General features: G+C 51.0%; 195 protein-coding genes, 11 tRNA genes, 2 rRNA genes, 1 other RNA gene and 3 pseudogenes (2 of these 212 only partly in view). 76 read left to right on the forward strand and 136 right to left on the reverse strand.

Features of this window, described 5'->3' with window-relative positions; genetic code table 11:
- Positions 1-524, reverse strand: partial view of a glutathione peroxidase gene (locus R0134_RS12650; protein ID WP_319782316.1) — the 5' portion only. 205 nt of this gene lie to the left of the window's left edge; the window shows 524 of its 729 coding nt (coding positions 1-524); the start codon lies at positions 522-524; its stop codon lies off the left edge, out of view.
- A gap of 191 nt (positions 525-715) precedes the next feature.
- Complete coding sequence (gene dusA / locus R0134_RS12655; protein ID WP_319782317.1) at positions 716-1,702, reverse strand: tRNA dihydrouridine(20/20a) synthase DusA; 987 nt, start codon at positions 1,700-1,702, stop codon at positions 716-718.
- A 132-nt stretch (positions 1,703-1,834) separates the two neighbouring features.
- On the opposite strand from dusA, the gene zur reads away from it, so the two are divergent.
- Positions 1,835-2,284 (forward strand): zinc uptake transcriptional repressor Zur, encoded by a 450-nt coding sequence (gene zur / locus R0134_RS12660; protein WP_319782318.1) that lies wholly within the window; start codon positions 1,835-1,837, stop codon positions 2,282-2,284.
- Positions 2,285-2,376: 92 nt separating this feature from the next.
- Here zur and alr read toward each other — a convergent pair whose 3' ends face one another.
- A complete protein-coding gene (alr, locus tag R0134_RS12665; protein WP_319782319.1) occupies positions 2,377-3,465 on the reverse strand; it encodes an alanine racemase in 1,089 nt (362 codons plus the stop codon).
- Positions 3,466-3,474: 9 nt separating this feature from the next.
- Positions 3,475-4,869, reverse strand: a complete 1,395-nt coding sequence (gene dnaB, locus R0134_RS12670; RefSeq protein WP_319782320.1) for a replicative DNA helicase — start codon at positions 4,867-4,869, stop codon at positions 3,475-3,477.
- A gap of 218 nt (positions 4,870-5,087) precedes the next feature.
- Between dnaB and R0134_RS12675 the strand changes: the two genes are divergently transcribed.
- On the forward strand, positions 5,088-5,951 hold the full coding sequence (locus tag R0134_RS12675) for a Tim44 domain-containing protein (RefSeq protein ID WP_319782321.1): 864 nt from the start codon (positions 5,088-5,090) through the stop codon (positions 5,949-5,951).
- A 942-nt stretch (positions 5,952-6,893) separates the two neighbouring features.
- On the opposite strand, the gene R0134_RS12680 is transcribed toward R0134_RS12675, so the two are convergent.
- From R0134_RS12680 to R0134_RS12740, 13 genes are all read right to left on the reverse strand, one after another.
- Positions 6,894-6,970, reverse strand: a tRNA-Arg gene (locus R0134_RS12680).
- A gap of 48 nt (positions 6,971-7,018) precedes the next feature.
- Positions 7,019-7,095 (reverse strand) — tRNA-Arg (locus R0134_RS12685).
- Positions 7,096-7,149: 54 nt separating this feature from the next.
- Positions 7,150-7,226, reverse strand: a tRNA-Arg gene (locus tag R0134_RS12690).
- 6 nt (positions 7,227-7,232) lie between these two features.
- Positions 7,233-7,322 (reverse strand) — tRNA-Ser (locus R0134_RS12695).
- 194 nt (positions 7,323-7,516) lie between these two features.
- Entirely contained in the window at positions 7,517-7,705 is a 189-nt protein-coding gene (csrA, locus tag R0134_RS12700; protein WP_319782322.1) for a carbon storage regulator CsrA, read from the reverse strand.
- A gap of 243 nt (positions 7,706-7,948) precedes the next feature.
- Positions 7,949-10,570 (reverse strand): alanine--tRNA ligase, encoded by a 2,622-nt coding sequence (gene alaS / locus R0134_RS12705; protein WP_319782323.1) that lies wholly within the window; start codon positions 10,568-10,570, stop codon positions 7,949-7,951.
- A gap of 125 nt (positions 10,571-10,695) precedes the next feature.
- Positions 10,696-11,163 (reverse strand): regulatory protein RecX, encoded by a 468-nt coding sequence (locus R0134_RS12710; protein ID WP_319782324.1) that lies wholly within the window; start codon positions 11,161-11,163, stop codon positions 10,696-10,698.
- Positions 11,164-11,510: 347 nt separating this feature from the next.
- Positions 11,511-12,581: a recombinase RecA gene (gene recA / locus R0134_RS12715; protein WP_319782325.1), complete on the reverse strand. Its 1,071-nt coding sequence runs from the start codon at positions 12,579-12,581 to the stop codon at positions 11,511-11,513.
- 223 nt (positions 12,582-12,804) lie between these two features.
- Entirely contained in the window at positions 12,805-13,329 is a 525-nt protein-coding gene (locus tag R0134_RS12720; RefSeq protein WP_319782326.1) for a nicotinamide-nucleotide amidohydrolase family protein, read from the reverse strand.
- 206 nt (positions 13,330-13,535) lie between these two features.
- Positions 13,536-14,270, reverse strand: coding sequence for a sulfite exporter TauE/SafE family protein (locus R0134_RS12725; protein WP_319782327.1), 735 nt, complete (start codon positions 14,268-14,270; stop codon positions 13,536-13,538).
- Between the two features lie 234 nt (positions 14,271-14,504).
- Positions 14,505-15,254: a DUF3726 domain-containing protein gene (locus R0134_RS12730; protein ID WP_319782328.1), complete on the reverse strand. Its 750-nt coding sequence runs from the start codon at positions 15,252-15,254 to the stop codon at positions 14,505-14,507.
- On the reverse strand, positions 15,254-16,975 hold the full coding sequence (locus tag R0134_RS12735; RefSeq protein WP_319782329.1) for a hypothetical protein: 1,722 nt from the start codon (positions 16,973-16,975) through the stop codon (positions 15,254-15,256). The genes R0134_RS12730 and R0134_RS12735 overlap by 1 nt, the downstream gene beginning before the upstream one ends.
- A 583-nt stretch (positions 16,976-17,558) precedes the next feature.
- Entirely contained in the window at positions 17,559-18,458 is a 900-nt protein-coding gene (locus tag R0134_RS12740; protein WP_319782330.1) for a LysR family transcriptional regulator, read from the reverse strand.
- A gap of 94 nt (positions 18,459-18,552) precedes the next feature.
- Here R0134_RS12740 and R0134_RS12745 point away from each other — a divergent pair, with 94 nt between their 5' ends.
- From R0134_RS12745 to R0134_RS12765, 5 genes are all read left to right on the forward strand, one after another.
- Positions 18,553-19,995 carry an aldehyde dehydrogenase family protein gene (locus R0134_RS12745; RefSeq protein WP_087035068.1) on the forward strand — a complete coding sequence of 481 codons (1,443 nt, stop codon included), beginning with the start codon at positions 18,553-18,555 and terminating at the stop codon, positions 19,993-19,995.
- A gap of 13 nt (positions 19,996-20,008) precedes the next feature.
- Entirely contained in the window at positions 20,009-21,019 is a 1,011-nt protein-coding gene (locus R0134_RS12750; RefSeq protein ID WP_319782331.1) for a dipeptidase, read from the forward strand.
- 51 nt (positions 21,020-21,070) lie between these two features.
- The gene (locus R0134_RS12755; protein WP_319782332.1) at positions 21,071-22,645 is read left to right on the forward strand and encodes a BCCT family transporter; all 1,575 of its coding nucleotides are present in this window, start codon (positions 21,071-21,073) and stop codon (positions 22,643-22,645) included.
- Positions 22,646-22,728: 83 nt separating this feature from the next.
- Positions 22,729-23,103, forward strand: coding sequence for a RidA family protein (locus R0134_RS12760; protein WP_319782333.1), 375 nt, complete (start codon positions 22,729-22,731; stop codon positions 23,101-23,103).
- Positions 23,104-23,251: 148 nt separating this feature from the next.
- Entirely contained in the window at positions 23,252-23,722 is a 471-nt protein-coding gene (locus R0134_RS12765; protein WP_319782334.1) for a hypothetical protein, read from the forward strand.
- Positions 23,723-24,140: 418 nt separating this feature from the next.
- On the opposite strand, the gene R0134_RS12770 is transcribed toward R0134_RS12765, so the two are convergent.
- Positions 24,141-24,383, reverse strand: a complete 243-nt coding sequence (locus tag R0134_RS12770; RefSeq protein WP_319782336.1) for a hypothetical protein — start codon at positions 24,381-24,383, stop codon at positions 24,141-24,143.
- Between R0134_RS12770 and mutS the strand changes: the two genes are divergently transcribed.
- Positions 24,375-27,029, forward strand: a complete 2,655-nt coding sequence (gene mutS, locus R0134_RS12775) for a DNA mismatch repair protein MutS (protein WP_319782337.1) — start codon at positions 24,375-24,377, stop codon at positions 27,027-27,029. The two genes, R0134_RS12770 and mutS, sit on opposite strands and share 9 nt — an antisense overlap.
- Before the next feature lie 301 nt (positions 27,030-27,330).
- Here the strand turns inward: mutS and rpoS are convergent, their stop codons facing one another.
- From rpoS to R0134_RS12830, 11 genes are all read right to left on the reverse strand, one after another.
- Positions 27,331-28,302: an RNA polymerase sigma factor RpoS gene (gene rpoS, locus R0134_RS12780; RefSeq protein WP_319782339.1), complete on the reverse strand. Its 972-nt coding sequence runs from the start codon at positions 28,300-28,302 to the stop codon at positions 27,331-27,333.
- 42 nt (positions 28,303-28,344) lie between these two features.
- The gene (locus R0134_RS12785; RefSeq protein WP_413641403.1) at positions 28,345-29,340 is read right to left on the reverse strand and encodes a peptidoglycan DD-metalloendopeptidase family protein; all 996 of its coding nucleotides are present in this window, start codon (positions 29,338-29,340) and stop codon (positions 28,345-28,347) included.
- Positions 29,340-29,921: a YqaA family protein gene (locus R0134_RS12790; RefSeq protein WP_319782342.1), complete on the reverse strand. Its 582-nt coding sequence runs from the start codon at positions 29,919-29,921 to the stop codon at positions 29,340-29,342. The genes R0134_RS12785 and R0134_RS12790 overlap by 1 nt, the downstream gene beginning before the upstream one ends.
- A complete protein-coding gene (locus R0134_RS12795) occupies positions 29,918-30,550 on the reverse strand; it encodes a protein-L-isoaspartate(D-aspartate) O-methyltransferase (RefSeq protein WP_319782343.1) in 633 nt (210 codons plus the stop codon). The genes R0134_RS12790 and R0134_RS12795 overlap by 4 nt, the downstream gene beginning before the upstream one ends.
- A gap of 4 nt (positions 30,551-30,554) precedes the next feature.
- Entirely contained in the window at positions 30,555-31,301 is a 747-nt protein-coding gene (surE, locus tag R0134_RS12800; protein ID WP_087035079.1) for a 5'/3'-nucleotidase SurE, read from the reverse strand.
- The gene (gene truD / locus R0134_RS12805) at positions 31,282-32,346 is read right to left on the reverse strand and encodes a tRNA pseudouridine(13) synthase TruD (RefSeq protein ID WP_319782345.1); all 1,065 of its coding nucleotides are present in this window, start codon (positions 32,344-32,346) and stop codon (positions 31,282-31,284) included. The genes surE and truD overlap by 20 nt, the downstream gene beginning before the upstream one ends.
- The gene (gene ispF, locus R0134_RS12810) at positions 32,343-32,819 is read right to left on the reverse strand and encodes a 2-C-methyl-D-erythritol 2,4-cyclodiphosphate synthase (RefSeq protein ID WP_319782347.1); all 477 of its coding nucleotides are present in this window, start codon (positions 32,817-32,819) and stop codon (positions 32,343-32,345) included. Before ispF ends, truD begins: the two co-directional genes overlap by 4 nt.
- A 327-nt stretch (positions 32,820-33,146) precedes the next feature.
- Entirely contained in the window at positions 33,147-33,770 is a 624-nt protein-coding gene (gene ispD, locus R0134_RS12815; protein ID WP_413641464.1) for a 2-C-methyl-D-erythritol 4-phosphate cytidylyltransferase, read from the reverse strand.
- 101 nt (positions 33,771-33,871) lie between these two features.
- A complete protein-coding gene (gene ftsB / locus R0134_RS12820; RefSeq protein ID WP_087035083.1) occupies positions 33,872-34,159 on the reverse strand; it encodes a cell division protein FtsB in 288 nt (95 codons plus the stop codon).
- Between the two features lie 146 nt (positions 34,160-34,305).
- The gene (gene eno / locus R0134_RS12825; protein ID WP_319782350.1) at positions 34,306-35,607 is read right to left on the reverse strand and encodes a phosphopyruvate hydratase; all 1,302 of its coding nucleotides are present in this window, start codon (positions 35,605-35,607) and stop codon (positions 34,306-34,308) included.
- A 98-nt stretch (positions 35,608-35,705) separates the two neighbouring features.
- Positions 35,706-37,343 (reverse strand): CTP synthase, encoded by a 1,638-nt coding sequence (locus R0134_RS12830; protein WP_319782351.1) that lies wholly within the window; start codon positions 37,341-37,343, stop codon positions 35,706-35,708.
- A gap of 411 nt (positions 37,344-37,754) precedes the next feature.
- Here R0134_RS12830 and tenA point away from each other — a divergent pair, with 411 nt between their 5' ends.
- Complete coding sequence (gene tenA / locus R0134_RS12835) at positions 37,755-38,423, forward strand: thiaminase II (RefSeq protein ID WP_319782352.1); 669 nt, start codon at positions 37,755-37,757, stop codon at positions 38,421-38,423.
- A gap of 307 nt (positions 38,424-38,730) precedes the next feature.
- On the opposite strand, the gene R0134_RS12840 is transcribed toward tenA, so the two are convergent.
- Together R0134_RS12840 and R0134_RS12845 are read right to left on the reverse strand one after the other, a co-directional pair.
- Entirely contained in the window at positions 38,731-39,657 is a 927-nt protein-coding gene (locus R0134_RS12840) for an electron transfer flavoprotein subunit alpha/FixB family protein (protein WP_319782353.1), read from the reverse strand.
- Positions 39,654-40,448, reverse strand: a complete 795-nt coding sequence (locus R0134_RS12845) for an electron transfer flavoprotein subunit beta/FixA family protein (RefSeq protein WP_319782354.1) — start codon at positions 40,446-40,448, stop codon at positions 39,654-39,656. Before R0134_RS12845 ends, R0134_RS12840 begins: the two co-directional genes overlap by 4 nt.
- Positions 40,449-40,607: 159 nt before the next feature.
- On the opposite strand from R0134_RS12845, the gene R0134_RS12850 reads away from it, so the two are divergent.
- On the forward strand, positions 40,608-42,323 hold the full coding sequence (locus R0134_RS12850; RefSeq protein WP_319782355.1) for an electron transfer flavoprotein-ubiquinone oxidoreductase: 1,716 nt from the start codon (positions 40,608-40,610) through the stop codon (positions 42,321-42,323).
- A 278-nt stretch (positions 42,324-42,601) separates the two neighbouring features.
- On the opposite strand, the gene R0134_RS12855 is transcribed toward R0134_RS12850, so the two are convergent.
- The 6 genes from R0134_RS12855 to R0134_RS12880 form a co-directional block, all read right to left on the reverse strand.
- The gene (locus tag R0134_RS12855) at positions 42,602-43,363 is read right to left on the reverse strand and encodes an SDR family NAD(P)-dependent oxidoreductase (protein ID WP_319782356.1); all 762 of its coding nucleotides are present in this window, start codon (positions 43,361-43,363) and stop codon (positions 42,602-42,604) included.
- A gap of 101 nt (positions 43,364-43,464) precedes the next feature.
- On the reverse strand, positions 43,465-44,358 hold the full coding sequence (gene mmsB, locus R0134_RS12860; protein WP_319782357.1) for a 3-hydroxyisobutyrate dehydrogenase: 894 nt from the start codon (positions 44,356-44,358) through the stop codon (positions 43,465-43,467).
- 11 nt (positions 44,359-44,369) lie between these two features.
- Positions 44,370-45,497, reverse strand: coding sequence for an enoyl-CoA hydratase/isomerase family protein (locus tag R0134_RS12865; RefSeq protein WP_319782358.1), 1,128 nt, complete (start codon positions 45,495-45,497; stop codon positions 44,370-44,372).
- Positions 45,498-45,845: 348 nt separating this feature from the next.
- Entirely contained in the window at positions 45,846-47,000 is a 1,155-nt protein-coding gene (locus R0134_RS12870) for an acyl-CoA dehydrogenase family protein (RefSeq protein WP_319782359.1), read from the reverse strand.
- Between the two features lie 188 nt (positions 47,001-47,188).
- Entirely contained in the window at positions 47,189-48,682 is a 1,494-nt protein-coding gene (locus R0134_RS12875; RefSeq protein ID WP_319782360.1) for a CoA-acylating methylmalonate-semialdehyde dehydrogenase, read from the reverse strand.
- A gap of 31 nt (positions 48,683-48,713) precedes the next feature.
- Positions 48,714-49,919 carry an acetyl-CoA C-acyltransferase gene (locus R0134_RS12880; RefSeq protein WP_319782361.1) on the reverse strand — a complete coding sequence of 402 codons (1,206 nt, stop codon included), beginning with the start codon at positions 49,917-49,919 and terminating at the stop codon, positions 48,714-48,716.
- A gap of 278 nt (positions 49,920-50,197) precedes the next feature.
- On the opposite strand from R0134_RS12880, the gene R0134_RS12885 reads away from it, so the two are divergent.
- From R0134_RS12885 to R0134_RS12910, 6 genes are all read left to right on the forward strand, one after another.
- Positions 50,198-51,331 (forward strand): isovaleryl-CoA dehydrogenase, encoded by a 1,134-nt coding sequence (locus R0134_RS12885; RefSeq protein WP_319784369.1) that lies wholly within the window; start codon positions 50,198-50,200, stop codon positions 51,329-51,331.
- Between the two features lie 174 nt (positions 51,332-51,505).
- A complete protein-coding gene (locus R0134_RS12890; RefSeq protein ID WP_319782362.1) occupies positions 51,506-53,125 on the forward strand; it encodes a carboxyl transferase domain-containing protein in 1,620 nt (539 codons plus the stop codon).
- Positions 53,126-53,133: 8 nt separating this feature from the next.
- Positions 53,134-53,931: an enoyl-CoA hydratase-related protein gene (locus R0134_RS12895; RefSeq protein WP_319782363.1), complete on the forward strand. Its 798-nt coding sequence runs from the start codon at positions 53,134-53,136 to the stop codon at positions 53,929-53,931.
- On the forward strand, positions 53,924-55,972 hold the full coding sequence (locus R0134_RS12900) for an acetyl/propionyl/methylcrotonyl-CoA carboxylase subunit alpha (protein ID WP_319782364.1): 2,049 nt from the start codon (positions 53,924-53,926) through the stop codon (positions 55,970-55,972). The genes R0134_RS12895 and R0134_RS12900 overlap by 8 nt, the downstream gene beginning before the upstream one ends.
- Before the next feature lie 231 nt (positions 55,973-56,203).
- Entirely contained in the window at positions 56,204-57,094 is an 891-nt protein-coding gene (locus tag R0134_RS12905) for a hydroxymethylglutaryl-CoA lyase (protein ID WP_319782365.1), read from the forward strand.
- Between the two features lie 278 nt (positions 57,095-57,372).
- Positions 57,373-58,836, forward strand: coding sequence for a carbon starvation protein A (locus R0134_RS12910; RefSeq protein WP_319782366.1), 1,464 nt, complete (start codon positions 57,373-57,375; stop codon positions 58,834-58,836).
- A gap of 343 nt (positions 58,837-59,179) precedes the next feature.
- Here R0134_RS12910 and mdh read toward each other — a convergent pair whose 3' ends face one another.
- The 5 genes from mdh to R0134_RS12935 form a co-directional block, all read right to left on the reverse strand.
- Positions 59,180-60,115, reverse strand: coding sequence for a malate dehydrogenase (gene mdh, locus R0134_RS12915; protein ID WP_319782367.1), 936 nt, complete (start codon positions 60,113-60,115; stop codon positions 59,180-59,182).
- 198 nt (positions 60,116-60,313) lie between these two features.
- Positions 60,314-61,024, reverse strand: coding sequence for an arginine ABC transporter permease ArtM (artM, locus tag R0134_RS12920; RefSeq protein WP_413641404.1), 711 nt, complete (start codon positions 61,022-61,024; stop codon positions 60,314-60,316).
- Entirely contained in the window at positions 61,017-61,664 is a 648-nt protein-coding gene (gene artQ, locus R0134_RS12925; RefSeq protein ID WP_319782368.1) for an arginine ABC transporter permease ArtQ, read from the reverse strand. Before artQ ends, artM begins: the two co-directional genes overlap by 8 nt.
- A gap of 1 nt (position 61,665) precedes the next feature.
- On the reverse strand, positions 61,666-62,400 hold the full coding sequence (locus tag R0134_RS12930) for a transporter substrate-binding domain-containing protein (protein WP_319782369.1): 735 nt from the start codon (positions 62,398-62,400) through the stop codon (positions 61,666-61,668).
- 174 nt (positions 62,401-62,574) lie between these two features.
- The gene (locus R0134_RS12935; RefSeq protein WP_319782370.1) at positions 62,575-63,312 is read right to left on the reverse strand and encodes an ATP-binding cassette domain-containing protein; all 738 of its coding nucleotides are present in this window, start codon (positions 63,310-63,312) and stop codon (positions 62,575-62,577) included.
- A 168-nt stretch (positions 63,313-63,480) separates the two neighbouring features.
- Here R0134_RS12935 and argR point away from each other — a divergent pair, with 168 nt between their 5' ends.
- A complete protein-coding gene (argR, locus tag R0134_RS12940) occupies positions 63,481-63,945 on the forward strand; it encodes a transcriptional regulator ArgR (RefSeq protein WP_087035100.1) in 465 nt (154 codons plus the stop codon).
- Between the two features lie 75 nt (positions 63,946-64,020).
- On the opposite strand, the gene R0134_RS12945 is transcribed toward argR, so the two are convergent.
- From R0134_RS12945 to R0134_RS12965, 5 genes are all read right to left on the reverse strand, one after another.
- Positions 64,021-65,082 carry an ABC transporter ATP-binding protein gene (locus R0134_RS12945; RefSeq protein ID WP_319782371.1) on the reverse strand — a complete coding sequence of 354 codons (1,062 nt, stop codon included), beginning with the start codon at positions 65,080-65,082 and terminating at the stop codon, positions 64,021-64,023.
- Positions 65,082-66,704: an iron ABC transporter permease gene (locus R0134_RS12950; RefSeq protein ID WP_319782373.1), complete on the reverse strand. Its 1,623-nt coding sequence runs from the start codon at positions 66,702-66,704 to the stop codon at positions 65,082-65,084. Before R0134_RS12950 ends, R0134_RS12945 begins: the two co-directional genes overlap by 1 nt.
- Before the next feature lie 36 nt (positions 66,705-66,740).
- Positions 66,741-67,754 (reverse strand): Fe(3+) ABC transporter substrate-binding protein, encoded by a 1,014-nt coding sequence (locus tag R0134_RS12955; protein ID WP_319782374.1) that lies wholly within the window; start codon positions 67,752-67,754, stop codon positions 66,741-66,743.
- Between the two features lie 249 nt (positions 67,755-68,003).
- Complete coding sequence (locus R0134_RS12960) at positions 68,004-69,230, reverse strand: ammonium transporter (protein ID WP_319782375.1); 1,227 nt, start codon at positions 69,228-69,230, stop codon at positions 68,004-68,006.
- 14 nt (positions 69,231-69,244) lie between these two features.
- The gene (locus R0134_RS12965) at positions 69,245-69,583 is read right to left on the reverse strand and encodes a P-II family nitrogen regulator (RefSeq protein ID WP_319782376.1); all 339 of its coding nucleotides are present in this window, start codon (positions 69,581-69,583) and stop codon (positions 69,245-69,247) included.
- Between the two features lie 185 nt (positions 69,584-69,768).
- On the opposite strand from R0134_RS12965, the gene arfB reads away from it, so the two are divergent.
- The gene (gene arfB, locus R0134_RS12970) at positions 69,769-70,185 is read left to right on the forward strand and encodes an alternative ribosome rescue aminoacyl-tRNA hydrolase ArfB (protein WP_319782377.1); all 417 of its coding nucleotides are present in this window, start codon (positions 69,769-69,771) and stop codon (positions 70,183-70,185) included.
- A gap of 367 nt (positions 70,186-70,552) precedes the next feature.
- On the opposite strand, the gene R0134_RS12975 is transcribed toward arfB, so the two are convergent.
- A complete protein-coding gene (locus R0134_RS12975; protein ID WP_087035108.1) occupies positions 70,553-70,909 on the reverse strand; it encodes a YacL family protein in 357 nt (118 codons plus the stop codon).
- Positions 70,910-71,347: 438 nt separating this feature from the next.
- Here R0134_RS12975 and R0134_RS12980 point away from each other — a divergent pair, with 438 nt between their 5' ends.
- Complete coding sequence (locus R0134_RS12980) at positions 71,348-72,811, forward strand: nucleobase:cation symporter-2 family protein (RefSeq protein ID WP_319782379.1); 1,464 nt, start codon at positions 71,348-71,350, stop codon at positions 72,809-72,811.
- A 221-nt stretch (positions 72,812-73,032) separates the two neighbouring features.
- On the opposite strand, the gene R0134_RS12985 is transcribed toward R0134_RS12980, so the two are convergent.
- A complete protein-coding gene (locus tag R0134_RS12985) occupies positions 73,033-73,713 on the reverse strand; it encodes a Fe2+-dependent dioxygenase (RefSeq protein WP_319782380.1) in 681 nt (226 codons plus the stop codon).
- 126 nt (positions 73,714-73,839) lie between these two features.
- Positions 73,840-76,068 (reverse strand): TonB-dependent siderophore receptor, encoded by a 2,229-nt coding sequence (locus tag R0134_RS12990; RefSeq protein ID WP_319782381.1) that lies wholly within the window; start codon positions 76,066-76,068, stop codon positions 73,840-73,842.
- An 882-nt stretch (positions 76,069-76,950) separates the two neighbouring features.
- Between R0134_RS12990 and R0134_RS12995 the strand changes: the two genes are divergently transcribed.
- Positions 76,951-77,943: an IS110 family transposase gene (locus tag R0134_RS12995; RefSeq protein ID WP_319781583.1), complete on the forward strand. Its 993-nt coding sequence runs from the start codon at positions 76,951-76,953 to the stop codon at positions 77,941-77,943.
- Between the two features lie 154 nt (positions 77,944-78,097).
- On the opposite strand, the gene acnB is transcribed toward R0134_RS12995, so the two are convergent.
- Positions 78,098-80,695: a bifunctional aconitate hydratase 2/2-methylisocitrate dehydratase gene (acnB, locus tag R0134_RS13000; protein WP_319782382.1), complete on the reverse strand. Its 2,598-nt coding sequence runs from the start codon at positions 80,693-80,695 to the stop codon at positions 78,098-78,100.
- 426 nt (positions 80,696-81,121) lie between these two features.
- Here acnB and R0134_RS13005 point away from each other — a divergent pair, with 426 nt between their 5' ends.
- Positions 81,122-82,093 (forward strand): GGDEF domain-containing protein, encoded by a 972-nt coding sequence (locus R0134_RS13005; protein ID WP_319782383.1) that lies wholly within the window; start codon positions 81,122-81,124, stop codon positions 82,091-82,093.
- A gap of 129 nt (positions 82,094-82,222) precedes the next feature.
- On the opposite strand, the gene R0134_RS13010 is transcribed toward R0134_RS13005, so the two are convergent.
- The 8 genes from R0134_RS13010 to R0134_RS13045 form a co-directional block, all read right to left on the reverse strand.
- Positions 82,223-84,415, reverse strand: coding sequence for a patatin-like phospholipase family protein (locus R0134_RS13010; protein ID WP_413641465.1), 2,193 nt, complete (start codon positions 84,413-84,415; stop codon positions 82,223-82,225).
- Between the two features lie 331 nt (positions 84,416-84,746).
- Positions 84,747-86,618 carry a methyl-accepting chemotaxis protein gene (locus R0134_RS13015; protein WP_319782386.1) on the reverse strand — a complete coding sequence of 624 codons (1,872 nt, stop codon included), beginning with the start codon at positions 86,616-86,618 and terminating at the stop codon, positions 84,747-84,749.
- A gap of 222 nt (positions 86,619-86,840) precedes the next feature.
- Positions 86,841-88,265, reverse strand: coding sequence for a dihydrolipoyl dehydrogenase (gene lpdA, locus R0134_RS13020; RefSeq protein WP_319782387.1), 1,425 nt, complete (start codon positions 88,263-88,265; stop codon positions 86,841-86,843).
- Between the two features lie 147 nt (positions 88,266-88,412).
- The gene (gene aceF / locus R0134_RS13025; RefSeq protein ID WP_319782389.1) at positions 88,413-90,305 is read right to left on the reverse strand and encodes a pyruvate dehydrogenase complex dihydrolipoyllysine-residue acetyltransferase; all 1,893 of its coding nucleotides are present in this window, start codon (positions 90,303-90,305) and stop codon (positions 88,413-88,415) included.
- A gap of 11 nt (positions 90,306-90,316) precedes the next feature.
- A complete protein-coding gene (aceE, locus tag R0134_RS13030) occupies positions 90,317-92,977 on the reverse strand; it encodes a pyruvate dehydrogenase (acetyl-transferring), homodimeric type (protein WP_319782390.1) in 2,661 nt (886 codons plus the stop codon).
- Between the two features lie 58 nt (positions 92,978-93,035).
- Entirely contained in the window at positions 93,036-93,797 is a 762-nt protein-coding gene (gene pdhR / locus R0134_RS13035; protein WP_319782391.1) for a pyruvate dehydrogenase complex transcriptional repressor PdhR, read from the reverse strand.
- Between the two features lie 330 nt (positions 93,798-94,127).
- On the reverse strand, positions 94,128-94,970 hold the full coding sequence (gene nadC / locus R0134_RS13040) for a carboxylating nicotinate-nucleotide diphosphorylase (RefSeq protein WP_319784371.1): 843 nt from the start codon (positions 94,968-94,970) through the stop codon (positions 94,128-94,130).
- Positions 94,971-95,193: 223 nt separating this feature from the next.
- Entirely contained in the window at positions 95,194-95,697 is a 504-nt protein-coding gene (locus R0134_RS13045; RefSeq protein WP_227875147.1) for a TIGR02281 family clan AA aspartic protease, read from the reverse strand.
- 132 nt (positions 95,698-95,829) lie between these two features.
- On the opposite strand from R0134_RS13045, the gene ampD reads away from it, so the two are divergent.
- The 6 genes from ampD (at position 95,830) to coaE (ending at position 101,802) form a co-directional block, all read left to right on the forward strand.
- Entirely contained in the window at positions 95,830-96,390 is a 561-nt protein-coding gene (gene ampD / locus R0134_RS13050) for a 1,6-anhydro-N-acetylmuramyl-L-alanine amidase AmpD (protein ID WP_319782392.1), read from the forward strand.
- 250 nt (positions 96,391-96,640) lie between these two features.
- Complete coding sequence (locus R0134_RS13055) at positions 96,641-97,114, forward strand: pilin (protein WP_319782393.1); 474 nt, start codon at positions 96,641-96,643, stop codon at positions 97,112-97,114.
- Positions 97,108-98,856 carry a type IV-A pilus assembly ATPase PilB gene (pilB, locus tag R0134_RS13060; protein ID WP_319782395.1) on the forward strand — a complete coding sequence of 583 codons (1,749 nt, stop codon included), beginning with the start codon at positions 97,108-97,110 and terminating at the stop codon, positions 98,854-98,856. Before R0134_RS13055 ends, pilB begins: the two co-directional genes overlap by 7 nt.
- Positions 98,857-99,044: 188 nt before the next feature.
- Positions 99,045-100,256, forward strand: coding sequence for a type II secretion system F family protein (locus R0134_RS13065; protein WP_319782396.1), 1,212 nt, complete (start codon positions 99,045-99,047; stop codon positions 100,254-100,256).
- An 80-nt stretch (positions 100,257-100,336) separates the two neighbouring features.
- On the forward strand, positions 100,337-101,203 hold the full coding sequence (locus R0134_RS13070) for an A24 family peptidase (RefSeq protein WP_319782397.1): 867 nt from the start codon (positions 100,337-100,339) through the stop codon (positions 101,201-101,203).
- On the forward strand, positions 101,200-101,802 hold the full coding sequence (gene coaE / locus R0134_RS13075; RefSeq protein ID WP_319782398.1) for a dephospho-CoA kinase: 603 nt from the start codon (positions 101,200-101,202) through the stop codon (positions 101,800-101,802). Before R0134_RS13070 ends, coaE begins: the two co-directional genes overlap by 4 nt.
- A 260-nt stretch (positions 101,803-102,062) precedes the next feature.
- Here coaE and R0134_RS13080 read toward each other — a convergent pair whose 3' ends face one another.
- From R0134_RS13080 to R0134_RS13090, 3 genes are all read right to left on the reverse strand, one after another.
- Positions 102,063-103,391, reverse strand: a complete 1,329-nt coding sequence (locus tag R0134_RS13080; RefSeq protein ID WP_319782399.1) for a M18 family aminopeptidase — start codon at positions 103,389-103,391, stop codon at positions 102,063-102,065.
- Between the two features lie 299 nt (positions 103,392-103,690).
- Positions 103,691-104,452 carry a tRNA (guanosine(46)-N7)-methyltransferase TrmB gene (gene trmB, locus R0134_RS13085; RefSeq protein ID WP_319782400.1) on the reverse strand — a complete coding sequence of 254 codons (762 nt, stop codon included), beginning with the start codon at positions 104,450-104,452 and terminating at the stop codon, positions 103,691-103,693.
- A 271-nt stretch (positions 104,453-104,723) separates the two neighbouring features.
- Positions 104,724-105,902 carry a PLP-dependent aminotransferase family protein gene (locus R0134_RS13090; protein ID WP_319782401.1) on the reverse strand — a complete coding sequence of 393 codons (1,179 nt, stop codon included), beginning with the start codon at positions 105,900-105,902 and terminating at the stop codon, positions 104,724-104,726.
- 224 nt (positions 105,903-106,126) lie between these two features.
- Here R0134_RS13090 and mutY point away from each other — a divergent pair.
- The 9 genes and pseudogenes from mutY to R0134_RS13135 all read left to right on the forward strand — a co-directional run.
- A pseudogene (mutY, locus tag R0134_RS13095) lies at positions 106,127-107,167 on the forward strand (A/G-specific adenine glycosylase); the annotation flags it as partial.
- Positions 107,168-107,200: 33 nt separating this feature from the next.
- Entirely contained in the window at positions 107,201-107,476 is a 276-nt protein-coding gene (locus R0134_RS13100; RefSeq protein ID WP_087036883.1) for an oxidative damage protection protein, read from the forward strand.
- Between the two features lie 95 nt (positions 107,477-107,571).
- Positions 107,572-107,647, forward strand: a tRNA-Phe gene (locus R0134_RS13105).
- Positions 107,648-107,699: 52 nt separating this feature from the next.
- Positions 107,700-107,775, forward strand: a tRNA-Phe gene (locus tag R0134_RS13110).
- 51 nt (positions 107,776-107,826) lie between these two features.
- Positions 107,827-107,902, forward strand: a tRNA-Phe gene (locus R0134_RS13115).
- A gap of 30 nt (positions 107,903-107,932) precedes the next feature.
- Positions 107,933-108,008: transfer RNA gene (locus R0134_RS13120), tRNA-Thr, on the forward strand.
- A 352-nt stretch (positions 108,009-108,360) separates the two neighbouring features.
- Entirely contained in the window at positions 108,361-108,714 is a 354-nt protein-coding gene (locus tag R0134_RS13125) for a hypothetical protein (protein WP_319782402.1), read from the forward strand.
- Positions 108,714-109,934 (forward strand): PqqD family peptide modification chaperone, encoded by a 1,221-nt coding sequence (locus R0134_RS13130; RefSeq protein WP_319782403.1) that lies wholly within the window; start codon positions 108,714-108,716, stop codon positions 109,932-109,934. Before R0134_RS13125 ends, R0134_RS13130 begins: the two co-directional genes overlap by 1 nt.
- 253 nt (positions 109,935-110,187) lie before the next feature.
- On the forward strand, positions 110,188-111,171 hold the full coding sequence (locus R0134_RS13135; protein ID WP_319782405.1) for a hypothetical protein: 984 nt from the start codon (positions 110,188-110,190) through the stop codon (positions 111,169-111,171).
- 44 nt (positions 111,172-111,215) lie between these two features.
- Here R0134_RS13135 and R0134_RS13140 read toward each other — a convergent pair whose 3' ends face one another.
- Positions 111,216-111,509: a putative quinol monooxygenase gene (locus R0134_RS13140; protein ID WP_319782406.1), complete on the reverse strand. Its 294-nt coding sequence runs from the start codon at positions 111,507-111,509 to the stop codon at positions 111,216-111,218.
- 316 nt (positions 111,510-111,825) lie between these two features.
- Here R0134_RS13140 and R0134_RS13145 point away from each other — a divergent pair, with 316 nt between their 5' ends.
- Positions 111,826-112,035, forward strand: a complete 210-nt coding sequence (locus R0134_RS13145; RefSeq protein ID WP_086964892.1) for a cold-shock protein — start codon at positions 111,826-111,828, stop codon at positions 112,033-112,035.
- A 175-nt stretch (positions 112,036-112,210) separates the two neighbouring features.
- Here the strand turns inward: R0134_RS13145 and R0134_RS13150 are convergent, their stop codons facing one another.
- Positions 112,211-113,383, reverse strand: a complete 1,173-nt coding sequence (locus tag R0134_RS13150) for a multidrug effflux MFS transporter (protein WP_319782407.1) — start codon at positions 113,381-113,383, stop codon at positions 112,211-112,213.
- Between the two features lie 116 nt (positions 113,384-113,499).
- Between R0134_RS13150 and hfq the strand changes: the two genes are divergently transcribed.
- Positions 113,500-113,880 carry an RNA chaperone Hfq gene (hfq, locus tag R0134_RS13155; RefSeq protein ID WP_087036873.1) on the forward strand — a complete coding sequence of 127 codons (381 nt, stop codon included), beginning with the start codon at positions 113,500-113,502 and terminating at the stop codon, positions 113,878-113,880.
- 176 nt (positions 113,881-114,056) lie between these two features.
- On the opposite strand, the gene dapA is transcribed toward hfq, so the two are convergent.
- On the reverse strand, positions 114,057-114,929 hold the full coding sequence (gene dapA, locus R0134_RS13160; protein ID WP_319782408.1) for a 4-hydroxy-tetrahydrodipicolinate synthase: 873 nt from the start codon (positions 114,927-114,929) through the stop codon (positions 114,057-114,059).
- A gap of 293 nt (positions 114,930-115,222) precedes the next feature.
- On the opposite strand from dapA, the gene rsmC reads away from it, so the two are divergent.
- The 3 genes from rsmC to R0134_RS13175 all read left to right on the forward strand — a co-directional run bounded on the left by rsmC (position 115,223) and on the right by R0134_RS13175 (position 116,706).
- Positions 115,223-116,257, forward strand: a complete 1,035-nt coding sequence (gene rsmC, locus R0134_RS13165; protein WP_319782409.1) for a 16S rRNA (guanine(1207)-N(2))-methyltransferase RsmC — start codon at positions 115,223-115,225, stop codon at positions 116,255-116,257.
- 172 nt (positions 116,258-116,429) lie between these two features.
- Positions 116,430-116,514, forward strand: a tRNA-Leu gene (locus R0134_RS13170).
- A gap of 107 nt (positions 116,515-116,621) precedes the next feature.
- Positions 116,622-116,706 (forward strand) — tRNA-Leu (locus tag R0134_RS13175).
- A gap of 512 nt (positions 116,707-117,218) precedes the next feature.
- On the opposite strand, the gene R0134_RS13180 is transcribed toward R0134_RS13175, so the two are convergent.
- The 3 genes from R0134_RS13180 to mscL form a co-directional block, all read right to left on the reverse strand.
- The gene (locus tag R0134_RS13180) at positions 117,219-117,428 is read right to left on the reverse strand and encodes a hypothetical protein (RefSeq protein ID WP_319782410.1); all 210 of its coding nucleotides are present in this window, start codon (positions 117,426-117,428) and stop codon (positions 117,219-117,221) included.
- Between the two features lie 105 nt (positions 117,429-117,533).
- Positions 117,534-118,886 carry a 23S rRNA (uracil(1939)-C(5))-methyltransferase RlmD gene (gene rlmD / locus R0134_RS13185; RefSeq protein WP_319782411.1) on the reverse strand — a complete coding sequence of 451 codons (1,353 nt, stop codon included), beginning with the start codon at positions 118,884-118,886 and terminating at the stop codon, positions 117,534-117,536.
- A gap of 308 nt (positions 118,887-119,194) precedes the next feature.
- A complete protein-coding gene (gene mscL / locus R0134_RS13190; RefSeq protein ID WP_413641405.1) occupies positions 119,195-119,662 on the reverse strand; it encodes a large conductance mechanosensitive channel protein MscL in 468 nt (155 codons plus the stop codon).
- A gap of 150 nt (positions 119,663-119,812) precedes the next feature.
- Here mscL and R0134_RS13195 point away from each other — a divergent pair, with 150 nt between their 5' ends.
- Positions 119,813-120,283, forward strand: coding sequence for a hypothetical protein (locus R0134_RS13195; protein WP_319782412.1), 471 nt, complete (start codon positions 119,813-119,815; stop codon positions 120,281-120,283).
- 292 nt (positions 120,284-120,575) lie between these two features.
- Here the strand turns inward: R0134_RS13195 and R0134_RS13200 are convergent.
- Positions 120,576-120,660, reverse strand: a tRNA-Leu gene (locus tag R0134_RS13200).
- Between the two features lie 222 nt (positions 120,661-120,882).
- Between R0134_RS13200 and R0134_RS13205 the strand changes: the two genes are divergently transcribed.
- On the forward strand, positions 120,883-121,416 hold the full coding sequence (locus R0134_RS13205; RefSeq protein WP_319782413.1) for an RDD family protein: 534 nt from the start codon (positions 120,883-120,885) through the stop codon (positions 121,414-121,416).
- A 71-nt stretch (positions 121,417-121,487) separates the two neighbouring features.
- Here the strand turns inward: R0134_RS13205 and lptG are convergent, their stop codons facing one another.
- Together lptG and lptF are read right to left on the reverse strand one after the other, a co-directional pair.
- Positions 121,488-122,558 carry an LPS export ABC transporter permease LptG gene (gene lptG / locus R0134_RS13210; protein WP_319782414.1) on the reverse strand — a complete coding sequence of 357 codons (1,071 nt, stop codon included), beginning with the start codon at positions 122,556-122,558 and terminating at the stop codon, positions 121,488-121,490.
- Positions 122,558-123,667, reverse strand: a complete 1,110-nt coding sequence (gene lptF, locus R0134_RS13215) for an LPS export ABC transporter permease LptF (RefSeq protein ID WP_319782415.1) — start codon at positions 123,665-123,667, stop codon at positions 122,558-122,560. The genes lptG and lptF overlap by 1 nt, the downstream gene beginning before the upstream one ends.
- Positions 123,668-123,828: 161 nt before the next feature.
- On the opposite strand from lptF, the gene pepA reads away from it, so the two are divergent.
- The 3 genes from pepA to R0134_RS13230 are packed head-to-tail and all read left to right on the forward strand — an operon-like array spanning position 123,829 to position 128,658.
- The gene (pepA, locus tag R0134_RS13220; RefSeq protein ID WP_319782416.1) at positions 123,829-125,340 is read left to right on the forward strand and encodes a leucyl aminopeptidase; all 1,512 of its coding nucleotides are present in this window, start codon (positions 123,829-123,831) and stop codon (positions 125,338-125,340) included.
- A gap of 2 nt (positions 125,341-125,342) precedes the next feature.
- Positions 125,343-125,789: a DNA polymerase III subunit chi gene (locus tag R0134_RS13225; RefSeq protein WP_319782417.1), complete on the forward strand. Its 447-nt coding sequence runs from the start codon at positions 125,343-125,345 to the stop codon at positions 125,787-125,789.
- Between the two features lie 4 nt (positions 125,790-125,793).
- A complete protein-coding gene (locus R0134_RS13230; protein ID WP_319782418.1) occupies positions 125,794-128,658 on the forward strand; it encodes a valine--tRNA ligase in 2,865 nt (954 codons plus the stop codon).
- A gap of 168 nt (positions 128,659-128,826) precedes the next feature.
- Here the strand turns inward: R0134_RS13230 and osmB are convergent, their stop codons facing one another.
- Positions 128,827-129,045 (reverse strand): osmotically-inducible lipoprotein OsmB, encoded by a 219-nt coding sequence (gene osmB, locus R0134_RS13235; RefSeq protein ID WP_319782419.1) that lies wholly within the window; start codon positions 129,043-129,045, stop codon positions 128,827-128,829.
- 121 nt (positions 129,046-129,166) lie between these two features.
- Positions 129,167-129,580 (reverse strand): hypothetical protein, encoded by a 414-nt coding sequence (locus tag R0134_RS13240; protein ID WP_319782420.1) that lies wholly within the window; start codon positions 129,578-129,580, stop codon positions 129,167-129,169.
- 456 nt (positions 129,581-130,036) lie between these two features.
- Here R0134_RS13240 and R0134_RS13245 point away from each other — a divergent pair, with 456 nt between their 5' ends.
- Positions 130,037-130,627, forward strand: a complete 591-nt coding sequence (locus tag R0134_RS13245) for a GNAT family N-acetyltransferase (protein WP_319782421.1) — start codon at positions 130,037-130,039, stop codon at positions 130,625-130,627.
- A 66-nt stretch (positions 130,628-130,693) separates the two neighbouring features.
- Here R0134_RS13245 and rraB read toward each other — a convergent pair whose 3' ends face one another.
- The 24 genes from rraB to rsmI form a co-directional block, all read right to left on the reverse strand.
- Entirely contained in the window at positions 130,694-131,038 is a 345-nt protein-coding gene (gene rraB, locus R0134_RS13250) for a ribonuclease E inhibitor RraB (RefSeq protein ID WP_174664631.1), read from the reverse strand.
- Between the two features lie 66 nt (positions 131,039-131,104).
- Positions 131,105-131,824: a 1-acylglycerol-3-phosphate O-acyltransferase gene (locus tag R0134_RS13255; RefSeq protein WP_319782422.1), complete on the reverse strand. Its 720-nt coding sequence runs from the start codon at positions 131,822-131,824 to the stop codon at positions 131,105-131,107.
- Between the two features lie 140 nt (positions 131,825-131,964).
- The gene (locus tag R0134_RS13260) at positions 131,965-132,207 is read right to left on the reverse strand and encodes a hypothetical protein (RefSeq protein WP_319782423.1); all 243 of its coding nucleotides are present in this window, start codon (positions 132,205-132,207) and stop codon (positions 131,965-131,967) included.
- Between the two features lie 329 nt (positions 132,208-132,536).
- Positions 132,537-135,263 (reverse strand): preprotein translocase subunit SecA, encoded by a 2,727-nt coding sequence (gene secA, locus R0134_RS13265; RefSeq protein WP_319782424.1) that lies wholly within the window; start codon positions 135,261-135,263, stop codon positions 132,537-132,539.
- 50 nt (positions 135,264-135,313) lie between these two features.
- The gene (locus R0134_RS13270; RefSeq protein ID WP_319782425.1) at positions 135,314-136,201 is read right to left on the reverse strand and encodes a peptidoglycan DD-metalloendopeptidase family protein; all 888 of its coding nucleotides are present in this window, start codon (positions 136,199-136,201) and stop codon (positions 135,314-135,316) included.
- A gap of 92 nt (positions 136,202-136,293) precedes the next feature.
- Complete coding sequence (lpxC, locus tag R0134_RS13275; RefSeq protein WP_319782426.1) at positions 136,294-137,217, reverse strand: UDP-3-O-acyl-N-acetylglucosamine deacetylase; 924 nt, start codon at positions 137,215-137,217, stop codon at positions 136,294-136,296.
- A 163-nt stretch (positions 137,218-137,380) separates the two neighbouring features.
- Positions 137,381-138,523, reverse strand: a complete 1,143-nt coding sequence (gene ftsZ, locus R0134_RS13280) for a cell division protein FtsZ (protein WP_319782427.1) — start codon at positions 138,521-138,523, stop codon at positions 137,381-137,383.
- 56 nt (positions 138,524-138,579) lie between these two features.
- Complete coding sequence (gene ftsA, locus R0134_RS13285; protein ID WP_319782428.1) at positions 138,580-139,836, reverse strand: cell division protein FtsA; 1,257 nt, start codon at positions 139,834-139,836, stop codon at positions 138,580-138,582.
- Positions 139,796-140,563 (reverse strand): cell division protein FtsQ/DivIB, encoded by a 768-nt coding sequence (locus R0134_RS13290; protein ID WP_319782430.1) that lies wholly within the window; start codon positions 140,561-140,563, stop codon positions 139,796-139,798. The genes ftsA and R0134_RS13290 overlap by 41 nt, the downstream gene beginning before the upstream one ends.
- Position 140,564: 1 nt before the next feature.
- Positions 140,565-141,482: a D-alanine--D-alanine ligase gene (locus R0134_RS13295; RefSeq protein ID WP_319782432.1), complete on the reverse strand. Its 918-nt coding sequence runs from the start codon at positions 141,480-141,482 to the stop codon at positions 140,565-140,567.
- Complete coding sequence (murC, locus tag R0134_RS13300) at positions 141,479-142,939, reverse strand: UDP-N-acetylmuramate--L-alanine ligase (RefSeq protein WP_319782433.1); 1,461 nt, start codon at positions 142,937-142,939, stop codon at positions 141,479-141,481. The genes R0134_RS13295 and murC overlap by 4 nt, the downstream gene beginning before the upstream one ends.
- Positions 142,940-142,952: 13 nt before the next feature.
- Complete coding sequence (gene murG / locus R0134_RS13305) at positions 142,953-144,065, reverse strand: undecaprenyldiphospho-muramoylpentapeptide beta-N-acetylglucosaminyltransferase (protein WP_319782435.1); 1,113 nt, start codon at positions 144,063-144,065, stop codon at positions 142,953-142,955.
- The gene (gene ftsW / locus R0134_RS13310; RefSeq protein ID WP_319782436.1) at positions 144,065-145,237 is read right to left on the reverse strand and encodes a cell division protein FtsW; all 1,173 of its coding nucleotides are present in this window, start codon (positions 145,235-145,237) and stop codon (positions 144,065-144,067) included. The genes murG and ftsW overlap by 1 nt, the downstream gene beginning before the upstream one ends.
- The gene (murD, locus tag R0134_RS13315; protein WP_319782437.1) at positions 145,234-146,610 is read right to left on the reverse strand and encodes a UDP-N-acetylmuramoyl-L-alanine--D-glutamate ligase; all 1,377 of its coding nucleotides are present in this window, start codon (positions 146,608-146,610) and stop codon (positions 145,234-145,236) included. Before murD ends, ftsW begins: the two co-directional genes overlap by 4 nt.
- Positions 146,611-146,613: 3 nt before the next feature.
- Positions 146,614-147,696 (reverse strand): phospho-N-acetylmuramoyl-pentapeptide-transferase, encoded by a 1,083-nt coding sequence (gene mraY, locus R0134_RS13320; RefSeq protein ID WP_319782438.1) that lies wholly within the window; start codon positions 147,694-147,696, stop codon positions 146,614-146,616.
- Positions 147,690-149,036, reverse strand: a complete 1,347-nt coding sequence (locus R0134_RS13325; protein ID WP_319782439.1) for a UDP-N-acetylmuramoyl-tripeptide--D-alanyl-D-alanine ligase — start codon at positions 149,034-149,036, stop codon at positions 147,690-147,692. The genes mraY and R0134_RS13325 overlap by 7 nt, the downstream gene beginning before the upstream one ends.
- Positions 149,033-150,505 (reverse strand): UDP-N-acetylmuramoyl-L-alanyl-D-glutamate--2,6-diaminopimelate ligase, encoded by a 1,473-nt coding sequence (gene murE / locus R0134_RS13330; RefSeq protein WP_319782440.1) that lies wholly within the window; start codon positions 150,503-150,505, stop codon positions 149,033-149,035. The genes R0134_RS13325 and murE overlap by 4 nt, the downstream gene beginning before the upstream one ends.
- Positions 150,489-152,234 carry a penicillin-binding transpeptidase domain-containing protein gene (locus R0134_RS13335; protein WP_319782441.1) on the reverse strand — a complete coding sequence of 582 codons (1,746 nt, stop codon included), beginning with the start codon at positions 152,232-152,234 and terminating at the stop codon, positions 150,489-150,491. Before R0134_RS13335 ends, murE begins: the two co-directional genes overlap by 17 nt.
- Positions 152,231-152,545 carry a cell division protein FtsL gene (gene ftsL / locus R0134_RS13340; protein ID WP_319782442.1) on the reverse strand — a complete coding sequence of 105 codons (315 nt, stop codon included), beginning with the start codon at positions 152,543-152,545 and terminating at the stop codon, positions 152,231-152,233. Before ftsL ends, R0134_RS13335 begins: the two co-directional genes overlap by 4 nt.
- On the reverse strand, positions 152,542-153,510 hold the full coding sequence (gene rsmH, locus R0134_RS13345; RefSeq protein WP_319782443.1) for a 16S rRNA (cytosine(1402)-N(4))-methyltransferase RsmH: 969 nt from the start codon (positions 153,508-153,510) through the stop codon (positions 152,542-152,544). The genes ftsL and rsmH overlap by 4 nt, the downstream gene beginning before the upstream one ends.
- A gap of 1 nt (position 153,511) precedes the next feature.
- Positions 153,512-153,970, reverse strand: coding sequence for a division/cell wall cluster transcriptional repressor MraZ (gene mraZ / locus R0134_RS13350; RefSeq protein ID WP_319782444.1), 459 nt, complete (start codon positions 153,968-153,970; stop codon positions 153,512-153,514).
- A gap of 247 nt (positions 153,971-154,217) precedes the next feature.
- Positions 154,218-154,602, reverse strand: an RNA gene (gene rnpB, locus R0134_RS13355) — RNase P RNA component class A.
- Between the two features lie 588 nt (positions 154,603-155,190).
- Positions 155,191-156,324, reverse strand: coding sequence for an ISAs1 family transposase (locus R0134_RS13360; RefSeq protein ID WP_319781770.1), 1,134 nt, complete (start codon positions 156,322-156,324; stop codon positions 155,191-155,193).
- A 207-nt stretch (positions 156,325-156,531) separates the two neighbouring features.
- Positions 156,532-157,374, reverse strand: coding sequence for a 16S rRNA (cytidine(1402)-2'-O)-methyltransferase (gene rsmI / locus R0134_RS13365; protein WP_319782445.1), 843 nt, complete (start codon positions 157,372-157,374; stop codon positions 156,532-156,534).
- 83 nt (positions 157,375-157,457) lie between these two features.
- Here rsmI and R0134_RS13370 point away from each other — a divergent pair, with 83 nt between their 5' ends.
- From R0134_RS13370 to R0134_RS13395, 6 genes and pseudogenes are all read left to right on the forward strand, one after another.
- Entirely contained in the window at positions 157,458-159,362 is a 1,905-nt protein-coding gene (locus R0134_RS13370) for a penicillin-binding protein activator (RefSeq protein ID WP_319782446.1), read from the forward strand.
- Positions 159,334-159,732 carry a YraN family protein gene (locus tag R0134_RS13375; protein WP_319782447.1) on the forward strand — a complete coding sequence of 133 codons (399 nt, stop codon included), beginning with the start codon at positions 159,334-159,336 and terminating at the stop codon, positions 159,730-159,732. Before R0134_RS13370 ends, R0134_RS13375 begins: the two co-directional genes overlap by 29 nt.
- Before the next feature lie 9 nt (positions 159,733-159,741).
- Complete coding sequence (locus tag R0134_RS13380; protein WP_319782448.1) at positions 159,742-160,335, forward strand: SIS domain-containing protein; 594 nt, start codon at positions 159,742-159,744, stop codon at positions 160,333-160,335.
- On the forward strand, positions 160,335-160,913 hold the full coding sequence (gene dolP / locus R0134_RS13385; RefSeq protein WP_319782449.1) for a division/outer membrane stress-associated lipid-binding lipoprotein: 579 nt from the start codon (positions 160,335-160,337) through the stop codon (positions 160,911-160,913). Before R0134_RS13380 ends, dolP begins: the two co-directional genes overlap by 1 nt.
- 23 nt (positions 160,914-160,936) lie before the next feature.
- Positions 160,937-161,033 (forward strand): annotated as a pseudogene (locus R0134_RS16540) (methyl-accepting chemotaxis protein); the annotation flags it as partial.
- Positions 161,034-161,101: 68 nt separating this feature from the next.
- On the forward strand, positions 161,102-161,410 hold the full coding sequence (locus R0134_RS13395; protein WP_319782451.1) for a hypothetical protein: 309 nt from the start codon (positions 161,102-161,104) through the stop codon (positions 161,408-161,410).
- 205 nt (positions 161,411-161,615) lie between these two features.
- Here R0134_RS13395 and R0134_RS13400 read toward each other — a convergent pair whose 3' ends face one another.
- From R0134_RS13400 to zapE, 8 genes are all read right to left on the reverse strand, one after another.
- Positions 161,616-162,071, reverse strand: coding sequence for a ClpXP protease specificity-enhancing factor (locus R0134_RS13400; protein ID WP_319782452.1), 456 nt, complete (start codon positions 162,069-162,071; stop codon positions 161,616-161,618).
- A 2-nt stretch (positions 162,072-162,073) separates the two neighbouring features.
- A complete protein-coding gene (gene sspA / locus R0134_RS13405; RefSeq protein ID WP_319782453.1) occupies positions 162,074-162,703 on the reverse strand; it encodes a stringent starvation protein SspA in 630 nt (209 codons plus the stop codon).
- An 87-nt stretch (positions 162,704-162,790) separates the two neighbouring features.
- The gene (locus R0134_RS13410) at positions 162,791-163,522 is read right to left on the reverse strand and encodes a cytochrome c1 (protein WP_319782454.1); all 732 of its coding nucleotides are present in this window, start codon (positions 163,520-163,522) and stop codon (positions 162,791-162,793) included.
- The gene (locus R0134_RS13415) at positions 163,522-164,736 is read right to left on the reverse strand and encodes a cytochrome bc complex cytochrome b subunit (RefSeq protein ID WP_319782455.1); all 1,215 of its coding nucleotides are present in this window, start codon (positions 164,734-164,736) and stop codon (positions 163,522-163,524) included. The genes R0134_RS13410 and R0134_RS13415 overlap by 1 nt, the downstream gene beginning before the upstream one ends.
- Before the next feature lie 2 nt (positions 164,737-164,738).
- Positions 164,739-165,329, reverse strand: coding sequence for a ubiquinol-cytochrome c reductase iron-sulfur subunit (gene petA / locus R0134_RS13420; RefSeq protein WP_319782456.1), 591 nt, complete (start codon positions 165,327-165,329; stop codon positions 164,739-164,741).
- Between the two features lie 285 nt (positions 165,330-165,614).
- Entirely contained in the window at positions 165,615-166,007 is a 393-nt protein-coding gene (rpsI, locus tag R0134_RS13425) for a 30S ribosomal protein S9 (RefSeq protein WP_087036788.1), read from the reverse strand.
- Positions 166,008-166,022: 15 nt separating this feature from the next.
- Positions 166,023-166,451, reverse strand: coding sequence for a 50S ribosomal protein L13 (rplM, locus tag R0134_RS13430; RefSeq protein ID WP_087036787.1), 429 nt, complete (start codon positions 166,449-166,451; stop codon positions 166,023-166,025).
- 512 nt (positions 166,452-166,963) lie between these two features.
- Positions 166,964-168,064 carry a cell division protein ZapE gene (gene zapE / locus R0134_RS13435; protein WP_319784373.1) on the reverse strand — a complete coding sequence of 367 codons (1,101 nt, stop codon included), beginning with the start codon at positions 168,062-168,064 and terminating at the stop codon, positions 166,964-166,966.
- 302 nt (positions 168,065-168,366) lie between these two features.
- Here zapE and R0134_RS13440 point away from each other — a divergent pair, with 302 nt between their 5' ends.
- Positions 168,367-169,725, forward strand: coding sequence for a Do family serine endopeptidase (locus R0134_RS13440; RefSeq protein ID WP_319782457.1), 1,359 nt, complete (start codon positions 168,367-168,369; stop codon positions 169,723-169,725).
- A gap of 336 nt (positions 169,726-170,061) precedes the next feature.
- A complete protein-coding gene (degS, locus tag R0134_RS13445) occupies positions 170,062-171,159 on the forward strand; it encodes an outer membrane-stress sensor serine endopeptidase DegS (protein WP_319782458.1) in 1,098 nt (365 codons plus the stop codon).
- 381 nt (positions 171,160-171,540) lie between these two features.
- Here the strand turns inward: degS and murA are convergent, their stop codons facing one another.
- The 7 genes from murA to R0134_RS13480 are packed head-to-tail and all read right to left on the reverse strand — an operon-like array spanning position 171,541 to position 176,107.
- Positions 171,541-172,797, reverse strand: a complete 1,257-nt coding sequence (gene murA, locus R0134_RS13450; RefSeq protein ID WP_319782459.1) for a UDP-N-acetylglucosamine 1-carboxyvinyltransferase — start codon at positions 172,795-172,797, stop codon at positions 171,541-171,543.
- Between the two features lie 12 nt (positions 172,798-172,809).
- Positions 172,810-173,100: a BolA family protein gene (locus R0134_RS13455; protein ID WP_087036780.1), complete on the reverse strand. Its 291-nt coding sequence runs from the start codon at positions 173,098-173,100 to the stop codon at positions 172,810-172,812.
- Positions 173,087-173,395, reverse strand: coding sequence for a lipid asymmetry maintenance protein MlaB (locus R0134_RS13460; protein WP_319782461.1), 309 nt, complete (start codon positions 173,393-173,395; stop codon positions 173,087-173,089). The genes R0134_RS13455 and R0134_RS13460 overlap by 14 nt, the downstream gene beginning before the upstream one ends.
- Positions 173,392-174,030 carry a phospholipid-binding protein MlaC gene (gene mlaC / locus R0134_RS13465; RefSeq protein ID WP_319782463.1) on the reverse strand — a complete coding sequence of 213 codons (639 nt, stop codon included), beginning with the start codon at positions 174,028-174,030 and terminating at the stop codon, positions 173,392-173,394. Before mlaC ends, R0134_RS13460 begins: the two co-directional genes overlap by 4 nt.
- 27 nt (positions 174,031-174,057) lie before the next feature.
- The gene (gene mlaD, locus R0134_RS13470; RefSeq protein WP_087036774.1) at positions 174,058-174,531 is read right to left on the reverse strand and encodes an outer membrane lipid asymmetry maintenance protein MlaD; all 474 of its coding nucleotides are present in this window, start codon (positions 174,529-174,531) and stop codon (positions 174,058-174,060) included.
- A 6-nt stretch (positions 174,532-174,537) separates the two neighbouring features.
- Positions 174,538-175,317, reverse strand: coding sequence for a lipid asymmetry maintenance ABC transporter permease subunit MlaE (gene mlaE, locus R0134_RS13475; protein ID WP_087036772.1), 780 nt, complete (start codon positions 175,315-175,317; stop codon positions 174,538-174,540).
- Complete coding sequence (locus R0134_RS13480; protein WP_319782464.1) at positions 175,307-176,107, reverse strand: ATP-binding cassette domain-containing protein; 801 nt, start codon at positions 176,105-176,107, stop codon at positions 175,307-175,309. Before R0134_RS13480 ends, mlaE begins: the two co-directional genes overlap by 11 nt.
- Positions 176,108-176,311: 204 nt before the next feature.
- On the opposite strand from R0134_RS13480, the gene R0134_RS13485 reads away from it, so the two are divergent.
- The 10 genes from R0134_RS13485 to R0134_RS13530 all read left to right on the forward strand — a co-directional run bounded on the left by R0134_RS13485 (position 176,312) and on the right by R0134_RS13530 (position 183,163).
- Positions 176,312-177,286 carry a KpsF/GutQ family sugar-phosphate isomerase gene (locus R0134_RS13485; protein ID WP_319782466.1) on the forward strand — a complete coding sequence of 325 codons (975 nt, stop codon included), beginning with the start codon at positions 176,312-176,314 and terminating at the stop codon, positions 177,284-177,286.
- On the forward strand, positions 177,286-177,837 hold the full coding sequence (gene kdsC, locus R0134_RS13490; protein WP_319782468.1) for a 3-deoxy-manno-octulosonate-8-phosphatase KdsC: 552 nt from the start codon (positions 177,286-177,288) through the stop codon (positions 177,835-177,837). Before R0134_RS13485 ends, kdsC begins: the two co-directional genes overlap by 1 nt.
- Entirely contained in the window at positions 177,834-178,382 is a 549-nt protein-coding gene (gene lptC / locus R0134_RS13495) for an LPS export ABC transporter periplasmic protein LptC (protein WP_319782469.1), read from the forward strand. Before kdsC ends, lptC begins: the two co-directional genes overlap by 4 nt.
- A complete protein-coding gene (gene lptA, locus R0134_RS13500) occupies positions 178,351-178,881 on the forward strand; it encodes a lipopolysaccharide transport periplasmic protein LptA (protein ID WP_319782470.1) in 531 nt (176 codons plus the stop codon). Before lptC ends, lptA begins: the two co-directional genes overlap by 32 nt.
- Before the next feature lie 2 nt (positions 178,882-178,883).
- Complete coding sequence (gene lptB / locus R0134_RS13505; RefSeq protein ID WP_319782471.1) at positions 178,884-179,609, forward strand: LPS export ABC transporter ATP-binding protein; 726 nt, start codon at positions 178,884-178,886, stop codon at positions 179,607-179,609.
- A 215-nt stretch (positions 179,610-179,824) separates the two neighbouring features.
- Entirely contained in the window at positions 179,825-181,258 is a 1,434-nt protein-coding gene (locus R0134_RS13510; RefSeq protein ID WP_319784374.1) for an RNA polymerase factor sigma-54, read from the forward strand.
- A 23-nt stretch (positions 181,259-181,281) separates the two neighbouring features.
- Positions 181,282-181,569, forward strand: a complete 288-nt coding sequence (gene hpf / locus R0134_RS13515) for a ribosome hibernation promoting factor (protein WP_319782472.1) — start codon at positions 181,282-181,284, stop codon at positions 181,567-181,569.
- Positions 181,570-181,571: 2 nt separating this feature from the next.
- Positions 181,572-182,018: a PTS IIA-like nitrogen regulatory protein PtsN gene (ptsN, locus tag R0134_RS13520; protein ID WP_087036756.1), complete on the forward strand. Its 447-nt coding sequence runs from the start codon at positions 181,572-181,574 to the stop codon at positions 182,016-182,018.
- A gap of 10 nt (positions 182,019-182,028) precedes the next feature.
- On the forward strand, positions 182,029-182,895 hold the full coding sequence (rapZ, locus tag R0134_RS13525; RefSeq protein WP_319782473.1) for an RNase adapter RapZ: 867 nt from the start codon (positions 182,029-182,031) through the stop codon (positions 182,893-182,895).
- Positions 182,882-183,163 (forward strand): HPr family phosphocarrier protein, encoded by a 282-nt coding sequence (locus R0134_RS13530; protein ID WP_319782474.1) that lies wholly within the window; start codon positions 182,882-182,884, stop codon positions 183,161-183,163. The genes rapZ and R0134_RS13530 overlap by 14 nt, the downstream gene beginning before the upstream one ends.
- Before the next feature lie 173 nt (positions 183,164-183,336).
- On the opposite strand, the gene pmbA is transcribed toward R0134_RS13530, so the two are convergent.
- Positions 183,337-184,677 carry a metalloprotease PmbA gene (pmbA, locus tag R0134_RS13535; protein ID WP_319782475.1) on the reverse strand — a complete coding sequence of 447 codons (1,341 nt, stop codon included), beginning with the start codon at positions 184,675-184,677 and terminating at the stop codon, positions 183,337-183,339.
- A gap of 73 nt (positions 184,678-184,750) precedes the next feature.
- Here pmbA and yjgA point away from each other — a divergent pair, with 73 nt between their 5' ends.
- Positions 184,751-185,308, forward strand: coding sequence for a ribosome biogenesis factor YjgA (gene yjgA, locus R0134_RS13540; protein WP_319782476.1), 558 nt, complete (start codon positions 184,751-184,753; stop codon positions 185,306-185,308).
- A gap of 242 nt (positions 185,309-185,550) precedes the next feature.
- Here the strand turns inward: yjgA and tldD are convergent, their stop codons facing one another.
- From tldD to R0134_RS13580, 8 genes are all read right to left on the reverse strand, one after another.
- Positions 185,551-186,996, reverse strand: a complete 1,446-nt coding sequence (gene tldD, locus R0134_RS13545) for a metalloprotease TldD (RefSeq protein WP_319782478.1) — start codon at positions 186,994-186,996, stop codon at positions 185,551-185,553.
- The gene (locus tag R0134_RS13550) at positions 186,996-187,814 is read right to left on the reverse strand and encodes a carbon-nitrogen hydrolase family protein (RefSeq protein ID WP_319782480.1); all 819 of its coding nucleotides are present in this window, start codon (positions 187,812-187,814) and stop codon (positions 186,996-186,998) included. Before R0134_RS13550 ends, tldD begins: the two co-directional genes overlap by 1 nt.
- 165 nt (positions 187,815-187,979) lie before the next feature.
- Positions 187,980-191,807: a YhdP family protein gene (locus R0134_RS13555; protein WP_319782482.1), complete on the reverse strand. Its 3,828-nt coding sequence runs from the start codon at positions 191,805-191,807 to the stop codon at positions 187,980-187,982.
- Positions 191,807-193,276 carry a ribonuclease G gene (rng, locus tag R0134_RS13560; RefSeq protein ID WP_319782483.1) on the reverse strand — a complete coding sequence of 490 codons (1,470 nt, stop codon included), beginning with the start codon at positions 193,274-193,276 and terminating at the stop codon, positions 191,807-191,809. Before rng ends, R0134_RS13555 begins: the two co-directional genes overlap by 1 nt.
- A 64-nt stretch (positions 193,277-193,340) precedes the next feature.
- The gene (locus tag R0134_RS13565) at positions 193,341-193,919 is read right to left on the reverse strand and encodes a nucleoside triphosphate pyrophosphatase (protein ID WP_319782484.1); all 579 of its coding nucleotides are present in this window, start codon (positions 193,917-193,919) and stop codon (positions 193,341-193,343) included.
- 127 nt (positions 193,920-194,046) lie between these two features.
- On the reverse strand, positions 194,047-194,535 hold the full coding sequence (gene mreD, locus R0134_RS13570) for a rod shape-determining protein MreD (RefSeq protein WP_319782485.1): 489 nt from the start codon (positions 194,533-194,535) through the stop codon (positions 194,047-194,049).
- Positions 194,532-195,479, reverse strand: coding sequence for a rod shape-determining protein MreC (gene mreC / locus R0134_RS13575; protein ID WP_319782486.1), 948 nt, complete (start codon positions 195,477-195,479; stop codon positions 194,532-194,534). Before mreC ends, mreD begins: the two co-directional genes overlap by 4 nt.
- A gap of 50 nt (positions 195,480-195,529) precedes the next feature.
- Entirely contained in the window at positions 195,530-196,573 is a 1,044-nt protein-coding gene (locus R0134_RS13580; protein WP_319782487.1) for a rod shape-determining protein, read from the reverse strand.
- 173 nt (positions 196,574-196,746) lie between these two features.
- Between R0134_RS13580 and R0134_RS13585 the strand changes: the two genes are divergently transcribed.
- The gene (locus R0134_RS13585) at positions 196,747-197,709 is read left to right on the forward strand and encodes a 1-aminocyclopropane-1-carboxylate deaminase/D-cysteine desulfhydrase (RefSeq protein WP_319782488.1); all 963 of its coding nucleotides are present in this window, start codon (positions 196,747-196,749) and stop codon (positions 197,707-197,709) included.
- A 21-nt stretch (positions 197,710-197,730) separates the two neighbouring features.
- Here R0134_RS13585 and R0134_RS13590 read toward each other — a convergent pair whose 3' ends face one another.
- A complete protein-coding gene (locus R0134_RS13590) occupies positions 197,731-199,719 on the reverse strand; it encodes an EAL domain-containing protein (RefSeq protein WP_319782489.1) in 1,989 nt (662 codons plus the stop codon).
- A 355-nt stretch (positions 199,720-200,074) separates the two neighbouring features.
- Between R0134_RS13590 and R0134_RS13595 the strand changes: the two genes are divergently transcribed.
- Positions 200,075-200,368 carry a cation:dicarboxylate symporter family transporter gene (locus R0134_RS13595; protein ID WP_319782490.1) on the forward strand — a complete coding sequence of 98 codons (294 nt, stop codon included), beginning with the start codon at positions 200,075-200,077 and terminating at the stop codon, positions 200,366-200,368.
- Positions 200,369-200,676: 308 nt separating this feature from the next.
- On the opposite strand, the gene ssb is transcribed toward R0134_RS13595, so the two are convergent.
- Both ssb and R0134_RS13605 read right to left on the reverse strand, forming a co-directional pair.
- Positions 200,677-201,342: a single-stranded DNA-binding protein gene (gene ssb, locus R0134_RS13600; protein ID WP_413641406.1), complete on the reverse strand. Its 666-nt coding sequence runs from the start codon at positions 201,340-201,342 to the stop codon at positions 200,677-200,679.
- A gap of 14 nt (positions 201,343-201,356) precedes the next feature.
- Positions 201,357-202,730: an MFS transporter gene (locus R0134_RS13605; protein WP_319782491.1), complete on the reverse strand. Its 1,374-nt coding sequence runs from the start codon at positions 202,728-202,730 to the stop codon at positions 201,357-201,359.
- A 149-nt stretch (positions 202,731-202,879) separates the two neighbouring features.
- Between R0134_RS13605 and uvrA the strand changes: the two genes are divergently transcribed.
- On the forward strand, positions 202,880-205,717 hold the full coding sequence (uvrA, locus tag R0134_RS13610; RefSeq protein ID WP_319782492.1) for an excinuclease ABC subunit UvrA: 2,838 nt from the start codon (positions 202,880-202,882) through the stop codon (positions 205,715-205,717).
- A gap of 211 nt (positions 205,718-205,928) precedes the next feature.
- Here the strand turns inward: uvrA and R0134_RS13615 are convergent, their stop codons facing one another.
- Positions 205,929-206,792 carry a glutaminyl-peptide cyclotransferase gene (locus tag R0134_RS13615; protein ID WP_319782493.1) on the reverse strand — a complete coding sequence of 288 codons (864 nt, stop codon included), beginning with the start codon at positions 206,790-206,792 and terminating at the stop codon, positions 205,929-205,931.
- Between the two features lie 296 nt (positions 206,793-207,088).
- Here R0134_RS13615 and R0134_RS13620 point away from each other — a divergent pair, with 296 nt between their 5' ends.
- Both R0134_RS13620 and R0134_RS13625 read left to right on the forward strand, forming a co-directional pair.
- Positions 207,089-207,481, forward strand: coding sequence for a PA2779 family protein (locus R0134_RS13620; RefSeq protein ID WP_319782495.1), 393 nt, complete (start codon positions 207,089-207,091; stop codon positions 207,479-207,481).
- Positions 207,481-208,437 carry a PA2778 family cysteine peptidase gene (locus tag R0134_RS13625; protein WP_319782496.1) on the forward strand — a complete coding sequence of 319 codons (957 nt, stop codon included), beginning with the start codon at positions 207,481-207,483 and terminating at the stop codon, positions 208,435-208,437. The genes R0134_RS13620 and R0134_RS13625 overlap by 1 nt, the downstream gene beginning before the upstream one ends.
- A gap of 227 nt (positions 208,438-208,664) precedes the next feature.
- On the opposite strand, the gene R0134_RS13630 is transcribed toward R0134_RS13625, so the two are convergent.
- From R0134_RS13630 to R0134_RS13650, 5 genes are read right to left on the reverse strand one after another with little or no spacing between them, the layout of a single operon-like run.
- Positions 208,665-210,407 (reverse strand): chloride channel protein, encoded by a 1,743-nt coding sequence (locus tag R0134_RS13630; protein ID WP_319782497.1) that lies wholly within the window; start codon positions 210,405-210,407, stop codon positions 208,665-208,667.
- Positions 210,408-210,410: 3 nt separating this feature from the next.
- Complete coding sequence (locus tag R0134_RS13635; protein ID WP_319782498.1) at positions 210,411-211,124, reverse strand: ABC-type transport auxiliary lipoprotein family protein; 714 nt, start codon at positions 211,122-211,124, stop codon at positions 210,411-210,413.
- Positions 211,121-212,059, reverse strand: a complete 939-nt coding sequence (locus R0134_RS13640) for an MlaD family protein (protein WP_319782499.1) — start codon at positions 212,057-212,059, stop codon at positions 211,121-211,123. The genes R0134_RS13635 and R0134_RS13640 overlap by 4 nt, the downstream gene beginning before the upstream one ends.
- Positions 212,059-212,913 carry an ABC transporter ATP-binding protein gene (locus R0134_RS13645; RefSeq protein WP_319782500.1) on the reverse strand — a complete coding sequence of 285 codons (855 nt, stop codon included), beginning with the start codon at positions 212,911-212,913 and terminating at the stop codon, positions 212,059-212,061. The genes R0134_RS13640 and R0134_RS13645 overlap by 1 nt, the downstream gene beginning before the upstream one ends.
- The gene (locus tag R0134_RS13650) at positions 212,907-214,031 is read right to left on the reverse strand and encodes an ABC transporter permease (RefSeq protein ID WP_319782502.1); all 1,125 of its coding nucleotides are present in this window, start codon (positions 214,029-214,031) and stop codon (positions 212,907-212,909) included. The genes R0134_RS13645 and R0134_RS13650 overlap by 7 nt, the downstream gene beginning before the upstream one ends.
- Positions 214,032-214,159: 128 nt before the next feature.
- Between R0134_RS13650 and R0134_RS13655 the strand changes: the two genes are divergently transcribed.
- The 3 genes from R0134_RS13655 to R0134_RS13665 all read left to right on the forward strand — a co-directional run bounded on the left by R0134_RS13655 (position 214,160) and on the right by R0134_RS13665 (position 215,885).
- Positions 214,160-214,732, forward strand: a complete 573-nt coding sequence (locus R0134_RS13655; RefSeq protein ID WP_319782504.1) for a PhnA domain-containing protein — start codon at positions 214,160-214,162, stop codon at positions 214,730-214,732.
- Between the two features lie 199 nt (positions 214,733-214,931).
- Positions 214,932-215,258 (forward strand): YqfO family protein, encoded by a 327-nt coding sequence (locus tag R0134_RS13660; protein ID WP_319782505.1) that lies wholly within the window; start codon positions 214,932-214,934, stop codon positions 215,256-215,258.
- Between the two features lie 84 nt (positions 215,259-215,342).
- Positions 215,343-215,885: a methylated-DNA--[protein]-cysteine S-methyltransferase gene (locus R0134_RS13665; protein ID WP_319782507.1), complete on the forward strand. Its 543-nt coding sequence runs from the start codon at positions 215,343-215,345 to the stop codon at positions 215,883-215,885.
- Between the two features lie 650 nt (positions 215,886-216,535).
- On the opposite strand, the gene R0134_RS13670 is transcribed toward R0134_RS13665, so the two are convergent.
- Together R0134_RS13670 and metH are read right to left on the reverse strand one after the other, a co-directional pair.
- On the reverse strand, positions 216,536-217,852 hold the full coding sequence (locus tag R0134_RS13670) for a D-alanyl-D-alanine carboxypeptidase (protein WP_319782508.1): 1,317 nt from the start codon (positions 217,850-217,852) through the stop codon (positions 216,536-216,538).
- 370 nt (positions 217,853-218,222) lie between these two features.
- Positions 218,223-221,512: pseudogene (gene metH / locus R0134_RS13675) on the reverse strand (methionine synthase); the annotation flags it as partial.
- A 518-nt stretch (positions 221,513-222,030) separates the two neighbouring features.
- On the opposite strand from metH, the gene R0134_RS13680 reads away from it, so the two are divergent.
- Positions 222,031-223,320 (forward strand): sodium:proton antiporter, encoded by a 1,290-nt coding sequence (locus tag R0134_RS13680; RefSeq protein WP_319782509.1) that lies wholly within the window; start codon positions 222,031-222,033, stop codon positions 223,318-223,320.
- A gap of 260 nt (positions 223,321-223,580) precedes the next feature.
- On the opposite strand, the gene metA is transcribed toward R0134_RS13680, so the two are convergent.
- Positions 223,581-224,525: a homoserine O-acetyltransferase MetA gene (metA, locus tag R0134_RS13685; protein ID WP_319782510.1), complete on the reverse strand. Its 945-nt coding sequence runs from the start codon at positions 224,523-224,525 to the stop codon at positions 223,581-223,583.
- A gap of 144 nt (positions 224,526-224,669) precedes the next feature.
- Between metA and R0134_RS13690 the strand changes: the two genes are divergently transcribed.
- Positions 224,670-225,848: a CinA family nicotinamide mononucleotide deamidase-related protein gene (locus R0134_RS13690; protein ID WP_319782512.1), complete on the forward strand. Its 1,179-nt coding sequence runs from the start codon at positions 224,670-224,672 to the stop codon at positions 225,846-225,848.
- A gap of 79 nt (positions 225,849-225,927) precedes the next feature.
- On the opposite strand, the gene R0134_RS13695 is transcribed toward R0134_RS13690, so the two are convergent.
- From R0134_RS13695 to R0134_RS13705, 3 genes are all read right to left on the reverse strand, one after another.
- On the reverse strand, positions 225,928-226,647 hold the full coding sequence (locus tag R0134_RS13695; protein ID WP_319782513.1) for a phosphatase PAP2 family protein: 720 nt from the start codon (positions 226,645-226,647) through the stop codon (positions 225,928-225,930).
- A 127-nt stretch (positions 226,648-226,774) separates the two neighbouring features.
- Positions 226,775-226,889 (reverse strand): 5S ribosomal RNA (rrf, locus tag R0134_RS13700).
- Between the two features lie 115 nt (positions 226,890-227,004).
- A 23S ribosomal RNA gene (locus R0134_RS13705) occupies positions 227,005-229,503 on the reverse strand (it continues 394 nt past the right edge of the window).

Below are 229,503 nucleotides of genomic sequence, written 5' to 3' on the forward strand. Positions count from 1 at the left end.
ACGGTAATGGCCGAGGGCTTAAGCGCTGTAGGGTTAAGGTAAGCCAGCATGGTATCGGCGTCGGACACCTCAAACGGGTCACCTGGCTTATTAGGCTCGATAAACATTTTGTCGATAATGCCGTCTTTCACCAGCATAGAATAGCGCCATGAACGCTTACCAAAACCTAAGTCTTGTTTGTCCACCAACATGCCCATGCCGTCGGTAAATTCACCGTTGCCGTCTGGCAGCACACGAATATGCTCGGCTTCTTGATCCGCTAACCAAGCGTTCATCACGAAAGTGTCATTCACACTTAAACACACGATATCGTCGACGCCGTTTTCGGCTAATACCGCGGCTAACTCGTTATAACGTGGTAAATGAGTGGAAGAACAAGTGGGCGTAAAGGCGCCGGGTAGTGAAAACACAGCTACTGTTTTACCTTTAAAAATATCGTCAGTGCTAACATCCACCCACTGCTCGCCTTGGCGAGTTCTAAATGTAACCTGAGGAACAGCCTGACCGGTTTTATCTTCTAACATAACTTACCCCTTAATGAGTGTGCTTTGTTTTAAGTGTGTTTTGCTTCAATGGAGTCAGTATGCCCAAACTGATGGCGTAAGTTAAACCGTTAGTTTCTATTGGATTGATAGGCGCCACCTATCAACCCAATTATCAGCAGTGAGCTTTAAGCGATCAGCTAAAAACAAACCAAATGCTGGGCGCTAGGCCTTTAATCGATATAACAAAACTCGGGCACCTTGGACATGGCCGCTTCTACGACTTCGGGGCCGGCACCGGGTTTGTGGGCATTTTCACTTAAATGGCGACGCCAAGCGCGGGCACCCGGTAAGCCTTGAAATATCCCCAAGGTATGGCGCGTTACGTTGCCGAGGTAGGTATTTTGGCTCAGTTGCTGCTCTATATAAGGCAACAATTGGCGGATCACTTCATGGCGGCTCGGCACTTCATAGCGATCACCAAACAGCTCGCCATCCACTTGTGCCAAAATATAGGGGTTTTGATAGACCTCACGGCCCAGCATAACGCCATCGAGTTGTGCCAAATGCAGCTTGGCTTCATCTAACGTTTTAATGCCGCCGTTTACCGCTATGGTGAGATTGGGGTAATCACGCTTGAGCTGATAAACACGCTCATAATCCAGCGGCGGCACATCGCGGTTTTGCTTAGGGCTTAAGCCCTTCAGCCATGCTTTGCGCGCATGTACGATTAGCGCATCCACGCCCACTTCGGCTAAGCCATCGACGAGCGTGCAGAGAAATTCATAGCTATCGAGCTCATCGATACCGATGCGAGTTTTCACCGTCACAGGAATGGCTACTGCCGCCTTCATGGCCGCTATGCTGTCAGCCACACGCTGAGGCTCAGCCATTAAACACGCGCCAAACATGCCGTTTTGCACTCGATCCGACGGGCAACCGACGTTGAGGTTAATTTCACCGTAGCCGCGCTGCTCGGCTAACACGGCACAGGCCGCCAAGGCGCTTGGGTCGCTGCCACCCAACTGCAATACCAAAGGATGCTCTGGCTCACTAAAGCTGAGGTAATCACCTTTGCCATACAAAATCGCGCCGGTAGTGACCATTTCCGTATACAGCTGCGCATGGCGGCTCATCAGCCGATGAAAGTAACGGCAATGGCGGTCAGTCCAATCGAGCATTGGGGCGACGGAGAAGCGAGCACTGGGATAATGAGTCATATAGTTGAGGTCTTTTTGTACAGAAAGGCCGCCATTATACCCAAGGCGGCGCACTACCCAAAGCTTGTTTAGATGAAGCTAAAGATGAGTGTGGTAAGATGCGCGCTGTGATCAGTGAGGGTGCTATCAAATATGTCTATTCCACATCAGCTTGAGCGTGCGGATTTGCTGTGCAAACAGCGCGGTGTGCGCTTTACTCCGACTCGCCGTAATGTATTTATGCTTATCGCTGAATATCCGGGAGCGGTGAGTGCCTATGACTTATTAGATAGGCTAAAAGAGCGAGAGCCCAACGCTAAGCCGCCCACTGTGTATCGAGCCTTGGATTTTTTGTTAGCGCAGGGGTTTGTGCACAAGGTAGAGTCGTTAAATGCCTTTTTGTTTTGTGAGCATTTTGACGAGCATCACCCCATGCAATTGCTGATCTGTAACCAATGTGGCTTGGTGATAGAGCTGCACGATGAAGCCATCAATCAGGCTTTTGAGCATCAAGCGCAAAACAATGGCTTTGTGATCACCAATCAGTCAATTGAAGCCCACGGCCAATGCCGACAGTGCCAAACAACACAAAGTGAGGCGTGAGGTGAAAGGAGTGAGGAGCAAAACTACACTCGCAAGCTGATGTTGTAAGGCAGCAATTAACACCTCTCACCTCACTATTTACACCTCACAGACTAATCCACGTATTCCCAGCGTGGGCGGGCGGTTAAGCGGGTCACCAGCTCATAGGCAATGGTGCCTACGTGGCGCGCCACTTCTTCTGCGGCTAAGCCCTCTCCCCACAGCAAGACTTCATCCCCTACTTGCTCATCGCCCTCAGGGCCTAAGTCGACGGTGGCCATGTCCATAGCTACGCGACCCACTAAGGGCACGCGACGGCCATTAATAAGCACAGGCGTGCCAGTCGGTGCCATGCGTGGATAACCATCGCCGTACCCCACGGCTATTACGCCGATGCGGGTATCTCTGGGGCTAATCCAGCTACCTGCATAGCCCACCGGCTCGCCGGCTTTGTGCTCGCGCACCGCAATTAAGCTGCTAGTAAAGTTCATGGCGGGACGCAGGCCGACGTCTGTGCCCTGCTGGTCGCTAAAAGGCGTAATGCCATAGAGCATGATGCCGGGGCGAATAAAATCTGCGTGTGCTTCAGGAAAGGCCATGACACCGGCCGAGTTACAGAGCGCGCTGTGTTTCACCTTGCCAGCGGTGGCTTGCTTAAACCGTTTGATCGCCGCCTCGGTAATGGCGCGCTGCTCGGGCTCATCGGCGCGGGCAAAGTGGGTCATGGCATTCACCGGCTGTACCACTTGCTTGATAGCGCTTAACCGAACCAATATTTCTTCGGCCTGCTCGGGGCTAAAACCGATGCGATGCATGCCGGAATCAATTTTTAGCCACACCGTAATGGGCGCGGCTAAGGGCGTGCGCTCCAGTAACGCCAGTTGCTCGGTTTGATGAATACAGACTTGGAAGTTATGAAGGGCAGAATATTGCAGTTGGTCGGCGTTTAAAAAGCCCGACAGCAACAAAATAGGTTGGGTGATACCGCCGGCGCGCAGCTTTTGCGCTTCTTCAAAGCGCGCTACGGCAAATAAATCGGCTTCATCTTTTAACGCAGCAGCCACGCTCAAGTCACCGTGACCATAGGCATTCGCTTTAACTACTGCCATCACTTTAGCCGTGGGGGCCAGTTGCTTAGCGCGGCGAAAATTATGCTGCACTGCTGCTAGACTGATGCGAGCAATAGCTCCGTGTGCATCCATCCTTGCTCCTTAATATTCATCATCAAATGCCGGCCCCGCATAGTTATCAAAGCGCGAATATTGCCCCTGAAACGTGAGCCGAACTCTGCCTATAGGTCCATTTCGTTGCTTGCCGATAATGATCTCGGCGATACCTTTCTCAACGCTATCGTCGTGATAAACCTCATCGCGATAGATAAACATAATCAAATCCGCATCTTGCTCAATGGAGCCTGATTCACGCAGATCCGAGTTGATCGGCCGTTTATCTGCGCGCTGCTCTAGGCTTCGGTTTAGCTGCGACAATGCCACTACCGGCACTTCCAGCTCTTTGGCCAAGGATTTCAGCGAGCGTGATATTTCGGCAATTTCTAGCGTCCGGTTTTCTGATAAGCCCGGCACCGTCATTAACTGCAAATAATCGATCATGATCATGCTAATGCCGCCGTGCTCGCGGGCAATACGCCGTGCGCGCGCTCGTACTTCGGTGGGCGTTAAGCCAGAAGAGTCATCAATATAAAGTCGACCCTTCTCCAGCAGCATGCCCATGGTTGAAGACAATCTGGCCCAATCTTCATCATCTAACTGCCCAGTTCGGATCTTAGTTTGATCGATGCGCCCTAAGGACGCGAGCATCCGCATAATAATCTGCTCAGAGGGCATTTCCAAGGAGAATATTAGCACAGGTTTGTCACTTGTCAGTGCAGCGTGCTCACAAAGGTTCATTGCGAAAGTCGTTTTACCCATAGAAGGTCGCGCGGCCACGATAATCAAATCGGAGGACTGAAAGCCAGCGGTCATTTTATCCAGATCTTTATAACCGGAAGACACACCGGTAATGCCCTGATGCGGGTTTTTATAGAGCTCTTCTATTTTACCGACGGTTTTTTCTAGCAAGCTGCGCAGCGGCTGTGGCCCTTCATTGGCATTGGTGCGGCTTTCGGCAATTTTAAAAACTTTGGTTTCTGCCAGATCAATCAGCTCACCCGCATTACGACCTTGAGGATCAAAGCCCGCCTCGGCGATGTCATTGGCCACGGCAATCATTTCTCGCACTAAGGCCCGCTCACGCACGATTTCTGCATAAGCGCCTATGTTGGCGGCGCTAGGGGTGTTTTTGGCGATTTCGACTAAATATGAAAAGCCACCGACCGTATCCAAAGATTCGTGGCGCTCCAGATCTTCTTGCACCGTGATCAAGTCGATGGGGTTGTTCAGCATGCTCAGACGCTGCATAGCTTGAAAAATTAAGCGGTGCGGCCGACTATAAAAATCCGGCTCAGAGACTTTTTCCGACACTCGATCCCAGGCATTGTTATCCAGTAATAAGCCACCCAGCACAGATTGTTCTGCTTCAAAGGAATGGGGCGGCATTTTTAGCTGGGCCACAGCCTGATCGATTTTAGTGACGGTTTTCTCGCTCATGAAGTTCTCTCTGCTATTACCTATGACCAGGGCGTGAGTAGGTCAGTCATAAGCGGTTATTGTACTGTGATAGCCGACCATTAACATCTGTTCGATTATCTGCACCCAACGACTATTCAGTGTTATTCTTACGGGTTAATGCGTGATCACGTGGTCACCCGTTGACATAACATGTCCCTGCTTTAGGATGTGCTGGTCTGTCATTCAAGGAAGTTAACATGCGCAAATTGCTTACGTTATTTACACTTATTTTTGCGATTGGCATTACTGCCACCGCATTTGATGCCGAAGCCCGTAAAATGGGCGGCGGTCGCTCTTTTGGTAAGTCTTATAAAACAGCCCCCGCTCAACCCGCTAAACAAAACACCGCTAACCAAGCCGGTCAAACTCAAACGCCGAAGAAATCAGGTGGCATGATGGGTGGTCTGTTAGGTGGCTTATTGGCCGGTGGTTTACTGGCTGCATTGTTCAGCTCAGGTGCTTTTGAAGGCTTTAAGATGATGGACTTCTTGCTGATGGCAGGTCTGGCATTTGTGGCCTTTAAGATCTTTAGCACCTTACGCAAAGGCAAAGCGCAAACAGCGCGCCCCGCGTTCGGTGGCCCCCAGCAGTTTGAAGCACCCAAGCCGTTTGCAGCCACCCCTGCTGCAGACTCCAATACTGCCAGCAACGGTTTCGCGCCTAGCGATGTGCCGTTTAACCTGCCCCCAGGTTTTGATATGCAGGCATTTTTGCAAGGCTCACGCGAGCATTACCGCACCTTGCAACAGGCATGGAATACCAACGACTTAGAAAAAATCCGCGAATACGTGTCTCCAGAGTTGTTTGCTGATTTAAGCCAAGAGCGTGCCACCTTAACCGGCGACCAGCATACAGAGGTGATGTTTGTGGACGCCGAGCTGGTACGTGCCGACCATACCTCTTATCACGCACAAGTGAGCTTGAAGTTTAGCGGTCGCTATCGCGACAGCCACGAAGCCATAGAGCAAGACATTAAAGAAGTGTGGCACTTAGAGCGCGACCTAACCCAAGAGAATGCCCCTTGGTTAATCGTAGGTCTGGAAGACGAAGCATCAGCTTAAGTTAACCCAATGATTGTATAAGGCGCCTCAGGGCGCCTTTTTTGTGCCTGAGCTTTATGGGCAATGTTGAAGGGTGAAGGGTGAAGGTGGAATTAAACATTGCGCGCAGCCGCGCCACTACCAACATATTGCACGAATGTAGTCGCGTGCTTTGATCGACGAAATCCTGCAGAGCAGGTTCTGACGCACAGGCCCACCAATGGCGATGGATTGGTTGGTAGATTTAAGAAAATACGAGCGTACGGGGAGAACAGAGCAAAAATATGGCTACGCCCCAGTGCACAGCTAAAGCAGTGCCTACATAGGGGTATACCTTAGGCAAGGAGTTGAACTGCGGGTTTATGTTTAGGTTTTGACCTTGTAGAGCCCGTATCCTCGGTAAAGAAACGGCGGGCTACAAGTTCGACGTCTTTTGTAGGCGTAAATTTATTCGCGCATTACGCTGCAGGCGTAAATCTTTAAACTCATCCAGCGTAGCTGGCCCGCCGCATACTCTCTGTATAAAAGTAGGGCGGCTACAGAAAACACCGAGTTTTCTCGTCATACCGAGCTTGCCTCGGTATCTCGCTTTTGTTTCTAAAATCCAGAACGAGATCCTGACTTTCGTCAGGATGACGGCTTCAAGCGTACTACTCGCAGCCTATAGCCCGGCGCTTTAGCTGCCGATTTTTTGTAGAGCCCGACTCTTACGGCGAGCTACAAGTTCGACGTCTTTTGTAGGCGTAAATTTATTCGCGCATTACGCCGCAGGTGTAAATCTTTAAACTCAGCCAGCGTAGCAGGCTGTTTTAAGGCCAATGGTCAACAACCAAACCGAGCCGAAGTCCTCTTCGCTGAAGAGACGGGCTCCTACAAGGTAACAAAAAGTGTCGGTTACAAGGGAATAAACAATTCACAAACCCCAGACGCAAAAAAACCTGCACGAGGCAGGCTTCTTTAATGTGGTGCACCTTGGAGGATTCGAACCTCCGACCGCTCGGTTCGTAGCCGAGTACTCTATCCAGCTGAGCTAAAGGTGCAGGTAAAACTGTAAAATTTCTATCTTTACTTCAATCTGTACATTTAGATGGTGCACCTTGGAGGATTCGAACCTCCGACCGCTCGGTTCGTAGCCGAGTACTCTATCCAGCTGAGCTAAAGGTGCAGCTTTAAAATGTCTTACTCTTTTATAACCAACACACATGTGTTGTTTACGATATGGTGCACCCTGGAGGATTCGAACCTCCGACCGCTCGGTTCGTAGCCGAGTACTCTATCCAGCTGAGCTAAGGGTGCTAAATATGGCGGTGAGGGAGGGATTCGAACCCTCGATGCGGATTAACGCATACTCCCTTAGCAGGGGAGCGCCTTCAGCCACTCGGCCACCTCACCGGTTTGTGTGGCGTATATTACCGTCACACGAAAATATGTCAAACCCTTTTCTCACCTGTTTTGTTCGTTTGCACAGTCTTTGTACGCTTTGCGTCAAAAGCCATCACTTTGAACAAAAACCACTCCAGAATTACTTAAAGAATTACTTAAAGAATTACTTAAAGAATTACTTAAAGAATTACTTAAAGAATTACTTAATAAGTCTCGTCTGCGTTGCCTTTCTCGGCTTGAATACGCATATAAATCTCTTCACGGTGCACGGATACTTCTTTAGGTGCATTAACACCAATACGAACCTGATTACCCTTTACACCCAATACGGTGACGGTAACCTCATCACCTATCATTAGGGTTTCCCCTACTCGTCTGGTCAATATCAGCATCTTGTGCTCCTGTGGCTGCTATGTATTAGAAATAATTGTTATTTATTATCCGCTAAAGGGGTGGAAAAACCTAGTCTACTTTTTTAACAAATTCGGCTAATCGCTACAAAATCAAGAGGCCTGTCAATGACAGGCCTCTGGTATTCACATATCAAGTGCTATTCACAGTTCAAGCGCTTGATTGTCGCGTCACGCTATGGCTGATAGTTATAGCTCACGTTAGCGCTTAACGATAGGTTTTGCTTATAAACGCTCCGTTAACCAAGGCGTCACCGAGGCCAATGCTGCCGGCAGCAGAGCGGGCTCAGTGCCCCCTGCTTGGGCCATGTCGGGTCGACCACCGCCCTTACCGCCTACTTGCTGGGCGACCAAGTTCACCAGCTCGCCCGCCTTTACCTTGCCCGTTAAGTCTTTAGTCACACCGGCAATCAAGCTCACCTTGCCGTCGTTCACCGTGGCCAGCACCACTATGCCTGACTGTAGCTTCACCTTAAGGTCGTCCAAGGAGCCGCGCAGTGATTGGCTCTCAGCACCCTTAAGATCCGCTATCAGTACCTTAGTGCCATTGATCTCGATCACTTGCTCTAATAATGCCGTGCCCGCTTGTGCGGTGAGCTTGGCTTTAAGCTGCTCGATTTCTTTTTCTAACTGACGGCTGCGGTCCAGCGTTTGCTTCACTTTGTCTGCCACCGAGAACAAATCACCTTTTACTAAGCCGGCGGTTTGCGCTAACTCAGTATTAAGCCGATGCAGGTAGGCGAGTGCCGCATCACCGGTCACGGCTTCGATACGACGAATGCCGGCCGCAATGCCGCTTTCAGACAAGATCTTGAACAAGCCGATATCACCGGTGCGTTGTACGTGAGTACCGCCGCACAGCTCGGTGGAGGCATCGCCCATAGAAACGACGCGCACTTCATCGTCATACTTCTCACCAAACAGCGCCATGGCACCGGCTTCTTTAGCGCCGTCTAAATCCATTAACTGTGTAGCGACCGCGTGGTTAGCGCGAATATCTTTGTTCACCATGTCTTCGATTTCACGCAATTCCGCCGCCGTCATGCCCTCAAGGTGCGAGAAGTCAAAACGTAAGCGTTCAGGATCAACCAAGGAGCCTTTTTGCGTGACATGCTCACCCAATAACTTGCGCAGGCTAGCGTGCAGCAAATGCGTGACCGAGTGGTTCAGTGCAATGGCTTGGCGACGATAGCTGTCGACGGCGGCCGTAACCGACTCGCCCACTTCTACTGTGCCCAGTTCCAGCACACCTAAGTGCAAAACGCCGTTACCGGCTTTCTTGGTGTCTTTTACCACAAACAGGCCGTCGTCTAGCTTGATCACGCCACTGTCGCCTACCTGACCACCGGACTCGCCGTAGAATGGCGTTTTATCCAAGACGATGGCGGCCTCTTCACCGGCGATCAGTGCGGTTACCGACTCGCCGTCTTTAAAGATGGCCGTGATATTGGCAGGCTCGGCTAAATGCTCGTAACCGGTAAAGGCAGTGGTGCCTTCCACTTTCAGGGCCTTGGTGTAATCCACACCAAAGTTAGACGCTTCTTTAGCGCGCACCCGCTGTTGCTGCATCAACACTTCAAAGCCCGCTTCATCGATACTCAGCTCGCGGTCACGCAACACGTCGGCGGTTAAGTCAGCCGGGAAGCCATAGGTATCGTAGAGCTTAAACACCACCTCACCGGGCAGCACTTTGGCATCGCCCAGCTCAGTAATGGCATCTTCTAACAGCTGTAAACCGCGACCCAGCGTGCGTGCAAATTGCTCTTCTTCTAAACGCAGCACTTTTTCGATAATGGCGCGTTGGGTGTTGAGCTCCGGATAGGCTTCAGACATTTGCTCGCACAACGCACCCACTAGCGTATAGAAGAACGACTGCTCGGCTCCTAACTTACGACCATGGCGCACGGCGCGGCGAATAATACGGCGCAACACATAACCACGGCCTTCATTGGACGGCATAACGCCATCGGCAATTAAGAAGGAGCAAGAGCGAATATGATCGGCAATCACGCGCAGCGATTGGCTGTTTAAATCCTCGGTGCCCACCGCCTTGGCCGCGGCTTTGATCAACGCCTGAAACAGATCAATGTCGTAGTTAGAATGCACGCCTTGCAAGATGGTCGCGATGCGCTCTAACCCCATGCCGGTATCAACAGAGGGCTTAGGTAGCGGCTCCATGGTGCCGTCTGCATGACGGTTAAACTGCATAAACACCAGATTCCAGATTTCGATATAACGGTCACCGTCTTCGTCTGGGCTGCCCGGCGGGCCACCCCAAATCTGCTCACCGTGATCGTAAAATATTTCACTACAAGGTCCACAAGGGCCGGTATCGCCCATGGTCCAGAAGTTATCGGACTGGAACTCGCCGCCCTTATCGCCAATACGTACGATGCGCTCTTCTGGCACGCCCATTTTTTTGGACCAAAGATCGAAGGCTTCATCATCGGTGGTATAAACGGTGACCCACAGCTTCTCTTTAGGCAGCTGTGCTACTTCGGTTAAAAACTCCCAGGCAAAACGAATTGCATCTTGCTTGAAGTAGTCACCGAAGCTGAAGTTACCCAGCATTTCAAAGAAGGTGTGGTGGCGGGCGGTGTAGCCCACGTTTTCCAGATCGTTATGCTTGCCACCGGCACGCACACAGCGCTGCGAGCTGGTCGCCTTGTTATAGGCTCTTTGCTCTAACCCTAAAAACAGATCCTTAAATTGGTTCATACCGGCGTTGGTAAACAGCAAGGTAGGATCGTTATGAGGAACCAGTGAGCTGGAGCTCACTACCTGGTGGCCTTGTTGGCGAAAATACTCGAGAAACGCGGTGCGTAACTCAGATGTGGTCATCTGCATGGATAATCCTGTTCTATCACTCGGTTCATAGGCGTTAACCCAGCTAATTTAAAAGGTATCTGCGCTAATGTAAAACGCAGCCTGCCTTTTGCCGGCGTTTAAGGAAGTTAACGGCAGAATAACAGCTAGTCTGGCTCGGTTTCTAGCGCGTAGCGCACTTGTTCGGAATTAAAGCCTCGACTTTGTAAGTAACGTACTCGCTTGGCCTTCTCTTTAATGTCATTAATCTCGCGGCCGCGAAAGCGCGACTGATAACAGGCTAATGCCAGTTCAAACCAATCGGTCTCATCTTCTTCAAGCGCCAGCTCGATAATGTTTTCGTCCACCCCTTTACGCTTAAGCTCCATGCGAATGCGCATAGGGCCGTGTCTTTTAAACACATGTTGGCGCACTTGAATGCGGGCAAAGCGCTCATCGCACAACCATTGCTGCTCCACTAGTTTATCGAGGGCGGTTTCAATGAGCTCGGGATCAAATTGACGTAGCCGCAGCTTTTGTGCGAGTTCGAGACGGCTGTGATCACGGCGCGACAACAGTCCTAAGGCGCTATGCCACAATGCTTGCGGGGTCAGTTTTTCTGGGTCTTTAATCATAGTGAAATTGTAAGGGGTGAGGGGTAAAGAGTGAAGTGTGAAGTGTGAAGAGCAGCGCCGAGGTCCTCTTTATCAAAAAGACGGGCGGTGACAAAATCCTGAAGAGTTAATTATCTGGTAGAGGTCGCTTCAGCTGGCCGGTTTTGTGAAACAAAACTAAATAGCCTAATAAGTGCCGCTGCGCGTCACCGGCCGGCTAAAGCGGCCTCTACAGGGTTGTGTTCTTCTTATTGCTTGGCGCTCGACGTTGGTTTAACCCTTTACGCATCACTCTTCACGCTGTTTTAGGCACATAAAAAAGGCCGGGAGTGCCCGGCCTTGATTTTTAGACGTCGTGATAAATAGCGTTAGAAGTCTTCTTTTTCGTCTTCGGGTAGTTTGTTGCCCAAGGCGCCTGGCGCATCTTCTACTTTAACCTTTTCTTCACCGGCTTTAAGCAGCAGCAAGTCGCGCAGCTTTTTCTCTATCTCATCAGAGATGTGCTTATGCTCTAACAAGTACTTGATAGAGTTGGCTTTACCTTGGCCAATCTTCTCGCCTTGGTAGCTGTACCAAGCACCGGCTTTATCCACAAACTTGTGTTTAACGCCGAGCTCAATCAGCTCGCCTTGCTTGGAAATACCTTCGCCGTAAATAATCTGGAACTCGGCTTGTCTAAAGGGCGGCGCTACTTTGTTTTTCACGACTTTTACGCGGGTTTCGTTACCCACTATTTCATCGCCCTCTTTCACCGCACCAATACGACGAATGTCGAGGCGCACCGAGGCATAAAACTTCAAAGCGTTACCACCAGAGGTGGTTTCTGGGCTACCAAACATCACACCAATTTTCATGCGGATTTGATTGATGAAAATTACTAAGCAGTTAGCCGCTTTAATGTTACCGGTTAATTTACGCAGCGCTTGGGACATCAAACGGGCTTGGAGGCCCACGTGTGAGTCACCCATTTCGCCTTCAATTTCAGCACGCGGTGTGAGTGCTGCCACCGAGTCGATAACAATCACGTCTACCGCACCTGAGCGTACTAACATGTCACAAATTTCTAATGCTTGTTCGCCGGTATCAGGCTGAGAAATAAGTAACTCATCCACGTTAACACCCAGCTTAGCTGCATAGAGAGGGTCTAGCGCATGCTCAGCATCCACGAAAGCACACACTTTGCCTTCACGCTGTGCTTCGGCAATCACTTGCAAAGTTAGCGTGGTTTTACCGGAGGATTCTGGTCCGTAAATTTCAACCACTCGCCCCATGGGCAAGCCGCCAATACCCAGCGCGATATCAAGTGATAAAGAACCTGTAGACACTGAGTCTATGTTCAACGCTTTGTTGTCACCCAAGCGCATAATGGAGCCTTTACCAAATTGCTTTTCAATTTGACCAAGGGCTGCGGCTAAGGCTTTTTCTTTATTTGGATCCATGATTGCTCCGCTGGGTAAGCTAATGCGTCTAAAAATTTATACGCTGATTATACTGGTTATTCGTACAGTATCAAGTGTGCATCTAGGTGGCAGTCCGCGACTCGAAGATAGCAGTGTAAGACGTAGTTTACGAAACATGACTCGATTAGGCTAACTGCTGACGAATCGGACTCATAAGGCCTTTAGATTAGACTAAGTGACGCACTTTATTAAGCCGCTCTCGCTAAACAAGGCATGCTAGACTGTCGTCACTAGAGAGCAGTGCTAAGCCATCTTGCAATGACGCTACAATGGTTTGTTGGCGCACGGCGTGCCTGTCACCCGCTAACTGCAATAAGCGCGTATGCAGCTTATTTTTATCGGCCAAGTAACAAGCCAGCCATACAGTGCCCACCGGCTTTTCTGAACTACCGCCGCCCGGGCCCGCCACGCCACTCACCGCCACGCCCAAATTGTCACCATTTTGCGCACACGCACCTTTGGCCATGGCGATCACGACCGCCTCACTGACCGCACCCTCGCGTTCAATCACCTTGACGTCCACGCCCAGCATCTCAGTTTTAGCGGCGTTAGAGTAGGTAACAAAACCCCGTTCAAACCACGCCGAGCTGCCGGCTATGTCGGTGATCGCACAAGCAATGCCACCACCGGTACAAGACTCAGCAGTAGTAATGGTTAAACCCCGCGCCAATAAGGCATCGCCTAATGCTTGCGCCAGCTGCAGTGTATCTAGCTGTACTTTATCCATAAATGCCTCCTTGTTTACAAGGCCTAGAGATTTCTTGCCACGAAAAAATAATATTGATAGTAATAGGTGAAACAGGCGACGCCGATATTTACATATTGCACGAATGTAGAGGCCGCTTAAGCTGGCCGGTTTTGCACAGCAAAACAAAAACCATCTCGATTTTAAACACGGCGCTGTTTAATGATCTCTCGTGCCGCTGCGCTGCCTTAAGCCGCCAAGCCACCCAAGATGCCTTGTATCAAGACCACGATGGCAGAAATAGCAGATACTAATAAAATGGCGGGTCTGGCACTTTCCACGCTCACCACTCGCTCTAAATGGCGGGATAACCAAAAACCGATGATAACCCCCGGCAGCATTTTTACAATCAAGGAGAAGCCCAGCACGCTCGCCCCTCCTTGCCACCACAGCATCAGCAGTGAAAGAGGCGTGCCGACTAAAAAGAAAGCGGCAATTTCGTTACGCGCCGTAAGCCGCGCTTCATGTTGATACAAGAGCGCAATCGGCGGGCCGCCCACAGACGTAGCCGTGCCTAACACGCCGGATAAAAAGCCCGCCACCGTTAAATTCACGCCATTGAGCGGCAGCGAATAACGACGCAGGCTCAACCAAACCGCCAGTAATAAAGCCGAACCAAAAAATAGGCTGAGCTGCCACGACGCTATGCTCACCAATAACAGCGCTCCACACCAAGAGCCCGGCAGGCGCGCCACGATCGCCGGCAATACGCGGCGAAAGTTAAGACTATGGCGCTGTTTAAAGACCACCACCACAGATAATAACCACCCCAACATCAACACAGGTCCTGGCACATAAGCGGGATCAATTAAGTACAGCAAGGGAGCGGCCAGCAGGCCAAAGCCAATGCCCACCCAAGCCTGCACTATGATGCTAACCGTGACGATTAACAGCGCCAGCAACTCTAATGATGAATACAGCATGCATTTATCCTGCCGTAAAAAATGCCATTCTAGCATGAAAGAAACAGCGCCGAGCGAACCCGTAGCACGGGAACATTGAACGTTTAATTTTTAATGTTGAATAAAAAAACCGAGCCACTGACACAGGTCAATGCTCGGTCTTAAATAAGGTAAATAGCAGAAACATCAAACTAACAAAAAAGCGGTGTCTGTCTTTAAGCTAAGCGCTTGGCGCTGTATACATACAGAGCGCTGTTACTTACTGCCCGCCCCTTGGCGAGAGCGCTCACTGTTTTCGACTAAGATACCGGCACCTATGCGGTTAATGTCATTCCATAACGCATCATCAATGTTAATACCGTGGTCGATAATGTATTCCTTGTGATCGGCCAATTGCTCGGGGCTCATGTAACGCGCGTTTCGGTTACCCTTAGAGCTCTGTAACGAAGCAGATAAGTCCACTCGCGAGCTGCACACTATGGTGAGCGCCTGAGTCTCATCTGGGTTAGTCACTAAGCTGGTCGTCGCCTCACTGAAACTGGGATAGCGCTCTCCGGCTTTAATCCCCGCCGCATATTCTTTAACCGTCTTGCTGCCGTTTTGCCAATAGGCGGTCACACTAATGCCCCGTCGCCCGCAGTCGGTAAGCGCCTTAAGCGCAAACATACGGTTATGGCAGTTATGCACGGTAATAGTGGCAATACCGCTTTCTAAGGCTTTGGCGTGCGCCAAATCAATCGAGGAGGCAATGCAGTTAAGCGCGCTGCGACCATTGCTGTCGATAATGGCCGAGGTACTGTCTTCATACACCACGGTACTAAGCGGCTTATCAAAATCCAGACCAATGTAAGGCAAGGCTCGCTTTAGCTCTGCCAGCCCATTAAGGCCGTGTTTTTCTAGCCATAACACCATGTTAGCCGCATCTTCATAGTTACCCACAAAGTAGCCGGAAGCCTCAAAACATCGGCGCAAGGCCGCTTTTAATTCGTTCATTGACACTTGCATCAGTCAATTCCTCCCACTACGGGGGCCAGCGGCATAAACCAATCATCGTTATAAACGTGACCAATATCTTCTAGCAGCGGTGCACCTTGAAACATGGTGTTGCGTACCCACAACTTAGAGCGAGGATCGAACTTACTCACGCCAAAAAAGGATAGTTTGCAGCGCAGCAGGTGCATGGGCAATACATCTTTAGCTAACAGATTGGCTTGAATATCGCCGTACACACAGCGGTCCATACTTTGAATACGCCGCACTATGCCGCGCAATTTGGGCCGCGCCACCATAAAGCGGGCCGTGGTGTGCTCTGGATGTTCTTTAATGTATTGGCACAACAACTGGTAGCATTTATATACCGCGTAGCCCACGCCCAGTGGCATTTGCTTTTCTCGCCCTTGATCCAGCGCGCACTCACCGAGGCGGGGCTCCATTTTATCTTGTGATCGATACCAGAAAATGTCTCGTGAGCCGACGGCATTAAAGTCTATTTTCAATGCCCAATCGTAACGGCGCTCTATCACTTCTTTGAGCTTTTGCAGTGGCATTAAGGAGTCCAGATCAAGAAACTCTTCCACGCAGTAATAGTCATCTAAGCCATCAACTAATTGTGGATAAAGCTCCAGCAGTATCGACACCAGCAGTTCTTGCCCTTGCAGTGAACAGTACTGCTCGCTCCAGGCCAATAAGTCATTCCAGTCATGCAACGAGGCACCCGCTTGCTCGCGCAACGCCGAGAGATCTTCAATCACCCGCACATTATTATTGGTCTGCCAAGGATCTTCGGTGAAAGTCTCCGCCATGTGCTGAGCACAGCGCGCCAACAAGGCATCCAATTGCTGACGTATGCGGTCGTCGATAAATCCTAAGCTTCGCACCAAGGCCAGCGCTAGCTCGCGCATTTCTATCCATTGGTTAATAAGCATGGGGTGATTAATCAGATAAGGGGCCATGCCAAGTCCGGTGGAGTTGCCGATACCGAAATAGCGTTTGATATGCGGCTGCATGGGATTATATTGCTGCGGATTACGCTGTTGGGCAATGTGCTCTACTTGTAACAAGCTGAAGTTTCTCAGCATTAAGCAGGCAAACATTTCGGCGGCAAAGGGCCGTGCAAAGTCGGGATACCGAGTGCTGACTTTATCCCAGTCGGCCATGCCCAGCTTGCCACTGCCGTACACGGCTGTGGTGCGATACAAGTAACCCACCTTGGCGATTTTGGCTACATCGGGCTGTTCACCCTGAGCTAATTGCTCAACCACATAATCAAAGTTGCGCGCACTGCGATTAGCACGAGACAACACAAACACGCGCGCATCCACGCGGCCCGCTTCCTGCAACGGCACATTTTGGCGTAAAAAGGCTAAGTAATCGTCTTCTACGCGCCCTGCTACCAGTGCCATGGTGAGATCCCATTTACTGGCAACCACGCGGTCGTTGCGCTCTGCTGAGCTTAAGTAATCAGAGAAAATAACGAAGCTGAACAGCCCCTGCGCGGTGTTGATTTCATAAATAACGGTGCCGTAACCCTCGGCACACAGATCCAAGCGAGCAGTATTGATTTGCCAGCGCTCAAGCATGATGCGGCGCACTAAAATGCGCATAAAACTCAATCGGCTCTGGTGCATAGCGCCCAGTCGTTCCAAGTCCATTACTTGGTCAACGGGCCGTAGTGGCAGAGCGTTGGGCCCCCGCAGGGAGGCTTTGATCGCTGCTAACCTCATCATGTTTCTACCCTCGATAATGACTAAATATCCTTATTGCGCTATTTACCGAGCAGCAGCCCAACATAACGCAGGGTCAGAAAGAGCAAACATTATTCTATGATTCATTGAATTAGGGATGCGACTTTCTACCTCATGGCTCGCATCATGGTGCCTTTCAATAAAATCCAACAAGTTAAATGCTTATATCGTTTGATAAGAAAAGTTTATCAGAATGCTAGCAAAGCGTATTAATACTGATGGCAATCTCAATAACTGACTTTATGGTTAGAAAAATAATGAGCAAAATGAGAGGTAGCGCAGGTTTATTAAATGTTGAGATATAAAACGAACCAAAGACTATGTCTGTCTTTATGCCGTCTTCCTGACGCAGGTCAGGATCTCGCTTTTAGCCGCTAAAGTAGATAACGGAGCCGACCAACGTATTCAGTTTTTCTATCGCTCTGCTTCTTTTGCTATGGCCCTTACCATTACAGAGCCCATTCAGATCTGATCACTATTTTTCCGTGTTTTTCCGTATATTCCGTGGCAGAGAGGCGTGGCAAAGAGTCTTTAAGGCCTAAGGCTTTATTTATGCACGCTCTCCTCACTCTTCCCCCTCAGTTTGGCTGGCCAGAATAAAATCGACCAGCGCCTGCGCGGGCGGGGTTAACGACTTATTATTCAGCCGAATAATACCGATGCGCCGCGTGATCACAGGGGTGTGCAGCGGAATAAAAGTGAGCTTGGTATTATCTTTGGGAAAGGCATACCAAGGCAGCGTGGTGACGCCAAAGCCCGCCTCTAGCATGGCCACCAGCGACATCATATTAGAGATGTAATACTGAGAATGCGCCAACAGCGACTCGGCCTCACTGCCCTCAAGCAATCGAGAAGTACCATTACTGATCAACCGATATTCCCGCAGTGCGCGCCAATGCAACTCACTATGGCTGGCCAATGGGTGCTCGTTGGGGCACACCACCCCTAATCTGTCTTCCCACACCGGCGTAAAATGCTTTTCGCTTTCTCTTTGCTCATCAAACAGGCTGGCAATACCAAAATCCACCTGCTGGTTTTCGACCATTTTCAACACTGCATCCGAGTTATCGTCAAACACACTCACGTGCAAATCGTTGCTACCGATGAAATTAAGCAACAATTCAGGCAAAAATCGACAGGCAATGGAGGGCACAGACGCCAAGCGCAAATGTCCGGTTTTATGCTCGACCAGCAAGGTCATGTCTTCGGCAATGCGATCGTGATGGGCGAGCAACTCTTTTGCCTTTGGCAAAAAATGTTGTCCAAACGGCGTCAGCTCAGTTTTAGCGGCACGACTATTATGCTTTTCAAACAAGGCTTCGCTTAACTTATTTTCTAAGTCACGAATCGATAATGAAATAGCAGGCTGGGTGCGATGCGCCTTTTCTGCCGCTAAATGAAAGCCTTTTAGCTCGGCTACCCAAACAAAGTGACGCAGTTGAGCAATCTTGAATTCTGGCAGCACGATAAGAATTCCTTATCAGTTAATATTATTAATTAATTTTTATTATTAAAACACAGCTTCTATGATGATACCAATCAAGCAAAGGAGATCACTCATGTCTAATTCAGTATTTCGTAACTACATCGCCGGTGAATGGGTTGAAGGCCCAAGTGCTATTGCTAACATCAGCCCGTCTGATCTGAGCGATGTTATCGGTCATTACGCCCAAGCCGATGCCGCTCAGGCCAAAGCCGCCATCGCTGCCGCCGTTAACGGCCAGTTAGAATGGCAGAAAAGTGGCCTAGAGCAGCGCTACGCCGTACTGATGGCCATTGGTGACGAACTTATCGCCCGTAAAGATGAGCTGGGTAGACTGCTGGCTCGTGAAGAAGGCAAAACCTTGGCCGAAGGCGCCGGTGAAGTGTATCGCTCTGGTCAGTTCTTTCACTATTACGCCGCCGAAGTGCTGCGCCAAATGGGTGAAACCGCAGACTCAGTGCGTCCTGGCGTAGACATTGAAACCCGCCGCGAGCCTGTGGGTGTAGTGGGTATTATCACGCCGTGGAATTTCCCGACCGCCACCGGTGCGTGGAAAATTGCCCCGGCACTGGCCTTCGGTAATGCCGTAGTCTGGAAGCCCGCCAACCAAGTGCCAGCTTCTGCCTGGGCATTGACCGAAATTATCTCGCGCCAGCAGCTACCCGCCGGCACGTTTAACTTGGTGATGGGACCAGGCGCCGAAGTGGGAGATGTGTTGATCCACTCTCGTGACATTAATGCCCTGACCTTTACCGGTTCGCTGGAAACTGGCCGCAAGGTGGCCGTGGCCACAGCCGGCAACTTAGTAAAATGCCAGCTGGAAATGGGCAGTAAAAACGCATTAGTGGTATTGGACGATGCGGACCTAGACAACGCGGTTGAGTGTGCCGTAGGTGGCGCTTACGGCGGCACCGGTCAGAAATGTACTGCTTCTTCTCGCCTGATTGTTACCGAAGGCATTCACGACCGTTTTGTAGCCGCCGTGATTGAGCGCATGAAAAAGCTGGTAGTCGGTAATCCGCTAAAAGAAGGCGTACACATTGGTGCCGTAGCCGATGCCCGCCAAATGGAATCTAACCTCAAATACTTAGAGCTGGCCAAAGCCGAAGGCGGTAATTTGGTATACGGCGGCGAGGTGATCACCGCAGAAACCGAAGGCTACTACATGCAGCCAGCGCTGTTTATCGACACCACCAACGACATGACCATTAATCGCGAAGAAGCCTTTGCGCCCATTGCCTGTGTGATCAAGGTGAAAGACTACGCTGAAGCACTGGCCACCTTAAATGACACCAATTTTGGCTTAACCGGCGGCATTTGCACCGAATCATTGAAGTATGCCACCGACTTTAAACGCAACGCCAAAACCGGCTGCGTGATGGTGAACTTGCCCACTGCGGGCACCGATTACCATGTGCCGTTTGGCGGCCGTAAAGACTCCAGCTTTGGCCCTCGTGAACAGGGTACTTATGCCAAAGAGTTTTACACCGTCGTCAAAACCACCTACATCCGCGCTTAACGGAGACAGGGCTATGAGCCGAGCATTACACAACGACATGATAGTGATTGACGGGTTGCAGTATTCCAACTGGAGCCGAGAAATCTTCGAGCAACTGCACCAAGGCGGCGTGACCATGGTGCACGCCACCATCGTCTATCACGAACAGATCCGCGAAACCCTGATGCGCGTTGCCGAGTGGAACCGTCAGTTTGAACTACACGGCGATCTGATTATGCCGGTGCGCAGCAGCGATGATATTCGCCGTGCCAAGGCCGAAGGCAAAGTCGGCATTATGTTTGGGGCGCAAAACTGCTCCCCCATAGAAGACGATATTGGCATGGTCGAGGTGATGCGTAATTTAAACCTGATGATCATGCAGCTTACCTACAATAACCAAAGCTTGCTGGCTTGCGGTTGCTACGAAGCGGTCGATAGCGGTGTGACCCGCTTTGGCCGCCAAGTGATCAAAGAAATGAATCGGGTGGGCATGGTTATCGACATGAGCCACAGCGCCGAGCGCAGCACGCTAGAGGCCATCGAGATTTCTGAGCGCCCTATCGTTATCTCGCACGCTAACCCGCTGAGCTTTCACGATGCTAAGCGCAACAAGTCGGATACGGTGCTGAAGGCTCTGGCCGAATCCGGTGGTTTATTAGGCTTTAGCGCCTATCCTTTCCACCTTAAAAACGGCCCCGACTGCACGCTGGACGAATACTGCGACATGATTGCCCGCACTGCAGATTTAATGGGCGCAGACCGCTTGGGCATCGGCACCGATTTGTGCCAAAACCAGCCGCTGTCGGTGCTGGAATGGATGCGCAACGGTCGCTGGTCCAAGGCCATGGATTACGGTGAGGGCTCTAAGGCTAATGCCGATTGGCCACGACCATTATCTTGGTTTCGTGATAGCCGCGACTTCCCCAACCTCACCAACGGCTTATTAGCCCGAGGCTTTAGCCAACAAGACACGGCAAAAATAATGGGCCAAAACTGGCTGACCTTTCTAGATACCGCCCTGCAGCCACAAACTGCTGCTCAGTAAGGATATCGGGGAGCCCTGCTCCCCGTGTAATGTTCCATAATGGAGGCGAACATGAGCAATAAAACAGAGGCGGAACTGGCCATGGATACCCATTCAACAAATAATACCCCACCCAACACTACTTTTTTTACCGGACTGGACTTACCGGTCTTTCTGCTAAGCGGCGGCGCCCTCATGCTGTTCGTCGTCATGGCGCTCTACGATATTCAATTGGTATCGAGCTGGGTAGACAGTGCCTTTGCCGTATCGACCAAACTGTTTGGTGCTTACTGGCAAGTATTACTGTTACTGACCTTTTTGATCGCGATAGCCATGGCGATTGGCAAAGGCGGTAATGTTCGCCTAGGCGGGTTAGCCGTGCCGGAAATGTCTACTTTTCAGTGGATGTCGATCATCATGTGTACCTTGCTGGCCGGCGGCGGTGTGTTTTGGGCCGCGGCTGAGCCACTGGCGCACTTTCTTTCTCCTCCCCCCCTATATGCCGATGAAACCGATGGCATGAATAAGGCCATTAACGCGCTGGCACAAAGCTTTATGCACTGGGGATTTTTAGCCTGGGCTATTCTGGGAAGCTTAACCGGCATCGTCTTTACCCACTTACATTACGACAAAGGCTTGCCGCTCAAACCTCGCACCTTGTTATATCCGGTGTTTGGTGACTGGGTCATGAAAAGCTGGCTGGGCACCTTGGTCGATGCCTGCTGCGTATTAGCGGTAGTGGCAGGCACCGTAGGCCCCATCGGCTTCTTAGGCTTACAAATCAGCTTTGGCCTAGAAAAACTGTTTGGCATTCCTGATACCTACATGACTCAGGTGATGATCCTCGTCGGTTTGATTGCCATCTATACCTTATCTGCGGTGAGTGGCGTGAACCGCGGCATTAAGATACTCAGTAATTTAAACGTGGTGCTGGCCGCATTCTTAATGCTGTTTATCCTCTTGTTTGGCCCTACTGCCTTTATCATTGATGCCTATATCGGTGCCTTTGGTGTGTATATAAGTGATTTCTTCCCGATGGCGACCTTTAGGGCTGATCCTGCCTGGTTAGATTGGTGGACGGTATTCTTCTGGGGTTGGTTTTTAGGCTATGGCCCGTTAATGGCGATGTTCGTGGCGCGTATTTCACGCGGTCGCACCGTACGTCAGGTGATTCTCTTAATCGCCATCGTCGCGCCTATCATCACCTGCTTCTGGTTCACCATCATGGGCGGCAGTGGTATTGCGTTCGAGTTAGCCAATCCGGGCAGCGTCTCTGAAGCCTTCTCTGGTTTTAACTTACCCGCCGCATTACTGGCCATCACCGAACAGCTGCCACTGGGCACCATCATCTCGGTATTGTTTTTAATCCTCACTACCATCTTTGTTGCCACCACCGGTGACTCCATGACCTATGCGGTATCCATGGTCATGACCGGGACGGATCACCCTCACTCAGGGGTACGGGTGTTCTGGGGCGTGATGATGGGGGTAGTGGCGGCTATTTTAATTTCCATTGGCTCCGGGGGAATATCGGCGCTGCAATCCTTTATTGTGGTCACCGCGGTACCTGTCTCATTTGTATTGCTGCCCACGCTATGGACGGCACCGAAGATCATTAAGCAAATGGCGATTGAGCAAAACTTGTAAAACGTACTCGTTAAGCGATTTTTAATCTAACTTGAGCGGCACTAGCCGCTCTTTTTTTCCGTATTAACCAAAAGGAATACCTCATGAAAACAGCCGTAAAAACCGATCTGTTCGCCTCTAAGGCGCCGCTAGAATGGGCAGTGATGGCCAATGGTCAGTTTTATACCGCACAAATTCCCATTGATGCCGAAGGCAAGGTGGTTGCCGGCGGCATTGAAGCCCAAGCCCGCCAAACCATGGACAACTTTAAACACACCATAGCAGCCGCCGGCTTAACCATGGCGCACGTCACTCAGGTGCTGATCTACGTCACCGCCCGCGAGCAACTGCCGGTATTCAACAAGGTGTATGCGGAATACTTTGACGCCCCCTACCCCAACCGTGCCGCCATGATAGTAGTGGGATTAGCGCGAGAAGAAATGCTCTGCGAGATCGTGGCTTACGCCGCACAAGGCTAGCTCAGGCCTAATTAAACCCAACTTAAGGGCCTAATTTAGGCCTAACTCAAGCTTAGTTCTGCCTAATATTTGCTCTTACGACCAAGGGCGACACCAACTGTCGTATCTGCTTGTATGCTACAAGTTACCTTGGTTTTAGGAGCTTTTTATGTCTGCACTCACCCCGATTCCTGAATTTTTGCGTAAGAAAAGCCGGCCCAAGCACACCTCCGAGCCCTGCTATGCGCCGCTGCCCATGCTATGGGCGCTGCGTTTGTTGCTGCTCGGCGGGGGCGTAAAAATAGGCTTAAGCAAACGCCGCCATGACTTAGATGACTTCTTACAAACGCTGGCCCCCGAACAGGAGGCAAGTGAGCTCACTCCCACTGAGGTAATGTCGTTGTTAAGCGCCGCCTTGGGCAAGCTAGAGAGCACCCGCATTGATATTCCGGCGCCGCTCGACACTAACTTGCAGCAACTGGGCGTCAGCCTTGGCCTCAACGAGTTGCAGCAAGAAATAGTGGCGTTTTTAGTACTGATAGAACAAGACAATGTGCTCAGCCAAGCCATGGGCTTATTTTATTCCAATACGGTGGGTACCCAGCAATTGGCGCGAGGCCATAGTCTAGCAAGCGAATAAGATGATTGAGCAGTATGGGGCAACGCCGAGCAACGCTCACTAGGCGCCGTGCTTACCGCTTTGTGTTCTCCCTTCACTTTTTAAACCGTTCCGCCTACGGCGAAATGCGAGAGCAAGCGTTCGCCTACAAGTGATAAACCTCACTACAGATTCAACTCTGTTTCGCCTATCACTTTTGCTTGGGCCTAATCACAGCTCTTACCATCAAGATATCTTTCAGATTTAATTACTATTTTTCCGTGCGTTCCGTGACTCTCGTAGCAAAGAGGCGTGGCAAAAATGAGTTTAAGTTTTAAATCGTTCCGCCTTCGGCGAAATGCGAGAACAAGTGTTCGCCTACAAAAGCCTAGCCCTTACCATCAAGATCCTTTTCAGATCTGATCCCTATTTTTCTGTGAGTTCCGTGGCAAAAATGGATTTAGGTTTGTGGTTTAAGGGCGAGATCCTGACTTTCGTCAGGATGACGGCTTAAACATAAACACCGCCCTTTGTTTAGCTTGGTGCTCGGTGCAGCACTCAAGCAATATGCCTTCAAACTCCGTTGCTGGTACAATGCGGCCTCAAGTTTTGGCACGGTTGATTCCTTAAGTAACGCTGCCTTACACTTGGCTTCATCATCAGTTTCATAAAGATATAAGGCATTGATTTTAATATGAATCAAGACAACTCCTCCCATACGCCCATGATGGTGCAATACCTTGGCCTTAAGGCGCAGCATCCCGATGTGTTAATGTTTTATCGCATGGGCGATTTTTATGAACTGTTTTATGACGACGCCAAGAAAGCCTCGCGTTTACTGGATATTTCTCTGACCCAGCGCGGTAAGTCTGGCGGCAATGCCATCCCTATGGCAGGCGTGCCCCATCATGCGGCGGAAGGTTATTTAGCCCGCTTGGTGCAAATGGGCGAGTCGGTGGCTATTTGTGAGCAAATTGGCGATCCGGGCATGAACAAAGGGCCGATGGAGCGCCAAGTGGTGCGCATTATTACGCCGGGCACTCTCTCTGATGAGGCACTGTTGGTAGAGCGCCAAGATAACTGCTTGGCGGCCATTTTTCATGATGGTCAGCAGTTTGGCTACGCCATGTTAGATGTGAGCACGGGGCGCTTTGTATTAAATCAATTTGCCACTGAAGAAGCGCTCACCGCCGAGCTGCAACGCACGCAACCTGCCGAACTGCTATACCCCGAAGCCTTTGCTTATTTTGCAGCCATTGAAGCCCGTAAAAGCTTACGCCGCCGACCAGAGTGGGAGTTTGATTTAGAAACGGCACGCCATTTATTGTGTCAGCAATTTGGCACCCGTGACTTAATTGGCTTTGGTGTGGAGCAGGCCACCACGGCACTGAGTGCTGCCGGTTGCGTACTGCAATATGTGAAAGATACCCAGCGCACCGCCCTGCCGCACATTAATAGTATTAGCCTAGAGCGCAGCCAAGATATGGTGGTGATGGATGCGGCTACCCGTCGCAACTTGGAGCTAACGCTGAATTTATCGGGCACGGTGGAAAACACCCTCGCCGAAGTATTGGATAATACCGCCACCCCCATGGGCAGCCGCTTACTGAAGCGCTGGATCCACCAGCCGAGTCGTAATCTGGCAGCATTAACTCGTCGCCAAGACAGCATCGCACTGCTGATGGATCAAGGCCGATATGAGGATTTACGCGCGCCACTACGCCAAGTGGGCGACATGGAGCGCGGGCTGGCGCGCTTAGCGCTGCGGTCAGCGCGACCGCGAGATTTAAGCCGCTTGCGCAGTGCGCTGCAGGCATTGCCAGAAATCCAACAACAGTTGCATGACGCCGCTGGCGCTAGCTTAACTGAGCTGGCCGCCACTATTAGTCAGTATCCGGAATTGGCTGAATTATTAGAGCAAGCAGTGGTTGATACACCGCCGGTGCTTATTCGTGATGGCGGCGTGATCCGTGATGGCTTTAATGCCGAACTGGATGAGTTGCGGGAATTGGCCGCCGGTGCTCATCGTTACTTAGAAGCACTGGAAGCGCGGGAAAAAGCCGCTACCGGTATTTCTACACTTAAAGTGGCGTATAACCGAGTGCACGGTTTTTATATTGAGGTGAGTCGGGCCAGTGCCGACCAAGTGCCGTTGCATTATGTGCGCCGCCAAACGTTAAAAAATAACGAACGCTATATTATCCCTGAGCTGAAAGAGTACGAAGACAAAGTATTAAACGCTCAAGGCAAAGGCTTAGCGTTAGAAAAAAAACTTTACGAGGCACTGCTGGATCGTTTGTTAGAGCACCTGCAGCCACTACAGCGCAGTGCTAGGGCTTTGGCCGAGCTGGATGTGTTCGCCAATTTGGCCGAGCGAGCCGACAACCTCGATTACTGCCGCCCTACTTTGACCGAAGATGAGCTGATTGATATCGAAGCTGGCCGTCATCCGGTGGTAGAGCAGGTGATGAGCGAGCCTTTTATTGCCAACCCGCTACAAATGTCTGAGCAGCGTAAGATGTTGCTGATCACCGGTCCTAACATGGGCGGTAAATCGACTTATATGCGCCAAACCGCACTGATCGTGCTAATGGCTTACATGGGCTCATTTGTACCGGCAGCCAGCGCGCGCATCGGCAAAATTGACCGTATCTTTACCCGCATCGGCGCCTCTGATGATTTAGCCTCCGGCCGTTCCACCTTTATGGTGGAAATGACCGAAACTGCCAATATTTTAAATAATGCCACCCGCCACAGCTTGGTGTTGATGGATGAAATTGGCCGCGGCACCAGCACTTATGATGGTTTGGCATTGGCTTGGGCCTGTGCCGATGCGCTGGCCAATCAGCTACATGCCTATACCTTGTTTGCTACCCACTACTTTGAGCTTACCGAGCTGGCCGGCCTGTGGTCGGCGGTGGCCAACGTGCATTTAGATGCACTTGAGCATGACGACACCATCGCCTTTATGCACTCGGTGCAAGACGGTGCCGCCAGTCGCTCTTATGGCTTACAGGTGGCAGCCTTGGCCGGCGTGCCCAAACCGGTATTGGCCTTGGCGCGCACTAAACTGGGCGAGCTGGAAACCGGCCAGTTATTAGCAGCCTCTGAGCAGGCCAAGCTATTAGCACCGCCTACGCCAAATAAGCAGAATAAAAAACCGAATAAGTCGAAAGCGTCTAATCGCCAAGAAGTTCAAGGCTCACTGCCCCTATTTGACGAACAAGCAGGTGAACCGCTTAATGCGGCTTTGCGGCTTTTAGATGAAATTGAACCGGACGAACTCACACCGCGCCAAGCGCTGGAACTGATGTATCAATTGAAGAAAAAGCGTGAAGCCGTGAATTAAGCCAAGCCACAAAACAAAAAGCCAGCACCTGACTGTGTGTCCGATGCTGGCTTTTTTGTTAGTGTTGACCGGTGAACGCTCTACGGTCGGGGTGGTTTGCTATTAGCACTGCGCCCACCTGTAAGAGGACACAGTGCCGCTACGCGCCACCGGCCAGCTCAAGCGGTCTCTACCCAAAACACCCGACCTTGTAGAGGCGGCCTTTAGCTGGCCGGTTTTGTGTAACAAAACTAAAAACAATCAAAAACTATCCGCCTTTGGTTAGAAAAAGAACCCACATCAGTGCTGCTGCGCTCTTGCATTAATTGTCGTAAAAAAGGGTATCTACACACAGGCCTTGCTGGGTGACAATTTCTTTTAAACGGCGTAGCGCTTCTACTTGGATTTGGCGTACTCGCTCGCGCGTTAAACCAATTTCTTGACCCACATGCTCCAGCGTAGAGGCTTCATAACCCAGCAAACCAAAACGACGGGCTAACACTTCACGTTGTTTAGGATTAAGCTCCTCCAGCCAACGCACTAAGCTACTGTTCATATCACTATCTTGCAGCTCGGTTTCGGGATTAGTGTCGTTTTCGTCGGCGATCACATCTAATAATGCTTTGTCACCATCACCACCGATGGGCGTGTCCACTGAGCTGACTTTCTCATTCAGCTTAAGCATGCGCGAAACATCACTGACGGGTTTATCGAGGGCTTGGGCTATTTCTTCGGCGGTGGGTTCATGATCCAGACGTTGGGCGAGCTCGCGGGCGGTGCGCAAATAAACATTAAGCTCTTTTACCACATGAATCGGCAGCCGTATGGTACGGGTCTGGTTCATGATGGCGCGTTCTATGGTTTGGCGGATCCACCAAGTGGCATAGGTGGAGAAGCGAAAGCCGCGCTCAGGATCAAACTTTTCTACCGCGCGAATTAAGCCGAGGTTGCCCTCTTCAATCAAGTCCAGCAAAGCCAGCCCGCGATTGTTATAACGGCGGGAGATTTTAACTACTAAGCGTAAGTTTGATTCAATCATGCGCTTGCGCGCAATTAAGTCTCCGCGTAAAGAGCGTCGAGCATACAAGACTTCTTCTTCTGCGGTTAATAACGGAGAAAATCCAATTTCACCTAGATACAGCTGAGTCACGTCTAGCGTACGACTGTTGGCTACACTCGCTTTTTCTTCCGCGTCTATTGTTTCAACGCTGTCTTGCTCGGGGCTGATCGTTGCATCCATTGCCTGATCCGCATCCATGTTCTTTTTTGGGGTTGTTGCTTTGCTCGCATTCATGGCAGTTCTCCCTTTATCCGGGTACTACCTGTCTCCCGGATGTTATCTTTTTGGCAGATAGGTCATCGGATTAACCGACGAACCCTGATGTCGGATCTCAAAATGTAACCGTACATCAGTCGTGTCACTACTTCCCATATCCGCTATGTGCTGCCCAGAGCTCACGGTTTGCTGCTCTTTGACTTTAAGCACCTCGTTGTGAGCGTAGGCAGACAAATAATCATCATTGTGTTTGATGATGATCAGGTTGCCGTATCCACGTAGCGCGTTCCCTGCGTATACAACCTTGCCAGCTGCGGCAGCGTTAATAGCCTGCCCCCTGCTACCTCTAATATCTATGCCCTTATTGCCGGTCTCTGCCAACGAAAAGCCCGAGATAATGGGTCCTGTGGTTGGCCAGTGCCATTTAATAGGTGAGTTATTAGCGGCGCTTTTTTGTGCAGCAGTTCCAGCGTAAACTTTTCCGGGAGCGGCTGCAACTGGCTTTGTAGATTTTACCACCGGTTGATTTTTAGGCACAGCTGCAGTCTGGGTTTGTGTCACTCTTATCTTGCCAGCAGGTACTGCTGTTGTACGCGCTACTTGTTGCTTCTGTGAAGTGGATCCGCGAAGCAGCGTCAGGCTTTGACCAACATAGATGCGATAAGGCGGCTTTAAGCCGTTCAGCGTCGCGAGATCCGCCACTCTGTGATTCGCGTTGCGCGCTATGCTGTTGAGCGTGTCACCTCGGCGCACAATATATTGCGCCCGCGCAGCACCCGGCACATCTAGGCGCAGCGTTTGCCCTGGGTAAATAGAATAAGGGGGAGCGATGCGATTATGGCGCGCTAGGCTTGGCACATCCGAGCCCGCCTGCCACGCAATGGAATACAGAGTGTCGCCTTTAGCCACCACATAATGGCTGCCGTTGGCTTTGATTTGCCCCCGGGCATTAACACCATACACAGGAGCGGGGCGAGAGGCAGAGCAAGCGCTCAGCAAGGTTATCAACACAAGATTGATACACCATAGCGTGAAACAGCGGCTCTGCCTGCGCATCAGTTTCTTAACAACAAGTAGGCGATAACGGCGGCGGCCACACACAACCAACCCAAAATATCGATATAACGGATAAGCTTTGCTTCCATGGGCGGCCCACCCCACTTCATGAGTCCGGCCACCATAAAGAAACGCAAGCCTCGGCCTACCAGTGACACTAACACGAAGGGCAAGAACGCCATGCTCAGCATGCCGGCGGTGACGGTAAACACCTTATAAGGAATGGGCGTGAAGCTGGCGATAAAAATCACCCAAATACCCCATTCACTAAACCACGCTTGCGCTATCTCAATTTTGCCCTCATAGCCCATGGAGGCAATAAAAGGCGCCACGACCGGATCCCAAAGCGCATACCCCAGCAGATAGCCAAAGGCGGCACCCAGCACCGAGAAACAGGTCGCCAGCCCCGCGTAATACCAAGCGCGCTGTGGCTTAGCCAGCGTCATAGGTGCCAGCATCACATCCACAGGTATCGGCCAAAAAATGGACTCAACAAAACTATTTAGGGATAAATAAACCGGTGCGTGGCGATGCAAAGACCAAATCATCACCTGTTGATACAACCGAGAAAAAATTTTCACTCAAGATCGCCTTTCACTAACGGGACAAAGCGCACCGGCTCTAATTCGGTACGCGAAAATTGATTGCCATGGCGCTGATACAGCCATAACGATTGTTGGGTTTGGCCAACGGGGATCACCATGCGCCCGCCATCGGCTAATTGTGATAATAACGCTTGGGGCGTTTCTTGCGCCGCGGCCGTGACCATAATGGCATCAAACGGTGCCTTACTTGCCCAGCCTTGCCAGCCGTCACCGTGCTTGGTGGACACATTATACAAATCGAGGCGCTGTAAGCGGCGACGCGCTTGATACTGCAACGACTTAATGCGCTCTAAAGTACAGACCTGCTCCACCAATTGCGCCAATACCGCCGTTTGAAAGCCAGAGCCGGTGCCCACTTCCAACACGCGTTTGGGGTTGGGCGCTTGCTCTAACAGCACTTCGGTCATGCGCGCCACTATATAAGGCTGGGAGATGGTCTGGCCAAAGCCTATCGGCAAGGCACTGTTATCCCACGCCTTGTGCGACATAGCTTCGTCTACAAACTGCTCTCTGGGCAAGCAGGCAATGGCTTGCAGCACGCGTTCGTTGGTAATTCCCTGTTGTTGCAGCAAATGATAAAGCCGCTGTCCTGCTAACGTAAGCACCCTACTACTCCACTTCTTTGATCCAGCTGGCTAATGCCGCCATCTTGCTGTGCGCCGTCATATCGATAGTGAGCGGCGTAATGGAGACATAGCCTCTTTCTACCGCATCAAAGTCGGTACCTTCGCCCGCATCATGAATGGCACCCGGTGGTCCTATCCAATAAATGGGTCGGCCGCGCGGATCATATTCTTTTAAGACCGGATCACAGCGGTGACGATTACCCAAACGAGTCACTTTGATACCTTGAATTTCACTCAAGGGCAAGTCGGGCACGTTCACGTTCAGTATTTGATTGGTGGCCAATGGTGCTCTTAACAAGCCTTGCACTAACAGACAAGCGTAATGAGCGGCCGTGTCAAAGTGGCGGTCACCGCATAAAGAGATGGCCAAAGAGGGCAAGCCGAGGTGGCGCCCTTCGGTGGCGGCAGCAACCGTGCCAGAGTAGAGCACATCGTCGCCTAAATTGGCACCGTGGTTAATGCCTGCCACCACTAGGTCTGGATCCGGATCCAGCAAGCAGTTTACCGCCCAATGCACGCAGTCTGTGGGTGTGCCCTTCACGGAATAGAAGCCACTGTCGTCGAGTTTATCGACCCGCAGCGGTACTTCCAGCGTCAAAGAATGACTGGCACCGCTGCGATTACGATCCGGGGCCACCGTGACCACCTCGGCAAATTCAGATAAGGCGCGACTCAAGGTGCGAATGCCAAGCGCATTCACCCCATCGTCATTACTCACTAATATCTTCATGCAGCTCGGCTTCCTTTACCAGTTCACGCACCACACTGGTGGCATAGCTGCCAGCGGGTAACCAAAATGACAGACTTAAGCGATCGCCGTTAAACTGCCAGCTCATCTCTTGGGGTTTAAGTAACAGCGGGCGACGCTCTTGTTTTAGGCCTTGATTCTCTAGCCCTTCGCACAAGTCTGTTTGCTCACTCAGCGCTGCCAGCTCTAACTCGGCGGCGGCCTCTAAGCTTGGCAAACGACCACGACCCCACATGGGTGCGCTCAAGCGTACATCGCCCGAGTCAAAGCGCGCTTGCAAGGCATCATCCAGTGGATTGTCGTCATTAATGGTGAAAAAAGACTGAGTGCCCGAGAGCATTAAACAGTCGCCTGCCATTAATTGCTCACCTAAACCGGCACTTAAGCGCTGGCTGGCGGCCAAATTAAATAAATAGCTGCGCGCTGCGGATAAATACATAGAACGTTTATTGCGGTCTTTAATCTTTCGGCCGTTAAACATGGCCCGCGCTTGATCTAAATTGCCAAAATTATGGCCAAAGCGTTGGTCGCCATAATAGTTAGGCACGCCGCGCGCTTGAATTGCGATTAAGCGGGCTTCTAATTCTGCAGGATCGTTTACGGCTAGCTCGTTCACGACCAGCTCAAACCAGTTGCCTTTGAGGGCGCCAATTTTTAGCTTCTTATTGTGGCGCGCCCGAGCCAAGATTTGTACGTCGCCATTTTCTAGGCTAGAAAAATCTGGCTCCGCCTTGCCCGGCAGATGCACGCCAAACCATTGCTCGGTTACCGCATGGCGGTCTTTCAAGCCCGCCCACGTGACTTCGCGTTGGGTTACCCCGGCCACGCGGGCTAATTCGCGCGCTATCCACTGGGTATTTTGACCGCGTTTGCGAATATAGAGCAAGATATGCTCGCCTTCACCGCAGGGCGCAAAACCTAAGTCTTCGCGCACTTTAAAATCTTCGGGCACGGTTTTTAAGCGCCCCGTGGCCGTAGGTTCACTGTGCAGATAATGCCATTCGCCTACACCAGAAGTCGCTGTCATAGTTGCACCAACAGCACCACGGCTTCTGCCGCTATGCCTTCTTTACGGCCCACAAAACCCAGCTGCTCGGTCGTAGTGGCCTTTACGTTGATAATGCTCACGGGCACTTGCAGATCGGCCGCGATATTGGCCACCATAGCATCGATAAACGGCGACAACTTAGGTGCTTGAGCCAGTACGGTAATGTCTGCATTGGCTAAGGCGTAGCCGGCAGCAGACACTTTATTGACCACATCGCGCAGCAATACGCGGCTGTCGACGCCTTTATAGGCAGCGTCTGTATCAGGAAAATGGCGGCCAATATCACCGGCACCAATGGCACCTAATAGCGCATCCGTGAGCGCGTGCAAAATGACGTCGCCGTCAGAGTGGGCCAATAAGCCTTGCTCATAAGGCACGGCCACGCCGGCCAGAATACAGGGGCCTTCGCCACCAAATTTATGCACGTCAAAACCGTGTCCAATTCGCATCATGATTGTGATCTCTGTTATGTATCAAGCCGTACGCTTTACGTCGTACGCCTTACGTTTAAAGACAAATTCAAAAACTGTTTTTGCCACGCTTCTTTGTTACGAGAGTCACGGACAACTGAAGGAAAAATTAAGCTGAGATAAAATCGACTAGTGACTACCCGTTTTGCTACGCAAAACCGGCCGGCTAAAGCGGCCTCTACATCCGTAAGATATGCCGGTATCGGCACAGCTGACGGTTCACCCTCTTCACTCTTTACGCTTCACCCTTACCGGCTTCATTCAGATTTGATCACTATTGTTCCGTGTTCTTCCGTTGCAAAAATGTCTTTATATTTTGTTTAAGAAAAAGCTCGCTAGTGCTAAGTCTTCGGGGCGGGTGATCTTAATATTGTCGGCGCGCCCAGCTACTAATTTGGGATTAAAGCCCGCCCATTCCATGGCTGAGGCCTCATCGGTAATGGTGATGCCCGCGGCCAGCGCGCCCGATAAGGCTTGGCGCAGTGTGTCAGTCGCAAAGCATTGTGGCGTCAGTGCGTGCCACAGTTCATCCCGCGATACGCTGTGAGCAATGGCGCCTTGGCCATCGCCGCGCTTCATGGTGTCGCGCACTCGGCTGGCTAAAATCGCACCTTGAACTTGGCGACCGGCATCCATAACCGCATCTAGGTCGGCAGAATGCAAACAAGGTCGCGCCGCATCGTGCACCAATACCCAATCGGTGTTCACATGCGCCAGTGCATTAAGTACCGTATTGGCCCGCTCAGCTCCGCCTAACACTTGCTGAATACGCGGATGTTGCGCCAAGGGTAAGTGCTCAAACCAGGTATCGTGTTCAGCGGTGGCCACGATAATAGCGCCAATGGCGGGATGTTTAAGCAAGCGCGTCAGAGTTTGTTCGAGAACAGTGCTGCCCGCCAGTGCTAAATATTGCTTAGGCCTGTCGGCGGCCATGCGACTACCAATGCCGGCTGCGGGCACGATGGCGGTATAAATACCGAGCTCAGCTACGGCATTAGTTAAGGCATCAGTAGCCACATGGGGATCAGACGCGCTCATGGGCTGGGTTTATCAGCAAGCAGCAGTCGATAAAAGGTTTCGCCGGGTTTGATCATCCCCAGATCGTTACGCGCCAGCTCTTCCACTGCCGCCAGTCCTTTATTGAGATCTTCAATTTCCCGATACAATAAAGCGTTACGGGTCACCAATTGTTCGTTGTCGTCCATTTGGCGCGTCACGTAGCTTTGAGCTTCATTGTATTCCGCCAAGCCATTTTTCCCCCGCCACAGATCATATTGCAGGGTACATAACACGGCGAGCAGTATTAGGGTTAGAATGCGCATGCTTCCTCCACGAATAGGCGGCTAGTTTCCCATATTCGGGCGCCGAACAAAAGAAACCCCGCACTGGGCGGGGTTTCATGTTTTGCTTTAATCAAGTCAGCCAGTTCGCGGCGCAAATTTTGCCGCTCAGCGGGCCGTCTGCTTAATTAAGCCTGACCTTTAATCTCAGACAAACCGTTGAACGGGGCTTTGGCACCCAGCTCTTCTTCGATGCGGATCAATTGGTTGTATTTAGCAACACGATCCGAGCGGCTCATAGAGCCGGTCTTGATTTGGCCTGCACAAGTACCCACTGCCAAATCGGCAATAGTGGTATCTTCAGTTTCACCTGAGCGATGGGAAATCACCACTGTGTAACCGGCTTTTTGTGCCATTTGAATCGAGTTCAGAGTTTCGGTCAAGGTGCCGATCTGGTTGAACTTGATGAGTATTGAGTTGGCGATGCCTTTGTCGATACCTTCTTTCAAGATCTTGGTGTTAGTTACGAACAAGTCGTCACCTACCAGTTGGATCTTGTCGCCCAGAATCTTAGTTTGGTAAGCAAAACCGTCCCAGTCAGACTCATCTAAGCCATCTTCAATCGATACGATTGGGTAGCGTTGAGTGAGGTCTTCCAGATAATGAGTGAACTCATTGGCGGTGAATACTTTGCCTTCGCCGCTCAGGTTGTAGTTGCCTTTCGCTTTGTCGTAAAACTCAGAAGCAGCACAGTCCATCGCCAGCACTATGTCTTTACCCAGTACGTAACCCGCTTGCTCAACGGCTGCTTTAATTGCCACTAATGCTGCTTCGTTCGACTCTAAATCTGGGGCAAAACCACCTTCGTCACCCACTGAGGTGCTCAGGCCTTTGGCTTTTAATACTTTCGCCAAGCTGTGGAACACTTCAGCACCCATGCGCAGCGCTTCTTTAATGTTCTTGGCGCCTACGGGTTGAATCATAAACTCTTGAATGTCGACGTTATTGTCGGCGTGCTCGCCGCCATTGATGATGTTCATCATGGGCAGTGGCATAGAGTATTTACCTGGGGTGCCATTTAGCTCAGCAATCCAGGCATACAAAGGCACGCCTTTAGACAGCGCAGCGGCTTTTGCGACCGCCAGAGACACGGCCAGAATGGCGTTTGCGCCAAGCTTTGCTTTATTTTCGGTGCCATCTAAGTCGAGCATTATCTGGTCGATGTCAGCTTGTTGAGTGGCATCTTTGCCAATCAGCGCCTTGGCGATAGGGTCATTGATGTTGGTAACGGCAACTTGTACGCCCTTACCCAAAAAGCGTGACTTATCACCGTCACGCAGCTCTAACGCTTCGCGTGAACCAGTAGAAGCACCGGATGGCGCGATAGCGCGCCCCATGAAGCCGCCTTCCAAAAACACATCAGCTTCTACGGTTGGGTTGCCACGCGAATCAATAACTTCACGACCGATAATTTTAACAATCTTAGCCATTCTCTAACTTCCTCTATTAGTTGAAAGGTAAAAACGGGATCAAGCACTAAAAAATACGGCTGAGTCGAAGGTCTCTTCAACTCAGCCGTGATGTTAGGTTATTCCAGCTCTCCCTGCTGATATTGGCCTGCCGCTTTGATAAAGCCGGTAAACAAGCCGTGTCCATCCCGTGGTGTAGAGGTGAATTCCGGGTGGAATTGCGCCGCTACAAACCAAGGGTGATCGGGATTCTCAATGATTTCGACTAATTTCTTATCGGCCGAACGTCCCGTTACTTGCATACCCGCCGCCTCAATTTTTGGCAGCAGATGATTGTTCACTTCATAGCGATGACGATGACGCTCATAGATAGTATCTGAACCATAGAGCGCGTGCACCTTAGAACCAGGCTCTAAATGGCACAACTGAGCGCCCAAGCGCATGGTGCCGCCGAGATCTGACATTTCATCGCGTACTTCAACTACGCCTTCTTCATCCAGCCATTCGGTGATCAAACCGACCACTGGAAACGGGCTATCTGGATCAAATTCTGACGAATGTGCGCCTTCTAGGCCAACCACGTTACGCGCATATTCAATCAACGCGATTTGCATACCGAGGCAAATACCTAAATAAGGCACGCGATTTTCCCGGGCATAACGGGCCGCCATGATCTTGCCTTCAATGCCGCGTGGCCCAAAGCCGCCGGGCACCAAGATGGCATCTAGGCCTTCAAGCAGGCTTTCGCCTTTGGTCTCAAGGTCTTGAGAGTCAATGTATTTGATATTGACCGTGAGACGATTCTTTAAGCCACCGTGCTTCAGCGCTTCGTTCACTGACTTATAAGCATCCGGCAGCTCGGTGTATTTACCGACCATGCCGATGGTCACTTCGCCGGTAGGATTCGCTTCTTCGTAGATCACCTGCTCCCACTCAGACAAGTCTGACGGTGGGCAGTCGAGGTGAAAGCGCTTCACGACCAATTCATCTAAGCCCTGAGAACGCAGCAGTGCTGGGATTTTGTAGATGGAGTCCACGTCTTTCAGAGAAATAACCGCTTTTTCGATCACGTTACAGAACAGCGCAATTTTGGCGCGCTCGTTGGCCGGGATCACGCGGTCGCTACGGCAAATCAAGATGTCTGGCTGAATACCAATCGACAGTAATTCTTTTACCGAATGCTGGGTCGGTTTAGTTTTCACTTCACCGGCCGCCGCCAAATAGGGTACCAAGGTCAGGTGCATAAACAGGGTGTTTTCACGCCCTACTTGCACGGCAAGCTGACGCAAGGCTTCCAAAAACGGCAATGATTCAATATCACCGACGGTGCCACCCACTTCTACGATGGCCACATCGTGCCCTTCGGCACCGGCAATCACGCGGTCTTTAATGGCGTTAGTAATGTGAGGGATCACCTGAATGGTGGCGCCCAGATAATCGCCGCGTCGTTCCTTGCGCAGCACGTCCGCGTATACGCGGCCGGAGGTGAAGTTATTACGACGCGTCATCTTAGTGCGAATAAAGCGCTCGTAATGGCCTAAGTCCAAGTCGGTTTCGGCACCATCATCGGTGACAAACACTTCACCGTGCTGAGTCGGGCTCATGGTGCCGGGATCTACGTTAATGTAGGGATCCAGCTTCATGATGGTCACATTAAGACCGCGAGCCTCGAGGATGGCGGCCAGGGAAGCGGCTGCAATGCCTTTACCCAGGGACGACACAACCCCACCAGTAACAAAAATATATTTAGTTGTCATGTAGAACCTGAAGAAGCTAGGGAACGGATGGATTATTGAATGCAAGACGGGGTGAAAGTATACGCAATAAGGCCTATCACGACAATGAAAACCTAAAAGCCGCAGCGCGGGGCGAGTAGAGGCCGTCTTTAGCCGGCCGGTTTTGTGTAACAAAACTAAAAGAAAACACCGGCCTCGCTCTGTTAGCTGACAGAGCGACCAGATCTGCGTGCCCACGCAGGAACTTGGGCACGAGAAATCATTCTTATGTCGCTACGCGCCATCGGCCAGCTGAAGCGGCCTCTACATTGGTGCTCGGCGCCGCCCTTCCCTTGATTTCGTAGAGATATTGTCCAATATGAGTTCTACTCTTGCTCTACGCGCGTTCGCCGCTGGGGCCGAGCGAATGGCACATTCACAAAAGGACATGAAATGGGCTTTACCTTCGAAGATTTAAAAAAAGATAACCTTGCGCCTTGGACTGATTATATCCAGCACGACTTTGTCCGCCAGCTTGGCGATGGCACCTTGGCGCCTGAGGCTTTTCGCCATTATTTAAAACAAGATTATCTGTTCTTAATTCAGTTTGGTCGCGCCTTTGCCCTGGCCGCGTATAAAAGCCCAACGCTTGCCGACTTGCGCCACGCCAAAGCCGGCTTCGATGCCATTATCGACTTAGAGCTTGGCCTGCATATCGATTATTGCCAGCAATGGGGCATCAGTGAGCAAGACTTGGCGGACTTACCCGAAGCTCGCGCCACACTGGCCTACACCCGCTATGTACTAGATACCGGTAATCGCGGCGACTTATTAGACATGCACGTGGCACTGGCCCCTTGCTTAGTGGGTTATGCGGAAGTGGCGCGCTGGTTAATTGACCAACCCGGTACCATTCGTGGCGATAACAATCCGTATGAAGCCTGGCTCGCCATGTACGAAAGTGCGGAGTTTCAAGCGGCAGCGCAAGCGGAGCGCGTCTGGCTGAACGAACGTTTAGCGGATGTCACACCCACTCGCTTTAAACAACTGAGCCGCATCTTTAACGATGCTACCCGCCTAGAAATCGACTTCTGGGGCATGGGGCTTAATCAGCAGATGTAAGTTTGTGTGAGGGGTGAGACGTAAAATTTGTAGGGTCGAATTTATTCGACCAAAATCTGTCGATTGAAATCGACCCTACAAAAGGCCAGAGCCCAACCCTCACCTTGGTCGTTGCGAGGAGTGCAACGACGCGGCAATCCATGGTTATATACCGTGCCGTGCTAGCATGGATTGCCGCGCTACGCTCGCAAAGACGGAATAAGGACGCATAACAACAGAGCGCAGAACGGCGTAAAGCTAACGCGAAATCTTGACCTCCAACAGAGTATCTACAAAAGACGCTTGCCTATATTATTCACCTCACTCCTCACAATAATTTTTCCAACTCGGGTAACACCTCGAACAAATCCGCCACTAAACCGTAATCCGCCACTTCAAAAATGGCCGCGTCTGCATCTTTGTTGATGGCCACTATGACCTTGGACTCTTTCATGCCGGCCAGATGCTGGATTGCGCCCGACAGTCCTACTGCTATATACAGCTCTGGCGCCACTATTTTACCGGTTTGCCCGACTTGCATATCGTTAGCGGCAAAGCCCGCATCCACAGCTGCGCGCGTGGCTCCGATAGCGGCATTTAATTTATCGGCAAGCTGCGCTAACAATGCAAAATTCTCTTTGCTGCCTAAGCCGCGCCCTCCCGAGATCACCACGCGCGCCGCCGTTAGCTCGGGCCGTGCACTTTGGCTGAGTTGTTCGCTAACAAAATGGCTGCGAGTACTGTATTCGATTGCCGCCAATTGTTGAATATCAGCGCTATGCTCACCGGCATCGGCTGAGGAAAACGCCGAGGTACGCACCGTGAGCAGCTTAATATCATCAAGCGCTTGCACGGTAGCAATGGCGTTGCCCGCATAAATGGGCCGACGAAAAGTATCGGGGTATTCTATGGCCAACACCTCGGACACCATGCCCACGTCCAATAACGCCGCCACCCTAGGCAAGAGATTTTTACCGGTGGTGGTCGCCGCAGCCACTATATGCAGGTAATTTTTTGCCAGTGACGCTATGAGCGCGGCGCAGGGCTCGGCTAACTGATGTTGATAATTAGATGAGTCAGCCACTAGCACAGTGCGCACCGCAAATTTGGCCGCCGCCTTAGCCACCGCTTGGCATTGATCTCCCATGATCAGTAGATCAATCTCACCCCCTAGCTCAATGGCGGCAGTGAGCGCATGCAAGGTGGCGGGGTTAAGCTGAGTATTATCGTGCTCGGCTATCAGCAAACAGGTCATGGGATCACCTTAGCGTCGTGTTTGAGTTTATCGACCAGCTCGGCGGCATCTTTTACCTTAATGCCCGCTTTTCGCTTGGCCGGCGCCATCACTTTTAGTTGCTGGCTGTGTTGTTTTAAAACCACAGCTAGCTCACTGATAGGCAGTATTTCTAGCGGCTTTTGCTTGGCTTTCATAATGTTGGGTAAAGAGGCATAACGAGGCTGATTAAGCCGCAAGTCTGTGGTTACCACTGCTGGCAAGGTACAGGCGAGTGTTTGCAAGCCGCCGTCTATCTCGCGGGTTACCGTTAGCAGTTCCCCCTCTAGAGTCAGCTGTGAGGCAAAGGTGGCTTGGGGCCAGTTGAGCAAGCCGGCCAACATTTGCCCGACTTGGTTATTGTCCGTATCTATCGACTGCTTGCCGAGTAACACCAATTGCGGCTGCTCGCGCTCCACTAATTTAGCTAATATTTTGGCCACGTTGAGCGGCTCAATAGTTTGGTCGGTGCTACTCGCCGTTTGCTCAGTGCTAATTGCTGTTTGCTCAGTGCTAATTAAGAGCGCCCTATCTGCCCCCAGCGCCAGCGCGGTACGCAATTGTTCTTGCGCCACTACTGGTCCTATGGATACGGCAATAATTTCCGACACCCAGCCTGCCTCTTTCATGCGCACCGCTTCTTCAAGGGCAATCTCGCAAAATGGGTTGGCCGCCATTTTGACGTTATTCAGCTCCACGGCGCTTTCATCCGCTTTCACGCGAATTTTGACGTGATAATCGATGACCCTCTTTATCGTAACCAGTACTTTCATAGCGCCTCCGCCAGCTCACAAGCTCGCCTTAATACTAGTCAAAAGTGCCGCCACTGCCGTTTTCCGCTTTGTTAAATATCACAATCAATACAATACTTTAGTCAGGCTCTACATCTGTTACTAAGCAAATGCGTAATCCCTTACCCAGCGAGGCCAAGCATGCCAAGAGAAGCGATGGAGTTTGATGTGATCATAGTGGGCGCGGGCCCAGCGGGTTTATCCGCGGCTTGCCGCTTGATGCAAGCAGACAAACAAGCAGGTCAAACGCTTAACGTATGCGTGCTAGAAAAAGGTGCCGAGGTAGGCGCCCATATTTTATCCGGCGCCCTGCTCGACACTCGCGCCTTAGACGAATTATTCCCCGACTGGCAAGCGCGCGGTGCACCGGTAGCAATGGCAGTGGCAGACGAGCGCTTTTATATGCTGAGCAGCGAACAAGGCGGCATTGAATTGCCTCACGGCTCACTGCCTAACCCCTTACTTAATCCGCATTCTTATATCATCAGCTTAGGTAACTTATGCCGCTGGTTGGCCCGCCAAGCCGAGCAATTAGGCGTGACTATTTTCACCGGCTTTGCGGCCCAAGCGCCTATTTATAATGAAGAAGGTGCAGTGTGTGGCGTCGTCACTGGAGACTTAGGCGTAGCAGCAGATGGCAGCCAAAAGGCGAACTATGTGCCCGGCATTGAACTGCGCGCGCCGGTTACGTTATTTGCCGAGGGCAGCCGTGGCCATATTGGCAAAGAGTTAATTGCGCGCTTTACGTTAGATGAAGGCAAAGACACCCAACGTTATGCGTTAGGCATCAAAGAGTTGTGGCAAGTAGCCCCTGAGCGTCATCAACCGGGCTTAGTGATACACGGCAGTGGCTGGCCTTTGACTCAAGCCAGCGGGGGCTTTTTTATGTATCACGGCGAGCAACAGCAAGTGGCGGTAGGTTTGGTGGTCGACTTAAATTATCGCAACCCTTGGCTCGACCCTTTTGCCGAACTGCAACGACTGAAACATCATCCGCTACTGTCTCGCTATTTGTATGATGGCCAACGTCTCAGCTATGGCGCTCGTACCTTAACCAAGGGCGGATTGAATGCCTTGCCGCGTATGGCCATGCCGGGCGCTTTCTTATTAGGTTGTGATGCAGGCACTCTCAATGGAGCCAAAATTAAGGGTATTCACACCGCCATGAAATCCGGCATGCTGGCCGCCGATGCCGTGCTGAACGCATGGCCTAGCTCTGGCTTTAGTGCTGATGCTATCTCAGGTATGAGCTCTGATGTAGGTTCTGGCCCAAGCTCTGGTTCAGCGTCGTTTCAAACCAAATCAAGGCAATATTTTAATCAGACGTTTACCCAAAGCTGGTTGCATCAAGAGCTCGCAGAGAGTAAAAATTTCGTGCTCGCGTTACATAGATTTGGCCCTTGGTTAGGCGGCTTGGCTAATTATTTAAATCACAACTGGTTTAATGCCAAGTTACCCTTTGCAGTGCAAGATAATACTCCCGATCATGCTTGTTTGGCCTTGGCCGACACTCAACCAAAAATTGCTTATCCCAAGCCGGACGGTCAGCTGTCCTTCGATCGCCTGTCATCTGTGTATTTAGCCAATACCCAACATGATGAGGATCAGCCCTGCCATTTGATATTAGCGGATCCATTGTTACCACTGCGGGATAACTTGCCGCTGTATCAGGAGCCAGCCCAGCGCTATTGCCCTGCCGGTGTCTACGAAGTCGTGAGCCAAGAACAGGAGCTAAAATTTCAGATAAACGCCGCCAACTGTGTGCACTGCAAGGCCTGCGATATTAAGGATCCAGCACAAAACATCCGCTGGACGCCACCCGAGGGCGGCTCAGGGCCTAATTATCCGAATATGTAATGCCACAGCCATTAGCGGAAAAAATACAAAAAATCCCCGAAGAGGCAGGTTCTAATAAAAAAGAATCTGCATCTTCGGGGACATGTGCATTGTTATTATTCAGCGCTATTTTTATTGGCTGTCTTGTTATAGGAGCAGACAGTTATTTTCGGCACTGCCGCTTATCACGCACCGCAAAATTTTATGTCCCACCCCAACATTAAACAAGCTAGACTTTAGTCCTACTCCAGCTCTACTCACAGCCGTTACCCCTGAATTAGTGAGAGCATTAGATAGAGTTACAGCCTCAAACCCCCGTCCATTTCCAATATCCGGCCATGAAAATAATCGTTGTCGATAATGTATTGCAGGCTGTGCACCAACTCATCAATCTCGGCCAGACGCCCTGCGGGGATCTGCTGCGTGAGTCGCGTCATGGCCTCGGGTTGCATTTGTGCCGTCATCTCGGTGGCAATGGCGCCGGGCGCTATGCCCGCTACCCGAATGCCATAGCGACTTAACTCACCCGCCCAACACACCACCAGTGCCGCCACGCCGGCTTTGCTGGCTGAGTAATTGCTTTGCCCCCGATTACCTGCCCGCGCCACGGAAGAAATATTAACGATTAAGCCGCCTTGGTTATGCTCGGCCATGTGCGCCGCCGCTTCTCGGCCACACAGAAAGGTACCGGTCAGGTTCACATCTAACACCGACTGCCACTGGCTCAGGCTCATCTTGTTCATCAATTTACCGTCTTGCAGCTTCACTAAGAGCGCGTCTTGCATCAGGCCGGCATTATTCACCAGTAGCTGCAGCCCGCCGAGCTCTCCCACCAGATGGCTAAAGGTTTGTACTACCTGCTCTTCATCACTAATGTCACACAGGTATACGCCCACCCGTGCCCCTTTGGCGGCAATCATTTCGCCGGTTTTGGCCAATGCCTGCTCGTTGTTGTCGATCAGCGCCAAGGTGGCGCCCTTTGACGCCAGATGCAGCGCCATCGCCTGCCCCAAGCCTCTTCCCGCGCCAGTAATGGCGACCACCTTGCCTTTGATGTCCATTGCTGACTCTCCTGTTACTGTTGCTAGTGTTTGCCTATCGCCAATCGTGCGCTGACTCTTTCTGCTAAAAACGACGGCTGCTGAAACTACTTCTTCTGAAACTATTTTTTCTGAAACAAGGTCAACAGGCTGGAAAAGTCGAGGTCCTCGTGCCCTGCAACCTGGTGGAGGTTAAACAGCGCCTTGGCCGCCGCTCCCATGGGCACGGGCGAACCACTAATCTTTCCGAGATCCATGGCAAGATCAAGATCCTTGCACATCAACTTAACTTTAAAGCCACCGCTGTAGCCTTGTGCCGCCGGTACTTTGTCCATCACGCCGGGTACCGGATTATAACGCTCCAATACCCAATTATTACCCGAGCTTTGCCCCATGATCTCGGACAACACCCGAGGATCCAGGCCGTTATTGATGCCCATATTCAGCGCCTCGCAGGTGCCGGCCATTTGCACCGCCAGCAACATGTTATTGCAGGCTTTGGCAATCTGCCCCGCCCCATGTTCTCCCGCATGCAGTATTTTCTGTCCCATCTGGCTTAACACCGGTTGGGCGCGAGAAAATTGCGCCGCCGACCCACCCACAATAAAAGTCAGCGTACCCGCCTCGGCACCCACCACTCCGCCGGAAACGGGCGCGTCGACAAAATCCAGACCATGAGTCATGGCCTGGGCGGCCGTGGCTCTGGCAGTGGCTGCGTCTATGGTCGAGCAATCGATCACCAATGTGCCAGCCGCCAGATGTCTGAACAGAGGATCCGCCCCACCAACATAGAGTGAATCGACCTGGTGGCCAGTTTGCAGCATGGTGATCACCACGCCTGCCTGTTGCACCGCCTCGACGGCTGATTTGGCCGCCATGGCTCCCAGCTTGGCAGCGCGGTCAATAGCCTCGGGTTGTAAATCGTATACCCGTACCGGGTGCCCGGCCTTGATCAGGTTGGCCACCATGGGCTGCCCCATGTTGCCCAGACCGATAAATGCGATGTTTGCCGTCATAGGAACCTCCGTTACAAATCCGCCAGTGGACTCATCGCCCAAGGCGACTCGAACAGCGCGTCCAGCAGTGCCGTGTCTACCTCATCCAGGCTGCTGAAAGTCCAATCAGGCTGGTTGTCCTTGTCGATCAAGCGCGCCCGCACTCCTTCGGAAAATTCTCGAAACCGGCACACTTGCACCGACAGCGCCAGCTCCGTTTGAAACACCTCGGCCAGCGAACTATGCCGGCTGCGACCTAACTGCCTGGCAATGATCGCCATGGCCAGCGGACTGCCTGCCGCCAGATTTTGTTGGGCCTTGTGATACCAAGGATCGCCACTCGCAACGCCAAGTAGTGCCGCCACCTTGTCTTGCAGGTGGTCTTTATCCAGCAACTGGCGAATTCGGGGATGGTGTGACTGCAAGGGAGCCGGCAAATCGGAAAACGCCGCCACCGAAGCCGTCTCCAACTGGCGCAACACGCCATTCACCGCGACGTCGGGATCTTGCCAGTCCGTCACCAACCGCAGGGCCGGCAGCAATTGGTCCCGCTTTTCGGCGGCAATGGCTCTATTGCCCAGCCCCAGCCAATGGGCATCGGGAGCGTTGATAGCGCAACCGGTGAGGGCAATAAATTCCCCCAGCCCTGGAGGCAAGTGATTGAGAAACCAGCTGCCACCCACATCCGGATACAGCGCTATGGTCACCTCTGGCATCGCCAGCCGACTGCTCTCGGTGACTATGCGGTGCGAGCTGGCCGTAAACAGCCCCATTCCCCCCCCCATCACTATGCCGCCGCCCCAGCACAGCACCGGCTTGCCAAACGTATGCAATAGATAATCGAGCCGATATTCCTGCTCAAAAAAGCGCGCCGCCAGCTCAGGGATAGGCGCCAGCATGGCGTCGCTGGTCGGTTCAACCTCTCGTATCGCGTGATACAGGCTCACCACATCGCCACCGGCACAAAACGCCTTGTCACCGGCGCCGTCCAGTAACACGGCAACCAGATTAGCGTCCTGCTGCCAGCGCCTGAGCACCGGCAGCATCAGCTCAATCATCTCCAGCGTCAGCGCATTAAGACTCCGCTGGGCATTCAGCCGAATATGGCCCAGTCGCCGCCCATCCAGGATGATATGCTCTGTTATTAACACACCGCTCATATCCGTTCCTTTACGTGTCTGTTTAGTAAAAAAAACTACTTGTCTGCACATGAGTGCTTAGAGGCAACTGGGTAACCTCTTCCGACACGCTTCAAGCACGTTCCCTGTGTCGCTCAACATATAACATCCCTGTCATATGATGGTCGGCTGAGGCTATCCCAGACGCCTCCTCTTAATTGCTCAGTTGCCGATTGATAACCCCAACTGACAACTCAGATGCAAACGGGAAGGCAGAAGGTGTCTGCTCAGCCGACCATCTGCGCCAGGGATGGCGCGGCTGAGCCTCCATGGATGGATTTACGGCGAGTCGGCGGAGTAGTGCCCTCTGCCTGACGAAACCAAAAGTCATCACAACTCCCCGCTTCCTTCCGTTAGTATCCGCCTAGCGATCAATAGCTTCATGATCTCGTTAGTGCCTTCCAGAATACGGTGCACTCGGGTATCGCGCAGGTAGCGCTCTAGCGGATAGTCCTTGATATAACCGTAGCCGCCGTAAAGCTGCAGCGCCTGATCGCACACCTTAAAGCCTACATCGGTGGCAAAACGCTTGGCCATGGCGCAATAGGTAGTAGCATCCGGGTGCGCCCCATCCAGCTTGCTAGCGGCAAAGCGCACCAATTGGCGGGCGGCCACCAGTTCTGTCGCCATGTCGGCCAGAGTAAACTGCAACGCCTGAAATTCGGCCAGCTTGCGGCCAAACTGGCTGCGCTCTTGCATATATTGCCCTGCCTTGTTGAGCGCCTGTTGCGCCGTGCCCAGCGAGCAGCTGGCGATATTAATACGCCCACCATCCAACCCTTTCATGGCAATGCGAAAGCCCTCGCCCTCTTGCCCCAGCAAGTGTTCAGCAGGCACCTTAACGCCATTAAAGGTGACGGTGCGTGTTGGCTGGCTGTTCCAACCCATTTTGTCTTCGGCGCGGCCGTACTCTATGCCCGGGCTGTTGGCATCCAGCACAAAGGCAGAAATTCCCTTGGGCCCCGTCGCTCCCGTGCGCGCCATCACCACCAGCACCTGAGTGCTGCCGGCGCCGGAAATAAACATCTTGCTGCCCGTTAGCTGATAATAATCACCGACTTTTTGTGCCCGCGTAGTCAGTGCCGCCGCATCGGATCCGGCATTGGCTTCGGTTAAACAATAAGAGGCCAATAGCTGGCCGCAGGTCAGCCCCTCACCAAAGCGCGACCAAGCCATTGGCGTGCCAAAGCTCGCCACCATCCAGGTGGCCATATTATGAATGGTAAGAAAGGCAGTAGTGGAGGTGCAGCCCATGGACAGGCGCTCGAAAATCAGACTGGCATCCAGACGACTCAAGCCCAAGCCGCCGGCGGTTTCTGGGGTATATAAAGAACAAAAGCCAAGCCCGCCCGCTTGCTGCAAGACATCAACGGGAAAGTAATGCTCCCTGTCCCAGGCGGCGGCATTAGGCTCAAGCTCGTTACGGGCAAAGTCATCGGCCAGCTCAACGAAGGCTTGCTGCTCATCACTCAGTTCAAAGTCCATACCCCCTCCTGAAAAAATCGCTAAGCCATTCGCTTTAAGCTGTCAGAAATACAGAGGTCCGATCAACGCCATAACCCCTAATAAAACACCGAGATCCTGATGTTCATCAGGAAGACGGCATAAAGACACTTTTCCAATAACAGTCGGTGCTTTTCCTGTGCTTGGTGCTTACATACGGCTGACAGCTGTCATTTAAGCTGTATCGTCATATTAGGATCGCTACTGGCTTCATCATCAAACCAGCGGACGGTCACGGTTTTGGTCTCGGTATAAAAGCGCACGGCCTGCTTACCGTAGGCGTGTAAGTCACCGTAAAAAGAATGGCGCCAGCCGGTGAACGAAAAAAACGGCAAGGGCACGGGAATGGGCACATTAATGCCCACCTGCCCCACCTGAATTTGCTGCTGATATTGGCGAGCCGCCGCACCCGAAGCGGTAAAAATAGCGGTGCCATTGCCATAAGGATTGGCATTTACCAAGGCAATGGCCTCGGCCAAGCTGTCTACCGCCATCACCAACAGCACAGGGCCAAATATTTCTTCTTTATAAATGGTCATGTCGGCAGAGACATCACTGAACAGGGTGGGCCCCAGCCAGTTGCCATGGGGATAATCAGTCACTTCAACCTGGCTGCCGTCCAGCAGGCAGGTCGCCCCTTCCTGCTTGCCCTTGGCAATCAAACCCAATACTCTTTTTTTGGCCGCAGGACTGATCAGCGGGCCAAATCCGGCGGCGGCATCATCCCAGATGCCAGGCTTCACCTTGGCCATGGCCTCGATTAACTCCGGTAGCCAATGGCCGGACTCACCCACCAACACCGCCACCGAAATCGCCATGCAACGCTGCCCTGCAGCGCCCACCGACGCTCCCACCAAATTATTGATGACCTGCTGCTTGTTAGCATCGGGTAACACCACTAGGTGATTTTTAGCCCCGGCAAACACCTGTGCCCGCTTTAGCTGTTGGGTGGCGGCACGATATACCTGCTGCCCCGCCGCCACCGAGCCCACAAAAGACACGGCGCGTACCGCTGGGTGCGCCAGCAGTTGTTCGGCCACTTCTTTGCCGCCGTGTATGACTTGTAATAATCCCTTGGGCGCACCCGCCTCATAAAACAGCTCGGCCAGTCTCATCGGCACCAGCGGCACTTGCTCGGACGGTTTCAAGACAAAAGTATTACCGCAGGCAATGGCCAGCGGAAACATCCACAGCGGTATCATGGCGGGAAAATTAAAAGGCGTAATGCCCACACACACGCCCAGCGGCTGGCTAAAACTGTAACAGTCAACGCCACTGGCGACGTTCATTTGGGTTTCGCCCATGCTCAGCGCCGCAATATTGGCGGCCTGCTCCACCACCTCAATGCCGCGCCACACATCTCCCTTGGCATCGTCAAAGGTTTTGCCGGTATCCTGGCTCAGCAAAGTGGCAATATCTTCGTGTTGATCTTTAAGTAACGCCTGATAACGCAGCATCAGACGTGCCCGCTCGGGCACCGGCGTATCTTGCCAACCAATAAAGGCCTGGCGGGCGGCCTGCACCGCCGCCTCCACTTCGGCTGACGTAACACACGGTAGGCGGGCAATGATTTTCTGGGTGGCCGGATTATGAACATCTAACCACTGCTCGGTTTGACTGGCCACCAAAGCGCCATTGATAGATAAGGGAATCTGATATGCCATGTCTTAACTCTCCTGATTAGGCTCCGCTTAGCTAGATTAGCTCCACAGCTATGGCCGTGGCCTCACCGCCGCCAATGCACAGCGCCGCCACGCCTTTTTTCAAGCCTCGTTGGCGCAGTGCATGAATTAAGGTCACCATAATACGCGCCCCACTGGCACCAATAGGATGGCCCAAGGCGCAAGCTCCGCCGTTAACGTTGACCTTATTCATATCTAACCCCAGCTCCGCTACCGCCAATAACGTCACCACGGCAAAGGCTTCATTAATCTCATATAAGTCCACCTCATCCGCTTGCCAGCCGACTTTTTTAAGCAGCTTTTTAATCGCGCCAATGGGTGCCAGAGTAAATTCTGCTGGCAATTGAGCATGCGTGGCATGGGCCAGCACGCGTGCCAGCGGCGTAACACCGAGCGCTTGGGCATGACTGATAGTGGTCAGCACCAAGGCGGCGGCGCCGTCAGAAATGGAGCTGGAGTTGGCGGCGGTAATGGTGCCGTCTTTGCTAAAAGCAGGTTTGAGGTTGGGTATCTTCTCGGGCCGAGCAAGGCCCGGTTGTTCGTCAGTATTAACTATGTTGTTAGCCATGTTATTAACCACAGCAGAGCCATGACGGGTCTCGACCTTAACGGGGGAAATTTCAGCGGCAAAGTCGCCCTCCGCTATCGCTCTTTGAGCACGACTTAATGACAACAGCGCAAAGTCGTCCATGGCGGTGCGACTTATAGCAAATTGATCCGCGGTGCACTGAGCAAAACTGCCCATTAAGCCGCCCTCATAGGCATCTTCTAAGCCATCAAAAAACAGATGATCCAACAAGCTGGCGTGCCCTAAACGCAAGCCGGCCCGTGCCTTAGGCAATAAATAAGGGGCTTGGCTCATGCTTTCCATGCCGCCCGCCACCATCAGCTCGGCACTGCCTGCTGTAAGTTGATCCCACGCCAACATCACCGCCTTCATCCCAGAGCCACACATTTTATTGATGGTGGTGCACGGTACGCTACTAGGAAGCCCTGCTGCTAAGGCGGCTTGGCGGGCAGGCGCTTGGCCAAGACCTGCGGATAACACGCAGCCCATAATGACTTCATCTACCTGTCGGGATTTTAGTCCGGAGCGCGCCAGTGCCGCCGAAATAGCAGCCGCGCCCAACTGAGGAGCCGATACTGTGCCAAGCTCGCCCAGCAAGGCGCCCATTGGCGTGCGCGCGGCACCCACTATAACGATATCCTCTTTTTTCATGGTCAGATTTTCCTCAGCTAAGCTATGCATTAATGGCGCTGATTTACCGTTTAGGATCGTTATGCCCGTGTTCAAACACAGTTCTGGGAGGCAGTAACAGTCGACGGCTCATAACAAGCATCTCAAGTTTAGTCGAAGCCATTTTCCTTATGACAACTATAGTTAATGCGAACAAAACAGTAGCAAACGAAACCAGACGCGGGTTTGTTAAGCCAATTACTCTGGATCAGGAGGATGCCATGAGCGCTTTTTCGCCATTAAGCTTTTCGCCGCTAAATATGGGCTTGGATGACACCTTGGTTATGCTGCGCGAACAGGTGGCGGCCTTTGCTGATCGCGAGATAGCACCACTGGCTGAGGCCATCGACCAAGACAATCGCTTTCCTACCGAGCTGTGGCCAAAACTCGGTGGAATGGGGTTGTTTGGCATTACGGTGGCCGAGGAGTATGGCGGGGTAAACATGGGGTATCTGGCGCATGTACTGGCTATGGAAGAGCTGAGTCGCGCTTCTGCCTCGGTGGGCCTGTCTTATGGGGCTCATTCCAATTTGTGTGTGAACCAAATTCATCGCCACGCCACTGAACAGCAAAAGCAACAGTATTTACCGGCCCTACTCAGCGGTGAACATATTGGCGCGTTGGCCATGTCGGAGCCCGGTGCCGGCTCCGATGTGCTGTCTATGTCATTACAGGCCCGCACCGATGGTGACCACTTTATATTGAACGGCAATAAAATGTGGATCACTAACGGCCCCGAAGCTCATGTGTTAGTGGTGTACGCCAAAACAGATAGCAGCGCCCGTGGCATTAGCGCCTTTATAGTCGAGCGAGACACGCCCGGATTTAGCCATGCACAAAAGCTCGACAAGCTGGGCATGCGTGGCTCCAGCACCTGCGAGCTGGTGTTTCAAGACTGCCGCATTGCCAAAGCCAACCTGCTGGGCCCGCTCAATGGCGGCGTAGAAGTGCTAATGAGCGGTTTGGATTATGAGCGACTGGTGCTGGCCGGCGGCCCGCTGGGCATTATGCAGGCGGCCATGGATTTAGTGCTGCCTTATGTGCGTGAGCGCAAGCAGTTTGGCCAAGCCATCGGTGAGTTCCAGCTGGTGCAAGGCAAGCTGGCGGATATGTATACCCAAATGAATGCCGCCCGTTGCTATACCTACATGACCGCCATGGCCGCCGACCGCGGTCAGTTATCGCGCAAAGACGCCGCTGGAGTCATTTTATTGGCGGCAGAAACGGCTACTCGGCTGACGTTAGATACCATTCAGCTGCTGGGCGGTAACGGTTATATCAATGAATTTCCCGCCGGTCGTTTGCTGCGTGACGCCAAGTTATACGAAATTGGTGCCGGCACTTCAGAAATTCGCCGCATGCTAATTGGCCGAGAATTAGTACACAACAAATGATTGTTTATCGCAGGAGCAGGCGATGCCAGAAATCTAAAGGTAATGGGGAATGCCACCAAAAAAATCGCAATTCGCTCTTGGTCTTAATTTTTCCGTGGGTTCCGTGGCGAAAAAATCTTTCGGTTTTACCAGCCGTGAACAAGTAGACATAACGAGTACCTGCAGGAGCTCTGGATGACCATACTGCCTGATAATATTAATCCCCAAGCGCCCGAGTTTAAGGCCAAGCATAAGGCGATGGCAGCTGAGGTAGCATTACTAAACCAGTTGCTGGCCGACATAGCCAAAGGCGGTGGCCGCGATAAGCAAGCGCGCCATCAGCAAAGAGGGAAATTATTGGCTCGCGAGCGCATTCGCGAATTACTTGACTCAGGCGCGCCTTTTTTAGAGCTGTCTCCGCTTGCCGCCCATCAGGTGTACGACGAGCCTGTGGCGGCAGCGGGTTTGATCACCGGCATAGGCCGAGTGAGTGGCGTGGAGTGCATGATAGTGGCCAATGATGCCACGGTAAAAGGCGGCACTTATTATCCACTGACGGTGAAAAAACACCTGCGCGCCCAAGAAATTGCCGAACGTTGTCGTCTACCTTGTATTTATTTGGTCGACTCCGGCGGCGCGCATTTACCCAGTCAGGCAGAGGTGTTTCCGGACCGGGATCATTTTGGTCGCATCTTTTTTAATCAAGCCCGTATGTCCGCCGCCAATATTCCCCAGCTCGCCGTCGTGATGGGCCTGTGCACTGCGGGTGGCGCCTATGTGCCCGCTATGGCGGACGAATCAATTATTGTGCGCCACCAAGGCACCATTTTCTTAGGTGGCCCGCCTTTAGTGCGCGCCGCCACCGGCGAGGTGGTGAGTGCCGAAGAATTAGGCGGCGCCGAGGTGCATACCCAACAGTCTGGGGTGGCGGATTATCTGGCAGAAAACGATGCCCATGCGCTCTGGTTGGCACGCCGTTTAGTGGCGAACTTAAATCGACCGGCATTAGCTAACCCGTCTAAAAACCCCATACCGCCCCGTTATCCCATTGAGCAGTTGTACGGCATTGTCGGCACCGATTTACGCAAAGCCATGGATGTGCACGCCGTGATAGCACGCTTGGTGGATGACTCGGCCTTCGATGAGTTTAAGCGCGATTATGGCAGTAGTCTGGTCACCGGCTTTGCGCATTTACACGGCTTTGCGGTGGGCATTATTGCCAACAATGGCATCTTATTTAGTGAGTCGGCACTGAAAGGCGCGCACTTTATCGAGCTTTGTTGTCAGCGTGGTATCCCTTTGGTGTTTTTGCAAAACATTACCGGCTTTATGGTGGGTAAAAAATATGAGGCCGAAGGTATCGCCAAGCACGGTGCCAAGTTGGTGATGGCGGTCGCCTGCGCTCAGGTGCCGAAAATCACGCTTATTATCGGCGGCAGTTTTGGCGCCGGTAATTACGGCATGTGCGGCCGCGCCTTTGCGCCCGATTTTTTATGGATGTGGCCTAACGCGCGGATTTCGGTGATGGGCGGCGAGCAAGCCGCCGGGGTATTGGCCACAGTGCGCCGCGCCGCCGATGATAAGAGTCAACAGCAACACCAAACACCCCAGTGGAGTGAGGCCGATGAAGCTGACTTTAAAGCGCGCATCATTCAAAACTACGAACAAGAAGGACACCCTTGGTATGCCAGTGCGCGGCTGTGGGACGACGGTATCATAGACCCTCTCGACAGTCGGCGCGTGCTCGCCATGAGCTTAGCCGTGGCCCTTAATCGGCCAATTCCAGATACGCAATTTGGCGTATTTCGCATGTAGGAGGTGCCATGAGCGAGCCGGTGTTACTGGTCAATCAAAATCGCGGCCTAGTTGAGCTAATATTCAATCGGCCCGAACAAGGTAATGCGCTAAACGAGACCATGATTGACGCCATGGCCGACGCTTTACGCCAAGCGGCGAGCATGCCTGAATTACGCTTATTAGTGATCCGTGCCCAAGGTAAACACTTTAGCACCGGCGCCGATCTTAACTGGATGAAACAGGCTTGCCAGTTAACCCCCGAACAAAATTTAGCGGCTGCACGAAAATTAGCCCTGCTACTGCAACAAATCGACACCTTTGCCCATCCGGTGCTAGCACTGGTGCAAGGCGCGGCCTATGGGGGCGCTTTGGGAATAATCAGCTGCTGTGACTTAGTGATAGCCAGTAACAACAGTCGTTTTTGCTTTAGTGAAGTGCGCTTAGGACTGATTGCCGCCACCATTAGCCCTTATGTATTGCGCGCCATCGGCCTGCGCCAAGCGAGGCGCTATTTATTAACCGCCGAAGTGATAACGGCAGCCACCGCTAAGCAGTTGGGCTTAATTCATTACACAGCCGCGCCAGAGCAGAGCTTAGATGAGGCGGCGGATGCGCTGATTGCAGGCTTGCTGCGCAATGGACCATGCGCGCTAACGGCAACTAAGCAATGGCTGCAAGACATTGCCGACCTGCCGATAGATGCGGATTTAATCGAACGCAGCGCACAACGCTTAGCCGAGGTACGCGTAAGCGACGAGGCACAAGCCGGAGTTCATGCCTTCTTGCAACAACAGCCCCCACCTTGGGAGGATGACAATGTCTGATGCCACACCTGCCCGCCTGTTTAACAAAGTATTGATTGCCAATCGTGGTGAAATTGCCTGTCGTATTATTCGTACCTGTCGGCGATTGGGCATTAGTACCGTGGCCGTTTATTCCGCCGCCGACACTGAGGCCTTGCATGTCACCTTGGCCGATGAAGCCTGGTATTTAGGCCCAGCCCCCGCCACCGACAGTTATTTGCGCCCTGATTTGTTATTGAACATCGCTAAGGCCAGCGGTGCCGAGGCCATACATCCGGGTTACGGTTTTTTATCGGAAAATGCCAATTTTGCTCAGGCCTGTGCCGAGCAAGGCGTCGTTTTTATTGGCCCACCTGCAGCAGCAATCAGCGCCATGGGCTCAAAGTCTGCCGCCAAACACTTAATGACTGCCGCAGGGGTGCCAGTGGTGCCGGGCTTTCATGAAGATGAACAAGACCCGATACACTTGCGCCAAGCGGCCGAACGCTGTGGCTTTCCGCTGTTACTTAAGGCAGTGGCGGGCGGCGGCGGTAAAGGCATGCGCTTGGTGCAGCAACTGAGTGAATTTGATGAGGCGCTAGCGGCCGCTAAGCGCGAAGCCAAGGCCGCCTTTGGTGACGATGCTATGCTCTTGGAGCGCTACCTTCCAGAAGCTCGCCATATAGAAGTACAAGTGTTTTGCGATCAATTTGGCCAAGGAATGTATTTAGCCGATCGCGACTGTTCACTGCAAAGGCGCCAGCAAAAGGTACTTGAAGAAGCGCCTGCGCCTAACTTGGCCCCGCACATAGCGGCGGCCATGGGTGAGGCGGCGGTGCGCGCCGCACTGGCCATAGACTATTGCGGAGCTGGCACGGTGGAGTTTTTATATCTCGACGATGGCCAGTTTTTCTTTATGGAAATGAACACTCGCTTGCAAGTGGAGCATCCAGTGACCGAGCTGGTCACCGGCTTAGACTTAGTTGATTGGCAGTTGCAGATTGCCGCTGGCCTGCCCTTACCGCTTAGCCAAGAACAAGTGCAGATCCACGGTCATGCCATAGAGGCACGCATTTATGCAGAAGATCCCGCTCAGCAGTTTTTGCCGGCGAGCGGCAGCTTGCACTATTTGCATGAGCCACCTCTACATGAGCCGCTCATTTTTAATCCCGTTGAGGGTAACCAAGACCCGGTGATCCGCCTCGACACTGGCGTGCGCCAAGGCGACAGCATTGGCATTTATTACGATCCATTGATCGCCAAGTTGATCGTGTGGGCGCCCACTCGCGAGGGTGCTCTGCACCATTTAGCCCGCGCGCTGGCGCAATATCGCATTGGTGGCGTGCGCACCAACATAGGTTTTTTAAGTCGTTTGGTCGCCACCCCCGCGCTGCACAAGCCTGAGTTACACACCCGTTTTATTGCCGAGCATGAGTCAGAGCTGTTTGCGCCCGCTCCTCTAAGCCGTTCGCAACAGCTGGCCTTAGTCGGCGTGTTTTTATTGTTAAGCGAGTCAGCAGCGCAAGCGGATACCTCGCCCTTTGCTGGCAATCAAGGCTGGTGGCTAAATATGCCCACTCTACGCCAATTTGAATTAGTGCTAGATGCGCAAAGATACCCACTGATGATCAACCCACACCCCGACCCTCAACAGAGCAATACTTGGCAAGTACAGCTTGAAGATACCCAGCACCAGCTGAGCGCTCGGTTAAGCGAAGATCGACTGGATGCGATAGTGGATCAGGTGCCGCTGCGCTGTTACGTGGCGCGTCATAAACATGAGTTGTGGCTGTTTTATCAAGGACAGCGCTTTGATATCCAGCTATATCAGCCTCATTTTGACTCGAATATTCAAGCGACAGCCGACAGCTTAACAGCCCCTATGCCTGGGGTTATCAGCCAACTTAAGGTGGCGCTAGGTGACACAGTCGTGGCCGGACAAACCTTATTAATTATGGAGGCAATGAAGATGGAGCATGCTATTCGCGCTCCTACTGCCGGCAAAGTCGCTGAGCTCTATTATGCACAAGGCTGTCAGGTAGCCGCCGGCTGTGAGCTACTGCGCCTAGAAGCGAAGCCATAACAGGAGCTATTTTTTCCACGGAATGCACAGACTAAGTACACCACTTAGCAGAGAAAATAGTTTCGCAATTTATCGTTGGTGATATTTTACCCAGTAGCTGTTCGTTCTTGCTCTTAACTTTCCGTGGCTTCCGTGACTTGTGTGTATTCCGTGGCGAAAGTGTCTTTAGTCTTTAAAGCTGGCTTGCTCGGTGTTGAAAGCGAGTGCCATAAAGCAGTGACAGGAGTGGTGATGACGGAGTCGGTAACCCTGGTGGAAATGGCGCCGCGAGATGGCTTGCAGAACGAAGCCAGTCACGTGCCTACCGCCGTTAAAATCGAGCTGATTGAACGCCTCGCCCACAGTGGCCTGACGCACATTGAAGCGGCCAGCTTTGTCTCACCCAAATGGGTACCACAAATGGCCGACGGCCAAGCCGTGCTGGGGGGCATCAAGCGCCAGCCCCAGGTTATTTACAGTGCACTAACGCCTAACCTGCAAGGGTTTAAAGCTGCTCTGGCCGCTGGTGCTGACCAGGTGGCCGTGTTCACCGCCGCTTCCGAGTCCTTTTGCCAGCACAATATCAATGCCTCAATCGCCAGCAGTCTGGCGCGCTTTGCGCCGCTGTTGGCCTTGGCTAAAGAGCAAAAAATACCAGTGCGCGGTTATGTATCTACCGTGCTGGACTGCCCTTATGAAGGCGCCATTACCCCAGCGGCGGCGGCACACGTTGCCAGCGCCTTGTATCAAATGGGCTGTAGTGAAATTTCGCTGGGCGATACGCTGGGCACCGGCACTCCCAAGCGGGTGAACGCCCTGCTGAGCGCCGTGTGTCAGGAGGTCCCCCTGCAGCAACTAGCGGTACATTTTCACGATACCTACGGCCAGGCGCTGGCCAATATTTATGCCGCTCTGGAGCAAGGAATACGCATTATTGACAGCTCGGTGGCCGGCCTCGGCGGTTGCCCCTACGCCCCGGGGGCATCGGGCAATGTCGCCACCGAAGAAGTGGTGTATTTATTACAAGGCTTAGGTATGCTTACGCGCGTAAATCTGGACGATCTGGTGCAGACTGGCCGCTGGATTAGCCAGCAGCTGGGCCGGCGCAACGGTTCAAAGGTAGGGTTAGCCTGGAAAAAGTGACAGCGTTCGTACGCCGCTCATCCTTACATATAGGCAAACGTTCGGCCCTTGGGCTGGCAAGACTATTAATACTTGGGTTCGCTCTCTAAGAATCAATCAAGGTTTGACCAAAGAACGCGACAGATGCCCCGTCATCTGTCGGATAATTCAAGTCGTCGTGCGATGAGCTTAACCATCGATGTCTGCGGCTATAATCAAGTATTCAGTGGGTAGGTAGCGCGTGTTACCTTGCTGAGAACATTAACCAATAAGCACCTCATTAATAAGGGATTTTATAAATGCTTATATTCTTTATCTGTATTACCATACTTATTCTCGGCTATAAGTTCTATGGCCCCTTTGTTGAAAAACAAGCGGGGATAGACCCTACGGCTCGCACGCCTCAGCAGCGCCTGGATGACGGCGTTGACTACGTTGCCATCAGCCCGGCCAGAGCATTTTTAATTCAATTTTTGAACATTGCCGGTGTCGGCCCCATTTTCGGCCCTATTCTCGGCGCCTTGTATGGTCCCATTGCCTTAGTGTGGATCGTGATTGGTAACGTGCTGGGTGGCGCGATACATGACTATTTCTCGGGTGTGATGAGCCTGAAAGAAGATGGCAAAAGTTTACCGGAAATTGCCGGCCATTATTATAACGTGGTCTTCAAGGGTATTATGCTGGTATTTACCTGCATGCTGCTGTTTTTTGTGGGTGTGGTTTTTATTATGAGCCCAGCCGGGCTATTGAGTAACTTATCCTATTTTGAAGGTACTTTTTTAGCCGGCAACAGCTTTTGGGTATTGGTCATCCTGGGCTATTACTTTTTAGCGACCTTGCTACCTATCGATAAAATCATCACCAAGCTTTATCCGCTGTTTGGTTTGTTAATGATTGTCATGACCACCTTGATTGCCGGTGCCTTGTTACTGGAAGCACCGCACCTGCCACAGGTAGCCGATGTATTTTCTTACTTTGATGGCCATAGCCATGATGACTTGTTAACGCCCAACCCAGATGGTTTACCCGTGTGGCCGTTATTGTTCCTGACCATCACCTGTGGCGCTATCAGTGGTTTTCACTCCACCCAATCACCCATGATTGCGCGTTGTCTGACCAATGAAAAGTACGCTCGCCCGGTGTTTTATGGTGCCATGATGTGTGAAGGCATCGTCGCCTGTGTATGGGCGCTGGCGGGTATTGCGGCTTTCCCTGGTGGTTATGTCGAGCTGAAAGGCATGCTTGATGCAGGCGGCCCGGGCTTGGTGGTTAACCATATTGCGACCGGTTATCTGGGTGTGGTCGGTGGTGTGATGGCGATTCTGGCAGTGGCAGTGTTCCCGATTACCTCTGGCGACACGGCGTTTCGCTCATTGCGTTTAACCATTATGGATGCGTTCAAGATCTCGCAAACCACCTTGCACAGACTGGCATTGGCCGTGCCTTTGCTGGGTATCGCCTATTTCATGACTTTCCTGGATTTTGCGTTAATCTGGCGCTATTTCGCCTTCTCGAACATGCTGCTGTCCACCAGTGTGCTGTGGTTAGCCACCAAGTACTTGTTCGACCGAGGCACGTTCCACTGGGTGGCCAGTCTGCCTGCGGTTGTCGGCACGGCTATCACCGTGTCTTACATAGCAACCAATCCCATTGGTTTCAATTTGCCACATCACTACAGCAACCCGATAGGTATAGCAACGGCTATAATCTGCTTGCTTGGCTTGGTGTTACAGCACAAGAAACGCCCTGTTATTGCTCAGTAAATGCCTGAGATAAATAGTAAGTGAATGAAAAAGGTAGCGCTTGGCGCTACCTTTTTTATTGCCCGACTACCTGCGTATGATCATGAATGCGAGGAGGTGTGTGACGGCTATAAAAATATGTTGGGTTTTCGTAGGTGCTAATTTATTCAGCACGGTTTTATGTTTGGTTTTAAACCATTCTGCTGCGCAGAACCGGCGAATAAATTACCGGCTACGAAAGGCTCCGCGTTGCCATAGCAAAAATTTATGGCAAAGAAGTCGGAGTGTATTAGGCAAAGAGCAGATTCACAGAAAGCAAAAAGGGAGCCGAGGCTCCCTTTTTTAATGGACTGTATTCGTTATCTTACTTAACGAATTCCACGCCTAATTTGATATCGCCTTTCAGCGTATCCAGCATCTTGTCCATGGCATTCTGTTCAAAAGCGCTCAGCTTGCCGTAAGGCAGCACTTTTTCTACGCCGTTTTTACCCAGTAATACCGGTTGAGCGAAGAACTGTGCGTGTTCGCTGCCGCCGTCTACATAGGTGTATTCGATAACGTCGGCTTTACCGGACAGAGCGTCCACCAAAGACAGCGCAAAGCGACAGGCTGCTTGGCCCATAGACAGGGTAGCTGAGCCACCGCCGGCTTTGGCTTCTACCACTTCGGTACCGGCATTTTGGATGCGGTGCGTCATTTTCTCGACTTCTTCGTCGGTGAAAGAAGCGCCAGCAACCTGAGACAATAACGGCAATATGGTCACGCCGCTGTGGCCGCCAATCACGGGTACTTTAATGTCCGCTAAGTCGATACCTTTGGCTTCGGAGATAAAGGTCTCACCGCGGATCACGTCTAGCGTGGTGATGCCGAACAGTTTTTTCTTATCGTACACACCGGCTTTTTTCAGCACTTCGGCAGCAATCGGCACCGTAGTGTTTACCGGGTTGGTGATGATAGCGATACAAGCTGTAGGGCAAGTAGCCGCTACTTTTTCAATCAGGTTTTTAACGATACCGGCGTTCACGTTAAACAAATCGGCACGGTCCATGCCCGGCTTGCGCGCGACACCCGCAGAGATCAGCACTATGTCAGCACCTTCCAGTGCCGGTGTTGGATCTTCACCACCAAAACCCACTACGCTCACGCCGGTAGGAATATGGCTAAGATCGGCAGCAACACCAGGGGTAACTGGCGCGATATCATACAAGCTCAATGCAGAACCGGCTGGCAGGGTAGTTTTTAACAGCAGGGCCAGAGCTTGGCCAATACCACCGGCGGCTCCAAGTACGGCAACTTTCATAGCTAAACTCCGTTATTATTTGAATTGTGATACGTTTCCTAATGCTTTAGCAACATAACGAAAGCACTGTAAAAACACAATAGTTAAGATAATGTGAAGCCTTTGTTTGTGAGAGCCATGGCGTTATCTCACGCCTTTCTCGCTCTTAATCTAGTTCCTTGTCTAGCGCTTGATCTAAAGGGCAGACAAGGCGACCACTTATTGTTGGGTTTGAAATTGTAGTGCACGTTTCTCTAAGCGACGAAAAGCCAAGGTTAATAGACCATTCAAGAGTAGATAAATAGCGCCCGCTAAGCCGAATATCGCCAAGGTATCGTAGGTCTGGCCATTAAGCCGCTGGGCTAAGCCCATGATCTCCATAATGGAGATAGTGCTGGCCAAAGAGCTGCCCTTCAGCACCAACACCACTTCATTGGAATAAGCGGGAATAACACGGCGCATGGCATGGCGCAATTTCACGCTCAAGGTTTGCCAGTTATTCATGCCTAACGCTTGGCAGGCCAGGGTTTCGCCTTTGGGCACAGCTTCCAGCGCACCTTTAAATAGGCGGCAGGTATAAGCGCCGGCGTTCATGCCCAAGGCCAAGATGGCACAAAACATCGGCTCGCGCAGGTAGGTCCACGCCCAGCTGTTTTTAATCCAGTCAAACTGCGCTGGTCCGTAATAAATTAAAAAAATCTGCACCAACAAAGGCGTGCCGGTGAGCAATAGTAAATAGCCCTCAGTTAGCTGTGCCAATACCGGAATACGCCGTTCTAATACCCAGGTTAAGCTCAACGCTATCACCAAGCCCAGCAATAAGCCGGCACCGGTAATTTGCAGCGTAATGTTAACCCCTTGTAATAAGGTTGGCAGGTAGCCAAACCAGTCGGGCATACCCGCAGAGTTCGAGAACAGCCAATCAGTCATAACGGGTTACTCGCGTGCGCAATCGTTGTAGCCCTTGCTGGCTGACCACTGTGATCACTAAATAGATAAGTGCTGCTATGCCATACCAAGTAAAAGGTTCATAGGTACGAGAAGCCACGGCTTTGGCTTGATACATTAAATCGTGCACGCCAATCAAAGACACCAAGGCGGTGTCTTTGAGCAGCACCAACCACTGGTTACCAAGGCCTGGCAGTGCATGGCGCCACATTTGGGGCAAGGTAATGTGCATAAAGGTATAAAGCGCCGGCAAGCCCAGCGCTTGAGCCGCTTGGCGCTGACCTTTATCCACCGCATTCAGCGCACCACGCAGCGTTTGCGCCGAATAAGCAGCAAATAACAGAGAAAGCGCCGTTACCCCACACCAAAAGGGGCTGAACTCAATGTACTGATCGGTTATTAAAAACAGTATTTGAGTGGAGCCAAAATAGATAAAAAATACCACTAGGATTTCTGGCAAGCCACGCAACACGGTAGACAGCGCATTAGCTGGCCAGCGCAACAGCGCAAAGCGGCTCATCTCGGCGCCACACAACAAAATGGCCAGCACTAACCCAATCGCCAATGACGTCAATGCCAGCCCCAAGGTCATCAGGCTGGCATTCATTAGGTGAGTGAGCATATTACTTAGGGAAGTACTGTTGATGGAGCTTGTCGTAAGTACCGTTTTCTTTTAACTGGCTCAAGCCTTGGTTAATTTGCTCTAGCAATACCTGATTACCCTTGGTCACGGCGATACCAAAGCCGGTGCCAAAGTAGTCATCATCGGTAATGCGTTCGCCCAATACCGCATAACCTTCGTTTTTCGCCAGCCAATCACCCACGACTGCGGTATCGGCAAACACCGCATTAATACGGCCATTGCTCATATCGAGCAGCGCATCTTGCACACTTTGATAGGGGCGTGCCGTCATGCCGTTGGCTTCTAGCTTATCTTGAATGTATTTTTGGTGAGAAGTACCGTTTTGTACGCCCACGGTATCTTTTTGTAGCTGGTCTAATTTTTCAAACTTATTAGTTGGCGTCACAAATACTGCGGAGTTTTCGTAATAAATATCACTGAAGTCCACCTGCTTGGCGCGCTCGGGTGTAATGTCCATGGCAGCAATGGCGGCGTTGTAACGACGAAACTTAAGGCTTGGGATCAAGCTGTCGAAGGCTTGATTATGAAAGCTGCACTCCATTTTCTGCACTTCACAAATGGCTTTCGCTAAGTCGATATCAAAGCCTTGCATCTCGTTGTTTTCATCAACGAATTCAAAGGGCGCATAAGCCGCATTGGTCACAAACTTCACTTCCTCAGCTTGTGCTAATCCGGTACTGGTTAACAATGCCACCGCTAATAATGTCTTGTTCATCGGTTAAATATCCTTATTGTTATTTTGCCATTTGGGCAGCTTTAAGTCATAAGCTGCCCATTGAAATTGATCTTTTTAAAGATTTTCGCCTGGGTTGAAATGCGAGAACAAGTGTTCGCCTACAAAATACCGAACTGTGTTGTCCGCTTCACTCTCTACTCTTCACATGAATAATTAATGTCTTAAAAACTCGGCAAAGCGTTCTGTCTGGGGCTGTACCAGTAAGTTGGCATCGCCGTATTCAATAAGGCGCCCTTGTTCAAGATAGGCGACTTTACTGGCTACACGCCGCGCAAAGCTCACTTCGTGCGTGACCACTACTTGGGTAATACCGGTTTTGCCCAGCTGCAAAATGATCTCGGCCACCTCTTTGGTGATCTCGGGATCCAGTGCCGCCGTGGGTTCGTCAAACAACAATACCCGAGGGTTCATCATTAAAGCGCGAGCGATGGCCACTCGTTGTTGCTGACCGCCCGACAGCGCATTAGGCCAAGCGTTACTTTTATCGCTGAGCTTAAGCTGTGCGAGTAACTGCTGGGCCTTATCTTGCGCTGCACTTTTATTCATGCCCAGCACTTTAAGCGGTGCTTCCAGTAAATTTTGCTCTACCGTGAGGTGGGGCCATAAATGATACTGCTGAAACACCATGCCTACCTTGCCGCGCAGCAATTGGGCGCGTTTATGTAAGCGCCCAGCGTGCGCGTCAGGAAAAGAAAATTCCTCACCGGCGATGGTAAGTTGGCCGGAGTCTGGCGTATCCAGTAAATTCATCAAGCGCAACAAAGAGCTTTTGCCCGCGCCACTGGGGCCCAGCAAGACTAAAATCTCGCCGGCCGGACAGTTAAGCGATACCTGACTTAAAATTTCCTGACCAGCCCAGGACTTGCAAATATTGTTAAATTCTATGCCCATGCGCTATGTCCACATCAAATGTCAGAGTGTTTGACTGATTTTATTTTGCAGAGCTACTAATGCAAGCTAATTCTGCATCTTTATGCAATATAAATGACTAATCCTTGATAAAAAACCATCATGGATAGACAATATGCCCCTTCACTCCCGCTCATTCGGCTGCAAACAATGAACGAAAAACAAGAACACCTGATTAAAGTCTTTAAGGCCTTACTCAATGAGGAACGTTTTGGTTCTCAGGCAGAGATAGTCGCCGCGCTGCAGGATGCTGGGTTTGATAATATCAACCAGTCTAAAGTATCGCGCATGCTGAGCAAGTTTGGCGCGGTGCGCACCCGTAACGCCAAGATGGAAATGGTCTATTGCCTGCCCGTCGAACTGGGCGTGCCCACCAGTAGCAGCCAGCTAAAAAACTTAGTATTGGATGTGGGCCATAACAATGCCTTGATCGTCATTCATACCAGCCCAGGTGCGGCGCAGTTAATCGCCCGCATGCTGGACTCGCTCGGCAAAGCCGAAGGCATTCTCGGTACCATAGCCGGCGACGATACTATCTTTATTACGCCCACCCACGACACGCCCATCACCACCTTACACCAAAGCGTACTCGAGCTATTTGAGCAGTATGTTTAAAGCGAAAAGCGATAAGAGTGAGGCGTAAAACGGTTTTCCCTCTCGCCTCACACTTCACCGCTCACATAAGGGCACTCAAGCTACCGCACGTTGGCCTTCGCTGTCGGGAAAAAAGGTTAAGGCATGGGGTAAGACTTTAACGTGCACTTGGCTCACCGCAGGCAGCAAGTCATTGGTGCTCACCTCTAAGCGCAAGCCTTGGCACTCCACCACACACCGGCTGTGGGTGCCTAAAAACTGCTGCTCTAACACATGGCCATTGCCTTGTTCAGTTAAAGACAACTGAATTTGCCGAGGTCGTAGCATTAGCTGACCGGTGGCACCTATGTCGGCATTAAGTACCGATTGACTCGCAATCGGCCCCATGGCGGTAAGCACGGTATTGGTGTCAATTACCGTGGCGGGCACATAGTTGGCCAAGCCTAAAAAGTCGGCCACAAAACGGGTTTGCGGATGCTGATACAAGGTTTGTGGGCGGCCCACTTGCTCGATATGACCGGCACGAAATAACGCTAATCGGTCAGAAAAGGCGAAGGCTTCTTCTTTACTGTGAGTTACGAAGATAGCGCTTATGCCTTGGCTTTTTAGCAGCTCGCGAATCTCACCAATCAGGCGCATCCGCACTTGGGTGTCTATGTTAGAAAATGGCTCATCGAGTAGCATCAATTGCGGCTTGCCAATCATGGCGCGCGCAATGGCCACGCGCTGTTGCTGACCGCCCGACAATTGATGGGGCTGGCGATCGCCTAATTCTGCCAGATTGACCAGCGCCAGCATTTCCGCCACTTTATCGGCGACCAGTGCCTTGTTGCGCTCTTTGTTTTGTATGCCAAAGGCCACGTTTTGCGCCACGCTCAAATGCGGAAATAGCGCATAATCTTGAAAAATCATGCCCACATTGCGCCGCTCCGGCACCACCGCCAGCCCTTGACCATTCATATTATTGCCGTGAATGGCGATCTCGCCTTGGCTCACCGGCAATAAGCCGGCAATAGCTTTTAACAACGTGGTTTTACCACAGCCGCTGGCGCCCAGCAGGCACATGATCTCGTTGTCTTCGACCTGCAACGATAAGTTATTTAACACCAGGTTGCCGTTATAACTGCAACTCAGGTTATTTACATCTAATGCCGCCATCAGTGTGCTTGCTCCAATGATCGGTTTAAGAAAATCAGCGGGATCAGGCCCACTAACACTATGACGATGGCGGGTAGCGCACCCAATTCTAACTGCTCGTCTGAGACAAATTGATATACGTAAGTGGCCAGTGTTTGAAAGTTAAAGGGGCGTAATAACAGCGCCGCCGGTAGCTCTTTCATGCACTCAATAAACACCAATAGCGCACCGGCTAATATGCCCTTGCGGATCAGCGGCACATGCACTTTCATCATCATGGCGCTGGGGCTATAACCCATGGTTTGCGTCACCATATCGAGAGAGGGCGATACTTTGCCTAAGCTGCTTTCTACTGAGCCAATGGCCATGGCGCCAAAGCGCACTAAGTAGCCAAAGGCGATGGCGGTCATGGTGCCGGTAAATAATAAGCCCGGCTCAGTGACGCCTAACCACAGTGCGGCATCATTAATGGCGAAGTCTAAACTGGTTAAGGGCACTAATACGCCGATGGCCAGCACGGTACCCGGCAAGGCATAGCCCATGGAGGCCAAGCGCTTAGGAATTTGGGTATAGGTTTTGCCGGTTAAGCGATGGCTCATGCCGAGCACTAAGGCCACCACTATTGCGATGCCCGCTACTAGGCTGGATAGCAACAAACTGTTGAGGCTGTATTCGAAGAAGCGACTGTTCCACGCTTGGTCAAAATAGCGCAGCGCGTGATAACACAAAATAATAAACGGCAGTAAAAAGCCCAGCGCCACCAAGCCCCAGCAAAAAATCAGCGCACTCCATTTAGTAACACCGGTCAGTACATAGCCGGTGTGTGGCTCTTGCCCCATGTGTTTTTGAAACACTTGTTGGCGCTTGCGACTCATGCGCTCCATGCTCAGCAGCAACATCACCACTAACAGCATAATGGCGGAAATTTTTGCCGCCGCATTTAAACTGCCATAGCCCAGCCAGGTGTCATATACGGCCGTAGTCAGGGTGTTTACAGCAAAAAAGTTCACTGTGCCAAACTCGGCCAGCGTTTCCATGGCCACTAATGATAAACCCACCACTATGGCCGGGCGCGCCAGCGGCAAGCTGACTTTTTTAAAGCTTTGCCAAGGAGTACAGCCCAACAGCCGGCTGGATTGCACCAAGCTCATGGATTGCTCCATAAAGGCGGTACGCGCTAATAAATACACATACGGAAACAGCACTAAGCCCAGCACCAGAGCGGCGCCGCCTAGGCTACGAATGGCGGGAAAGTAATAATCACTGACGGATTGCCAGCCAAACCAATGGCGCAGCGTGCCTTGCACGGGGCCAGAGAAGTCTAATAAATCGGTGTAAACGAAGGCAACAATATAAGAGGGCATGGCTAGCGGCAGGATCAAGGCCCATTGCAGCCAGCGTTTGCTGGGCAATTCGCACATGGCCATCAGCCAAGCGGCGGGTACACCCGCTAAAAAGCTAAACACCATGACCCACAACACCAACCAAAAGGTATTGCTGATATAGGTAGGAAGCACAGATCCCCAGAGATGACGAAACACATCTTCGGTGGGTAATAAGGCTTCATAAATAAGTGCCATAATAGGCAAAGTCAGCAGCAAGGCTAGTACCCAGCTACTGACTGTCCACGCTGTTCGTTTCATTGATAGCTCAAACGGGGGCCTAGACCCCCGTCTTTTTTATAGATCGAATTTAACTTCGTCTACCAATTGCACTGCGGTTTTAGCATGTTTTGCTACATCAACCAGTGGGCGTTTATCGGCAGCGAAATCACCCCAGCCTTTTACCAGTGCAGAAGGTTCAACACCCTCTTTAACCGGATACTCATGGTTAGCAGACGCATACAAATGTTGCGCTTCATCACTTGCTAAAAACTCCATTAACTTAATGGCGGCATCTTTGTTTTTAGCGTGCTTGGCCAGTGCTACGGCCGAAATATTGACATGTGTGCCACGGTCAGCCTGATTGGGGAAGTTGATGTACACAGCTTCTGCCGTTTCACGCTGTTCTTCATCGCTTAACATCACGCCATAGTAATAGCTGTTGCCTAACGCGTAATCACAGACACCATCTTTAATGGCTTTGATCTGGTCGCGGTCACCGCCTTGTGGCTTTTGTGCCAAGTTAGCTTTTAAGCCTTGCAACCAAGTTTTAGTGTAATCAACACCATGTTCATCAATCATGGAGGCAGTAAGGGCAACATTATAGGGATGTTTGCCGCTGCGAGTACAAACTTTTCCTTTGTACTTGGGATCCGCCAACTCTTCATAGGTAATATCTTCGCGCTTACCGATGCGATTTTTGGAGGTATAAATGGCGCGGGCACGAGTGGTCAGCGCAAACCATTTACCGTCAACATCGCGATACTGCGCCGGAATACTTTCTTCAAGAATTTCGCTCTCAACCGCTTGAGTCAAGTCTTTGTCTACCACATCCATCAGGCGACTCACGTCGACCGTTAACAATAAATCTGCTGGTGATAAACGGCCTTCACGCTCTAAGCGCTCACCCAAACCATCTTTTAAAAACACCACATTCACATCAATACCGGTTTCTTTGGTAAAGGTATCGATGATGGGCTTGATCAAAAAATCTTGACGATTTGAGTAAACATTCACTTCTTCGGCAAAGGCTTGGCCGGTAAAACTGGCGACGAGCAGTGCAGCGGCGGATAGACCTAATTTAGTAGGCATGCTTAACATCCATTTAGTTGAGTGAGAACAATTAACATTCAGCAGTATACTCAGGCGACGACTGGAAGCAACCAGTAACTCACATCTAAATGATAAAGCGTGTCATGCGCAGCCGCATCCCACCATATTGCCTGCACCCGCGCCCTTTGTCTTTGCGCTAGCGCAAGAATCCAATAAAAAAAGGAAGCCGAGGCTTCCTTTTCATTATTAGCGCTAGTTGTAGAGAGTAGAGTCAGTAGATGATTTTATTCAGCTGCGCTTTAAGGTCACGAACTCAGGGTAGGCATCAATGCCGCAATCTACTTTATCCATGCCCGACACTTCGTCTTCTTCGGTGACTCGAATACCCAGGGTGCGCTTCAGCAGATACCAAACCAATAGGCTGGCGCCAAATACCCATCCACCAATTACCAAACAGCCGACCAGCTGAACCCACAGCGTAGCCTCGGGATTGGTCACGGGTACCAGCAATAGTCCCAACATACCGCAGACACCGTGTACCGAAATGGCTCCTACGGGATCATCGATACGCAGCTTGTCCAGCACCACAATGGCATACACCACGACTATGCCCGCCAGCAAACCGATACTTGCAGCCCATAGCGGGCTAGGCGATACGGGATCCGCGGTTATCGCCACCAAGCCAGCTAAAGCGCCATTGAGGATCATGGTGAGATCGGCCTTGCCCCAGGTCAGCTTGGTCACCAACAAGGCGCCAATCACACCGGCCGCTGCCGCCGCATTGGTATTAACAAAAATCCCCGCCACGGCGGTGGCGTTTGCCACATCTGACAGCAATAGCTGCGAGCCACCATTAAAACCGAACCACCCCATCCACAAAATAAAGGTCCCCAAGGTTGCCAGTGGCATATTGGATCCTGGAATAGGATGGATCTCACCGTTTTTACCGTACTTGCCTTTACGGGCGCCGAGCAGTAACACACCGGCTAACGCCGCACTGGCTCCGGCCAGATGGACAATGCCTGAGCCGGCAAAATCAACGAAACCTAATTCAGACAAAAACCCACCGCCCCACACCCAGTAACCTTCAATCGGATAGATAAAGCCGGTCATTACTACGCTAAAGGCGAGAAAACCCCATAGTTTCATGCGCTCGGCCACGGCACCGGACACAATAGACATGGCGGTGGCCACAAAGACTACCTGAAAGAAAAAGTCGGCCTCCAGCGCATGATCCGCGCCCTCTGCCACCTGCCCTATTAAACCGCCTAGGCTTGGCAACCAGCCGCCTTCAGGATTATTCAGATACATAAGGTGATAACCAACTAATAGATACATGGTGCAGGCGATGGCAAACAGCAGCACATTTTTGGTTAATATTTCGGTGGTGTTCTTGGCACGCACTAAGCCCGCCTCTAACATGGCAAATCCTGCGGCCATCCACATCACCAGTACACCGGATATCAGGAAGTAAAAGGTATCCAGAGCAAACTTCATTTCAGTTAAGGTGTCCATTGGCTATCCCTCGCTTAAATGGCTTCCAGATCGCGCTCCCCAGTACGAAGACGCACAGCTTGTTGCAGTGCATAAACAAAAATTTTTCCGTCGCCGATTTTCCCGGTGTACGCCGCCGCTATAATGGCTTCGATAATTTCTTCCACCTGCTCGCTGGCTGCGGCAATTTCGAGTTTGATCTTAGGTACAAAGTCGACACTGTATTCGGCACCTCGATATAGCTCTGTGTGTCCTTTCTGGCGGCCAAAGCCTTTAACTTCTGTCACCGTCATCCCGTGGACGCCGGCCGTGGCTAGAGCCGTGCGTACATCGTCGAGTTTGAAGGGTTTGATAATGGCGCAAATCATTTTCATGGTGAGCCTCCTTGTTTGCCTATACCGTCTTGGTAGCAATTAGAACAAGCAAGCTTTACGCCAATGTTTTTATAACTTAATTATCAACAAGTTATACTTTAAAAACGGCAGGGTGATGAGGTCGTGATATGATATTGGTGCAGTCGAGACACTAAAAAGCACCAACAGAGTGCAATGGAGCCCGTATGTTATTGTTATCTGCCCGCGTGCAGATCCCTGAGCAAGAAATAGAGTTTATCACCATGCGCTCCAGTGGCCCTGGCGGCCAGCATGTGAATAAAACCGACTCGGCGGTGCAGCTACGCTTTGATTACGTCAACAGCCCAAGCCTCCCCGATAGTTATAAAGAGGCGTTGGCGAAGATGAAGGATAATCGGGTCTTGGAGTCCGGTTGGATAATGATCCGAGTCGAGAGTCATCGCAGTCAGCTGATGAATAAAGAAACCGCTAGAGAAGCTCTGGTCAGCTTATTACAGCTCGCCGGCAAGCCCGTAAAGGTGCGCCGCCCCACTCAGCCCAGCAAAAACGCCAAGCGCAAGCGCACCGACAGCAAAACCCAACGCGGTAAAATTAAGAGTGGTAGAGGGAAAATTAAAATTTAAGCGCCCAGCGCCAAGCTAAAGAAAGAGCTAAAGATCATTTGCCACGGAATCCACAGAACTCACGGAAAGATTAAGCCAAGATAAAATCGACGAGTAACAAGAACCTATTTATTTTAAGAGCTTGACTGCTGATGGCTTGGTGGTTAGCTCTTACCATTGAAAATCTTGGCTCTGGCACTGTCAGATCTGATCACTATTATTCCGTGTTCTTCCGTGACTCTCGTAACAAAGAAACGTGGCAAATAGGTTTTAGTCACTAAGATCTAGATCTAGAGCGAGATCCTGACTTTCGTCAGGATGACGGCATAAAGACCAACACCGCCCTCTGTTTAGCTGGGCGCCGGGCGCTTGGTGCTCGGCGCTGTGTTTATTGATTAGTACAAAAATCTTGCCACTGTTCTAGCACTCGGGCTAGGTCATCTAGGCCGCAGCCGGCGTAGAGTTCATCATCGTAATAAGCCATGCCGTCTTCTAATTCGCTATCAAAGGCCAGCGCATGAGCACTGATTTCGGCTTCTTCTCGCGTCAGCAATAAGCTGCATTCGCCATAAGCTCTTTTAAACTCTTGGGTCTCACCGGCTTCTAACTGCGCAATTACATCCAGTAACTCGGCGGCCTCGGTCATGGTCACCTCATCGGTCAGCCAAGCACCCATCACTTCATGCCCCATAGAAAAACGGGCGCGATGCTGGCCATTTAGATCACGAAAAAATTCAAATTCCACACAAACTCCGACTGCTCATTCCCAACAAAGCCGCACTATCTCGTTAATAACTCGGCCGTGAGAGCGCGCTAGTTTACTCCTGATCTCGCCAGTAACGAAATCAGATGCTGTATCTGTAAGAACACCCGATGAATAAAGGCTTAGTGAGCGCTTTCATAAATCAAAGAACACGAGAATCATGGTAGGTATTAATAAAACACATGCATCAATGTTGAATATGCATGCTTTGAGTTGGCCTAATACTGACGCCTAACGTAGCCTATGCGCGCTCAACAACGGAGCACGGCTTAGTAACAACGACAATAACAAGCAACAAAATACACTTAATTAACATTGTTGCAACAAAAGCTTTTATATGAAAACATAGCCCTTGATGTGGAAACATCATGGGGCGCTAAGCCATTACTTCTTGCTACTTACTTTTGGAATGCAGATACCATGAGCCAACCAGCACAAACCCAAGCCCAGATCAGCCAAAGTGAACTGGTCTACAAGTTACACGACAAGCCGCCCTTTTTTCAGGCGCTGTTCGCTGCTATCCAGCACCTGTTGGCCTTGTTCGTGGCCGTTATCACCCCACCGTTAATTATTTGTCAAACGCTGGGTATTCCCGCTCAAGACACGGCCCACATCATTAGCATGTCGCTGTTTATTACCGGTGTGGCGTCTTTTATTCAGATGAAGCGTTTTGGGCCAATAGGCACGGGTTTACTGTCTATTCAAGGCACCAGCTTTAACTTCTTAGGTCCTATTATTGCCAGTGGTTTGGCGATGAAAGACGGCGGCGTGACTACAGAAGCTATGTTGGCGGCCATTTTTGGTACCGCACTGCTGGCGGCACCCACCGAAATTATTTTGTCCCGCTTCCTACATTTGGCACGACGCATTATTTCGCCACTGGTCAGCGGCATTATCGTCACGCTGATTGGTCTGACCTTAATTCAAATTGGCTTAACCTCTATCGGCGGCGGTTTTGGCGCCATGGCAGATGGCACCTTTGGTTCCTTAGAGAACTTGGCCTTAGCCGGCACTGTGCTCGCCATTATCGTGATCATGAACTGCATTCCTAACCCCTATGTACGCCTCTCTTCTATCTTAGTGGCCATGGTGGCAGGCACAGTACTGGCCATGTTTATGGGCAAAGTTCCCCCTGCAGCCGTCACTGATATTCCCGCCATCGCATTCCCAATTCCGATGAAGTATGGTCTGGGCTTTGATGCCTCGCTGTTTATCCCCTTGGTATTGGTGTTTTTAATTACCGCACTAGAAGGTATCGGCGATACCACAGCTACCTCAGAAGTGTCTGGTGAGCCCGTTTCTGGTCCTATTTACATGAAGCGTATTAAAGGTTGTGTGATGGGTGATGGCGTTAACTCCTCACTGGCCTCGGTGTTTAATACCTTTCCGGTATCGACCTTTAGCCAGAACAACGGCGTTATCCAAATGACCGGCGTTGCTAGTCGTTATGTGGGCTTCTTTGTGGCCGGCATCTTGGTACTGATGGGTTTATTCCCAGTGATCAGTACGCTGGTGCAGCGCATTCCTGAGCCGGTATTAGGTGGCGCGACTTTAGTGATGTTTGGCTCTATTGCCGCCGCCGGTGTGCGCATTTTATCGCGCGAGCGTTTAGACAGACGCGCGCTCTTTATTATGGCCATCTCATTTGGTGTGGGTTTAGGTGTCTCTCAGGTGCCAGACATTCTGCAGTTTATGCCAAGTTTAGTGAAAAACGTCTTCTCTTCCGGCATGGCAGCAGGCGGCATTGTCGCCATTTTCCTGAACTTAATTATGCCACTTAGCCCAGAAGCTAAGGCTATCGAAGATCAAGAGAAAGCCGATGACTTAGCTCATCGTCTGCAAGAAAAAGCAGATAAGTCACAAAAGAAAGTTAACGCTAACTAAATAGCTCATCCGCCATTAAGTCATTGCGATAGCAAGCCTAGCCGACCGCGCACCCAGTGCCCGGTCGGCTTTTTTGTTGAATTCATATAAGGTGTGAAGCGCAGACTACAAGCCAAACAACAAAAACGAGATCCTGATGTGCATCAGGAAGACGGCAAAGGGCTGATTCGGCACTGTGTTGATCTTCACCTCACTATTCACCCCTCCCACCTCACACGAACTTACAGCGCCCAACGGCGCAGCAAGTTGTGATACACACCCGTGAGCTGAATGCTGGTCTCACTGCCGGTGCCTAGTTGCTGATTCACCTGCTGAATACTGGAATCTAAATCAAAGAGCAAGGTGCGCTGGCCATCGTCACGCACCATGCTTTGAATCCAGAAAAACGAGCTAATGCGCGCACCTTGAGTGACGGGCATCACTTGGTGCAAGCTGGTTGACGGATACAAGATCAAATCCCCCGCCGGCAGTTTAACGCTGTGCGCACCATAGTTATCTTCAACCACAAGCTCACCGCCTTCATATTCATCCGGCTCACAGAAAAATAGCGTCGCCGATAAATCGGTGCGGATCGGCTCATTGGTAGCGCTATTAAACCGAATCGAGTTATCCACGTGCACGCCAAAGGACTGGCCACCTTGATAGCAGTTAAACAACGGCGGAAACACTTTCGCCGGCAAGGCTGCCGCCACAAACAGCGGATGCTGGGCCAGTGCTTGGGTGATCATATCGCCAATATAGCGCGCAGTTTCGCTCTCTTCAGACAGTTGTAAGTTATCTTTGGCCATGGCTGATTGAAAGCCAGCGGTACTTTTACCGTCTTGCCAATCGGCGGATAATAACAGTGCACGACACTCGGCCACTTGTTCAGCACTCAGTACTTGTGGAATGTGTAACATCATAGAAAATCACTCCTGAAAACAGCTATACGTTAAACGCCGTACGCAGTACGAAAAAAGATGATGTTTATCTTCTTAAACGTACGGCGTACGGCGCTAAACATAGGGCGTTACTTAAAACCGCTTAACTTAGAAACGATAGTTAGCTGACACTACTGCTGAGCGGCCTTCGCCTAGCTCAATAGCCGAGCTACGATCGTCCAAACCCGGGCGGCCACGCACGCCTGCTGCGTATTCTTCGTCGAACAGGTTATTCGCGTTTAGCTGCATGCTAAGAGCATCATTAACTTGATAAGAGGCCATGGCATTGTGCACCCAGTAGCTGTCGAGCTTAGCTGCCACATCAGATGCTACTTGGCGCGAGCCTACATAAGTAGCACCGTAGCCGACTTCAATGCCGGGCAGCACTTCATAGGTCGTCCACAGATTAGCACTGTTACGCGGCGTGTTACCTAAGGGCTGACCCACAGGATCACGACCGCCTTCTTGTGGTTTAGCCACCGAAGCTAAGGTCTCGCTATCTAGGAAGGTGTAATTAGCAAACAATTTCCACTGTTCAGTAATTTCACCGGTTAAGCCCAGCTCCACGCCTTGTACCCGCTGTTCACCGGCAAGTTCCAGTTCACCGGTCAGCTCATTGGTTTCACGCGCATTGGTTTTATCGACCCGAAATAACGCACCATCCATGCCTAAGCGACCATCCAACAGTTCCCACTTAGTGCCTAATTCCCAAGTATCACTTTGCTCTGGCTTTAAACTCTCACCGGAGATCGAACCCGAGGTCGCTAATGCCTCTGCCGCTGGGTTAAAGGAAGTACCGTAAGCTAAGTAAACGCGGCCATTATCCGCAGGCTTATAGACAACACCGGCCCGACCACTGAACATTTTGTCACTGGTTTTAGTGACGCCAGCTTTAGTTTTATCTGCTGCTTCACCGGATATCCAGTCGTGGCGCAGCCCTAAGCTTAAGTCCCACTTAGGCGCCAAACCTATGGTATCAAACACATATAAGGCTTTAGTGTTTAGCGTGGCGTCGGTACCGCCGCGAGGAGTCACTGTAGTTGGGCCGTTCCAGTATCCGGGCGGATTATAAAGGTCGAAGCCGTTGCTTGGGTAAGCACTAGAGCCTTTACCCAAGTTATAGTTGGAAGCAGTTAAGTCGTAGGTTTCGCGAGAAATCTCGCCGCCCAGCAGCATGTCATGCTCAAAGCCTGCGGTATCAAACTCAGTACTTAAACCCAATTGGTTTATTAACAGCTCGGTTTGGGCATCGCGACGATAAGCTTGCGGCCCCGCTGGCTTGTAGCGGCCCGAGTCCAAACCATCGGTATTGACCTGAGACGCAGAAATAGTGGTGTCTCTGTATACACGGCTATAACGGGTCTGGTTTTCAAGGCGGGTGATGTCGCTGAGTTCATGCTCAAGCTTTAACGTAACAGCATCGGATTGAATTTTTTCTTCATCCAGATTGCGCCAGCCAAAGTAAGACTCCCGATCCACACCCGGTAAGACTTTGCCATCCCTAGCCGGCACGCCGTAATCAGGCAGATTGTCGTCAGTTTGGTGGAAGTAGCTTAAGGTGGCGCGCGTTGCTTCACTCAAACCAATCGTCAGCGAGGGCGCAATACCAAAACGCTCGCGGTCAATGTCGTTACGGCCCGGCACGTTATTTTCGTGTGCCATGAGGTTAATACGAAACGCACTGTCCACGCCTACATCGTCGAGGGTTTTGTTGGCATCCAGCGTTAAACGGCGATATTGATCAGTGCCTAGGCTGGCACCCACTTCGGCAAAGTCACGCAGCTTAGGTGCCTTGCTCACTTGGTTGATAGCGCCACCGGTAGTACCGGCACCACCAAATACTGAGTTAGGGCCTTTTAGCACTTCCACCTGTTCGATGTTAAAGGTGTCGGTGCGGTTATTTTGGCTGCTGTCACGCAGACCATCAATTTGCATATTGGAGTTGGCGCTAAAACCGCGAATATTAATTTTATCGCCGGATCCGCCGCCGCCCTCGCCCGCGTCAAAGGTAATGCCTGACACGTTAGATAATACTTGGCGCAAGCTTAACGCCTGCTGCTCTTTCATTATTTCTTGGGGTACTACGGTCACGGTTTGCGGCGTATCCAGCAGCGGTTTTACATACTTGCTAGAAACCGACTGGTTCGCTTTATAACCTTGCTCCCGTGCTTCTTGCACGGTAATGGTATCTAACTGAGTTACACCCTGCGCTTGGGTCTGGGCTTGAGCTTGAACGTGTAATGGTGCCGTCACGGCTAACGAAGCAACGGCCAAACCGACCGCTGAGGTCAGCATTTTTTTAGGTGGGCGAGCAGACGACTTGATAAAGGTTGGCACTAACAGCTCCTTGAGAAAAGAATGAAAATGGTTTCGAACCAAAGAAAATAAAGAAAAAGCCCCGTAAATCGAAAGGCGAGTCATTCTCATTTAAAGTTTTGTTCAGATCAAGATCAATTTTACTTTTCTTAAGAAGTTCAGTTTTTTAGAAAATAAAATCAGCGCCTGTAGGCGCTGCGACCGCTGTGCAAGGTGGCGTAGCGGCATCTTTGCTCCGATATGTCATATGCTGCCAGGTTTTGTTATGTAGCCGCCAATTTATTCGGCGGTTCTGCGCAGCAGAATTTTTTAAGGTTTAAGCCCAATGACTAAACCGTGCCGAAGTCCTCTTTGCCGAAGAGGCGGGCACCTTGTATGTTTAAGTCAGATGAATTGATAGAGTATTTAACAGTTACTGGGGAAGCCGTTGGCACCTGGAGGCAGTATTTACTGACCTCGTTTGTAGATTGGCTCCCCGCCTCATTGCAAAGCTCGAAGAGTATCAGGAAGCCGATAAGAATCGGACTTCGCATCACAAGGTTGAGGTTGCATAAAGTACGAGGTCGAGGAACCAGTGACCATTATCTAACAAACCATTGCTTAAAGGAAAGGCCATGAACGTCTTTGTGGGGATTGATATTGCAGCTAAAACATTTGACCTTGTATGTTTAAGTCAGATGAATTGATAGAGTATTTAACAGTTACTGGGGAAGCCGTTGGCACCTGGAGGCAGTATTTACTGACCTCGTTTGTAGATTGGCTCCCCGCCTCATTGCAAAGCTCGAAGAGTATCAGGAAGCCGATAAGAATCGGACTTCGCATCACAAGGTTGAGGTTGCATAAAGTACGAGGTCGAGGAACCAGTGACCATTATCTAACAAACCATTGCTTAAAGGAAAGGCCATGAACGTCTTTGTGGGGATTGATATTGCAGCTAAAACATTTGACCTCGTGATGAGAAGTAATGGTCGGTCATCTAAAGTTGAGCAGTTCAAACAAACACCCCAAGGGCACGCCAAAGCAGTCAAACGACTCCTGGCTAAAACGGCTTCTCTTATCGTGATGGAAGCGACGGGAATTTACTATTTTGACTTGGCCGTCGCCTTGGTAAAAGCAGGATTACCCGTCGCCGTTATTAACCCCAAAAGCTTCCATCACTTTGCTACGCTTAAGCTGACGGGAAGCAAGACCGATGGTATCGACTCGGCCCTGTTGGCTGAGTACGGTGAGCGTATGGAGCCTCGACTCTGGACACCACCAAGCGAGAGCCACCTTGGCCTGCGGGACATCGGTAGGCAGATTAACCGCCTCACTGGTACACGCACCCAAGCGAAGAACCGGTTGCATGCGTTGCAAGCCAAACAGGCAACGATGCCGATGATAATCGAGGATGAGGAGGACGGGATTGATATGCTAAGCCGGCGTATTGACCGTCTGACGCAGGCCGCCCTCGCGTTAATTGCAGAGTCAGAAATACTTTCTCTGCATTTAAAGAATATGTCTGCTGCGAAGGGCGTAGGAAGGGCAACAGCACTCATTGTGTTGGCTGAATTATGCGTCCTACCTAAGGATTTAAAAGCGCCACAAGTTAGTCGATTTGCAGGGCTTGATGTGCGTCTCACGCAGTCAGGAACAAGTGTTAACCGACCTGCACGGCTCAGTAAAGCAGGTAATGCGTACCTTCGCTCGGCATTATATATGCCAGCGATGTGTGCAGCTCAGCACGACGTCAGGGCCAAAGCATTTTCAGAGGCGTTGGTCTCACGTGGCAAGAAAAAGATACAGGCTCAGTGCGCGATAATGAGAAAATATCTCACTGGCTTGTGGGCCTGTATGAAGACAGAAACGCCGTTTGATTCGACGTTATTGTTCAGTGAACAGCATATAAAATCTTGACGTCCAACAGAGTATCTACAAGGTCAAGGCACACATCTACGCAGGAGCATGGATGCGAGACATACCGGACGAGCGGCCAGCAGGCAAAAGCCGCCCATAAAAAAAGCCAGCCTCGAAGGGCTGGCTTTAACGCGTTTTGGAACTAACGAAAAACTTAGATAACTTGCTGGAAGATCACCGTATCGGCTTTTTCCACATAGCTGTCTAACTGATCAAAGTTCAAGTAACGATAGGTATCGGCGGCGGTGGCGTTTAACTGCTCTGCATACGCCAAATACTCAGCAACGGTCGGTAGCTTGCCATGAATGGCGGCGACTGCGGCCAGCTCGGCCGAGGCCAAGTACACGTTGGCGCCTTTACCTAAGCGGTTCGGGAAGTTACGCGTCGAGGTAGACACTACCGTGCTGTTATCAGCTACCCGTGCCTGGTTACCCATACACAGTGAACAACCCGGAGTTTCAATCCGCGCGCCCACACGGCCAAAGATGCCGTAGTAGCCTTCGCTGGTCAGCTGATCTTTGTCCATCTTGGTCGGTGGTGCCACCCACAAGCGAGTTGGCAGCTGGCCGGTGTATTTATCCAACAACTTACCGGCGGCGCGGAAGTGGCCGATATTGGTCATGCAAGAGCCAATAAAGACTTCATCGATGACTTCACCGGTTACTTCAGACAATAAACGTGCATCATCGGGATCGTTAGGTGCACACAGAATCGGCTCTTTAATGTCGCTCATGTCGATTTCTAGCACATGCACGTATTCTGCATCTGCGTCCGCTTCCAGCAACTCAGGATTAGCCAACCATGCTTCCATGCCCTGAATACGACGCTCTATGGTACGACGATCGCCGTAACCTTCGGCAATCATCCACTTGAGCATTACGATATTCGAGCTTAAGTACTCGGCAATCGGCTCTTGGCCAAGCTTAATGGTACAACCAGCAGCAGAGCGCTCGGCCGTCGCATCGGCCAGTTCAAAGGCTTGCTCAACTTTCAGCTCTGGCAGACCTTCAATTTCGACGATCCGACCGGAGAACTCGTTGACTTTACCGGCTTTAGCCACGGTCAGCAGACCATTTTTAATGCCAAAGTAAGGGATGGAGTGCACCAAGTCACGCAGCGTGATACCCGGCTGCATTTCACCCTTAAAGCGCACCAAAATCGACTCTGGCATATCCAACGGCATCACGCCGGTCGCTGCCGCAAAGGCCACTAAGCCTGAGCCCGCAGGGAAGGAAATACCAATCGGGAAACGGGTGTGCGAGTCACCACCGGTACCTACGGTATCCGGCAGCAACATGCGGTTTAACCAAGAGTGAATTACACCATCACCCGGGCGCAGTGACACACCGCCACGGTTCATAATGAAGTCTGGCAAGGTGTGGTGAGTGTTCACGTCAATCGGCTTTGGATAGGCCGAGGTATGACAGAACGACTGCATGGTTAAATCAGCAGAAAAGCCAAGGCAAGCCAAGTCTTTTAGCTCGTCACGGGTCATAGGGCCGGTGGTATCTTGTGAGCCGACCGTGGTCATTTTTGGCTCGCAATACTGGTTAGGGCGCACGCCTTTCACGCCACAGGCCTTGCCGACCATTTTCTGAGCCAAGGTAAAGCCTTTGCTCGACTCTACTACCGCCGCTGGGCGCTTAAACACAGTTGAGGTGTCTAAGCCTAACGCGGTGCGCGCTTTGTCAGTTAAACCACGACCGATAATCAAAGGAATACGGCCACCGGCGCGGACTTCATCAAGCAGCACTTCGGTTTTCAAGGTAAAGGTGCTTAACACTTGATCGCTGTTATGAGCGCAGATTTTGCCCTCATACGGATAAATGTCGATCACATCACCGGTATTCAGTTTATCCACATCACATTCGATGGGCAGCGCGCCGGCATCTTCCATGGTGTTGAAGAAAATTGGCGCAATTTTATTACCGATACAAATACCGCCGGCGCGCTTATTAGGCACAAACGGAATATCGTCACCCATGTGCCAGAGCACTGAGTTAGTTGCAGATTTACGGCTAGAACCGGTGCCTACCACGTCACCCACGTAAGCTAATGGGAAACCTTGAGCCTTTAAGGCTTCTAGCTCTTTGATCGGGCCGATTACGCCGTCTTCATCTGGCACTATGTCTTCACGGGAGTTTTTCAACATCGCAAGCGCGTGCAGCGGAATATCCGGGCGTGACCACGCATCTTGTGCTGGCGACAAGTCATCGGTGTTGGTTTCGCCGGGTACTTTAAAGACCCGCATGGTGATTTTTTCAGCCAAAGGCGCGCGCTCTAAAAACCACTCGGCATCGGCCCAAGACTGCATCACTTGCTTGGCGAAGGCATTACCGGCCTTGGCTTTTTCGTCCACGTCGTGAAAAGCATCAAACATCAATAAGGTGTGGCTCAGTGCTGTGGCAGCAATGGGCGCTAGGGCCTCAACTTCTAACAGCTCAACCAAAGGCGCGATATTGTAACCGCCCTGCATGGTGCCGAGTAATTCGGTGGCTTGGGCCGCAGAAACAACCGGTGAGCTCACTTCACCTTTAGCGACCGCTGCTAAGAAACCAGCTTTAACATAAGCGGCTTCATCCACACCGGGTGGGATGCGGGTAGAAAGTAATTCATAAAGAAAAGATTCTTCGCCCGCGGGAGGATTTTTAAGTAATTCAACCAAAGCGGCAACTTGCTCAGCGTTAAGGGGTTGGGCAACCACACCCTCAACGGCACGTTCTGCGACGTGTTTACGATAGGCTTCAAGCACGACTGTATCCTCTTATTATCATTCGCCATCTTGGCGGTAATATCCTTGTTAAGGGGCTTGGCCTGTAGGGTAAGGCCTAGCGTTAACCCCTCAGCGGACGTGGCGCTAGTATATAAGTTTTAACGCTAAATTAAAATCTAGCCCCAGCTCGCTTACACAGTATCGCGATTGAACCCATGTTTTATAACCTAAAGCAGCACAGTTCTGTCGATTACTTCACAGATCCGCTCAAGCCTTGCCCCCTAGTCTGTACGCAGCATTCTGCACGCCGTAAGTTAAAGCCAGCTAGCACTGAACGCTAAAAGATTATTTATTTGTTATGTTAGATCGTAAACCCAGTATTTTTTACATTATTAGGTGTGTAAAAATATTAGTGAGGTTATATGCCATTCTGATTGTCAGAATAATTTTTACTCCGAGGGCATTATGAATAATCAGCTAGAGGAAAAATTTCGGCTTTCGGTACTGTCGTTACTCGGAGTGCTATCTGTGTTGGGTATTACTCCCTTTGCAATTTTCCGTTACCTGCAAGGCAATATCATAGCTGCGATTATTGATTTAGTTTTGGTACTGGGCATCACAACGTTAGTGGGTTATGCCGTTCGCACTAAGAAAACGCGGGTGGTGAGTTGGCTAGTGGCCGCATTTATCAATGGTGGTGTATATGCCATTGTAATGACGAATGGCGTTGATAGTTTTTTATGGGTTTATCCTGTGATTGCCAGTACTTTTTTTATGGTAAGGCCCATAGAAGCGCTGGGTTTAAATGCCGCTTTAACGCTGGCGTGCGTATTTGTGCCTAATGTTTTTGACGTTGTTCCGCTGATGTCCTTTGTGGTGACCGTTTCAATGGTGTCAGTGACGACCTTTGCCTATGCCAGCCGCACTGAGACACAATTTCGCTTGCTAGAGAGGCTAAATACCATTGATGCACTAACAGGAGCCTTTAATCGGCGCGCGTTAAGCACGGATATAGCACAAGCGTTGTCTGTCGCCGAGCGTAACGCTACGCCCTATATGTTAGCCATCTTAGACTTGGATCATTTCAAAATGGTAAATGATAAGTTTGGCCACGTTGCTGGCGATCAGATACTCAAAGATCTGGTGACCATTACTAATGCGAATATTCGTAAATACGATCGTTTTTATCGATTTGGCGGAGAAGAGTTTGTACTTTTAATCCCCGAGATTAAAGACCAGCAGGCATTTATCTCTACACTTAGAGCCGCTATTAAAAAAGAGTTGAAAACACCCGATGGCAAAGAAGTAACCGTTTCATTTGGTGTTACCGCTTGGGTGCCGGGGACGACGGAAGATAGCTGGTTAAAGAATGCAGATGACGCGCTTTATCGTGCTAAAGCCAGCGGACGTGATTGTGCAGTATTCAGCGATGCATAGTCGTTGTTGATACAGCAAATATTGTTCCGCTCGCTGCCATTTTAACAATGGAGCTCAAAACTTTATCTTTGGCTGTAGCTCCTTTTCCTCACGCTTTGCTCTTTAGCCTTCACTCCTCTCCCACACAGCTTAAAAACTAAATAAATTACCGAAATAAAGATAAAGGCTGCTCTTATCTCCTTCACCTTGGCCATAAGCCAAATACAAGGGGCCCCAGTTGGTATCCACGCCGATAAAGACACTGCCAGCGGTAAGCGCCGACTCCCAGCTTACGTCAGTGCCCTTGTTCCACACCCCGCCTCGCTCCAACGAGCTGCCTAAATAAACCGGCGAGCGAAAGGCGCCAAAATCATTATCAAACCAGCGATAGTGATAGAGCAAACCGGCAAAGCCGCTGTAGCGACCACTCAGCTGGTCGCGCTGGTAACCGGAGAGATTAAATAAGCCGCCTAAGCTGCGAGCAAATATCGGCAAGCTTTGTTCGACGTTGGAGCCGCCCAAGGCAAACTTACTGACCAAGGTGTGGCGATCAAACTGATACGGACTCAGCCATTCCAGCTCATAATCAAGCCCAGTAGTACTGTCGTGCTGGCCGTTGGCGGTTTGACTATTGCGAAAATAACCTAACTTAACTTCCAGCGCCGTGCCTTGAGTGGGGAAAAACACATTATCTAAGGTGTCATGGCTGAGGCGCAAATAAGGGCCAACAGAGCCGACGTCCAGATTTTGCTCTACATTGCGCGCTTCAATATCTCCCACCAAGCCTTGCACACCCAGCGCCAACTCTCGCCAAGGTTGCAAGTTATAACCCAGCTCAGTATTGAGGCTCCAAGTGGTATAGTCCGTATCTAGACTGGTGAGTGGGCGAAACAGCTCATATTGCGGATCATCCACATCAAAATAAAACTGCCGCGACTTTTTTTCGTACTGGCCGCGCAGCTTCCAAAAGGCATCATAATCGGACACGATTGGCGTATAAATTTCACTGGCCAGCAGCTTATTACTGCCAAAGGTGGTTTCCACTAACCATTCGCCGCCCAGCGTATTAATATTAGTGCGCCTAAATTGCGCGCCAATTTCATAGTTAGCCCGGTCAGAAAAATCATCTTCCAGCGCAAATTTTAAATCAACGAAGCCCGGCCCCCAGCCTTTTTCATTGGTTTTCACTGTTAACACTTGCTCGCCGGCTTGCTCTTCAATGCGATAGCTCACCCGTTCAAAAGCATCCAGCGCATACAGCCGGCGCACCCCCTCTTCTAATTCTTGAGATTGGTGAAACTGCCCCGGCACTAGGCCCAGCACATCACGAATGGTTTTCTCGCTGAGCTTAGAGTCATTACTGACCTCTACTCGGTCTAAATACACCGCATCTGAGCGCTGTAACTGGGCACGCCTGTCTAATTTATTAGACTGATAAGCAAAGTAGTCGGCCTCGTTTAAAGCCAAGGGTTGCAATTTTGACTGCATGGCACGCGTAGCTTGTGCACCGCGGGTAATGGCTTCAGGCATCAGCTGAAAATCACCTAACCCTATGCCATCAATGTTTGGAGTAAGCAGCACATCTTGGGGGGTGAGCTGGTCAATTTGGCGCTGCGTACTAGAGCGGGTTAGGTAATTAGTAAGCTGGCTGACCATGGCCAGTGCGCCGTCTAACTGCTCACGGGATAACATGGCATCGCCAATATCGACCGCGATGATGATGTCGGCGCCCAGCTCCAGAGCCACATCGACCGGCATATTATTGACCACGCCGCCATCAGCTAACAATTGGCCATTGATCTCCACGGGCTGTAGCACGCCGGGTACTGACATGGACGCCTGCATCACTGTGGCCAAATGGCCTTCTTTTAAAATAACCGGCGTCACGGTTTCCATATTAGTGGCCACGGCCCGATACGGGATGGGCAAGTCATCGAAGCTCTGTAAGCCCGGCAAGTTTAAGGTGCTTTGGCGCAGCAGAGCCCCCATGCCCTGACCTTGAAAAAAGCCGCCGGGTAAGCTCAGTTTCCAATCGGTATTAATACCAATATCGGTGCGCAGTAAAAATTCATCATTTTGCCGCTTACGGCGTAACGAAAGCTCATCACGCCCCACTTTGTCTTGATAACCTTGATTCCAGTCCAGCGCTAATACTTGTGCTTCCAGCTCATCTGCATCTAAACCGAGCGCATACATGCCAGCGATATAGGCGCCCATGCTGGTGCCGGTGACGATATCAATAGGAATACGCAGCTCTTCTAATACCTTGATCACGCCGATGTGTGCTGCACCCTTAGCCCCACCGCCGCTGAGCACCAAGGCGATTTTCGGGCGTTGAGTCATTAGAGGCTCAGGCGCGCCGTTATCGACCACAGGTACAGACACAGCTTGTACTTGGCCATAAGCGACGCTGGCATTGAGCCCTAATAATAAACACAACAGATAAAGGCGCATGGTAACCAACACTCAACAACAGCAGGGACTGTCATTGTAGGGGGGAGTTAGCTCAAGTGGTAGCTACACGCTTCGCGCAATGTTGAATGTTAAATTTTTAATGTGAATGAAAAACTAACCTAGAGTGCCACCGAAGATACGGCACACTACAAAAAACACCCGCCGGTTGAGGTGCGGGTGTTTGGGTTTAGCTCGGCGCTGGGTGCTTTACGCCGTTAAGTTACGGTAATTGAAAGCGACCAATCAGGCGTTGTAATTCACTGCCTTGGCGGGCCAATTCATTACTGCTGGCGGCAGTTTGCTCGGTAGCGGCGGCGGAGTGGTCCGAGACTTCGCGAATGCTAAATACCGAACGGTTAATTTCTTCGGCGACCGTGCTCTGTTCCTCGGCGGCAGTAGCGATTTGATTATTCATTTGCTGAATATCAGAAACAGAACGGGTAACTTTATGAATCGACTCCCCCGCCTCGTTGGCAATAGTGACTGCTTCACTCGCCATCGCCGAGCTTTCTTCCATCATCAGCACTGATTCTTGGGCTTTCTTTTGCAGACCTTTGATCAAGATTTCAATTTCGGCCGTGGCCTTTTGCGTACGTTGGGCTAATGCTCGTACTTCATCGGCCACCACCGCAAAGCCACGACCTTGCTCGCCGGCGCGTGCTGCTTCAATCGCCGCGTTTAAGGCCAGCAAGTTAGTTTGTTCAGCCACGCCTTTGATCACATCCAAGATGCTACCGATATTCACGCTTTCGGCTTCAAGCTGATTAATCGTCTGCAATGACTCACCAATATCTGCGGACAACTTACCTATTTGCTCTATGGCCAGGTTAACCTTGCGATTCCCATCACCGGCTTCACTGTCAGCCGTGCGAGCTGAATCAAAGGCGGTTTCTGCATTGCGTGCCACTTCTTGCACGGTAGCGGCCATTTCGTTCATGGCCGTAGACACTTGCTCAAGCTCCATGCGCTGCTGATTGACACCACTGCGGCTTTGCTCAGACACCGCAGACAGCTCTTCAGCAGAAGCCGCAATGTGCGTTGAGCTATTGCTTAGGTCACCCACTAATTGGCGCAAGTTAACAGTCATCACTTGCATCTGATCCATTAGCTTGCCCAGCTCATCACCGCGGTTATGCTGCATATCTTGGCTCAAGTCGCCTTGGGCAATACGGTTCGCTTGGCTGACTAATAAGGCCAGTGGATTGACGATACCACGGGTGATCATGGTGGCAAACAATACCCCCATGGCCAGCGCAATCACAGTGATCAGAAAAATAATAAACTTAGCTTGGACACTATCGTCCTGCATGTGCTGTTGTTGTATGTCTAATAATTGCTCGGCTTTTTGGGCAATATCGATAGCGTGATCGGTAATGCGTTTATCTGTGCTCGCCAAATTAGCCATTAACTCGGTCACTGTGGCGTGATATTGCTGAAACTGCTTAAGACTCGCTTGAATAGCTTTAATATCAGCATCTTCTTTTACCATTAACCGCAGCTCGAGGCCTCTTAATAAATTAGTAACATCGGTCGCCACTCGAATACCTAGATCTGCTTGTCGATCGAGCGCAAAGTCTTTTTGATTTAAGCGAATAATCCCCAATTGCTTTAGCCAATTGCTGGCACTCATTTCGCGGCCAAGTAAGCGATGGGCATTTTCCTGTGCCGAATTACCCACAGCATTGATATCGACGATGGCGGCTTGCATACTTTCATTAAACTGCACCATGTTATCTAGCTCAACTTCATAAAATTTAGTGCCCATCAATATTTGGTCGATAAGGCCTGTATCTTTGGGCTCAGTTAACATGGGTAGTAAATGTTCCGCCTCCAGTCTGGCTTCATCCACATGGGTTCTCGCCTGCTCCAGCTGGCCTTTATCGTTCATCAACATGTAGTTTTTTTGAAAGAAGCGCGCTTTACTGACCAATAAATCAATTTTACCGGCGCGCTCTAGTTTATCAGAGCGTTCTAATACAGAAGTAAGCGAATAAAAACTCACCACGGCGGTAATTAACGTCGCAAGCAGCACCAAGGCAAAGCCCAGCGTGAGCTTAGTCCTCACGCTTATTTGAGTCAGTTTAGAGAGCATAATTTTTTATCCTGTGATGAGTTATTATTTTTATCGACACAACAATATCGGCTGTACGAATTAAAACATGAAGCCAGATTCGTTAAAAAATCCCTTCGCTCAGCTATCTTAGTTCACCCCCCAGAAGTTGACTCTCATATGAATCCAAATTATGGACATAAAACAAAACGCCCAGCATAAGCTGGGCGTTTTTATTTACTGCGTATTCAGGTTAAAAGAAGCTTACTTCTTTTTCGCCTTCGGGTTTGGCATGTCGGTGATTGAGCCTTCAAACACCTCGGCCGCCATACCCACAGACTCATGCAGAGTCGGGTGAGCATGTATGGTCAAGGCGATGTCTTCGGCATCGGCACCCATTTCGATAGCTAAACCAATTTCGCCCAACAGCTCGCCGGCGTTAGTACCAATAGTGGCACCACCCAGTACGCGATGGGTTTCTTTGTCGAAAATCAGCTTAGTCATACCATAGGCAGAGTCAGAAGCGATGGCACGGCCTGAGGCCGCCCAAGGGAAAGTCGCAACTTCAACGTTCAAGCCTTGCTCTTTCGCTTCTTTCTCGGTAACACCAACCCAAGCTACTTCTGGTTCGGTATAAGCGATCGATGGGATCACCTTAGGATCGAAGTAGTGGTTAAGACCTGAGATAACCTCAGCGGCCACGTGACCTTCATGCACACCTTTGTGGGCCAGCATAGGTTGACCTACGATGTCGCCAATGGCGTGAATGTGTGACACGTTGGTGCGCAGCTGTTTGTCGACGCGAATGAAACCACGCTCATCGACGGTAACACCGGCTTTCTCGGCGTCCAGCAACTTACCGTTTGGCACACGACCGATAGCCACCAATACGGCGTCATAAACGATAGTGCTGCTCACGCCTTTCTTGTCTTCCATGGTCACGTGAATGCCGTCGTCTTTGGCATCAACGGCAGTAACCTTGGTTTCAAGCATCAGATTGAACTTGTCTTTCACCTGTTTGGTGTAGATCTTGATAAGATCTTTATCAGCAGCTGGAATAACTTGGTCGAACATCTCAACCACGTCAATCTTAGAGCCCAGCGAGTAATACACGGTACCCATTTCTAGGCCGATAATACCGCCGCCCATTACCAGCAGCTTCTCAGGAATTTCGCGCAGCTCTAACGCACCAGTTGAATCCCAAACCCGTGGGTCTTCGTGGGGAATGAAAGGCAACTGAATAGGACGAGAACCTGCAGCGATAATGGCGTTCTCGAAGTTGATGGTGGTGTTACCGCCCTCGCCTTCTACCACTATGGTGTTAGGGCCGGTGAACTTGCCGTAGCCGTTCACAACCTTAACTTTACGCATCTTAGCCATGCCACCCAAACCTTGGGTTAACTGGCCAATCACTTTTTCTTTGTGGGTGCGGATCTGGTCAAGATCGATTTGCGGCGCGGCAAATGTAACGCCGTGGCTGCCCATCATCTTGGCTTCTTCCATTACTTTAGCGATATGCAATAACGCTTTAGAAGGAATACAACCCACGTTCAGACACACGCCGCCCAGTGTTGAGTAACGCTCAACCAATACGACTTCTAGCCCCAGGTCGGCGGCACGGAATGCTGCAGAGTAACCTGCAGGGCCCGAACCCAATACCACAACCTGAGCTTTAACTTCTTGACTCATGGTGACCTCTATTATGATTTTTAGCCCCGTTTAAGCATGGCTGAAAAGCCTAGACTCAATACGGCCACACAGCTGTAACGGGCCAAAGTTTACTGTTCTGTAATAGAAAAGAAAGTAAAAAGGCGGGCATTTGCCCACCTTGTCACATTAAAGGGCTAAACGACGAAGGTCGCTTAACACACCACTCATCATAGTGATGAAACGAGCACCATCGGCGCCGTCAATCACACGGTGGTCATAAGACAGAGCCAGCGGCTGCATCAGGCGAGGTTCGAACTCTTTGCCGTTCCAAACTGGCTTGATGCTGGACTTAGATACGCCCAAGATGGCCACTTCAGGTGCGTTCACGATAGGTGTGAACTGAGTGCCACCAATGCCGCCCAAGGACGAAATGGTGAAGCAACCACCTTGCATGTCGGCACCAGTTAGCTTGCCGTCACGGGCTTTCTTGGAGATTTCGCCAAGCTCAATCGCTAACTCGCGAATGCCTTTCTTGTTCACGTCGCGTACTACCGGTACAACCAAACCGTTTGGCGTATCAACCGCCACACCGATGTTGATGTACTTCTTCATTACCAAAGACTGCTCGTCTTGTGACAATGAAGAACAGAACTTCGGATACGCTTCCAACGCTTTAGCAGCGGCCTTCATGATAAAGATCAGCGGGGAAATCTTATAACCCAGCTTCTGCTTATCAGCGATGGCGTTTTCCGTTTTGCGGAACTCTTCCAGCTCAGTGATATCGGTTTCGTCAAACTGCGTCACGTGTGGGATTTTTACCCAGTTGCGGTGCAGGTTAGGACCCGAGATCTTCTGAATGCGCGTCATTGGCACTTCTTCAACTTCACCAAACTTGGCAAAATCTACTTTTGGCCATGCCAGCACGGCCATGCCGCCGCCCGCTACTGCAACACCGGCAGGTTGACTAGCAACTTGCTTGATGATGCCTTTAACGTAGCTTTGCACGTCTTCTTTCAGGATACGGCTCTTAGGACCAGTAGCGGCAACCTTAGACAGGTCAACACCAAATTCACGGGCTAAACGACGTACCACAGGCGTGGCGTGCACATACGCATTGTTCTCAACGAACTCAGCTTTAGCAGCCGGTGCCGCAGCGGCAGGAGCCGCTTTTGGCGCAGCCGGGGCTGCAGCAGGTGCACTGGCGGCAGGAGCCGAGGCGCTTGTTGCCGGTGAAGCAGCAACTTCAAATACCATGACCAGAGATCCAGTATTAACCTTGTCGCCAACGTTAATCTTGATTTCTTTAACCACACCGGCAAACGGTGACGGTACTTCCATAGACGCCTTGTCACCTTCCACAGTCAAAATAGACTGTTCGGCTTCAACGGTGTCGCCCACGGCAACCATGACTTCAGTCACTTCAACTTCGTCACCGCCAATGTCAGGCACGTTCACGTCTTTGGCTTGCGGTGCGCTCGCCGCTGCAGGAGCAGCAGTAGGCGCGGCCGCCGCAGGGGCAGAAGCGGCAGGAGCCGAGGCGCCCGCTACTTCGAAGACCATGATCTGTGAACCAGTTTTAACCTTGTCGCCAACGGCTACTAAGATTTCAACAATTTTACCAGCGGAAGGAGACGGGATTTCCATAGAAGCCTTATCGCCTTCTACGCCAATCAGCGTCTGCTCTTCAGTAACGGTGTCGCCAACAGCCACGTTGATTTCGGTAACTTCAACTTCGTCATCACCAATATCAGGCACTGCTACGTCTTGGCGCGCAGCAGTGGCAGGTGCAGCAGGAGCTGCAGCCGCCGGTGCTTCTGCCGCGGCAGTAGGGGCAGCCGCGCCGCCCTCTTCTGCTTCGAATACCATGATCAAAGAACCGGTATTGATGGTGTCGCCAAGAGCAACTTTAATTTCTTTAACCACACCCGCGCTTGGGGCAGGTATTTCCATGGAGGCTTTGTCGCCTTCCACGGTTAGCAGTGACTGCTCAAGTTCAACACGGTCGCCAACGGCCACCATGATTTCGGTCACTTCTACCTCGTCTGCGCCGATATCTGGCACCAGAATATCTTTAGACATGTATTACCCCTTTACGCGTACAGCGGGTTGATCTTATCAGCGTCGATACCGTATTTCGTAATGGCATCGGCAACAACTTTCTTGTCCAGCGTTCCTTGCTTAACCAGCTCGGTCAGTGCAGCAATCACTATGTAGTTCTTGTTGACTTCGAAGTGGCGACGCAGGTTGTCACGGCTGTCTGAACGGCCGAAACCATCTGTACCCAATACTTTGTAGCTCGCTGAAGGCATGAAGGCGCGCACTTGTTCGGCGTAGTTCTTCATGTAGTCAGTGGCAGCAATAGCAGGCTCGCTACCCATCACTTGTGCGATGTAAGGTACGCGGGCTTCTTCAGTTGGGTGCAACATGTTCCAGCGCTCAACGTCTTGACCGTCACGGGTCAGTTCGTTGAATGAAGGCACACTGAAGATGTCAGAACCAATGCCGTACTCTTCAGATAACATGGCGGCGGCTTGGCGCACGTCGTTCAAGATAGTACCTGAACCCATCAACTGTACTTTACCTTTGCTACCCGCAACTGTGTCCAGCTTGTAGATACCCTTACGGATACCTTCTTCAGCGCCTTCTGGCATAGCTGGCTGATGGTAGTTTTCGTTCAAGGTAGTGATGTAGTAGTAGATGTTTTCTGGATTATCACCGTACATACGACGCAAACCGTCTTGTACGATAACCGCTACTTCATACACATAAGTTGGATCATAGGTGATACAGTTAGGAATAACGCTGGCTTGAACATGGCTGTGGCCATCTTCGTGCTGCAGACCTTCACCGTTCAGCGTCGTACGACCTGAAGTACCACCAATCATGAAGCCGCGCGCCTGTTGGTCGCCGGCCAACCAGCACAAATCACCCACACGTTGGAAACCGAACATCGAGTAGTAGATGTAGAACGGAATCATCGGGAAGTCGTTGGTGCTGTAAGAAGTCGCAGCGGCTAACCATGAAGACGTTGCACCCAGCTCGTTGATACCTTCTTGCAGTACCTGGCCTTTGATGTCTTCTTTGTAGTAAGCAACTTGCTCACGGTCTTGCGGAGTATATTGCTGACCGTTAGGGCTGTAGATACCGATTTGACGGAACAGACCTTCCATACCAAAGGTACGGGCTTCATCGGCCAAGATAGGCACGATGCGCTCACCAATGGACTTGTTCTTCAGCATGATGTTTAAGGCACGCACGAACGCCATTGTGGTAGAAACTTCACGCTTTTGCTCACCCAGCAATGATTCAAACTCAGACAGCTCAGGAATTTGCAGCTTATCTGTGCTTTCAGGCAAACGAGTCGGTAAGTAGCCTTTCAGCGCTTTACGACGAGCATGCAGGTACTCGTGTTCACGAGTGCCTTCTTTAATTTCGATGTACGGCAGATCGGTGATGTCTTCGTCGCTTACTTCCAGATTGAAACGGTCACGGAAGTGCTTAACGGACGACATGTCCATGTTCTTAACCTGGTGGGCAATGTTCTTGCCTTCAGCCGCTTCACCCATGCCGTAACCTTTAACGGTTTTGGCCAAGATAACAGTCGGCTTGCCTTTGGTCTCGGCAGCATTTTTGTACGCAGCGTACATTTTAGCTGGATCGTGACCACCACGGTTCAGGGCGAAGACCTCTTCGTCAGACATATCTTTGACCAGTTCTAAGGTCTCAGGATATTTGCCAAAGAAGTGCTCACGCACGTAGGCACCGTCTTTCGACTTAAAGGTCTGATAGTCACCGTCTACCGTTTCGTTCATCAGTTGAACTAGCTTACCGGTCTTATCTTTTTCGATCAGCTCGTCCCAACGACGACCCCAGATCACCTTAACCACGTTCCAGCCAGCACCGTTAAAGATACCGTCCAGCTCGTTGATGATCTTACCGTTACCAATTACAGGGCCGTCAAGGCGCTGCAGGTTACAGTTGATGATGAAGCACAGGTTGTCCAGCTTTTCGCGAGCCGCGATGGTGATCACACCTTTGGATTCTGGCTCATCCATTTCACCGTCGCCCAAGTAGGCGTAAACGCGCTGCTCAGAACAGTCTTTCAGACCACGGTTAGTCAGATACTTCAAGAAACGCGCTTGATAGATGGCGTTCAATGGACCTAGACCCATAGATACGGTCGGGAACTGCCAGAAGTCAGGCATCAGCTTAGGGTGCGGATAAGAAGGAATGCCTTTACCGTCTACTTCTTGACGGAACATGTCCAACTGAGCGGCAGTTAAGCGGCCTTCAGCAAACGCACGAGCATAGATGCCAGGCGAGATATGGCCTTGGAAGAACACCAAGTCGCCGCCGTCTTTTTCGTTACGAGCGCGGTAGAAGTGGTTAAAGCCCACTTCATACATAGTGGCACTGGACGAGTAAGAAGCCATGTGGCCACCCAAGTCCAGATCTTTTCTAGAGGCGCGCAGCACGATCATCACTGAGTTCCAGCGGATAATAGCGCGGATACGACGTTCCAGATCCCAGTTACCCGGGTACTCAGTCTCGTCTGCAGACTTAATGCTGTTGACGTAGTCTGAGTGGGCGTTTCTGGCCACTGCTACACCGGCTTTAATGGCTTTAGTGGTGAGGCGCTCATAAATGTACTGGGCGCGCTCAGGTCCTTCTTGACGGATCAAAGATTCAAGAGAGTCTAGCCACTCTTGAGTTTCTATTGAATCCACATCGTTGTTCAGGATATCAGACATGGCTGTTTCCTATCTCGTTTGGGGCTCATGCCCATGGGTTTCATTGCCGAAGGCATTGTTATTCCTGCTGTTTATTACGGCGTAAAGAGCGCTGAATACGGCTCTCTTCACGCTGAATATCGAGCAGCGTTTCTTCTATAAAGGCCAGGTGCTCATGACAAGCATCTCTGGCCTGTTCCGGCTCGCGAGACAATATGCAGTGGATAAGATTAGCGCGATGCACTCGGATCTTTTCCACCATACCGGCGCGCCGGTTTAAAATTTTGATATTGCGCAAGATACTGGACTCTAGCAGCGGCTGCATGGCGCGCAACAGGTGTAATAACACCACGTTGTGGGCCGCTGCCGCTACCGCGATATAAAATTCGGCGGCAGCGGCGGCTTCTGCGGGCAGGTCACCCAGCTCTTGTGCTTGTACTATGGCCAGCTGTGCGCCACGAATGGTATCGAAGTCAGCTTCGTTGCCGCGCGTGGCGGCGTAAAATGCAGAGATACCTTCCATGGTATGACGAAACTCCAACATGTCGTATTGCGACTCTGGATGTTCCGCCAACAGCTGAAATAACGGGTCAGCTAATCCTTTAGTCAGGGCGTTTTGCACATAAGTGCCCCCTCCCTGACGACGAGAAACCAAGCCTCTTGCTTCCAGCAATTGGATGGCTTCTCGTACCGAGGGTCGAGATACGGCGTATTGCTCTGCAAGCTCCCGCTCTGGCAACAAGCGTTGACCAGGCTGTAAGCTGCCTTCTACTATCATCTGCTCAATTTTGGCGGCGATAGTGTCGGCAAGTTTTGGCTGCTTAATACGCTGATTCGACATTTAACTCGGCTTATATTGGTAAGACCAATTGACACTGTTAAAAAAAGGTATCATTCCGAGGTTAAAATGTCCAATTATTTAATATTCATTGCACACAATCTAAAAAAACAGTCCACGCTTTTTAGCCAAGATTCTAGGCTAGACCAGTCCAGAATAAACAGCAACTTAGAATAACCGACAAGTGTAGTTAAGTTGCTGTTTATTTGGCAATAAAAGTGGTGAGTGAGACGGCGAATAGTGAGGTGTAAGGCGCTAGGTGAGATGTGAAGGGAAGTCTAGCTCGCACATCGCTCTTATATGTTACCCCTCACCCTTCACTCCTCACGTATTTTAACCTTCAACCCGCAACGACAGATCCAACGCTTGCACATGCTTGGTTAGCGCACCCACAGAGATAAAATCCACACCTGTGGCAGCAAAGCTGGCGATGGTGTCTAGCGTGACATTACCGGACACTTCTAACTTGGCCGCACCTTGGGTCATGGCGACCGCAGCTCGCATATCTTGGGTACTAAAGTTATCAAGCATAATAATGTCGGCACCCGCTTTAAGTGCTTGCTCTAGCTCGGCCAAAGACTCGACTTCCACTTCCACGGATTTTTCTGGCTGCAAGCGGCGGGCTTCGGCTACGGCCTTGTCGATACCGCCACAGGCAAAGATATGATTTTCTTTGATCAGATAGGCGTCATAGAGGCCTAGGCGATGATTATGACCGCCACCGCAGGTGACCGCGTATTTCAGCGCCAGCCGCAAACCGGGCAGTGTTTTACGGGTATCAAGCAAACGGCATTGAGTACCGACTAATTGATCAACATAGCTACGCGTGACTGTGGCCACACCCGACAAGGTTTGAATAAAATTCAGCGCGGTACGCTCGCCGGTCATAATAGCGCGGGCCGGGCCGGTTAAGGTCAGTAGGCGTTGATTGGCAGTAACCGCATCACCGTCACTCACTAACCATTGCAGCGCAACTTCACCGCCGAGCTGGCGAAACGTTTCTTCCGTAAAGGCTTGGCCACAAAACACCCCATCTTCGCGGGTGATCACATGCGCCACTACCTCCTCAGACTCGGGCAACAGCTGTGCTGTAATATCGCGAGTAGCATCTAAGGTACCGCCCAAGTCCTCGGTGAGGGCTGCGGTAACATTAAAACGGACTTCTTGTGCCAACATAGTTTTTTCCAACATTACTTTTTCCCGTATCAGCAGTAGCCTGTTATTCAACTGTTTATGGTTATCCCCCACGGGGAGCGATCAGTTTTAAGCCGTAAGCTGTCAGTTAAAGAAACACCGACCTTATAGCGGCTGGTCCTGCGATGCAGGATGGCTGTTTCTATTGCAGTTAAGTTGTTGAACTTAACTTATGGCTTACAGCTTATCGCTTCCAGCTGTCCTTTCAACGCCTGATGGTCAGTTGGCCGTTGCGTTGAATTAGTTCAAATTGGCGCAAGGCGTTCATACCTAACAGTATTTCATTACTGTCACTGGGCATAATCACAGCACTCAGATCGTACAAGGTGAAAGGACCTAAAGACAGGCTTTTTATACGGGTGGCATAACCTGTAACAGTACCGGCCGCCGTATTTAGGCCTAACTTATGCCCTTGTTTCAGTTGCAGTTTTGCAGCTAATGCTTGAGGGATAGCGACTTGAGTAGCACCAGTATCCAGCAAAAATACCACCTCGAAGCCGTTGATCAGCCCGCTCGCTAAATAATGACCTCGATTATTTTGCTCCAACACTATGGTTTGCGCATCTAACTGACGTATTGCTTGATTAGGATTATTATCTCGGGCGAGCTTTTGCTGAAAAAACCAGGTCAATAGCGCCAGTGCTAGCCCCCAAGCAATCAGCCACATAATGCGGCCTAATCGGCGTTGCGTATCCACTTCATGGCCCATCTGGCTTTGCTCCTCTTTACTTACCGCGTCTGTTTGCTTGTCACTGCTATCTACTTACCGGCCTTGTTTACTTGCCGATTCAGGGCTTAGCCTCTTACTATAGTGCCAACTTGACTGGCACTAGAGGCTCACATGACTGACGCTTTGATATTAACAGACGACGGCTGGTTGCAACCCGCTCGTCACTGCCCCTCCCCACACTTTGATGATAGGCCAGAGCAAGAGGTGTCTTTATTGGTGGTGCACAGCATTAGTTTGCCGCCTGGGCAGTTTGGTGGGCCTTATATAGACCAGCTTTTTTTAGGGCAGTTGAACCCTGATGATGATGCTTATTTTTTTGGCATTCAACACCTTAAAGTGTCGGCCCATTGTTTGATCAGGCGCTGTGGTGAATTAGTACAATATGTGTCCTTGCATAAACGTGCTTGGCACGCGGGTCAGTCTTGCTTTAAAGAACGCGAGCGCTGCAATGACTTTGCCATTGGCATCGAGCTTGAAGGCACAGATACCGGCTCTTTTACCGATGCTCAATATCAAACCCTCACCACACTCACTCAGCTTATCCAGCGTCAATTCCCAGCTATTACGGCGGAGCATATCGTCGGCCACAGCGACATAGCCCCCGGGCGCAAAACCGACCCCGGCACCGGCTTTGATTGGGGATTTATTGAAAACTTAAATCGCAAGCGGTGAAGCATAAGGGGGAATACGAGAGAAATGAGGCGCTCGGCGGCGCTGTCCGCTGATGGCCTATCAGCTTGCAGCCTTGTTCCCTTCACGCTTTACCCTTTATCCATTACCCATTACCCTTCACTCCCCACCACACAACTGCTTACTTATTCGCCACTTTCATGCTTCCTTGCTATATCTTAAGGGCACCAATACGGTTGGCCAATGATTGGCCGATTCTGAAAGTTACGCTCTATCAGTCAAGGATGACATTATGAATAAGCTTATTGGCACGCGCCCCAGCGGCGGTTTTACGCTTATCGAACTGATGATAGTGGTAGCCATAGTGGCAATCTTAGCTACGGTCGCCCTACCCGCCTATCAAACCTATACCCAACGCGCTAGATTTACCGAGGTGATCGCCGCTACCGGCCCCGCCAAAACCGCCATCGATATTTGCGTACAGACCGGGGGTTCCGACTGTACGGCAGCAGGAAATAACGCCGTTGGCTATGACACCGTAACCCGTGCTCAAACAAGTGACTCCGGTATTACGACCGATTATGTAGCCAGTGTCGCTGTTACAGGATCTACCAATCCAAACTCTTGGACCATAACCGCCACTGCAACAAACGAACTAGACGACCTGACCTTTATACAAGTCGGCACCGAAGACAATGGCCGTGTGACTTGGAAAAACAATCCCACCGATAGTGTAGGCACTTGCGTGGCAGCCAACACGTGCTAAACGCCAGCGGTTTAGCGCGCAGTTTATTAACCGCTTCTTTACTGACCGACGGCCAGCTAGAGCTGGCCCTGACCCAAGTTCAACAAGAAGCTAAGCCGCTGAGCACTGTGCTCGTCGAGCGCAAATTACTGTCGAGTCATGAGTTGGCCCAATTTTGTGAGCACCATTACGGCTTACCCTTGTTCGACTTAAATACCCTGGCCGCTCAAGATTTACCGCCGCAATATCTGAGCATGGACTTAATTGAGCGCCATCACGCGCTGCCGATATTCTTGCAAGATAACGTCTTATATCTGGCCGTGTCAGATCCAAGCAATATGCAGCCGTTAGAGGACTTTAGCTTTCGTTTTAATGTGGTTACGGATACTAAGTTAGTGGAAGAAGCTAAGTTATCAGCCTTGATCAGCCAGCTACAGCGCGGTGATGAGCCCAGCCTCATCGATTTAACTCACAGCTCAGAGGAAGACGCAGATGCCCTCGTTGAACTGCAAAGTAGTGCTGATGAAGAAACGTCCTACGACCAAGATGATGCGCCACTCGTACGCTATATTCATCAAGTGCTGCTAGATGCGGTGCACCAAGCGGCTTCCGATATTCACTTTGAACCTTATGAGCGTTTTTACCGCATCCGCTTTCGCATTGATGGCATCTTGCATGATGTGGCCTCCCCTCCCAGCCATTTGGCCAACCGTTTTGCCGCGCGGCTAAAAGTCATGGCGCGCCTCGATATTGCCGAGCGCCGTCTCCCTCAAGACGGCCGCATTAAATTGCAGCTAAGCCGTCACAAGTCAGTGGATATGCGCGTCAGCAGTTTGCCGACCCAAGCCGGTGAGAAAGTCGTGTTACGCTTGCTTGATAACGCCATTACTAAATTGGATATCAACCAACTGGGCTTTAATGAATGGCAAAAATCCGCGTATTTAAAGGCACTACATTTATCCCAAGGGCTCATTTTGGTTACCGGCCCTACTGGCTCCGGAAAAACCGTGTCGCTTTATACTGGCTTAAGCATTCTGAATACGGTGAGCAGTAATATCTCAACCGCCGAAGATCCCATTGAGATTATTATGCCGGGCATTAATCAGGTACAAATTAACCCTAAAGCAGGCTTAGGTTTTGCCCAAGCGCTAAGAGCCTTTTTACGCCAAGATCCGGATATCATTATGGTCGGGGAAATCCGTGATTTAGAGACCGCTGAAATTGCCATCAAGGCGGCACAAACCGGCCACCTTGTACTCTCCACCCTACACACCAACTCCGCCACAGACACCCTGACTCGGTTGAGAAATATGGGACTGGCCGCCTACAACATTGCCTCTTCAGTCAGCCTGATCATGGCCCAACGCCTCGCCCGTAAACTCTGCCCTCATTGTAAGAAACCAGAGGTGTTGTCTGCGCCACAATTAGCCTTGTTGGGACTTAGCTGCAAGAGTCTTAACAACAATGAGCAGGATTTCCATGATCATGAACTCAACGACCGAGAGCTAAACGACCAAGCATTAAATTTATACCAAGCAAGTGGCTGCGCCTTATGCACCGACGGCTATAAAGGCCGAGTCGGCATTTATGAGGTATTACCCATGAATGACACTTTAGCGGAGCTAATGCTCAGCGGCGCCGACTCCCTAACGCTGGCCCGAGCCGCTGTAGCCTCGGGTATGCTGACCTTGCGCCAAGCGGCACTGGCTCAGGTACAACAAGGCATCATTAGCTTGGCAGAGGCCAATCGCATTACTCAGTGAACCACCAGCCTTTGTAGAGGCCGCTTTAGCCGGCCGGTTTTGCGTAGCAAAACCCAAAACCGTGGTGATATCTCTTTACCTAAGAGACGGCCACCAACAAAACCAGCAGCTAAAGCACTGGACTACAAGGCCGGTGTTTGCCTTTAACTTACGGCGTATAGCATAAGGCGCTCAGGTGGAGGTCGCTCATGAGCAAAAAGCAGCCCTATCATTGGCAGGGCATCAACAAAAATGGCCAAGCTGTGTCGGGTGTGGTGCAAGAGTCGAGTCTATTGGCAGTAAAGTATCAATTACAACGTCAAGGTATTCAGCCGACTCGAGTACAACGCAAACGCCCGCCTTTATTCAGCCAATTTAAGCAAACCATCACCGCCGCAGACATTGCCATTATGACGCGTCAATTGGCGACTATGCTGCATGCCGGTATACCACTTGTACAAAGCTTGAAATTGATTGCCCGTTCGGCCACCAAGGCCCCGCTTGCCCACATGCTGACACTGCTGGTCACGGACGTTGAAAATGGCCAGCCCTTATCCCGAGCTCTTAAGCAATTCCCTATGCAATTTAGCAACCTGTATCAGGACTTAGTACAGTCGGGTGAGCAAATGGGCGCCTTAGCAGAGGTGTTTGAGCAGTTGGCTGACTACGCGGAAAAAGCGCAACTGTTGAAAGCTAAAATAAAGAAAGCGCTGTTTTATCCGGCCATAGTGCTGCTGGTAGCGGCGCTGGTGTCAGCCATTCTATTACTGTGGGTGATCCCGCAGTTTGAGGAGATGTATGCCAACTTTGGCGCGCCTTTACCTTGGTTTACACAAGTAGTGATCAGCTTATCTCGCGGCTTGCAGCACTACGGCGGCTACCTACTGCTAGTGTTGGTGCTGCTCTGCTATTGGTTTATAAAAGCTCGACGTAGTGCTAATCGGTTGCGCCAACAACAAGACCGCCTATTGCTTAAATTGCCGGTGTTAGGTGCCATCTTGCAGAAAGCCGCACTCACGGGCTTTGCCCGCACGCTAGCTGCTACCTTTGCCGCCGGCATTCCCTTAATAGAAGGGCTAACCTTGGCTGCCGGAGCCTGCGGCAACCATGTCTACAGCCAAGCGGTATTGCAGGTGCGAGCCGATGTGGTAGCCGGCATACCGCTGCATTTAGCATTGGGCTCCAGTCAGCTGTTTCCTGATCTATTAGTGCAACTTGCCATGATAGGTGAGGAAACCGGTGTTATTGACGATATGATGCATAAAGTGGCAAGCATTTATGAAGCCGAAGTGGACGCAGCAGTGGAGGCTTTGGCCAGTTTAATTGAGCCAATGATGATGTTGGTACTGGGGATTTTAGTTGGCGGACTAGTGATTGCCATGTATCTTCCCATCTTTAATCTGGGTAGCGTTATACATTAATGTCCGTATCTTCATTAACGCTTATATTGCCATTAATACTGGATGCTCATTATTTATATTTTCATCAATAAGGATTCGAAATGGCGGTGCTGAGCCAATGGCTAACCCAAGATATACTCTCCCTTTATATCATTGTTACTTTGCTAAGTTTACTCGTCGGTAGCTTTTTAAATGTGGTTATTTATCGACTGCCGGTGATGTTAAAGCGTGAGTGGCTCCAAGATTGTGCCGAGCTCAACGACAGCCCTGCCCCCGAACAAGCAACCTTTAATATCTGCACCCCACGTTCGCGTTGCTCTCACTGTCAGCATCAGCTGGGTGCTCTGGATAATATCCCACTACTCAGTTGGTTAATGCTCCGCGGCCGCTGCCGCTATTGTCAGGAAAAAGTATCTAAGCGCTATCCCTTAGTTGAATTAAGCACCGCCATATTATCTGCGGCGGCCGTATGGCGTTTTGGCGCTAGCCCAGAGTTGCTGGCCGCCTTGTTATTTACTTGGCTGCTGATCTGCATGACGATGATCGATGTGGACCATCTTTTATTACCGGATAATCTGACCCTGTCGCTGTTATGGCTAGGGTTATTAATTAATCTCAATGGCCTATTTATCCCTTTATCGGATGCGGTAATAGGTGGCGTGATTGGTTACGGCATCTTGTGGAGTTTATATTGGGCGTTCAAGCTGGCCACCGGTAAAGAAGGCATGGGCTATGGCGACTTTAAACTATTAGCCGCGCTCGGCGCTTGGTTTGGCTGGCAGGCTATCTTGCCGATACTGCTACTCTCATCTGTAATAGGCTCAGTTATAGGCCTAAGCCTAATGGCGAGTCGCCGCTTAAATGCACAGCAAGTACTGCCCTTTGGACCGGCACTTGCCATCGCTGGCTGGGTGTATCTTATTTGGGGCAAACCTTTAATCAACTGGTACTGGAGTGTGGCGTTATGACATATACAGTCGGAGTAACCGGTGGCATCGGCAGCGGCAAAAGTACCGTCGCTGACTTATTCGCCGAGCTTGGCATAGTGGTGGTGGATGCGGACGTGATTGCCCGAGAAGTAGTGGCCCCCGGCGAGCCGGTACTAGATGCTATTGGTGCCTATTTTGGTCCAGAAGTGATCGCCGCAGATGGCAGCTTAAATCGCGCCCTAATGCGTGAGCGGATCTTTGAGAATGCAGCTTATCGTCATTGGCTGGAAGCCTTACTGCACCCTTTGATCCGCGAGCGCATGATTACCGAATGCCAGAACGCTCGCTCGGCTTATTGTTTATTAGTAGTACCGCTCTTGGTCGAGAATAAGCTTACCGACTTATGCCAGCGAGTGCTGGTGGTGGACGTGGCTGAATCAACCCAAATAGCGCGTACTACGCAACGGGATAATATAGCGGCCGCACAAGTTGAGGCCATGATGGCCACCCAAGCCAGTCGCGAGCAGCGCTTGAATGCTGCCGACGATGTGCTTGATAACAACGACTCTGATCTCACGCAGATAAAAGCCGCCGTGCTGCAATTGCATCAGCAATATTTGGCATTGTCGGGAGCCTGAGTCCTACGGACAACTTAAGCCAGAGATAAAATCATAAGACAAACAAAAGGGTCGAATACGTTTAAAAGTATTCGACCCTTTTTAATTGTGTGCCGTTCAAAACAGCGCTTACTCGTAGGTAAAGAGCCATCACATTTCGTCGAAGGCGGAACTATTTAAAAACCATCCAGCTTCGCTGAACTTGCAGCTAAAGCGCAAGACTACAAAAGACGGTGTCTGCTTTTAGCTAGGTGCTTGGTGCTCGGCGCTCGGCGCTACCCTTAATCCCCGTCCCATTCACAAAAAAATGCCTGCAATGCTTGGCCTAAGTACCAGGCATCTTTGGTGCCGGCGGTTTCACGGATGGAGTGCATCGACCATTGCGGTGCGCCTACATCCACCACCCGCACGCCTAATTTAGTGGCAGCAACCGGACCTATAGTACTGCCGCAGCCCATATCTGATCTCACCACAAAGTGCTGGTAAGGTACCTTGGCCAAATCGCAAAAATGTCTAAATAAAGCGCTGGTTTCTGAGCTGGTCGCGTAACGCTGATTAGCATTCACCTTGATCACTGGGCCGGCATTGATTTTAGGACCATGGTTTTCATCATGCTTATCCGCATAGTTAGGATGTATGGCGTGAGCGTTGTCAGCAGAGATCAACAAAGAACGCGCCATCATGCGCTGATATTCTTGCTCATCACCACTCAAACGGCGTAACACACTTTCTAAAAATGGACCTTCGGCGCCGGTGGCGGAAGAGCTACCCACTTCTTCATGATCGTTACACACCAACAGCGAGGTGGCCGCTGGCTGTTTGCTAGATAAGAGAGCCTGAAGTCCTGTGTAACAAGACAATAAGTTATCAAGGCGTGCCGAGCTGATAAACTCTTGCTCCAACCCTACCAAAGCCGGTGGCTGGGTATCGTAGAAGCACAAGTCATAATCGATAACTTCAGCGACGTTATGACCTGCTGTGCGTAACCAAGTAGCGAGCCACTCACGCAACACTAAGCTTGGGTTAGGCTTTCCATTAGCATCAGTATCAGCACTCGCATCGAGTCCTAGCACTGGCGGCAAATGCAGCTGAGCGTTTATTTCAGAGTTTTTATTCGCCTCACGATTGAGGTGAATCGCTAACGATGGGATCACCGCAATCGGCTTTTTCACATCAATCAGTGCAGTCTGTAATTTACCCGCTTCATTACGAAAATATATCTGCCCCGCAAGCGACAGATCTCGGTCAAACCACGGATGCATCAGCACGCCGCCATACACTTCTACCCCTAGCTGCAAATAGCCTTGGTGTAGTAGCTCAGCGTTAGGTTTCACTTTTAAGCACGGGCTGTCGGTGTGCGCGCCTATCATGCGCACGCCAGCGTCAAACACTGGCTGCTCGCCTAAGCGAAAGGCAATAATTGAGCGACCACCACGAACAAGCCAATAACCTTGGCCTGGCTGCAATTGCCAAGCTTCGCTTTCATTTAATTCGCTAAAGCCCGCCGCTTCAAGCTCGCGCACCATAGTATTCACCGCATGGGCTGGGCTAGGTGAAGCTTGTAAAAAGTCGATTAAACCCTGATTAAAATCTGCTTGCTGTTGAGTCACTTTTTATTACCTCGAAAACAAAGCCAAACCCCGAAGGGCAGCTTTAGGGGAAAAGACGTTTTGCTGCGCAACTATTTACCTAAGACAGGGGCCGACTAAAGATGGCCCCTACAAAAACACCTTTCTCGGGGTTAGCTTACGGCTCCGTTTGCTGTTCATGGATTGCCGCGTCGCTGCACTCCTCGCAAAGACAGAGGTGTTATTAGTACGCTCTTAAGCCGTCTTTGCGAGCGTAGCGAAGCAATCCATTCTTTTGGCTGGCAACTTACGGCTTCAAGCTTACCGCTGCCCGAAGGGCTTTATTCTGTACGTGTAAAGATCAGATCCCAAACCCCGTGGCCTAAACGATGACCGCGCTGCTCGAACTTGGTCAACGGACGATAGTCAGGTCGTGGCATATAATCGCCTTCGGTAGACGCATTAACGTAACCTGGGGCCGCATTCATCACATCCAGCATATGCTCGGCGTAATTTTCCCAGTCGGTGGCCATATGAAACTCGCCACCAACTTTAAGCTTACTGCGCAGCATTTCCACGAACGCAGGCTGTACTATACGGCGCTTATGGTGGCGCGTTTTGTGCCAAGGATCTGGGAAAAACAACTGCACTCTGTCTAAGCTTTGCTCCGCTAACATATGCTCAAACACTTCGACCGCATCGTGACACATCACACGCAGGTTAGTGATTTTGGCCTCAGCTGCGCCCATTAAACAAGCGCCCACGCCCGGGGTGTGCACTTCGATACCGATATAATCGAGCTCAGGCGCCACTTTCGCCATCTCGACTAACGAGCCCCCCATACCAAAACCAATTTCTAGCACTCTTGGTGCAACACGGTTAAACACCGCATCTAAATCAATCAGTTGTGGCTGATAATCAATGCCCATTATCGGCCACTGTTCAGTCATGGCTTTCTCTTGGCCTTTGGTCAAGCGTCCTTCTCGCAACACGAAGCTGCGAATTTTTCGTCTACGCAGCTCTTGTTCTGGCTCGGTAAGCTCTGGTTGCTCGAGCTCCGTTTGCTCGGTCTTAGTTGGCTTAGGCGCGTGTTCATCTGTCATTTAACTTCTCCGGCTGGCTTAGCAAGCCTACTTTAAGATAATTTTTAATATGTTGATTTAGCTTCAGTCTCAAAATGAAAAAACTGCATTCTTACCTTAAGGTAAGAATGCAGTAGTAATTTCACGCTCATTATAAAACGACTGTCGTTTGTAAACTTACCGCTTCAAGCTTACGGCTGTTATTTTATGCACGGGAGGAGTAAAAAAACATTCCAAGCTGATAATTCGGCATTTCCCACCTCCCCCTCACGCTTCACCCTTTACGATCGACTTAAAGCACTTGGCTGATCACGCGCCCTAAGCGCTTGATGCCCTCTTCAATGGTGGCCTCATCGGCACCCGCATAGCTTAGGCGTGCACTATTCAAAATATCTGGGCGCACATAAAAAGGCTGGCCGGGTACGAAGGCCACGTTTTCTTTGATCGCCACATCAAATAATTCCATGGCATTGATGTGCTTAGGCAATTTCAACCACAAGAACATGCCACCCTCAGGTCGAGTAAACTCGATACCCGGGCAGTACTTGAGCAGAGCATTTTCCATGGCGACTTTTTGGCGGCCATACACGGTACGAATGCGATCAATATGTTCATCAAGATCGTTCTCTTGCAGATAGCTATGCAATACCTGCTGTACGAAACCATTGGTATGTAAGTCCGACGCTTGCTTGGCAATGGTGACCTTTTGGCATAACCAGTCGGGCATTAACATCCAACCCAAACGGAAAGATGGCACCACCACTTTAGAGAAAGAGCCCAGCAACACCACGTTCTCCGGTGCTAGCTTGGCAATCGGCGGCAAATGCTCACCTTCAAAGCGCAACTCACCGTAAGGGTTATCTTCAATCATCAGCACATCGTGCTTGATTAAGCGCTCGGCCACTGCTTGGCGATTTTCAAGGCTATAGCTCAAACCGGTAGGATTTTGAAAGTTAGTGACGCCATACAACATGCGCGCATGGTTAGGCTCGGCTAACAGAGTATCTAACTCAGCTAAATCCAAGCCATCGTCATTGAGCGCTACACCCTGAAAATTGGGCTGATAAACAGATAACGCTTGAATTGCACCTAAGTAACCGGGCTCTTCAATAATGAGGTTATCACCTTCATTGACCAACACTTTACCCAGCAGATCCAGCGCCTGCTGAGAGCCATTGGTGATCAAAATATTGTCTGGCGACACCTGCATTCCATATTGCTTAAAGTAGCGATCAGCAATGTATTGACGCAAGGGCGCAAAGCCTTCGGTAGCCGCATACTGCAAGGCGCCATTGCTGTGGTTTTGCAACACCTTAGTGCTGGCTACGGCGAGTTGCTCATGAGGAAAAAAAGCCGGATTCGGTAAACCGCCAGCAAAGGAGATAACGTCTGGGTTCATCGCGACTTTAAGAATTTCACGGATAAAGGAAGGCTCTACCTTGGCAAAGCGTTGCGCAAAAAAGGGTTGCATAAGGGTCTCTCTAAAAGCCGGTGCTTGACGGGCGCCAATAAAACTCTTCTCTTGTATCAGAAAACAGTTAAATAACAAACTACCTAGCGCAAATGAGTGCGCGTAACCCTGCCATCTTCACTCACAAAGTCGATTTTTTAGCGCTTTATTAGTGAAAGTGCGAGTTTGCGCAAGCCAGCGGAGTGTGCTCTGATCTTGCTATTCTCATCCATATAGTCGCTATTGTGAATACAGTCTCTTTTGCCGAACGGGTTTTGGCTTGGTACCAGCAGCATGGCCGTAAAACATTGCCATGGCAGCAAAACAAGACACCTTACCGAGTTTGGGTGTCAGAAATTATGCTACAGCAAACCCAAGTGGCTACTGTTATCCCCTATTATCACACCTTTATGGCGCGTTTTCCTGATGTGCTGAGCTTGGCCAATGCCGAGCAAGATGAAGTGCTGCATTTGTGGACCGGCCTTGGCTATTACGCGCGCGCTCGTAACCTGCACAAGGCCGCACAAACTATTCGCGATCATTATCAAGGCCAATTCCCCGAGAAATTTGAAGAGGTACTAGGCCTGCCCGGCATAGGTCGCTCCACCGCAGGTGCTGTGTTATCGCTAGCATCGGGTCAACATCACGGTATTTTAGATGGCAACGTAAAGCGGGTACTGGCTCGCTGGTTGGCCCAACAAGGCTGGCCGGGTCAGAAAGTCGTGGAAAACGAGCTGTGGGAGCACGTAGCTCGCCTAATGCCCGCCCATGGCGTCACTCAGTATAATCAGGCCATGATGGACTTAGGCGCCACCATTTGTACCCGTTCTAAGCCTAAGTGTGAACTGTGCCCAGTGAGCGATGACTGCCAAGCGCTGGCGTTAGGCACGCCCACGGCTTTTCCGCACTCAAAGCCCAAAAAAACAGTACAGCCGGTCAAGCAGGCGCACTTTTTGTTACTCAAACAAGGTCAGCAGCTGTTTTTGGAGCAAAGACCTCCGCACGGTATTTGGGGCGGCTTATACTGTTTTCCTGAGTTTCATAGTGAACAAGAGCTCAGAGACTGGCTGAAGCGCCATCCAGAAGCCAGCCAGCCACAGCCCCTGCCCGGTTTTCGCCATACTTTTAGCCATTTTCACTTAGATATCAGCCCTTGGCTGGTGGAAATACCCAAGATACCCACAGAGATCATGGCCGCCAGTGAGCGACTTTGGTATAACTTGGAGCAACCGGCATCAGTCGGCTTAGCGGCGGCCACCAAAAAGCTGCTTGCTTACCCGCAACTGCAAACTTGCCTACCCGAACACAAGGAATCAATTATGAGTCGTACCGTTTTCTGCCAACGTTTACAAAAAGAAGCCGAAGGGCTGGATTTTCAACTTTATCCGGGCGAGCTGGGTAAACGCATTTATGACAACATATCTAAAGAAGCTTGGGTCGCTTGGCAGCAAAAACAAACCATGTTGATCAACGAAAAAAAGCTCAACATGATGAATACCGAGCACAGACAATTATTAGAGCAAGAAATGGTGGCCTATTTATTTGAAGGTGCCGATGTAAAAGTTGAGGGTTATACCCCTCCCACTGCAGACTAAAGCAGCGCTTTGCTCAAGACATAAGCAAACGCGCTTATGTCTTTGAAAAAGCAGTTGACTTGATATGACCAATCTTATCTAATGTCGCCCCACAAGCCCGGATAGCTCAGTCGGTAGAGCAGAGGATTGAAAATCCTCGTGTCGGCGGTTCGATTCCGTCTCCGGGCACCATATTTGTTTAGTAATACAGTAACCAGTTTTGTATGCGCGCCTAGCGTGCTACGCCCGGATAGCTCAGTCGGTAGAGCAGAGGATTGAAAATCCTCGTGTCGGCGGTTCGATTCCGTCTCCGGGCACCATTTTAAGTAAGTTGAAGTAAAGAGTTTTAATAGTTGATTAACATCGACTATGCCCGGATAGCTCAGTCGGTAGAGCAGAGGATTGAAAATCCTCGTGTCGGCGGTTCGATTCCGTCTCCGGGCACCATTTTTGTGTAGTAGAAAGAAAACAGTTTAAGCCGGCATAGCTCAGTTGGTAGAGCAACTGACTTGTAATCAGTAGGTCCCGAGTTCGACTCTTGGTGCCGGCACCATATAAGTAAGACCAATTTAACCAGCCTATGTGCTGGTTTTTTTGTGTCTAAATATCACTCCTGTCTATATCCTGTCCGCTTGGCTTTATCTTTACCTTCATCTGCCCTACCCATCAAAAATAAAATCAAATAACAAACTCAACACTCATTTATTCCATAAATACCCGCCTTAAAAAACCTGGGTCTCATGTTAATCCGCCAATTCACTTGGGCACTATCTGAGTCTTAGTGTTTCAGGTGTGAAAGCGAGGCGACAGAATGCGGCTGACTGCATAGCGCCCAGCTAGAGAGCTCGATGAGCGAATGCTATGGTGGCTGGCTATAAACAGGGTTCGATCGCTCGGAGGCGTATATGTCGCATCACGATAACGAATTAGAAAAGAAAGCAGTACCAGCGGCACAAGTAAGCGCTGGCGAAGAAGAAAGTAATAATTATCGACAGTCTCGCCGTCGACTGCTGACCATGATAGGTGTCGGGCTGGCCGGGGCTTATGTGGCGCCTACGCTGTTTAGCTTAGGTCAGGCTCAAGCCGGACATTGGCGCAATAGTTATTCTCGCCCCAGCTACTCCAGGCCCAGTTATTCTCGCCCTAGCTATTCAGGGCCCAGCGGCTATGAATATCGCCGCCGCGATCGGGTGCGTGAATACTCAGACGATCCGATCCGCATTTTAGAAGATGCCATCTTTGGTACTCAAAACCGTTAATGAGCGCGCGAATATACCCTTCATCGGTGGATATCAGCTTGCCGCACCTGGGCCGCTGCTTACGCATTGACCAAGCACCCGAGGTAGTTTCGGCACTCACTCAAGCCATGCCAGGCTGGCCAATCACAGTGCTACCAGCACAAGGCCCCGTCCCTGAACGGTATGTTTATCAAGATGCCGAGTGCTTATGGCAAGGTTCCGTGCATGAACCCAATGAATTCCACTTACCCTCCCCCGCTTCAGCGGCTTGCAGCTTAGTAGGTGAGTTAGTCAGCCAGCGCATGTTAAATGAGCCAGATCTCTTAGGTTTGCATTGTGCCAGTATCGAAATTAATGGCCGTTTAGTGCTGTTTCCTGAAAGCAGTAAGGCGGGTAAAAGCACCTTATCAGTGGCCTTTGCCGCGGCGGGTTATCGCGTATTTGGCGACGATGTACTGGGATTAACGCCACAAGGTGCAGGGGTTGCCATGGGGGTCGCGCCTAGATTACGTCTACCTTTACCGAACAGTTTTTCCGCGGAGTTTGTCGCTTACAGTGAGCGCCATGCAGGCCCCGAAGATGAGCGTTATCGCTTTGTGATCCCAGATGAAAATGGCTTAGCTAAGGTTGATGAGACCAGTCCTGTGGGCGCCATAGTACTACTGGAGCGAGACTCGCATATTCTGGAGCCAGAGGTGGTCACACTGCCGCCCGCAGAAGGATTGTTACAGCTGCTATGCCAAAACTTTGTCCGCGATACATCAAGCGCCACACTGCTGGCGCGCCTGTTACCTCTGATGCAAGCCGTGCCTTGCCTGCTACTGCGTTACTCTGAGCCATTAGCAGGTGCTCGCCACTTAGCTAAGGTAATTAAAAACCCACAGTTATACGCTGCTAATCAGGCCAGCCTGCTTAATGTGCCACCGCACGAATTACAGCTGTGCGGCCCAATCCCTGCACAAACTACTCTTGAGCGCATATGGTCTGCGCAAACTACTATCACTACCTATCCGCTTGGTGATGAGCTGTTTTTAATTCACACCGCAAGCGGTGCTATCCATCGCTTAAACTCTAGCGGCAAGATTGCTTGGCAGCTACTGCAACAGCAACCCTTATCAGGTCATGAGATAAGCGATTTAATGGCCAGTTACTTTAAGGCTCCGTTGGCGGCGGTAACGGCGGATGTAGCCACACTGTTGGCAGCATTAGCGCAAGCCGAGTTAGTGGCAGCCCAGCCATAGCGGTTATGGCTGGTTGATGCGACTTTTTGTCTATTAATTAAATGGTAAAAAACTTCCAAGGAGGGCCTCGCCTCCCCTTTTACTACTTTATGCCTCAAACGTCTTTTCTATATAGGCTTCATTTAAGCTCTACTGCAGTCTAGCGCTGCTACAGTAAAAGCCTAATACCAAGCTGGTCACGTTTAGAGTTAAAGATATTGGTATTTTTAGTTAAAAATCCATAGTCTTACACAAAAGGCCAAGGGATATAGCCATGAAAAAACTCTATCTAGCAGCCTTACTCGCCATGGTACCTCAAGTGATGGCTGCAGAAGTGGAAGTAGAAGACGACACGGATTTACCAGAGTGGGCGATTGAAAAAATTGCCCCTATGCATGACAGCCTGTCTGATTGGATTACCCATAACTCACGTAATATTGATGGCTTCTTTGGCAGCGAAGATAACATGCGTGTCGAAAACGACTCATATTTGCGCTTAAGCCAAGAGCTGGACTGGAGTGAAACTGGTGGCTTTGAGGCCGAAACCGGCGTGCGTTTTCGGCTGGACCTTCCCACATCTAAAAAACGGTTACGTTTTATTATTGAAAGTGATCCAGAAGAATCTGAAGGCACATTGGCCGAACAGGCTTCTAACCGTCTATCTAATGATCAACGCGGTTTAGGCAGTACTATTCTTGGTCTCAGTAGGTTAAGTAAGAAAGATAAAACTGAAGCTTGGAATCTGCGTGCCGGTGCCGGTGTTAAGGTACGCTGGCCACCCGATCCTTATGTACGTTTTACCGGCGAGCGGCTCTGGGATCTCAATTCGCCTTGGCAGCTGGAATCCTATAATAGGGCCTCTTGGTTTAATGAAGAGGGATACTCTATACGCAGCAAGTGGGATATAGGCCGCCCCTTAGATGAAAATCATCATCTGCGTTTTATCACTAACTTTCAGTGGCAAGAAGAAGAAGCAGACACCTTGGAATACTCCGAAGGGGTAGAAATTAATCAACTGTTAGGCCCACGAAGCGTGATGCGCTATGCGGCTGTTGCGGTGGGCCGCAGTGCCTCGGATCCTCGGCTACATGACTATTATTTTTATACCCAATACCGACGCAACCTGCACAGAAACATCTTATTTATCGACCTTATTCCAGAGCTACACTTCCCCCACGCTCAAGACCATGATCCTGAGTTCAGTGTTACCTTAAGATTTGAAATGATGTTTAAGGGTGATCTCGAGTTTCGTCGTTAAGCGAACATCACCCATCTACAGAGCCCCACTACAAAACCCCGAATTTACACAGGCCGGTATAATCGCACATCGGCCTCTGCCACTAGGCTCGGGGCCACCTGCTCAAAATAATCTTTGATGTAAGGTTGGGCGCAGTGAGCATCAAACACCTCACGGCTGGCCCAGCGCTCCACAAATACACAATCCCAAGGCTCACCGTTCGCGCCTTCATAAGGCACTTCTTCGGTTAATTGATATAAGATGCAGCCTTCTTCTCGGTGAGTATCGGCAACCAAGGCCTTAAGCGCAGCTTGTAACTCTAACGCCTTAACCTGGGCGCGCCTTAAAACGAGCAACACAATATAATTCAGACATTAACCGTCTCACTTATCACAATGGTTTAGGGATTAGACCGCATGCTAATACAGAGGGTTACTGCTGAATAGGGCAAACTAGTGCGCTTGCGCTCGTTTCTACCAGTTCTACTCACCCCACAGTAAAATACCTGTTGACCAGCATCTCGTTACCAGTTAGAGTAAATGCAGCTCGAAAAGTATGGTTGTATTTATGTTAATGTTACGAAGTTCTAGTAGTACCTCGTCCTGTATTTCATAAGTTAAATCTGTATTTTTTCAAGCATTCGTATTTTGGTAGATTTGATTACAGGATTTAGGTATGTCTAATATCGTTAAAGGTAAAGTTAAGTTTTTCAATGAGTCAAAAGGTTTTGGCTTCATCGAGCAAGAGTCAGGCCCTGATGTATTCGTACACTTCAGCGCTATCCAGAGCCAAGGTTTCAAAACCTTAGCAGAAGGCCAGGCAGTTGAGTTCACAGTAGCTCAAGGCCAGAAAGGTCCTCAAGCTGAAAACGTTGTAGCTCTGTAAGAGTTTACCTCGTAAAAGAATTCAGAAGCCGTGCCCTAGGGCGCGGCTTTTTTTCGTCTAAAATTTAGCAAAGCAAACGCTGTACGCCTGATGTCATACGCTTTACGTTCCTATCTTGAAGGCTTGTGATTATCTTAAACGTACGGCGTATAACGTACAGCTTTCTACCTCCGCTTTACCAGCGCCCTACTGCACACCACGACAAGCCCTTAAGCACCAGTGCGCCCAGCAAGATGCATATGCTTAAGCTAAACGCTGTGCTCACACCCAAATAGACCAGAGCGGCGGTTAATAGCGCGGCACTTAGCATCTGCAAGGCACCAGATAAGGCAGCGGCGGCTCCGGCTAGATCACGGTACGGTTCAAGCAGCCGGCTCATGGCATTAGGAAATGCCATGCCATTGCCTAGCGCTTGAATAAAAATACCCGCGATCATCCAAGCAGGCTGTAAAGGAGCCAGCAGCAACCAAACGCCTGCTGCCAATTGCAGATAGGGACTAAAACGCAGCACTTGCTCGGCGGGCACATAATGTTGAATACGATTATTAATCACGCCGCCAAGCAACAGCCCCAGTGCCGGGATCAGCGCCCAGGTGCCATATTGCGCCGCCGTCATACCGATCTGCTGTTGCATGATATAAGGCATCACTGATATGGAAACCATCATCAGCGAGAATTGCCCCCACAGCATGCCACCATGGCCTAAGAAATGGCGTAAACCGAGTAAGTGCCGATAGTTAGCGACAATCACTGACAGCTTCATGGGTTGGCGAGCCCCTTGATGGGTCTCTTCAAAGCTGGCGAATAACAGCAACCATAGGGTCAACAAATAAATCAGCATAGCCACAAACACGCTATACCAGCCAAAGTGATACCCAATCAAGCCGCCGATGGCGGGTGCCACTATGGGGGTAAATGCCGCCGCCATAGCCACATAAGACAGCGCATTACGCAGCGCAGGCCCGTCAAAACTATCGCGAAGCATGGCTCGCGACACAACGGCGCCACAGCCCGCTCCTAGCCCTTGTAATAAGCGACCCACCAATAGCCATTCAAAGGAAGCATTAGGTACTAAGCATAAGCCCACACCTAACATGGCCAAGGCAAGGCCGGCGATCAATACCGGTCTGCGCCCTTTAGCATCACTGAGTGGCCCGTATAATAATTGCACTGGGCCAAAGGCAAATAAGTAGGCAGAAATCAGCCACTGCACGCGATTAGGATCTTCAGCCAAGCTTTGGCTAATAGCGGGTAATACGGGAAACAGTAAGCCAACACTTAATTGCCCTATACTGACGATCAAACAGGCAAAAATAAGCCGGCTGTTATTAGAGGTTTTTGCTAACACTAATTTTCCTTTGTTACTCCGCTCTTGAAGCTTGGATTAAAGTAAGCTTTACTTTGACAAGTCGTGTGCTCATTGAGCACAATCAAGCTTGAATAATAACAAACAGGACTGCCTATATGACTGCCCAAACAGCTAATCCCCAATCGCTTCAACAAGCGTTCTCCTTGGGTAACGGACAGGATGCGGCACTGAACTGGCTGCGCAAAAATCAAACACATTGCGCCATCTTCCTCACTAACGGCATTAAACTGGAAGGGATGATCAGTGCCTTTGACCAATACAGCATTTTGCTCTCTGATCCTAGAGGCCAGCAGCAGCTGATCTATAAAGCGAAGATCTCAACCATATCACCCGCGACCCGTCGCCCGCCGCGCACCGGCCCAATTATCAGTAAGCCGCGTCGCCCGCGTTACGAAAGTCATCAAACCCCTCGGGAAGATAATTATCAGCGCCATGATGATGAATTTGATCCACCCCATGATGACGAGCAAGGTTAGAGAAACCGCCACAATCAAGATTTAGCGTAATAAAAAAGGTCAGCAGCTGCTGACCTTTTTTATGCGCTTACCAAAGACGTAAAGGGTGAAAGGTGAAGAGTGCAGTGGCCGACATAACATAAGCTAGCACCTTCACTCTTTTACCCTTCACCCTTTCACTTAACCACTTGCCTAAATTAAATTAAGCCAAGCTCAGTCATCACGCGACGAATTGCAGTCTTGGTCGACTCTTGTAGCGGCACCACAGGAATGCGGCAGTGCTCGCTGGCCAAGCCTAACAAAGAAAGCGCATATTTAGGGCCAGCCGGATTAGGCTCTAAGAACAATACCTGATGCAGCGGCAGTAACTTATCTTGCAGCACGCGGGCTTCCGCCCACTTGCCGGCTAAGGTCAACTCTTGCAGTTCGGCACACAAACGCGGTGCTATGTTAGCCGTCACCGAGATACACCCTTCGCCACCACCCACGTTGTAAGCCACGGCCGTGCCATCTTCGCCAGATAACCAAGCAAACGGCTTCTTGATCAATGAGCGTTCCACCCAAGGGCGTAATAAATCACCGGTGGCGTCCTTTACGCCCACAATGCGCGGTAATTCAGCCATGCGCGCGAGGGTTTCCGGCTTAATATCTACCACGGCGCGCGGTGGGATATTATAAACAATGATCGGCAGTTCGGTGGCATCATGCAACATCTTAAAATGTGCATATAAACCATCTTGATTAGGTCGATTGTAATAACCCGCCACGTGCAAGGTCGCATCTGCACCCACACGCTGGGCACAGTTGCTGTACTCAATGGCTTCTAGTGGGTTGTTAGAACCGGCACCGGCAATCACAGGCACACGACCTGCTGCCTGCTCAGCCACGATTTCAATGACCCGACAATGCTCATCATGGGTCAAGGTGGGGCTCTCACCGGTAGTACCTACTGGCACCAGGCCATGAGTCCCCTCTGCAATGTGCCAATCAACCAGGCGACGCAATGCCGGCTCGTCAATGCGGGTGCCGTCAAAAGGGGTTAATAGGGCAACTAAAGAACCGCGAAACATGGAAACTCCTTCTCCTGGTTAGAGGATGGTAGATTTTAAATAAAAAACCCCGGCTGCTGTTGCATCACCAGGGTTTGAAAACATCTTGTCTTAAAGAAGATCAGGCATCGGTTACGCAACTGTGGCTAGCGCTTTTCGTTTCAGCGGTTTACCCTGTTTACGTTTAACTATAGAAAGCATGTGCCACACCTGAAAAAGACCTTGAACAGCATCTTTTGCTAATGACTGACAAATGTCAAGAGCACCGTAGGTATGTATAATGCCTGATCAAATAATTTACTGTGGAGCCCAAGATGTTTGAGGCCTTAACGCCGGTTAGCGAAATGCTGGCACGTAATTTGGATGTACTCACCCAACAGCCTTTGCTGGTATGTGGTCTGCTAGAAGATAATTTACCCGGCATGTTGGCGCAAGCTGGGCCGGCTCCGCGAATTTTCACCACCGACTTTCGCTACTTTCAGTGGCAAGAGCAGCAAGGAAACCGCCAAATAGAGTTTGGCGTACAGCCTACTCAAGGCGCGGCCGGCTTATTGTTATTGATGCCCAAGGCCAAAGCCGAAGCCGAGTATCTGCTTGCCGCTTGCTTACCGCTGTTAGCCGAAGGCGCACAGCTGTTTATGGCGGGCGATAATAAAGGCGGCGTAAAATCCGCACCTAAGCTGCTGGCACCTTACGCAGATCAGGTTAATAAGCTCGACAGCGCTAGGCGCGCCAGTTTGTATCAAGCAGAGCTAGTGCGCCCTGCTGCACCCTTTAAATTAGCCAGCTGGGTTAAAGGTTACCGCCTAGAGCTAGAAAAAGAACAGGCGCCATTGCAGATTTGTACCTTGCCAGGGGTATTTAGCGCCGGTCATCTGGACTCAGGTTCACGTTTGCTGTTGGATAATTTAGGTAATCTGAAAGGTCGCGTGCTCGACTTTGGTTGTGGTGCCGGCGTGATTGGTGCCAACCTGCTTAAGCGCCAGCCTGAATTAGAGCTAGAGTGCATTGATATTAGCGCCTTGGCACTGGAAGCCACGCGCCTCACTTTGGCTGAAAATCAGCTTAACGCTAAAGTGTATGCCTCAGACGGCTTAAGCCAAGTGAACGGTACCTTTAACCATATAGTGGCTAATCCCCCGTTTCATGCCGGGTTGAAAACCTTCTTTCACACCACAGAAGCTTTGCTCAGCTCGGCAAAAAATTACTTGGTACACGGTGGCTCACTCACCTTAGTGGCTAACGCTTTTTTACCCTACCCCGAGCTGATTGAAAAAAGCTTTGGTCAGTGTGAAACCATAGCCGTGAACGGTAAGTTTAAAATTTATCGCGCGGTGCGTCGTTCATAACCCAAGTAAACTTTAGGCAAGCTTAAGCAGCTTTTAATCAACTCAGAGCCAACTCCCAGTCAATTAATAACTTTTTAGAAGAATCGGCAGCACATGCCGGTTTTTTTTATATTCTGGACTGGGTTTTATTGACGCAGAGCGAAAAATCTATAGAATTCTCTGCCTTGAGTACGCGAGGGTGGCGGAATTGGTAGACGCGCTAGCTTCAGGTGTTAGTGTCTTAGGATGTGGGGGTTCAAGTCCCCCCCTTCGCACCACTCAGAGTCTTGAGTGTGAGTGACTCAAAGTAACAAATGGCAGCCCATTTAAAATAGCTGCACCATTAATAAGTAAACAGTAAATAGATAAGCAAATAGTTAGATGTGCGAGGATGGCGGAATTGGTAGACGCGCTAGCTTCAGGTGTTAGTGCCTTCGGGTGTGGGGGTTCAAGTCCCCCTCTTCGCACCATTTATTGTTTGTTCTATAGTAAAAATCTGCATGATCTAATCTTTGTTCTTCGTATGCTCTTCATCTCAACGTTCTTCATATCAACATTAGGCTAGCGCTTAATTGCGACGCGACTAACCACGCGCCTATCAGTACTATATCTGCTTAATATCTTCTTAATTTTTACAAAAATTATCTACTTCAGATTTCCTGATTACTCACAAAGCTCAGCCATGTTTCAGTGAATTCAGTATCAATGAATTCAATAGGTTACAGGGAGATACCCGCATCTTCGGGAAAAAATATGAGGCGCAGTTTGGTAATTTGACCTTGTAGGGGCCAATTTATTCGGCCCGGTTTGGTGTTTTGGTTTAAATCTAAACCTCAGTAACAGCCAGCAGAGCTGGCCTGCCGAATAAATTAGGCAGCTACAAAGAACAAACCGAAACAGGGTGCATTATGGCTGAGGTTCATATGTAATCAGGTCAGATTTAATATTCAGCCAAGCAATCGCTTGCTGTAAGCGTAACCGACTACACGGCTTGCTCAGTCAGCATCATACCCATGGCCATGCCTAATCCAGCTAATCCGCTTACTGGTAACCAATACCAATGTCGACTGACCGAGGGTAGAGTTAACAACAGCGCAAACAAAGCAAAGCCTGCGCTGAGCCACAGTGTTAATGCAGAGCTGGGCACCCACAACACCATTAATAACCAACTTAAGACCAATAGCATCACCATAGCAATTCCCCTCACCTGAGATGCGACCGATAACAGTTATCATTAACGTCAAGAGCAAGCTTTTCTTCTGCTAGCCACACTCTTACTGTTACGAGATTAAACGAGCTAGCCCTGCCAAGTAAGTAATACTACGGCTTCTACATGCATGGTATGAGGGAACATATCTACCGGTGTGGCCTGCTCTAATCTAAAGCCGCGCTCCGTTAGCCAAGCCAAATCACGAGCCAAGCTTTTAGGATTGCATGACACATATACCAAGCGGCTCGGCTGCATTTCGATTAAGGTTTCAAGCAAGGCCTGATCACAGCCTTTGCGCGGCGGATCCACCACTACCAGATCTGCACTCACCCCTTGCGCATACAGCTGTGGTACTACTTGTTCGGCAGACCCTTCAAGAAATTCAATATTGGCCAGGCCATTAAGCTCGGCATTAGTGCGCGCATCAAGAATGGCCTCAGGCACGATTTCGATGCCATACACGTTGCGGGCATGGCGCGCCAAAAATAGGCTAATAGTGCCGATGCCACAATAGAGGTCGAATGCCACCTCATACGCTTTTGGCGCCGCCAAGCGCAGCGCTTCTTGATATAAGGCTTCGGTTTGCTTGGGGTTTATTTGATAAAAAGACTGCGCGGAAATAGCAAACTGCAAACCGGCTAAGCTATCAACTATTGCTTCTTTACCCCACAATAACCGAGTCTCAGGCCCTAATACTCGATTACCATTATAAGTATTGATATTAAGCATCACGCTGGCTAACCCTTCAATGGTGCCAAGTGTGGTAAGCAGGTGCGCCAGCGCCGCCGCCGTTGGCACCTCTGCCACCACCAGCACCACCATTAGCTCGTTAGTATTAACACCATTGCGCACCATAAGGTGGCGCACACTACCTTGTTGACGGACTTCGTTATAAGCCGACACTTGCTGTTCCTGCATCCAAGCGCCCACTCCTGCCACTACCTCTGTGGTTGCAGCAGCTTGTACCCGGCATTCTTTTACTTCAATCAATTGATGGCTGTGCTTAGCATAAAAACCAATTTTCGGTTCTTTGTTCAGCCCTGAACGCACCGCGTATTGCGCCTTATTGCGATAGTTAAAGGGTTCACTCATGCCTAAGGTGTCGGCCACCGCGCAATCTAGCCCCTTGGCTTGCAGCGCTTCCATCAATAACTGGCGTTTAAGCACTAACTGCGCCTCATAATCCATCACCCGCAACTGACAGCCACCACAGGCGGTATAGACACAAAAGTCCGGGCGGCGAGAGGAGGCCGACTCTAACAGGCGCAGTAACTTACCTTGGGCAAAATGTGGTTTAACTACCGTCAGCATCACTTCCACCTGCTCACCGGGCAAGGCACCTTCCACATACAAAGGCCGCCCGTTAAGGCTGGCGATGCCATCGCCTTTATCAGTGAGTACTTCTATGGTGGCGTTAATTTGCTGACCGAGTTTTAACATGCAATACACTCTTTACCTGAAATGGCATAAGCCAAAGTGTGACGCTAAACAGCAAAATAAGTATCAAAGACTCAGCAGGCCATTAGCTAACGAAGGATAATAATGACCGTATAACTTGGTCGAAAAGACAAAAAAGCAGGCTATTCTACTTGATCGAGGCGGTGGCACAAACAAAGCTGGTGCTTATTTTTTCAACTTAGCGAAGTCGAGCTCTACTGTTACTGGACTGAAAGAATAAAGGCAAAAATAAGGCTCAAAAAATCCCGCAGGCTCGGGATTGACATAGATACTGGCAGCTTAGGGTAAGGCTATTTTTGCTGCTGTTTAAGCGCATCACGTATTTCACGCAACAGCTGTATATCTTCTGGCGTGGGCGCAGGGGCGACGGTCACTACTTCTTGTTCGCGATGCAAAGAGTCGCGCATGCGATTGATCATTTTCACCATGATAAACACCACAAACGCCAGCAAGACGAAGTTAATAAACACCGTCACAAAACTGCCCCAATATAAGACCACAGCACCGGCGGCACTTAACGCTTCTTGCGTTTGCGGGCCTGTGTAGCCTTCTGGAGCACGCAGCACTAGCAACTTATTGGAAAAATCCACATCGCCACCGAGAATAAAGTTAATCACTGGCATAAGTACATCGCGCACTAAAGAGTCGATGATCTTACTGAAAGCACCGCCTATGATCACACCCACCGCCAAATCAATCATGTTGCCTTTAACGGCAAACTCACGAAATTCCTTAATAAAGCCGATTTTTTTACTCATAACAGTCTTCCTATGTAAGATGTTTTAATAATTCGAGTAACTAAAGAAGTCGAGTAAATGGAAAAAATTGAGGGACAGCCTATCGAGCATAGCTCTTTATTGAGTCTTGCACCTCTGAACAACCGAGACCGCTAGCTGCAAGGAAGACCCATGATCTTTGATATTCACAGTTGGATAACCGCCTCCAATCTCGCACACCAACATTCACGCCATAGCTGCAGCCAGCTTGGCACGCACTTCACTGGTTTCTTTAGCGCTGAGTTACTTAACAGCGCGGGCTTTGTGATAGTGGATGAACTGCCCAGCCCGCCGATGGATGTGGTAATGCAACTGGGTTTAGGCCAATTATTAAGCCCCAACGCCGTTGGTATCAACCTTGATGATACCTATTATTTAAAACCTAAGGCCGTCGGCCAACTCAGAGTACACTTTCATAAGTTGGTCCATGTTTTACAATGGCAAGCATTGGGCCCCGGCCCTTTTATTAAGCGCTACATCAGTGAGGTTATAAAATACGGTTATCGCCAAGCGCCATTAGAAGAGCAAGCTTACGGCTTTGAAGAGAGATTTGTCGCAGATCCTAGGGATCCGTTTTTGATCTTGGCAAAAGATACTATTTGAAAACTGCAGGTGAGCGCCTTGGGCTGATTTATATGCTGCGGGCCTGCTTGGTAAACGGGCTAACAGTAGACAAGGGAAAGCATTGATAGAGCAGGATAGATAAAAAGTTTATCAGGAGTTCTTTAGACATTACGAGAGGTTTTTAGATATAGCTAATGAGTCCTGGCTAATTAATAGTATAACCGCTTGAGATTTAGCTTTTAAACACTAGAGTCAGCTCGTTGTGAGCTAGATATTGCAGAGTATATCTTTTAGAAAGGTATTACTGTAAAGAAGAGTCTTGCTTATAAAGTGGTAGCGGTGGGCGGACTTGAACCGCCACGCCCGAAGGCAACGGATTTTGAATCCGTCGTGTATACCAATTTCACCACACCGCCACTATTTTCACTTACTTTATTCACCGTTACTGAAGCTTTGCTTAAGTAACTTGCTCCACCTTGGGAACGAGGTGAATTATACGTATCCAGAGCCCCGCCGCAAGCAGAATATTAACTTTATGATGCTGACTGCGCACAAATCGCGCAATTGCAGATTGTTTGACCGCTCTGCGTACAAAAATGACCACAGGCTCAAGGGTTTGCTAGAATGGCACACCTTAAATGATTCGTAACAGGTTGGTAGTGGTAGTGGCTTCTTATTCTGAATATGTAGGTTTAGAGCGCGCAGGATTAATGCGCCGCTTAGCAGCTTGGTTGTATGACCTATTAGTGGTGATTTCACTGCTGATGGTGGCGGGGTTTATCTACTTTGGCTTAACGGTACTGATGCTAAAGCTCGGCTGGATAAGCTTAGGTACTCACGAAGACACCGCCGCTTTGTTAAGTGCTAGCCGCTGGTATCAGCTGTGCTTACTGGCGGTCGGCCTATTTTTTTATTGCTGGTTTTGGCGCACCAGCGGCCAAACCATCGGCATGCGCGCTTGGCGCTTACGGGTACAAAATACCGACGGCAGTCGCTTACGCTTAGCTCAATGCATTATTCGCGCCGCCTGCGCCCTGCTCGGCTTGGGTAATTTATGGTTGGTGTTTAATCCGCGCACTAAGTTAGCACTGCAAGATAAGATTGCTGACTGCGAGATGATAGTGATGAGCAAAGAGCTCAATAAGCAATTGTTAGATAAGAAACCAGCTTAAGAGTAATAAGTGCAGGGTGAGGTGCCGTCTTTAACACCTCACTTTTTACGCTTCACGACTCACATTCTTATCTAGGCCCGCTTATTCAGTAATGCCAAGGCGATACCAATAAACAACAGACTAGGTCCCAGCGCTCCGATAAAGGGCGGCACGTGATAAACCAAGCTTATAGGGCCAAACACTTGGTTAGACACATAGAAACCAAAGCCAAATAGAATACCCAGTAACAGGCGCGCGCCCATGGTCACACTGCGCAGTGCACCAAATACAAACGAAGACGCCAGCAACATCATGGCAATCACCATCACGGGTTGCAGTGCTTTACGCCAAAACTCTAGCGCATATAAGCCACTGTCTTGACCGTTATCAGCTAAATAGCCCTGATACTCCCACAAGCCACGCATCGATAACTCATTAGGATCAATCGCTACTACGCCGAGCTTTTCTGGCGTTAAGCTAGTTTGCCAATCTCGTGTGTCTTCATGCTGGGTGTTGATGGAAACGCCGGCATTAAACAAGGTGTCGGTAACATTGGTTAAACGCCACAGTGGCTCTTGGTAAGTGGCACTTTCGGCCTGCGTGATGCGCGAGAGGCGGGTATTTTCATCGAAGTAATACAGCGTAATGTCACTTAAAGTCCCATCGCGCTTGGCTTGGCCAATATTAATATAAGCGTCGTTGTCTTTGGCCCACACGCCATAGACCGACAACACGACTTGGCCGCCGGACTTAGCTTGGCTGCGTAAGTCATCTGAGGCTAACTTGGTGGCCGGTGCCACATATTCACCCACCAGCATAATTACCAGCATCAACGGCAAGGTGGTTTTTAGCGCACTCACCACTATATTGAATCGCGAGCGACCGGCAGACTGCATCACCACTAGTTCACTATTACTGGCCATTTGTCCCAAACCGATTAAGCCACCCAATAAGGCGGCAATCGGAAAGAACAGCACTATTTCTTGGGGCATAGACAGCAACACAAAATAAAACGCCGACAGTAAGGTATAAGTCCCCTCGCCCACGCTTCTCAGCTGCTCCACATAACGGATAATGGCCGCCAAACCCACCAAGGTCAGCTCGCACAACAAAATGGCCATTAAAACGGTACGGCCAATATATCGGTCAAAAATAGTGAACATCAGGCTGCCTTATTACGTTTATATTTTTCGCGAGTCCGACTCCACCAAGCGGTTTCTCGTAAATTAAGCGGCAACGCCACCAGTAGCAAGAACACTATAGGTACCGTATACAGGCCCGGATAAATCGGCATACTGCCCCCTTCTACTGCGGAGCGTGAGGCACTTTGTAATAAAAAATACGCCAGATACAACAAGATAGCAGGCAGCAATTTCGCGTAGCGACCTTGGCGGGGGTTAATCACCGCCAGCGGCACCACTACCAACACCAAGACCAGCATGGATAAAGGTAACACTAGACGCCATTGCAGCTCGGTTTTATCGAGCAGCTCCTGAGAGTGGCTCAGGGTTTTGCTATCTAGCGCCGATTCTTTGCGTTCCACTTCGCCAATTTCGCTGGCGCGAATAAAGGCGCTGTATTCATCAAACTCGGCCACATCAAACGCGCGCGTGCCCGGCACCCCGCTGTAACGGCGACCTTCATCTAGCGTCAGCCATTGGCCGCCATCGCGCTCTTGAAAGCGGCCACTGTTAGCCACCACTATGCTGGGCGCCTGATCGGTTTGCCCACGTTGCACCACAAACAGCCGATTAAGACTGCTGCCAGAATCTTCAGGGTTGAGCTGCTCTATATAAGCCACCACACGACCGTTATCCAGATTCATAAACCGCGCTTGGCGCAATAACGAAATACCCGAATCGGATTTAACCTGCTCCCGAACCTGATAAATTTGCGCCTTCGACCAAGGGTTTAGCCACAAAGAATTGGCTAACGCGGCTGCCGTCCATAACAGCGCCAGCACTAAGGTGACGGTCATGATTTTGCCTGGACCTATGCCCACGGCGCGCATTACCGTCATCTCACTCTCCGCATACAAGCGGCCGTGAGCGAATAAGATGCCCAAGAATAAGCTGATGGGTAACATCAAGGTCGCCATGTCCGGCATATTAAGCAGCAACAGCTTACCGACTAAACCGACGGGTATAGTGCCGCTAGCAGCGCCCGCCAATACCTCGATAAAATTCTGGCTGACAAAAATAAGCAGCAGCACGAATAACACAGCAAGCTGCGTTTTTAGGGTTTCCCAAAACAAATAGCGAAATGCAATCACCGTAAATCCCAGTGTTAACTTGTCTTTTCAATGGAAACGCTTAAGAATAAGCGTAAAATCACGATTTTCGCACCTTATGTGTGCGAAAATCTGCATGTTTTTGCGACGATCATCATTATCCTTGATCTAACGCTCATTGTCTTCAAGCGGTAGGAGAATCCATGGAGTTCAGTGTTAAAAGTGGTAGCCCCGAGAAACAGCGTAGTGCCTGTATCGTGGTCGGCGTGTTTGAACCCCGTCGTCTGTCTCCGGTAGCCGAACAGCTGGATAAAATCAGCGACGGTTACTTGAGTGCCCTGTTGCGCCGCGGCGATCTGGAAGGCAAAGCCGGCCAGATGTTACTGTTACATCAAGTACCGGGCGTGCTCAGCGAGCGTGTGTTGCTGGTCGGTTGTGGCAAAGAGCGCGAGCTAGACGAGCGTCAGTATAAACAAATTATTCGCAACACCATTAATACGCTTAACGACACAGGTTCAATGGAAGCAGTGTGCTTTTTAACCGAGCTGCACGTCAAGGGTAGAGATACTTATTGGAAAGTGCGCCAAGCGGTAGAAACCACCAAAGCCAGCCTGTATAGCTTTGATCAGTTTAAGACTAATAAAGCCGAACCGCGCCGCCCCTTGCGCAAAATGGTGTTTAACGTGCCCACCCGTCGCGAGTTGCCCATTGGCGAACGTGCCGTAGCACACGGCTTAGCCGTGGCCCGTGGCGTAAGAGTCTGTCGTGATGTGGCTAATATGCCGCCTAACGTCTGTAACCCAGCCTACTTGGCCTCACAGGCGCGCCAGCTGGCGGATGCCTGGGACAACATTACCACTCGCGTGATTGGCGAAGAAGAAATGGCCGAGCTGGGCATGAATTCCTATTTGGCCGTAGCCCGTGGCTCACGCAATGAAGCCATGATGGCCATCATTGAATATAAAGGTCATCCAGACCCAGATGCGCGCCCCATCGTATTAGTTGGCAAAGGCCTGACCTTTGATGCGGGCGGCATTTCACTGAAACCCGGCGAAGGCATGGATGAAATGAAGTACGACATGGGCGGTGCTGCCGCCGTGCTGGGCACCATGCAAGCCTTGGCCGAACTGCAACTGCCCATTAACGTGGTGGCAGTATTAGCCGGCTGTGAAAACATGCCTGACGGCAACGCCTATCGTCCGGGTGATATTCTGACCAGCATGTCTGGCCAAACCATCGAAGTGTTAAACACGGACGCCGAAGGCCGCTTGGTATTATGCGATGCCCTGACCTTTGTCGAGCGCTACGATCCGGAGGTGGTAGTAGACGTGGCAACCTTAACCGGTGCCAGTATTATTGCGCTGGGTCACCACACGTCAGCTTTGATGGCCAACCATAACCCGCTGGCTCATGAGCTGCTTAATGCCTCCGAGCAAGCAGGCGATCGCGCTTGGCGTCTGCCGATGGGTGATGAGTATAACGAGCAGTTAGAAAGCCCGTTTGCCGACATGGCCAATATCGGCGGTCGCGCTGCGGGTGCTATTACTGCTGCCTGTTTCTTGGCACGCTTCACCAAAAAGTACCAGTGGGCGCACTTAGATGTGGCCGGTACCGCTTGGGTGAGCGGCAAGAATAAAGGCGCCACCGGTCGTCCGGTGCCCTTGTTGACCCAGTTTTTATTGAACCGGGCCGGCGTTAACAATATCGAAGAGTGAGCATGAGCCAAGGCTGTTTTTATTTGCTGCCAGAATCCGCGACGCCTGAGTCGACGGTCGCGTGGGTGTGTGAACTGACCACCGACTTCTATCGCCAAGGGCTGGGTGTGTTTATTCACGCCCAAGATCAACGCCAAGCCGAGGCGCTGGATGAGGCGCTCTGGCAGCAGCCAGCCGATGGTTTTATTGCCCATAATCTGCAAGGCGAAGGTCCCCCCCAAGGGGCGCAGGTCATCATCGGCTGGCAGCCCCCCAAAAATGGCCGTGCAGTATTGATCAATCTGGCGCCCACGGCGCCAGACTTTGCGCGCCGCTTTAACCAACTCGTGGACTTTGTGCCCGCAGATGACGCAGGCAAACAACAAGCGCGCGAGCGCTTTAAAGTTTATCGTCAGGCAGGTTTTACGCTTATAACCGCCCCCGTCCCTTCCCAAACTCAAGACGAATAACATCATGGAAAAAACATTTAATCCCACGGCTATTGAACAAGCCATGTATCAGCAATGGGAAAACAAGGGCTACTTTAAGCCTCATGGCGACACCAGCAAACCTGCTTATAGCATTATGATACCGCCACCTAACGTGACCGGTAGCCTGCATATGGGCCATGCGTTTCAAGACACCATCATGGACACCCTCATTCGTTATCAGCGTATGCAGGGCAAAAATACCTTATGGCAGGTGGGCACCGACCACGCGGGCATCGCCACGCAAATGGTGGTGGAACGCAAGATCGCCGCCGAAGAAGACAAAACTCGTCACGATTACGGCCGTGAAGCCTTTATCGATAAAATTTGGGATTGGAAAAAAGAGTCCGGCGGCACCATCACTCAGCAGCTGCGTCGCTTAGGCACGTCTGTGGATTGGGAGCGTGAGCGCTTTACCATGGATGACGGTTTGTCGAACGCGGTAAAAGAAGTGTTCGTGCAGTTGTACCAAGACGACCTGATTTATCGCGGTAAACGCTTGGTAAACTGGGATCCGAAACTCAACACCGCCATCTCAGACTTAGAAGTAGAAAACCGCGAAGTGAAAGGCCATATGTGGCACTTTCGCTACCCACTCGCCGATGGTGCGACCACTACCGATGGCAAAAACTACCTAGTAGTGGCCACCACGCGTCCGGAAACCATGCTCGGCGATACCGCCGTGGCAGTGAACCCGAAAGATCCACGCTATCAGAGCCTGATTGGTAAGTTTATCGACTTACCGCTTGTGGGCCGCCGTATCCCGATTGTCAGTGATGACCATGCAGACATGGAAAAAGGCACGGGTTGCGTAAAAATCACTCCCGCCCACGATTTTAATGATGCGGAAGTGGGCAAGCGCCATCAGCTGCCATTAATTAATATCCTGACCTTGGATGCACACATTCGCGATCTTGCCGAAGTGTTCACCAGCAAAGGCGAAGTGAGCGATGTTTACTCCGATGCCCTGCCTGCTGAGTTTCACGGTTTAGAACGCTATGCAGCCCGTAAAGCCATCGTTAGCGCACTGGACGAGTTAGGCTTGCTCGATAGCGTGAAAGCTCACGACTTAACCGTGCCTTACGGGGATCGCGGCGGCGTGCCTATTGAGCCGATGCTGACCGACCAATGGTATGTACGCGCAGCACCGCTTGCCGAAGTGGCCACTAAAGCCGTAGAAGACGGTGAAATCGAGTTTGTGCCTAAGCAATACGAGAACATGTATTTTTCGTGGATGCGTGATGTACAAGATTGGTGTATTTCTCGCCAACTGTGGTGGGGCCATCGTATTCCTGCCTGGTACGATACCGACGGTACAGTCTACGTTGGCCGCGATGAAGCGGAAGTGCGTGCTACTTATAAGCTGGGCGCCGAGGTTGCACTGAATCAAGACGAAGACGTGCTCGACACTTGGTTTAGCTCGGCACTCTGGACCTTCTCTACTCAAGGTTGGCCAGAAAAAACGCCGGACTTAGCGACCTTCCATCCGAGCAGCGTGCTAGTCACCGGCTTTGATATTATTTTCTTCTGGGTGGCGCGCATGATCATGATGACCATGCACTTCATTAAAGATGAAAACGGCAAGCCGCAAGTACCCTTTAAAACCGTGTACGTGACGGGTCTGATCCGTGACGAAAACGGCGATAAAATGTCAAAATCTAAGGGTAACGTGCTCGATCCCTTAGATATGATTGACGGTATCGACCTTGAGTCTTTGGTGACCAAGCGTACCGGCAATATGATGCAGCCAAAACTGGCCGCCAAAATAGAAAAAGATACCCGCACCACCTTTGCCGACGGCATTGAAGCCCACGGTACCGATGCGCTGCGCTTTACCTTGGCGGCTATGGCCTCTACCGGTCGTGACATTAACTGGGATATGCGTCGTTTAGACGGCTATCGCAGCTTCTGTAATAAGCTGTGGAACGCCTCCCGCTACGTGTTGATGAGCACCGAAGATCAAGACTGCGGCTTTAACTCTGGCGCAACTGCCGGCGAGCTCAGCTACTCGTTAGCCGATCGTTGGATCCAAGCCCAACTGCAAGTGACCATCACCGAAGTGCGTGAAGCCCTAGACAGCTATCGCTTCGACCGCGCCGCCAATGCGCTCTATGAGTTCATCTGGCACCAGTTCTGTGACTGGTACTTAGAACTGACCAAGCCAGTGCTGTGGCACGGCTCTGAGGCGGAACAGCGCGCGACGCGCAAGACCTTGATTGAAGTGCTCGAAACGCTGCTGCGCTTAGCACACCCGATCATGCCCTACATCACCGAAGAGATTTGGCAGCGTGTGGCACCTTTGGCTAATCGTGCTGGCGACAGCATAATGCTGGCCGCCTACCCAGAAGCGGATGCGTCTCTGGAAGATCCGGATGCCATGGCGGATCTGGAATGGGTGAAGCGCTTTATCGTCTCCATTCGTAACTTGCGTGCCGAGATGAATCTTGCGCCAAGCAAAGCCTTATCTGTGCTGTTACGCCCCGCCGGTGACGATGGTCGCCGCGCAACGGACAACGAAGCCTTCTTAAAAGCCATGGCCAAGCTAGATGCCATTACTCACTTAAGCCCGGGAGAGGAAGCACCGACTTCCACCAAACAGTTAATTGGTGAGACAGAATTGCTGCTACCCATGGCAGGCTTAATTGATAAAGACGCCGAGCTAGCGCGCTTAGGTAAAGAGCTGGACAAAGTTAAAGGTGAAATCAAGCGTATCGAAGGCAAGCTGAACAACGCCGGCTTCGTGGCTAAAGCACCCGCCGCCGTAGTTGCGGTTGAGCAAGGTAAGCTTGATGATTACCAAGCCGCCTTAACTAAGCTGATTGCTCAACAAGAGCAGATAGCAAGCCTATAAGCTTTACGCTTTACGCTTTACGCTTTACGCTTTACGCTTTACGCAACAGTAAAACAAAAAACCGACCTGCAAGGGTCGGTTTTTTTATGGTTGCATGCTGATAAAAAGCAGATATAAAAAAGGCATGCTTCTTAGCATGCCTCTTAAATCTAAAAATAAACTTATCGCTTATTTTTTACCGACTTGGTTACCAATTACACCACCCACTACGGCTCCACCTACGGTGCCTACCGTGCTACCGCCGGTTAATACTGAGCCTGCTACACCACCTGCACCAGCACCAATGGCCGTGTTACGATCGCGCTCTGACATATTACCGCACGCGGTTAAACTCAACAGTAATGTAGAAGCCAATGCAACTGTCGCTATTTTCTTGCTGCTAATCATAGTGATTACCTCTGTGCCGTGAATGTTACGTGAACGCTATATTGGGCAGTGTACTCCCTTTAACACAAAACCACTGCCTTTATAACGAGCCTTGTGTCTAGGTCTGTCGTGGAGTAATGGTTTACGCCACCGCGTCCAGCCATAGCCAGTGAATTACTAGCACGTTAGCTATGCTGACCAACAACAAAAAGCTCACGTAAGTCATCACCATATATCGAAAGTAATTATGTCTACTGTGATGCAGTAAGCCTTGTAGCTCTTGATGCTGACGATGGGCCGCGGCAATTTTGGCAAATAAGGTGAGCTCAAAATGCATAAGCACCAAAGTGATCAGCGTCAGCATGCTACCCAGTAAAGGAGCAATCAAAATCCAACTGCCTAATATCTGGCCGATTTCTGGCTTTAGATAAGGTACGGCCCCCAACACCACCACGGCAATGGTAATTTGAAAGAGCTTTTGCCAAATATGATCGTGACGATACTTATATTCATCCCACAGCAATACGTAGGGATCGGGGTTATGAGGGGGATACATATAAGCGCTCCTTAGCTCCTATTTTGCACACTATAGCATGAGATATCTGCGCTACTAGACATGGGACGCAGACACATAAGCCAAGAGACATAACTCAAAAGACAAAGCAAAGCACCTAACGCCACCTGATTACTTATGAACCTCAGCCATTATGCGCCCTGTTTCGGTTTGTTCTTTTATAGATGCCGGTCTGGCTCCAAGGTCAAATGGTCTGGGTTTTGTAGCAACCAATTCATTCGGCTGGCCAGCTTTGCTGGCTGCTACTGAGGTTTAGATTTAAACCAAAACATAAAACCGAGCCGAAGTCCTCTTCGCCGAAGAGACGGGCTCCTACAAGAGAATAGACATGCGCCACTCTGTAACAAATTGAATTTACTTATAAAAAATTATTGAGATATGGCTGAACATTATGGGTAATCACATAACGCCAACAGCTATTCCGCTAAGGTCGCACTCGTGCAACCTAAACACTTGGCTCATAATACTCACGCCTTGGTGGCTAAAAAGAGAAAATATGTCATGCAGTACTGCTTAACAAACCCCGATGTAGCGACTTCAGCCGCGCATCACTATCGCCTACTGAGGCTTAACGAGCCCTATGACGCGCCGCTTGCCGCCTTAATTCGTCAGGTATCGGCGGAGTATGGCCTCACCGCTGATAAAGGTTACAGCGTGGCCGACCCGCAATTAGATAAGCTGAGCGAGCTGTATCAAACAGCAGATTTTGGTTATTGGTTGTTAGTAGAGAACGATGGCACCTTAGTCGGCGGCGCCGGTTTTGCACCTGTGGCGGGTCATGCTGGCGTGTGTGAGCTACAGAAAATGTATTTATTGGCAGATGTGCGCGGCCAAGGGTTAGGCCGTTGGTTGGCAGAGAAGGTGCTGCAAGAGGCGAACTTGCGGGGTTATCAAGGTTGTTATCTTGAAACCACGCCGCTATTACCCGAGGCATTGCACTTATACCAAAAACTGGGTTTCACGCCCTGCCCGCGCTTAGGCAATAGCGGCCATGATGACTGCGAGATTACGCTAATGTTGAAGCTTTGAGTGAGGTGTGAGGTGTGAGGTGTGAGGAAGTTTCTCCTAACGTCTCACGCCTCACCCTTTACGACTTTATTCTTCGAAGTAGGTGCCCCAGCCGTCGTATTCGAGGCCGTATTTTTGAGCGATGGGCAGCAGTTCGTTGATCTGCTCCATGATGGCTGCTAATTCAAGCGGGCCGTCGGTAATGGCATCGAAGCTCAATAAGGTCTGACCGGTTTCTAGCGCTATCTCTTCCGCATCCGTCACTTCATACTCTAATTTAAAGCAATCCAGTGCGGCTTTCTCAAGCTTATCAAAGTCTTGGCCTGAAAAGTGATGCTCTAAGGTATACAAGGCGGTAGGGTTGCTGCCGTCTTCTAACAAAGAGGTAATAATCTCATTGGTTTCATCTTGCCAATGTTGCAGTTCACTCATAGCAGGCTCCTTGGCCGATAATTCAAGTTAATGTAAAGAGTAAAGGGTGAAGAGTGAGGCGTAAAATCAAGGCCGACGCGCTTCAAGATCGAGCTCAGCGATGCGATTGCTTAGGATGCTCCGACTGTGTTTGAGCAAGTCTCTAATTTGCTTAGGCTCATAGCCCTCAACGGATATTGGCGGCATAATTTCGACGATCAACTCGCCGTTATCCCAGCGATTCAAATCAACTTGGCCAAAATAACTGGAACATGCAATCGGCACTAAGGGCACTTGGGCTTGTAAGGCAATATGAAAAGCGCCGGTTTTAAAGGGCAATAAGCCTTGGCCTTTACTGCGTGTGCCTTCAGGAAACATCCAAATTGACATATTACGCTGGCGAATTTTATCTACTACCTTACCGATGGTGCTGGCTGCCTTGGCTTTGTTTTCACGATTGATCAGCAAATTGCCACTCAGCCAAAATAGCTGCCCAAACAAGGGTATCCAAAACAGACTGCTCTTGCCAATGGCCACAGTACGCGGCATAACCGCACCGGTTAGCGCAATAATGTCCCAGTTACTTTGGTGGTTGGCGATATACACCGCCGACTGTAAATCCTTAACGTGCTCATAGCCGCGAAAGATGACTTTCAAGCCCACCAAAATACAGGCCTTGTTAAATAAGCGACCGAGCAGATAGACGTTATTAGGGTGGCGCGGGCGCAACACACAAATCACTGTGCCCAAGATAAACACCACCACCATGGCCAGTACCAGTAAGAAGATTCGCAACAGCTTTAACATCAGAAAACCTCGTGTTTTGAGAGTCGGCAGTATACTGAGCAGCCCTTATATGAACAAGAGCCAGTCGTGAATGTTCACGACTGGCTCTTGTTTCATGTGCTCGCTTCGCTAACCATTAGCGGCGATAGCATACAGACTAATTAACCACGATAACGCGAGCCTCGGCCCTCTGACTCTAATCTAAAGCCTTGCACCAGTTGTTGTAGCCCCGCCACCAGTTCTGACAACTCACGACTCGCACTGGCTGTTTGCTCGGTACCGCTTGCGGTTTCTTCGCCTACACCTTGGATCTGAGTGAGGTTACGGCTGATAAGTAATCTCGCATAACTTATGTGGATAGCCAAGCTCCAAACTGCGGCGAAGCGGGTTAGTTTCAGAACCAAACCTAAAGCCAAACCGTGCTGAATAAATTTGCACCTACAAGGTCAAAACCCAGCGATAAGACAGTGGCGAAGGAGTCTTGAATCTTTTAAGAGCCTGTAACGACAAAATCCACGTTAGTTCCGCAGCATTACTTATCTTCCGTCACCGTGGCTTGCTCTTCTACTGCCGTGGCAATTTGGCGATATTATATTCTATTTACACAATAGAACGCATAAGTTTCAAATAAGAACACTTTCGACTGAGTAGCGTCTATTTGATTGCTGTTTTCCGCCTATAAAAAAACCGCCCTCGCGGGCGGTTTTTGGGTACTGCAAGGGAATGTCTTAGCTTAGCTCAGCTTACCGTGGCACTGCTTGTACTTTTTACCGGAACCACAAGGGCAAACATCGTTGCGGCCAATTTTTTGACCGTCGCGCACGAAGGGCATAGGCTCAGGGGCGGCGGCGATTGCTGCTTCCTCTTCGAGTAAACTGTCAGCCGATGCATGGCTATAGCTCTGGGGCAAGCTCTCGGCTGCTGCCCGACGCTGCTCTTCCACCACTTCTATTTCTTCTGGGCTCTGTACCTTAACGCGGCTCAATATGCTGATCACTTCACGCTTAAGATTATCTAACAGCTGGGTAAACAGCTCATAAGACTCGCGCTTGTACTCTTGCTTAGGATTCTTTTGTGCATAACCGCGTAAGTGAATCCCTTGGCGCAAATGATCCATGGCGGCCAAATGCTCCTTCCACAAAGTATCCAGCGTTTGCAGCATCACAGAGCTTTCAAACTGGCGGATCACCTCTGGGCCAACCACGGTTTCTTTCTCCGTGTAAGCTTGGGCGGCGATGGCCAATATTTGCTCGCGCAACTGCTCATCGTGCAGCTTGTCGTTTTCTTTCAACCAAGCGCTGACCGGCACTTCTAGACCAAAGTCGGCCATCAAGCGGTGCTCAAGGCCGGGCACATCCCACAGCTCTTCCAAGGACTGAGGCGGAATATACTCATCCACAATGCCGTTGATCACATCTTCACGGATCACGGTAATGGTATCGCTAATATCGGTAGCATCCAGCAACTCGTTACGCTGCTCATAGATAACTTTACGTTGATCGTTGGCGACGTCATCAAACTCGAGCAAGTTTTTACGAATGTCGAAGTTACGCGTTTCTACTTTTCGCTGGGCATTTTCGATGGCGCGGCTCACCCAAGGGTGTTCGATGGCCTCGCCTTCTTCCATGCCTAATTTCTTCATCATGCCGGTTACTCGGTCTGAGGCGAAGATACGCATCAAGGCATCTTCCATCGACAGATAGAAACGGCTTGAACCCGCGTCTCCCTGACGACCCGCACGACCGCGCAGCTGGTTATCGATACGACGCGACTCATGACGCTCGGTGCCAATAATATGCAAACCACCGGCGGCTACTACTGTATCGTGACGCACTTTCCAGGCTGCTTTAATCTCGGCGATTTGCTGCTCGCTCGGTGCTTCTAACTTGTCGATTTCTGACTGCCAGTTGCCGCCCAATACGATATCCGTACCCCGACCTGCCATGTTAGTGGCGATAGTCACCACGCCTGACTGACCCGCTTCGGCGATAATTTCGGCTTCACTTTCGTGGAACTTAGCGTTCAACACCCGATGCGAAATGCCTTCTTTGTCCAAAATGCCGGACAACAATTCAGAGTTTTCAATGGAAACAGTACCCACGAGTACCGGCTGACCGCGTTCAACACAGCCTTTAATGTCTTCCACTATCGCCAGATATTTCTCAGGCGCAGTTAAATACACCAAGTCACCCATGTCGTTACGAACCATGGGTTTATTGGTGGGGATAACCACCGTATCTAGGCCATAGATATGCTGAAACTCAAAGGCTTCAGTATCGGCGGTACCCGTCATGCCGGCCAGTTTTTCATACAATCTAAAGAAGTTTTGGAAGGTGATAGAGGCCAATGTTTGGTTTTCGTTTTGGATCTTCACCCCTTCGCGGGCTTCAACGGCCTGATGCAAACCTTCTGACCAACGACGCCCCGGCATAGTACGGCCGGTGTGCTCATCAACGATGATCACTTCGTCATCTTTGACGATGTAATCCACGTCGCGCTCAAATAAAGTATGAGCACGCAGACCCGCGTTCACGTGGGCTAACAGCGTAATGTTACTGGCAGAGAACAGTGAGTCATCTTCTTCGATAAGGCCCATGCGCTTGAGCTCTTCTTCAACGAAGATCTGGCCATTTTCGGTCAGCAACGCTTGTTTATTTTTCTCATCCACCGTGTAGTGGCCATCGCCAATATAATCTTCGGTGTCTTCTTTATCTTGCTTGACCAATTTCGGGATCAAGGTATTGATGCGAATATACAGCTCTGAGCTGTCTTCGGCGGGACCAGAAATAATCAAAGGCGTGCGCGCTTCATCGATTAACACCGAATCCACTTCATCGATCAGCGCGTAATACAGCGGACGCTGTACGCGCTGTTGCGGTGAAAACGCCATGTTGTCACGCAGATAGTCAAAACCAAATTCGTTATTGGTACCGTAAGTAATATCCGCCGCATAGGCCGCATGCTTTTCATACGAGTCCATACCCGCCAAGTTGCAATCGACGGTCATGCCTAAAAATTCAAACAAGGGACGGTTGGCTTCCGCATCGCGGCGCGCAAGATAGTCGTTAACCGTGATCACGTGTACACCACGGCCCGTCAAGGCATTCAAATACACCGGCAAAGTACCGGTCAGGGTTTTACCTTCACCGGTTTTCATCTCGGCGATTTGATTGTTATGCAACACCATGCCGCCAATCATCTGCATATCGAAATGACGCATTTCAAACACCCGGCGCGAAGCGGCACGCACGGTGGCAAAGGCTTCAGGCAATAACTGCTCTAGGGTTTCACCCTGCTCTAGACGTTGGCGAAACTCGGCGGTTTTAGCCTGCAGCTCGCTGTCGGAAAGCGCGTCAAACTTAGGCTCCATGGCATTAATTTCATTTACAACTTTGCGCATGCGCTTAAGCGTTCTGTCGTTACGACTACCCACTATCATGGTAAAAAATTTAGTGATCATGTTTGGCCAATTATGCTGATGAAAGAGAAAGCCCCTGAGGGGACCGAGATCTAATTAGGTATAAACCGCGCTGGATTCAGCTGTTTATTGCCTTTTAATACTTCATAATGCAAATGCACGCCGGTTGCACGTCCGGTACGTCCCATGCGGGCAATGAGTTGCCCTTGTTCTACATGCTCGCCCACTTCGACTAATTGCGTGTCCAGATGCGCATATCGGGTAATCCACCCTTGGCCATGGCTTATCTCCACCATGTTGCCAAAATCTCTGTGGTGTTCAGACAAGCTAACCACACCCGCAGCCGTCGCGGCAATAGGCTCACCCTGCTTGCCTCTAAAGTCTAAACCTCGGTGCCAACGGGCACGACCGCTAAAGGGATCGCGACGCTGGCCAAAACCTGAGCTCAGTTGACTAACCCCGGGAACGGGATGGCCCTGAATTTGCGTGATTTCATTGATATGGAGGTTCAACAGCATAGATTCAAGTGCTACCAGCGTGATGCCGTACTCTTGAGTTTGTGCCATCACCTGCGCCAAGGTCTGATTGAGGTCGGCAAAGCCGTTAAAGGGGCGCTGTAATAAGTTGTTGTCTACGCGGGCAACCGGCAGCTCGTCCACTAAGTCATAATCACTCACCAGCCGATTACCCATCTGGCTCACTTGTGCTAATTCCGCTTGTAATTGCCCTAAACGTTGACCGATACGGCCTAATTCACGCTGCTGCAGGCGTTTTTGTTGCTCAAGCTGTGCACTCAATACTAATTGCTGACGCTGAGCGCTTTGCCATTGGCTATAAAAAAATAACGCCGCCGCCAAGGATACCAAGATCACTAACAGTAAGCCGCGAGACTGGGACCAGAATGTGGACCAAGAAAAATGGGCTTGCGGAGCAACAGTGGCGGCTGATATAGCAGCAGGTTGCGTAGAAGATTCTTGCATAAGGGCTGTTTGCATAAGAAGAGTGGGCTACTACTGGAGAGAAAAAGAAAACACGCCAGCGCGGAGAGCAGCTGGCGTGTCTTTATACGGGCTTAAGCGGGGCTGAAAGCCGTATCGTAGTAACGAATTGGCGACTCTGCACCTTGCTCATCGAAGGTGATCATCTCCCACGCTTGGGCATCCGCTAACATGGCGCGCAACAAGGTATTGTTGAGTGCATGTCCGGTTTTATAGGCACAGAACTCACCCAAGATACTGTGGTTACACATATACAGATCGCCGATGGCGTCCAGCATCTTGTGTTTAACGAACTCGTTTGGATAACGCAATCCGTCTTCATTCAATACCTTGTACTCATCCAAGACCACAGCGTTTTCTAAGCTGCCGCCCAGTGCCAAGTTTTGCGAGTGCAGATATTCAATATCACGCATAAAACCAAAGGTACGCGCTCGGCTTAGCTCTTTAACAAACGCCGCACCGGAGAAGTCCAACACCAAATGCTGACTTTCACCCGCAAAAGCAGGATGGTCAAAGTCGATGGTCAAGTCCATCTTAAAGCCGGCGTTATAAGGCCGAAACTCAGCCCATTTATCACCGTCTTCAACGCGCACCGTCTTCTTGATGCGGATAAAGCGCTTTAACGCGTTCAGCTCGCGAATACCGCCAGACTGCAACAAATAGATAAATGGATGGGAACTGCCATCCATCACCGGTACTTCGGGTGCATCAACTTCGATAAACAAGTTATCTATGCCAAGACCCGCCAGCGCTGCAGATAAGTGTTCTATGGTCGACACCCGTACACCGTCTTCATTAATCAACGCGGTGCATAACATGGTGTCTTTCACCAAGGCCGCATCGGCCTTGATTTCGACCTGCGGGTTCAGATCGGTACGACGAAACACTATACCTGTGTTAGCCGGCGCAGGAATAAAGGTCATTTTCACCTTGTGGCCGGAGTGCAGCCCTATTCCTGTGGCTTGCACGGTATTCTTTAACGTTCGTTGTCTAATCATAAGATTGTCCGCCAGTAGCTTATCTGCCTACGAGTCTGCATTGAAGGCCAGATCCGAACCGAATTCAAGTGGTCCAATATGTTAGCATAATTATCAGCCGCCGCAAATTACACCATTTTTTGTTGGCTAAAAGTTTGTCGGCTAATAGCTAGCTGGCCAATTGTTAGTCGGCTTGCTTGCGCAAGAAAGCCGGAATATCTAAATAGTCCATATCTGACTTAGCTTGAGTGGCGTCGGCGTTGACTACCATCTTGCCCGGCTGCTCTTCACGGGTTGCTTCTACATGACGCATGCCGTTGTCATCACGATTGCTGGTACCCGACTTCACCAAGGTGATGTCGGGTTTGCGCTCTGCACCAATACCGGTGGCCACCACAGTCACGCGCATTTCATCGGTGATTTCTGGGTCTAATACGGTACCCACTACTACCGTGGCATTCTCTGAAGCAAACGCCTTCACCGCATTACCGACCGTTTCAAACTCTTCGATGGTCATATCGAGGCCAGCGGTAATATTCACCAAAATACCGCGCGCACCGGCCAAGTCCACATCTTCCAAAAGCGGGCTAGAAATGGCTTTTTCAGCGGCTTCTTCGGCGCGGTCTTCACCGGTAGCGGTGCCGGTACCCATCATGGCGGTACCCATTTCACGCATTACGGTGCGTACGTCGGCGAAGTCGACGTTCATCAAGCCTGGGCGAGTAATCAGTTCGGCGATACCTTGTACGGCACCCAGCAACACATCGTTGGCGGCTTTAAAGGCGTCCAACAAAGAAATACCACGGCCCAAGACTTTCAATAACTTATCGTTAGGAATAGTGATCAAGGAGTCGACGTGCTTTACCAGCTCATTGATGCCTTGCTGGGCGTAGTTCATGCGCTTTTTGCCTTCGAAGGCAAACGGCTTAGTGACTACAGCCACAGTCAAGATGCCCAATTCTTTGGCGATTTCGGCCACGACCGGTGCGGCACCAGTACCAGTACCACCACCCATGCCGGCGGCGATAAACACCATGTCGGCACCTTGCAGTAACTCACGAATGGCGTCTTTATCTTCCAGTGCCGCGTCGCGGCCCACTTCAGGATTGGCGCCAGCGCCTAAGCCTTTGGTGATCTCGCCGCCAATTTGCAGCGTGCTATCAGCACTGGAATTACGCAGCGCTTGAGCATCGGTATTGATGGCTAAAAACTCTACGCCTTGTAGCTTTTCACGCACCATGTGCTCAACGGCATTACCACCGCCACCGCCCACGCCGACCACTTTAATTACTGCTTCCTGCTCGTGATCATTCATCAGTTCAAACATAAGAGTCTCTCCGCTAGTACTTGGGTCTCTGGCCACTTAGGGGGAAGACCACAAGCTTAAAATTCGCCACGCAACCAGTTACCCACTCGTTTGAAAAACGAACCGAAACTGGATTTGCCATTATAATCCTGTTGAGGCATTGACTGGTGCTCCTTGCCGTAATGCAGCAAGCCCACTGCAGTGGAGTACACGGGTGTCTCAACGTAATCTGATAATCCTTTCACGCCACCTGGCTGGCCTATGCGCACCTGGCACTGAAATATTTGCTCAGCACACTCAACAAGGCCTTCTATCTGTGCCGCGCCACCAGTTAACACCAGACCTGCCGCCAATTGATGCTTAACGCCGGCTTTTTTCAGCTCACCTTGGATTTTACTTAACTCTTGGTTAATCATACCCAACAATTCGCTATAGCGCGGCTCTATCACTTCCGCCAACGTCTGGCGTTGTAAGCTGCGCGCCGGTCTGCCACCTACGCTGGGCACCTCTATGGTGTCCTCTTTGCTGACTAAGCGACTAAAGGCGCTACCGTGGCGCACCTTGATGGCTTCTGCATCCAAGGGCGGTGTGCCAAAGGCATAAGCGATATCGCTGGTGACGGTACTGCCCGCATAAGGGATCACCTTAGTGTGGCGCAACGCGCCACCGGTAAATACCGCCATGTCCATGGTGCCGCCGCCCATATCGACTACGCACACCCCCAACTCTTTTTCATCGTCGGTTAAGACCGCATAGCTGGAGGCTAAGGCGCTAAAAATCAGTTGGTCGACACGTAAGCCTAGCCGTTCCACGCACTTTTCAATATTGCGTGCCATATCATTGTGGCAGGTAATTAAGTGTACCTTGGCATGCATGCGTACCCCCGACAGCCCAATCGGGTTTTTAATGCCCTCTTGAAAGTCGATAGAATATTCTTGCGGCAACACATGCAGCACTCTGTGCTCATCTGATAAGCGTACCGATTTGGCGGTATGGATAACGTTATCTACGTCTTCCTGCGTCACCTCTTCATCAGAGATGGGCACCATGCCGGTTTCATTACGACACTCGATATGCTTACCCGATAGGCCAAGGTAGACGGAGGTGATTTGGCAATCTGCCATCATCTCTGCTTCATCTACCGCTCGCTTCAGTGATTTAACAACTGACTCGAGATCATTAACGCCGCCTTTATCCATTCCTTTTGAAGAATGGCTACCAAGGCCGATGACGTTTAAATCGCCATCCGGTAGTACTTCTCCTACCAGAGCTGTGACTTTAGCCGTGCCGATATCAAGCCCGACGATCAGGTTTCTTTCCGCGCTTTTGGTCATTATCCGTCTCTTCGTCCTGCTTCCATCCCACTGCCAGCCCAGTATCGTAGCGCAAATCGAGATAAGCTACTCGCTCACGCTGGTCGATATCTGGATAGACATCCACGAATCGTTGTAACCGGGCCGCAATATCTTCGCGACCCAGCAATAAAGTTATGTCGCCATTTAGCGTTACTTCCCAAGAGCGACGTGGCGTTAAATGTATTTGCGCTATGTCATAACCCTTGGGCTGTAAGAATTTTTTAAGCTGTTTGTATTCGGCCAATACCCGAGCCGACTCTTCATCCGGCCCCGATAACGACACTAAGTCCAGTTGCTCGGCCGTCGCTTGAAATACCTCGCCGTGCACATTAAGCATGGCGTTATAATTCCAGCGGGCCACCGGTTGCTGCTCGACTATATAGACTCGCACCGTATCCGGCCATTGTTTACGCACCGATGCTTGATAGACCCAAGGCAGCGCCTGCAGCTGTTGCTGTACTTGATCCACCTCGAGAGCAAAGAAATTACCTACTTCTGGAAGCTCAAGTACCGAATCGCGGACCGCTTCGCGGCTTAAATGATGATGCTCACCTTGGATCATCAAATTATTCACCGGCACTTGGTTGGCCGCCGTCATCCAGACTACGATCAGCCACAAGCCCCACAGCAGTGCCGCCAGCACGCCTAAGAAAAAAGTCAGACCACCAAGAAACGCCAGTCTGGTGCGGGTTGCGGCAGACGTCATATCAGTATGCCTGCTCCAATACGGCAACCACTAATTGCTCAAATGACAAACCGGCCACCTTAGCCGCCTTGGGCACTAAGCTGGTTTCGGTCATGCCCGGCACCGTATTGACCTCTAGCAACCACCATTGACCGGTTTTATCACGCATTAAGTCGACGCGGCCCCAACCGCTGGCGGCCACGGCTTTAAAGGCCGCCACACTTAAGTCGCCCAACGCCTGCTCATCTGCATCACTTAAGCCGCAGGGGCACAGGTATTCGGTGTCACCGGATTGATACTTGGCCGAGTAGTCATAAAAGTCGTGAGTGGTGCGCAGGCGAATGGCCGGAAGTGCGGTTTCACCTAAAATACTGACCGTATATTCGTCGCCATCAATAAAGCGCTCCAGCAACACTTCTGCGTCAAATTTGAACGCTTCTTCGATGGCCGCGATTAACGTAGGCCCATCTGTGGCCTTAGTCATGCCGATACTGGAGCCTTCATTGGCCGGTTTAACGAAGATGGGACCAGCAAATTTCGCCAATAATGCGCTCGCGTCTTCGGCCTTAAACTGACCTTTGTGCACCACACTAAATTCTGCCGTGGGTAAACCCAGCGTCTTCCACACTTGCTTGGTACGAATTTTATCCATGGCCAAGGCCGCGCCCAGTACCCGAGAGCCAGTGTAAGGCAGGCCTAAGTACTCCAACGCGCCCTGCAGCGCACCGTCTTCGCCACCCCGACCGTGCACCACGATAAAGGCACGATCAAAGCCGTCCGCGGTGAGTTGCGCCAAAGGGTAGCCTTGAGTGTCGATGCCGTGGGCATCCACGCCGGCGCGCTGTAAGCCAGCCAGCACGGCCGCACCGGAGCGCAACGACACTTCTCGCTCCGCCGCATGGCCGCCAAACAATACCGCTACTTTACCGAATGATGTCATGCCTGCTCTCCTTGCTGCATTGCAGCTATCGATAATTGTAATTGCCCTAAGGTTCGCGCCAAACCGCCGACGTTACCGGCCCCTTGAGTGAGCACTAAATCACCGTCTTGCAGCAATTCGGCCAGTACTTGGGGCACCTCTGCGGGGCTGGCCACATAGATTGGCTCCATCTTGCCACGACTGCGAATTGAGCGGCATAAAGCTCGGCTATCGGCACCGGGAATGGGTGTTTCGCCGGCACTGTACACCTCAAGCAGGATCAGTACATCGGTTTTCGATAATACATCAACAAAATCTTCATAAAGATCCCGAGTACGACTGTATCTGTGCGGCTGGTAAATGGTGACCAAACGGCGCTCCGGCCAACCGGCACGCACCGCATTTTGCGTGGCGCGCACCTCACTGGGGTGATGACCATAGTCATCGACCAGCTTGGCTTGGCCCCTGCCCGTGTCAAACTCACCGTATTGCTGAAACCGCCGCCCCACGCCTTCAAACTTAATTAACGCCGCCAAGATAGCCTCATCCGCCACCCCATCTTCACAGGCGACGGCAATGGCCGCGGTGGCGTTTTGGGCATTATGGCGGCCGGGTAAATTCAGTTGTACGTCCAAGCATGAGCCATCAGGGCGACACACACTAAAGCGACAGTTATCCCGCTGCTGGCTAAAGTCGGTAATGCGATAATCCGCATCATCCACGAAGCCATAGGTCACGCACTGGCGACTGATGCGAGGCATCAGCTCGCGTACCACTTCATCATCCACACAGAGCACGGCGAGCCCGTAGAACGGCAAGTTATGTAAAAAGTCGACGAAAGTGTCTTCCAACTTACTGAAGTCGCCGCCGTAGGTGTCCATGTGATCCGCTTCGATATTAGTAACAATCGACACCATAGGCTGCAGATGCAAGAAAGAGGCGTCGCTCTCATCTGCTTCAGCAATCAAATAACGGCTGCTGCCTAAACGCGCATTACAACCGGCGCTGTTCAAGAGGCCGCCAATCACGAAGGTAGGATCGCGCCCCGCTTCGCCGTAAATACTGGCAATTAAGCTGGTGGTGGTGGTTTTGCCGTGAGTACCGGCTACCGCCACGCCATGGCGAAAACGCATCAACTCCGCCAACATTTCTGCACGGCGCACCACCGGAATACGCAGCTCTCTCGCTGCCATCAATTCCGGATTGTTTTCTTGAATGGCGGTAGAAATCACCACCACGCTGGCGTCCGCCACTTGCTCAGGCCCGTGGCCCAAATAAATTTTCGCGCCCATGGCCATCAAACGATCCGTCACCGGGTTATAGGCAATATCGGAGCCAGAAATAGCATAACCTTCGTTGGCCAGCACTTCGGCAATACCGCCCATACCGGCGCCACCTATGCCGATAAAGTGAATGCGACGCACGCGACGCATCTCGGGGACTGTGCTTCTGAGTTTTGCCAATTCAACTTTGGTCATGCCATTCTCTCATTTATTTTGCTACGGCGCGTAAGCTCTCGATTACTCGCTCAGCAGCGTCCGTGATAGCTTGAGTACGCGCAAGCTGTGCCATGGCCAGCAACTGCGCTCTATTATTCGTTAATTGCTGCAGCTGGTCGGCCAAAGAGCGGGCTGTTAATTCAGACTGAGGCAGTAAAAGTGCCGCACCTTGCTCGGAAAGCACACGGGCATTTTTAGTTTGATGGTCGTCCACCGCGTGCGGCAGCGGTACAAAAATGGCGCCCACACCGGCGGCAGCAATTTCCGACACGGTAAGCGCGCCGGCACGGCACACTACCAAGTCTGCTTGACCATAGGCCGCGGCCATATCGTCAATAAAATCACTCACCTCGACTTCTATGCCCAAATCTTGGTAAGTCGCCCGCACCGCCTCACTGTTACCTTTGCCGGTTTGGTGGCGCACCGCAATATTTCCGGCTAAGGCTATCGCCTGCGGCACTAGCTCGTTTAAAATTTTGGCGCCTAAACTCCCGCCCACCACTAACAAACGCAACGGCTGCGGGTCCAGCGAAATACGCGCCTCAGGGGCCGGTAACGCTAAAACTTCCGCGCGCACCGGATTGCCCACCAGCTGGGTGTTTTTAAGGCCCGCAAAGGGGCCCGCAAAGGCGATTAATACCCGTTTCGCGAGGCGTGCCAATAACTTATTGGTCATGCCAGCGGCGGCATTTTGCTCGTGCAGCACTAATGGAATGCCTGCCAGCCAAGCCGCCACGCCGCCGGGCCCCGACGCAAAACCGCCCATGCCCAGCACCACATCTGGCTTAATCTTTTTTAAGATGGCGCGCGCCTGCCAAGTGGCACGCAAAATATGCAAAGGCGCCAGCAACTTACGCTTTAGACCATTACCCCGTACTCCGGCAATGGCGATAGTGTGCAAGGGATAGCCGTGCTTCGGCACCAACTGTGCCTCCATGCGCTCGGCGGTCCCCAACCAATGAATATTCCAGCCTTGAGCGCGTAATAGCTCAGCTACCGCCAGCCCCGGGAACACATGGCCGCCGGTGCCACCGGCCATCACCAATAAGGTTTTGGCCGGCAAGGTATTGGCCACTGGGCGGGCTTGAGCTTGCTCAATAGACATTACAGGGCCTCCCTTTGCCTGGCTTGCATATGATCACGGCGCCATTCGAAGTCAATGCGCAGTAAAATCGCCACCGCCGTGCTTATCACCAGCAAGCTGGAGCCGCCGTAACTGACCAAAGGCAGCGTGAGGCCTTTGGTAGGCAACATGCCAGACGCCGCACCCACGTTAACCACGGTTTGAAAGCTAAACCAAATGCCGATGCCCATGGCCAGATAACCTTCGTATTGACGGCCACCCAACAACACTTTTTGCCCGATATGCAGCGCCTTAAAGGCCAGCCAAGCTTGCAGCAACAACACCAAAATCACGCCGGTGAAGCCCAGCTCTTCACCCAAAATCGCAAACACGAAGTCGGTGTGCGCTTCCGGTAAGTACTCCAGCTTTTGAATGGAGTTGCCTAAGCCTTCACCAAACCAGCCACCGCGACCAAAGGCCATCAAGGACTGGGTCAGCTGATAGCCGCTGCCGAACGGATCTTCCCAAGGATTCAAAAACGAGGTCACGCGACGCATGCGATACGGGGCATTCAAAATCAAAAACACCAACAAGCCCACCCCTAACCCCACTAGGCTAAGGAACTGACTCAAGCGGGCACCGGCCAAAAATAGCATGCCTAGGGTAGTCACAAACAGCACCACCACCGAGCCTAAATCTGGCTGCATGAGCAGTAATACCGATATCACGCCCATCACCGCCAGCGGCTTGATAAAGCCTAGCCACTTACCGCGCACTTCATCTTGACGGCGCACTAAATAACCGGCCAAAAAGGTAAAGAGCGCCAGCTTGGCAATTTCTGCAGGCTGTACGTTTAACAGGCCTAAGGGCAACCAGCGCTGACTGCCGTTAATCTCACGGCCGACGATCAATACCAGCACCAGCAACAAAATAGAAAAAAGCAAAAAGGCGGTATTAAATTGCTGCCAGCGCTCCATGGGCACTTGCAACATAAACACACTTAAAAATAAGCAGATCACCAAGAAAATGCCGTGGCGCTTCACGAAGTGAAAGGGGTCATTGCCCACATTGATGCCCTCGGCGATAGACGCCGACGACACTATCACCAAGCCGATAGCCATGAGGCTCAGGGCTAAAATCACCAATTGGCGATCGTAAATTAACCCTTGGGAGGGGCGTAACAACCAATTGCTGCCGAATGTTGGCCACTTCATAGGGCTTCCACCAACAGCGCTTCCACCAAGCTAATAAAGTGCTCACCGCGCAGTTGATAGTTGCCATACATATCGAGGCTGGCACAAGCCGGCGCAAACAAAACCGTATCGCCCGCTGTGGCCTGAGCCGCGCACCAAGCCACCGCTTCATCTAAGGTTTGCACTTCATGGGTGTTAGCAGCCAAGGCTAATAATTGCGCGCGGTCTTGACCAAAACACACCATGGCCGCCAGCTTATCGTTAAGCAGCCCCACTAAGGGCGAGAAGTCTTGACCCTTGCCCTGCCCACCGGCGATCAACCACAAGCGACCGGCCTTTGGCTCACTCGCCAGACTGTCATTCGCAAGTCCATCAATGGCCGCCAAGGTAGCACCCACATTGGTGGCTTTGCTGTCATTGACCCACAGCACGCCATTTTTCTCAGCGACAAATTGGCATCTGTGCTTTAAGCCCGTAAAACGGCGTAACACGGCAACTTGTGCCGTCTCGCTAATACCCGCTTGATCCGCCAAGGCCATGGCCGCCAACGCATTAAGCTGATTGTGCGTGCCCAATATTTTTAAGTCCGCTACCGGCAGTACAGGTTGGCCTGCACGGCTTAGCCATAACTGGCCATCATGCGCGACTCGGCCATAGGCTTGAGCATCTAGGCCAAAGCTGGTGATGGCGTAGGCGCTGGGGGATAACCATGTAGGCACTTGGGTTTGGTCGTCTTCACGGTTATACACGGCCTGCTCAGCACTTTGATAAATGCCAAGCTTGGTATCACGATAATGAGCCAGCGAGTCATAACGATCTAAATGATCTTCGCTGATATTCAGCACGGTGGCGGCACGAGCAGCTAGGCTCGGCGTGGTTTCTAGCTGAAAGCTCGACAGCTCTAACACCACTAATTCAAGCTCTGTAGTTAAGAGCTCCAGCGCCGGTATGCCGATATTCCCGCCCACGCCTACCTTAATGCCTGCCTCGGCCGCCATCTCACCCACTAAGGTAGTGACAGTACTCTTACCATTTGAGCCGGTAATGGCAATGATAGGAACCTGCTTATCGTCTCTTGAGCAAGCACGCACCAATAATTCAACATCACCGATAATTTCGACACCCGCCGCCAGCGCTTGTTGTAACTCAGGCGTGGCCAAGGGCACGCCTGGGCTGGCAATAATCAGCTCAGCGGCTAACAAAGGTGCCAGCGGCATGCCACCCTGTCCTAACTCGCCAAAGTAGCGTTCAATCGAGTCAGGTAATTGCTCGGCGCCCGGTGGGCGGCTACGGGTATCCATCACCACAGGCGTGATACCGCGCTGTAGGCAATACTGCAGCACAGACAATCCAGTCTGCCCTAAGCCAAGGATCAGGATACGCTCGGGTAGCATGCTTTATCTTACCTTCAAAGTGGCGAGGCCAATTAGCACCAGCATCAGCGTAATAATCCAGAAACGGACGATCACTCTGGGCTCAGGCCAGCCTTTTAATTCGTAATGGTGATGAATGGGCGCCATGCGAAAAATGCGCTGGCCCCGCAATTTATAAGAGCCGACCTGTAAAATTACCGACAAGGTTTCAATGACGAAAATCCCGCCCATGATCACTAATAAAAACTCTTGGCGCACCAGTACCGCAATGATGCCTAAGGTCGCACCCAGTGCCAGTGAGCCCACATCGCCCATAAATACTTGTGCCGGATAAGTGTTAAACCACAAAAACCCTAAGCCCGCACCTATGATGGCGGTGCAAAACACCATCAGCTCACCCGCATGAGCCACATACGGAATATGCAGATAAGCGGCAAAGTTCACGTTACCGGTCGCCCAGGCCACCAAGGCAAAGCCCGCGGACACCATCACCACCGGCATAATAGCCAAACCATCCAAGCCATCGGTCAGGTTCACCGCATTGCTGGAGCCGACAATCACGAAATAGCTCAAGATAATAAAAAATAGCCCCAGTTGTGGCATCACGTCTTTAAAAAACGGCATCACTAACTGAGTTTGTGCAGGATCTTGGGCCACTGCATAAGCGGCCATCGCTGCGGCTAAGGCAGCGGCGGACTGCCAAAAGTACTTCCAGCGCGCCACGAGTCCGTCGGTATTCTTGCGTACCACTTTGCGATAGTCATCGACGAAGCCAATGGCGCCAAACGCACCCAGCACGAACAGTACTATCCACACGTAGGGATTATCTAAGCGCGCCCATAACAACACGGTGACGAAGATGGAGATCAAGATCATCAAGCCGCCCATGGTGGGCGTGCCGGCTTTGCTGAAATGGGACTCGGGGCCGTCGTTGCGCACCACTTGGCCAATTTGCAGGTTTTGTAAGCGCCGTATTAAGTGCGGTCCCATCCATAAGCAAATCACCAGACCGGTTAAAATCGAGATCACCGCCCTAAAAGTCAGATATGAAAATACGTTAAAAAAGCTGAAATGAGGGGTCAGCCACTCCGCTAGCCAAACTAGCATGGGCTTTGCTCCTGAATGGCGCGCACTATCTCTTCCATGCGCGCACTGCGTGCACCTTTAATCAAAACCACGACCTTATGATGTTGCGCCAATGCCTCAAACAAGACAGGCGTTAATTGTTGTTTATCAGCAAAGTGTCGCCCTTGCGCCGCTTGTGCCGTGAACTGGCTGTCTTGACCGACCGTTAATACACAATCGACACCAAGCTTTTTCGCATGCTCACCCACTTGAATGTGCATCTGCTTGCTATAACTACCCAGCTCTGCCATATCGCCAAATACGAACACCCGAAAGCCCGGTAAGCTGGCGAGAGTATCAAGACCGGCCAATACCGATGCCACACTGGCGTTATATGTATCATCTAACACCGTCAAACCCGGTCGTGTCCATACTTCTAAGCGCCCTGCAGACGACGTAAACTGACTTAAGCCCTCGGCAATATCGCTCAAACTGGCGCCCAACGTCTCGGTGCCAGCGGCGGCCGCCAGCGCATTGGCCACATTATGTTTGCCGGGCACGGTTAACTTTATGGCCACCTCACCTTGGGGTGTTAATAAGCGAAACTGAGCACAGCCGGCTTTATCCAATTGAATATCGCGCGCCTGATAATCTTTATGGTCGCCAAAATAAACCAGCTCGTGCTGCTCTTTCCACAGCTTGCAGAACGGGCTGTCGCCGTTAGCTATTGCCACGCCACCTTCTACCAGACCGGAATAGATTTCGCCCTTGGCTTGCGCCACGCCTTCCAGCGAGCCAAAGCCTTCAAGATGTGAAGCTTCGACGTTATTGATAATCGCCACATGGGGTTGCGTTAAGGAGCTGGTCCAGGCGATTTCGCCCACATGATTGGCACCCAGCTCCACCACTGCATAGTCGGTGTCTGTTGTGAGCTCACATAAAGTCAGCGGTACGCCAATTTCATTATTCAAATTGCCTTTGGTGGCCAGCACAGTGCCTTTTTGACGCAAGATGGACGCCGCCATTTCCTTAACTGTGGTTTTGCCACAGCTGCCGGTAATGGCCAATACTTGTGCCGAGCTTTGCTCCCGCACCAAGCCACCTAACACACCTAGTGCTAAGCGGGTGTCGGCGACTTTTATTTGTGCCACGTCTGCGGCTAATTCCAGCCAGCGCTCCACCAATAGCGCGCTCGCACCTTGAGTAATGGCGGCTTCGGCAAAGTCATGGCCATCAAAGCGCTCGCCCGACAGCGCCACAAATAAACTGCCCTTAGGCAAGGATTGGCGGCTGTCGGTCGTGACCTGAGTGATCTGACCATCAGCACCGCGCAGCTCACCGCCCGAGGCTTCGGCTAATTGGCTTAAAAGAAGCATTATCATGCACCTAACTCCAGCAAGGCGGCCACGGTTTCACGGTCGCTATAATGCATTTTTTCGCTACCCACTATCTGATAGTCCTCATGGCCTTTACCGGCCACTAAAATAATATCGTCCACGCCAGCCTGTGCAATCGCATAGGCAATGGCCTCGGCACGGTTGTGCACCACAATGACGGCGTTGGCATCCGTTAGGCCTTCGCGCATATCGTCAATAATGGCGCTGGCGGATTCGGTGCGCGGATTATCGTCGGTTAATACCAACACATCCGCACCTTGTTCTGCAGCAGCGGCCATCAGGGGCCGTTTGCCTTTATCTCGGTCACCGCCACAGCCTACCAAACACCATAAACGCCCTTTACAATGTTGGCGCAGCGCTTCTAATACTTGCTCTAAAGCATCCGGCGTGTGGGCATAATCCACCACTACTAACGGTCGATTGGCCGCCGTAAAGGGCTCCATGCGCCCATCAACACCGGATAATTGTGGTGCCGTGGCCAGTAAGCGCTCAAAGGGTTCACCCAAGGCTAACAAAGCGCCCATGGCCGCCAATAAGTTAGCCACATTGAAACGCCCCATCAGGGGGGCGGATAATACACCATTCCCCCAGTCGGAGTTAATGGCCACTTTCATGCCATCGGGATAAAAATGCACGGTTTCGGCCACTAACTGCTTACCGGCAAAATCGCTAAGCCGTCCATGCATGCTATAAGCAATGGCCTTAGGATACTGACTCAGCCAACGGCGACCAATAGGATCGTCGGCGTTAATGACGCGGGCTTGGTTACACATCTCAAATAGCTGGCGCTTAGCTTCGCCATATTCCGCCATGGTGGCGTGATAATCCAAATGATCACGACTGAGATTGGTAAATACCGCCACTTTAAAGTGCAACGCCGCCACTCTATATTGATGCAAACCGTGGGAAGAAACTTCCATGGCAAGACGCTTAGCGCCCGCCGTTTGCAGTGCAGCCAACTCTTGCTGCACTTGCAGCGGGGAGCCGGTGGTATTAATGGCTGGCTGTAATTGGCCATAAAGACCATTACCGAGCGTGCCCATTACACCCGCTTGGGTGCCGAGCAAGCCGCTCCAGTTGGCAATCAATTGCGTGACCGTACTCTTGCCATTGGTGCCGGTGACGCCCACCAGCGGCAGACTGGCCGACGCATCACCGTAAAAAATGCCGGCCAACAAGGATAAATATTTAGGCAGCTGATAGACGTTGAGCAAGCGGTGATCTTGATGATCCAAACCCGCTTGTTCCGGCGTATCCACTTCGACTAGCACAGCCGCCGCACCTTGCTCTAATGCGCCACCAATAAATTGACGACCATCTTGGCTGTGGCCATTAACGGCAATAAACAGGCAACCGGGCGTCACGGCCCGGCTATCTAAGGTTAAATATTTTATACTAATCGCCGGTGCCGACAGCCCCAAAGGCACCGCTAAGTCTCTAAGTGTGAGGGACACGTTTTGCCTCCTGACCTGCTAGATTAAATTGCTCTTGTTTCGCTGCATCTGGGCGAATATTCATTAACTGCAGCGCACCACTCATTACTTCGGCAAACACAGGTGCTGACACTTGGCCACCATAATATTGGTCGCCTTGGGGCTCGTTCATCACTACCACCATGGCTAAACGGGGGTCGCTAATGGGGGCCACACCGGCAAATATGCCCACATAATCGTTACCATAACCGCCGGCAATGGCTTTACGTGAAGTACCGGTTTTACCGCCGACTCGATAGCCAGGAATAGCCGCATTGCCTGCAGTGCCTCCTGGGCCCACTACGGCTTCCAGCATCTTCAACACCGCGTCCGCATGCTGCTTCGGCACCACTTGTTCGCCGACAGGCGGCTGATCCCGCTTCAAGATACTTAAGGGATAGCGCACTCCGCCGTTGGCAATCACCGCATAGGCTTGGGCCAATTGCAGCGGCGTGGTCGTCAGGCCATACCCAAAAGATAAGGTCGCCTTTTCAATGTCAGACCAACGGCGCCGCTGCGGCACTAATCCTGGACTTTCGCCCACCAAGCCGGTACCTGAGTCTATGCCAAGGCCAAAGCGATATAATGTATCGATCAGCTGCTCTGGGGTTTCTTGCAAGGCCATGCGCACCATGCCCATGTTAGAGGAGCGCATTAAAATCGTTTCTACACTAATGGGGCCAAGATTTCGGGTATCCGACACTCGCTTACCGCCCAAACGCAGCCAACCGGGGCTGGTATCGACAATAGAATCCGCCTGCACCACGCCATTTTCTAGCGCACTGACCACAATTAGCGGCTTTAAGGTAGAGCCCGGCTCATAGGCATCGGTGGCGGCGCGGTTTCGCGCCCGAAAGCTTTGATATTGACCACGGTTATTAGGGTTGAAAGAGGGAGTATTGACCATGGCCAACACTTCTCCGCTTTTTACGTCGATCAACACTAAAGATGCAGACGTAGCACGATGGTATTCACTGGCGCGCTTCAGTGAGCGATAGGCCAGCGCTTGAATGCGCTGATCGATACTTAAGTGAATATTATTGGCTTGGCGTGCTTCTGACACCACCCCTAAGTCTTCAATAATCCGCCCCATGCGGTCTTTACGCACTCGGCGCTCACCCGCTTGGGCGGTCAACCAATCGTTATAGCTGCGCTCTATGCCCTCAGTACCGTTACCGTCGATATTAGTCATGCCCACCATGTGGGTATTGATTTCACCAGTCGGATAAAAACGGCGCTCTTCGGGACGTAAATGCACACCAGGCAGGCGTAATTTACGAATATATTCGGCCACCGCAGGGGTAACTTGGCGCTGCAAATAAACGAACCGGCGCTTGGGATTTTCTACTTGCTTGATGAGCTTATCGCGCGGTACTCCCAGCACGTCGGCCAGCGCTTGCCAGGCTTGTTCTTTTTCTAGGCTTAATTCTGCGTGCACTTGCTTAGGATCGGCCCACACCGCCTGCACTGGTACCGACACCGCCAGCTCTTCGCCGTTTCTGTCCATCACCATACCACGGGTGGTGCTGGTCACGGCTGTGCGTAAAGAGCGCATATCGCCCTCCATGCGCAACCGATCCGGTGACACCACTTGGATCCAGGCGACACGAGCAAATAAAGAACCAAATGCCAGTAAGATCACGCCACACACTGTGATAAAGCGCCATCCAACCAGCATGGGTTCTTTTTTAGTTTGCTTACGCCGTCTCATCGTTGCATCACCAATTTTTCCTCGGCCGGAGCGGCTCTTTTCATGCCAAGTTTATCTCGGGCCAGCAGCTCAATTCGGCTGTGCTCCATTAGGGTGTTTTGTTCCAGCAGAAGGTGACGCCACTCGATATCTAATCTATCTTGCTCGGCCATTAATTCGTTATATTCGCTGGTCAGTTGCCGCGTGCCTTGGGTCACCACTATCACTAATAGGGCAGAGCCAATAGCAAAAGCGGCCAACAACAATAGCCACTTATAGCGCAGTAAATCTTGGCCAATTTCTTTGGCTAGATTGATCCGCCCATCTCTCACTGGTCGCTATCCAAACGCCGGGCCACGCGCAGCACTGAGCTGCGCGAGCGGGGATTCGCTTCGACTTCGGCCGCGCTCGGCTTTTGCGCCTTGCCGGTACTTTTCAATAAGCGTCCGCCGGACAGCTGCGCTTCCGTTAGCGGTAGACCTGGTGGTACCTCTGGCCCTAACTCGTGCTTGCGAATAAAGCGCTTCACGATCCGGTCTTCTAACGAATGGAAGCTGATCACCGACAAACGACCATCAGTGGCCAGCACCTCTAATGCGCCGTCCAGTGCTTGTTCTATTTCGTCCAGCTCGCCGTTGATGTGGATACGGATCGCCTGAAAGCTGCGGGTTGCCGCATGCTTATGTTTATCTTTGCTAGGGCTAACACGCGCAATCATCTGCGCCAAGGCGCGGGTACGGGTGTAGGGCTCGGTGGCGCGATCAAAGACGATGGCGCGGGCAATTTTGCGGGCAAACTTTTCTTCGCCGTAGTTTTTTAGCACCCAAGTGATGTCATCCTCACTCGCCTTCTCCAACCACTCGGCAGCACTTTGGCCTGTGGTGGTGTCCATGCGCATATCGAGCGGGCCGTCTTTTTGAAAGCTAAAGCCGCGCTCCGCTTCATCGAGCTGAGGCGAAGACACGCCTAAGTCCAGCAGCACGCCGTCTATTTGCCGTGTTAAGCCCAACTCTGCCATCATGTTCGCGAGCTGAGAAAAGGGGCCGTGTAAAATCTGAAAGCGCGGGTCGGTAATGGTGGCGGCCTCAAGAATGGCTTGTGGATCGCGATCTATGGCATATAAGCGACCTTGTGGGCCAAGCTTGGAGAGAATATGGCGAGAATGGCCACCGCGACCAAAAGTACCGTCCACATAAATACCGTCGGGTTTAATGTTTAAGCCATCTACTGCCTCGTGCAGCAATACCGTTATGTGTGCCTTTGGCTGGTCCAAATGTTCGCTTATCTGTTGGCTCATGTTATAACCCAAAATCCCGCAGTCGTGCCGATGAGGCCCAGTCTTCATTAGGAAGTGCCTGCAAATCATCGTTAATTTGTTGTTGCCAGCGCGCCTCATCCCAAATTTCAAATTTATTGAGTTGGCCCACTAACATAATTTTTTTCTCAAGACCGGCGTGCAGGCGTAAGGTGTTGGGCAATAACACTCGCCCTTGACCGTCCAGCTCACACTCGGCCGCATGCCCCAATAATACCCGCTGTAAACGACGCTCTTGGGGGTCCATGCGCGAAAGTAGACGGAGCTTTTTTTCGATCAGCTCCCATTCAGGCAGCAGATATAACAGCAGACAAGGCTCAAAAACATCCACCGTACACACCAAGATACCGTCCGCGTCATCACGACACTTATCTCGAAATCGAGTCGGTATTGCCAAGCGGCCTTTGGTATCTAGGCTAATGGCGTGTGTCCCACGCAGCATTATGAGTCCTTAACGACTAAAATGTTCCACAAAAAACCACTTTTTCCCACTTCGCTTGATTGTAAGTAGCCAACGGCTGCTTTTCAAGCAACATGTAGTAACCAGTAAGCAGCACAGAACCGTCTTTCATAACGGAACAGACTCTTGCGGTGCCACTTAACACCTCAATTGAGTACTTATGCATATCACTGTAAGAAGCGAATGGAGCCAGCAACGAAAAAACGCAGCCGAAGCTGCGTTTTTAAATGGTGGGAGTTGGCCTGTAAGCCGGGTTTTGTATCGAGCAAGCTCGATTAGTAATCATTCCTCTAGGCCAGCAATCGCTCACTGGCTCAAGCAACCTACCCGCCTCCAGCGCGGGCCGCGCCCATGGAGGCCTATTTGGTCTTGCTCCGGGTGGAGTTTACCGTGCCACGAACTGTTGCCAGTCGCGCGGTGCGCTCTTACCGCACCCTTTCACCCTTACCTGTGCTCTTGCGAGCCATCGGCGGTTTACTCTCTGTTGCACTGGTCGTGAGCTCACGCTCCCCAGGCGTTACCTGGCACCCTGCCCTATGGAGCCCGGACTTTCCTCCCCTCCGCCCGTATGCCCGAGGGCACAACGACGAAGCAGCGATTACCCGGCCAACTCCGCCGCGGATTGTACACCAGCCCCGTCTTTATACCAATGTTGAATGCTGAATTTTTAATGTTAAATGGAATAAAAAACACTAAGCCCAAAGAGACCAAGACCTTTTAAGGGACAAAGACCTTATTTGCCATAGAATCCACGGAAGAACACGGACCAACTAAGCTGAGATAAAAACAAAAAGTGACCTGATTACCCATAAAGCCCAGCCACATCTCAATAATTCTTCATGAGCAAATTCAATGACTTACAGAGTGGCACATGTCTATTCTCTTGTAGGAGCCAATTTATTCGGCTCGGTTTTATGTTTTGGTTTAAATCTAAACCTCAGTAACAGCCAGCAAAGCTGGCCAGCCGAATGAATTGGCTGCTACAAAACCCAGACCATTTGACCTGGGAGCCAGACCGGCAGCTACAAAAGAACAAACCAAAACAGGGCGCATAATAGCTGAGGTTCATAAGTAATCAGGAAAAGTGATGATTCAATAAGGCGGTAACAATCCAGGGTGAGAGCGTGAACATATTGTTCTTAGCATACTAAGTTAGTCGTGTATAAAAAATAATCAATTTTGTATAGTGAGGTCATCTTTGTTTATTTTTTGCCCAACACAGTAAATCCAGCAACTAATATTTTATCCAAGTAAGCACAACTCATACTCGCCATTTTTTGCTTTCGACGAACACTGGCTTTCCTTGATGTCTCAGAGCGTATCATGTTGAGTGCTAAGTGACGGATGCTCGCCAGCACTTCAGCCCCATTCTCACGGTAAATGGGGCAGGCATCTTCTTTCATTGACACATCCAACACCCAATGCAGGCTATTTTCGATACCCCAATGCCCACGGACTGCCTTGCCGAAACGGATACTATCGAGCTCTGCTGAGCTGATATAGTAACGATACTCAAGCGAGGATTTACCTGATTTTTCACGACGATAGCCAATAGCCACCCCGATAGTTTTTAGGCCTTTCCAGTCAGGAAACTGGTGCGCTAAATCGCCTGCTGGCAATACATGATATTCTCGGATCTCAGTACGACCGTGCCCCTGCTCAATGTTGATCTTATCGGGGTTTGTGGAGACAGCTATGCTCGCTGATAGGGTTGTTCGCACCGCTTTAAACAACAACTCTTGATTACCTTTTACTGCCAGTAAATAGTCGCCACCTTGGTTGATAATAGTCTTGGCAATGTTGGTCTGACAGCCCATGGCATCAATAGAAATCAAGCATCCCTTGATATCCAACAACTTGAGCAGCGCTGGAATAGCGGTAATTTCGTTCGACTTGGCATTGGTTTTTAATTGGCCCATGACCACGCCATTAGCGGAGGAAAAAGCGCTGACCATATGGATGGTCGATTGTCTATTCTCTCTATCGTAAGAGCCGCGTAGTACCTTGCCATCAATGGCGATAAGCTCACCATCAGTACGGTGTGTTATCGACTGAACCCAGCGAATAAAGCATTGCTGAAACTGAACGGGATCGAGGCGGGAAATCACCCTAGCGATAGTATCGTGAACTGGCACTCCCTCTGGAAATAAGCCCTTTTTTTGAAACCAATTCAGGTGAGCACTCCCAAAGTCTTCGATGTCTTCCCAACCCTCAGCACCAGCGATGACAGCACAAATGGTGAGGAACAATACATCGAATAGCGGATAGATAATTTTGGCTGGTTGGCGAGGGTCGTCTATCTCACCAAAATACTGTGTAAAAGCATCCGTGTTCATCTAGGCTCTCCCAAAAGAGAGTATAAGATCACACTGAGGCGAGCAGGTCAAATATAGCTGAGTTGGCTAAAAAACGTTCGAGATCTTGCCCTGCGGTAACAATCAGTTCCGTTCTTATCTCTATTTTTCCGTGGGTTCCGTGGCGAAAGAGCATTTAGTCTTTACGTCCTTAAGCTTGGTGCTGGGCGCTATGTACTTAGCGCTGTGTTAAAGCCCATTCTCGAGTCCGTACTTGTACAAGGCATTTTTCTTCGAGCCATGGATTTCAGCGGTCAATGCTGCGGCTTTCTTCAGCGGTAGCTCGCTACACAGCAGAGTTAACGTGCGCAGCACTTCGGCCGACAATTCATCTTCAACGCTTGGGCGATAGCCGGCCACCATCAATACAATTTCGCCGCGGCTGCGATTAGTATCTTCACCCAGCCACTGCAACATTTCACCGGCCGGCAGGCTGTGAATCGACTCAAAGGTCTTGGTGATTTCACGCGCTACTACTAACTGACGTTCTGCGCCTAATACTTCCACTATCGCGGCCACACTGTGCAGCAAACGCCGGGGCGATTCATAAAAAATTAAGGTGCGGGGTTCGTCTTTTAATTGTTCTATTTTATCTAAGCGCGCTTTTTCTTTGCTAGGCAAAAAACCCTCAAAGGCAAAGCGATCCGTGGGCAAGCCCGCCGCCGATAAGGCAGTAATAGCGGCACAAGGGCCGGGCAGTGCTATCACTTGAATACCCGCCTCACGACAGCGATTGACCAAGTGATAGCCAGGGTCACTGATCAAAGGCGTGCCCGCATCCGAGACTAGGGCTACACTTTGTCCGCCTACTAGGCGCGCCACTAGCTGCTCGGACTTATATTGCTCATTGTGGTCGTGTAACGCCCAGGTAGACGTATTAATCTGGTAATGAGATAGCAGTTTCGCCGTATGACGGGTATCTTCACAAGCTATTAAATCAACCTCTTGTAATGTATCCAGTGCACGCTGGCTGATATCATTCAGGTTTCCGATGGGGGTTGGCACTATATAAAGTGCAGCGGCTTGGCTCATGAGAACTCCTGTCGAGCAATTGTTTCACCGTCATGGCCCTATTAGAATTAGGACTAGAATGACACAGCTTGGGATTAAAGGGATTGGCAACATTACATCACAGCAAGAGTGTAACACGGCTATTATGCACCTTGGTGCTTTCATATTTGCTACTAGCCTGTGGCAGCAACACTATTTCGCAGCGGTTATCTGATACTCCGCCAGACATGTTTAGCACCATCGAACAAAGTGGCGAGCAATATCTAAAACAAACGCGCAACGCTAACCCCGCCGATGCTTTTAGTTGGCAAGTGTTAGCCATTCGCGCTTGGCTGCAAGAAAATAACGTGGTGGCAGCGAAAAATCAGCTGGTGCAGTTACAAAAAACCGCGCCCCAAGAGCAGCAGCCCATTTTGAGCTTGTTAGAGGCACAAATGGCGCTAGTGACTGGCCATGACGGGCTCTCCGAGCAATTACTGACCAACATAGAGCCGGATCGCTTAGCGCCCAATGTGCTCAGCTATTACTTATTGTTACAAGCGAATCGGTTCGAACAGCAAAGTCTGCCGATTGCGGCGGCGGATATGTTAGCCCAACGCCATCAATATCTGGCCGGACCCGCGCAGCAAGCCAACTTAGAGCGTATCTATGCACTGCTTGCTCCTGTGTCCAGCGATATGCTACGCGGCGCACTAACTGAGAAATATGAGCCTAATACTCAAGCTTGGTTGCGATTAATGGCGATTTTAAATACTCCAAGCACCAATGACGAACAGCGCAACTGGCAGCTCAACTCTTGGCGTAACAGCTACCCCGAGCATCCGGGCGCTTATTATCTGCCTGAAGGCTTGGCCGAGAGCAGCATGCTGGCCCTCGACAGCTATCAGCCGAGCCACATTGCGGTGCTGCTGCCCTTAACCGGTCAGTTAGCTACCCAAGCGGCCGCTATTCGTAACGGCATTGAGCGCGCTCATCAAGGCCAAGCTTCACGCTTAAGCTTTTTTGATACCCAAACCAGTGACATGGCTAAGGTATATCAGCAACTGCAAGCCGCCGGTGCCGACTTTATTATTGGTCCGCTACTTAAAGGTGATATAGCGGCCTTGGCTAATCTGGATCCGGCGATGCCGCAATTGGCGTTAAATATGCCGCCGCAAAAGCAAGGCTTAGCCCATCGCTATTACTTTGCCTTATCGCCCGAAAGTGAAGCCGCCGATGCCGCACTGCATATGTGGGAGCAAGGTCATCGCCAACCCTTGGTGTTTGCACCCGGTAATGAGTTGGGTAAACGCAGTGCCACCGAGTTTAATCGGGTTTGGAAACAGCTTAGTGGTCAAGGCGCGCGCCTTGCCTATTTTAGTAGCCAGCAAGCCATAGAAGCCGATGTACGCCGCGCGCTCAATACCAAAGCCAGCGACGGTGCGAGCCCGCCACTTGCGGCCGGCGTGATCCAGCCCATCGGTGACAATACGCCTGCGGCCAGCAATGGCGCTATCGACTCGCTATTTATGGCCTCTAACGCCACCGAAACGCGCTTTATCCTGCCCTACTTTGACTTTGTGCGTGACAGCCGAGCCAAACGCTTCCCGACTTATGTTACGTCGCGCAGCTTTATTCCCGGCGGTTCAGCGCCCATGAGCGAGCTTAATGGCGTCAAGCTTGGGGACATGCCGTGGATATTTGGCGGTCAGGCACAGCTAATGGCCGAGGTAGAGCAGCAGTGGCCCAATAGCAGCAGCTCTTGGTTACGCTTATTTGCGCTCGGTTATGATGCGGTCAGCATAATCCCCCAGCTTAACGATCTACGACTGGGTTCTGTGGCAGCTTCAGGCTTAACCGGCGACATCAGCATCAATGAGCGAGGCATCATAGAGCGACGCTCGCAGTGGATGGAGTATCAGGATGGCGACTGGCAAACCGAAGGCTACCAAGCCCCAGCTGACACGACTGAAGAACTTAATCTCGAGCGTGAGCAAGAACTTGAGCGCGAGTTTGAGTCACAGCCCTAAGTCATCCACCAACCAAGTGGCCCTTTCCCCAACACAAAGCAAGGGCGAGCAGTTTGAGCGCCGCGCCGAGCAATTTTTACTGAGCCAAGGGCTAACCTTGGCTGCACGCAACTACTGGTGCAAGCTCGGCGAAATTGATTTAATCATGTATAGCGATCACACCTTAGTGTTTGTGGAAGTGCGTTATCGCAGTCATGGTTATTTTGGTGGCGCAGCCGCCTCGGTCACGCCCGCTAAGCAACAAAAGCTGCGCCGTGCGGCCTTATATTATTTACAAGCACAGGGCTTAAACGAAGCACAACAGCCCTGTCGTTTTGATTTAATCGCCTATGAAGGTATGGATCTTCATTGGTTACAGAACGCCTTTTAAGGAACAGCAATGCAGGACGAGATCAAAGCCAGCTTTACCGAAAGTATTCAAACTAAGATTGCCGCCGCCGAAGCGCTACCCGATGATATTTTGGCGGCCGCGCAAATGATGGTGATGTGTTTATTAAACGGTAATAAATTATTGGTTTGCGGCAATGGCGGCTCTAATGCCTTGGCACAATTGTTTGTGAGTGAATTGATTAACCGTTACGAAACCGAGCGCCCCGCGCTGCCTGCTATTTGTTTAACCCTAGATACCTGCAGCATCAGTGCCATTGCCGTGGATCAACATTTTGATGAAGCCTATGGCCGCCAAATTCGCGCCTTAGGTCAAGAAGGTGATGTGTTAGTGGTGATCTCCACCAGTGGCAATAGCCGTAATCTCATTAAGGCGGCAGAAGCCGCACTCAGCCGTGATATGACCATAGTGGCCCTTAGCGGCAAAGATGGCGGTGAGCTGGCCGGTTTATTAGGCCCCAATGATGTAGAAATTCGGGTGCCGGCGCTGCGTGCGCCGCGTATTCATGAGGTCAATCTATTAACACTGCATTGCTTGTGTGACTTGATTGACCGTACTTTGTTCCCGCAAGAGGAAGATGACTAATGAGCCATAAACTCACGCTACTTTTCGCTGTAACGCTACTCTTACAAGGCTGTGCCGGCGTGATGCTCGCCGGTGCCGGCACCGGCTTTGGCTCCATCACCGACCGCAGAGCAGTTTCCACCCAAGTCAGCGACCAAGCCGTAGATATGCGCGCTACACATCGCTTAGGCACCACTAATCCTTTATGGGCAGACAGCCGCGTGGTGGTGATCACCACCAATGGCAAGAGCTTATTAGTTGGCCAAACACCCACCCAAGAATACAGTCAACAAGCAGAAGCAGTGGTGAAAGGCGTGCCCGGCGTGACGGAAGTCTTTAATGAATTGCGCATTACGAAGCCCCTCGACATTACCGCACGCAGTCAGGACACTTGGCTCACCTCTAAGGTTAAAAGCACTTTATTGGCCGAAAAGAACATAGATGGCACTAAAGTCAAAGTCGTCACTGAAAATAGTGAAGTATTCCTGATTGGCTTGGTCACGCAAAAAGAAGCGGATATCTCAGTGCAATTGGCCCGTAACATAGCCGGTGTAAAACGGGTGATTACGGTATTTGAATTTGTGCAGGCGGCACCTTAGTCAAGCAGAAAACGAGATAACCCTTAAATGCCGCCATTGAAGCCGCCCGCGCCGGTGAGCAAGGCCATGGCTTTGCAGGTGGTGGCCGATGATATACGTAGCCTTGCTGGGGCACCCAAGGTTCCATTGCCGATATCGAGCAAACCATAGCGCGCCTGCAAAGTACCACCCTCCAAGCGGTAAGCGTGATGGCTGAATGTTTAACACTGGCCAACAACGGCGTGGCTCAGACCCAAACCTCTGAAAGCTCCATTGAAGAGATAGCGCAACAAATTAGCGTGATGAACGATTTAAATATGATGATTGCTATCGCCGCCGAGCAACAATCCCATGTATCCAGTGAAATCACCAACAAGGTGCACTTGATCAGCCAGTCCGCCGAAAGCACTTCGGATCACGCCCAAGATAATATGCAAACCAGCTATGAAGTGGCCCAGCTCACCCAGCATCTGAAGGATATTATTGATAGTGTCAGCGTGCGCGATCTTAAAACGTGAGGCGTGAGGCGTGAGGCGTGAGGCGTGAGGCGTGAGGCGTGAGGCGTGAGGCGTGAGGCGTGAGGCGTGAAAATCATACATCCCCTCACTCTTTACACCTCACTCCTCACCACCTATTCCAGCCATAAAAAAACGCAGCCCAAGGGCTGCGTTTTTGCTTCTAGTAACTGATTAAGACTTCACGACTTAATTACTTACTATTTAATTACTTAACGACGCGTAAGCTGGGTCTGCCCTTCTTAGGCGGCGTACTTGGCGGCGAAGCTGGATCATCTGGCTCTGTGCTTGAGTCAATGCTTTTCGGCCCATCGGCGTCTAAGCTGGCAAGCCAAGCATCATAAGCAACTTCAGGTGGAAAAAAGGTGCCCGCACCGTTTTCTCTGGCCTGAATCGACACCACGGCCGCCATAGGTACGTACACCTGAAATGGCGAACCACCAAAACGCGCGCTAAAACTCACCGCATCGTTATCCATCTGTAAGCCAACGACGGCCGTGGGTGCTATGTTCAGCACTATCTGGCCATCTTTAACATACTGCTGTGGTACCGTGGTGTGCGGCAAGCCCGCATTCACCAGTAAATGAGGCGTCAGTTCGTTATCTAACAGCCACTCATAAAAGGCACGCAACAGATAAGGACGGCTGGGTGTCAGATTATCCATAATTAAATCTTACCACCAATATCACGCTCAGCTTCGGTCATGGACGCTTGATACGACTCGCGCTCAAACAAGCGGATCATATAGCCTTTCAACTCTTTAGCACCACGGCCCGACAGCTCGATACCCAAAGATGGCAAACGCCATAACAAAGGTGCCATGTAGCAATCCACCAAGCTGAACTCTTCACTCATAAAGTAAGAGTACTCGCCAAAGATGGGGGCTACCGCTAACAAAGCTTCGCGTAATTCTTTGCGGGCTTCGTCGGCTTTATCGTTACGTTGAATACGCTCAACTAAGGAATACCAGTCTTGTTTGATACGATGCATCATCAAACGACTGCTGCCGCGTGCCACCGGATAAACCGGCATCAGCGGTGGATGAGGAAAACGCTCATCCAGATACTCCATGATGATGTCTGATTCATACAGCACCAGCTCACGGTCAACCAAAGTCGGCAAAGTGCCATACGCATTCAGCTCCAGCATTTCTTCAGGGAGCGAATCCAGCTCAACCTGGCTGATTTCAACGCTGACACCTTTTTCAGCCAACACGATACGTACTTGGTGACTGTAAATATCTTCAGCACCCGAAAACAACGTCATGATAGAACGTTTATTAGCCGCAACTGCCATTAGATCCTCCACAAATCATAAACAGGAACGGCAATGAAGCATTTTTGCCCCATTGCCGCCCCAAAAGTTAGCTTAGACGATGTCTAATCAGTGTACGTCACGCCAGTATTCTTTCTTCAACAGATAAGCGAAGACAAAGAAGATAGCTAAGAAACCGAGTACCCAATAGCCAATACGATGACGTTCCAGCTTAATGGGATCAGCGGAATAAGCTAAGAAGTTAACGATATCCAATACTGCAGCATCGTATTCTTCCCCGCTCAACTCGCCATTACCATCCACTTCGATGCCAACGGGCGTGATGACTTCTTCACCATCCACGGTATGTACTTTGGTTTTTAACCTAGCGCTACCTTGCAGTGGCTCCAATACGTGGGGCATACCCACCGATGGAAACACCAGATTATTCACGCCAAAAGGACGCTCGTCATCTTTATAGAAAGAACGCAAATAGGTATATAACCAGTCAGTGCCACGCACCCGTGCTACCAGTGTTAAATCCGGTGGTGGGGCGCCAAACCAAGTGGCCGCGTCTTTTTCAGGGATGGAGTTTTTCATCAACTCACCGATAGGTACGCCGGTAAAGTTGAGATTAGCCTGCATCACATCTTCTGGAATGCCTAAGTCTGCAGCCACGCGGTTATAACGCTGGTGCTGAGTACCGTGGCAAGCCGCACAATAGTTCATGAACAATTTAGCGCCATTTTGCAATGAGGCCTTATCGGTCAAGTCATAATGCGCCTTGTCTAGCTTGACCGCAGCTGAGCCGAAGGCCAAGGCTGGTAAAAAGGCGAGTACAGCAATGATTAACTTCTTCATTAAAATGTCACCCTCTCTGGCAGCGGCTTGGTTTTTTCGTTTTTACTGTAGAAGAACAACAGTACAAAGAAGGCGAAATAACCAAAGGAACAGATTTGCGCCAACAACGTCAGGGTGGGAGTAGAAGCCAAAGTACCCAGCACACCCAAGATAACGAAGCAGATCACAAACTGAGTGATGTTCAACAAATGCAGTTTGCTACGGTAGCGGAACGATCGCACGTTGCAACGGTCAAGCCAAGGCAACAAGAACAGCACCGCTATCGACAGCCCCATCAAGATAACACCGGTTAACTTATCAGGTACCGCACGCAAAATGGCGTAGAAAGGCGTGAAGTACCACACTGGCGCTATGTGCTCAGGGGTCTTCAGGCTGTTAGCCGCTTCAAAGTTAGGCGCTTCTAAGAAGTAACCACCACCCTCGGGCATAAAGAAGATAAAGAAGGCAAAAATAAACAAGAAGCCTGCCACGCCCACTATGTCTTTTACAGAGTAGTAAGGGTGGAACGGAATAGCGTCTTTCGGCCAGCCGTTTTCATCTTTTACTTTCTTAATGTCGATGCCATCAGGGTTATTAGAACCCACTTCGTGCAGCGCTACTATGTGTAAGAACACCAGTATCACTAACACCAAAGGCAGCGCTATCACGTGCAAGGCAAAGAAACGGGTCAAAGTGACGCCCGAGATAACATAGTCACCACGGATCCACAGTGTTAAGTCATCGCCGATCACCGGAATGGCACCGAACAATGAAATAATAACCTGCGCGCCCCAATAAGACATCTGGCCCCACGGCAACAGATAGCCCATAAAGGCTTCAGCCATCAGCACTAAGAAAATCAGCATACCGAACAGCCACAGCAGTTCGCGTGGTTTCTGGTAAGAGCCATAGATCAGGCCACGGAACATGTGCAGATACACTACCACGAAGAACGCAGAGGCACCGGTACTGTGCATATAACGCAGTAACCAGCCGTACTCCACATCACGCATTATGTATTCAATGGAGTTAAAAGCGCCGTCACCGGACGGATTGTAGTTCATGGTTAACCAGACACCAGTCAGCAGCTGATTTACCAGCACCAGCATGGCCAGTGAGCCAAAGAAATACCAAAAGTTAAAGTTTTTCGGTGCCGGATACTGACCTACGTGCTTGTTGTAGGTCGCCGTCATCGGGATCCGTTCGTCGATCCAGTTTACGAGTTTACCCAACATGCTTAGGCTCCTTCGCCGTCTTCGCCCACTAAAATCGTGGCGTCGTTGACATAATAATAAGGGGGGATCACCAAGTTCAATGGCGCAGGAACGCTTTTGAAAACGCGACCGGCCATATCAAACTTGGAACCGTGACAAGGGCAGAAGAAACCAGAGGTCACTCCCTGAACCTGCTCGCCAAAGGTATCTGGCAAGTAAGTAGGTGAACACCCAAGATGGGTACAAATACCTACTGTCACGAGTAATTCAGGTTTGATCGAGCGATATGCGTTTTGCGCATAATCTGGCTGTTGTGGCTCAGCGGAATCGGGATCCCGTAGCTGATCATCAAGCTTAGTCAGCGAATCAAGCGTCTCTTGGTTACGACGGACCACCCATACGGGCTTACCACGCCACTCTACTCGGATTAACTGACCCGGTTCAACTTTGCTCACATCTACTTCTACGGGTGCCCCGGCAGCTTTCGCTTTTGCGCTGGGGTTCCAAGAAGCAATAAAAGGTACCGCGGCAAAAGCAGCTCCAACCCCACCCACGACTGTGGTTGACCAGGTTAGAAATCTGCGGCGACCGGTATTAACTGGCGCATTGCTCATCCAAAAACTCTCCCATTTGGTCTCCGCGCGTTTATTGTTCGTTCCATGCTTCGAGACGGCTTGTGACAACTGCGGCGGATATTATGGTTTCAATTGCCACAAAAACCCTGAAATTCTAAAGAAAAACGCCTTCCTTTACAAGGACGGGGGAAGTGGCAGTAAATGATTTCTTATAATATTATTTTTTATTTAAAAACAACGTTTTACTAGCAACAGAAAATTATTTTTTCAGATATAAAAAAGCCCGGGTAAACCCCGGGCTTTTGTTGTAAAACGCCGTCCCAATTAACGCTTGGAGAACTGAGGACGCTTACGTGCTTTATGCAGACCAACTTTCTTACGCTCAACTTTACGAGCGTCACGCGTAACGAAGCCCGCTTTACGCAGAGAAGCGCGCAAGGTCTCGTCGAATTGCATCAGGGCACGTGTAATGCCGTGACGAATTGCGCCAGCCTGACCAGAAATGCCACCACCAGAAACAGTGATATACAGATCAAATTTTTCGGTCATTTCAACCAGTTCCAAAGGCTGACGAACCACCATACGGGCGGTCTCGCGGCCAAAGTACTGATCCAAAGAACGTTTGTTAATTACGATATTGCCGCTACCCGGCTTCACGAATACTCGTGCAGTTGAGCTTTTACGACGACCAGTACCGTAGTATTGAGTTTCTGCCATTTGCCTAATCCCGCCTTAGATGTCCAGTACTTGAGGTTGTTGCGCCGCGTGGTTGTGCTGCGCGCCCACAAAGACTTTCATCTTGCGGAACATAGCACGACCCAGTGGGCCACGAGGCAGCATGCCGCGAACGGCAGACTCAATGACCATCTCTGGCTTGCGTACAATCAGCTTTTCGAAAGTGATTGATTTCAAACCACCCGGAAAACCGGAGTGAGAATAGTAAATTTTGCCTTCGGCTTTATTACCGGTTACCTGAATTTTCTCAGCATTTACTACAACGATGTAATCGCCACAGTCAACGTGCGGAGTATATTCCGGCTTATGCTTACCACGCAGACGAAGCGCAATCTCAGAGGCCAAACGACCCAGAGTTTTGCCTTCTGCATCAACAACATACCAGTCACGCTTTACGGTTTCTGGCTTAGCAACAAAAGTTTTCATGGATAAACCCAAAATACTTAAATGAATTATACACTTGCGCACTTGCGCAAAACACGAGCAAACATATACCCCTTCGAGTACTAGTCTGTTTACAGTGATGCCGTCCGTTAGACAGCGGTGTAACGTGGGCTGGGCGATTATAGGTAAAGTTGCCGTAATAATCACCTACTAATTTCAATGCCCATTAAAATTAGTAGGTTCGCCCTACCCCTTCCCAATATCATGCCCTGATACGGGGGCGCATATTTTGACATTCTACCCCTGCTAAAGAAAGGGAATTCTGCTTAAAACAGCAGCGCAAGCACACAGCCTATAGATAAACCCCGATCTGCCACTGAATCCACGGAACCCTCGGAAAAACAAAGATAAGAGTGTTTAGGATTTGGCCTCTTACCGATAAAAATATTTGCAGCGTTGGCCTATTCAGATCTGATCGCTATTTTTCTGTGGATTCCGTGTTCTTCCGTGGCAAAAAATGTTGTTCTCTAATACTGGAGGGCACGCGCTGTTAGTTAAGGCAAATGCTCTCTGGCAAGATATTCATGGGATTGCATTTCAATCAATCGTGACAAGCAGCGTTGAAACTCAAATTCCAGCAGCCCAGACTGATAAAGCTCCTTCATGGGCACGGCCGCCGAGAGGATTAACTTCACGCGCCGTTCGTAAAATTCATCCACCAAGGCAATAAAGCGCCGCGCCGCATCGCTGGTCTCGGGGCCCATCGCCCTCACATTGGCCACTATGATGGTGTGATAACGACGCGCCAGCTCAATATAGTCAAGCTGGGAGCGTGGCGTACAGCACAACTCTTGATAATCCATATAGAGTACGCCCGCGCCCTCGGCTATGGTCATTAAGGGTCTGTGATTGACGTGAATCTCTTGCTCCCAGCGCGCATCGCCCAAACTTAGGCTGGCAAAATACTCCGCCAACGCGGCCGTCGCCTCAGCCGTTAATGGCCAATGATAAAGATTGGCCTGTTGCAGGGTGCGGAGCCGATAATCGATACCTGAGTCTACATTTACGACGCTGCAATGCTGCTTAATCAGCGCTATGGCCGGTAAGAAGCGCGTTCTTTGCAAGCCATTGCGATAAAGCTCGTCGGGAGGAATGTTAGAGGTGGCCACTAAAATCATACCCTCAGCAAACAAATACTCAAACAAGGTGCCCAAGATCATGGCGTCAGTGATATCAGAGACAAAAAACTCATCGAAACAAATAATGCGCGCTTGTTTGGCTAAGTTGGTGGCCACCACTTTTAGTGGATCCACTTGTCCGTTCAGGCTTTGCAGCTCTGTATGCACTCGCTGCATAAAATGATGGAAGTGCACTCTGAGTTTATTATCAAAGGGCAAACAATCATAAAAGGTATCCATCAAGTAGGTTTTACCACGCCCTACGCCGCCCCAAAAATACAGGCCGGTAATAGCCTCAGTAGGCGGGGCTGGTTGGCGGGTAAGCTGCTGCCAAAAACTTGGCCGAGGTACAGGCAACACTGGGAGTAGCAACTCATCATATAAACGCTGTAAATGGCGTACCGCCAATTGTTGGGCGCTGTCTTCAACAAAGTCGGCGCGCTGCAAATCGGCCTGATATCGTTCACTGGGGCTCATGGCAAGAATGATTACCGCTATCATGGAACATGGCAGGCTAGTGTACTGGCTAGGTTACGCTTTGAGCAAGTAACGGGAGCTAAAGCTAGGACAGCTCAGCACAAGTGCTTGATCTCATGGGGATATGGGCTTGAACTGAAGAATAATGCCACCATTTAATAGCGTTGAGCTTAAATATTAGCTCGGCCTTAGGAACTCTTATGGACCTACAGAGGTCTGCATAAGTCTGAATATTCATTTTTCTTGTCGCATTGTTTGACCGTATTTATAGATCTTATTAATAGACAATTAGGAGCATCTGTATGAAATCTCGACTCCCTTTGGTGTCAGCCTTGGCACTGAGTATTGGCCTAGCCGTCATACCCGCCGCCCAAGCGGCATTGCCCTTGGCGGCGGGTAGCGATATTCGCAGCCTAGCCCCAGTGCTGGAAAAAGTGACCCCTGCGGTGGTCAATATCTCCGTGTCTGGTAATAAAATCAGTCGTCAAGTGTTGCCCGAGCCGTTTCGCTTCTTCTTTGGGCCAGAGATGCAGGGTGAACAGGTACAAGAGCGCCCGTTTCAAGCACTGGGTTCTGGGGTCATTGTTGATGCTAAGAAAGGCTATGTGATCACCAATAATCACGTAATCTCTGATGCAGATAAAATCCTGATAACCTTGATGGATGGTCAAGAATACGAAGCCGAATTAATTGGCAGCGATAAACAAAGCGATATCGCCTTATTGAAGGTAGATGCCAAAGATTTAGTCGAAATCGAATTTGCCGACTCAGATCAGCTGCGAGTCGGTGACTTTGCTATTGCCATCGGCAACCCCTTTGGCCTCGGCCAAACCGTGACCTCAGGCATTATCAGCGCCTTAGGTCGCTCTGGCTTAAATGTCGAAAACCTAGAAAACTTCATTCAAACCGATGCCGCCATTAACTCCGGCAACTCAGGTGGCGCCCTGCTCGATCTTGAGGGTAAATTGGTGGGCATTAATACCGCTATCTTAGGTCCCAACGGCGGCAACATCGGCATCGGCTTTGCGATTCCCGCCAATATGGTGAAAAGCCTGACGGAACAGATCATCGAATACGGTGAAGTACGCCGTGGCGTGCTGGGCGTGATGGGCGGCGAGCTGACTTCCGAACTGGCACGCACCTTTGGCTATCGTAGCCAGCATGGGGCTTTCGTCAGTCAGGTAATCGAAGATTCCTCCGCCGATAAAGCGGGCTTAAAAGCCGGTGACATTATTATCAGCTTAGATAATAAACCGGTGCGCTCTTTTAGCGAGTTACGCGCCAAGGTCGCCACCATGGGCGCCGATAAAACCGTGAACTTAGGCATATTCCGCGACGGTAAGAAGCAAGAGGTTGACGTAACCTTGGCCCGAGCCGAAGACGAAAATGTCGCCGCCAACACCTTAAACGAGGCGCTCGAAGGCGCGACGCTGGCCAAAACCGAGACTAAAGATGGGGTGAAAGGCGTGAAAGTCATAGAAGTGGCACCGCGCTCGCCAGCGGCCATGTCTGGACTGGAAAAAGACGATGTTATTATCGGCGTCAACCGTAAGCGGATAAAAAATCTCGCCCAGTTACGCAAAATAATAGAAGCGAAACCCGACGTAATAGCACTGAATATTCAGCGCGGTAACTCCTCTTTGTATTTGGTGTTGAGATAGAATAACGCCTAGAACCAAGCTAATCCCTACCACGGCGGTTAAATAATGGTAAAAATTAAAAGCAGCGTTTAGCGCTGCTTTTTTATGTTCGCTAAGCGTTAGCTTTGTGTACCAAAACTGGCGCTGCCGGATTTCATCGGTAGCCGGCAATTTTAATCCCTTGTAGTCGCCCGTCTCTTTGATAAAGAGACGGGCGACTACAAAAACCATCTCGTACCCATACTGCACGGATGTGTGCACTGCTTTTATCTTTAGCTGACAGCTTGATTTCCCCTTTGCTCCCAATGATTTACTTTGTGTTATGCTGTAACTCTTTTGTTAACAGCCAAATTCTCTATGCGCTTACTTGCTCCACTAAAGTTTATTGTTCAGGCCGTCGCCTTCGGGATACTGATGGCGTTATTGCTATTGGTGGTGTTCCCGCAACTTAAGACTCAGCCTTTTGAGCATTGGTGGCGCAACCAGCAGGTGGGTGTCTCCAGCTTCTCCTATGCGGCCAACCGTGCCGGCCCCGCCGTGGTCAATATTTATACCCGCAGTTTTCAGCGTGGCGATGCCGCACCTGAGCTAAGCTCCACCAGTTTAGGCTCAGGCGTAATCATGACCGACCAAGGTTATGTGTTAACTAATTATCATGTGATCGCCGACGCGGATCAGGTGATAGTGGCGCTGCAAGATGGCCGCATTCTTAACGGCGAAGTCACCGGCTTTGATGTGCCGACCGATTTAGCGGTATTAAAGATTAATGCCGAGCAGCTACCGGTGATCCCACAAGACAATGAACTGGCGCCGCAAGTGGGCGATATTGTGCTGGCTATCGGCAATCCTTATAATGTTGGGCAAACCATTACCCAAGGCATTATCAGCGCCACTGGGCGCTCAGGCTTATCGAGCATGGGGCCCGACAGTAATGGCCGCCAAGACTTACTGCAAACCGATGCGGCCATTAATGCCGGTAACTCCGGCGGCGCGCTCATTAACGTCTACGGGGAAATCGTCGGTATTAATACCGCCTCCTTTCAAAGCTTGGCCCATCAAGAAAGCTACGGCATCAACTTTGCTATTCCCTACGCGTTAGCCCAGCGCATTATGCAGGAGCTGATCAGCCACGGCCGAGTGATCCGCGGTTACTTAGGTATAAGCGGTGCCGATATACCGCCGCTAATGGCACAATTACTGAAAATGGGTGATCGTACCGGCTTATTTGTAGAGGGCATTAACGAAACCGGCCCTGCCGCCAAGGCCGGTATCTTGGTCGAGGATGTGTTACTGAAATTAGACGATGAGCCGATTCGTAATACCCGCCACGCCATGGATAAAATTGCCGAAACCAAGCCTGGCAGCACTATAATCGCGACCTTACTGCGCCAAGGTAAAATAATGACCTTAACCATTAACATTGAAGAAGATAAACGCTTTCAGCGCTTGCGGTAATTGATCGTGAGGGGTGAAGAGTAAAGGGGACGACATAAAGACAGACACACACCGTCTGTTGTAGAAACAGCTTTAGCCGGCTGATCCTGCGCAGCAGGATAGTTTGGAACTCCTCCTCGTTTTACCGTTTCGCTAAATCTGCAGCTATATCTCGGTTTAACGTGCCGCTTCGCGCTACTGCGATAGCTCCGCCCAGAGCGGTGTTTATCTTTAACGTAAGGCGATCAAAATGATAGCCGCGCACCCATTAAAAAAGGGGTTAGGTGCAAATGCACCTAACCCCTTTTTATCAGCTAAACGTAGTGTGATAAGGCTGCATCACAGGCAATTCCGAAGACTCGTTGTGTTACCCCTCCCCCCTTACGTTTCACTCCTTACGAGCTAGCCTTTAATGCGCTCTATCTTGCCGCCGAGGGCAGACAGTTTATCTTCGATCACTTCATAACCGCGGTCGATATGATAAATGCGGTCCACAAAGGTGGTGCCTTCGGCCACAAAGCCGGCCAGCACTAAGCTTGCAGAGGCGCGCAAGTCCGTGGCCATGACAGTGGCACCGGTGAGCTGCTCGGTATCGCCACAGATCGCCATATTGCCGTGTAATTCAATGCTGGCACCCATGCGGTTTAGCTCAGGCACGTGCATAAAACGGTTTTCAAAGATGGTTTCAGTCACATGACCCACGCCTTTGGCGACCGCATTCAGCACAGTAAACTGGGCTTGCATGTCGGTCGGGAAAGCCGGGTATGGTGCGGTTTTAATGTCCACCGGCTTCAGAACTCGGTCGGTCATATTTAAACGGATCCAGTCTGCACCGGTGGTAATCTCGGCGCCCGCTTCTTTGAGTTTCACCAGTACCGCTTCTAGCAGATGCGGGTCTGTGTTGTGACAGGTCACATCACCACCGGTGACTGCCGCGCCCACCAAGAAGGTACCGGTTTCGATACGATCCGGCTGCACGCGATATTCACCGCCATGCAAGGCTTCCACGCCATCAATAATTAGTGTGTCTTGGCCAATGCCTTGAATTTTAGCGCCAAGTGCATTTAAGAAGTTGGCTAAATCTACCACTTCTGGCTCACGGGCCGCGTTCTCGATAACCGTGCGGCCTTCTGCTAATACGGCAGCCATCATCAGGTTTTCGGTACCGGTCACGCTCACCATGTCCATCAAGATGTGCGCGCCTTTTAAACGACCATCAACGCGCGCTTTAATGTAACCGTCTTCCACGTGGATCTCGGCCCCCATTTGCTCCAGACCGTGAATGTGCAAATTCACCGGACGTGCACCTATGGCACAACCGCCGGGTAATGACACATCAGCTTGGCCAAAGCGCGCCACTAATGGGCCCAAGGCCAAGATAGAGGCACGCATAGTACGCACTAGCTCATAAGGGGCGATATGGCTGTTAACGGCGCCAGAAATCACGTAGCTGTCATCTTGCTCCGCTACCGTTAAGCCCATAGAGGTCAACAGTTGCAGCGTGGTGTCTACGTCTTTCAGTTTTGGCACGTTCGACAAGGTGATCGCTTCGTCACACAACAAGGTGCCAAATAAGATCGGCAAGGCCGCATTTTTAGCACCAGAAATAGTGACATCGCCGGCTAGCCGACAAGGGCCTTGTATTTTAAATTTGTCCATCTTGATTCCCGCTTAGGAAGGCATAATAAATTTTCGTTCCCGAGCCCATTGCTCAGGGGTAAAGGTCTTCACGGTCAGGGCATGAATGGTATTTTCGGCAATCAATTCCCGTAATGGACCATTAATGGACTGCTGCCGCTTAAGGCGGCTCATGTCGGCAAAATCAGCTGACACCGCAATCACGTTAAAGTGACTGCCTTCGCTCTTGATATACACTTCGTCCAAGCTCAAGGCTTGGCGCAATAACTGTTCTACTTGTTCATTAATACTTTGTTGAGTAGTACTGGATTCATTCAGGCTCATTTTGGCTCTCGGCAAGGTTGTCGGTCGGCGCAAAAAAATCGCCGACGCCATATAAATCGGCCAGCGGATAAAAACTCGCCGGCGGCGTAGACAGCGTTAATGGCCGCGCATCCGCGGCCAACGACTGACTCCACTGTACCAAAAACGCCAAGCCAATTGAGTCAATCTCACGCACTGCGCTTAAGTCTGCTTTATTTTGGCTAAACAGCTCTGCGCGCTGGGCCCAATAAGTGGGCAATTGGTCCCGAGTTAATGGCAAGGTTAATGGCAGCGTTAATGACTGGCCTAATTTCATTTTTTACGTTCCAGCGGCGTCACCGGCTTATTGGTGTGCGCCAATAAGTCTTGGGTGACGTTATCGATGCCTTTTTGACGGATAAGACCGCTCAACTCAGACTGCTTAGCAGACAGCAAGCTAATGCCCTCGGCTATCATATCAAACACCTTCCACTCACCGGTGCGGTTGTTTTTACGCAGTTTGAACTCAAGGTTAATGGTCGGTTTATTCGGCTCTAACACGCTGACCGGAATGGACACCAACTGGTCGTCTTTACCGACGCGGCCTTTGCCAATGTTCAGGGTTTGTTTGTCATAGGCGGCCAAGGCATCTGCATAGGTCACCACTAAGTACTCACTAAAGGCATTCACAAACGCATCACGCTGGGCCGGTGTAGTGTCGTTGAGCTGCTTGCCAATCACGCGAAAAGCCGAGAAGCGCACATCGACACCAGGCAGCATCTCTTCACGCACTATGGTGCGTAAGTATTTAGGATCAGCTTTGATCTGGCGTTGTTCGTTGTTCAGTCGATCAAAGGTGTTTTGAGCGACTTCACTCATCAGTTGGTAAGGTTCGTTCAATGTCAAAGCATTGGCCAAGGGCGCCCAAGTACCGGCTAGGACTAATAGTCCTGATATCAATAATTTTTTCATGCGTTGCTCCTAAGCGTCTGTGTTGGCTTATTTATCACCAATTGAATATATGAACTTACCGATCAACTCTTCCAGCACCAATGCTGATTGAGTGTCGCCAATAAAATCACCATCCTTGAGCATGCCAATACCCATGTCTTCATCAATGAAGCCTGGGCTTAACGCCAGATACTGCTCGCCCAACAGGCCAGAAGTTTGAATGGCGGCGGTGCTACTTTGTGAGAATTCACCCGCATTGCTATTCACGCTTAAGGTCACCACTGGGGTTTGATCTTTGGCGTCCAAGCTTATGTTACTCACGCGCCCTACCACCACGCCCCCGACCTTGACTGGCGAGCGGGCTTTTAAGCCACCAATATTATCGAACTTAGCATAGAGGGTATAACTTTCTCCTTGGCCTTGTACATTAATGCCCGCCACTTTAAAAGCGAGCAAGAGTAAGGCGCCAATTCCGGCTAACATAAAGCAGCCAACACTGAATTCCAGTTTGCTGTATTTCATCACTATTTATCCAAACATAACGACGGTGAGCACGAAATCTAGCCCCAATACCGCCAAAGAAGAATGAACCACGGTACGCGTCGTGGCCTGACTGATGCCGGCCGCCGTGGGCTTAGCATCATAACCGTTAAACAAAGCAATCCAGGTTACTACCAAGGCAAACACCATCGTCTTGATAAAGCCTTGCATAATATCTTGTTTAAAATCTACTGCCGCCTGCATGGCCGACCAAAAACCGCCGGCATCGACGCCTAACCAGTCTACGCCCACCAGCTTGGCACCCCAGATGCCCACTAGGCTAAACATCAGCGCTAACAGCGGCATACTGATCATGCCAGCCCAAAAACGCGGCGCGACGACGCGACGCAGTGGGTCCACGCCCATCATTTCTAGGCTGGATAACTGCTCGGTGCTTTTCATTAAGCCAAGCTCAGCCGTTAACGCAGAACCGGCACGGCCCGCAAACAGCAAACCGGTCACCACTGGGCCTAATTCGCGCAGCAAAGATAACGACACTAATGGCCCCAACATGCCCTCGGCACCAAAGTCCACCAAGACGTTGTAGCCTTGTAGCGCCAGCACCATGCCGATAAACAGACCGGACACCAAGATAATGGCCACCGACTGCACACCCACTACGTATAATTGCTCAACCAGCAATGGAAAATGCTTCTTCGGCCGTGGCTTACCAATGAGGGCCTGCACCAACATGATGCCAGCGCGCCCACCAGAGGTAAGGCTGGCCACGCCTTGGCGGCCAAGGCGGCCTATAACATTAATTAACATGGCCTAACGACTCCCTAAATGACGGTGCGGGATAATGAAATGCCACTGGCCCATCCGCCTGACCTTCTAAAAACTGCACCAATTGCGCGTCTGTGCTGTGGCGCAGCTCATCGGGCGTCCCAGCGGCAATCACCTTTTTATTGGCAATCACGTAGGCGTAATCGGCAATGCCCAGCGCCTCGTCTACATCGTGGGTCACCACAATCGAGGTTAAGCCTTGGGCTTTATTTAGCTCGGCGATAAGCTTTACCAGTACCGCCATGCTGATTGGATCCTGACCGGCAAAGGGTTCATCGTACATGATTAATTCGGGATCATGGGCGATGGCGCGGGCCAAGGCGACACGGCGTGCCATGCCGCCGGACAATTCAGCAGGCATTAACTGTGCCGCACCACGCAAGCCCACCGCTTCTAACTTCATCATCACCAAGGTGCGGATCATGGCCTCAGGAAAGCCACTGTGCTCGCGCAGCGAAAAAGCCACGTTATCGAACACCGACATGCCGGTAAACAGCGCACCACTTTGAAATAACATGCCCATGCGCTGGCGTTGTTCATATAAACGCGTCCGGCCCATCTTAGGAATGGACTGACCATCAAATAAGATTTCACCGCTGCTGGGTTTAATCTGGCCGCCAATCAGACGCAGCATGGTGGTTTTACCGATGCCGCTGGGGCCCATAATGGCAGTAATTTTACCTTTAGGGATCTGCAGACTGATGCCATCGTATAAGGTTCGCTCACCATGGCTAAAGCAGAGATCCTTTATTTCAACAAGGTTCTGGCTCAAACTGATTCCCCAATGAAAAGAAGGAATTGTATGGCTTCCCCGATAGATGGGCAACTCAAATGCACTGAACACCCAGCGCCAAGCGCCCAGCCCTGACGCTCGCTCGCGTTTCTATCGCACACCTCACGCCTTCCCTAACGGTATTTAGTCGCTTATCGCCACCGGCTTTTCTATAATGGCATCGCCTTAAGTTTGGAGATCACCATGACTGTTGAATTTGACTACCAAGAAACTGCCCGACGCGTGCTGGATATTGAAAAGGCGGCCATAGACGGCCTTTATCAATATTTAGATCACACCTTTACTCAGGCCTGCCAATTGATCTTTGACTGCCCAGGTAAAATTATCGTCACCGGAATGGGCAAGTCAGGCCACATCGCCCATAAAATTGCTGCCACCCTGGCTAGCACCGGCACGCCGGCGTTTTTTATGCATCCGGGTGAAGCCAGTCATGGGGATCTGGGCATGATCGGCAAACAAGATGTGGTGCTGGCCTTGTCCAACTCCGGCGAGAGCAGTGAGATTATTTCGCTACTGCCGGTGCTCAAACGCCGCGCCATTCCACTGATTTGTTTAACCGGCAATACCCAATCCACCATGGCCCGTGAAGCCAATGTGCATTTATGCACTAGAGTCGAGCAAGAAGCCTGCCCACTAGGTTTAGCGCCCACTGCCAGCACCACGGCGGCCTTGGTGATGGGCGACGCACTGGCCGTCTCTTTATTAGAAGCACGCGGTTTTACCGCCAACGACTTTGCCCTCAGTCACCCGGGCGGCGCCTTAGGTAAACGCTTACTGCTGCGTGTTAGCGACTTAATGCATAAAGAACATCTGGTGCCTAAAGTAGGCCTTAGCACGCTGATCATAGATGCGCTGCTGGAGATAGGTCGCAGCGGCTTGGGCTTTACCGCCGTGGTCGATGAGCAGAACAAGCTGGCCGGTGTCTATACGGATGGCGACTTGCGCCGTACGCTGGATCAAAAAATTGACGTACACACCACCACTATCGATCAGGTGATGAGTGCTAAGTGCACCACAGTGCACGCCAATATGTTGGCCGCAGAAGCAGTACAATTAATGGAAGAAAAGAAAATTAGCGGCCTCTTGGTGCTCGATGACGAGCAACACCCCATAGGCGCCTTTAATATGCATGACTTATTACTGGCAGGAGTGATCTAATGGAACAATCTGCCCTTTATGGCCCCATACCCAGCAGCGTTTGGCAGCGCTTAAGCCAAATCCAGTTACTGATTTGCGATGTGGACGGCGTGCTGTCCGATGGCCTGATTTATTTAGGCAATCAAGGCGAAGAATTTAAAACCTTTAATACCAAAGACGGTTTTGGCATGAAAGCGCTGATCAATGCGGGCATAGAAGTGGCCATTATTACCGGTCGCGACTCACGCATCGTCGCGGATCGCATGGCTGCCCTTGGCGTTAAGCATGTCTATCAAGGCCAAAGTGATAAACGCCTTAGCTTTAACGCCTTGCTCAAAGACTTAAACCTTAACGCTGAGCAAGTGGCCTACATTGGCGACGACGTAGTCGACTTAGCGGTGATGGAATTATGTGGCTTAGGCGTTGCGGTCAGTGATGCCCACCCTTTAGTGCGCCAGCGCGCAGATTATGTGACGCAACTGGCCGGTGGCCGCGGCTGCGTGCGTGAACTGTGCGACCTCATGCTAGAAGCGCGCGGCATTTTGCATCTTGCCCAAGGCATGAGCGTATGAGCCGCCAAACGATCGTCTTTGGCGCCTTGTTTGTGTTAGCGCTAATTTGTTGGCAATGGTTTAAGCCGCTGAGCGACCAGCCCGCTAATCAACAAGACTATCAGCCTGATTTTATTGCTAAAAATCTACAAAGTGTGCAATACAATCAACTGGGCTTGCCCTATCGTGGCTTAACTGCCGACTATGCGGAGCACTACGAACCGCTGACCATGACCCTAATGGAAAAACCTGTTATCTTGCTCTATTCCCCTGATGGTAAGCCCCAATGGCAGCTCAGTGGTGACGAGGGCATGATCAACACCAATGACAATGCCATCTTAAATGGCGGCGTGGTGGGCAAAGGTCTACAGCCGGATGCGGTGATCAAGACCCTGAATACCGAATATCTGGAACTGGATTTTACGAATAATCAGCTACGCTCTAATCGAGCGGTAACACTGAGCAGCCCCAATTATCAGGCTACAGGCCTTGGGTTACTGGGACAGATTGATCAACAAACGGTGGAACTACTGCATGATACTCAGGCAACCTACACGACTCCTTAGCCTAGTTGGCCTATTAGCGCTGGGCATCAATGTGGCTAACGCGAAAGAATCTGATTATAAAGAGCCAGTCACCATAGACTCAGGCAGCCAACTGGTAGAGCTGGCCTCAAATAAAGTGACCTTTACCGATAATGTGGTCGTGAAACAAGGCACGCTCGATGTGCGTGCCAGCAAGCTGGTGGTCACCCGTAACGACAAGGGCTTACAAACCATGACCGCCTACGGCTCACCCGCCACTTATTATCAGGTATTGGACAGCGGTCAGCCGGTGCAAGCCAAAGCCAAGCAGATCACCTACGACATTAGAACCCGCACTATTACGCTGCTCAAAGATGCCGAGCTTAAGCAAAATGACAACATAGTCACCGGTTATCGCATTCGCTACTACATCGATAAAGAACAGATGGAAGCCGAAGGCCAAGGCAGCTCGGGGCGGGTTAAAACTATCTTCTTGCCCGAGCAGCTGCAGAATATGAATAACAAAGAGGCTAAACCCTGATCATGGCGACCTTAAAAGCGCGCGGATTACAAAAAAGTTATAAAGGCCGCCAAGTGGTGGCTGATGTTAGTCTCACAGTCAAAACCGGCCAAATCGTCGGCTTACTGGGCCCTAATGGCGCCGGCAAAACCACCTCCTTTTATATGATAGTGGGCCTGGTGCAGCGTGATGCGGGCAGCATTACTATCGATGACCAAGACATTAGTCATCAGCCGATGCACGTGCGCGCCCGCGCCGGCATTGGTTATTTGCCCCAAGAAGCGTCTATTTTTCGCCGCTTAAGCGTGGCCAATAATATTATGGCGGTGCTCGAAACACGAAAAAATTTAAGCGCCGTGGAGCGTGAAGAAAAAATGGAGCAGTTGCTCGAAGAATTTAATATCACCCATATTCGTGACAGCATGGGCATGAGCTTGTCGGGTGGTGAGCGCAGACGGGTCGAAATAGCGCGCGCTCTGGCCGCGGATCCACGCTTTATTCTGTTGGATGAGCCCTTTGCCGGCGTCGATCCCATTTCGGTGTTAGATATCAAAAAAATTATCCTACACCTGCGGGATCGCGGCTTAGGCGTCTTGATCACCGATCATAACGTGCGCGAAACACTGGATGTGTGCGAGCGGGCCTATATCGTCAGCCACGGCCATCGCATTGCTGCGGGCACCCCCGCCGAGATCCTGGCCAATGAGCAGGTGAAGAAAGTCTATTTGGGTGAGCAATTCAGCCTGTAGTTATTAAGCTTTAAAGTTATGTAAGTCTGTGGTTATTAAGCCTGTACTTATTAAACCTATGGTTTTTAAGGATAAGGTTATTCCGCCTGTAGGTGAATCGCTATCATAGCGATGCAGCTAACCTCCTGTGCGCTTGAGATAAAAGGACTTTTGATGGATATGGAAGGACTTTTGGGAGGAATTTTTCTTTGTTAAAGCCAACGCTTCAATTACGTATGGGCCAGCAGCTGACCATGACGCCGCAGCTGCAACAGGCCATTCGCCTCTTGCAGCTGTCGACGCTGGAGCTGCAGCAAGAAATTCAATTGGCGCTAGAAAATAATCCCCTGCTCGAGCAAGAAGAAGCCGAAGAGCACGAGTATGACGACGCTGAACTCGATCCGCTGCCCAGCAGCCCAGACGAGCAACTGGCCACCGACAAAGCCATGGAACAGCATACCTTGTCTGACGAGATGCCCATGGACACTCAGTGGGATGATATTTATACCGCCTCGGCGGGTACCAGTGGCACCGGCGGCTTGCCCGCTGGCGTGGAAGACACCGTCTATCAAGGCGAAACCACCGAGACGCTGCAAGATTATCTGCTGTGGCAGATGCAGCTCACGCCCTTTAGCGAAACCGACCAAGCCATCGCCTTGGCCATTATCGATGCCATCGATGAGGCCGGTTATTTAAGTTTAGATATAGACGGCATTTTGGCCTCTGTGAGCGGTGGCGAGCAGCATATAGAAGCGGACGAAATAGAGGCGGTACTGAAACGTATTCAGCACTTTGATCCGTTAGGCGTGGCGGCACGCAGCGTACAAGAGTGTTTGCGTATTCAGCTGGAAGCCCTGCCCGCCGCAACGCCTTGGTTAACTGAAGCACAGCTGCTGATTGAGCAGCACATGGACTTGCTCGGTAATCGCGACTATCGCACCCTGCAGCGCCTGACCAAGCTTAAAGAAGATGAGCTCAGAGATGTATTGGCCTTAATTCAGCAACTTGAACCTCGCCCTGGCAATAACTTGCTGCAACACAACTCTGAGTATGTCATTCCCGATGTAGTGGTCACCAAGCAGCAAGGGGTGTGGAAAGCTGAGCTTAATATGGAGGCGCTGCCCAAGGTGCGGTTAAATCAAACCTATGCGGCCATGGGGCAGAGCAAGCAAGGCAGCGATGGCCAGTTTATTCGCCAACATACCCAAGATGCTAAGTGGTTTATCAAAAGTTTAGAAAGCAGAAATGAGACCTTGCTCAAGGTTGCTAATTGTATTGTCGACCAACAACAGGCATTCTTTGAGTACGGAGCCGAGGCCATGAAACCCATGGTGCTCAATCAGGTAGCGGAAGTGGTTGAGATGCACGAATCGACTATTTCCCGCGTCACTACTCAAAAATTTCTGCATTCGCCCAAGGGTGTGTTTGAGTTAAAATATTTTTTCTCTAGCCATGTGGCCACCGAAAGTGGCGGAGAATGCTCTTCTACGGCGATTCGTGCCTTTATTAAGAAATTAGTCGGGGCAGAAAATCCGGTTAAGCCATTGAGCGACAGTAAAATCGCGCAATTATTAGCCGAACAGGGGATACAGGTGGCCAGACGGACCATAGCCAAGTATCGTGAGTCGTTGGCCATCCCCCCTTCCAATCAGCGCAAACGCCTGTTGTAAGGTGAACCAATAAGGAAGACTTTATGCAAATAAATCTGACTGGCCACCATGTAAATATCACAGACTCATTACGTGACTATGTGCACAGCAAATTCGCCAAGCTGGAACGTCATTTCGATAATATCACCATAGTGCACGTGGTACTGACGTTGGAAAAACTGCAGCAAATTGCCGAAGCCAAAATTAATCTGAGTGGAGGTGAAATTTTTGCCACTTGTCAGCAAGATGACATGTACGCTGCCATCGACGGTTTGTTTGACAAACTCGATCGCCAAGTTATTAAACACAAAGAGAAGCTAAAGCAAAAATAACTATGGAAGTCGCCGATATATTAAGCAGAGATTGCACGCGTAGTGCCATCCCCTGCACAAGCAAAAAACGGGCGCTGGAAATTATCAGTGAACTCGCAGCCCAACACCTCAACATCAGCAGTCAACAATTGTTTGACTGCCTTTTGGCACGGGAAAAAATGGGCAGTACGGGTATAGGTAACGGTATTGCCATTCCTCATGGCCGCATTAGCAATGACAATCAAGCCACGGCCGTGCTGCTTACCTTTGCCGAGCCGGTAGAGTTTGATGCCATCGATAACCAGCCGGTTAGCCTGGTTTTTGCCTTGCTGGTCCCTGAGCAAGAGTGCAAACAACACCTCAAAACCCTGTCATTGATTGCCGAAAAGCTCAGTGACAAACAGATTTGTAAGCAATTACGTCAAGCCAGCAGCGATGACGAGCTTTATCAAATTATGATTTCTTCTTAAGGAGCATACAATGCAGCTGGTGATCGTCAGTGGTCGTTCTGGTTCGGGCAAAACCGTGGCCTTGCGGGTGCTCGAAGATTTAGGCTATTACTGCGTTGATAACCTGCCCGTAGAGCTGCTACCGAGCCTCGTTAAGATGCGCCTCGATAAGCCAGGTGAAGTCGCTGTCAGCATAGATGTGCGCAACCTCCCCGACAGCCCCGAGAAAATGGATGAGTGCTTGAATGAGGTGCGCGCCATGGAAGGCGTGAGCTTATCGAGCATTTTTATTGATGCCGATAACGCCGCGCTCATTCGCCGCTTCGGTGATACCCGCCGCTTACACCCCTTGTCGCGCTTGAGTTTGACGCTGGATGAAGCAATCCGCGAAGAAACCCATCTGCTGTCACCTTTGTCGTCGGAAGCGGACTTGCGCATCGATACCTCAGACTTAAGCATTCATGACTTAAGTGAAATTATTCGCGCCCGTATCTTGGGTAAAAAAGAGCGCGAACTAAACTGGGTATTTGAGTCGTTTGGCTACAAGTTTGGTATTTCTCAAGATGCAGACTTCGTATTCGACGCCCGCTTCTTACCTAACCCTCATTGGATAGACGAGCTCAGGCCCTTTAACGGCCGCGATGAGCCGGTGGCCACTTATTTAAACAGCCAGCTCGAAGTCACTAAATACCTGTGGCAAATTGAAAACCTGCTGGTGACTTGGATGCCGCATTTAGAGCGCAATAACCGCAGCTACGTCACCGTCGCCATTGGCTGTACTGGCGGCAAACACAGATCCGTCTATTTAGTCGAGCAACTCGCTGCGTCATTCAAAAAGATGGGCAAAAGCGTACAATTACGCCACCGGTCGCTGGAAAAACAGCATGCAAAAAATTGAGCGCGACTTAAAAATTGTCAACAAGCTCGGCTTACATGCCAGAGCCGCCGTACAGTTAGTACAAGTCACCGAACAATTTGCTGCCACCGTCACCGTCACCGTCTGCAGCCAAGGCAAGCGCGCCCCCGCCAACAGCGTGATGGGGTTGTTAATGCTAGAGACCGCTCAAGGTCACGCCATTCGCGTGGTCGCCGAAGGTAAAGACGCCGCCGCCGCCATGGAAGCCGTGGCCGAGCTAGTGGCAGCACGCTTTAATGAAGCGGAATAAGAGATAGCGCCGAGCTGAACAAAGAACGGAGTTTATCTTGATGCCGTCTTCCTGACGTACGTCAGGATCTCGATTTTATCTTTGTTATTTTCACACAAACAAAAGCCCCGCATCTTCCGATGCGGGGCTTTTGTTTTTAGCTTGGTGCTGAGCGCTTGGTGCCCGACGCTATACTACTGCCCACCAATCTTCATTTCATTGATCAGCACAGAGCCCGTCAGCAGGCTGGAGCGCAGTTCGGTGTCGGTGCCAATGGCTTGAATGCCTTGATACATGTCTTTGAGGTTACCGGCGATGGTGATCTCTTCCACCGGATAGGCGATTTCGCCGTTTTCAACCCAAAAACCTGCCGCACCCCGTGAGTAATCGCCGGTGACGATATTCACGCCTTGGCCCATCATCTCGGTAACCAGTAAGCCGGTGCCCATCATCTTTAATAGCTGCTCAAAGCTTTGGCCGGTGTTGGCTACGTTCCAGTTATGGATGCCACCTGCATGCCCAGTCAACGCCATGTCTAGCTTGCGCGCCGAATAGCTGGTCAACAGATAGGTTTGCAGTTTACCTTGCTCGATAATGCGACGCTCAACGGTGCGCACGCCTTCGTTATCAAACGGCGAGCTGGCTAAGCCTTTATGTAAATGGGGCTGTTCGTGAATATCAAACCAGTCCGGGAAGATTTGCTCGCCCAGTGAGTCGAGTAAGAAAGACGACTCTCGATACAAGTTGCCACCGCTAATACCCATCACCAAATGGCCAAACAGGCTGGCGGCGACGTCTGGGTGAAACAATACCGGAGCCCGAGTAGTGCCGATTTTTCGAGCACCCAAACGGCCTAAGGTACGGCTCACGGCTTCGTCTGCTACCTGCTCTGGCGTCCAGAGATCGCCAAGGCTGCGCGCCGAGGTATAACCGTATTCACGCTGCATATCGCCATCTTGCTCGCCAATCAGCATGCAACTGATGCCAAAGCGACTGCCGGCATAACCTTTAATAAAGCCATGGCTGTTGCCGTAGACCTTAATGCCCACATTGCTAGAGAAGCTGGCGCCGTCGGACTGCTTAATACGCGGGTCGCGATTCAGCGCATGTTGCTCGCAGCGCAATGCCAAGGCAATGCCATCGGCGGGTTCTAATTGCTCAGGAAAGCACAGCTCTAACTCAGGCGCATCCCAAGCAAGATCGTCTGCAGGCGCTAAGCCAGAGTAAGGATCTGGGTTGGTATAGCGGGAAATATCAAGGGCGGCGGCCACGGTGCGCGCAATGGCGTCTGGGCGTAAATCAGAAGTAGACGCCGAGCCTTTACGGCCATCACGGTACACGGCGATGCCCAGTGCCCCGTCTTTATTGAATTCAATATTTTCTAATTCACCGTTACGGGTATTCACCGATAAACCGGTTTGCCTGCTGATCGACACCTCGGCGGTATCGGCGCCTAAGCGCTTAGCACTGGCAAGCGCTTGCTCTACCGCCAGCTCAAGCTGGCGCTGTTCTGTTTGAATATCTGCTGGGGTCATAATGATTTCACTGGCTCAGTTTGCAGTTAGCATAACAGACCCCTGCGCGCCTTGGGAGAAGCTGGTAATATATATGTCAATGTTCATTAATACGGAAAAGCCTATGCGCCGCAAAGACGATGCCCCAGAGAAAGAAGAAGAAATCGAATGGGTCAGTAAGAGTGAAATGAAGCGAGACAGCCTAGCTTTGCGCAAGCTTGGTGACACGCTGGTCAAATTAGAGCCTCATGAGTTGGCCAAGGTGCCGCTCGATGAAGACTTGGCAGAAGCCGTAGAGCTCGCTCATAAGCTGCACGGTAAGCACGAAGGCTTACGCCGCCATATGTCTTATCTGGGTAAACTACTGCGCTTGCGCGATGTGACAGATATTCAAAAAGCCTTGGCCGGCTTTGAGCACAAGACCACGGTGGCGAACGTTAAATTCCATAAACTGGAGCTGTGGCGTGACCGTTTGATCAAAGAAGGCGACAAAGGCGTGAATGCCATCATGTCCGAGTATCGCCAGCTAGACCGCCAAAAACTGCGCCAGCTGGCCCGCAACGGCCGTAAAGAGATGGCCGCCGGCCTGCCGCCTGCAGCTTTTCGCGAACTGTTCCAGTATTTGAAAACGAATATTAAAGAAGAAGAATAAACCAGCGCCCAGCCAACAAAAAAAACACCGCAGCCCTAGGACGGCGGTGTTGTTTTTGGCAATTTACCAGCCCATTAAAAAGGCACCCTATCTAATGATACGGTGCCTTTTTTTACGTTTGATGCTAGGCGCATAGCCCTGACCTTAAAAACTATTCTGCTTCGCAGAACTTGCAGCTAAAGCGCAAGACTCCAAAAGACTCTGTTTATCTTTAGCTTGGTGCTGGGCGCTCGGCGCTGCAGTTACTGCGTCCCACCCACGGTGAGCTGATCTAGCTTCAAGGTTGGTTGGCCGACGCCGACCGGTACGCTTTGGCCTTCTTTGCCGCACACGCCCACGCCGGCATCCAGCGCTAAATCATTACCCACCATAGACACCTGACTCATGGCTTCTGGGCCATTGCCGATTAAGGTGGCGCCTTTTATAGGTGCGGTGATTTTGCCGTTTTCAATTAAGTAGGCTTCAGAGGCCGAGAACACAAACCGGCCCGAGGTAATGTCCACCTGCCCACCACCAAAATTAGGCGCATAAATACCTTTTTTCACGCTCTTGATAATGTCTTCCGGTGAAGACTCGCCTGCCAACATATAGGTGTTGGTCATGCGAGGCATAGGTAAATGTGCATAAGACTCACGACGGCCGTTACCGGTGGGCGCCATGCCCATTAAGCGCGCGTTCAGCTTGTCTTGCATATAGCCTTTGAGAATGCCGTTTTCTATCAGCACGTTATAAGCGCCAGGCGTGCCTTCATCATCGACGGAAATCGAGCCGCGACGATCCGCTAGCGTGCCATCGTCCACTATGGTGCACAAGCTAGATGCTACCTTTTCACCGATACGCCCTGCATAGGCTGACGAGCCTTTACGGTTAAAGTCGCCTTCTAAACCGTGGCCGACCGCTTCATGCAGTAATACGCCGGGCCAACCGGCACCTAATACCACTGGCATAGTGCCGGCGGGGGCATCGATGGCTTCTAGATTTACTAGGGCTTGGCGCACCGCTTCTTTCACATAGCTCATGGCTCTGGGTTGGCCGTCGACGATATCTAAGAAATATTCATAACCGGTACGACCGCCGCCGCCACTGCCACCACGTTCACGGCGGCCATTGCGCTCCACCAATACCGAGCAATTTAAGCGCACTAAGGGGCGCAAGTCGGTGGCCAAGGTACCATCGGTAGCCAATACTAATATTTCTTCATAGACGCCAGAGATAGAGACAATCACTTGGCTTACTGCGGAGTCTAAGCTGCGACCAAAGGCGTCCATCTGTTGTAGCAATTCAATTTTTTGTTCACGGCTCAAGCTATCGAGCGGATTAACACCCATGTAGCGCGGGGTAATAATCTGGCTCTTGCCCACTTTAAAACGGCCATCACCGCCTTTTTCGGCGATGCCGCGCGCCGCACTCACTGCTTGATCCAGCGCGCTGGCAGTCAGCTCATCGGAATAAGCAAAGCCCGTCTTCTCGCCGCTCACGGCGCGCACGCCCACGCCTTGTTCTATGTTGTAGCTGCCGTCTTTTACGATACCGTCTTCTAGTACCCAAGACTCGTGCACGCTGTTTTGAAAATACAAATCGGCAAAATCAATTTGATGGCGGCTCAGTCGCGCTAATTGTGCATCCAGCAGCGCCATATCCAGTTCATTGGGCACTAATATGCTGCGGTTAATTTGTTCAATACTCATTACTTTCTCCAAACCACGCTTAAGCGGGCATGTTGTGCCACCGGCATTTGACGACGAATCGCTGCTAATTGTGTTGAGTCTACAGGTGAAAAAACCAGCCCTTCGCCCGTAGGCAAACAAGCTTTAATCTCGCCCCAGGGGTCGATAATCACCGAATGCCCCCAGGTTTGCCGCGTTCCAGTTTCGCCATAAAGGCCTGCCGCAACCACGTAACATTGATTTTCGATGGCCCGGGCCTGTAATAAAGGCAGCCAATGGGCTTGGCCCGTCACCCGAGTAAAAGCCGCTGGGACTAATAAAATTTCGGCGCCGCGTTCACGAAGCGCGCTGTACAATTGTGGAAAGCGCAAATCATAACAGATAGACAAGCCTAAACGCCCGAACGGACTGTCAATGAGGCTGAGTTCATCACCAGGGGCAAAAGTATCGGATTCTCGATAACTGCCCTGCGCATCCGCTACCTCTACATCAAATAAATGCAGTTTATGGTAATGGCTCACCTGCAAGCCTTGCTCGTTATAAACCAAGCAGCTGGCATGAAAGCGTGCGTTGTCTGCGATGCGGGTCGGCATTGAGCCCACCACTAGCCAAATGCCGTAGTCTTGCGCCCATTGGCTAAACTGCGCTTGAATAGGGCCCTCATTTAAGGTTTCTGCGTTATTAAGTACCGCCTCACGACAGCCGAACACCACCGCATTTTCAGGCAGCAACACCAATAATGGCCGCTGACTCGGCAGCTGCGCTAATAAGCGACTAATGGTCGCCTGATTGGTCGGCCAATGGTCGGTCGCCGTCATTTGTAGGGCCACTAATTCCATAAGCTGCTCCTTTTTTGTGTGAGGAGTGAAGAGTGAGGCGTGAGGTGTGAGGAGTAAGGCGAAAGACTCGCGTTTGCAAGTTGAGCCATCACTAAAAGTACTACGCGCTCTTTAGCGCTTCACTTTTTTAACCCTTCACTCTTCACGCCTCTCCCCTCACTGCCCTTATTCTGCCACCTTGATACGTTTTTTATCTCGCCCCTGCTCCGTCACTATCGGATCGCTAAGGGAGCCGGTTACCTGATAACGGACCCGCGTAAACACATCTACCACAGGCCCTAATACTTTAGACAGCGCCAAGGCATACAGGCCTGCGACGGGGGCAACAGCAAAGGCGGCTAATACCGGTAAGTTGCCGGTTAAATTAGGCGTCAGCTCCATATTATAATTAAGTTGTTCAGTGGCAAAATTTAGCTCACCTTGACCGCGTAAGTCACCGGCGGCACCTTTAAGTAACAAGTCTTTATTATGCAACACGCCCTCCTGCAGCTGACCACTGGCGCTGATGCCATCGAAATAAAACCCTTGGGCAAATACGTCTCTAAAGTCCAGTCGCAGTCGACGCATCACCGATTCTAGGCTGAGCACCGACAACAAGCCTGCGCCTTTATCGTTCAGCTCTCGCAATACGCCGGATCCGGTTTTTACCGCCAACTCACCATTCATGCTGGCCAGCTCAGGCTGCCAAGGTGCGCTTAACCAGCGCAATTTACCACCCAGCTGAGCCGAAGTTTCGCTAAATGGGGATTCTTTACCGAATGCTTGCCATAACCGTTCTAAGGAAGGGCTTGAGCTGTGCCATTCTAAACGGCTGAGATCCACGCTTTTTTGCTGTACCCATTGGCCGCTGGCTTGAGCCTGCAATAAAGGGCCATCCAGACTGAGCTGGCTTAATTGCACGCCGTTTTCATTGGCTAAGGGTTGCAAACTAAACGCCACCTTACCTAACGCCAGCTGCTGCCAACGACAATCGTCACATTGAAAATTAACGGCCGGCACTTCGGCAGGCGTGAGCTTGATGTCGGAACTGGGTTTATTAGCAGCGGCGGTGCTCGATGCATTTCGCTGCTGTTCTTGTCCCAGCCCTTCTGGTCCCAACCAGAGCCGTTTAAAGTGCGCTTGAATCGGGGCTCTGCCACCGAAAACAACAGTACCCTCTGCCTGCTCGGCATTAATGGCTAATTGAGACTGGCCGTTTTTGTCGGGCGTGAGCTGCAAGTTCAGCTGATGCAACCGTTGTTGCCATAATTGCGCGCGACTGGCTTGCACCGCCACCCGATAGGGCTGTGGCCAACGGATGCCAGACGCAGCGCTCGCCGGCCCGCTACGGTTAGCAATAAGCTCGTCGGTAGGCAATTCACTGAGCAGCGCCAACCACTCATCGAGCGCCAATTCAGGCACGCGCAGCGCAATATCAAGCGGCGCTCTGGGTAAGGTAGCATTCACACCTTTGCCTGCCGACAGCCATAATTGCTCAACACTGGGACCTTGCGATGTAAAGGCCAGTTGCGACTGCGCACGGATCTGCTCGCCCACTTGCAGCGTTAATGTGGCTTGATCCACATCGCCGTTCAGGCTGAGCTTGCTGGCAAGCGACGGCTGAGCGGCTTTATTAAAAGGGGCGGGTAAACGGCTGTTCAAGCCCGCTAAGGTGGAGTCGGCACTAAACACATAGTGCAGCGGGCCCTGGTCTGGCAAGCTCAGTTCTAACTGGCCGCGCCAATCTGTGCTACCGCGTAATCGTTTCACCGCTGGATGCAAATGCTGCAGTTTTTCTGGCTGCATTTTTCCTTTGATACCCAGCTCTACTTCATAGCCGCCGTCTGTGTCTTTACCTTGATAAGACAACTGCAAAGGCTGGCCGAGCCACTGCGCTTTTAAGTCATTGAATGCGGTGTCGTGCTCATCAAACAGTAAGCGACCGCTTACCCCGGTTAACGGCATGTCCAGCGGCTTAACCCGCACCCCATTATCGGCAAAGTCCACTTGCCCTTTCACGCCAACAGTATCGCCGCTTAAGGGGATATTCAGTGCTAACTCGGCATTTAAGGGGCCGCTGACTTGCACTTGCTCCAGGGTCACGCCTACCGAAGAGGCCAGCGGCGAGCTTTGTAAGTAATCACTCACAGCCCCGCCTTCGCCGTTGATTTTGGCGTTCAACACCAGCGTGGAGTCTTCATGTAGCGGTACTATATCGGCGGTAATACTGGTGGCCTTCACCTTACCTAAGCGGCCGTGGTTACCTTTCATGTAGAGGCCGTCATTTTCAAATAACAGATCCAGACTTAAGTCCGTTAACGGCAACCAGTGGGGATCGAAGCGAAATTCGGCTTTACGCAGCGGCACCCGTGCCTGAAAAATGCCACTCTGATCCTTATAAGGGAAGCCGTTTAAGCGACCGTACCAAAGTACTTCTGCCCCCTTGGCCTGCCCAGCTTTAATGGCACCCTGCAGGTAATCCACTAGTGCCGCGCCCATTAAAGGTTCAGGAAAATAACGATAAGCTTGCCCCGCGCGCAACACATCTACCCGCGCCGAGGCACTGAGTAGCGGTGCAGAATCGTCGGGGAGCAAGAGGCTAAACCAGCCTTCTAAGGTCAAATCTTGGGTGTCTACGCCTAATTGCTCGCTCCACAACAACCAGTTATTAGATGCTTGCTGCTGCCATTTGATCTCGGCGTCCACTCGCTCTAGCGGCCAAGGGCCACGAAAGGCCTTATCAAACACCCAATCGGCGGCCTGCTGTTGTTGCACGCTCAGCTCGCCTCGGTCTGGCGCCAGCACAAAGTACCCACTGAGGCCTTGAGTGGCCGGTGCCCAGCCAAAAGCTTGGGTGCTAACGCGGTCAAGATTGCCTTGCCAGTACCAATCTTTGCCGCTGTGCTCGGCGCTAAAATACAGATCAGTTAATTGGCCGCGCGGCGCTATACCCGCCAGTTGCTCGGCAGTCTTGGGCAAAAAGCTTTCCCCCCACTCGGCCAATAACGCCACGTCGGTAAAGGTCAGTCTATCTAAGATGCCTTGCAGCCGGTCGGCTTGGCGGTCTACCTGCAAGTGCCAGCTGGGCCACACTTCATCATCAACGCTAATGTCGACCTTATTACTGGCCAACTGCCAGCCGTCACCGGTGGGTTGCCATTGTAGGCGGCCGCCTTTGATGGATACTTGATGCTGCTCGCCCCAGCCAAAGCGGTTTTCGCCTAGCTCAAAAATGCCGGCGATAAGCTCACCTTGCTGCCATTCCAGCCAGAGTTCAAAGTTGAGTTCAGCGCTTAATGCAGGGTCGTCTGGGCGAATTTGTGCCAGCATATCCGAGGCATTCACGCCGTCGGCTTGTATATACAGCTGGCCATTTAGGCTGTTGGGCTTGCCGCTAAACTGACTGCGTACTTGCAGTTGTTGCTCGGCCTGCTTACTAAAGGCCAAAGAGCCTTGGCCTTGATGTTGGCCGGGGCCGTTGTGCCAGCGCCAATCGGGCAGATGCAGCTCAAACAGTGATTGCTCGCCATTGCTCAGCAGTAGCTGGGCATCTTGCAACGAAAATTGCTCGACGCCTTCCAGCACAAAATGGCGTAATCCTTGCCAGTCGAAGGGGACTTCTGGTGTATCTGGATCAGCGTCGTCCAGCGCTATGGGCAGCCTTAATCCTTCCAGCGTTAGCTCATTGAGCACCGGCCGCCATTGGCGCAGGCTCTGCCATAACTGCACATCCACCAGCGCACGGCGCAAGGTGATGGTAGGCGCATCCGCGCGGCTCAGGCTCACTTCTTTAAGCGCCAAGACTGGCCCATAATCGTGCCAGCTTAAGCCTAAACTGCCGATCTGCAATTCGATGTGATGCTCACTGAGCCAGCCGTCTAGCCATTGCTGTTGCCAACTGGCCAACCAAGGCGCGCCAAAGCGCAGCACCGTGACCAGCACTGCCAACAGCACCGCGACGGCGGCCACACTGAGCCAAGCCCAATTTAAGCTGCGCTTGAACACGACCGACACTACATCATCACCACATCAAATTGCTCTTGGTTATACAAAGGCTCGCTATTGACCTTTACTTGCTTACCGATAAACACTTCCAGCTCGGCCAACATATGGGAGTCATCCTCTTGCAAGGCTGACGCCACCGCCAACGCCGCATATACCACAAACTTGTCTGCGTCATAGGCTTTATTCACGCGCGTAATTTCACGCAAGATTTCATAGCAGACACTTTCTACGGTTTTCACCCGTGCGCGGCCATTACACTCTGGGCAAGCCCCACATAAAATATGCTCTAGGCTTTCTCGGGTGCGCTTGCGCGTCATTTCCACCAGGCCCAACTGGGAGAAGCCATTGACGTTGGTTTTAGCTCTGTCTTTTGCCAGTGCCAGCTCCAGGCTGAGTAACACACGGCGCTTATGGTCTTGGTCGTACATATCGATAAAGTCGATGATGATGATGCCACCAAGGTTGCGCAGTCGTAACTGGCGAGCAATGGCTTGGGTGGCTTCGGTATTGGTATTGAAGATAGTTTCTTCGAGATTACGATGGCCAACAAAGGCGCCGGTATTAATATCGACCGTGGTCATGGCCTCGGTTTGATCGATGATCAAATAGCCGCCAGATTTCAACTCAACTTTGCGATTTAGCGCGCGCTGAATTTCGTTCTCCACATCATATAAGTCGAAAATGGGCGACTCACCTTGGTAGTACTCAATTTTGCCGGAGAGTTCAGGCACAAACTCATCCACAAAACCGCGCAACACTTCACAGGTGCTGCGCGAGTCCACCCGAATACGGTCCAGCTCGGCGCCGACAAAATCCCGCACTATGCGACAGCTCAGGCCTAAGTCTTCATACATCATGGAGCACGACGAGTAGGTACCGCGGCGCTCTTGGATCTTACGCCATAGGCGCTTTAAGAAGGCCGCATCTTGGGCCAGCTCCGCCGCGCCCACGCCTTCTGCGGCGGTGCGAATAATGTAGCCGCCCTGCTCATCCACATAGGCACCGACGATGGCTTTCAGTCGTTCGCGCTCTTGCTCTGAGTCGATACGCTGCGATACGCCCACATAAGCGCTGCCCGGCATAAACACCAAGTAGCGCGAGGGCAAGGTAATGTCGGTGGTGAGGCGCGCGCCCTTAGTACCGAGCGGATCTTTGACCACTTGCACCACTATGTCTTGGCCTTGACGTACCAGCTCTGCAATATTGCCGACCTGAAAATGCGCCTGCTCTTTGGTTGCTACGCACTCGGTGTGCGGCACTATATCGGAGGCATGCAAAAAGGCGGCACGTTCCCCGCCAATATCAACAAAGGCCGCCTGCATGCCGGGTAACACTCGGCTGACTTTGCCTTTGTAAATATTGCCGACGATACCACGGCGCGCTTGGCGCTCCACATGCACTTCCTGCAAAATCCCGTTTTCGACCAGCGCAACTCGGGTTTCTGCAGGCGTCACATTAATAATGAGTTCTGCCGACATGGATACCGTCCATAGAAAAAGTGAATAGGCTTAAACTAACATAGATTGGCGCCGAGATAAGGAGTCAAACAGCTAAAAGCCCCGCCGCTTGCAACAGGCTGCGGGTTTCTACTAAGGGCAAGCCCACCACCGAGCTGTAGCTGCCATTAATGTGCACCACAAAACTGCCGCCTGCGCCTTGAATACCATAACCGCCCGCTTTATCAATCGGCTCACCGCTGTGCCAATAACCTTCAATATCCGCTTCGGTTAAGACTCTAAAAGTCACTTGTGTCGAGACTAACACTTCGCTGAGCTTAGCATTCGCGAGCAACGCCATGGCGGTTAACACCAGATGGCTGCGACCCGATAAACGGCGCAACATGTCCATGCCATCAGCTTGATCACGGGGTTTTTCCAACACGCTTCCATCCAGCACCACTATGGTATCGCCGGCCAGCACAGGGCGGTCTTCAGGCACAGCCAGTGCGGCACCGGCGCGCGCCTTATCGCGAGCTAAACGCTGCACATAAAGGGTCGCATCTTCATTAGGTTGTTGCTGTTCTGCAACGTCGGGCCGCAATACGTCAAAGGTCACGCCTAACTGCACGAGTAATTCACGTCGGCGCGGTGAGCCTGAAGCAAGGTAAAGCTGTGGGGACATTGAAAATTCCGTGAAGGGTAAGGTATGAAGTGCGAGACGTTAAATACAGCATATTGTGAGACGTAGACCTTGAATCTTCATGCAGGGGCGCTCTCCTCTCCCCTAACGCCTCACGCATCACATCGACCTAAGTGATGGCGAAGCGGCGGCGTACGTTGCGCAGTAGCAAAAACACCCAAGGCCAAAACACCATGCTGCTGACGATGGACCAAAAATAATGGTAATCCAGCTGTATATCGCGATTCATATAGGCGGCCCAAAAAATCAGCAGCTTATTTAAAATAGCCAAGGCGGCCACCAAAAACGCCTGTTGCCACACCGAATAGTTGCGCATGCGCTGAAATTGCGACGCCGCTAAATAAACGGGGATCACCAAGGCCAAGGCATGTACGCCCAACACAGAGCCGAGCAGTAAGTCATGCAACAAACCGACACAAAATGCCGTGCCTACGTTAGCCCTATGGGGCAGCGCAATCGACCAGTAAATCAAGGCCAGTAGCAACCAGTCGGGGCGAAACGGCATGATTAAATCCGGTAACGGTAACACGGATAAAATCAGCGCCAGCAATAAGCTGCCCGCTATAATTGCTCGACTTTTTAAGGAAAAACTTCTCATTCGGATACCTGCTCAGCCGTGGCTGACGAGCTTTGGCTCTTAGCATCAGTCTTGGGTTCAGTGCTGGACTCAGTGCTGAGTTCAGCGTCTGCATCGGCCAACTCCTCATCGGACTCGCTCAGCTTTGGCTCGGGCCACAACAGCAACAAATAACGTACCCTATCTAGGGCCGCAAAGGGCTGTACTCGAATATCGGCAAACGGCTGCCCCTCTTCATAGCCCACCCGATGTACGCGCCCCACCGGATAACCTTCAGGAAACCGCCCCGCGAGCCCTGAGCTCAGCAGCACGTCGCCTTCTCTGATATCCGTATTGCGGGTAATGTTGTGCAGCAATAAGCGGTCTAGCTGACCACTGCCGCTGGCAATGGCCCTAAGGTCGTTACGGGCCACGCGCACAGGAATACCGTGACTGGTATCCGTGATCAGCAACACTCGGCTGGTATTTTTACCCACCGAAATCACCTGCCCCACCACGCCTTGCTCATTTAGCACCGGCTGACCTTCAAATACGCCCACTAGGGTGCCTTTATCGATCACCACTTGATGGGAAAAGGGATCCGTATCCACCGCCAAGATTTCGGCCACCATACGCCGCGTATCTCTGCGCACCGGTGAGCCCAATAAATCACGCAGCCGTTTATTCTCTTGCTCCAAATGGCTCAAAAGTAATAAATCATCACGTAATAAGAACAGCTCATTTTCCTGCCGTTTCGACTGGGCAAGCAGGGTTTGATTGGTCATCAACTGATTGGAGGCGGAGTCCAGCATCCAACGCGGGCTATTGGCGAGGTATTGCAGCGGACTCACTAAGGTATTGAGGTACAGTTTGGCGCTGGTGAAGCTTTGATAACGGCCATCGGCAATAATCAGCAACAAGGAGGCCACCACGGCTAGCGCTAAGCGGATAGGGAGTGAGGGGCCTCGACCAAAAATAGGTTTCATGGTGCAAACTTCATGGCGTTAGAGATAGGCCGAGCAGCTCGGCCTGATGATTAATCGTAATGGAACAAGTCTCCACCGTGCATATCAAGCATCTCTAACGCCTTACCGCCGCCGCGCGCCACGCAGGTAAGCGGATCATCAGCCACAACTACCGGAATGCCGGTTTCTTCCATTAATAACCGGTCTATATCGCGCAACAACGCACCACCGCCGGTTAATACCATGCCGCGCTCTGCGATATCGGACGCTAGCTCAGGCGGCGACTGTTCGAGGGCCATCATAACGGCACTGACGATGCCGGTCAGCGGCTCTTGCAGCGCTTCTAAAATTTCATTGGAGTTAAGTGTGAAACTGCGTGGCACACCCTCGGCCAAGTTACGACCGCGCACTTCAATTTCCAGTACTTCGTCACCGGGATAGGCGGAGCCCACTTCATGCTTAATGCGCTCAGCCGTGGCTTCACCGATCAAGGATCCGTAGTTACGACGCACATAGTTAATAATGGCTTCATCGAAGCGGTCGCCACCCACGCGTACTGATTGGGAATAAACCACGCCATTCAGCGAGATAATGGCCACTTCTGTGGTACCACCACCAATATCAACCACCATGGATCCGGTCGCTTCAGACACCGGTAAGCCGGCACCGATGGCCGCAGCCATGGGCTCATCAATCAAATACACTTCACGCGCGCCCGCGCCCAAGGCGGACTCTTTGATGGCACGGCGTTCCACTTGCGTAGAACCGCAGGGCACACAAATCAGTACTCGAGGGCTGGGGCGGAAAAAATTATTGTCATGCACTTGTTTAATAAAGTGCTGGAGCATTTTTTCGGTCACATAAAAGTCGGCAATCACACCGTCTTTCATCGGCCGAATCGCCGCTATATTTCCAGGGGTTCGACCCAACATTTGCTTAGCTGCATGACCCACGGCGGCAACGTTTTGCTTTTGGCCCGATTTATCTTGACGAAGCGCCACAACGGAGGGCTCGTTAAGAACAATACCTTGGTCTTTAACGTAGATGAGAGTGTTGGCCGTGCCCAAATCAATCGAGAGATCGTTGGAAAACATGCCACTTAGCTTTTTAAACATATGCTGAAGGGGACCTTGGATTAAGAAAGCGTGAAAGTGCGGCTAACTTTATCAATGCAGCCTATCACTGGCAAGGAACATGCATGGCTAAATACGCACCGGAGCGGGTATGAGTTTCAATAAACCAATAAGTTCCCTAAACTTAGGCTCTCATTCTTTTTAATTTTAATTTTGTGGCTTCTCTCAGCTCTTGGCAGCAGTTGTACTCACCTGCTACCCCTTCACCTTTGCAGCCGTTAGTGCACCCCTTACTCAGCCAACACCAAATCAAACTCTGGGTGAAACGTGATGACCTGTTGCACGCCACTATTTCTGGCAATAAATGGCGAAAGCTAAAATATCCCTTACGCCATGCCATTGAAAGCCAAGCCACAGGGCTGCTTAGCTTTGGGGGGGCTTACTCCAATCATTTACATGCGCTGGCCGCCATTGGTCAACAACTGGCGCTACCAACGCTTGCCATCGTGCGCGGCGAAGCCAGCAGCCAGCATAATCCCACGTTAACGGATGCCCGCCGCTGGGGCATGAGCTTGGAATTTGTCGACCGCCAACAATATCGCCTGCGCCAAGACTCCCGTTGGCTCGCAGAGCTAAGCGCGCGGTATCCGGGTTATTACCTCATACCTGAAGGAGGCAGCTGCGCAGGGGCACTACCGGGCGTGGCCGAACTGTGGTCGGAACTAGCAGCGCAATTCAGATCATCCTCTGCGTGGCCGTTACCTAGCACTATCGACCACTTGATCTTACCGGTCGCCAGTGGCGGCACCCTAGCCGGGTTAATCTCGACGCGCCCCGCAGCCAGCCAGCTTACAGGCTATGCAGTATTAAAAGGGGCGTCTTGGCTTAAAGAAGAAGTCTGTGCGCTATACCCAGCAGCGGCACAAGATAACGGCTGGCAGTTGCGGCTAGATCACCACGGCGGCGGCTACGCCAAAAGCTCGATTGAAGATCGAGCCGCAATAGCACTGTTGAGCGAGCAACTGGCGCTACCACTGGAGCCCATTTACAGCGGCAAAGCCATATTGGGGCTATTTCGTGATATTGCCGCCGGTTACTATCCCGCCCATAGCCAACTGGTGTTTTTACACACCGGTGGACTCCAAGGCACACGCAGTGCCTTAAGCCGTAAGCCGTAGCCGTGACGTTACGGCCAGCGATTATCTACTCGCAGTAAGCTTGCTCTTGGCTGAGAGCTTATTAGTCGCTGAAGGCTTCTGAGTAACGGTCCTATCTTTAGCAGTGGCTGACTCAGGATAGGCAAAAAAGTAGCCTTGGCCCCCATACACGCCCAGTTGGGATAAACACTGCCATTCGGCTTTGGTTTCTACGCCCATGGCGATCACCTTAGTGTTACTGCCCGCACAATTACCAATGAGGCTGCTGACCGCCATTTGGTTAAGGGGTTTGGTATTAATGTCATGTACTAAGCTGGGATGCAGTTTAAGATAATCCAAATGATAATCAGATATATACTGGGTACTCACTACATCTTGGCCCGCATGATCCACCGCCAACTGGCAACCTAATGCTTTTAGGGCGCGCAGCGGTTTCACCAGCGCTTGAAAATGGCGACTCACTTGTGCTTCAGATAAATCAATCACTAGCTTATTCAGTTGTGACTTAGGATATTGCAGTAATTCAAATATCAGCCAGTTATAATACTTGCGGTGTAACAAGCTAGTCGCCGACAGGTTAACCGCCAAAATAACACCCAGCTCAGTATCGGGTAAGTGCGCTAGCGCTTGAGAGATAATATTGCGGTCCAACTCTTGGAGCAGCCCACATTTTTCCGCCATCGGAAAAAACTGTCTCGCCGATAACTCACGACCTTGCTCATCCTGAATGCGTGCCAGCAATTCATACATAATAGGCGCTTGATCAGGCGCCTGATAAATACCTTGGCGGTCGAGCTGAATTTTTTCTTGGGCTAATACTCGGCTTAGCAAAGTACGCCAACGCACCGTGCCCTTGCCCATGTTTTCTTCGGTGACGCCTTTGTAATACATAAAGTAGCCGTCGCCGCCCTGCAGCTCTGCACTGCGTAGTGCCAGCTCAGCTTCTGCGCATACTTGCAAAATCGGCTCTCCAAATTGAAAACAGACCCCACCGATATAAATGGCCGGATCCGTAATCTCATCTGGCCAGTTGAGACGACGTAATAATTTCATCACTTGGCGTGCCGCCTCTTGGGCCTCACTTTCCACGGTATTGGGCAATAACAAGGCAAAGGTAGTGCCCGTATAACGCGCTTGTAAGGCGCCGGATATACCGCGCACAAAATGGCCCATATAAATAGCCGCAGCCGTGAGTATTTCATCGCCACGTTCATAGCCAAAATGATAATTAATTTGTTCTAAATCTTGAATCTCCACTAATAAGAGCGCGCCACCATGGTCAGTCGAATCATTGAGCGCCGCTTCTAGCCGGTTATCAAAAAAGACCCGGTTACCAATGCCAATTCTTTTATCAACAAACACATTTGCGCGAATAAAAGAGTCAAATCGACTGCGCTCTTTACTGGCATTGTTAAGATCCAGTAATAATTTATCAAGTGCTTGGCTGGCTTGATGAGGCCACTCAAGATGCGTGTCATGCACTAATGAATTCAATTGATCTTGCAGTATGTATTTGCCACGTAAATCTAATAATTCTAAGCCACGAAGCTGGCGGCGAAACCAGCGCAACATCAATAACGAGCCCACAAACACCAAGCCTATGGCACTTAAAATACCCGCGAGATCGATAAAAGAATGATCGATATTATAAAAAGGCGGCCGCAGCACCACACGCGCAGATAAATTAGCTTCCGCTTTCAGCGGCGCTACATATTCCATGGTAAACACATCACCGGCCGTGGCCGCCGCATCAACGCGGGCATAATGATAGACAGGGATATCATCACGCAGCACGGTAAAGTCGATAATACCGCCCACTTCCAGTATTTTTGGCAGCCAGACGTCAATCACTTCGGGCTTTGCGCCTGGCTGCCAGCCCTCGTCAACCAGTCGTAATACAGTGTCGACTTGGCGCTGCTGATACAAAGCACCCACCTGATAAAAACTGATGCCGGCGCCAATCAACACAATGACCACTGCCGTCAACATAAATAAGCTAATGGTAGTAATAAGCTGGTTTGTAAATTTCATACCCATCCTTGCAATACGCCATTGGCGTAAGCTAACTTCCCTGACCTGCCACTATCAAACACGAGTCTGAGCACGCAAAGTGCCCTAGCCTGACAAGGCGCATTATCCTAGCCTAGTGGTTAAAATAGCAATTCATTCATTTGTGCGCCCCAGAGGACTGATTAGTAGCAAAAAACTAAATTTATGCGCTTAACTGCGACCATATGTGTCATTTGAATACCATTCAGCCAAGAGTGATGCCCAGCGTTTACTCATAATACCTACACGCTAAGCACGCTTAATGAGGCCAGAATAAACCGCCAACTTCGCCCTGCCCTTAGGCGCCATCTTTAATTCAGATGGCCGCGCGCTGCGCATGGGCGTGTCTTTAGTGTTTGCCGCCAATATCATGGGGCTAGACCTAGCTTGGACCGATTTTATGGCCATAGTGGTGATCGGCACGCTGCTGTCTACCGGCACCGCTGGCGTACCCGCCGCCGGCTTGGTCACCTTATCTGCCGTATTGAGCCTGTTTGGTTTGCCGCTAGAAATAGTGGCCTTAATCGCAGGCGTAGATGCCATCCTCAACATGGGTGGCACAGCTTCTAACGTAACCGGCGACATCATAGCCGCCGTGATCGATGAAAAAGAAACCGCACGCAGCACTTAGCTTTGATTGTGCATCGTAAAATAGCCGAGCCTGCATTATTTTGGGCCATAGTATTGATTACGGCTAACTTTATACTGTGCTAGATCAAGTTTATGACAGGGATGCCATGTGCTGAGCGTCACAAGGATGTGGCTTAGCAGGTCGGTGAAGCTAACCTTTTGTCCGATATTTACCGTAAATAAACGACTAACCGACCTCATCAATTCTCGTCTAATTATTTAACTATTCACTAAAAATAAAGGCCTCGCTTTCGCGAGGCCTTATTGGCTAGTAAGTTATACGCACTAGCGCAATTCAAACGAGTCCGTCTAGAAGGGTATATCGTCGTCGAAATCCATTGGGGGTTCGTTATAGGTAGGCGCAGGTGTAGGTTGGTTTTGCGGGGCGGCAGGTTTATTCTGCTGCTGGCCGTAAGCGGGCTGACCTTGCGGGGCAGACTGCTGCTGATTGCCTTGCTGGCCACCCCAGTTGCCTTGACCACCTTGTTGCTGGTTGTCTTGCTGGCCGCCGTAAGACTGACCACCGCCCTGTTGCTGCTGTTGTCCGCCTTGTTGCTGGCCACCTTGTTGACCACCCCAGCCGCCTTGCTGACCGCCACCACCTTGACCACCACCGCCGCCTTGGGGCCGACCGCCGAGCATTTGCATGGTGCCGCCAATATCGACCACGATTTCGGTAGTGTATTTGTCTTGGCCGTCTTGGCCTTGCCATTTACGAGTCTGTAAGCGGCCTTCTACGTAGACTTGTGAGCCTTTACGCAGATATTCGCCGACGATCTCTGCCAACTTGCCAAAGAAAACCACGCGGTGCCACTCGGTTCTTTCTTTCTGCTCGCCAGACTGCTTGTCACGCCAGGTTTCACTGGTGGCCAAGGTAATGTTGGCTACCGCATTTCCATTCGGCATATAACGTATTTCAGGATCCTGACCCAAATGGCCGATCAGGATAACTTTATTGATGCCTCTATTGGCCATAACTCGCTCCGCACTTACAGATTAATTACAATTTTTGCTTGTTCTAATTCAAAGGTATTACCGTCAACCTTGAGGTAAGCCGATCCCTCTTCTGGGATAATTAAGGCTTCAAGCACGCCGGGCAAAGCTAACAGCTGGGCCACAAGATGCTCGCGACGTTCCGTGTTTTCTATACTAACACCGATGGGCAGAATATGAGATCTAACCTTGCTCACATTACTCATGCCCATCGCCAACCAAAACCACACCAGCATGCTAACGGCGACCAGCAAAAACACCGCCGTGCCGCCCAGCGTCTGGAACAAAAGCCCGCCCAGCACGCCACCTAAGAAGGCACCAAAAAATTGACTGGTTGAATAAATTCCCATGGCCGTGCCTTTAGCGCCTGCCGGTGCCAACATCGACAAAAAGGCAGGCAAAGAGGCTTCCATAAAGTTAAAGGCGGTAAAATACAGCAACATGGCCAGCGCTAGCAGCGTGATATGACCGTTGCCGAGCGCCATTAAAATCAGCGCCAGCATCATCACTAAGATAGAGGCTTGAAAAAACTGCTTATTCAGATTGCGGCGGGCGCCAATAATCAGCACCGGCACTATCAGTAAAAACGACAGCAACAAGACCGGCAGATACAGCCACCAATGCTTTTCGGCGGCCAGTCCAGCATCGAGCAAGGTCAGCGGAAACGCCACAAACACGGCGGTAAGCGTTAAGTGCAGCAGCATAATGCCAAAGTCGAGGCGTAATAATTGTTTGTCTTTTAGCAGTCGGCCAAACAATTCTGGTGCTGCGGTTACGTCACGAATTTGGCCCTTATGCACCGGATCCGGCAGCATAAAGCGCACCATAATAATGCCAATCACCGCCAAGATAGCCGTGGCCCAAAATACGCCCGACAAACCAAACCAAGAAGCCAACACTGGGCCCAACACCATGGCTACGGCGAACGATAAACCGATGCAAACACCAATAATGGCCATCGCCTTGGTGCGGTTTTCTTCACAAGTAATGTCGGCGGCCAGCGCCAAAATAGCACCGGCAATGGCGCCTGAGCCTTGCAGCACACGGCCAATGGCCACGCCATAGACTGAATCTGCCATGGCCGCCACCACAGAGCCTAACGCAAATAAGGTTAAGCCCGCGTAGATAACCGGTTTGCGACCAATGCGATCCGACAACCAACCGGCGGGAATTTGCAGCACCGCTTGGGTGAGGCCATATACGCCGATTACGATACCAACCCATAAAGGTGAGAAGCCGATCAAGTCTTTACCGTATAAGGCAAACACCGGCATTATCATAAACAAACCGAGCATGCGCATGCCAAAGATACCCGCCAGGGTAAAGGATGCCCGCCGTTCGCGGGGGCTAAAACCTTGCTCGTCGCTCATGAGTCCTCTTGTGACGTCAAATAATACAGATAGAAAGAGACCTAGTTTAGCACGGGGTGCCTGTCAAGATTAATCCTTATTCATACTTGGCGGGCTATTGATCCAATGCCATACTAGCCGATCGAATTTACAGCTAGGTGAAGTTGCAGATGAAGAAAATCGAAGTACGCGGGGCCCGCACCCATAACCTGAAAAATATCAGTCTGGATTTACCCCGAGATAAACTGATAGTGATCACTGGCTTATCGGGTTCAGGCAAGTCTTCCCTCGCCTTCGATACTCTCTATGCAGAAGGCCAGCGCCGCTATGTAGAGTCGTTGTCGGCCTATGCGCGTCAGTTTCTTTCCTTAATGGAAAAGCCCGATGTGGATCATATCGAAGGCCTATCGCCGGCGATTTCCATCGAGCAAAAGTCCACTTCTCATAACCCGCGATCCACAGTGGGCACCATTACCGAAATTTACGATTACCTGCGCCTGCTGTTTGCTCGCGTGGGTGAACCGCGTTGCCCCACGCATTCGCTGCCGCTGACCGCACAAACTGTGAGCCAAATGGTTGATAAAGTGCTGGAGCAGCCAGAAGGCGAAAAGCTGATGCTGCTGGCACCCGTAGTGCGGGATCGTAAAGGTGAGCACATTAAGCTGTTAGAAGGCTTAGCCGCTCAGGGCTTTATTCGCGCACGGATTGACGGTGAAGTCTGTGATCTTTCGGATCCGCCCACACTGGAGCTGCAAAAAAAGCACACCATAGAAGTGGTGGTGGATCGTTTTAAAGTGCGTGACGATCTGCAACTGCGCTTGGCCGAATCTTTTGAAACCGCACTTGAACTCTCCGGCGGCATCGCCTCGGTAGTGGCCATGGATGACGACTGCAATACCGAGCTGGTGTTTTCTGCGAACTTTGCTTGTCCGCAATGTGGCTATTCCATTGCTGAGCTGGAGCCGCGCATCTTTTCCTTTAATAACCCAGCCGGTGCCTGTGATAGCTGTGATGGCTTAGGCGTGCAGCAAATTGTTGACCCAGAAAAGGTGATCAGTAATCCAGAGTTGAGTTTATCAGGCGGTGCCATTAGAGGCTGGGATAAGCGCAGCTATTACTACTATCAAATGCTGACCTCCTTGGCCGCGCATTATCACTTCGACTTAGAAGTGCCCTATCAAGACTTGCCGCAAGAGATCCAACAAGCGGTGCTCTATGGATCGGGGCGCACCAGTATCGACTTCAAATACATGAACGACCGCGGCGATGTACTGGTACGCAAACACCCCTTTGAGGGCATATTGCACAATATGGAGCGTCGTTATCGAGAAACCGAGTCTAACTCGGTACGTGAAGAACTGGGTAAATACCAAAGTAACCGCGCTTGCCCCACTTGCAGCGGTGCCCGTTTAAAAGAAGGCCCACGCAACGTGTTTGTGGCGGATCATACTTTGCCGCAAGTGGCGAACATGGCCATCGGTGATGCCCACGCTTTCTTTAGTAATATGGAGCTCACCGGCCAAAAGGCGCAAATTGCCGATAAGATTTTCAAGGAAATTTGCGCCCGCCTCGGCTTCTTGGTCAACGTCGGTCTTAATTATCTGACCTTATCGCGCAGTGCCGATACCTTATCGGGCGGTGAAGCCCAGCGTATTCGCTTGGCCAGCCAAATTGGTGCCGGGCTAGTGGGCGTGATGTATGTATTAGACGAGCCCAGCATTGGCCTGCATCAGCGGGATAATGAACGCTTACTCACCACCTTGGTGCACCTGCGCGACATTGGCAATACGGTCATAGTGGTGGAGCATGATGAAGACGCCATTCTCGCCGCCGACTATGTATTAGACATAGGGCCCGGTGCCGGTGTGCACGGCGGTTATATAGTGGCGCAGGGCACGCCTGCCGAGGTGATGGCCAACCCCGACTCCTTAACCGGCGCTTATTTATCGGGCACCAAGTGCATTGCCATCCCTGAGCAGCGCACGCCGACAGGTGAGCACTGGCTAACCTTGAAAGGTGCGACCGGCAACAACTTACAAAACGTCGATTTAACCATACCGCTGGGCTTAATGACCTGCGTCACCGGCGTGTCCGGCTCCGGTAAATCCACGCTGATCAATAACACCTTATTCCCCATCGCCCATCGTGAGCTGAACAAAGCCACTATCAGCCAGCCGGCGCCGTATCGCACCATAGAAGGCATGGACAAGTTAGATAAGGTGGTGGATATCGACCAAAGCCCGATTGGCCGCACGCCACGCTCTAACCCCGCCACGTACACGGGTATTTTTACGCCCATTCGTGAACTGTTTGCTGCCACTCAAGAGTCTCGCTCTCGCGGTTATAAGCCGGGTCGGTTCTCGTTTAACGTGAAAGGCGGCCGCTGTGAGGCCTGCCAAGGCGATGGCTTGATCAAGGTGGAAATGCACTTCTTGCCGGACGTCTATGTGCCTTGTGATGTGTGTAAGCGCAAGCGTTATAACCGTGAAACGCTGGAGATTAAGTACAAAGGCTTAAGCATTCACGAAGTGCTGGATATGACAGTGGAAGAAGCCTGTGAGTTTTTTGCACCTGTGCCTGCCATACATCGCAAGCTGCAAACGCTGATGGACGTAGGCTTGTCTTATATTCGCCTCGGCCAATCCGCCACTACCTTATCCGGCGGTGAAGCCCAGCGGGTGAAGCTCGCCAAAGAGCTATCAAAACGCGATACCGGCCAAACCCTGTATATCTTAGATGAGCCAACTACTGGCCTGCATTTTCAAGATATTCAGCTGCTGCTCACGGTACTACATCGCCTGCGGGATCACGGCAATACGGTGGTAATTATCGAGCACAACTTGGATGTGGTGAAAACTGCCGACTGGATCATCGACATGGGCCCCGAAGGCGGCAGCGGCGGCGGCCAGATACTGGTGGCCGGCACTCCAGAGCAAGTGGCCACTCACCCGGAGTCCCACACCGCTCGCTTCTTACGGCCTATGCTGGAGAAACAACGCAAAGGCTAACGCTGGAAGCTAGAAAAAAGAAAACCCCGAGCCTACAAGCTCGGGGTTTTCTTTTCTGCCGTAATACTGGTACTGAATCTTCGTCATGCTGAACTTGATTCAGTATCAGCATGACGTAGCCCCAGTATCCCGCGATTAGGAATTAAAAAAACAAAAGCGAGATCCTGACTTGCATCAGGAAGACGGCTTAAGTTCAGCTTCAAGCTTCCGGCTATTTCTCCTGCCATTGCACTTTAAATATCTTCGGCCACAGCTTGCCGGTGAGGTAAAACACTTCGGTTTGCGCATCATAAGCAATACCATTGAGCACGGCTTCTGGGTCTCGCCCGCGCCCACTGGCCGCCACCAAAGCACTGGCGTCTATTTCCGCCTCCACATGCCCCGTGGTTTTGTTGATGCGCACTAGTCTGTGGTCCTGCCAGATATTGGCATAAATATACTCACCTACGCAGGCCAATTCGTTAAGCTGCTCTAGAGGCTCGCCGTGCAGTGTCACGCTTAACTGCCCATGCTGCGAAAAATCCTGAGGGTTACGTTGCTGCAAAACGCTTGAGCCATCACTCATCCACAACTGCTCGCCATCAAAGCACAGACCCCAGCCCTCACCTTGATAATTAAATACCTGTTGTAGGCTCAAATCTTCTACGTCATACACCAGCGCTTGGCTTTCTCGCCAAGTGAGCTGGATCAGCTGCTGGCCGACGCGCGCCAGTCCTTCGCCAAAATACCCAGAGTCCAGCTTACGTTTCGCCACTACCTCGCCAGTGTCCGGCTGCACTTTACGCAGGCTGCTGTGGCCATATAAACCAGTACTTTCATAAAAGTGCCCCTTATATAGCAAAAGACCTTGGGTAAACGCCGCAGGGTCGTGCGGTAACTCCGCAAGTATCTTTATGCCTAACTGCTCGACCGAGCTATTCGCCGATACCGTGACACTGCTCAGGCACAGCACAGTCGCGAGCAGCCACTGTTTGCTGCCCGCCGCCGTCAGCCATTGACGAATGGCGCTCGGTTGCTTATATCTTTGATGAGCCTGATTAAGTGCGTGCTGCGGCTCCTTTTTCTGTTTACGCATAACTGTGATGCCTTGAATGTCGGTTGTTGTCGCAACCCTGCTGCAACTTAACAACGCCCCAAATGGAGCTAAGCTATTGATGAATAAGGACTAGCAAACTGCAATCGCCGTCATAAGCTAACTGAAAAGTAGAAACCCACTTGTTATCTCATTCATTTAAATGGAAATTTAGTATGATGATGCTATCTAATGACACGCTTAACAGTAAGACAATAAAAAGCTCATAATAAGTCATCTAACGCGCTAGCTACCGCATTCGTGCGGCCTAACGCACTAATATATTCAGGAGCATAAAAATGAAGAAGCTATTTAAATTCCTTAACCCTTTGCTGGTTTTGTCATTATTGATGGGCACCATGCCGATCATGGTACAGGCACAGCCTAGCCAGTTAGTCTCCACTCAGAGCGCACTGGATGCGGTACAGATTAGTAATGAGCGCGCGCGCATTAATGATTTATTGGCTCGCAACGACGTACAAGAGCAATTGGTAAATTACGGCGTAGAGATGAGCGAAGTTGAAGCCCGTGTTGCCGCCATGACGGATCAAGAAGTGCTGCAAATGGCAGATCAGTTAGACAACATGCCGGCCGGTGCTAACGCCGTTATCGGTGCCTTGCTCACTGTATTCATAGTGTTATTGGTTACAGACCTGCTGGGCTTAACCAACGTATTCCCCTTCACTCGTTAATGACTCACTTTAGCCTGTTAAAAAACGTCCGCCTGGCGGGCGTTTTTTCATTATTAGCCTTGGGCTCATTATTACTGCTCTCCGGCTGTGCCGCCCAACCACAATTATCGGCGGCGGTAAAAGCGCAATTGCCTAGTCAATCCTTTGTCACCGGTGTGCCTTTTTACAGCCAGCGCGACTATCAATGTGGTCCTGCGGCATTAGCCATGTCTCTAGCCGCCAGCGGTCAAGAGGTTAGCGTCGACACCTTGATCCCGCAGGTGTTTTTGCCCGGCCGTGAAGGCAGTGTGCAACCGGAAATGCTAGCCACGGTGCGCCGTCATCAGCGTATTAGTTATGCGCTCGATGGCAGCTTTGATGCGCTATTAACAGAAGTGGATGCGGGCCATCCGGTGGTGGTATTACAAAACCTAGGCCTATCTTTTGCGCCCATGTGGCACTACGCGGTGGTGATTGGTTACGACCAAGCCCCACAGCAATTACTGCTGCACAGCGGCGAACAGTCGCGGCAGGTAATGAGCATGAGTCGCTTCAACGCTACTTGGGCACGCAGCCAACACTGGGCTATGGTCGCCCTTGCTCCTGGCCAATTACCCCAGAGCATCAAGCCTCTGGTAGCCGCCGACAGCATCACCGCCTTTGAAGCCGTGGCCGGTGCCCATGCCGCCCTGCCTGCTTGGCAGGCAGTTACGACTCGCTGGCCAGACTACGCCTTGGGCTGGTTTGCACTGGGTAATACGCTGCATGCAGACCAAGATCCAGAAGCGGCCGCTGCAGCCTTTACACAGGCCACCCAAGTGGATGCCACTTTGGCCGCCGCATGGTTGAACCTTGGGCTAACGCAGCAAGGCTTAGGCGATAAGCAAACCGCCCGCGCCAGCTTACAAAAAGCCGCCGCTCTCCCCGGCAAGTGGCAAGCACAAGCCAAGCAGGCGCTAGCGGACAGCCAGCGGTAGCGAAAAGCTTAGCGAGAGCAAATAATGCTCGGCAATAAAGCGTAATAAAAAAGACACAGCGGGCACCGGCTGTGTCTTTTTTATTGGCGGCCCAGAGTGTGTTTTATACCATTCTGAAAATATAACTGATCATATTATCCTGCTTCGCAGGACTGCCGAACAAGTTGGCAGCTACAAGAGATAAACAAGCCTCGGATTAGGCTTTACGCCTCCCGCTTTACGTAACATTAATGAACGACTTCATCTGAGGTGAGTCGCTTTACGAGTCTGCGGCGAGTCACTAGTCCTAAGCCTTGGCGACCTACGGGCAAGAGAAAGCCTGCGCAGTCTTCTTGCTGCAGGGTTTTTAAGGCCATCAGCAAAGATGCATCTTCCGTTAATCCTAGCAGTCGTCGATTATTGGTTAACAGCGGGGTGATCCACGCTAGGTCATTGAGATTTTCATGTTCGTGATCGTGGTCATGCTCGCCTTCATCCTGCACGCTTTGGTATTCCTGATAAGCGTGGCGCAGCGATTCTTGTTTTAATAAATAACTGTGCTCTCCGTCGCGTATTACCACCCACGGCTGAGGCGGGGCTAATGCGGTGCTCACGCTACTATCGGTGGCCATATCTAACTCGGCAAAATTAAAACTCGCTAACTCAGATAAATAACGCTGGGCCAAGGCGGTGCGCAGTGGGTCCGTATGCAGCAAGCGGCCCCGCTTTTTCAACAAAGTAAGAATTAACGACGGCTGACCAAACCCATGCTGACAAACTAAGTTGGCGGTCAGTACCACCGTCATGGCCGGAAACATCGCTTCAGCACTCAGCGATAACTCCAAAACCGCGGCAATCGCCGCCAAGGGGGCATTTAACACCGCACCCATCATGGCTGCCATGCCTAACAACGCATACAAGCTGGGATCTGAGTTGCCGGGCAGAATAGCGCCGGCCACGCCACCGGCACACACGCCCAGCATCAACATAGGGGCAATTTGGCCGCCGGGCACGCCTAGCCCAATGGCGCCAGCGGTGGCCAGCAACTTAGCGACCAAGATAATGAACAACAGCTTGATCGGTACTTGGTCACTTAAGGCCAGATTAATGGTGTCATAACCTGAACCTAATATTTCTGGCACCCATACCGCTAAACTGCCGGTAATTAATCCCGCCAGCAGTAATTTAACGGCGCGAGATTTAAGTGGAAAGCGCAAAAATAGCCGCACTAAATAATGAAACAACACCGCCACTAAACCCATCCACAGGCCGGTAGCCAGCAGGCTCGGCATATCACCATAATCTGCTAACGATAAATTGGCCGGCGCTAACACCACATGGGGGCCGAGCAGAGTATTTGTAAAGGCGGAGGCGCTCACGGCAGAGGCAATAATGGGAGCAAAGCCGAGAATGCTGTATTCCATCAGTACTACTTCCATGGCAAACAGCACCCCCGCTAAGGGAGTGTTAAAGGCCGCTGAAATGGCCGCCGCCGTGCCGCAGCCTACCAGCAAACGTAACTGACTGGGCGGCCTGCGGGTCACTTGGCCCAGCCAACTGGCAAGGCCCGCCCCCATTTGTACCGCCGGCCCTTCTCGCCCGACACTGTGCCCGCTGCCTAGCGAAATTAAGGCGGCTACAAATTGAAACAGCGTATTGGCCAGCGGCAAGCGGCCGCCACCAAATTGTAAACGTTCCAACACATAGGCTAAGCCCACTGTCTGTGCCGAGGCGGGAGTGATGCGATACAACAAAATTAATAACAGGCTGCCCAGAATGGGCAAACCAAAGCGCCAACCCAGCGATAAAGACTCAAAGTCTTCTAATGAGTTGCCATTGAGCCAACTTAACACCAAGTTCAGCAAACCAATAAAGCTCGCCATCACTAAGCCTGCGAGCACACCTATCACACAGCCCAGCAACACCAGCGGTAGCAGGCTGTGTGAAGGTCGGCTAAACAACCGACGCAGGGTGTGCTTGGCATGGCTCATGGATTAAGGGGCCTCCTTCTGCTCTGTGGGCTGCGTGAGTACCCATTCCAGTAGCGCTTGGCTTAAGCGCGCTTGCGCCACACCAAAGGCAGCTACTATCGCGGGCACCTCTGGATTTACCGCGGGTTCGGTCACGCTAAAACGGCGACTGGCTAATAAGGTACGCTGGTTGGGGTCTATCCACTGGGCATCAAAGTGAATAACCACAGTGGGCTGGCCGTTAATATATTCGGTTTGAAAGGCGCGCAAACTGCCCGCCAGCTCGCGATCTGCCGCTAGCGGTTTGCTGTCATTAATAACGTGCTGAATACGCCCGCTTTGTAGCCAAGCATCCGTTATCTGGTCACGAAACAAGATGGGTACGCTGCTTGCCCAACGCGCGCCTTGGTAAGCACTCAGTTGGTTATCAGCAGGAATTACCGCAATGCGATTGCTGGCCAATAAGCCACTGCTATCTGGCTGTTTAATGCGCACAGTGAGGGGCAGTGATGGCGGAGTCCAAACGCGTGAGTAAACGGACTCTACCGGCGGCAAGCGGTAAAAAACCACCGGCTCTGTTTTAGGTAAAATGGAGCAGCCACTTAAGCCCGTTACGCTTAAGCCCATGACACCTAAGCCCACTAGCATAGCGGCGCTGGCGGAGCCGCGAACACGGTTAAGGCGCGTACTCAAGCCAGATAAAATACGAGGTAAACAGTGAAATAGGACTGTGCTCATGGCTTAAACTCCTTAATTCGTTCGCCGCCCAGCAAGAAGTCGCTCGGGTCTTGCTCTAATTTTCGCGACACCACGCCTAAGCTTTGTAAGGTAGCGCGCAGCTCCAACAAGGTGGGCTCCAGCTCGCCTAGGCTATGTAAGCCAGAAGCTAATGCGGGCTGATTATCCTTTAGTAACGACTCTAATTGCTGGCTGCTGCGCGACAGTGCCGCCATACCAGTATCTGCATTGCGAAATAAGCGCTCTCCTTTAGCATTAAACTGGCCCTCTAATTGGCCAAGCAAACTCGCGGCCCGCTCCATGGTTACCTTCATCTGTTGGCTGGCCGCGGCTAAATCTTGGATGCCTTGGGCCAGATCGGTTTTTTGCTCGGCTATCACGCCGGTAGAGGCTTCCAGATTAAGCAGCACTTGGCTAAAGTGCTGATTATTTTCTTCTGAAAAAAGAGCATTGGCATTTTCAATTAAGGTTTTAAAGCCCGCCACTAGCTCTTCGCTGTTTAAGCGTAACTGAGCAAAAGGCGAAGGCTCTGCCACTATCACTGGGATTTCATCCTCGTCGCTCGATAAAGGCGGGCTGCCGGGCGAGCCTTCACTGAGCTGAATATTGGAGGCACCCGTAATATTGGCTAATGCCAGCCGCGCTTTGGTATCGGTTTTAATCGGCGTGCGCCTTTCAATACGTACCCGTGCCCACACTTGGCGCGGATCGTCTGCATCCAACCATAAGCGCTCTACTTCACCAACGCGAATACCACTGTATTCCACGGCACTGCCCACGTTTAAGCCACTTACCGCCTCGCGAAAAGCGATGTCATAAAGCCGAGAGTCTTGTTGGCTGCCAGATTTCACCAACCACAAGCTAAACAATAAGATGCTGGCGGCAACCGCAAGCGTAAAAAAACCAATCAACACATGATGGGCGCGAGTTTCCATTATTTGCTCCTCGACTCAAGTTCGGTTGCTTGTTGGGTTGCGTCTTGTGCAGCACGCCCACGGGGTCCGTGAAAATAATCGCGGATCCAATCGTCATCGGTGGCCGCCACCGCCGCTAGCGTATCCACCACTAACACCCGCTTTTGTGACAATACGGCTACGCGATCACAACAGGCATATAAGGTATCCAGATCATGGGTCACCAGAAATACGGTGAGTTTAAGCGCATCGCGCAAGGTCAGCAGTAAACGGTCGAAGGCCGCGGCAGAAATAGGATCTAGGCCGGCGGTGGGTTCATCTAAAAACAAAATATCCGGATCTAGCGCCAAGGCTCGCGCCAGCGCCGCCCGTTTGATCATACCGCCAGACAACTCAGGCGGATATTTGTTCACCGCCGAGCGCGGCAAGCCCACCAGCGCCAGCTTTAGCTCAGCTAACCGCTTGGCCTCACTGCGCGACAAACCTGCTTGCTCAATTAACGCCAAGGCCACATTTTCAACCAAGGTCAACGACGAATACAGCGCGCCCTTTTGAAACAATACGCCCATGCGCTGTTGCAGTGGCTCGCGCTCGGCATCCGACAAAGCCAATAAGTCTTGGCCCAACACCTGCACCGAGCCGTCATCGGGTTGGCGCAAGCCCACGATAGAGCGCAGCAACACCGACTTGCCGGTGCCAGAGCCGCCCACGACGCCTAAGATCTCGCCCGCACGCACCTCCAAATCCAGATGCTCGTGCACCGCATGGCTGCCAAAACGGTTGGCCAAGTTCTGCACCTTAATCACCGTTTTAGGGCTGTCTGTGATAACTGACTCAGGGCTAACTGTCTCAGGTTTTACCGCCTCGTTTACCATCCCATCTCCATCAGAAACAGTGCCGCAATGGCATCGAGCAATATCACCACAAAAATAGACTGTACCACGCTCGACGTGGTGTGCTCGCCCACAGATTGGGCGCTGCCTTGCACTTTAAAGCCCTCTAAGCAGCCGATCAGGGCAATCAAGAAGGCAAAAATCGGGGCTTTACCCAAGCCGACCAATAAATGCTGCACCGGTACTTGCTGCAAGATAGTCATATATTGCGCAAACGAAATATCCAGCGCCAGTAAACACACTAAAGCACCACCGAATAAGCCCGACACCATGCCAATAAAAGTCAGCAGCGGCAGCGTGATCACCAGCGCCAACACCCGTGGCAACACCAGTAATTCCATAGGATCTAAGCCTTGCGTGCGCAGTGCATCCAGCTCTTCATTGACTTTCATGGCGCCCAGTTGCGCAGTAAAGGCACTGGCAGTGCGCCCAGCTAATAAAATGGCGCTCAACAAGACACCAAACTCTCGTAAAAACGAATAGGCCACTAAATCGACCGTATAAATAGTGGCGCCAAAATTTTCCAATACGGTGGCACCTAAAAATGCCACCACGGCACCCACTAAAAAGGTGAGCAAGGCGACGATGGGCACCGCATTCAGGCCGCACTGCTGTATTTGTGCCACCAAAGCAGTGATGCGCCAACGCGGGGGGATTAATAGGGTGCGGGCTAGTGTGCTTAAGGTGAGTCCCATAAAACCCAGCAACATCACAAACTGCTGCCAGCCGCTCACCATGCTCTCACCTAAGCGGGCCACGTTATCTGTCCAACGCTCAGGTGCTTGAAGTTTGGGCTCGTCTTGATCCATGGCCTCTAACACGGCCAAGAACAAGGCCTGTCGCTCCGGTGAGAGGGCTTCGGCCTCGGGTAATAGTCGGCGAAAGGCGCTGATGCCTAGCTGATCAATCAGCAAGGCGGCACCCGCGGTATCTAAAGCGCTCAAGTCGCTGGCATCCAGTTGAGTTAGCTCACCTTGCGCCGCGGTTGCCAGCGGACGTAGCCGTTGAGTGAGCTCGCTGTAATGGGCTAAGGTCCAACTGCCTATTATCTGCACACAGCCTGCTTGTACCTTTATGCTGGGTAAGCTGTCGGTTTTCATAGAATCGGCCTCTATTACGCATCTGCTACCAATTGCACATTGTCTGGCATCATGGCTATAACCACAACAAGTAGGCGGTTTTATGCTAGGATCTTGCCACTTTTAGTCATGAGGTGAGAAAGTAAATCATGTCCATAGAACAACAATTATTGGCCCGTAGCGAGCACAGCTGCGAATTATGTAAAGCGACAGCTAACTTAGACCTGCACGCCGTGGCCCCTTATGAAGCAGACAGTGCCGAACATTGCGCGCTGTTATGCACGACTTGCCAGCAAGAGCTAGATACTCCACAAGATCAAAACCACTGGCGTTGTCTCAACGATAGCATGTGGAGCACAGAGCCAGCGGTACAGGTTTTGGCTTGGCGCACCCTGAAAAAGCTGTCCGGTGAAGGCTGGGCACAAGACTTGTTGGATATGCTATATCTGCCGCCAGAAGTACAAGAGTGGGCTGAAATTGGTTTTTCCGAGCCCGAAGAAGATGAAGGCGAGGCCTTATTGGATAGCAATGGCGTGCGCTTACAAACAGGTGATTCGGTGACCATCATTAAAGACTTAGATGTGAAAGGCGCCGGCTTTATCGCTAAACGTGGTACTACGGTGAAAAACATCAGCCTTAATGCTAGCCTAGCAGGCCACATTGGTGGCCGCGTTAACGGTGTACAAATTCAGTTGGCCGTGCAGTTCTTAAAGAAAGTGTAACTAAGCCCTTCGGGCAGCCTTAAGCTGTACGCTGTAAGTTAAAACAAATATCGTCTCAGTGTTACTTACAGCGTATTACTGCCCGAATGTGTGTTATCGACACCATCCCTTTCCGATTTAATCCTGCCCCCTTTACTCTTCACCCTCTACGCTTCACTCTAAGATTTATCCCTCACGCTCTTATCAAGTTGGATTATCTATGTATAAATTAGTATTTTTCGTGCCTGAGTCGCATCTAAGCCAAGTAAAAGCGGCGGTGTTTGCTACCGGCGCGGGTAAAATTGGCGACTACGAGCAGTGCTGCTTTGAAACCCGTGGCACTGGGCAATTTAAGCCTTTAGCCTCTGCTACCCCTTTTATCGGCCAAGCCGGCACTGTTGAACAAGTAGCCGAGGTACGAGTGGAGTTAGTGTGTGACGATGCCCTGATCCGCGCCGCCATCACAGCCCTAAGAGCCGCCCATCCTTATGAAGAACCCGCCTTCGACGTTTGGCAGCTGAGTGATCTTATACTCAGTGAGGAGTAAGGTGTGAAACGTGCAGGGAACCAGCCAAAGACGGCCTGCCTTGACGCCTCACCCTTCACTTCTCACTCTATATAGGAACCCGCTATGTCGACCTCTTCCTCCCAAGCCAATGATACTGAAGCCAGTTGCACTCAAGCCTGCCCATTAGGTTGGATTACGCTCGCAACCGCGACTCATACCGACAGTCAGAGCAACCAGCAAGAAGTGATCACGGCGTTGCATTTTAGTGATGAGGTGGACGCCGTTATCGCCCCCTGCACGCCCTTGCAGCAAGAGGCATGTCGGCAACTTAATGAATACTTTCTCGGTTCTCGCCAACAATTTAATTTACCGCTGGCCCCGCAAGGCACCGCGTTTCAGCAACAGGTGTGGCATGCGCTGCTGACCATTGCTCATGGTGAGCATCGCAGCTATAAAGACATAGCCCTGAGCATTAATAATCACAAGGCGATGCGTGCCGTGGGCCTCGCCAATAGCCGCAATCCCATTGCGCTGCTTATTCCTTGCCATAGGGTGATTGGCGCCAGCGGTAAGTTAGTCGGTTATGCGGGGGGCATAGCACGTAAAGTGTGGTTACTCGATCACGAAGCCTCAGTACAGGCAATGTCGCATAAGCCAAGCCTTTAGCCCGTATATTTGTGCGAGATCTCGCAAAGAAAAAGCAGCATAGTCCCTTTCTTATCCAAGATTAACGCCACCAACTAATTAATATTACTTATAAATCAAACACTTAATAAAATACGTTTCAACGTGATGTAAGATTTAAGTACGCAACTCGCCGCCCCTGCGTCGAGAAGCGGGTTATTATGTTTGGGCAAGGAGCAAAGCGCCCGTCAGGAAGACAGGCCGCCAGGATGGCAAGGACTTCACAGGCAGTGATGCGGACCCCTCAAGGATAAGAGGCAGACTCGGTGAGGAGCACTGAGCATCAGGATGATAGACAGGACTGCCTGAAGGATCAGGAAAGGGAAGCGAACAAGGAAAGCGCACGTCAGGGATTGCAGGGAGCAAAGCGGTTTACGGATAAGCCAAAACAGACGTTCAAAAAAAGGGGCAACTTAGGTTGCCCCTTTTCTATTGCTCAAAAATGCCACTGGCACATCTATTCAAGCCCATCAGTAAAAACAAAAAACCGCCATCCTGATATTTTTCAGAATGACGGTCCCGTCACTGTGTGGCTGCTACTGTGTGGCTATTTACTAAGTGACTACCGCTTACACCTTAAAGCGCTGTAGCTATTCGCTTACCCTTTAAGGCTGCACGCGCCCCCCTCAGACTCACATTCTGACCACTAAACAGTCTATGCCTTCACGTACCAATTGCTGACAGGCCTGCTTGGCTTCATTTTGCAGTAAACCCACCAACTGAGCACGATACAAGGTTTGCCCGCCCACACTGGCAGGATTCACAGCCATATTGCTCTGCTGAGTATTACCGAGTCGACGCGCCGCCTCGGCTGCCCGATCTTTAGCCTGTTCTAATGCTCTAAATGAACCTACTTGTACCGCCCAGCTTCGCTCGGCACTAAAGGTGGGAGCCGAACTAGATTGGATGACGCTGGCGCCCGTTTGTGCAGTTTGAATCGGCACTTGCTGAATAGGTTTAATTTGTGAGGTAGGCGGATTTATTTTAGCCGCTTGGGTTTGCTGAGCTTCCTGTCTTGTCACTTGGCGTACGGTTTCGCTACTGATCACAATCTTACTGGCCGGCTGTGCTGCCTGACGCGCCTGTTGCGCAGCCTTAGGAGAAACCTTGGCTATCTGCTGCGCACGAATAAAACTTTTATCCAACAAGGCAGCCATAGCAGCATCTCGAGATTGGCCCGTGCGTCCCCCCATCACCACCGCCACTAAACGGTGATTGCCTTTTTTAGTGGAGGTCGCCACGTTAAACCCTGAGGCATTGATATAACCGGTTTTCAGGCCGTCTGTGCCTGGGTAATTTTTTATCAGTCGATTATGGCTGTGGTAAGTACGCCCGCCATAGGTAAAAGAAGGTGTCGAGAAATAATGATAATACTTGGCGTGGTCTTTCATTAAGCGCATCGACAATATAGATAAATCACGAGCCGTGGTTTGTTGTCCGCTATTAGGCAAGCCGGAGGCATTACGAAAGGTGGTGGAATTCATCTTCAGCGCCTTGGCTTTTCTGGTCATCATCTCGGCAAATTGACTTTCGCTTCCCCCTAATGCTTCGGCCACGACGACTGCGGCATCGTTGGCTGAGCGCACCACTAATGCAGGTATCGCATCACGGACGCGCAAACGATCGCCCTTTTTCAAGGATATATTGGTCTGTGGCATGGAGGCCGCATGAGCCGACACCGGCATGCCGGTATCTAATTTCAATAATTTATTGTCCATGGCCTCAAACAATAAATACAAGGTCATCATCTTGGTCAATGAGGCCGGATAGCGGGCCGCGTCTGCATATTCTGCATGCAGCACCTCGCCGCTCTGGGCATCTAATACGATGGCCGCATAACGCGGATTCGTCTGGGCATGGGCAGAGCTAATAGCAGAGCACAGCAGTACCATGGTCAGTAGCCATCTGACTGTTTCCCTACTTTTTGCAACTAACATGGCAACTAACATCGCAGGCTCCCTAAAGGTGGTATAAATGGCGCAGACGCTACGTGATTGCTGGAATGCTGTCCAGCAATTCAGCTCTATGCGCTTAAAATTATCGACGGCTTTCAGCAGTGAGCATGGTAGAACCTACCCGTGATTTCCTGAATACTCTGTCGTGTAATTGCGTTAATAATAAGTTGCTTCGTTACTTTGATAATACGTCGCTAACAAGCCTTTAGCAGCCATAAGTGTATAAAGGCGCCTAAGGCGCCTTTATAACTCATATCGTGACTTACGTCAGTCAAATGCATGAGATGAACGGCTCTCGCCCTGCGTTATTAAGCGCTCAGGTTAGGCGCCAGCCACTTTTCGGCTTGTTCGCGGGTCATGCCTGCCACATGGCATAAGACTCGGTCAATTGCATACCGATGCGCTTCTCTACGTCTAACCAGTCCCACAGCGTACCTTTTTCGGTGTGCTCAGGACAAGCCGGATAACCGGGAGCTGGGCGAATACCTACGTATTTTTCACGCACTAATTCTTCGTGGCTTAGCTGTTCATCCGCCGCATAACCCCAATGCTCACGGCGCACGCGCATGTGCAGATACTCGGCAAACGCTTCCGCCAAACGGTCGGCGACCGAGCCCGCCAAGATGGCGTTATAGTCATCTTCATCTTCTTTATAACGACGAATGATGTCTTCTTCACCAATACCACCGGTCACCGCAAAACCGCCCACGTAATCGGGCTGAGTGCCTTTGGGTGCCACATAGTCGGCTAAGCAATAGTTAGGGAAACCGTCTTTCTTCTCGGTTTGTTGACGTAAGAAGCGCAAGGTTTGCAGCACCTCGGTGCGTGACTCATCCGCGTAAATTTCTACGTCGTCGCCCACGCTGTTTGCCGGGAATAAACCAATCACGCCGGCACAGCGCAAGGTGCCGTCTTTTCGAGCTTATCGAGCATGGCTTGCGCATCAATAAACAACTTAGTGGCTTCAACACCCACTACTTAATCTTCCAAGATGCGCGGATACTTACCGGCCATGCCCAGGTCATAAAGAACGGAGACCAGTCGATGTATTCGCGTACCACAGAGATAGGCGAGTCATGAAATTCGTGCACACCCGGCTTTGCCGGTACCGGTGGCACATACGTTGCCCAGTCGATGTCCACTTTGTTCGCGCGTGCCTCAGCCAGCGTCACCGGCTTGGCGCGCGGCTTCTTACGGGCATGTTGATCGCGTACCACGTCGTATTCTTTGATTAAGCGCTCCACGAAGGCCGGCTTATTCTCTTTGCTAAGCAAGGTTTGCACCACGCCTACCGCGCGGGAAGCATTAGACACATAGACCACAGGATGATCGTAGTTTTGCTCAATCTTCACCGCAGTATGCGCCTTAGAAGTAGTGGCCCCCCCAATGAGCAACGGCATGGTAAAGCCTTGGCGCTGCATCTCTTGCGCCACGTGCACCATTTCATCGAGAGATGGGGTGATAAGGCCCGATAAGCCGATCATATCCGCATTCACTTCGCGGGCGGTCTGCAAGATTTTCTCGCACGGTACCATCACGCCTAAGTCGATCACTTCGAAGTTATTACACTGCAGTACCACGCCGACGATATTCTTACCGATATCGTGTACGTCGCCTTTAACCGTGGCCATCACTACGCGGCCATTGGTTTGGCCGACTTCTTTGCTGGCCTCAATGTAGGGATTTAAGTGGGCTACGGCGCGTTTCATCACCCGTGCGGACTTCACCACTTGCGGTAAGAACATCTTACCGGCACCAAATAAGTCACCGACCACGTTCATGCCGTCCATCAGCGGACCTTCAATTACGTCTAATGGACGTACTGCTTCAAGGCGGGCTTCTTCGGTGTCTTCTTCGATAAAGTCCGTTAAACCCTTGACCAGTGAATGCGCCAAGCGCTCATTCACGCCCCAGGTACGCCATTCTAAATCACGGGGGTCTATGGTTTCACCGCCGCTATTACGATAACGCTCGGCAACTTCCAGCAGTGCTTCGGTGGCGCCGTCATTCTCGTTGAGCACTACGGCGATGACTTTCTCTTTCAGCTCCGGCTCAATATCTTCATAAATCGCCAGCTGACCGGCGTTAACGATACCCATATCCATACCATTGCGCACTGCATGATACAAAAACACCGAGTGGATCGCTTCGCGCACCACTTCATTACCACGGAACGAGAATGACACGTTCGATACGCCACCGGAGATCATGGCGTGGGGCAAGTTAGCCTTGATGTCTTTGACTACTTCGATGAATTCCACCGCGTAGTTGTTGTGCTCTTCGATACCCGTCGCCACGGCGAAGATATTAGGGTCGAAGATAATATCTTCCGGCGGGAAGCCAACTTCATCCACCAAGATGCGATAGGCGCGCTCACAAATTTCATACTTACTCTCGCGGGTATCCGCTTGGCCTACTTCATCGAACGCCATCACGATCACGGCGGCACCATAACGGCGCACCAATTTGGCCTGCTCGATAAACTGCTCAACGCCTTCTTTCATCGAGATGGAGTTCACTATGCCCTTGCCCTGAATACACTTAAGGTCGGCTTCGATCACTTCCCACTTCGAGGAGTCAATCATGATGGGCACGCGCGAGATATCCGGCTCACCGGCAATCAGGTTCAAAAAACGCGTCATACAGGCTTTCGAGTCCAACATGCCTTCATCCATGTTGATATCGATGATCTGGGCGCCACTTTCTACCTGTTGCAGCGCCACTTGTAGCGCTTCGTCGTACTGCTCTTCTTTGATCAGACGCTTAAACTTGGCCGAGCCAGTAACGTTAGTCCGCTCACCTACGTTCACAAACATGGTGTCGGAAAAAATATTAAAAGGCTCAAGGCCCGCCAAGCGACAAGCGGGGGCAATTTTTGGCAGCATCCGCGGCTTAATGCCCGCCACCGCTTCAGCCATCACCCGAATATGCTCAGGCGTGGAGCCACAGCAACCACCCACCAAGTTTAAGAAGCCACTCTCGGCCCATTCGCGAATATGCTCAGCCATCTCAAAGGCTTCTAAGTCATATTCCCCAAAGGCGTTTGGCAAACCAGCATTGGGATGCGCAGACACATAAGTTTCACTGATCCGCGACAGCTCTTGCACGTATTGGCGCAATTCGTTAGGGCCTAGCGCACAGTTCAAACCAAAGGAGAGGGGATTGGCATGGCGTAACGAATGATAAAAGGCTTCGGTGGTTTGGCCGGTAAGAGTTCGGCCAGAGGCATCGGTAATGGTGCCCGAGATCATCACTGGAATGCGGGTGCCCAACTTATCGAACAGCGTTTCAATGGCGAATACTGCCGCTTTGGCATTAAGCGTATCGAAGATAGTTTCGATCATGATCAGGTGGGAGCCACCGTCGATCAGCGCTTGGGTCGCTTCCGTATACGCGACCACTAATTGGTCGAAGGACACGTTACGGTAACCCGCATCGTTTACATCCGGCGAGATAGAGGCGGTACGGTTGGCTAAGCACCAATAAATCGTTATTACCTTTAAGATCGGACGGCCAATCAGCGAAGCGTTCGCCACGGTAAGCCGCTTCATCCAGTCGGTGGGACTGGATCATGGTGCCCATGCCCCCGTCAATAATAAGAATACGTTCGGCAAGTGCCTGTTCGAGCTGGGAGAAAACGGGGGATCTGGACACTGTTAACTCCTGTTACAACCTGATTCCGTAAGCCGTCGCCATGTTATCACACAAAGCCCAATGCGAAATCTAGGCATCCACAGCTCCGAGCTGAATATATTCGCTCAGTCTTACCAAAGTGAAGAAATTTAGCGCAGTTTTTATTAGGGTCTGTTGACCTTTCGAGATGATTTTTGCAGCAGTGTGTGGAGTCTTTATACAAGGCATCGCTTGTGCCATGGAGTCACTCTCCACTTTCCCATAAATACGAACGATAACGCCGTAGAAAGGTTCCACAAATACTGCCCTCCGAGTTCGGCTAAACACGTTTTTCTCTTTGTTGAGTGGGAGTTTGCTTAGAGCGCTAGGCTACACCCCACTCGCCGCGATAAAAACGCGTTTAACTCGAACAAAACTTAACCGCGAAAGGTCAGCAGACCCTAGTGATGAGTTCGCGATTAAGGCACAATACGGCACGGGCGAAGACCCGCTAACTTAGCTTGCAACTATAATAAAATATCTAATCGGAACTGTCCTAAATGAGCGTCTATTACACTTTGTGTTTTTTGGCGGCCACGGCGATCACCATTGCCTTCGTCAATCAATACATAATGAAAATTCAAACCACCATTGCCATTACCTTTGGCGCCCTGATTATCTCCATCCTCATGTTAGTGCTCGGCAAAACCACCTGGCCCGAGCTTCAGCAACACGCAGTCACTACCCTCGAAACCGTCGATTTTGGCGAATTCCTGTTACAAGGTATTCTCGGATTTTTGCTGTTTGCCGGTGGCCTTGGCATTAACTTGCCGGCCATGAAGAGCCAAAAGTGGGAAATTTTCGTACTGGTTATTTTTGGGGTGATAACTTCCATTGCCGTGGTCGCCGTCGGCCTGTGGTTGTTGGCCTATGCAGCCAGCATTCCACTGCCCTTTATTTACTGCCTGCTGTTTGGCGCACTTATCTCGCCTACCGACCCCATAGCCGTGCTCGCGATTGTGAAAAAACTGGGCGCACCAGAACAGATTGCCATTCAAATTGAAGGCGAGTCGCTGTTTAATGACGGTATTGGCCTGGTGATCTTCATGACCATTTTTGCGGTAGCATTTAGTGGTACCGACGCCACCTTTAGCTCAGTGGCCGCCCTATTCACCCATGAAGCCATTGGCGGCATCATTTTCGGTGCCCTGCTGGGTCTGATGTCCCACGTGATGATCAGCGCTACCGACGACGGCTCCATGGAGCTGTTAATGACCTTGTGTATTCCTACCGCCGGCTTTGCACTGGCTAACGTACTGGGTGTCTCGGGCGCACTGGCCATGGTGGTGGCCGGTATCATGATCGGTAACTGGACCCGCTACACCGGTTTTACCGAGCAGAGTGAAAAATACCTGGATCAGTTCTGGCATCTACTGGATGAGTTTTTAAACGCGATCTTGTTCCTGTTGATTGGTCTGGCCATGTTGTTGGTCGAGTTTCACTGGCAAGCCTGGATTCTGATGCTGGGCGCCATTCCGTTAGTACTGGTCAGTCGTTTTATCAGCGTCGCCCTGCCTTACGTGGGCTTTCGCCGCTTTCGCAGTTACAACAAATACTCGATTCGGATCCTGACTTGGGGCGGGCTGCGCGGCGGGCTATCACTGGCCATGGCGCTCTCGATTCCGGTTGGCGTCAAGCTCGGTGCCGATGGTCAGATTGAATTGCGCGACGTGATTTTAATGATGACCTACGCCATAGTGCTGTTCTCGATTATCGTACAAGGCATGACCATAACGCCGATGATCAACAAGGCCAAGGCCGCCGAAAAAGCCGGCTTTCCGATTGATTGAATAATACCGTGAGGGGTGAGGTGTAAGTCGTGAGGGGTAGACATAAATCATCATCCTCATCGCCAAAATGATGACTTCACCTTGAGCTTAATCAACTCTCGATAAAAAGCCCTTCACTTAAAGTGAGGGGCTTTTTCTTGGGTCAGCAACGGAGAATTAATGAGTGAAGGCAGTTATTTTTGTAGGGTCGAATTTATTCGACCTCTTTGGCTGTAGCTTTGATGTTATCCCGTCCGCTTTAACCCTCATTTCTCACGCATTCAGTCTCTGGTTAGCGATTCGCCGGTAGCACTTAAGGTGTTCAAGTCATAAGGCGTTAGCTGGTAAACATGGTAGTTGAGCCAGTTAGCAAACAACAAATGGCCATGACTGCGCCACGTCGCCCTCGGTAAATTACCCGCATTATCATCTGGGTAATAGTTTTCTGGCATCTGCGGCGCTATGCCTACTTCTAGGTCGCGCTGATATTCATTATCCAGTGTATGAGGATCGTACTCAGGATGACCGGTCACAAACACTTGCCGCCCATCAGGGCTAGCCGCTAAGTAGACGCCTACTTTATCGGACGCCGCCAAGATTTTTAAATCGGTTTTTTCCCGTAACAGCTCCACCGGAAAGTCTGCATAGCGAGAATGCGGCGCAAGAAATACATCATCGAAACCGCGCACTAACGGGTCGTAGCCGCCTAAGTTCTGGTGCTCATAAACGCCCGATAACTTCTCTAACCGAGTGCGTTTATCCAAGCCATATAAAATCTTCAAGCCCGCCTGCGCCGCCCAACATAGAAACAGCGTAGAGGTCACATGGCTCTTCGCCCAGTCCACAATCTGCTCTATTTTGTCCCAGTAAACCACATCACAAAAGTCGGTCAGGCCCAGTGGCGCACCGGTAATGATAAGACCGTCATAGAACTGATCTTTAATCTGCTCAAAATCATGATAGAAACTTTCTAGATGCGACTGAGGGGTGTTTTTTGACGGCCGGTCGTCAATGCGCAGCAAGTCGACATTAATTTGTAACGGCGAGTTCGATAACATTCGCAGTAACTGATTTTCAGTTTCTATTTTCTTGGGCATTAAATTAAGCAGCAACACCCGCATCGGGCGAATTTCCTGATTAACTGCGCGAGTCTCCGTCATCACGAAGATGTTTTCCTGAGACAGGACATTAGCCGCTGGCAGGCGATCGGGAATTCTAATGGGCATGAGCTTACTCCAGTACAACGGAACTAAGAAAGTCTAGACATCTAGAACTCTACAACAAAGTGGCCAATCTTGTCATCCTCAACGTGTGCCAAAGGCTCAAGATACGCTAATATCGGGGGCAACACCCTTAAAGGAAAGACTATTATGGAACCTGTTATTGAACTGGTGAGCACGGGCGACGAGGTATTGACCGGCTTAATCACAGATACCAATGCCGGCTGGTTGTCTCAATTGCTGCTCGAGCAAGGCTGGCAAGTGCGCCGTCGCTTCACCGTCGGTGACGATAAGGCCGATTTAGTCGAGTTATTCGAACAGCGCAGTCATCAAGCAGACATAGTGATCGTCAATGGCGGCTTAGGCCCCACCTCGGATGATATTAGTGCAGAGGCCATGGCCGATGCCGCAGGTATACCTTTAGAGCTCAATCAGTATTGGCTTGAAGTCATGCAGCAAAAATACAGCAATCGTAACCGCGAAATGCCCAAGAGCAACAACAAACAAGCCATGCTGCCTCAAGGTGCGGAGTTAGTTGATAATCCGGTCGGCACCGCCTGTGGTTTCGCCGTTAAGCTTAATCGCGCCACCTTCTTTTTTACCCCAGGGGTGCCCTCTGAGCTAAAGGTGATGATGAACGATGAAATACTGCCGCGCTTGCGTCGCCAACTGGGTGACAATGGACGCAGCCAAGTACGCCGCTTCTTTCTATTTGGCCTATCCGAGTCCGGCTTAAGCGACAAACTTGATGCTCTCACTTGGCCCGCAGGTATTGCGCTAGGTTATCGCGCTAATCTGCCAACCATAGAAGTGAAGCTTATCATCGACACCGCGAATGCCGAGTCCATAGCGCAAGCCGAAGCCCAATTGCTCGCCCAAGTCGGCACGCACCTGATCGCCCGAGACAACATGGACTTTACCGCCAGTCTAGGACCCATGTTACTCGATAAAGACTTAATGATTTTTGAAGATGCCAGCGGTGGGCGCCTAACTGATACCATCAGTACTATCACTCGAGAGTTTGAAGGCCACTATCTTGCCGGCTTGCCAGACGAAGCTGAAGAACTGGCTCATTGGCTACAGAAATCCGCACGCCCCCTCACCTTAGCCATAGGTGCAGCTGGCCCTAAAGGGGTGCCAGTAGCATTAAAAACGCAGACTGGCTGCTATGTACAAACTTTGCAGATGCACTTTCGTGATCCGCTGTCACAGCGCCGTTTATTAGCTTTCTCTGCATTAGATATGCTGCGTCGTTACCTAATGAATGAAACGGTAATGATCGACTACGACATATTGCCCTGTAGCGAGCGCGTCACCCTATCGGTGTAAAAAGCAAAGAGGGCAACATTAGTGTCGCCCTCTTCTTGGTGTTTTTACTTAGCTTACCGCTGATAGCTACCCGAAGGGTCTAGCCCTGCAATCGCCACTTGGTAAGCAACGTTTCCACAGGCCTCACCATAGCTTCAGTAAATCGTTCCGCTAAAGGAGTATGAAACAACCAAGCGCCGGTGATCAAAGCCAAAGGCAGCGAACCACAAATGAAATCAGTAAACCAATGGGCCCCCGACATTACGCGTGGCATCGCCAGAATAAACACCAAGGGCGCGACTGCATATAGGTAACGGCGCGGAAAACGATAGCAAGCAAACAGTAAGAAAGTCGCAAAGCCAATGCCGTGATCGCTGGGAAACGAATCGCCAGACGCATCTTTGGCTTTAATATCAGGCACCAACAGACTCACACGCTCGGCTTGCTCATACACGACCGTGGGGCTCGCGCGTTCAATGGGTAAAGCCTTACCTGCCGCCGCCTGCAGCGAGAAGCAGCCCGCCATCAATAACAATAAACAGCCCATCTTCGCCCGATCACGGCCCTTCAGCTGCCAAGCATGAGAAAACACAAAGCCTGCCATTAACAGTGCCACCGCACCATCAATCCAGCGCTGGTTAACCACGGCCACCATATGAGCAAAACCCGGTACCGTCACTAGCCGATTATTGAACCACCAAAAAATGCTTTCATCTAGGCTTTGCCAATAACCAAAATACCAAGTAAAAAACAGACCTAAAGCCAGCAATTGAAGTGCCAACCAGCCTTTAATATCCCAGCGCATATTCGTATCTTTCATCTTTAAATGGGGCCTTTTTATACCAGATTGCCGAGAATATTTCAGTGGAACGCTGAAATAAACAACAGTACTGAGTTGCAGACAAAAAAAAGCCCGACTCTTTCGAATCGGGCTTTTTGAATTGGTTGCCTGGCAGTGACCTACTTTCACATGGCAGCTGCCACACTATCATCGGCGCGGCTGCGTTTCACTTCTGAGTTCGGCATGGGATCAGGTGGTTCCACAGCGCTATGGCCGCCAGGCATAAATTGTAATCTGGAAGGCTGATTTTGTATCAAAGCAGGTTTAGGTGCTCTGATTTAAATAATTTGTGTTTGTTGTTCTTGACCGCAAGGTCTCACACTTCTTGGGTGTTGTATGGTTAAGCCGCACGGGTAATTAGTACAGGTTAGCTCAACGCATCGCTGCGCTTACACACCCTGCCTATCAACGTTGTAGTCTCCAACGGCCCTTCAGAGGGCGTAAAGCCCTAGGGATGACTCATCTTGAGGCTCGCTTCCCGCTTAGATGCTTTCAGCGGTTATCGATTCCGAACGTAGCTACCGGGCAATGCATCTGGCGATACAACCCGAACACCAGGGGTTCGTCCACTCCGGTCCTCTCGTACTAGGAGCAGCTCCTCTCAATCATCCAACGCCCACGGCAGATAGGGACCGAACTGTCTCACGACGTTCTGAACCCAGCTCGCGTACCACTTTAAATGGCGAACAGCCATACCCTTGGGACCGACTTCAGCCCCAGGATGTGATGAGCCGACATCGAGGTGCCAAACACCGCCGTCGATATGAACTCTTGGGCGGTATCAGCCTGTTATCCCCGGAGTACCTTTTATCCGTTGAGCGATGGCCCTTCCATACAGAACCACCGGATCACTATGACCTACTTTCGTATCTGCTCGACCTGTCCGTCTCGCAGTTAAGCTGGCTTATGCCATTGCACTAACCGTACGATGTCCGACCGTACTTAGCCAACCTTCGTGCTCCTCCGTTACTCTTTAGGAGGAGACCGCCCCAGTCAAACTACCCACCAGGCACTGTCCGCAACCCCGATAAGGGGCCTACGTTAGAACATCAGACATACAAGGGTGGTATTTCAAGGTTGACTCCATAGCAACTAGCGTCACTACTTCACAGTCTCCCACCTATCCTACACATGTAGGGCCAATGTTCAGTGCCAAGCTATAGTAAAGGTTCACGGGGTCTTTCCGTCTAGCCGCGGGTATACGGCATCTTCACCGCAAATTCAATTTCACTGAGTCTCGGGTGGAGACAGCGTGGCCATGATTACACCATTCGTGCAGGTCGGAACTTACCCGACAAGGAATTTCGCTACCTTAGGACCGTTATAGTTACGGCCGCCGTTTACTGGGGCTTCAATCAAGAGCTTCACCCGAAGGCTAACCCCATCATTTAACCTTCCAGCACCGGGCAGGTGTCACACCGTATACGTCCTCTTACGAGTTTGCACAGTGCTGTGTTTTTGATAAACAGTTCCAGCCACCTGGTCACTGCGGCTGAGTCACGCTCCATCCGCAAGGGATTTCACATGCCTCAGCGTACCTTCTCCCGAAGTTACGGTACTATTTTGCCTAGTTCCTTCACCCGAGTTCTCTCAAGCGCCTTAGTATTCTCTACCCGACCACCTGTGTCGGTTTGGGGTACGATTCACGTGTACCTGAAGCTTAGAGGCTTTTCCTGGAAGCGGGGCATCAGTGACTTCACCGCCGTAGCGATTTCGTCTCAGGCCTCAGCATTGCGCGTCCGGATTTACCTAAACACGCTGCCTACACCCTTTCACCAGGACAACCAACGCCTGGCTCACTTAGCCTTCTCCGTCCCCCCATCGCAGTACACGTCAGTACGGGAATATTAACCCGTTTCCCATCGACTACGCTTTTCAGCCTCGCCTTAGGGGTCGACTCACCCTGCCCCGATTAACGTTGGACAGGAACCCTTGGTCTTTTGGCGTGGAGGTTTTTCACCCCCATTATCGTTACTCATGTCAGCATTCGCACTTCTGATATCTCCAGCATGCTTCACAACACACCTTCGCAGACTTACAGAACGCTCCCCTACCACGCACTCAATAAAGAGTGCATCCGCGGCTTCGGTGCATAGTTTAGCCCCGTTACATCTTCCGCGCAGGCCGACTCGACCAGTGAGCTATTACGCTTTCTTTAAATGATGGCTGCTTCTAAGCCAACATCCTGGCTGTCTGAGCCTTCCCACTTCGTTTCCCACTTAACTATGACTTTGGGACCTTAGCCGGCGGTCTGGGTTGTTTCCCTCTTCACGATGGACGTTAGCACCCACCGTGTGTCTCCCGGATAGTACTTTACGGTATTCGGAGTTTGCATGGGGTTGGTAAGTCGGGATGACCCCCTAGCCCAAACAGTGCTCTACCCCCGTAAGTATTCGTCCGAGGCTCTACCTAAATAGATTTCGGGGAGAACCAGCTATCTCCCGGTTTGATTGGCCTTTCACCCCCAACCACAAGTCATCCCCTAATTTTGCAACATTAGTGGGTTCGGTCCTCCAGTTGATGTTACTCAACCTTCAACCTGCTCATGGCTAGATCACCGGGTTTCGGGTCTAATCCTAGCAACTATTCGCCCAGTTAAGACTCGGTTTCCCTACGGCTCCCCTATACGGTTAACCTTGCTACTAAAATTAAGTCGCTGACCCATTATACAAAAGGTACGCAGTCACCCAACAAGTGGGCTTCCACTGCTTGTACGTACACGGTTTCAGGTTCTATTTCACTCCCCTCACAGGGGTTCTTTTCGCCTTTCCCTCACGGTACTGGTTCACTATCGGTCAGTCAGGAGTATTTAGCCTTGGAGGATGGTCCCCCCAT

It is taken from the genome of Oceanisphaera sp. IT1-181 (assembly GCF_033807535.1).
GTDB lineage: Bacteria > Pseudomonadota > Gammaproteobacteria > Enterobacterales > Aeromonadaceae > Oceanimonas.

Coding starts and splice junctions, on each gene's coding strand:
- dusA (WP_319782317.1), bottom strand. CDS start 1,702: ATGACTCATTATCCCAGTGCTCGCTTCTCCGTCGCCCCAATGCTCGAT.
- zur (WP_319782318.1), top strand. CDS start 1,835: ATGTCTATTCCACATCAGCTTGAGCGTGCGGATTTGCTGTGCAAACAG.
- alr (WP_319782319.1), bottom strand. CDS start 3,465: ATGGATGCACACGGAGCTATTGCTCGCATCAGTCTAGCAGCAGTGCAG.
- dnaB (WP_319782320.1), bottom strand. CDS start 4,869: ATGAGCGAGAAAACCGTCACTAAAATCGATCAGGCTGTGGCCCAGCTA.
- R0134_RS12675 (WP_319782321.1), top strand. CDS start 5,088: ATGCGCAAATTGCTTACGTTATTTACACTTATTTTTGCGATTGGCATT.
- csrA (WP_319782322.1), bottom strand. CDS start 7,705: ATGCTGATATTGACCAGACGAGTAGGGGAAACCCTAATGATAGGTGAT.
- alaS (WP_319782323.1), bottom strand. CDS start 10,570: ATGCAGATGACCACATCTGAGTTACGCACCGCGTTTCTCGAGTATTTT.
- R0134_RS12710 (WP_319782324.1), bottom strand. CDS start 11,163: ATGATTAAAGACCCAGAAAAACTGACCCCGCAAGCATTGTGGCATAGC.
- recA (WP_319782325.1), bottom strand. CDS start 12,581: ATGGATCCAAATAAAGAAAAAGCCTTAGCCGCAGCCCTTGGTCAAATT.
- R0134_RS12720 (WP_319782326.1), bottom strand. CDS start 13,329: ATGGATAAAGTACAGCTAGATACACTGCAGCTGGCGCAAGCATTAGGC.
- R0134_RS12725 (WP_319782327.1), bottom strand. CDS start 14,270: ATGCTGTATTCATCATTAGAGTTGCTGGCGCTGTTAATCGTCACGGTT.
- R0134_RS12730 (WP_319782328.1), bottom strand. CDS start 15,254: ATGCAAGTGTCAATGAACGAATTAAAAGCGGCCTTGCGCCGATGTTTT.
- R0134_RS12735 (WP_319782329.1), bottom strand. CDS start 16,975: ATGATGAGGTTAGCAGCGATCAAAGCCTCCCTGCGGGGGCCCAACGCT.
- R0134_RS12745 (WP_087035068.1), top strand. CDS start 18,553: ATGTCTAATTCAGTATTTCGTAACTACATCGCCGGTGAATGGGTTGAA.
- R0134_RS12750 (WP_319782331.1), top strand. CDS start 20,009: ATGAGCCGAGCATTACACAACGACATGATAGTGATTGACGGGTTGCAG.
- R0134_RS12755 (WP_319782332.1), top strand. CDS start 21,071: ATGAGCAATAAAACAGAGGCGGAACTGGCCATGGATACCCATTCAACA.
- R0134_RS12760 (WP_319782333.1), top strand. CDS start 22,729: ATGAAAACAGCCGTAAAAACCGATCTGTTCGCCTCTAAGGCGCCGCTA.
- R0134_RS12765 (WP_319782334.1), top strand. CDS start 23,252: ATGTCTGCACTCACCCCGATTCCTGAATTTTTGCGTAAGAAAAGCCGG.
- mutS (WP_319782337.1), top strand. CDS start 24,375: ATGAATCAAGACAACTCCTCCCATACGCCCATGATGGTGCAATACCTT.
- rpoS (WP_319782339.1), bottom strand. CDS start 28,302: ATGAATGCGAGCAAAGCAACAACCCCAAAAAAGAACATGGATGCGGAT.
- R0134_RS12785 (WP_413641403.1), bottom strand. CDS start 29,340: ATGCGCAGGCAGAGCCGCTGTTTCACGCTATGGTGTATCAATCTTGTG.
- surE (WP_087035079.1), bottom strand. CDS start 31,301: ATGAAGATATTAGTGAGTAATGACGATGGGGTGAATGCGCTTGGCATT.
- truD (WP_319782345.1), bottom strand. CDS start 32,346: ATGACAGCGACTTCTGGTGTAGGCGAATGGCATTATCTGCACAGTGAA.
- ispF (WP_319782347.1), bottom strand. CDS start 32,819: ATGATGCGAATTGGACACGGTTTTGACGTGCATAAATTTGGTGGCGAA.
- ispD (WP_413641464.1), bottom strand. CDS start 33,770: ATGGCCGCCGACAGGCCTAAGCAATATTTAGCACTGGCGGGCAGCACT.
- ftsB (WP_087035083.1), bottom strand. CDS start 34,159: ATGCGCATTCTAACCCTAATACTGCTCGCCGTGTTATGTACCCTGCAA.
- eno (WP_319782350.1), bottom strand. CDS start 35,607: ATGGCTAAGATTGTTAAAATTATCGGTCGTGAAGTTATTGATTCGCGT.
- R0134_RS12830 (WP_319782351.1), bottom strand. CDS start 37,343: ATGACAACTAAATATATTTTTGTTACTGGTGGGGTTGTGTCGTCCCTG.
- tenA (WP_319782352.1), top strand. CDS start 37,755: ATGGGCTTTACCTTCGAAGATTTAAAAAAAGATAACCTTGCGCCTTGG.
- R0134_RS12840 (WP_319782353.1), bottom strand. CDS start 39,657: ATGACCTGTTTGCTGATAGCCGAGCACGATAATACTCAGCTTAACCCC.
- R0134_RS12845 (WP_319782354.1), bottom strand. CDS start 40,448: ATGAAAGTACTGGTTACGATAAAGAGGGTCATCGATTATCACGTCAAA.
- R0134_RS12850 (WP_319782355.1), top strand. CDS start 40,608: ATGCCAAGAGAAGCGATGGAGTTTGATGTGATCATAGTGGGCGCGGGC.
- R0134_RS12855 (WP_319782356.1), bottom strand. CDS start 43,363: ATGGACATCAAAGGCAAGGTGGTCGCCATTACTGGCGCGGGAAGAGGC.
- mmsB (WP_319782357.1), bottom strand. CDS start 44,358: ATGACGGCAAACATCGCATTTATCGGTCTGGGCAACATGGGGCAGCCC.
- R0134_RS12865 (WP_319782358.1), bottom strand. CDS start 45,497: ATGAGCGGTGTGTTAATAACAGAGCATATCATCCTGGATGGGCGGCGA.
- R0134_RS12870 (WP_319782359.1), bottom strand. CDS start 47,000: ATGGACTTTGAACTGAGTGATGAGCAGCAAGCCTTCGTTGAGCTGGCC.
- R0134_RS12875 (WP_319782360.1), bottom strand. CDS start 48,682: ATGGCATATCAGATTCCCTTATCTATCAATGGCGCTTTGGTGGCCAGT.
- R0134_RS12880 (WP_319782361.1), bottom strand. CDS start 49,919: ATGAAAAAAGAGGATATCGTTATAGTGGGTGCCGCGCGCACGCCAATG.
- R0134_RS12885 (WP_319784369.1), top strand. CDS start 50,198: ATGGGCTTGGATGACACCTTGGTTATGCTGCGCGAACAGGTGGCGGCC.
- R0134_RS12890 (WP_319782362.1), top strand. CDS start 51,506: ATGACCATACTGCCTGATAATATTAATCCCCAAGCGCCCGAGTTTAAG.
- R0134_RS12895 (WP_319782363.1), top strand. CDS start 53,134: ATGAGCGAGCCGGTGTTACTGGTCAATCAAAATCGCGGCCTAGTTGAG.
- R0134_RS12900 (WP_319782364.1), top strand. CDS start 53,924: ATGTCTGATGCCACACCTGCCCGCCTGTTTAACAAAGTATTGATTGCC.
- R0134_RS12905 (WP_319782365.1), top strand. CDS start 56,204: ATGACGGAGTCGGTAACCCTGGTGGAAATGGCGCCGCGAGATGGCTTG.
- R0134_RS12910 (WP_319782366.1), top strand. CDS start 57,373: ATGCTTATATTCTTTATCTGTATTACCATACTTATTCTCGGCTATAAG.
- mdh (WP_319782367.1), bottom strand. CDS start 60,115: ATGAAAGTTGCCGTACTTGGAGCCGCCGGTGGTATTGGCCAAGCTCTG.
- artM (WP_413641404.1), bottom strand. CDS start 61,024: ATGACTGATTGGCTGTTCTCGAACTCTGCGGGTATGCCCGACTGGTTT.
- artQ (WP_319782368.1), bottom strand. CDS start 61,664: ATGCTCACTCACCTAATGAATGCCAGCCTGATGACCTTGGGGCTGGCA.
- R0134_RS12930 (WP_319782369.1), bottom strand. CDS start 62,400: ATGAACAAGACATTATTAGCGGTGGCATTGTTAACCAGTACCGGATTA.
- R0134_RS12935 (WP_319782370.1), bottom strand. CDS start 63,312: ATGGGCATAGAATTTAACAATATTTGCAAGTCCTGGGCTGGTCAGGAA.
- argR (WP_087035100.1), top strand. CDS start 63,481: ATGAACGAAAAACAAGAACACCTGATTAAAGTCTTTAAGGCCTTACTC.
- R0134_RS12945 (WP_319782371.1), bottom strand. CDS start 65,082: ATGGCGGCATTAGATGTAAATAACCTGAGTTGCAGTTATAACGGCAAC.
- R0134_RS12950 (WP_319782373.1), bottom strand. CDS start 66,704: ATGAAACGAACAGCGTGGACAGTCAGTAGCTGGGTACTAGCCTTGCTG.
- R0134_RS12955 (WP_319782374.1), bottom strand. CDS start 67,754: ATGCCTACTAAATTAGGTCTATCCGCCGCTGCACTGCTCGTCGCCAGT.
- R0134_RS12960 (WP_319782375.1), bottom strand. CDS start 69,230: ATGGACACCTTAACTGAAATGAAGTTTGCTCTGGATACCTTTTACTTC.
- R0134_RS12965 (WP_319782376.1), bottom strand. CDS start 69,583: ATGAAAATGATTTGCGCCATTATCAAACCCTTCAAACTCGACGATGTA.
- arfB (WP_319782377.1), top strand. CDS start 69,769: ATGTTATTGTTATCTGCCCGCGTGCAGATCCCTGAGCAAGAAATAGAG.
- R0134_RS12980 (WP_319782379.1), top strand. CDS start 71,348: ATGAGCCAACCAGCACAAACCCAAGCCCAGATCAGCCAAAGTGAACTG.
- R0134_RS12985 (WP_319782380.1), bottom strand. CDS start 73,713: ATGATGTTACACATTCCACAAGTACTGAGTGCTGAACAAGTGGCCGAG.
- R0134_RS12995 (WP_319781583.1), top strand. CDS start 76,951: ATGAACGTCTTTGTGGGGATTGATATTGCAGCTAAAACATTTGACCTC.
- R0134_RS13005 (WP_319782383.1), top strand. CDS start 81,122: ATGAATAATCAGCTAGAGGAAAAATTTCGGCTTTCGGTACTGTCGTTA.
- R0134_RS13010 (WP_413641465.1), bottom strand. CDS start 84,415: ATGACTCAACGCCCGAAAATCGCCTTGGTGCTCAGCGGCGGTGGGGCT.
- R0134_RS13015 (WP_319782386.1), bottom strand. CDS start 86,618: ATGCTCTCTAAACTGACTCAAATAAGCGTGAGGACTAAGCTCACGCTG.
- lpdA (WP_319782387.1), bottom strand. CDS start 88,265: ATGAGTCAAGAAGTTAAAGCTCAGGTTGTGGTATTGGGTTCGGGCCCT.
- aceF (WP_319782389.1), bottom strand. CDS start 90,305: ATGTCTAAAGATATTCTGGTGCCAGATATCGGCGCAGACGAGGTAGAA.
- aceE (WP_319782390.1), bottom strand. CDS start 92,977: ATGTCTGATATCCTGAACAACGATGTGGATTCAATAGAAACTCAAGAG.
- pdhR (WP_319782391.1), bottom strand. CDS start 93,797: ATGTCGAATCAGCGTATTAAGCAGCCAAAACTTGCCGACACTATCGCC.
- nadC (WP_319784371.1), bottom strand. CDS start 94,970: ATGTTGGCACAAGAAGTCCGTTTTAATGTTACCGCAGCCCTCACCGAG.
- R0134_RS13045 (WP_227875147.1), bottom strand. CDS start 95,697: ATGGGCCATGAAGTGGATACGCAACGCCGATTAGGCCGCATTATGTGG.
- ampD (WP_319782392.1), top strand. CDS start 95,830: ATGACTGACGCTTTGATATTAACAGACGACGGCTGGTTGCAACCCGCT.
- R0134_RS13055 (WP_319782393.1), top strand. CDS start 96,641: ATGAATAAGCTTATTGGCACGCGCCCCAGCGGCGGTTTTACGCTTATC.
- R0134_RS13065 (WP_319782396.1), top strand. CDS start 99,045: ATGAGCAAAAAGCAGCCCTATCATTGGCAGGGCATCAACAAAAATGGC.
- R0134_RS13070 (WP_319782397.1), top strand. CDS start 100,337: ATGGCGGTGCTGAGCCAATGGCTAACCCAAGATATACTCTCCCTTTAT.
- coaE (WP_319782398.1), top strand. CDS start 101,200: ATGACATATACAGTCGGAGTAACCGGTGGCATCGGCAGCGGCAAAAGT.
- trmB (WP_319782400.1), bottom strand. CDS start 104,452: ATGACAGATGAACACGCGCCTAAGCCAACTAAGACCGAGCAAACGGAG.
- R0134_RS13090 (WP_319782401.1), bottom strand. CDS start 105,902: ATGCAACCCTTTTTTGCGCAACGCTTTGCCAAGGTAGAGCCTTCCTTT.
- R0134_RS13100 (WP_087036883.1), top strand. CDS start 107,201: ATGAGTCGTACCGTTTTCTGCCAACGTTTACAAAAAGAAGCCGAAGGG.
- R0134_RS13125 (WP_319782402.1), top strand. CDS start 108,361: ATGTCGCATCACGATAACGAATTAGAAAAGAAAGCAGTACCAGCGGCA.
- R0134_RS13130 (WP_319782403.1), top strand. CDS start 108,714: ATGAGCGCGCGAATATACCCTTCATCGGTGGATATCAGCTTGCCGCAC.
- R0134_RS13135 (WP_319782405.1), top strand. CDS start 110,188: ATGAAAAAACTCTATCTAGCAGCCTTACTCGCCATGGTACCTCAAGTG.
- R0134_RS13145 (WP_086964892.1), top strand. CDS start 111,826: ATGTCTAATATCGTTAAAGGTAAAGTTAAGTTTTTCAATGAGTCAAAA.
- hfq (WP_087036873.1), top strand. CDS start 113,500: ATGACTGCCCAAACAGCTAATCCCCAATCGCTTCAACAAGCGTTCTCC.
- dapA (WP_319782408.1), bottom strand. CDS start 114,929: ATGTTTCGCGGTTCTTTAGTTGCCCTATTAACCCCTTTTGACGGCACC.
- rsmC (WP_319782409.1), top strand. CDS start 115,223: ATGTTTGAGGCCTTAACGCCGGTTAGCGAAATGCTGGCACGTAATTTG.
- R0134_RS13180 (WP_319782410.1), bottom strand. CDS start 117,428: ATGGTGATGCTATTGGTCTTAAGTTGGTTATTAATGGTGTTGTGGGTG.
- rlmD (WP_319782411.1), bottom strand. CDS start 118,886: ATGTTAAAACTCGGTCAGCAAATTAACGCCACCATAGAAGTACTCACT.
- mscL (WP_413641405.1), bottom strand. CDS start 119,662: ATGAGTAAAAAAATCGGCTTTATTAAGGAATTTCGTGAGTTTGCCGTT.
- R0134_RS13195 (WP_319782412.1), top strand. CDS start 119,813: ATGATCTTTGATATTCACAGTTGGATAACCGCCTCCAATCTCGCACAC.
- R0134_RS13205 (WP_319782413.1), top strand. CDS start 120,883: ATGATTCGTAACAGGTTGGTAGTGGTAGTGGCTTCTTATTCTGAATAT.
- lptG (WP_319782414.1), bottom strand. CDS start 122,558: ATGTTCACTATTTTTGACCGATATATTGGCCGTACCGTTTTAATGGCC.
- pepA (WP_319782416.1), top strand. CDS start 123,829: ATGGAGTTCAGTGTTAAAAGTGGTAGCCCCGAGAAACAGCGTAGTGCC.
- R0134_RS13225 (WP_319782417.1), top strand. CDS start 125,343: ATGAGCCAAGGCTGTTTTTATTTGCTGCCAGAATCCGCGACGCCTGAG.
- R0134_RS13230 (WP_319782418.1), top strand. CDS start 125,794: ATGGAAAAAACATTTAATCCCACGGCTATTGAACAAGCCATGTATCAG.
- osmB (WP_319782419.1), bottom strand. CDS start 129,045: ATGATTAGCAGCAAGAAAATAGCGACAGTTGCATTGGCTTCTACATTA.
- R0134_RS13240 (WP_319782420.1), bottom strand. CDS start 129,580: ATGTATCCCCCTCATAACCCCGATCCCTACGTATTGCTGTGGGATGAA.
- rraB (WP_174664631.1), bottom strand. CDS start 131,038: ATGAGTGAACTGCAACATTGGCAAGATGAAACCAATGAGATTATTACC.
- R0134_RS13255 (WP_319782422.1), bottom strand. CDS start 131,824: ATGTTAAAGCTGTTGCGAATCTTCTTACTGGTACTGGCCATGGTGGTG.
- secA (WP_319782424.1), bottom strand. CDS start 135,263: ATGATCACTAAATTTTTTACCATGATAGTGGGTAGTCGTAACGACAGA.
- R0134_RS13270 (WP_319782425.1), bottom strand. CDS start 136,201: ATGCAAGAATCTTCTACGCAACCTGCTGCTATATCAGCCGCCACTGTT.
- lpxC (WP_319782426.1), bottom strand. CDS start 137,217: ATGATTAGACAACGAACGTTAAAGAATACCGTGCAAGCCACAGGAATA.
- ftsZ (WP_319782427.1), bottom strand. CDS start 138,523: ATGTTTGAACTGATGAATGATCACGAGCAGGAAGCAGTAATTAAAGTG.
- ftsA (WP_319782428.1), bottom strand. CDS start 139,836: ATGACCAAAAGCGCGGAAAGAAACCTGATCGTCGGGCTTGATATCGGC.
- R0134_RS13290 (WP_319782430.1), bottom strand. CDS start 140,563: ATGACGTCTGCCGCAACCCGCACCAGACTGGCGTTTCTTGGTGGTCTG.
- R0134_RS13295 (WP_319782432.1), bottom strand. CDS start 141,482: ATGACATCATTCGGTAAAGTAGCGGTATTGTTTGGCGGCCATGCGGCG.
- murC (WP_319782433.1), bottom strand. CDS start 142,939: ATGACCAAAGTTGAATTGGCAAAACTCAGAAGCACAGTCCCCGAGATG.
- murG (WP_319782435.1), bottom strand. CDS start 144,065: ATGTCTATTGAGCAAGCTCAAGCCCGCCCAGTGGCCAATACCTTGCCG.
- ftsW (WP_319782436.1), bottom strand. CDS start 145,237: ATGAAGTGGCCAACATTCGGCAGCAATTGGTTGTTACGCCCCTCCCAA.
- murD (WP_319782437.1), bottom strand. CDS start 146,610: ATGCTACCCGAGCGTATCCTGATCCTTGGCTTAGGGCAGACTGGATTG.
- mraY (WP_319782438.1), bottom strand. CDS start 147,696: ATGCTAGTTTGGCTAGCGGAGTGGCTGACCCCTCATTTCAGCTTTTTT.
- R0134_RS13325 (WP_319782439.1), bottom strand. CDS start 149,036: ATGATAATGCTTCTTTTAAGCCAATTAGCCGAAGCCTCGGGCGGTGAG.
- R0134_RS13335 (WP_319782441.1), bottom strand. CDS start 152,234: ATGAGACGGCGTAAGCAAACTAAAAAAGAACCCATGCTGGTTGGATGG.
- rsmH (WP_319782443.1), bottom strand. CDS start 153,510: ATGAGCCAACAGATAAGCGAACATTTGGACCAGCCAAAGGCACACATA.
- mraZ (WP_319782444.1), bottom strand. CDS start 153,970: ATGCTGCGTGGGACACACGCCATTAGCCTAGATACCAAAGGCCGCTTG.
- R0134_RS13360 (WP_319781770.1), bottom strand. CDS start 156,324: ATGAACACGGATGCTTTTACACAGTATTTTGGTGAGATAGACGACCCT.
- rsmI (WP_319782445.1), bottom strand. CDS start 157,374: ATGAGCCAAGCCGCTGCACTTTATATAGTGCCAACCCCCATCGGAAAC.
- R0134_RS13380 (WP_319782448.1), top strand. CDS start 159,742: ATGCAGGACGAGATCAAAGCCAGCTTTACCGAAAGTATTCAAACTAAG.
- dolP (WP_319782449.1), top strand. CDS start 160,335: ATGAGCCATAAACTCACGCTACTTTTCGCTGTAACGCTACTCTTACAA.
- R0134_RS13395 (WP_319782451.1), top strand. CDS start 161,102: ATGGCTGAATGTTTAACACTGGCCAACAACGGCGTGGCTCAGACCCAA.
- R0134_RS13400 (WP_319782452.1), bottom strand. CDS start 162,071: ATGGATAATCTGACACCCAGCCGTCCTTATCTGTTGCGTGCCTTTTAT.
- sspA (WP_319782453.1), bottom strand. CDS start 162,703: ATGGCAGTTGCGGCTAATAAACGTTCTATCATGACGTTGTTTTCGGGT.
- R0134_RS13410 (WP_319782454.1), bottom strand. CDS start 163,522: ATGAAGAAGTTAATCATTGCTGTACTCGCCTTTTTACCAGCCTTGGCC.
- R0134_RS13415 (WP_319782455.1), bottom strand. CDS start 164,736: ATGTTGGGTAAACTCGTAAACTGGATCGACGAACGGATCCCGATGACG.
- petA (WP_319782456.1), bottom strand. CDS start 165,329: ATGAGCAATGCGCCAGTTAATACCGGTCGCCGCAGATTTCTAACCTGG.
- rpsI (WP_087036788.1), bottom strand. CDS start 166,007: ATGGCAGAAACTCAATACTACGGTACTGGTCGTCGTAAAAGCTCAACT.
- rplM (WP_087036787.1), bottom strand. CDS start 166,451: ATGAAAACTTTTGTTGCTAAGCCAGAAACCGTAAAGCGTGACTGGTAT.
- zapE (WP_319784373.1), bottom strand. CDS start 168,064: ATGAGCCCCAGTGAACGATATCAGGCCGATTTGCAGCGCGCCGACTTT.
- R0134_RS13440 (WP_319782457.1), top strand. CDS start 168,367: ATGAAATCTCGACTCCCTTTGGTGTCAGCCTTGGCACTGAGTATTGGC.
- degS (WP_319782458.1), top strand. CDS start 170,062: ATGCGCTTACTTGCTCCACTAAAGTTTATTGTTCAGGCCGTCGCCTTC.
- murA (WP_319782459.1), bottom strand. CDS start 172,797: ATGGACAAATTTAAAATACAAGGCCCTTGTCGGCTAGCCGGCGATGTC.
- R0134_RS13455 (WP_087036780.1), bottom strand. CDS start 173,100: ATGAGCCTGAATGAATCCAGTACTACTCAACAAAGTATTAATGAACAA.
- R0134_RS13460 (WP_319782461.1), bottom strand. CDS start 173,395: ATGAAATTAGGCCAGTCATTAACGCTGCCATTAACCTTGCCATTAACT.
- mlaC (WP_319782463.1), bottom strand. CDS start 174,030: ATGAAAAAATTATTGATATCAGGACTATTAGTCCTAGCCGGTACTTGG.
- mlaD (WP_087036774.1), bottom strand. CDS start 174,531: ATGAAATACAGCAAACTGGAATTCAGTGTTGGCTGCTTTATGTTAGCC.
- mlaE (WP_087036772.1), bottom strand. CDS start 175,317: ATGTTAATTAATGTTATAGGCCGCCTTGGCCGCCAAGGCGTGGCCAGC.
- R0134_RS13485 (WP_319782466.1), top strand. CDS start 176,312: ATGACTGTTGAATTTGACTACCAAGAAACTGCCCGACGCGTGCTGGAT.
- kdsC (WP_319782468.1), top strand. CDS start 177,286: ATGGAACAATCTGCCCTTTATGGCCCCATACCCAGCAGCGTTTGGCAG.
- lptC (WP_319782469.1), top strand. CDS start 177,834: ATGAGCCGCCAAACGATCGTCTTTGGCGCCTTGTTTGTGTTAGCGCTA.
- lptA (WP_319782470.1), top strand. CDS start 178,351: ATGATACTCAGGCAACCTACACGACTCCTTAGCCTAGTTGGCCTATTA.
- lptB (WP_319782471.1), top strand. CDS start 178,884: ATGGCGACCTTAAAAGCGCGCGGATTACAAAAAAGTTATAAAGGCCGC.
- R0134_RS13510 (WP_319784374.1), top strand. CDS start 179,825: ATGGGCCAGCAGCTGACCATGACGCCGCAGCTGCAACAGGCCATTCGC.
- hpf (WP_319782472.1), top strand. CDS start 181,282: ATGCAAATAAATCTGACTGGCCACCATGTAAATATCACAGACTCATTA.
- ptsN (WP_087036756.1), top strand. CDS start 181,572: ATGGAAGTCGCCGATATATTAAGCAGAGATTGCACGCGTAGTGCCATC.
- rapZ (WP_319782473.1), top strand. CDS start 182,029: ATGCAGCTGGTGATCGTCAGTGGTCGTTCTGGTTCGGGCAAAACCGTG.
- R0134_RS13530 (WP_319782474.1), top strand. CDS start 182,882: ATGCAAAAAATTGAGCGCGACTTAAAAATTGTCAACAAGCTCGGCTTA.
- pmbA (WP_319782475.1), bottom strand. CDS start 184,677: ATGACCCCAGCAGATATTCAAACAGAACAGCGCCAGCTTGAGCTGGCG.
- yjgA (WP_319782476.1), top strand. CDS start 184,751: ATGTCAATGTTCATTAATACGGAAAAGCCTATGCGCCGCAAAGACGAT.
- tldD (WP_319782478.1), bottom strand. CDS start 186,996: ATGAGTATTGAACAAATTAACCGCAGCATATTAGTGCCCAATGAACTG.
- R0134_RS13550 (WP_319782480.1), bottom strand. CDS start 187,814: ATGGAATTAGTGGCCCTACAAATGACGGCGACCGACCATTGGCCGACC.
- rng (WP_319782483.1), bottom strand. CDS start 193,276: ATGTCGGCAGAACTCATTATTAATGTGACGCCTGCAGAAACCCGAGTT.
- R0134_RS13565 (WP_319782484.1), bottom strand. CDS start 193,919: ATGTCCCCACAGCTTTACCTTGCTTCAGGCTCACCGCGCCGACGTGAA.
- mreD (WP_319782485.1), bottom strand. CDS start 194,535: ATGAGAAGTTTTTCCTTAAAAAGTCGAGCAATTATAGCGGGCAGCTTA.
- mreC (WP_319782486.1), bottom strand. CDS start 195,479: ATGAAACCTATTTTTGGTCGAGGCCCCTCACTCCCTATCCGCTTAGCG.
- R0134_RS13580 (WP_319782487.1), bottom strand. CDS start 196,573: ATGTTTAAAAAGCTAAGTGGCATGTTTTCCAACGATCTCTCGATTGAT.
- R0134_RS13590 (WP_319782489.1), bottom strand. CDS start 199,719: ATGAAATTTACAAACCAGCTTATTACTACCATTAGCTTATTTATGTTG.
- R0134_RS13595 (WP_319782490.1), top strand. CDS start 200,075: ATGGGCGTGTCTTTAGTGTTTGCCGCCAATATCATGGGGCTAGACCTA.
- ssb (WP_413641406.1), bottom strand. CDS start 201,342: ATGGCCAATAGAGGCATCAATAAAGTTATCCTGATCGGCCATTTGGGT.
- R0134_RS13605 (WP_319782491.1), bottom strand. CDS start 202,730: ATGAGCGACGAGCAAGGTTTTAGCCCCCGCGAACGGCGGGCATCCTTT.
- uvrA (WP_319782492.1), top strand. CDS start 202,880: ATGAAGAAAATCGAAGTACGCGGGGCCCGCACCCATAACCTGAAAAAT.
- R0134_RS13615 (WP_319782493.1), bottom strand. CDS start 206,792: ATGCGTAAACAGAAAAAGGAGCCGCAGCACGCACTTAATCAGGCTCAT.
- R0134_RS13620 (WP_319782495.1), top strand. CDS start 207,089: ATGAAGAAGCTATTTAAATTCCTTAACCCTTTGCTGGTTTTGTCATTA.
- R0134_RS13625 (WP_319782496.1), top strand. CDS start 207,481: ATGACTCACTTTAGCCTGTTAAAAAACGTCCGCCTGGCGGGCGTTTTT.
- R0134_RS13630 (WP_319782497.1), bottom strand. CDS start 210,407: ATGAGCCATGCCAAGCACACCCTGCGTCGGTTGTTTAGCCGACCTTCA.
- R0134_RS13635 (WP_319782498.1), bottom strand. CDS start 211,124: ATGAGCACAGTCCTATTTCACTGTTTACCTCGTATTTTATCTGGCTTG.
- R0134_RS13640 (WP_319782499.1), bottom strand. CDS start 212,059: ATGGAAACTCGCGCCCATCATGTGTTGATTGGTTTTTTTACGCTTGCG.
- R0134_RS13645 (WP_319782500.1), bottom strand. CDS start 212,913: ATGGTAAACGAGGCGGTAAAACCTGAGACAGTTAGCCCTGAGTCAGTT.
- R0134_RS13650 (WP_319782502.1), bottom strand. CDS start 214,031: ATGAAAACCGACAGCTTACCCAGCATAAAGGTACAAGCAGGCTGTGTG.
- R0134_RS13655 (WP_319782504.1), top strand. CDS start 214,160: ATGTCCATAGAACAACAATTATTGGCCCGTAGCGAGCACAGCTGCGAA.
- R0134_RS13660 (WP_319782505.1), top strand. CDS start 214,932: ATGTATAAATTAGTATTTTTCGTGCCTGAGTCGCATCTAAGCCAAGTA.
- R0134_RS13665 (WP_319782507.1), top strand. CDS start 215,343: ATGTCGACCTCTTCCTCCCAAGCCAATGATACTGAAGCCAGTTGCACT.
- R0134_RS13670 (WP_319782508.1), bottom strand. CDS start 217,852: ATGTTAGTTGCCATGTTAGTTGCAAAAAGTAGGGAAACAGTCAGATGG.
- R0134_RS13680 (WP_319782509.1), top strand. CDS start 222,031: ATGAGCGTCTATTACACTTTGTGTTTTTTGGCGGCCACGGCGATCACC.
- metA (WP_319782510.1), bottom strand. CDS start 224,525: ATGCCCATTAGAATTCCCGATCGCCTGCCAGCGGCTAATGTCCTGTCT.
- R0134_RS13690 (WP_319782512.1), top strand. CDS start 224,670: ATGGAACCTGTTATTGAACTGGTGAGCACGGGCGACGAGGTATTGACC.
- R0134_RS13695 (WP_319782513.1), bottom strand. CDS start 226,647: ATGAAAGATACGAATATGCGCTGGGATATTAAAGGCTGGTTGGCACTT.